Source organism: Emticicia sp. W12TSBA100-4 (genome assembly GCF_040253585.1).
Lineage (GTDB): Bacteria > Bacteroidota > Bacteroidia > Cytophagales > Spirosomataceae > Emticicia.
Genome location: NZ_JBELAU010000007.1, coordinates 57,672 through 288,357, shown reverse-complemented (window position 1 = coordinate 288,357; position 230,686 = coordinate 57,672). Strand labels below are relative to the sequence as shown.

The window sequence follows — 230,686 nt, the reverse complement described above, 5'->3', positions numbered from 1 at the left end:
CGCTGACCCAACCAACGAAAATATTGTTTATGTACTTAATTCTCCCGCCCTCAAATCTATTGATGGGGGTAAAACTTTCAGTCGTGTTTTTGGTGGAACGCATGGCGACCATCACGACTTATGGATAAACCCTAAAGATGGTAAAAATATGGTTTTGGGAAATGACGGTGGTGCAGCCGTTTCATTCAATGGTGGACAAACATTTTCTCCGCAAAACCAAATGCCTACTGCTCAATTTTACCGAATCAATGCCGATAATTTGTTTCCTTACCGAATCTATGGTGGACAGCAAGATAATACTTCGGTCATGATTCCGAGTCGAGTAACCAATGGTAGCGGTATTCGTGAGCGTGACTGGGAATATTCGGCAGGAGGTGAAAGTGCATTTTTAGCGTTTGACCCAGATGCACCTCGCTACGTAATGGGTGGCAGTTATCAAGGAACAATCGAACTACTTGATTTGCAAAACAAAGAAGGAAAAGGCGTAATGACAGCCCCGATTCAGTACCAAGCCTTGAAAGCAAAAGAAATGAAGTACCGCTTCAACTGGAATGCTCCGATTATCTACTCTAAACGTGAAAAAGCCTATTATCATGCAGGAAATGTAGTTTTGAAGACAACAGATTTAGGGAAAACCTGGACAGAATTTTCGACTGATTTAACTCGAAAAGATACAACTAAACTCGGTTTGGGTGGAGCTCCCTATACGAATGAAGGTGCGGGTGGCGAAAACTACGCAACAATTTCGTACCTCACAGAATCTCCCAACGAAGCAGGTGTTTTTTGGACAGGTAGTGATGACGGACTGGTACATATCACCAAAGACAATGGCAAAACTTGGACAAATATAACTCCAACTGGTCTGGAAGAATGTTTGGTGAATGCCATTGAGGTTTCGCCGCACGATAACGCAACGGCTTACATTGCTACACATCGCTACAAGCAAAATGATTTTACGCCATCTATCTATAAAACAACTGATTACGGAAAAACTTGGACAAAAATCACGGAAGGCATTCCGTATGGTGCTTGTGTACGTGTAGTACGTGAAGATTCTCAACGAAAAGATTTGCTTTTTGCAGGAACAGAAACTGGTTTTTATGTTTCGATGAATGGCGGTAAAAGTTGGTCGAATATGCAATTGAATTTACCAATTACGCCAATCACCGATTTGAAAATTCATCAAAACGATTTGATTGCCTCAACGCAAGGCCGTTCGTTTTGGATTTTGGATGATTTAGCTCCAATTAGAGAACTGAAAGGTGAGTTATCAAAAGATAGTTTGACGGCTTTCACGCCCGAAGATGCCTACAGAGTTTCGGGGCGTAGTTCGCTTGATAAAGTCAGCGAAGATGACGAAGAAGAGGGTGCTTCATTCGGCGAAAACCCTTCTACGGGCGTAGTTTTTTACTATGGTTTGCCAGCCAAACCTGATACATCGTTGGTCTTGACTTTAGAAATCAGCAATGCAAAAGGCGAAGTAGTAAGAACATATAGCAGCAAAAAAGAGAAAGATTTTGAAGTGTATCCAGGTGGCCCATCGCCAGACCCAACGCTTCTCATGAAAGGTGGTATGAATCGTTTTGTTTGGGATATGCGTGCCGAAACCATCAAAGGTATTCCAAAAGTATTTATCGAAGGTAGTTATGATGGCCGTAAAATGTCTCCAGGCAGTTATTCGGCTAAATTTACCTACGGAAAACAAATTAAAATAGTTCCTGTGAAAATTCTCGCTGACCCACGCATCGATGCAACGGCTGCCGATTATCAAGACCAAGAAAATACACTCAAATCGCTCGAAAATAGAGTGAATGATATTCACGAGTCAATCGCCAGAATGCGTAAAATTTCTAAGCAAATCAGCGAGGTAAGCAGTCTTTTGGCCACAAAAACTGAGCTAAAAACAGTTGTAGATGCAGGAAATACGATTGTGAAGAAAATCAAAGTTTGGGAAGAAAAATTGGTACAAAACAAAGCAGAATCAAACGATGATATTATCAATTTCAAGAATATGCTAAGTGCAGATTATATTTTCGTAAGAGGCGAAATTGACTCAAACGTACCGACCGTTACGAGTGGGCAGAAAAAGCAATTGGCCGCCCTCGATGCACAGTGGAATGTACTAAAAACCGAAATGAATGACTTGATTGCAAAAGACATTGCGGCTTACAATAAACTTTGTGCCGAGAAAGTAATTAGTAAAGTGATTATTCCTTAGAGTATATATAGAAATAGGTTAAGAAAATTGTGGCACATCCTTAAAGGTGTGCCACAATTGTTTTTAGTATTCTCGCCCTTTCCAAACCAATTTAGTTGGTAAAAAATAAGCCATCAACTGTAAAAACCAAAACAGATACATATACATCGTATAAGCGGGAATGTACTTTAGGAGTTGATTTTGCTTGAGGGCTTTAAAGATTTGGCTTCCAACTAAGAAGTTTATCAAAAGATTTAAAATGAAAATCGCTAAAACGCTTTTCCACGAAAAAAGACTGATAATCAGCAAAATAGGCAACAAAAAACCTTGAATCAAAGCTGGGAAAATCAGAATCGACCCTGTTGAAATTCCACCCGAAACCCAGCGTTTACGTTGCTCAAAATACTTTTTTGGTGGTTTGGTAAGCGTCATTGCTTCTGGCTTGAATAATTGCTTAAAAGCAAAACCTTCATCAATGATTGACTTATAAATGGCATAATCTTCCACAATCGAAAAACCGATTTTTTCGTAACCACCAACCGACCAATAAGCCTCAGCCGAAACCATCATATTATTACCCATTCCAGTTGATTGAATCTTAAAATTGGCCAAAGTTTTCATTAATTTTAGCGTAAAAAGCCATTCAATTGCTTGACTTGCTTCAAACCAATTTTTGTTTTTTACGAATGTCAGTCCAACTATTACACCTTCGTTTTTCCTTTCTTCTACAAACGCTTCAATCCAATTTTTGGGGACTTCAATATCGGCGTCAGTAAAGAAAAAAAGCTCTCCCGTTGTCAGATAAGCCAATTGTGCCAAAACATTTGCTTTACCTTTCAGTTCAGCAATTTGTTTTTCTATTTTAACGTACTGAATATAAATATTTTCAGCCATAAATTTTCCGACAATTTCAGCAGTTGCATCATTTGAATCGTCATCTCCGATAAGAATTTGCAGCTTATCTTTAGGATAACTCAGTTGAGTAAACGAATGCAATAAATCGGTAATGTTTTCTTCCTCATTCCGAGCGGCTACTAAGATGCTTACTTTGGGATAACTCATCGTATAAATTTTTTCGATTATTGCATCTATGCACTGTAGACTAAAATCAATCTCTAATTGTTGAAGCAATTTTCTTAAAATCACTTATTAAATCTTTATAATTATTGGCTAAAGTCCAACACAAAACTTGGTAATAGTGCGTTTTAGATTCTACATAAGTAATTAAATATGTTACTTTTATCTCTTTACCATCTTCCGTCTGTAAGGTTGCATTTAAGTCGGTTTGGTAAAATTTATTGCCATTTTGTTGAAATTCCGTCGGTTTTGATTCTTTGGCTTTTGGGTCTTCTGATATAAGGCTTTCAATCACAGAGTCATGAAACTCTTTTAAATTATCATATTTTGTTCCATCAGCTTCCAAGTCTTCCTTTGCATCTTCGATTACTACAACATACGCTTCTTTAGCTTTGTTCATATACTGCATCGAAGCAACATCGTTGAGGTCCGTCGTCTTAACCATATACTCGGGCAAAGACATATAAATAATATGACCTGCTTTTTGTTCGATAAACTTGGTTTGAGAAAAACTCGGAATAGTACTAAAAACAACAATAATAATAAAGAAAAACAATTGTTTGAGACTCATGTGTATGGGGACAGTTTTAGTTTTTGCAAAAGTATTTAAAGTTTCGAAAACTGAAATCCTTGGGTTGAAAAATGTTCTAAAAATCTCGGTAGTGCGTACGACATACGGTCATTTGCCTTAATACTATCATGGAAAAGTATAATTGATCCAGCTTCAGTATGCTTTATGGTTTTCTTTAAGACTATTTCGGGCGAAAGATTCTGAGAAAAATCTCCACTCAGAACATCCCACATAACTATCTCATAATCAGGCAATAGAACACTCGCTTGCTTACGTTTAATACGCCCATAAGGTGGGCGAAATAGCTTTGTGTGATGCCCATTCTTTTGAATTACAGTTTGACATTTGACAACGTTTTCTAAATAAGCAACATCTTCGGTAGCCCAACCACGCAAATGATTGAATGTATGATTGCCTACCGAATGACCATCTTTGAGTATTTGTTGGAAAATACTCGGATTTTTACTGATGTTATCTCCGATACAGAAAAAAGTAGCCTTTGCTTGGTATTTTTCGAGAGTTTCCAGCACAAATTCGGTTACTTCGGGGATTGGACCGTCATCAAAAGTAAGATAAATTTTCTTTTCGTCAGAGGGTTTTCTCCAGACGAAATTGGGGTATAAAGCCCGCATTAAAAAATTGGTTTTATGCAAAAACATCGCTCATTGTTTTTCTGCAAAAGTCTGAATTTTTAGTCAGAAATAATATTTAATTTCTAAATTGCGATAACTATTAATCTCTAACCAATATGCAGAAGTCTCTTTTACTGATTCTATCCTTTCTTTGTTTAAGTCTATCTGTCTTTGCACACACCGAACCTACTAATCAATCTCATGTAGTACATGATGGAATTGGCTTCGGTGCTGTGTTGGCCATTGTTATTTCTTGGTCGAATAATAAGTCAATAGGATGGGCAATCGTACATGGTATTCTGTCGTGGTTTTATGTTATTTACTACTTTTTTTCAAGAGATGAAAAATAGATTTCTATTAAAATTTACCGTTACTCTTGCACTAACTTGGCTTTGTGTTCATTTTTTGAAAGCACAAACCAAGCCTTTGAGCAACCGCATAGCCAACTATGAAATTTCGGTAAAACTCAACCCCGAAAAACATACACTCAGTGGCAAAGAAACACTTGTGTGGACGAATACTTCGACCGATTATATCAGTGAATTACAATTTCATCTGTACCTCAATGCCTTCAAAAACAAAAACTCGACTTTTATGAAAGAGTCAGGCGGGCAGCTTCGTGGTGAAATGATGGACGCTAAAAACAAAGGTAATTTTGGATGGATTGATATTATTTCAATGAAAGTGCGTGGTGTTGAAAACCTGACATCGAAAATCAAATTTATTCAACCTGACGACCTCAATGACAAAGACCAAACCGTAATTAGTGTTCCGCTCAGTAGCCCGCTTGCACCCAGCGAAAGCATCACGCTCGACATCAACTTCAAAGCTCGACTACCCAAAGTATTTGCTCGAACGGGTTATGCGGGCGATTATCATTTAGTTGGGCAATGGTTTCCAAAAATCGGTGTTTATGAGTCGGCAGGAATGCGTTATGCAAAAAAAGGTGCTTGGAATTGCCACCAATTTCACGCTGACAGCGAATTTTATGCTGATTTTGGCACGTATCGAGTTGATATGACCGTACCGAAAAACTTTGTTTTGGCCGCAACGGGTGTTTTTCAGAACGAAAAAATTACCAAAGACAATACAAAAACCATCAGCTACCGAGCCGATGATGTGCATGATTTTGCATGGACGGTTTCGCCTCGATTTGAGGTTTCAGAACGCCAATGGAAACATGTAAAAATAAAAGCAGTTGTTCAGCCCGAACACAGCGGAAGCACCGAACGCTATTTTCAGTCGGCCATTGCGGCTTTAGAGTATTTCGATAAACATCTCGGCAAATATCCGCATTCGGTACTGACATTGGTTGACCCACCGCTGGCAGCCGCAGGTTCGGCTGGCATGGAATATCCAACTTTTATTACATGTGGCGAGACTGCATGGGGTTTACCAAACGGTATTCGCTCGCCCGAAGTAGTCACGATTCACGAATTCGGACATCAGTATTTTCAAGGAATGTTGGCCTCAAATGAATTTGAAGAATCGTTTTTGGACGAAGGTTTTAACCAATATTACGAAGGCCGAATCATGGACGCCACTTATGGTAAAGGCTCAATGATAAACCTCTTTGGGTTCAAACTAAATGATACGGAAAATCCTCGATTAGCGTATGTGAGCATGAAAAACGTGAAGATTTCGGAGATTTTCAGAAAATCGTGGGAGTATCCAAGAGGCACTTACGGCACTCTTACTTATATGAAAACCGCCGTAATGCTTCAAACTTTGGAAAATCTGGTTGGAAGACCAGTCATGGACGAAATCCTGCAAACATACTTTATGAGATGGCGTTTTAAGCACCCAGCTGTAAAAGATTTTGTGGCAGTAGTCAACGAAATTGCTCCGAAACGAACAAATTATCAATACGGAAAAAACTTTGATTGGTATTTCGAACAAGCTCTCTACAAAGCCCCCGATTGCGATTACGAAGTAAGTGAAATCGACCAGAACAAATGCACCATCAAACGTTTAGGTGATATGATAATTCCAACCGAAATACTCGTAAAATTTACGGACGGAAAAGAAGAATTAATCAGTTGGAATGGGGAAGATTATTCGAAAGTTTTGGAGTTTGAAAAGCCAATCAATTCGGTTATAATCGACCCGAAAAACAAGATTTTATTTGATTTAAACCTCAATAATAATAGCCGAAGTATCGAGCAATCTTCATTGCCTTTCATCAAATACGCCCTAAAAATGATGTTTTGGGTGCAGAATTTTTTGAGCTGGGTGGGGTAATGATTCGGTAGTAAACAAGGACGGCATGGTTTGAAACCATGCCGTCCTTCATTTTAACGCAAAATATTCTCAACTATTCTCCTTTTCTCGAAAGCAACCAAAGCCCTAAGAATGTTATAAATCCATTGAGCATCAATTTTGAGAAACCAAATTCAAAATCAAGGTTTTTCTTTGTAAATTCTTCAATAAAATAAGTAAGAAATGGAGCAGCTACGCACACAAATGGCACGTATTTATCAGTTAGTGGACGTTTAAGGTAAAGTCCAAAAGCGAACAGTCCGAGTAGTGGGCCATAAGTATAACCCGCAATATTAAATACCGCCGAAATAACTTCTTGGCTATTTAAAGCTCTAAAAATCAAGATTACGATAATAAACACTACCGTAAAACCAATATGCACATAGTGTTTTAGATTTTGGCGTTTGGCCTCTTCGTATTTTTCGATATGCAAGAAATCGACACAAAACGAAGTTGTGAGTGCTGTAAGTGCCGAGTCGGAGCTGGCATAAGTTGCAGCCGTAATACCCAACAAAAACGTAACGGCCGCCAACGTTCCGAACTGATTTCCAAGTGCTAACGAAGGATATAAATCATCTGTTTTAGCAGGAATTGGAAAGCCCATTTTCTCAGAATATAAATAGAGCAATACACCCAAACTCAAGAAAAGCAAATTGATAAAAACCAGCACTACATAAAACCAAAACATATTTTTCTGTGCTTCGCCGATGCTTTTACAAGTGAGATTTTTCTGCATTAAATCTTGGTCAAGACCAGTCATAACAATGGCAATAAACGCTCCTGATAGGAAATCTTTCACGAAATGGTGTTTATTTGCCCAATCCCACACAAAAATCTTTGAATATTGGCTATCTCGAACGGTTGAGAATAAATCACCAACGCCCAAATCAAGTTGTTTTCCGATCAAATAAATTGTCAAAACCAATGCCGTAAGCAAAAAGAAAGTTTGAAGTGTATCGGTAATGATGATGGTTTTTACGCCACCTTTAAATGTATAAACAAAAATCAAAGCCATTGCAATTAAAACCGTCACTTCGAAAGGTACGCCCAAAGCATCAAAAATAGCGAGTTGCAAAACCTGTACGGCTACATACATACGCACTGCCGAACCAATGGTACGAGAAAGCAAGAAAAAAGCCGAACCCGTTTTATATGACCAAAAACCAAAGCGTTTTTCGAGATAACCGTATATCGAAATCAAATTCAGTCGGTAATACATCGGCATCAAAATCGTGGCAATTACCCAATAACCAACGGCGTAACCCAACACCACCTGAAAATAAGAAAACTGAATTTTTCCGACCGCACCTGGCACTGAAACGAACGTTACACCCGAAATTGATGTTCCAATCATACCAAAAGCCACCAAATACCACGGTGATTGGCGATTAGCTGTAAAAAAAGTATTAGTATCAGCCCCACGAGCTGTATAAAATGAAATAGCAATCAGAATTAAGAAATAAATAACCAGAATCGTTAGTGCGAGTGTTGATGACATACTTGTTTAGGGTTTAAAATCTTATCCAAATATCAAAACTTTTTTTTCGATAACAAAACTACACTTTCGCAAGAATAAATTATCTTAGCATTAGAAATTGATTTACAAATTTTCAAAAATGTATTATTTAGTTTCAAAAACACTTGACTATCAAGTTTTTACAAAAAATAATTAACCCAAATTCGTGCAAAAACCTCGACAAATGACAACGTTACCAAGTCCAGAAATTGAAGTAATTGAAGAGATTACCGAAGACCTCTCCGCTATTAAATTATGGGAATTAGTCGTTTTCAATGATGATATAAACACCTTCGACCACGTAATATCTACTCTCATAGATGTTTGCCAGCATTCTCCCGAACAGGCCGAACAGTGTACGCTGATTATTCATTATAAAGGAAAATGTGGCGTAAAATCGGGAGATTTTGAGGAATTAGCTGCCATGAGAAACGAAATCTGTCGCCGTGAAATTTCGGCTGAGATAATGTTGAAATAGTCAGTAGTTCGGCAAAAATTGATTATGGACTACTGAAATAATTTTAGACGTAAAGTTCGAATCTCTTCTTCGTCACATTATGAAAAAATATCGTTCATGGACAGTGGACTTATAAAAAAATAAATGAACTTCCCCTCCAAGCTTATAGAAGAAGCTGTTATTGAAATATCAAAGTTGCCGGGAATAGGTAAAAAATCGGCTTTGAGATTGGCTTTACACTTATTGAAAAGAGACGAATCGCAGACGCAACTTTTGGCTGATGCCCTAACAAAGATGCGTACAAAGACTACTTTCTGCAAAAAGTGTCACAATATTTCAGATGACGAACTCTGTTTAATTTGCAGTTCGCCCCGCCGTGATGCGTCAGTGCTTTGTATCGTAGAAGATACCCGTGATGTACTGGCCATCGAAAACACCGCTCAATACCGTGGACTTTATCATATTTTAGGAGGAATCATTTCGCCATTAGCGGGCATTGGACCTAACGATTTAAATATTGAATCGTTGATAAAGAGAGTCGAACAAGAACCTGATATTCAAGAAATTATTTTGGCACTCAGTCCAACAATGGAAGGCGATACTACCGCCTTTTATCTACAAAAACGACTAAAACCGTTCAATAAAAAAATAAGTACCATCGCTCGTGGAATTCCAATCGGTGGCGACCTCGAATATGCCGATGAAGTAACCCTCGGACGGAGTATTACGAGCAGAATTGCTTATGAATAGAGTTCGACTTCACTCACCCTCCACTAAGAAGTGCAGGATTTTATGAATAAAGAATGCTTTCAGACAAAAATATGATACCAAAAGTCAAAATCTGCTGCATTAGTTCACCTCTGGAAGCTAAACAAGCCGTTAGTTACGGAGCTTCGGCATTGGGTTTGGTGTCCAAAATGCCGAGCGGGCCAGGCCCAATTTCTGATGAATTGATTCAAGAAATCGTCCAAACAATACCACCACCGATTGCATCGTTTCTACTGACCAGTCGTACTGATAGTTTTGATATTATTGCACACCAAAAGATTGTCAATTCAAATGTCATTCAGATTGTTGATGCTTTGGAAACTGGCACTTACGATGATTTTAGAAGAGCAATTCCTGCTATAAAAATCGTGCAGGTGATTCACGTAGTTGATGAAAAATCGTTGGATGAAGCACTCGAAATAGCAGAGAAAGTGGATGCACTTTTGCTTGATTCGGGAAACCCCAATTTGGCAGTAAAAGAACTCGGCGGAACAGGTCGAGTACATAACTGGGCGATTAGCCGAAAGATTGTCGAGCAATCAAAAGTACCTGTTTTCTTGGCTGGTGGACTAAAAACCGAAAATGTAAGAGCTGCCATTGATGCAGTTCAGCCCTACGGTTTAGATTTATGCAGCAGTGTCCGCACCGACGGCAAATTAGACCCTCATAAATTAGAAGCGTTTTTTAATGAAGTAAATCGGGTTTAAGTTTTATATTTGTACAAAAGCCCTGCATTATGGAAGAGATTTTTATCAGTAAAATACATATCAATAAAGTCCGTCACCTTGAAAATGTGGATATTCTTCTTTCAGAAAAAGAAAGAAAACACCTCATTTTGACTGGTAAGAATGGTAGTGGAAAGACGAGTTTGCATAACTGTATTGCTGATAAATTATATCTTATTTATCTTTCAGATGTTGAGTATGTAAGAAATAATTCTGGCAATAAAGAAGAAACTATTGAAGAAATAATACAGTTTACCCAAGGAACTGATAAGACTGCCAACATAAGGTTATCATTTAATTTACCTGAGCTACTTCCATTTCATGTAACTAATGCAAGTTTTATATTTTTATCTTTATCGGCAAAACGTAGAGTAGAATTTTCAAAACCAGATTTTTTACGTAAAATAGATATTAATCACTATTTTCATAATCACGAAAAAGCGAATCGGAATTTTATTGACTACTTGGTAAATTTACGAGCCGAACGCTCTTTTGCAACTGAAGAAAAAGATAACACAAAAGTTTCTAAAATTGACAACTGGTTCTTGAAATTCGAAAATGCCCTCAGACACATTTTTGATGAGCCTAATTTAGTTTTAGAATTTGTTCGTGATAATTTCCAATACAATTTCTATATAAATCTACCTAATAGAGAACCTTTCGATTTTCTGAACCTATCTGATGGTTATTCTTCTATTCTTGATATTGTGAGTGAAATAATGATAAGAATGGAAAGTAAAGCATCTCAGGTTTACGACCTCCAAGGCATTGTCTTAATCGACGAAATCGAAACGCATTTACACATTGATTTACAGAAGAAAATCTTGCCTTTTCTGACTTCATTTTTTCCAAAAATTCAGTTTATCGTCACGACTCATTCACCCTTTGTTCTAAGCTCAGTTAATAATGCTGTGATTTTTGATTTAGAAACTAAGCAACGAGTTGAAGATTTATCAGGATATTCGGTTGAGGGTATCGTAGAATCATATTTCGATGTTGACCAATATTCCGATGAAATAAAGGCTAAATTAGATGAATACGAAACATTACTAAATAAATCAGACTTAACAAGTGAAGAGAAAGAACGTAAATTAGACCTAAAAATCTATTTTAAAGATAATATCGCCAAAACGCTATCGCCAGAATTAAGTCTTAGAATCAAAGAGTTAGAAACACAAAAATTAGTTATTCAATGATAAATATTGTGAAGTCACAGCCCGCTCCACTTTGTTTATCAGTTGAAAAAGAAAAGAATAATGGTGACTATAAATGTGGAGAGGTTTTAGAAAGGATACAAAATGATTTTCATAATAAATGCTATATCTGCGAAGACAAAGATATTACAAGCATCAATGTCGAACATTTTGAGCCACACCAAAATAATAAAGAAAAACTTTTCGACTGGAACAACCTTTTTTACGCATGTCAGCACTGCATTAACATAAAAAATGATTTAGAAAAATACCATCCATTACTCAACTGTACGAACGAAAATCATAAGATTCTGGATTGGATAAAGTTTGAGTATGAGATAATGCCTCTTGGTGAACCTAAAATTATTGCTCTTCAAACGGACGAATTAACACAAAAAACTGTTACACTTATACAAGACGTTTTTACAGGAACAACTCCGCTTAAAACTTTGGAGGCAAGAAACTTGAGAAGAAAACTCGAAAAAGAAATGCGTCCATTTTTAAATGATTTGTTTGAATATTTCAGCGATGATACTTTTTCAGAAGAAGAAAAAACAATTTTAAAACTTAGAATTATCCGACGATTAAGCATAAAATCCGCCTTTACTGCGTTTAAGGTTTGGTATATAAATAAGAACAGCGTTTATTTACAAGAATTCAGTCAATATTTACCCTCATAAACCAATGAACAGAAAAGATTTCATCAAAGCCTTTATAGGAAGTGCCTTCGCTTTTAAGTTAAGTGATATTTATGCTTCAAAACCTGTGTATTTTGACGGAATGCACACCCTTGCTCCACTCCCCTACGCCAACGACGCTCTTGAGCCACATATCGACAAAATGACGATGGAAATTCACCACGACCGTCATCACAAAGCCTATGTCGATAACCTCAACAAAGCCATTGCTGGAACCGACATGGAAAAACTTTCAATCGACCAATTATTGAGCAACATCGGCAAATATCCAGTTGCAGTAAGAAATAATGGCGGTGGACACTGGAATCATACTTTTTTCTGGCAAATCATGGCCCCAAATGCGGGCGGAATGCCAACTGGTAAACTTTCTGATGCCATTACAGCAACTTTTGGTGGTTTCGATAAAATGAAAGAAGAATTTGGCAAAGCTGCCACTACTCGTTTTGGTTCGGGTTGGGCTTGGTTAATCGTTACGCCAGATAAGAAATTAAAAATCGTTTCGACTGCCAACCAAGATAACCCATTGATGGACGTAGCAACTGACAAAGGAACGCCAATTTTGGCTCTTGATGTTTGGGAACACGCTTATTATTTGAAATACCAAAACAAACGTGCCGATTACGTAGCCGCTTTCTGGAATGTTGTAAACTGGAAAAAAGTAAACGAAAACTTTGAAGCAGCAATGAAATAAGTAATTTAAACCTATGAGGTTTTGAAAGTTGTAACGATTCGGAACCTCATAGGTTTTTCGTATTTTTGAAAAAAATCTACAATTATGGAAGTGACTTATCAACTAAACGAGTCAGAATTCGACCAAAACGTTTTTAAGGCAATCAAAACAGCCTTCAAAAATCGTTTGATAAAAATTTCAATCAGTAGTTCAGATGTGAATGATACTGTGGCAGAGAAAGAACATGAGTATGCCGTTTCTATTCCTTATAATGATTTATCAAATATCATTGAATCTTTTGAAAAAGATGATTCATATAAGTTGATGGACGCTATTGAAAATTTCAAAATTGCGTCGAAATGAGAAGCCTCAAACTCGAACCAAAAGCAACTCAACAAGTAGCAGATTGGTTACATTCAGACCCTAAAACGCTCAAACGTATTCTCCGTATTCTTCAAGAATGTTGCCGAACTCCCTTCGAGGGCATTGGCAAACCAGAGCCACTCAAAGGAGATTTAAAGAAATATTGGTCAAGGAGAATTGATGATGAACACCGTTTGGTATATCAAGTGAGCGATACAGAAATTACAGTATTTTCACTTCGAGGACATTACGAATAAAAAAGGCTTATTTCTCAGCGAAATAAGCCTTTTTACTTGCATCAAATAGTTGTAAATATGTGTCCTACAATCTGATTTGGTTGATAATCAACAATTTATATTCCTGTGGACTGACAACCATCGACCGTTGACTGGCTTACTCCACAACCTTAGCCGCTAAAACCGTCTTTTTATCTGCTTTCAATACTTCGTAAGCTACCAAAACTTTACCATTAAATACTAAAGTACTGGCATTTTGTCCGTAATCTGAATCTATAACTTTCTGACTATCAAGCAATTTTCCGTTGATGATTTTGCTGTAAAATACATTACTCACACCACTTTCGGAAGTTTGTTCCCAAACCAAAACGGCTGTTTTATCATCAGCTGTTATGTACGTATTTTTTGCCGAAGCATCTAAAACTTTCAATAATTTACCCGATGAACTGGCCAAACGAAAACCCGATTGACCATTTTGTGTCCCTGAAAACCATGTGGCATACTGCTCGTTTTTCACCGAAACTGTTGTAGCACCTGCGTGTGGACAGCCTTTGATTTCCCATTTATCAGCATACAAAGTTTTGGGAGCTGAGAAAGTTGCTCCATTATCTTTAGATACAATGTGCGACATATCACGAATATCATTGTTATTATCACGATAAACCATGTGTAAAGCACCAGCTTCATCAACTACCATACTGATATTACAGCAATCACACACCACAGCATCGATGAGTTTTTCTGCTTGGAAAACCCCATTTTTAGTTATTGCCAAACGCAAATCACGTTCTTCGTGTTTGGTGCTTCCTTTTACATCTTTCAGATAAGCTACCGCAATTTCATCATTGGCCAATAAAACTGCATCGAAGAATCCACGAGTGAGTTTGGTAGTATCAGTATCAACCGAGGTTGGCGAAGTCCAGGTACTTCCACCATCTTTTGAAACCGTAAATCTTATTTCCGAACTACGTTTTGGTCTGGTTGCTGGTGCTTGTTGTGGAGCAGGTGCATTGTGATTACTATGATTAGCTTCTTGGAGCTGAGCTGATGGGCGTGCTTCTCTCGGTGGCATTGCTGGACTCGTACGATACGAGAAAACAGCAACCATTTCACCATTTTTCTTGAATAATAACTTCGGACGCATCAAACGGCCGTTTCCTAAGCCCCCATCAGCAAAAACTGTCTTTTTTTCGCTGTAAGTTTTCCCATCTTTTGAAGTAGCAAAGCAAAGTGAAACCACGTTTTGTGGGTCTTTTTCTGTCCAATATAAAACTACTTCTCCTTTATTGTTTTTTGTCAATGTTGGTAAAGTGTAAGTCTTATTTGGGTCAGTTTCGATGGGCGAATTCGTAAGGCTTGGATTAACACTGACTGTTGGAAGTGTTGTTTCGCCAACGGTTTTACAGATAGTCATTTCATGGTTTTCTTCTGGGCTGTTAATGAAAGAAAAGCCAAAAAAGCCAAAAAATCCAACAAAAAATAATTGAATAGGCACTAATAATTTTAACATTTTTGAATTGTTTTAATTTGGTTTATAAAGCACTGAATGCAATTAAAATCTATTGTTTACCAATTTAGTTATTGCCTTTTCGTAGGAACGTCCAAATTGGACGTTCAATAAAGATATTTAACTAAAAATTGAGTAAGATATACGATAATTATATTTGAGAACATCCAATTTGGATGTTCCTAAGGAGTTTTCAAAAACCTTAAAACTTATAACTCAAAGTAGTTGAAAACTGACGTGGAGCAATCGGATTGATGCTATAACGGTCATGCACGATGTAATTCATGGTATTGAAAATATTTGAAACTTTGGCGAGCATAGAGATTTTACCAAAAGTATATCCCGCCGAAATGTCAGTTGTAGTAAAGCCAGTTAGAGGAATCAAGGCATTATAAGCACTCAATGCAGCAGTTGTATTATTCAAACCACCATTCAAACCCACTACATTATTATTTCCTGCAAAACGTTTTCCTGTGTAGAAGGCAGAAATACCTAATTTCAAGCCTTTTAACTTAGTTTTATCGAAAGTATAAAACACAGAACCATTTGCTGTATTTCTTGGATTTCTAATCAATTGTTCACCCTCAACTTGTGAACCAACCACACCCGTTGTATTGGTATAACGCATAAAGTTATAACCATAGCCAAGCAAGAAATAGAAGTTTTTCGATAAAACACCGTTGAAATCAATTTCAAAACCATCGCTGGTTGTTTCGCCCGATAATTCTCTGATTGAAGTATTGGTGTTCGGATTACCGTTTTTATCGAAAAGAGCCGTTTGAGCAAAATTGCTATTAATGATTTTATAGACACTCGCATTGGCCGATAGTTTTCCATCTAAAAATTCGTTTTTCACCCCAATTTCATATTGGTCAATGATAGATGGTTTTAGGGCATCGCCATTAATATCAGTACCTGTATTGATAGTAAAGTTGTTGCTGTATGAAGTATAGATAGAGGTTGTCTGGAATGGCTGATAAATCAAAGCAAGTTTTGGAGAAAATGCTGCATCTGATTTATCGACCGCTGTGCCACGACGTGAAACATTTTTTTCAAGATTTATGATGGTTGATTGGAAAGCTGTTTGATAAGAATATCTCAACCCAGCTAATACTTTAAACTTAGAACTTACGGCAATTAAATCTTGCACATAAATACCGTAACGATTCTGAGGTGTAGTTGTGCGAGCAGTATCCGCAATGGTAGGAATATCGGTGCGAGCCACGTATTTCGTAGGGTCGAAAATATTAATTTTATCATAAGCAGTACCTACTACCCCAGCAGCTGATGTGAATTTAAAAGTATGGCTCACATTCTCGATTCTCAGGAAATCTGCACCAACTAATAATTGATGATTGATTTTTCCAGTTTTAAAACTTCCATTCAAATTTACTTGGCCTGTATAGTCCTTCTCGGCCGTATGCACCGCACTTAATGCTCGTGTATAATCGCCATTAAGAGCAATTGCACTTGGTACTCCTGCCCCAAACCCTTTTACACGTGTATCTTGCACCGAGCCAATAGCGGTAAGCTTCCAGTTATTATTAAAACGGTGGTTGATAGTCAAAAAACCAGATGTTTGGTTAGTATTGTTATAGGCCCACGAAGTATTGATAAAACGATTTCTCGGAGCTTCGGGCAATTCGGTAATCGTGATTCTGCTATTAGGTGTTCCTACCCCTGCATCTGGCACAATGTTGCTTTTCAAGTAATCGGCCTGCAATAAAACATCGGTTTTATCACTAATTTTATATAACAATGAAGGCGTAACATACACTCTATTTGTTTTTACAACATCACGATAGCTTTGTGCGTTTTCGTAGGTGCCAACTGCTCTGAAAGCCAATTTCTTACTAATCGGACCATACACATCAATGGTTGGTTTGTATTGATTATAGCTTCCTACAAGCATTGAGGCCTGTCCGCCCCAATCGAAACGAGGTTTTTTCGTAACCATATTGATAATCACACCGCCCGAAACATTGCCGTAAAGTAAAGCCGAACTTCCTTTCATAACTTCTACCGACTCTAAAGTACTGGCATCAGGAAAACCCATCGTATTACTGATTGTGCCGTTCTTGAAAATACTACCTCCTGCACCCGCAATACCTACACTATATCCACGAGAAGAAAAAGTTTCGGCAACGCCCCCACGTGTTTCGGTGAGCGAAACCCCACTGACATTCTTCACCACATCACCGAGTCGGATTGCTTGTTGGTCGGCAATTACGGTGCTGCTCACAACGGCCGTACTTTGAGGTAAATCAAGCGGACGAATATTGGCTTTGCCCAATGTAGCGGTTCGGTTGGCGGTATAAGTACCCGAAACTACAATTTCTTTCAACATTTCCGAATTCTCAAATAATTCAAGCGAAAGATTGAGGGTTTTACCTTCTTCAATTTTAATTTTTTGCTCTAAGGTTTTATATCCAACAAACGAAGCAATTAAGGTATAATTTCCATCTTTTATGTTTGTGATAGTAAACTCTCCCTTTTCGTTTGAAGTTGTACCTCGTTTGGTTTCTTTCAATTGAATAGATACGTAAGGAGCCGCTTGCCCCTCGCTATTACTGACAGTTCCTCTCAGATTTCCAGATTGGCCAAATGTCCAATTACTTAGCATTAATATGACCGATATAAGTAAGGTATTTTTCATAGTTTTCTTTGGAAAAATCATAATTTCTATTTAGACTAATTATAAATAAACTTTTAAAAAAGAAGGGAATTTTTTAAAACTCCCTTCTTTACTGTTATAATTTAAAACTTAAATCCTGCTGAAATGTAGAATGTACGGCCATCAGCTGGTAAAATTCCTGGGCCTGGGTACCCACCCGCACGACGTGTAAAATAACGTTCGTCAGTTAGGTTGTTTACACCTGCCTTAACATTGTAATGCTTCAAGAATTTGAAACTCGCCGAAAGGTCTTGTACGGTGTAAGCTGGAATTACGCCTGTTGTAGCGGCGGCATTGGCAACTTCTGTATTCGAAGCATCGGCATAAGCTTTGCCAATATCGCTCATTTGCCACGTAATTGAGAATCCTTTTTTGTTGTACGTAACTCCAAAACGATTGATTTTACGAGGAGCATTTTCTACTCTTTTGCCCGAAAGATTTCCTTCTACTACTTGTCCGTTCACTACCGAAGTTGTCTTGAAATTACGGTAAGTGGCATCAATGTAGGCTATCGAAGCAAACATACTCACATAACCAATTTTAGATTTTTTGAAGAAAGCCGTTACTGGGTCAAACTCAATATATCCCTCGAAACCTTGGCTTACCGAACGACCTAAGTTGGTACGGAATTGATAACGTTGGTTGGCAGCATTTGTTTGTGTGATTGTTCCGATTCGGTTATTGTAATTCACATAGAAATAATCAACATCGAAGTTCAAGTAATTAGCTACTTTGCCACGGTATCCGAAATCAAAATTATAGCCACGAGCATCTTGTAGATTTTCGTCAATCACATCGGTTGTCGCTGGAGGTGTAAGGTCAGAAATCAAAACTGGGCGATAGGCCTGCGAGATGTTTGTATAAAACTCCGATTGCTCGGTTAGGTGATATTCTGCTCCTCCACCAAAAAGTAAGAAACTACGATTTCGAGTAATCGGTGTAAGATTATTGGCAACACCATTCGATAGGCTAAAACGCCCTTGCATGGTCGAGCTGATATTCTCGATTCTTGCTCCGGCTGTTACTAAAAACTTCTTATTGAAACGGAAAATATTCTCAAAATAGGCTGCTTTATTGATATTGTTAAAGTCTAAATCACGTGGATAGTCGCCTTCGATAGTAAACTCCATGTCTTTACCAACTGAACCTTTTCCTTGTTGTTTGCGGTCGATGTTTCCGTTATAATACCTCAATCCACTGGCAAGGGTATTGTTTAAACCCAACAATTTATAATCTGTGATGAAGCGTAATTCCGACCCATAATTATTGTAGTAATCTCTATCTACTTGTCGATTTGAAGTAAGATTATCGATCGTTGTGATAGCCGAAACATTGCCAACACTGCTACGCTCGGCAATTACGCCAAATGCTTTCCAACTCAATTTTGTTTTTTCGCTGAAAATATACTCAGCCGAGAGCGAAGGAACCAACCAAGGCGTACTAAACCAGTTTCGACTACGCACACTCTGGCGAGCATCTTGAGCAAACTGAGCGTCGGTCAAGCCACCTGCTTGCTGACTTTTGTAGGTCATGTAAGTTGCTTCTGCTCCAATCTTAAACTTATTTGTGATGGCATAACTTAACTCGGCATGAGCGTGGTCGGTGTTGTAGTAGCTATTATCTCTCCAGCCATTTCCAAAACGTTTTTGATAATAAGCCGTATAGCTCAAACGTCCTTCCGTTCCACCAATGTAATTGAATGTACTAAACAAACCATTGCTACCCGTTGTATTCTGCGACTCGACCGTTACACGAGTAGAAATATCTGGTTTACGAAGTACAAAATTCATCAATCCACCAAATTGTGGCCCGTATTGAAGTGAAGATGCACCACGAACAATTTCGATGCGGTCAACTACTTCCATCGGTGGTGTATAATAGGCTTCTGGATAACCCATTGGGTCAGGTGTAATATCGTAGCCATTCATTCTAACGTTAAACTCCCACGAGCGATTCGGACTCAAACCACGAGATGCCACGCCCAACTGAATACCCGAACCATCGTTTTCCCATACCGAAATACCTGGCGTGCGACTAAATATCTGACGGCTATTATTCATCGCCAAGTTCGCATTGAGGTTATCGAGTTTAATGACTTCATTTTTCTTCGTGGCATTAATCGAATAGCCATCAACTTCGGCTAAGTGTTCGTTTCCTCTTACTCCACGGCTTGCTACTACCTGAATGTCTTTCAAAGTATAAGTTTCGTCTTCTAACTCAAAATCAAAGCTTTTTACTTCGTTTTCTTGAAGTGTAAAACTCAATTCTTTATTTTTCAAACCAACACTCGATACTACAAGTGTATATTCGCCATTTCTTAAACCCTTAATCACATATTCTCCGTTGGTGTTGGTTTGTACTCCTCTTACCGTTCCTTTCAACGTCACACTCGCTCCTACAATCGCTTGCTTCGCCCCATCCATAACTTTCCCATTGATAGCTGCTTTTTGTCCAAAAGCGGTAAAAATCACCAACTTAGAAAGTAAAATTGTATAAATTAAAGACTTCATTAAAGTATTTTTATTTTTGTTTAGACCAATTCTAAATAACACTGCAAAAGTAAATACGAAATTTTAATGAACAAGGATTTATTTAGATTAATTTTAAATAAGGTGTTTTACAAATAAGCATAACTGCTTCTGGACTACCCATTTTTCTGGCAGTTTTCTCGTTGGCACTGACCGTATATAATCAACGAATGCTCTATGATAGGCATCTGGTAGAATTGAGAGATTGAATCTTGAATGGATTGTAGGCGTGGGTCGCAAAACTCAAATACTCGATTACAATCCACACAAATTAAATGGCTGTGTTGTTTTCGGCCAAAGGACTTTTCGTAGCGAGCTGCATGCGAACCATTAAACTGGCGTTTTTTTACGAGTCCCAACTCTACAAGTAAATCAAGCGTGTTATAAACGGTCGATTTGCTTACTGAAAAATTACGTTCTACAAAAGCAAAATATAGTTCATCAGCCTCAAAATGATCGTCACGCTTATACACTTCTTCTAAGATTTTATATCGTTCAACAGTCTTCCGAAGCCCCAATTCTTCGATTTTGGCATCTAAAATTGCCTTTGCATCTTTATAATGGTTTTCTTTAAGCATGACTAATCTCATTTATCAAATCATTACTAACCTTAGTTTTTGAGGACTTCTTCCTTCTCCCCCACCAAATATAAAAACCTGTAACTGGCAAACTTGTAGCTACAACTGAAAGCAAAAAAGCCAAGACTTTTCCAGCAAAACCCAATATTCCACCCGTATGAATATCATAAGTCATTCTGATTAATTTATCGGCGGTATTGGCATCTTTTAGTCGGCCATAAACGGTTTTGGTGGGTATTTCTTTCAAGGTATATTGGTCGAAATAACGATAGTCGGTACTCCAATAAACGCCTTCACGGGTATTTACATTTGCTCCAATCGTTGCCGAATCAGATTCAATAGTGTGAACTTCGATCGAAAGTGCATCGGGGTGTTCGGCTTTCATTTTTTCCCAAACCAAATCAGTGGCTGGTTTCTTGAAATCGGTAACAATAGGTTTCTGCGAAACAGGTTCAGAAAACAAGAGTTCTTTTTCGCCACCCGTAGCCGTATAAATAAGAGAAGTAAACCACTGAATACCGAAGAAAATACCCGTAACCGAAATGATTAACAGCAAAAAAGAGCTATAAAAACCCAAAATATTGTGCAAATCGTAGTTTTTTCGCCTCCACTGAGTAGCATCTTTCCAACGAAACCAAAAGCGTTGTTTGGCTGCTGCTTTGTTTTTTGGCCACCAAAGAATGATACCCGAGATGAGCATAAAAACAAAAATCAGCGTAGCATACGAAGTTATCGGCTGACCAATTTCGGGTTTTAGCCACAAATAATAATGCCCATCAAGCACCCAATGAAAGAAGGTTTCTTCCATATTTTGCACATGAATCACCTCGGCGGTATATGGATTATGATAAATAATATAATAATGTTCAGGGTCAAAACCATAGAAAATAGCCTCTACACTACGGCCTTTTGCAGGATAATTAATGGCGTGTAAATGAGCTTTGGGCAATTTTATTCTGGCTACGGCTTCAAAGGCAGATGGTGGCAAAACGGCACGATTTTCTTCTACTTTTGAAAATCGAAAAGGCTGCGTAGCATCTTGAATTTCTTGCTGAAACGCATACAAACAGCCTGTTAAACTTACAACAAACACCACCAAGCCTGTTGAAAGACCCAGCCAAAGGTGCAACTTACCTATGATTTTTTTGAAATTCATTTGTTGACTTTTTCGCTTCATCCTCAGCCTCTAAGAGGCTAAGGCCGAATTTTAATAATAGCTTTAAAACTTATAATTGATACTCAAACGAGCATTTCTCATGGCCTCGGCTTGCCAGTAATAGAATTTACTCCACGAATAATAAGCACCTGAAATAACATCGGCATTGAATAAATTATTAACATTCAAGGCTACACTAAATTTATCGAATTGATAAGAAACAGCTCCATCAAAACGAGTAAAATTTGGCATCGTTGCATCAATGGTTTTGTCATATTCAGAGTACCAAGAAGTGCGTCCAGCAGCATGCGAAACTCCTAACGAAAGCCCCAAACCCTGTGCAGCTCCACTGGTTGCACGATAGCTAACCCACGCATTCGCAATGTGTTTGTCGGTTCCTGGCAACTGGCGATCAACTTGCTGATTTTCAGTGTCTTTTGTAACTTTTCCATCGGTATAGGCATAGTTCATCGTTACGTCTAAACCTGTCAATATTTGTCCACGCACATCAAATTCAATTCCTTGGGTTTTGGTTTGACCAAGTTGCACCGAGAAAAATTGATTGACAGGGTCAGCCGTCAGTACATTATTTTTCGTAATCTGATAAGCCGCCACCGAAGCCGTCCAACGGCCATCGAGCCATTCACGTTTCAAGCCAATTTCTTTGTTTGTTCCCGTAATCGGGTCGAATTTTTTACCTGTATATGAAGCCCCTGCTTGCGGAATAAATGATTCATCTAAAACCGCATATACACTCGTATTCTTATTCAACGAATAACTCAAACCAACTCTTGGCGTAAACTTACTTGCCGAAACTTTACCCGAATACGGGTCTTCATCGCCCGTTGAAGTGTATCTTCCTGCCAAAGTCAAACGCAGTTTATCATTCAATAATCTGATTTCATCTTGGGCATAAAGTGCGGTGTAAAGATTATTATAATGTACGCCACGCTCACGAATGCTAAGGCTACGGTCGAATTTAGGGTACGCCGAAGCAGGCACTTTTCCAAAAACTGGGTTATACACATTAAAGCCTTGCGAGCCAACAATTGCTCCTCCTTGAGCCCAATCGTGGTAATAATCTTTATCGCCCATATCAACACCCGCCAGAATACGGTGTTTGATTCTACCCGTTTCAACATCGCCATTCACAAAAAACTGACCTACACGAGTTTGGCCTAAAATATCCCAAATTGATGTGGCTCTTTGCAATGTATCGCCTTTAAAACCCGTCGGCCAGAGGCTCGAACCTACTTGACTGAACTTTAGATAAGCCACTTGCCCTGTAAATTTCCAGTTTTTATTGATACTGTGAGCAAGTGTAACGATTAACGATTGGTCGTTGATTTTGGTAGGAGCCATATTCGACTCCAGCGTAGTGAAATCGGCTGAAATATCGCCTAATTTGTTCGGTGAATAGATATAATTCGACCCCAATGGCGACATATTCACGCCCTGAAAGGTATATTCGGCCGTTATGGAAGTACTCGGATTGATTTGATATTTGATAACTGGTGCTACTGAAACACGATTGTTGTATTCAAAGGCACGTTGTGTACCTTTCATTTGGCCCATAACATTTAGACGATATTGTAATTTTCCATCTTTGTTCAATAAACCATCCAAATCTACAGTCGTGCGATACGTTCCGAAACTTCCGATTGCCATATTAGCTTCGCCTTTCGTAATTCCCGTAGGTTTTTTCGTAACCACATTATAAAAACCGCTCGGTTCGCCACTGGCAAGCATAAAACCAGCTGGCCCTTTCACAAACTCAACTCGCTCAACCATACTCATGTCTTCGTTGAGTGGCCCCCAAGTTGCTTGCACATTCATTCCATTACGAAAAGCAGCAATCCGTGAACCACGCATCACGATTCGAGCGTAATTTTCCCAGTGTTCGGAGCGAGTAGCCCCACTTACATTTCGTATCACGCCTTCTTGCATATCAAAGATTTGCTGGTCTTGAAGCGTTTGGCGGGTAATTACCTGAATATTTTGTGGAATTTCGAGCAAAGGAGTCTTCAAGCGGAGCGAAATAGAAGGATAATCGGTTACGTATTTGCTCGGATTTGCTGTTACCAAAACCTCTTGTAATTGATTGGCACTAGCTTCCAATACAAAATCAAGGTTTTGGGTTTGTCCGTTTGTGATTGTTACTTTCTTAGATTCGGTTTTTAAACCAACAAATGTAGCTTGTACTGTATAATTGCCTTCTTTAAGGTTAGCAATCTGGTAGTTTCCTTCGGCATCGGCAACAGTGCCTTTGGTCATACCTTTCAAGATTACATTTACAAATTCGGCGGGTTTTCCATCCGATGTCGTGATTTTTCCTTTAATAACACCACTTTGGGCAAAAATTACTTGCAATGAACTTATAAATAAGAGAATACCTGTTTTAATAAATTTACTTTTCATTTTTCTTTAGTGATTTAGATAAAAAATTAAAAAAGTGTGCAGACTTAGGGTCTTGGCAGTTTTCGATGTCACCCGAAAACGAGGTCTTTTTAGGGTCAGGGTTATATAGATTTATTTATCGTCGTGATTACAAACCTTAAAACATTTACAGTCAAAGCCTGCTTTTCTCACAGCACAATCAATCATCTCATCTTTGATTTCGTCAGAACTCACGATTGAAATTTGCTGACTCACATAATCAATTGTAAAAGCTTTCACTCCAACTGTATTCAACTCATTTTTAAGATTTTGCAAACTAATGGCTTGCTGTAAATCGACTAAAAAATTGATTGTTTTCATGGTCAATATTTATGTTGAAGATTTATTTTTAAAGTTAATTTTATTTAGACTTATTCTAAATAATAATACAAAGGTAAAACCGAAATTTAATTCTGCAAACTTTATTTAGAATATTTCTAAATAATAAATCCTAAACAAAATGAATAAGTAAAAATGAGTATCTTTGATAAAAACAAATTCGATTATGGAACTGATAAGAGAGATAATTTTCCCGACCGAAAGTACCTACACACTGCACTTTCCTGAAGAAATGATAGGCAAACAGGTTGAAATTATTGCCTTCGAGATTGAGAAGGCACCACCTATTGATAAGAAAGAAAAAAGTATTGATGATATTAAAGCTATTTTCAAAGATAATCTCATTGATTTGAGCAACTATAAATTCGATAGAGACGAAGCAAATAACTATGAGGACTAAAATTGCACTTGATACGAATATTCTAATTTACCTATTTGATGCTTCCGATGAAGACAAGCGTTTGATTGCTGAAACATTGGTTTTTGAGAAACCCATCATTAGTTCACAGGTTGTTTCTGAATTTCTGAATGTTTCAAAAAGATTGCTAAAATTGCCAAAACTTGATATAATCCTAAAAGCAAATAAACTTTTCAGTAATTGCGAAATAGCTTCTCTTAATCAAGAAACATTAGAAAAAGCCAAAGACTTAATAATCAGATACGACTTCCAACTTTACGATTCTCTTATTGTAGCAGCAGCCCAAATCTCAGGTTGTAATTGTCTTTATTCAGAAGATTTACAACATAATTTTTTAGTTGAAAATCGTCTCAGAATCATCAATCCATTCTTATAAATTGCTCCTTTTTAGTATATTTGCCATAGAAAATGCTATTTCAATATTAGCTAAACCGTGCATACTCACTGTTTGGATAGGATGATATGCAACAACGTTTGGTAAAATCTTAAAAATATTGCTGACCTAACATGAGTGACGAAACACCAAAATACGACCCCCTGCAACAAAAAGAAGTAATTGACGATATGTTCGAGACTTGGTTTCTCGACTATGCCTCGTATGTAATCCTCGAACGTGCCGTACCTGCCATCGAAGATGGACTAAAGCCCGTTCAACGCCGAATCATGCACGCCCTCAAAGAAATGGACGATGGGCGTTTCAATAAAGTGGCAAATGTTATTGGCTCAAGTATGCAATATCATCCACACGGCGATGCGTCAATTGGTGATGCTATCGTTTCGATGGGACAGAAAAACCTTTTGCTTGATACCCAAGGAAACTGGGGTGATGTTCGCACTGGCGATGGTGCTGCCGCTCCTCGTTATATCGAGGTTCGCCTCTCGAAATTTGCCAACGATGTGCTTTTCAATGAAGACACTACCGAATGGCAGATGTCGTATGATGGTCGCAAGCGTGAGCCTGTCAATCTTCCAGCGAAGTTTCCGTTATTGCTTGCTCAAGGCGTTGAAGGTATTGCCGTAGGCCTTTCTACAAAAGTTATGCCGCATAACTTCATTGAGCTGTGCGAGGCATCAATTTCTTATCTTAGAAAAGAGCCTTTCCAACTTTACCCCGATTTCTTGACTGGTGGTTTAGTTGATGTAACGAACTACAATGATGGCGGACGAGGCGGAAAAATTAAAGTTCGTGCAAAAATTGCCGAAATCGACAAGAAAACACTTGAAATTCAGGAAATTCCGTTTAGTACGACTACCGCTACGCTTATTGACTCTATCATAAAAGCCAATGATGCAGGAAAAATAAAAATCAAAAAAGTTGAAGATAACACGGCAAAAGAAGTTTCAATCATCATTCATCTGGCACCAAATACTTCGCCTGATATTACGATTGATGCCCTTTTCGCATTCACTGAGTGTGAAAACTCCATTTCGCCCAATGCTTGTATTATCATTGATAACAAACCACATTTCGTCACGGTCAGCGATATTCTGAGAGATTGCACCGAGCAAACCAAACATTTGCTTCAACGTGAACTCGAAATTAAACGTCACGAACTCAAAGAGAAATTACTTTATAGCTCGCTCGAAAAGATTTTCATCGAAAACAAAATCTACCGTGATATTGAAGAATGTACGACTTTCGAGGCGGTAGTAGCAACGGTCGATAAGGGTTTAGAGCCTTACAAAAAAGATTTTTATCGTGAAATCGTAGAAGATGATTTACTTCGTTTGCTCGAAATCCGAATCAAGCGTATTTCAAAATACGACTCCTTCAAAGCAGATGAGTTAATGAAACGTTTGCTTGATGAATTGGCCGAAGTGGAAGATAACTTAGCCAACATCGTTCGTTACACAATTGCTTTTTACCGAGAATTATTGAAAAAATACGGCAAAGGTCGTGAGCGTAAAACCGAGATTCGTCAGTTTGAGTCTGTGCAAGCAACCGTGGTGGCAGCCAATAACCAAAAACTTTACGTTGACCGTGAAGGCGGCTTCATTGGATATGGTTTGAAAAAGGACGAATACGTAATGGATTGTTCAGATATTGATGATATTATTGCCTTCAAACGAGACGGCAAATATGTTATTACGAAAATTCAAGAAAAGGTTTTTGTAGGAAAAGACATTATCTACTGTTCGGTTTTCCGTAAAAACGATGAGCGAAAAATCTACAATGCGATTTATTTGGATGGAAAATCTGGAACATCTTACGCCAAACGTTTCTTCGTAACAGGTATCACTCGTGATAAAGAATATGATGTTTCGATGGGTAATCCAAAGTCAAAAATATTGTATTTCACAGCCAATGATAATGGTGAAGCAGAATCGGTTGCGGTAAATCTTACGGCCAATTCAACAGCAAAAAAGAAACAATTCGATTGGGATTTTTCTGAACTCGCCATCAAAAATCGTAATTCAATGGGGAATGTTCTAACGAAATTTCCTGTACGTAAGATTGTCTTGAAATCTGCGGGAAAATCGACCCTCGGAGGTGTAGATATTTGGTTCGATGCAGTAATTGGCAAACTTAACCGTGACGAACACGGCCAGTATTTGGGTAATTTCGGCTCTGAGGATAAGATTTTGGTGATTTATAAAGATGGACAATACGAGTTTACGAACTTCGAGCTGACAAACCGCTACGAGCAGAAAGATATTCTGAAAGTAGTAAAGTACGAACCAGAAAGACCAATTTCGTGCTTACACTACGAGGGCGAACACAAGATTTATTACATCAAACGTTTCAAAATCGAAACCACTACGATGGATAAGAAATTCTTGTTTATTTCTGATACCAAAAACTCACGTTTATTGACTGCGTGTTTGGATAAATACCCTCGTTTTGAGATAAAAACCAAAGCCGATAAAAAAGCAAGTATCGAAACCCAAACGATTTTAGTAGATGAATTTGTAGAAGTACGTGGCTGGAAAGCCATTGGACAGAAAATTAATGCTTATGAAGTTGTAGAAGTAAAACAACTCGAACCAAAAGCAGAAGAGGTAGCTGTTGTGGAAGTACTACAAGCGATTGATGATAGCTCTGAAAACGGCTCTGAAAATATTGATAATCAAGATGATGACAAGCAATTAGCTTTGTTTTGAGAGTAGTCGAATTAATACTTTCCCCTCCTTTTTTCAAGGAGGGGTCGCCTGACGGCAGTCGGCGGGGGTGGTTTCTTTTCGTAAAATTTGTTTTAAAAGACCTCAACAATCTTTAACCACCCCGTCAAAATTCGACTTCGTCAGAATTTTGCCACCCCTCCTTGAAAAAAGGAGGGGAAATTAAACGATTTCAAAACTCCCAAACAGTTGGATTTTTATGGCGGCGTAGGTGTTTTCGGACTTCCATCCAAAACGCTAATACTAAATAAATGATAATCGGAGAGCCAAAAGTGAAGAACGAAGCGTAGATAAAATATATACGAACGCTTCCTGCCGAAAAGTTGAGTTTTTCGCCGAGTCGAGAACAAACTCCGAAAAGTTGATTTTCAACTAAGTATCTTAATTGTCCTGTTTTTAGCATTGTCTTGAAAAAGTGAATACGAAGTTAGTAAAAAAATCGTGTTTGTCAAGGGTTTAACAATAAAATAATGATCAACGCTAAGTTTTTGTACAATCAAATATTGGTTTAGTGCAAAAATATTTTTCTCGAAAACTTGTTTTTTCTTGAAAATTACGTACATTGCATTTCATTTATTTACTCTTTTAATTTATTTAATTTCAATGCAAACAGGTACAGTAAAATTCTTCAACGAAACAAAAGGCTTTGGTTTTGTGGTTGATGATGCTTCAGGACAAGAGATTTTTCTTCACGTGACGGGCTTAAACGGCACAAAGGTTCGTGAAAACGACCGTATTGAATTCGAAACTGTCGAAGGTCGTAAAGGTTTGAATGCAGTTAACGTGAAAAGAATATAGTTTTTTTCTGAGTTTAAATTGACTTCAGTACCCAAGCCCCTCAGTCTTAAAGATTTGAGGGGCTTTTATTTTGATTATCTGTTACGTATTTTTACGTATTTAATTGACCGTATTTTTACGCATTTTATTAAGTAATTTTACTTTTATTTTAAGAAAAACTTTATACAAAACACTTACAATCAACAACTTACAAAACTATTGTCACTAATATTCTTTTGAAATACTACAATTTATATATATTTTTGAAATATACATACTATCTAAAAACAGTCGAAGCTAACTTTATAAAGATGAAAAAAAAGACTACTACCTCAGGTAACCCAATTGCCGTAACAAAAATTAAAGAATACGCTGGAAATTTCAAAAAACAAGTGGAAAGTGGCATTTCTTTAAAAGAAGCATTTACTGACTCTAAAGGCTTAATCAGAGAAGCCGAGTTTTTTGGGAAAGACAAATTAATGGCCTTATTAAATCCAAGAAAAATCGGCAAAGAGATTTTAGGTGTGAGAATTTACTACGGAATAAGCCCCGAAGATGCTGAAAATAATATGGCGGATGATGGAACGATGAACCCTCGCTTATTTCTTGTTCCAGTTGGACTTGATGGAAATGATTTGAAATTCAACCACTCAGCTCTAAAAGATGCTCCCGATGGCGATGGGCTCGGCGATGGTAACCCTCAACCTCCTTTTAACGATAATTAATACGCTCAAATGCTGCTACAAACAATAATGCGAATACTAAGTGTGATTTCTGATATATCTATAGTATTACCGCTAATCATCCTTTACATAAATAGACAATATTTGACGAAAGAACTCAAAATATTATCTATTTATGTAATCCTTCTTTTCATTAGAAACATCATTGGACTTGTATATAATTTTCTTTATTTAAAATATAATTACTACGCAAACACTGTTTTTTATTATAATCTCACTAATATAGTTGGTTTTTATTTGATTGCATACCTTTACATTTTATTGCTAAAAGATGTATTTTTGAAAAGATTAATTTATGTACTTATTGTAGTTTTTACAATTTTTTCTTTTCTTGATATAGCCAATGGAACATTGAACATTAACACAGCCGTATTTAATAAATATTCTTACTTGGTTTCGGGTATTTCTATCACTATTCTTGCCTTTGTACATCTTTTTAAGATCCTAAAAGAACTACAAACAGAAAATATATTAACTTATTCATATTATTGGCTAAGTGCTTCGTTCTTACTATATTTCTCAAGTACTTTTTATATGTACCTTTTTGTAAAAAATATTATAAGCGAAACAAGGGTTAATCCAATGGTTTTATGGCAAATTGATAATATTTGTTTCTTTATATTATCAATAATTCTGAGTTTTGTTTTTAAGTTTAGTAAAAATTTAAACCTGATAAATTCAAATTAAATTGAATAATTTCGATTATTTCTATGTAGTCATTTTTCTAACAATATTTACTTTTATAATATTGTTGGCTATTATTTTGTTCGTGACTTACTACCAGAGAAAACAAATACAACAAAAGATAGCCATTCAAGAACTAAAAAGCGAAATGCAACGCCAAATGCTTGAGTCAGCCCTTGAAGTACAGGAAGTTGAAAGAGTCAGAATAGCTAAAGACCTTCACGATGAGGTTGGGGCGATGCTTTCGGTTACAAAAATGAGTTTTAATCAACTCCTCCGAAAACTTGATAGTGCTGAAGATTTAGCAAAAATGGGTAAACAAACCCGTGAACTACTCGAACAATCAATTGGGCAAGTACGTAGAATCTCTAAAGAACTCGTACCCAGCACACTCGAAGAATTTGGGCTGATACTTTCAATCGACGAATTCATCCAAAAGGTACATTTGGCTTCTACTACATCTTTTACTTTTAGTCACGAAGGGATTGCCCAAAAACAACGTTTTGACAAAAAAATTGAGTTGACAATTTACCGACTTATTCAAGAACTCGTCAATAACGCCCTCAAACACGCCGAAGCCAAAGAAATAACCTTAAAACTTACGACCAAAGACAATAAAATTATTTTTATCTTTACCGATGATGGTAAAGGCTTTGATTTTGCGGCCATACGCAATGACCCTAAATCTGGCTTAGGACTCCGAAATATGGAAAGCCGTCTGAGCGTAATCAATGGAACGATTAATGTTCAATCAAGCATCGGAAAAGGAACAACCACCACTATTGAAATACCTATTTGACGAGTTTTGAGGCTTTTGCCTATAAATCCAACAAGTTTTGAAAGGCTAATTCAGAACTCAAAACTCAGAATTCTATAAACTATGTCAAAGATACAATTAGCGGTCGTTGACGACCACAATTTATTTCGCAAAGGAATGATTTCAATCCTTCAGCAAGTACCTGATTTTGAGGTAGTTATGGAGGCAGTAAACGGACAAGAATTTCTCGACAAACTTCAAAACCAGCAAATTGATGTAGTTTTGATGGATTTACAAATGCCAGTTCTTGATGGTATTAAAACCACCGAAATCGTGAGAGCGAAGTTCCCTGACGTAAAAGTACTTATACTTTCAATGCAAGACGAAGACCAATTTGTATTGCATTTGATGGAAATCGGAGCAAATGGCTATTTATTGAAAGATACTGACCCCGAAGAAGTAGAAAAGGCCATTAGAAAAGTAAACGAAACCGAAATCTATTTCAGCGATTTTGTGAGCAAAATTATGCTTCGTAAAATGAATCGTAAGCCTCAGCAAGAAAGCAAAATATTTAACTACAAAACCGACCTTTCGGAGCGTGAAATACAGGTTTTGAAATATATCTGCGAAGGACTCACAACCGCCGAAATTGGTGAAATTGTGGCACTCAGCCCACGAACGGTTGAAGGTCATCGACTAAGAATGATGGAAAAACTTGGGCTGAAAAATACGGCAGGTTTGGTGGCTTATGCCATCCGAAATAATTTGGTTTAGAATAATGATACGAGATATTAGATTCGAGATACAAGAGTAAAAAAATCCCTTTTCTCGAATCTAATATCTCCCATCTTAAGCCCCCAGTATTGCCGAAAACTCAATTTCCACCAAATAATCAGCACCAATCAAAGCACTTACTTCGACCATGGTCGTGCAAGGTTTTATATCTTTAAAAAACTCTCCATGAGCTTTACCAATTTCTTCCCATTTAGAAATATCTGTTGCAAAAATACGAGTACGCACTACATCTTTCAGTGAAGCTCCCAGTTGTTCGAGGACTTTTTCAACTTTTAGAATGATAAATTTTGTTTGAATATAAACATCATTTTTCCCTACAATTTCTCCGCTACCATCAGTGGCAACTGTGCCTGTTACTTCAATGATATTTCCCATTTTTACTGCACGAGAATACCCAACGATGTCCTCCCATTTTGCACCAGTCGATACATTAATTCTTTCCATTACTTTTGCTTAGTTTAATAAATTTCTATGTTTAAAATCAACAAACCGTTATGCCATTTCTGAAATGTCATTCTAAAAAGACATCAAATTAGGTATTTTCTGCCATCTTGTCAGTAAATTTCTTATTGGCAAAATAATTGTCGAAATTTGCAAAAAATAAAATAGATTACAAAATGGCAGAAAATAAAGAAGACGCAACAATTACTGACGAACAAACAGCAGAACAAACAACCGTAGAAACCGAAGAAGTTGTAGAAGAAAACGAAAGTGTTGAAGAAAACGTATCGGAGTCAGCGTCGCTCGAAGCACAACTTGCCGAAGCAAAAGACAAATATTTACGTTTATACGCTGATTTCGAAAATTTCCGTCGTCGCACATCAAAAGAAAAAATTGATCTAATTCAGAATGCCGCCGAAGGTTTACTCAAAGAATTGATTCCGATTGTTGATGATTTCGAACGTGCCAATAAGTCATTCGAGACAGTTACCGAAGTAGAGCCAATGAAAGAGGGAATCGCTTTGATTTTCAATAAGTTTCAAAAAACGCTGGCCAGCAAGGGCGTAAAAGCTATCGAATCAAAAGGAAAGGATTTCGATGTGGAGCTTCACGAGTGTATTACTCAATTTGCAGCAGGTGAAGAAAACAAAGGCAAAGTAATTGATGAAATAGAAAAAGGTTACTCACTAAACGATAAAGTTATCCGCTACGCAAAAGTTGTAGTGGGTTCATAAAATAATGAAGAATTAAGAGTTGAGAATTGAGAATGAATGCGGCATGTTAGACTCGCTATTTAATTCTCAATTCTCAATTCTTAATTCTCAATTCAAGAAAAATGGCACAAAAAAGAGATTATTACGAAATATTGGGCGTTGCTAAAAATGCCTCAGAAGATGAATTAAAGAAAGCCTACCGCAAGCTGGCGATTCAGTATCACCCTGACAAAAACCCAGGGGATAAAGCTGCTGAGGAAAAATTTAAGGAAATTGCCGAAGCTTATGGCGTATTATCTGATGCCGAAAAACGTCAGCGTTATGACCAATTTGGGCATCAAGGTGTTGGCGGAGCAGGTGGCTTCGGTGGTGGTGCGGGCGTAAACATGGAAGATATTTTCGGAAGTGTTTTTGGTGATGATAGTCCATTCGGTAGTTTCTTCGGTGGTGGCGGCGGTGGTCGTCGTGGTGGCCCAAGTGTAAGAAAAGGTTCGGATTTGAGAATTAAACTCAAGCTCGACTTAGAAGAAATTGCTAATGGCGTAGAAAAGAAAATAAAAGTAAAACGCTACGTTTCGTGCAATACTTGTAGCGGGAATGGCTCGAAACACGGCACCTCACTAAAAACTTGTGCAACTTGTAACGGGCAAGGACAAGTGCGTAAGGTTGTGAATACAATGCTCGGGCAAATGGTTTCTACAAGCCCTTGTCCGACTTGCCAAGGCGAAGGAAAAGTGGTTACCGAACGTTGCGATGTTTGTTTTGGAGAAGGCCGCCAGTTGAATGAAGATTTATTATCAATCAAGATACCTGCGGGTGTGGGCGAAGGAATGCAGCTTTCGATGACTGGCAAAGGAAACGTACCAACTCGTGGCGGTATTGCGGGCGATTTATTGATAGTAATTGAAGAAGAAGAACATCCAGAACTTAAACGTGATGGTAGCAATATTCATTTTGATTTACGCATGAATTTTGCCGATGCTGCTTTGGGAAGAGAAGTTGAAATTCCGACCGTTGGTGGAAAAGTAAAAATAAATATCAAGGCAGGAACACAATCGGGCGAGATTTTACGCTTGAAAGGCAAAGGCTTGAAGGAACTCAACAGCTACGGCGTAGGCGACCAATTGGTTCATGTGAGCCTCTTCACTCCTACTACTTTGAGTTCGGAAGATAGAGCTATTCTTGAAAAAATTAGAACAATGCCTAATTTCCAGCCAAAAACTGATAAAAGCGATAAAAGCATCTTTGAAAAAATGAAAGATTTCTTTCATTGATATTTTCAGCAATTAAGCATAAAAACGGTTTGGAGAATGTACTTCAAACCGTTTTTTTATGCCTGAAATCTACAAACACCTCCCTTTCATCTTTAAATTATTAAATTTTTTATCCGAAAAATAACAAATAGTTTCACCATAAAATTTTTCAAAGTATTTTGCAGAAATTAATGAAAACTACATGAGCAAAAACTACAAATGGTGGGTTGTTTTTATGTTATGGTTCGTATGCTTTTTCAACTACGCCGACCGCCAAGCTATCTTTTCGGTATTTCCATTATTGAAGCAGGAAATGGGTTTGAGCGATGTTCAGCTCGGCATCGTTGGAGCAGCATTTATGTGGGTTTATGCTGGTTTTGGAGCAATTGCGGGCATTGTTGGCGATAGATTTCAACGTAAAACCCTCATCATTGGTGGACTTATCTTTTGGTCGCTTGTTACAATCGGAACTGCACTTTCTACTGATTATATTCATTTAGTTATTTGCCGAGCTTTGGAAGGCTTTGGTGAAGCCTTTTACTTTCCTGCGTCTATGTCGCTTCTGAGCGATTATCATAGCAAAGAAACCCGCTCAAAAGCCATGTCGTTTCATCAATCAAGTGTTTATGCAGGTACGATTGCAGGCGGAACGGTTGCGGGCTTCATGGGCCAATACTATGGTTGGCACACGAGTTTTTATCTTTTCGGTGGGCTTGGCGTGCTTTTGGGAGTCATTTTACTGGGTTTTCTGAAAGAACCTGTTCGTGGGCAGGCAGAAGTACATGAAGAAATCGAAGACGGTTCGCACGTATTACTTGATTTGAAACAAGGCAATATTTTTGATAGCATCAAGCAAGTTTTCAAGCAACCAATGGTCTGGATTTTGGTGGCGGTTTTTGTGGGTGCAAATTTCGTAGCCAGTATTTTCTTGACTTGGATGCCTTCGTTTCTCTACAATAAATTCAATATGAGCCTTTCGATGGCAGGACTAAACGCTACATTCTACTTACAAATGGCCTCGGTTTTAGGCGTTATTTCGGGCGGATTTTTAGCTGATAAATTAGTAAAAACCTACCGAGGCGGCCGAATGATGGCCCAAAGTATTGGCTTAATAATAGGTGTACCATTTATCTTCTTGGCTGGCTGGACACTCTCAATACCGATTTTGATTCTTGCTCTCATCGGTTTTGGATATTTCAAAGGACTTTATGATGCCAATATTTGGGCATCGCTGCACGATGTCGTTAAACCCAAAAACCGTGCAACCGCTGTTGGTTTTATGAACTCAATCGGCTGGTTTGGTGGTGGAATCGCCCCGATTGCCATTGCTTATGCCAGCACCAAATACGGCATGAGTGCCTCAATTAGTGCAACATCGGCACTATATTTGGTCTTTGGTTTATTATTAATTTTCGGAATTAGAAAGTTTATGAGAAATCAAAAATCATGAAAGAGTTTTCTGTCATAAACATTACTTCTTTCTTCATTTTTACTCAATTTTATATTTTCAATTCAATGATTTTTCCTTATTTTAAGATAATTTAAGTTTCTTTTCTGCCTGATTATCCTGCAAATTCCCTAATTTTGGGTCATCAAGAGAATATTTATTCACTAATCTCAAAAAATGAACAATTTCACAAGGCTTAATAATATCGTCGGATGGGCGATTTTTGCCGTTGCACTCCTTACTTATACGCTCACCGTTGAGCCAACCGCCAGTTTTTGGGACTGCGGCGAGTTCATCGCTTGTTCTTACAAACTACAAGTTCCACACCCTGCTGGGGCTCCTCTTTTCTTACTTATCGGCCGCATGGCTTCACTCCTTGCGGGTGGCGATGTCACGAAAGTTGCTCTGATGGTAAATATGGTTTCGGTAATTGCTTCGGCGTTTACTATCTTATTTATGTTTTGGACAATCTCGCTTTTGGCTCGTAAAGTTTTTGGTAAAAAAGGCGACGACCTCAACACAACTGAAATCATTTTAGTACTTGGTGCAAGTGCTGTTGGTTCGTTGGTGTATGCTTTTTCTGATTCTTTCTGGTTTTCGGCGGTTGAAGCTGAGGTTTACGGAATGTCGTCGTTCTTTACGGCAATAGTAATTTGGGCAGCTTTTCGTTGGGAAAACATCGAAGACGAATCAAAAGCCAACCGTTTCTTGATATTTACTGCTTATTTAGTGGGTCTTTCTATCGGAGTTCACTTACTCAACCTCGTTACTATTCCTGCTTTGGGCTTAGTATATTATTATAAAAAAGCTAAGAAAATCACTTGGAAAGGCGGTATTATTGCTTTCTTGGTAGGTTTATTAGTTTTAGGCGTTGTTAATACTGGTGTTATCACTGGCTTCCCTTCTTTGGGTTTTACGTTTGAAAAACTCTTCGTTAATACCTTCGGAATGCCGTTCAGTTCTGGTATTATTTTCTTCGTAATCTTACTCATTGGCGGACTCACCTACGGAATTTTCTATACACAAAAGAGAGGCATGGTCATTGCCAACACGGCCTTGATTTCATTCGCTTTTGTATTGATTGGATATTCATCTTACACAATCGCTTTGATTCGCTCAAATTATAATCCGCCAATCAACGAGAATAATCCGAGCAATGTACTAAACTACGTTTCGTATTTGAAACGTGAGCAATACGGTAGCCGTCCGCTACTCTACGGCCCAGTTTTCACAGGAAAACTTGAATCTATCGAAAATGGCGAGCCTATTTATAAAATGGGTAAAGACAAATATGAAGTTTATGACTACAAACCTAACTACATTTGGGGACCAAATAGCGAAAGCCTGTTGCCACGTATGTGGAGTAGTGATGGTAGCCATCAGCAGATATACAGAAAAGAAATGGGTCTTGCAGAAGGTCAAAAGCCAACGCTTTTCACCAACATTGGCTACATGATGAAACGCCAAATGGGTTATATGTATTGGCGTTATTTTGCGTGGAATTTCTGGGGACGTTCGAGCGATATTGAAGGTGCTGGACCAACCAATATTCTTGAGTCAAAAAGTGCACTTCCACCAGCTATCAAAGAGAACCGTGGACGTACAAATTTCTTCGGTTTGCCAGTAATCTTAGGTATTTTGGGCTTGTTGTATCATTATTTCCGTCGTGAGCGTGATGCACTCGTTATGTTCCTTTTATTCTTACTTACGGGTGTTGGTTTGGTTGTTTACCTCAATTCACCACCAGTAGAGCCTCGTGAGCGTGACTATATCTACGTTGGTTCGTTCTATATTTGGGCAATTTGGATAGGAATTGGCGTATTGGGCTTGTTTGATTATGTGTTGAAATTCATCAAAAATTCACAAGCAAGAGCAGTTGGAGCAACAGTTTTAGGCTTAGCTGTTCCATTAATTATGCTTCCTCAAACTTGGAAAGGACACGACCGCTCAGGCCGCTACCACCAAGTAGATTTTGCTAAAAACTTATTGAATTCATGTGCTCCAAACGCAATCTTGTTTACGGGTGGCGATAACGATACTTTCCCACTTTGGTATGTGCAGGAAGTTGAAGGTTTCCGTACGGACGTGCGTGTGTGTAACCTGAGCTTATTAGGTACAGATTGGTATTGCGAGCAAATGAAACGCAAAACTTATCAATCAGAAGCATTGCCGATTACGTTTACAACCGACCAATTATTGAGTGGCGTAAACGACCAAATTCCTTTTGTTGAGCGTCTAAGTGACCCAATCAACTTGAAAGATTATTTGGAATTGGTGAAGAAAAACGACCCAGCCATTCAAATTCCATTAACAACTGGCGAGAGCATTAACTCTTTGCCATCGGATAGCCTTTTCTTGAATTATGATATTGAGGCAGTGAAGAAAATGGGCTTTGTACCAAAACAATTTGAACCATATTTGACTGGTCAAATCACTTGGAATATCGGCAAGCGTGACTTGTTGAAAAACGATTTGATGCAACTCGAAATGATTGCTCAAAACAACTGGAAACGCCCAATTTATTTTGCTGGAACACTGGCCAATGACAACTATTTGAATCTGAAAGATTACATGCAGTTAGAAGGTTACGCCTACCGTTTATTGCCAATCAAAGTAAGCCAAGGCGATGATGGTTTTGCAAATACCGACGTAATGTATGACAATATGTTGAAGAAAATGGCTTGGAGAGGAATGGACAATCCGAATGTGTATTATGATTCGGAAACTTACTTGAAAGTGCCAATTATCACGGCTCGTTTGGCGTTCTTGCGTTTAGCTGACCAATTGGTTAGAGAAGAAAAGAAAACCAAAGCCAAAGAGGTACTTGATTACGCTAATAAAGTATTGCCAGATAACGTAATTCCTTACGATCAACTTTGCACCAACTATGTAATGTATTATTTTGAAGTAGGTGATACTAAAAAAGCAATGGAAATTGCAGAAACAATCACAAAGCGTGCTGATGGAAATTTGGCTTATTTTACTCAGAAAGCAGGTCAGAAAAGTGCGGAGTGGATGCCTGATAATATCCAAGATTATTTGCAAATCAACCTTCGTAATTTGCAGGTTATCTCAAATATTTGTAGCCGAAATAACCAAGAAGCCGCAGCTAAACGCTACGAAGCTATCTATAACAAATATTATTCGAGAGTGGCAGAGTAGTTTAAGGAAGACTTCGCTTCAAGCGAAGTCTTCCTTGAGAAACATATAAAAATCCCCGTTGAATGGTTCAACGGGGATTTTTTATTATATTTGCAATAAAGTTGCATTTATCAATAGCACAATTTTCTAAATTGTGTAAAAACCAACAATGAAGAAAGCATTTCAATACATAATCTTATTTTTAGCTCCCCTATTGGGGGCGGGGGGGGCTGCTGGTCAAGTATGCGATTGCTTCATTCAAGGAATTGTACAAGATGATGCCACAAAACAGCCAATTATTGGAGCAGTGGTTTTGATAAAAGAATTGAATAAAGGTGTAAGCACCGATGCAAAAGGATTTTACCGAATCTCAAATATTTGTCAAGGAAAATATACTGTTATTGGCCGAATTGTGGGTTATGAAGAGAAAAACTACACAATAAATTTAGAACACGGAGCAGAACAAAACATCAAACTCTCGGAAACCGAACTGCACTTAGCCAATATAGACATCAAGGCTCAGAAAATAGAAAATCTTACGCAAACTAAAAGTACGCTTGAAAATGCCGCTCTCGACCAAACTCGTGGACAATCGTTAGGCGAAGCCCTGAAACAGATTTCGGGTGTAACTACCTTACAAACAGGCAGTTCGATTGCCAAACCTGTCATTCACGGAATGCACTCGAATCGGGTTTTGATAATGAACAACGGTGTAAGACAAGAAGGCCAACAATGGGGCAGTGAACATGCTCCCGAAATTGACCCTTTTGTGGCTAAAAAAATTACGGTTTTGAAAGGTGCAGCGGGCGTTCGCTACGGCTCAGATGCAATTGCGGGTGTAATCATGCTCGAACCCGAAGCCCTACCCGACTCAACGACAATCGGGGGCGAAATTAACAGTGTATATTTCACGAATGGAAATCAAACTGCCAATGCTGGAATTTTAGAAGGTGGAGTACGAAAACTTGGTAAAACTTCTCAAATTCCGTACTCAATCGGTTATAGAATTCAAGGAACTTATAAACGTGGTGGAGATATTTCGACCCCCAATTATAGATTGGCAAATACTGGAATCCAAGAAATAAACTATTCATTATCAGTAGATTATAAAAGAAAAAATTGGATAAGTGAAGTTTTTTTTAGTCAGTTTAATACAAAAATTGCGGTATTTTCGGGTTCGCATATTGGAAATGTTTCTGATTTGATTGAAGCCATTAAACGTGGTACTCCGTTGTCGATTTACACGCCCGAAAAATTTACTTACGCAATCGACCGACCTTATCAAGACGTTCAGCATAATTTATTGAAAGTAAAAAATACGCTCAAAAATCGCTACGGAGTACTTTCTTTGACGCTTGGAAGACAGTACGATTTTCGTAAAGAAGTTGATATTTTGCGTGGCGATAGAAACCTTACGCAGCTTTTTAAACTAACAACATATTCAAGTGAGCTGATTTTTGAACACAAACCTTTCTTGAAATTATTGACAGGTTCGATTGGTATTAATAGCCTTTATCAAGAAAATCTTACTACAGGAACACTCACCGAGCCACGTTCTTCAACGGTTTTAATTCCTAATTTTAAAAACTTCACCAATGGGCTTTTCTTGATTGAACGCATCGTGCGAAATAATTGGGAAATTGAAAGTGGTTTTAGATATGATATTCGACATCTGAATGTTTACAGGATTCCTCGTGGCGGGCAAATTGTGGTGAATAATACACAAAATAATCAGAACTTTACGGGTACGCTCGGAGCAAATTACCGACCCAATGCCCGTTGGAATTTTATGGCCAATGCCAGTTCAGCATGGCGAGCAGCAACGGTTAATGAACTTTACAGCGACGGTGTGCATCATGGAGCAGCAAGTTTTGAGCGTGGTGATGAAAATCTTGTACCAGAAGTTGCACTAAACCTTTCATTTACAACCAATTACGTTTCCAAAAATTTCCAAGCAGAATTACATTTATACAATAATTACATCAATAATTTTATCTTTTTATCGCCTACTGGTCGCCCAGCTTTGACGATTCGTGGGGCTTTTCCTGAATTTATTTATACACAAACAGATAGCCGTTTTCAAGGTTTTGACTTAAACGGAATTGTACAAATCATCAAGCATCTTTCACTCAATAGTAAAATTTCATACCTAAAAGCCCAAGATTTGAGTAATAATCAGCCACTGATTCAGATTCCTGCCAATCGTTGGGAAAATACGATTCGTTATGACTGGAAAAAAACTTCGGTTTCTTTGACGAATCTGTACGTAGCCAAGCAGAATCGTGTTCCTACTAAAATCATTTTCTCTGATATTCCAAGTTCTGAAATTATCTTTACCGAATATGGCGGAGACTTCGCTCCTCCCCCAGCCGCTTACTCGCTTTGGAGTGCTTCGGCAAGTCAACAATTTTCGATTAATGCCAAACAATCGCTCAATATTTCATTGACTATCAGCAACTTATTCAATACTACCTACCGAGATTATCTCAACCGCTTCCGCTATTTTGCCGATGAAATTGGTCGAAATATGGTTTTCCGTGCTAAATATTCTTTTTAAAATATTTGCAACATTATTGCACTTGAGTAGTTTATAACATATATTTGCAACATCAATGCAAAAGTAATATTATTTCATAAACCAATATCTCATGGCAACTAAAAGAAAACAAAGACACATTGCTCTACTCAGCTTACTAATCAGTGCTACACTTTTTACGGTAAGTTGTAAAGATGAAGAAGTAGATGCCGAAGAAGAAAATGAATTAATTACAACGGTAAAATTAAATTTTTCAAGTGGCGGAACAACACAATCGTTTAAATATTCAGACCCCGATGGTGATGGTGGAAAAGCTCCAACTGTTGATGCTATTAGCTTAAAACCAAATACAACTTATACCTTAACAGTTGAGGTTTTAGATGAGTCAAAAATGCCAGTTAGCAATATTACCGAAGAAGTGAAGGAAGAAAGCGATGAACATTTATTTGTTTACACCCCAACCCCAAGCAGTTTATTGACTTACACTTATGGTGATAAAGATGCCAATAATTTTGGAATTGGCTTAACAGGAAATGCCAAAACAAATACGGCAGGAACTGGCAAATTGAAAGTTCAATTACGTCACCAGCCACCAATTAATGGCAAAGCGACCAAAGATGGCACACCTACGCCTGGAAGCGATGATATAAATATTGATTTTAATGTTACGGTTCAGTAATCAGCCTTATAACTTTCAAGGGGTGTCAAGTAAAATCTTGACACCCCTTTTTTGTGTAAATCTATTCAAAACAATTATCTTAGCAAAAAAACAAACTTCGAGAAAATTATGACAAAAAAACGTATTGCGATTGACATGGACGACGTAATGGCGGCCGCTGGAAAGAAAATTTTAGGTATTTATAACCGATTAATTGGAACAGATTTTCAAGAATATCATTTCATAGATAAAGGATACTATGATGTTTTGGCTGAAGAAAATTATCATGTGGTAAGAGAGGAGATTTTTAAACCGAATTTTTTTAGAACGCTCGAAGTAATGCCCGATGCGGTAGAAGTAATCAAGAAATTACATGATAGATTCGAGATTTTTATTGTTTCGGCAGCAGTTGAGTTTCCAAATTCATTAAAAGAAAAAGTTGAGTGGTTAGAAGAGCATTTTCCGTTTATTTCTTGGAAAAACATTGTACTTTGTGGTGATAAAAGCATTATTTCGGCCGATTATCTGATTGATGACCACGAGAAAAACTTGAGTACATTCAAGGGAAAAGCATTATTATTTGATGCGATTCATAACCAAAAACTCGAAGGCTATCAACGCTTCAAGACTTGGAAAGAAATTGAGGCGTTTTTTGATGGTGAATAGAATTTAGGTTTTAGGAGTTAGGTTTTATTGTTTCTTAATCTCAAGGGCAGCCCTTCTAAAACCTAAATCCTAACCCCTAAAACCTTATCCCTAAAACCTAAAAAATGACACCTAAACAAATCGTTGAAAAACTCTCATCTTTCCCGAATCGAGGGGTTGATACCGAAAACGAAGTTCCAGTACTTGATTTTCTGACACAATTATTTGCAAATCAGAAAGTTAGCCGAGAATCTTTCCGAACGCCGAAAACTTATATTTCGGTAGTTTGGTGGCTGATTTTGGGGCTTTCAGCAGGTTTGATATGCTTGAATTTTTCTTCGATTTTGGGTTTAGTCATTACCTTTCTTTTCGTTACGATGGCCATGTTGTATTTCAATTGGTATGCTTCGCCCGTAACGAGTTTTCCTCCTCTGGTTAAGTCTCATAACCTTGTTATTAAAGATAAAAATACTTCTCTGAAAGCAAAGAAACTGATTCTGATGGCTCATTGGGATACTGCTCCTATTTCACTACTTTATCGCCCAGAAATGGTTGGCAATTTCCGTAAATCGCTCAAAATGAGTTTAATTCTGATGATGGTTGCTCAGTTTTTGGCTATTTCGCAGTTTCTGATACCCAACGATTTCCTTCTTTTAGTTTCTAATATTCTGGCTCTTTATTTTATCATTCAAGGCATCACAGCCACGATTGATTTTTTCAGACTCGGCTATTCAAACGGAGCTTCTGATAATGCAACGGGCGTAGCAGCAGCCATTGAAACTGCTAAAAAACTTTGGAACAAAAACTTACAAAACCTTGATATTGAACTGGTTATAACTGGAGCAGAAGAAGTAGGGATGATTGGAGCAAGAGCATACATGAAAGCTCATTATCAAGAGTTTACGAAAGAAACTTATCTAATAAATTTCGATACGCTCGGAAGCGGAGACTTGAAAATAATTACCCAAACAGGTAGCTGGTCAACGATTGTTTATGACAATGAACTGGTGAAAACAGCGAAAGAGGTTACGGCAAAAATTGCTTCGCTGAAAGAAGTAAAAACAGGAGCTTGGCACACAGCAGATTTTGATTCAGTTTGGTTTCAGCGGGCGGGAATTCCATCGGTCACTTTGGCGGCACTTGATAAAAATGGTCGAATGCCTAATATTCATCGTCCGACTGATATTTTGAGCAATGTCGATTTCAATCCTATGGAAAAAGCCATAATTTTAGCAGAAGCAATCGGAGTACAACTAAACGCAAGCAATCATGACTCGTAACGAAACCATTTTTTACTTTGCTCTGGGCATTATCAATATCGCATCTGGCGTACTCGATATCGAATGGCTCAATTATGTTTCAAAACCATTATTGATGATTTCATTGTTTTTTTTCTACTTTCAGAAAGTAAAACAAAACATAAATACTTCAGATAAAACAATGCTGGTTTCATTGATTTTTTCGTGTTTGGGAGATACTTTTTTGATGTTTCAAGGCAAAAACCCGCAGTTTTTTCTGCTTGGATTGGGTTCTTTTTTGGTGGCACAATTGGCTTATTCAGGTGTATTTAAGCCATTAGGGATTACAAATTATAATAAAAGATACCCTTTTATTATTTACGGATTCGTATTCATTGTATTTCTACTTGATAGAATACCAAAAGGCTTTATGATGCCGATTGTGGTTTATGCCACAGCTATTATGTGGATGGGAGTTACTACCGCCGAACGCCAAACAAACCCAAAAAGCTATCGTTTTGTATTAATTGGAGCAATTTTATTCATCATTTCTGATTCATTGATTGCCATTAATAAATTTGCTTTTCCAATTCCACTTGCTGGTCTTTGGGTCATGGCAACTTATATTGCTGCTCAGTATTTGATCGTTGAAGGAGTGCTTTTGGGAAAGACTGTAAAATAAAAGGGGTATATGCAATACACCCCTACTAATCATTATATTCCAAAAAATTCCAAAATTTTCGATTTTTCAGATAATCAAAATCTTCTTCGTTATCGTAAGCTTCTCGCTCGAAACTTATTTGGCGGTACGCTCGCCAAAAACTACGACAACGTATATAATGATACAACCATTCGCCAACGTACCAAATATAAAAAGGTAAAATCAATAGTTCAAGCTGCTGACGGATGTGAATCTTCTCGTGGTTAATCAGCACCTTACTTGGTTTTTTTGAGCGTACGATTATAAAAGGAAACAACGTAATTCCTTGTATTTTCTTTAACGGAACGCCCTTTATTAATATCATTTTATTAGAGAGTAGGAATTAGGTTTCAGGAGTTAGGGGATAAAACCTATTACCTAACTCCTACCACATAAAACCTTATTTTTTACTAAAAATATCCTTAATCGGACTTCCAACACAGCCATTTGGCTCTAAAACATTCAATAAAGCTGCCAATGTTGCCGCAATATCAGAGATATAAGTTTGCTCAACTGTTTCGCCTTGTGGAATTTTCCAACCGTACCATACCAATGGCACATGGCGGTCGCTTTGCCACATTGTTCCGTGCGTTGTGCCTTTTTTAGAACCGCTGTACCAAGCTGGCTCAAACAAAATCATAATATCACCACTGCGTTTTGGGTTGTAAATATTTTCTATGAGCGGCTTATAATAAGGCGGAACATTTGCCGAGTTAATATCATGCAAATTTACAATTTGATAAACCGAAGAACCCAAAATCAGCATTTTTTCTCTAACTAATTCATACACTTGATTCATAGTCACATTTTTCTTAGCCATCAATTCGTGGTCAAGATAAAGCTGGTAATTATCTTGTGCTTTTATCCATTTTCCTTCGCCAAATTTTGCCGCCATTTCTCCATTCAAATAACTCACTTCCTTCCCCATTTCAATAGTTCCTGCTGGGATTTTGTGTTTTTTCAAGAATCCAGCAATGTCAGTTACACCGTGGTCAGCAGTCAAAAACACCAAATAGTTTCCTTTACCAATAGTTGCATCAAGTTTGCTCAAAACCTCTGCAATATCACGGTCAAGACGCAAATATGTATCTTCTATTTCAATTGAGTGTGTACCCGTTGCATGACCCACGTAATCAGGTGTCGAGAAACTTACGCACAGGAAATCGGTTTCTTTTCCTTGTCCCATTTTTTCATTTTTGAGAGCCGCTAAAGTGATTTCTTTGGTAATCGTATTTCCGTAAGGCGAGGTAAGCAATGCTCCATAATTAGCAACTGTGTGCGGAAAAACTGGCAATTTTTCACCCGATAAAACATTTTCGTATTCTTGATTATCGGCTTCACTTTCGGTGTATTGCTCAATCGGTAAAAGTGTTTCCCACTTCTGAGCCATCAATTTATCAGGCATTTTCTGAGCATTAAAATCTTTCACCCATTGCGGCAAATCATTCATATAATACGTACTTGTAATCCAATTTCCCGATTTTGCATCGAACCAATAAGCAGCATCGGCCGAATGTCCCGCTGGCAAAATACCACCTCTATCTTTTACTGCAATACCTATTACTTTTGAGCGAAACTCACTCGCAATTTTCAATTGGTCGGTAATTGTGGTCGTGTGCATATTTACAGGTGAGCGTTTACCTTCTACTCCCGCTTCTCCAGCACCAACCGCACGCACTGTTGTATCTTCGGCTACATAAACCGTTCGGTTAGCCAATGGGTCATACCATTCATTGCCAATGATCCCGTTTACAGCAGGCACCGAACCAGTATAAACCGCCGCATGACCAGGGCCTGTAATTGTGCTTGCGTAATGATAATGATTATTTCTACAGTTAAAACCTTCGTTCATTAGACGTTTGAAACCTCCTTCAGTATATTTATCGTAGTAGCGATAAAGGTAATCGTATCGCATTTGGTCAACCATAATACCCAAAACTAATTTAGGTTTCGACAACGTTGTGGCAGGCTTTGTCTTTTTTTGAGCCGAAATAGATAAGCTTATCAGCACAAAAAGTAGGGTTAGATGTTTCATTTCAGTCTGTTAAATTTCAATAAATGATGTTTTGTGTCGTAGTAAATAAAGTTCAAAAATAGTTATCTTCTTTCAGAAACAGCCCTTTCTGACTTTAAATATTTGTAAAAATAAATAACTTAAGCCAAGTAAAGCACTTAACTGGCATTTTTGATTTACCACCTTTCCTTTGTACCTTTGTAGAGTTATGCAAGATTTTTTTACAGAGTCAAATCAAAAGTTAGCGTTATTTAACGAATTCTTGAGTTCACCCAAGCAAATCGTTATCACTACCCACCAAAATCCTGATGCCGATGCTCTCGGTTCATCATTAGGGTTATCCGCATATTTAAAGAAAAAAGGTCATAATCCAGTTATCATTACTCCAACCGATTATCCTGATTTTTTAAGATGGATGTCGGGCGAAAGTGAAGTGATAAACTTTGAAAGTGACCGACAAGGTTTGGCAAAAGAACTCATTGCCAATGCTGACATGATTTTTTGTCTTGATTTCTCAGCCTTGAATCGCATCAAGGGCATGGAAGAATTTGTAAAACAATCAACGGCAAAAAAAGTATTGATTGACCACCATCAGCAACCCGAAAACTTTGCTGATTTTGTATATTGGAACGAAAGTGCCGCCGCAACTTGCGAATTGATTTATGAATTAATCGAAAAACTGGGCGACAAAGATTTAATTGATATTCCAGCAGCCGAATGCCTCTATGCAGGTTTGGTAACTGATACAGGTTCATTTAGATTCGATAGCACAAGCAAAGAAGTACACCGAATTGCGGGCGAATTGATTTCGATTGGTATTCATCCTAATAAAATTCACCGTAAAATTTTCGATAGTAATACCTTTGAACGAATGAAGTTTTTAGGCTTTGTTTTGGGCGAAAAACTAATCTATCTTCCCGAATACAATGTGGCTTATATGGCCATCTCAAAGGAAGAATTAAGCCGATTTAGTTCAAAAAATGGCGATACCGAAGGCGTAGTCAATTACGGACTTTCGATTAATGGTGTGGTAATGGCAGCAATTTTTACCGAAAAAGACGATATGATTCGGATTTCACTTCGTTCGGTTGATGATTTTTCAGTAAGCGAATTTTCAAGAACTCACTTCAATGGTGGTGGGCACAAAAATGCCGCAGGTGGGCGATCGCATGAATCTTTAGAGAAAACCGTTGAAAAATTTCTTTCTTTACTTCCAAAGTACAAAGACGTATTAACCAATAGTTAAAACACTTATAATCAACAAATTACTAATAAATAAAATCGTAAAATCTAATTAATACATAATTTTCAATGACAAATTTTTTAAAAACAACATTAAGCCTTGCAGCGGCTACAAGTTTACTTTTTTCTTGTAACCAATTTAAGGTTACACAAGATCCTGATGGTTCAAAATACCAAATCCATGAGGAAGGAAAAGGCAAGAAAATCAAAACTGGCGATATTCTAACATTTGATTTGGTTATCAAGGCAGCCAATGATTCAACTTTTGAAGATACCTATAAACGCAACCAACCAATCACGATGGTAGCTCAACAAGGTACTTACAAAGGCTCTTTTGAAAATGCCTTAATGCACTTAACCGAAGGCGATAGTGCTACTGTTTTCATTAGTGCTGATTCTCTTTTTGCACGAATGAATCAACCATTACCAGCGGGCGTAACGAAAGGTTCTGATTTCAAATTTATCGTAAAAGTAAAATCAACCCAAACTCGTGAAGATTTCCAAAAAGCACAAGATGCTAAGAAAACTAACGAAGCGAAGTTGATGGAAGAGTATGCTAAGAAAAATTTCCCAAATGCTACAAAAACACAATATGGCATGTATCGTGTCGTTGTAAAAGAAGGTACTGGAGAATTAATCAAAGCTGGACAAACCGTAACGGTTGATTATACAGGAAAACTAACTAACGGTAAAGTATTTGATAGTTCAGTTGGAAAACCTGGCCCTAAATTCCAAGTTACGGTTGGTCAAGGTGCAGTAATTCCAGGTTGGGAACAAGCATTGGTTATGATGAAAAAAGGCGAAAAAGCGATTTTCTTCATTCCTTCAAATTTAGCTTATGGTGAGCAAGGTGGTGGCCCAATTGAGCCTTTCAGTTCATTAATTTTTGAAATGGAAGTCTTAGACGTAAAATAATACCCCTACAAAGCCCAGTCAATGCAATGCTGGGCTTTGTACAAAATTCAAATATATCAATAAGTAAAATGAAGAAAATTGCGTTTTTGTTAATTTTAGTGAGTGCGGTAATTGGGAGTTCATGTAGTGGATTTTTAGAAAATGACATTGAAGCTACCAGCAAAAAAGATGCACAGGAAATAGCTGACTATATCAGTAGCAAAAACCTCCAAATGCTTGGTACAACCTCCGGAATGAAATATTCCATAGATAAAACTTCTTTGGGGAGAATTGCCGCTATTGGTGATGAAGTTACATTCCATTATAGTTTATCTTTATTAAATGGCCCAAAAGTAGATAGCTCGTCGAGATTAAAGAATGAGCCAGCTAAAATTACACTCGGAGCATCTAATATTATTGCTGGTTTTCTCGAAGCACTTTCGCTTCTGAAAGAAGGTGAACGAGGAACATTTTTAATGCCCTCAATTTTAGGATTCGGAACACAATCAAGTGCAACAGTTCCATCAAACTCTGTACTTAAATTAGACTTAGAAATCATAAAACTTCGCTCGGAAGACCAAGTTATTGATGATTATGTAGCAGCTACAAAACTTACTCTCACCGAAAAAACATCAACAGGTTTACGTTTTTTACGCACACTTGAGGCACCAAATGGCACTCAGTTAAAAGCGGGTCTTACGACATCCGTAAAATATACTGGTTACTTGGCAAGCACAGGTAAACAATTCGATACTGGTCAAATAAGCGTTTCTTTGGGTAGTGGTTCTGTGGTTAAAGGTTTTGAAGAGGGGCTTTTAAAAATGAAAGTAGGTGAAAAAGCTACAATTGTATTTCCATCAAGTTTAGGTTATGGTACAACTGGTAGTGGAACAGCAATTCCTCCTTATTCTCCTCTTATATTCAATGTTGAAATTGTAAGTGCCAACTGATTAAATTTGATATTCTTTAGCCAAAACCTCTGAACTTTTCGGAGGTTTTGGCGTTTTTAATGATAACCTTTTCTTTATCGAAATGCCTAAATTACCCAAAGAACTCGAAAAGGCAGTTTTGAGCCTGCCAGCAAAAGAAAAAGATAAGTTATTGATAAGGCTTATCGGAAAAAATGAATTATTGATTCAACAACTTTATTTTCAATTGCTTGAAGATGAATCTGACCTCCCGCACAAACGAGCAGAAATAAAAAATCAAATCCTGAAAGTCTCAAAAATGTACCACGATACAGCTGGATGGATGATGATGGATATGCGTGAACTAAATGGACGTATTACGAATCATGTAAAAATAACCAAAGATAAATACGGTGAAGTGGAGTTGACACTTTTTCTCCTTAACACTTTTTTTGATAATCAGCTTCCACTTTTAGAACAGTATAGTGGTAAAACGGATACAATTTCGCTATACATTGCCAAAAGAACCGAGTTTTTAATGAAAAAGCTACCAAAACTCCACGAAGACTACTACGTTGAGTTTGAGCGAGATGTAAATAAATTGCTCGAACGAGTCCATCAATATTGCCCTGCCTATTACGCCCGACAAATGCAGCTCCCTAAAAGCTGGGAATACTAAAAAAAGCTGCCTTTTTGGGGCAGCTCGTACTCAATTTTAAGGTTCAACTCAAGTTAAAATCATTTATACTACACTCATTATAAGGGACTCATAATGAGGCGGTTGTAGAACTTTTTGGGGCAACATAACGCTTTCCTTTTTGGTTCTTTGTTTTTTCTAATTCATTTCTCAAATAATCAGCTGGAAAAAAGCCACGATAACGACCCACATACTTTGTTTTTGCATCTAATAAAACCAAAGTCGGATACACATCAACTGCAAAACGGTCAGCGATTGACATTCCATCAAATGAATCAATATCTACTTTATAAATCATGTAGTTTGCATTTATATACGAAACTAAGTTTGTATTAGTAAACGTTTCATTTTCCAATTTTTTACACGGTCCACACCAACTTGCCCAAAAATCAAGCACAACTGGTTTCTTTAATTTTTTAGCTTCTCTCAAAAAATCGTCATAGCTTCCTTTGTAGAAATTGACTTGGCTTTGCGAAACCTCAGCCACGTTGGTGTAAGATGCGAACATTACAAACGTAATCCCCAACAAGAGCATTAGTTTAATTCTCATAGCGTAATATATTGAAGTTATAAAATAGACATAAGCCTTTTTTCCTGAAATCTTAGCGAAAGGCGACGTTTCTTGAACAATCAAATATTAAGCCATTTTTAACCCAATACTCTAATAATTTGATTTTAGGGGATCTGAAACAAAAAAACGGCTGATTTCAAGTAGAAATCAGCCGTTTTTTAAAAATTAAAAATCTATCAGTATTCTACGCCAAGAGATTTCAATGTCTCAAGATTCAAGTTACCTGATGGTAAATTATTATCTTTTTGGTATTTGATAATAGCCGCATTAGTGCGTGGCCCCAATACGTTATCATCTGGACCTGGGTCATAACCTTTAGCTCTAAGGGCTTTCTGAATAGCACGAACCGTAGCTGAAGTAATTTTATTTCCGCAAAGAATTTCAACCCAGTCAGCATAAGTACCGCTGCTTGTCATTGATGTTGTAGTATAGGTTGCATATTCAGCAGGAATTTCTCTTTCTGAGGTAGCAGCAGGAGTTTTTACAACGGTCTTAGTCACAGTACGGTATTCAGCTGGGATTTCTTTCTCAACAGTTCCAGCCGCATTAGCTACCACTTGTTTAGTAATAGTACGATATTCTCCTGGGATTTCGATCTCACGAGTTTTTGGCTGACCATCAATTACGTATTTTGTAACCGAACGATATTCGGCAGGTACGTCAATTTCACGAACTTGTGGTCCGCAACCGCCATTTCCAGCTACAATTCCATTACCAGTAGAAGAGCCAGAAGCATCTGCACAAGAATACTTCGTGCGAGTGGCATAAACTGCTGGAACTTCAATCTCACGAGTTGTTGCGGGGGCAACCAATGCTTGTTTTGTACGAGTAGCATAAACCGCAGGAACTTCAATTTCTTTTACTTGAGCAGCTTGAGCAACGATTTGCTTCGAGATTGTCTCGAATTGTGGGGCAACTGCAACTTCTTTTGTTTGTGGTCCTCGGGCAACTACTTGCTTTGTAATTGTCTCGTATTGTGCAGGAACTTCAATTTCTTTGTATTGAGCAGGAACAGCAATAACAGTTTTTGTGATTGTTGCATATTGTGCCGAAGAAGTTCCACCTACGAATGCTTGAGCAGCTGTAAGGTTTGTACCTGTTGGTTCATAGCCATCAAGCATTTGTTTTGTAATTGTCGCATATTGTGCCGCTACTTCAACTTCACGAACTGACGCAGGTTGAGCAATCACTTGTTTTGTGATAGTTGCTGTCTGAGCAGGTGTTATGCTCTCTTTTACACCCGCAGGAGTTTTCAATACTTGTTTGGTAACGGTTTTGTATTCGGCAGGAATCTCAACCAAACATAATTGTAAACAGTCATCTGGGTTTGCACTCAAACATGATGGGTCAAGCTTACGTTTTTCATATTTTGTATATGCCTCACGAATTTTAACTTTCTCAGTCACTGTTTCATACACTGCTGGAGTTACAACCAAAGTTTTTACTGGCTCTTTTATCACAACAGTTTCTGTAACGGTTTTGTAAGTTGCAGGAACAATCTCATAGCGTTTAGCAGCTTCTTTAGCCAAAAACTGTTCAGTTACAGTTTTGTATTTTGGGCGTTGACCACCAGCAATTGCAGGGGCAGCTTCACGAACCAATACTTGCTCTGTGATAGTTTTGAATTGAGCAGGCACAACTTCATAACGTTTGTAAGCTGGACGCACCTCAACTCTTTCTGTTACCGCTTTAAATTCAACATTATTATCTACAACTATATTATTATAAGCAGGTTTTATCATATACTGCTCGGTAATAGTCTTATAAACCGCAGGAATCACTTCATAACGTTTAGAAGCTTCTTTCACGATAACTTGCTCAGTTTCAGTTTTGAATTGTGCAGGAATCACTTCTAATTTTTTATATCCTTCACGTACCATTATTTGCTCAGTTAATGGCTTGAAACACGGAGCATTTACATCTGCACCTTTGCCAGTGCCTGTTCCCGTTGCTTGATTACAACCAACGATTTCATAACGCTTATAGGCTGGACGAGTTTCCATCTGGTCGGTTACAGCTTTGTACGAACCCGAACCTGGAATTACTTCTGTTCTTTTCCCTGGTTCTTTTACCAATACTTGCTCTGTAACACTTTTGTATGCAGAAGCTGAAGCTTGGATAATTTTGCTACCTTCTTTTACGAGAACTTGCTCTGTAGTTGTAGTTAATTCTGGAGCAGAAGCCGTAAGGATTTTACCCGCTTCTTTAGAAATATACTGCTCAGTACGAGTTGTAAATTGAGCTGGCTTTAAACATTTAGCATAACATTTTCCTGGTACAGCATTTGGTGGGAGATCGCTCTGTGCCATTGAAAGCCCATAGCTCAGCACCACTGCCGACAGTGTCAAAAAGGAATTCTTCATCATTTTCTTAATTGTTTTGGGGTTTTAAGTAAACTACTTGTATATTGATTCACCTCTTTAGGTCTGCTCATAATTAATATTTGGTTGTATCTTGCACCACAGTGGCTACTAATACGGTATGTTTGAACATAGTAAATCCATTCATCTATTCAGACTATTCGTAACTACTCAAGTAACACAAATGGATTGGTTTTCTAACAGATTTCTATAAATATTTCATAATCAACAACAAAAAGACTTTTCAGCATTTTTGTGCAAATTTATTTTTAGTCCCTTGTGAAAGGAGGTTCTTCATGGACTATAATTATATAAGAAAGACAGGGTATCTCTAAACGAGATGGCAATAATAAAGATAATATTCTATAAATTAAAAGAAACTCAACACTTTTTTTTCACTCTTTCAATAATTTGCTCTAATTTAGTTGCTGTTGATTAATTATATCTTTCAGAATGAAAATTTCTATCATTGGCTCTGGGAATGTTGGCTGGCATTTGGGCATTGCGTTCGAGAATCATCATCATCCTGTTTGTGAAGTGTTTAGTCGAAATATAAAGAAAGCCGAAAAATTGAGCGAAATGCTTTACAAAGCCGAAGCTAAAACTGACCTCGATTTTTCGGAAAGTGAAGCCGAATTATTTATTCTTTCAGTTGCGGATGATGCAATGGAAGATGTTTGTTCTAAACTGATTTTGCCCGAAAATGCTATTTTGGCACACACATCAGGTAGTAAATCATTGGACGATTTGCAGAAACTCATGCTCATTTACCATGATTTACCAGTAAAATGTGCAGTTTTTTATCCTTTAATGACTTTTTCGGCAGGCAAACGTCTTGATTTGAAGTCTGTTCCTTTCTGCATCGAAGCAGTTGATGAGGAGACCGAACAGATTTTAGTAGATATTGCCCAAGAAATGAGTGATACTGTATATCTTCTGAGTTCAGAAGAGCGGAAAATATTGCACGTAACAGCGGTTTTTGCCTGCAATTTCACGAACCATTTATTAGCCTTATCGAAAAGTATTACCGATAACGAAAATCTTGAATTTGATTTACTAAAACCGATTATCTCGGAAACTTTCAAGAAAGCATTGGCTGCCAACGACCCCGCTGATGTGCAAACTGGCCCCGCCATTCGAAATGATAAAACTATCATTAATCGCCACCTCGATTACCTGAAAGATGACGCCCGATTATTGGAGATTTATGAGGTTTTGACGGAGAGTATTCAGAATATGTCCACTATCCGCAGAAGACAGTCCACAGAGTTTTAGTTCTCAAACAAAAAATCCTGCAAGGTCAGACCTTACAGGATTTTTACTAAAAATATGATTTCAGAATTAAATCAAACCTTCGTTACGGTTGATACAATCCAAATCTTCAAAAGCTACTTTCAAACGAGCAATCATATTTTCTTCGCCTTTGCGTAACCATACACGTGGGTCGTAATATTTTTTGTTTGGAGAATCTTCACCTTCTGGATTGCCCAATTGCGACTGTAAGTATCCTTCTTTGTCTTTGTAGTATTTCAAGATACCTTCCCAAGTTGACCATTGTACGTCAGTGTCGATGTTCATTTTCACTGCACCGTATTTGATGGCTTCTCTGATTTCTTCACGTGAGCTGCCCGAACCACCGTGGAACACGAAGTTTACTGGCAATTCACCCGTTCCGAATTTTTCTTGGATGAAATCTTGTGAGTTTTTCAAGATGATTGGCGATAATTTCACGTTACCTGGCTTATATACACCGTGTACGTTTCCGAATGCCGCTGCAATTGTAAAGTTTGGTGAAATTTTACCCAATTCTTCGTAAGCATAAGCTACTTCCGAAGGTTGTGTATAAAGTTTCGAGCTATCAACGTCTGAGTTGTCAACGCCGTCTTCTTCACCACCTGTTACACCTAATTCGATTTCGAGAGTCATACCCATTTTGGCCATTCTCTCCAAATATTTTGCACAGATTTCGATGTTTTCTTCCAAAGGCTCTTCTGATAAATCAATCATGTGCGAGCTAAACAATGGTTTGCCATGTTGAGCAAAGAATTTCTCGCCTGCATCTAACAAACCGTCTATCCAAGGTAATAATTTTTTTGCACAGTGGTCAGTATGTAATACAACTGGAATACCATACATTTCAGCGATTTGATGCACGTGCATCGCACCCGAAACTGCTCCAGCAATGGCTGCTTCTTGATTTTTGTTTGGTAAACTTTTACCAGCGTAGAAAGAAGCTCCACCATTTGAAAATTGAATAATAACTGGTGAATTTACAGCTTTAGCTGCTTCCATTACACCATTTACAGAGTTAGTTCCAACAACATTTACCGCAGGAAGGGCGTAATCATTTTCGTTGGCGTGACGCAACAAAGCATTCAATGCTTCACCTGTAACGACACCTGGCTTAATCAGAGATTGACTCATGGTAACTTTTTTGAATTTTAAAAAGAAATAATGTTATTATAATGATAGATGAAGCCTAATTGATGAATTTTAATGCAAATTAATGTTTTTTTGATGAAATATTGCTGTTTTGGCATTAAAATTTAAGAGATTAAGGAAGGCTTCGTTTGAAACGAAGCCTTCCTTCGTTCACTTTATAACCGCTTTCATCATCAAATCGGCTACGAATTGATTACCAATTTCATTCAAATGCACTCGGTCAGTTGTTAAAATTCCAGATTCTCTATTATTGGGGTTATTTTTGAGGTTATAACTTATAAATTCTTTGCGTAAATCAATCAACGTGCAATCGAATTTGGCAGAAATCGTGCGGATGATGTTTGAATAATGATTCAAATCTCCATCTTGTTGATTACTGTTATCAGTGCGTTCGCCGATGGCGGCTGGTGTGCAGCAAATTACTTTGATTCCCTGCGACTGTAATTTTTTGATGAGAGCCGTGTAGAAATTACCAAATTTATCGGCATCCGTACCCGTTCCGTAGCTGGCTTTGTGCCAAACGTCATTTACACCTACATAAATCACGACCACATCGGGTTTTTGTGAAAGTACGTCGTCTTCCATTCTTAGGTACAAATCATAGACTTTGTTTCCGCCAATACCCGCTCCGATTAGCTGATATTTATCTTTAATACCTTGTTTTTCAAGCATTTCTTTCATTTTGGTGATGTATCCACCAGGATTTACACCCGCTTGCGTAATAGAATCGCCAAAGAAAATGACTTTGGTTGGTTTGTCTTGTTTGAGAGAAAACATTGAAATTGATAGTAAAACTAAAAGTAGAGTTTTGAAAGAGGTTTTCATTGAGTTTTATTAAAATGAAATGGTTGAATATAAACAGACGAAAGTAAAAAGATATTAGCAGAAAACAAAAAACAGCGTTTCGGAAAGTTCCAAAACGCTGTCTAAATCCCCTAAACTAAATACTAACTAATCTTTATTACTTCACCTCAACTGAGCGATATTCGGCTGGTGTTGGTGCGTGTGTTTCTAAATTTACTTCTTTTGAAATTACCTCTTTACCATTCGAGATTTCAAAACGATATTTACCATCTGATAAACCTGTCAAATCAAATTTCTTTGAGAATTTACCAGTTTGCTTTGCCACTACTTCCGAATAAATTACTTCGTTGCGGTCGTTTTTCAAAGTAATATCCAATGCTTTTCCTTGTTGTTTTTCAATTAGAACATTAACTTTCATTGAGTTAATGACACGATACATACCTACATCAAATGTGCGTTTACTGGCGGTTTTGCTTTCATCTTTTTTGCTGATTGGCTCAGATGCTAATACTGTCGAGAATGTGAATACACCTGCTACAAGAGCGATTGCGAAATTTTTAATTTGAGCTTTCATAATTTTGTGATTGACTTTGAATGTTTGTAATTTTTATAGCTTGCGGATTGCCGCACCATTCGATTATAAGATGCTGTGATGGTTAGCTGCGTTGCACTGTTTTGCCTAATCGGTCGATATAAATGATGAACGGTATTAGTAACTTAAAGTACCTTTTCCTTTCAAGATTTCTTTTGTGATAACATACTCACCGTTGGTGATTTCGATAAAATACTTACCAGCCTCGATTGTCGAAAAATCATATTTGAATTTATAACCCGTAGCTTTTTTGCCAACTCTTTCTTCGCTCAATACATTGCCTTTTTCGTTCATCAGTTTTACGATGGCTGTTTTACCAGCATCTTTTGTCAGTGTGAGACTCAATTGTAATGAGTTTACGTTTCCTATTTCATACATTCCTACTTTGAGGTTGCTCATTTTGTAGTTAAGAATCGAGTTTGAAGTCGTGGCGGCTTCTGTTTTCTCTACCTTTTTATCTTCTTTTTTGTCTTCTGCGTTTGCATTGAAGAATACTGTTGTTGCTAATAAAGCGATGGCGATTGTTGATTGTAACGTTTTCATAATTTTGGAGCGGCGAACCGCAGTTTTAAATGTTTTATTTTATAGCTTTTTCAATTATTTAATTATAAGATGTTGTGCTGGTTGTTTACGTTTCGAGTTTTAGCACAATCGGTCAAAACTCTTGATGAGCGGTCTTAGTAGCTCAAAGTACCTTTTCCTTTTAAGATTTCTTTAGTGATAATGTGGTCGCCGTTGGTTACTTCGATGAAGTATTTACCAGCCGCAGATTCAGAAAAATCGAATCGGAAATTGTAAGCGGTTTCTTTTTTACCGACTCTCTCTTGCGTTAGTACCGTTCCGTTTTCATCCATCAATTTTACTGTGGCTATTTTATCAGCATCTTTTGTAAGTGTAAAATTCAGTTTCATTGAGTTTACGTTTCCTACTTCATACATGCCAACTTTGAGGCTGCTCATTTTGTAGGTGGCCAATGAGTTTGAAGTAGTTGAAGCTTCGTTTTTCTCTAATTTTTTATCTTCAGCATTTGCATTGAAGAATACTGTTGTTGCTAATAAAGCGATGGCGATAGTTGATTGTAACGTTTTCATAATTTTATGTATTTAATGTTCTGTTTTTTAATTGTTGTTTTTGTTTTGTTGATTCAAAATTAGTGTCTCGATTTAAGCTCCGAAAACATAAGTGATGAAGTAGGTAATCTTTGTGATGAAATTCTTCTTCTATGTGATTCGGCTTGTAAAAAACTTTTTTACTTATTGTTCTTAAATCGTGTTCTGCCTTGTTTGATGATTCAAAGGTATGGGTAAAACTTGGTACTATGTAATACAAACTACTCAAATGGTTATTTTAAAAGGACGAGTGGTGATTAGGCTTGATGGCTCCAAAACGCCCTTGTAACAAAATTTTATTTCTTTTTAAGTCCATTTTAATATTAATAACTAACAAAAACCAAATATTGTTTTGTTTTTGAACCAAATATCCTACTGACCACATATTACTATTTGAAAAAGCCGTGCCAAGAAATTTATACCTGTGCCATGTACTACTTAAACAACTCACTATCAAGCACTTACACAAAACACTAAAAACTGAAATGCTTTTATGATGTCTAAAAATTGTCCATTTTCGTACAATTAAATGTCATTTTCGTACACTATTTCGTTTTGATTCACAAAACTTTATTACATTTGAGCGTCAAAATAATCAACCTTTAATACTGAGATGAAAAAAGTACAAATCATTGCTTCGGTTGCATTCGCTATGCTTCTTAGTGCAAAATCTTATGCACAATATTCTTCTACTCCACCTGCGGTTTCGCCGATGCCGATGAAACCCGAAATGACCGAAATCTGGGACCCAGAGGTTACGGTTGTAACTCCAGGAAAAACCAGTGCCGATGCACCTTCAGATGCCATTATCTTATTTGATGGTAAAGATTTATCTCAATGGGTAAGTGCGAAAGATGGTTCACCTGCTCCGTGGTTAGTAATTGATGGTCGAATGGAAGTGGTTCCAAAAACAGGTGATATTAAAACAAAATTGAAATTTGGTGATTGTCAGCTTCACATCGAGTTTTCGGCTCCTGATGAAGTAACGAGCGTAAGCCAAGGTCGTGGCAATAGTGGGGTTTTCTTCCAAGACCGCTACGAATTACAGATTTTGGATTCTTATCAAAACCGCACGTATCGCAACGGACAAGCGGGTAGTATATATAAGGATGCGGCTCCGCTCGTAAATGCGATGCGTAGCCCATTGGAATGGAATACGTATGATGTAATCTATACAGCACCTCGCTTCAAGCCAGATGGTCGTTTAGATTACCCTGCTCGTATTACGGTTTTGCACAATGGCGTTTTGGTTCAAAACAATACTACGATTTTGGGACTAACAAACTACATCGGTTTACACATGTATCCAGAAGCTCACGGCGAAGACGTAATTCACTTACAAGACCACGGCAACAAAACTCAATTCAGAAATATTTGGATTAGAAGACTGTAATTTAGCCAATGGACGACAGTCGATAGAAACAGCTTCTTTCTTCTCTTGAAAGAAGCTGTTTTTGTTTACGAGTAGCTTAATTATTGGCAGCCAGTAGCTTTACGGCATCGCCATTCTTTACTTTTACATCACTCTTCAAAATTACTTTATCGCCTACTTTCAAGCCTTTGGCTGTCCATTTATCATTGACGAGCGTAGCCGTGATTGCTTTAGCAGTAGATTTCCCATCTTTTTCAGAAACTACATAAACCGAGCAAGTACCTTTATTATCACGAATGAGTGCATCGGTAATCTGAAAGTTCTTATCAACTACTCCTACCCTAACTGGTTTTGGTGGTTTGGGAGTAGAAGGTGTTCTTGCACGAGTTGGTGGCGGCGGTGGTGGTGGAACTTCTGAACCTGACGAACGGAAGTTTCGAGGTTCTGGAGGTGCAGGCACACTCGCTCTCGGTGATGTTGGATGAGCAGGTGGTGCAGGGTACGTACTTCCGTAACGATAGTAATTACGACTACCATGCGTACTGAAGTTTACGTTATCGCCGTTTATGGTGATTCTGAAATCTTTTTCTTGCAAATCTTTATAGCGGCTTCCCCAGGTTTTATTCACCCAGTTCCAAACTTTTTCATAAACTGCCGCCGATTGTGGTTCTAAATCAATCAAAAGTTTATCGCCTTTTAAACGCACTTCAAAATCTTTTTTATTTTTGATTAAGCCATCTTTATAGAGCATTTCGGCAAACGACTCTAAATCTTTCTTGAAACGAGCTTCTTCTTCTTTAGCCAATTTTTCTAAAACCTTACCTTTTGCCTCCATGATTTTACCGAGGCTATCCATTGGTTTTGAGTAGCGTTCCATCAATCGGCCTAAACTATCCATTGGTGAACTGAGACTTTGCATACGCTTCTCAAACGGACGCATTTCGGCTTCAATTCCATTCATTTGCTGCTCAAACTCGTGCATCTGTTTTTCTAATACACGCTCCTGCTTCTCTAAATCTTTGAGTTTTCGCTCTGCATCAGCTGGCATTTTTCCCTCATCCATATATTTATTGTGGATTTTTTGCATCGCTAAACTCACCTCCTGCATCTGAATAGATAAATCTTGAATCTTGCGTTGTGGTACTTGGAATTTACGCTGCACCTGTTGCATAGCCTCGCTCTCTTTTTCCATTTGACGACTATACTTTTCATCCATTTGGCGGCTCAGTACTTCCATTTCTTTACTGTATTTCTCCATTTCTTTGCCCAGAGCCTCCATTTCGGCCTCAACTTCATCTAATTTTGAGGTATCAGCAGGCATTTCTACATTATCGGCAACACTTACGGGAACAACATTATCAATCGCATCTACTTTCGATATTGTTGATTTTTCATCTTTGACAGTTGGTGAATCTTTCTTAATTTCTTTTTGGGCGTAAGTGATGCCCAAAGCTACAACCAAAATCATTCCCAGTACCGCAGCCCAGTTTCCGTAACTCATCGGCTTGGTGTCATTTATTCCAATAATTCGCTTTATTCTATCCATAAAAGTTTGGCGTTTTGCCCCAAAAGCCATTGCTAAACGTGGCTGTTGCTGATAACTCGCTACTTGCGTAAGAGCTTTGGCCAGTACCAAACTATCGCCGCAGATTTCTACCGCAAAATCATCGCAACAGTTTTCTCGCTCATCACGCACTTTGCCCGAAATAAACCAAGTGGCTGGGTGAAAGAAAAACAAAATTTCAACGAAATTTTGGAAGATATTAACCAAATAATCGTAGCGTTTGATGTGAGCCAATTCGTGAGCTAAAATGGCTTCTAATTGCTTGATTGTCAGACCTGAAGCCATACCTACGGGCAGTAAAACCACAGGTTTAAGCCAACCAATGGTCATCGGTACAGAAGCACGAGCCGACTCAAGTAATTTGATAGTGGCTGGCATTTGTGTTTTTTCGAGAAGGTTATTCATTAATGCCTGAATATCAGCACTTATTGGGTTCACTTGTTGTACTTTTAGACTTTGTACGTGCGTAAAACCCACCAACAAACGTAGCAATAAAAGTGTAGTTCCGACCAACCAAATCATAACAAAAACGTCAAGGTTATTTTGCAAGAAAAACTCAACTTGTTGCAAAAGACTAAGTTTTTTAGGAGTAAAAATCAGATTTGGATTATTCAAGAAAAAATTCCCAAATGTCAGATTACTCTGCAAAGCAGTGGAAGTGCTGACGGGCTGATAAACAGTAAAAAAAGTAGCGATAGCAGCCACAAACTGCAAGGTTAAAGCCCCGATTCCGAGCCTGTAACGAGTGATGGATGGCTTGAAAATGTAGTACAAAATACCGAAGACCAACAAAATGGCAAAGCCTTGCCAGATTGAGTGAATGAGTGTCCAGCCGAGAGCCGAACTTGTGTTGTAGTTGATAATGTCTGTTAGCTTTTTCATAATTACCCCTAACCCCTAAAGGGGCATTTACATTATACCTTACGAGGTAATAAGGCATAAAATTTCGATTTTATAAATTTAAATTCTTTTCTTTTTCGGCAATCAATTTCTTGATTTCATCGAGTTCATCGAGACTAACATCTTGATTACCAAGTGCTTGCATAACTAATTTCATGGCTGAGCCTCTGAAAGTAGCATCAACAAATTTTCCGAGTAAAAGTTGCTGAGTTTGCTCCTCGCCTATTTCGGCCTGATAAAGATGATAACGCCCCTCTTCAGTACGGCTCAAGATATGCTTTTCGTGCATGATTTGCATCAACTTGAGTGTAGTTGTATAACCAACTTCTTTAAACTTAGAAAGTTCGTCGTTTACTTGTCTGACCGTGGCCTTGCCCAATTGCCATAAAATCTGCAAAATCTCCAGTTCCGATTCGGTGGGCTTTATTGATGGTATGTTTTCCATAATTTTGTTTACGAATAATTTCGTAGCAAATATAATACGAAGTTTTTCGTAGTTCCAAATTTTATTACGAATATTTTCGTAGATAAATAAAAAAACTCATTTTGAGAGCTTCTGTATCTCAAAATGAGTTGAATAATAGCAGTAGTTTCATACCTACGCCATGAGTATCTATTTATGATTTAATTGCTACCGACATATAATCCCTACGGGATAAGATAGCAACTTTTATACACTTGGAAGATGCTGTCGCAACTCTTATTTACAGGCATTTGCCACAAAGTCTTCTAAATCTTTTTTGGTAGCACCTGTGTAATAAGTCGGGCATGCCTTAAAGAATGCACTTAGAGCATTGGCATAGGCTTGACATTTAGCTTTGTTGGTCGGGTCTGCACTAAAAGCAGTTGCAGCATCGGTTACTTTTTTGGCTTCGTCGTCGCATTTATTGGCTACAACGGCGGCAGCTTTTGAACAACTTCCCAAGATTCCGAAAGAGGCAGAAAGTATTAATGTGGCTAAAAGAATCTTTTTCATGGCTTTTTCTTGATTAAAAAGGTTACTAAACATACAAATGTATTTAGCGTGGAAATGAAAGAATAATTAAAATGATAAAATTTACTGGGCGGTGGGCGGTGGGTTTTCGTGCAAAAAACTATCTTTGATTATTCATTCTATTCAGACACCTCATCATGCCCCAAAAACTCACCCAAATCATTGGTCGAAGCTCGTTTAACCTAACTTTGTTTGCTTCGGTCACGGCCTTTTTCACTTATATGTGTTTTTATCCGTTTAGACGTGCATACACGGCGGCTACTTATGAAGAATTATCGTTTTTGGGGGTAAGTTTCAAGATTTTAATCATTACGGCACAAGTGTTGGGTTTTGCAGTATCAAAAGGTTTGGGAATTAAGTATGTTTCCGAAATGCTTCCAGCCAATCGCTCACGTAACTTATTGATAATGATAATTTTATCTTGGATTTGTTATCTATTTTTTGCCCTTACTCTTGCCCCATTCAATTTGGTTTTTATCTTCTTGGCGAGTTTACCACTGGGAATGGTTTACGGTACAATTTTGGGTTTTCTTGAAGGTCGAAAAACAACTGATTTGCTGGTGGCTGTTCTCACGGCTTCGTTTATTATGGGTTCGGGTTTTGCCAAAAGCATCGGAAAATGGGTAATGACGACGCTCCAAGTAAGTCAGTTTTGGATGCCATTTGTGGCCTGTGCGATTATGATTGTGCCTTTTGGCATTTGTACGTGGTTGATGGGGCAAATTCCACCACCGAGCGAAGCCGACAAAGAAAATCGTACCGAACGCAAACCAATGCAAAAGACTGATAGGAAAGCATTTATCAACGAATTTGCGTTGAGTATGGGGATTTTTGTGGTGTCGTATGTGCTGCTCACTACATTCAGAGAGTTTAGAGATAATTTCACACCTGAGATTTGGAAACTATTGGGTTACGGCAATAATTCGGCGATTTTCACTCAAACCGAAACCCCAATTGCGATTACGGTTTTGCTAATGATGGCCGCTATGCGTTGGGTACAAAATAATTATAAAGCCTTTGTGATTATTCAGCTTTTGATGCTGGCAGGTGGCATTCTGATTGGCGTCAGTACACTGCTTTATCAGCAACAAATGCTTTCGCCTGTGGCTTGGCTCACGAGTTTAGGCCTGGGCGTTTATATGGCTTATTCGATGTGCAATAGTTTGTATTTTGAGCGAATGATTGCCGCTTTCAAGAAATCAGGAACGGTTGGTTTCTTGATAACTTTTGCCGATTATTACGCTTATTTGGGCAGTATTCTGGTGCTTTTCTACAAAAACTTCTTCCAAAAAAGCATCAACTATCTTGATTTATTTATTATCTTATCTTATTGTATATCAATTATTTACGTAATTTTAGTTGGACTTTCGATGTGGAATTTGAGTTTGAAACGAGCGAAGTCTGAGTGAAAACAAATATTAATCAATTTTTTAGGAACGTCCAAATTGGACGTTCCTACGGGCAAGATTTAACCATTAAATTTAAAACCCATCTATCTTCCAATTTCAACTTTAAAATTTTCAAGAAAAAGCAATGTTTTTTTCATTTAGTCCAAAAAGTTCTATTCTGTTGATATTTTTCTTTCATGGAATCGTTTTTTCCATTTTATTATTCATCAAAGGTTTACAGACTACCAATAAATCAAGTCTTTGGCTTGGTTTATTTACGCTACTATCCTCCTTATACATAGCCCCCTTTATGTTTGGTTATGCAGGTTGGTATTCAAAAGAAATTTATCGAAATATTCTTTTTTATACCCCATTTCAACAATTATTTTTATTGGCTCCTATATTGTATTTCTATTTTAAAACCCTGCTCGACAAATCATTCAGCTTTTCTGCCAAAGATTATATCCACTTTTTACCAGCAACTCTTTACTTGATTTATTCAATCGTCGTCTTTTTAACCGACAAGGTTATTTTAAAAGAGTATTACTTCTATGCTGATGGAAAAGATAAAGATTTTTCGATTTGGTATCAGATAATCGGCTTACTCTCACTCACTTACTATCTAATTCAGAGTCTCAAAACATATAATGAGTATAAAACGATAACCTATAATGTTGTAAGTTTTGCCGACTCGGTAATGTTTCGGTGGGCGAAGCGATTTTTAATAACATTTTTGCTATTGATTGCTATCAGAATTGTATTTTTTATTGCTAATCCTGAATGGGACGAGTTTGGTAAGAAATTTTGGTATTATGTGTGTTTTTCCTTGCTTTTCTACTATGTTTCGATCAGTGGTTATACAAATTCGGTATTATCTACTACCTCTTTTAAAGATTCACCGAAAAGTTTTGAAAATGATTTAAACCTTAGTGCCGACGAAACTACCTCTGATAAAAACACATTCAAGGCTGAAATTGCTGATTTGGATATTTGGAAAGAAAAAATAGAATCATTGATGTTAATTGATAAAATGTATGAAAACCCCGAACTTGTAATATCTGACCTAAGCAATCGACTCGGAACTCACTCTAAAAAAATCTCACAAGTAATTAATGAAGGATTCGGAATGAATTTTAATGATTTCGTGAATCACTATCGAACCAATGCTCTGATAGCTAAGATTGAAGAAGGCGAACACAATATCCAGACCTTACTTGGTCTTGCTTTAGACTGCGGTTTCAACTCAAAATCAACATTTAATCGAGCATTTAAGCGAGCAACCAATGTAAGTCCGAAACAATTTATTGAAAAAAATTACTCAAAATAGGTATCAAATCACGATTTAGGGCGAATCAGGACTTCTAAAAACTCAAATTTGCAAAAAAATCAAAGAAATGAAATTATACGTACTGACACTTTTTTTTGCATCAACCACCATTTTGTTTGGACAAACGCCAAACAGTCTTTCAGTTTCTCAAATAAAACGCCTTGACGAAATTGCTACACAAGATGTACCCAAAAATGCTCCAGGAATTGCCACAGGCATTGTAAGCAATGGCAGGATAGTTTATGAAAAAGTTGCGGGCTTCGCCGACTTGACAGATAGCACTTTAATCACGAAAGATTCACGGTTTAATATCGCTTCAAATGGCAAACAGTTTACTGCTTTAGCGATTCTTGTTTTGATTGACGAGAAAAAAATTAGACTCACTGATGATATAAGGAAATATTTGCCAACTATTTACCCGAAATTAAACACAAAGATTACTATCGAAAATTTGCTTACCCACACAAGCGGTATAAGAGATGTATATGATTTGTGGGCATTACAAGGCTTTACTTGGTGGAAATATACATTTAGCAACAAAGATGTTTTGAGGCTGATAGAAAAACAGGAAGAATTAAATTTCAAACCCAGCACCAAATATTTGTATAGCAATACGAACTACATACTGCTGGCGATGATTGTGGAAAAAATTACGGGCAATTCTTTTGTCGCTTATACCAATGATTTATTCAAGAAATTAGGAATGCCAAATACTTCATTTGAAGACGATTATACAAAAATCCGTGGGCCAATTGCGAAGGCTTATTTCAACTTTGATACTTGGAAAAATTATAATTGGATTTGGAATGTTTATGGCGACGGCAATATTTTTTCGACACTGGCAGACCAAATCAGATGGGAGCAAATTCTTCAAGGCCAAGTAAAATGCGATATAAAAAGACAAATTATAGAAAAAAGCCAACAATTAACCGATAATTCGAGCATCAAAAATTATGGCTACGGACTTGAATTTAGCACTTACAAAGGCTTAAATTATACATTTCATGAAGGAGCAACTGGAGCTTGGAAAGCAACAGTTATTAGATTTCCAAGCAAAAAAACTTCAATAATTACCCTTACAAATACTGGTAAAGCCACCCCAAACACACAGACACGCCAAATGGCCGATGTGGTTTTTAATCTAAAAAGTAATGATACTTATTTAGTCACAAAACCGACTAAAATAGGCAATTTTGTAAGCGAAGAAGATATGATTGGACTCTATCAAACAGATGACAATTTCACTTTTCAATTTGAAAAACGAGATAGTATTTTGTATTTAAAACGTATCGGACGCAACGACGTAAAATTAGAACGTGAAGCTGATAATATCTTGCACCAAACCTTCGACCCTGATTTTAAGCAAGAATTTAAAAAGAACGAAAAAGGTGAAATGACCGTAACTGCTTATTATACCTCTCACTCCCCCTATACACTGACAAAGCATATTTATGATTGGAAAGGCTTTAATTATCAAGCACTTAACGGTAAATTTATCAATTCAGAAACCAATGTAAGCGTTGAGATTAAGTTTATCAGCGATAAAAGCTATGAGGTAAAAATAGGCGATAAAAATAGCACAAAAGGGCTTTTAATCTCTCCAACCAAACTATTGGTTGATAATTACGTATTCGATATTGACAACAACTCTACGTTGTTTTTAAGTAGTGATAGAATTCAACGAGTTAAATTTCTCAGAGTGAATTAAGTTTTGTTAAACCTATATTGCTTTTGACATTACACAAAATCAGTTCTTCAACGATTTACACCATAATTTGGAATCTGGACAACGCTGGCAGAGTTTTAAACCTACCAGCGTTCACCTCCAAATTAATTAACGTTGAAATTTCCAACATGTTTTCTCATAAACATCATCAAAAAACTCTTTCACCACAACTCTGAAATGTTTTTCTTACTTTTGCGGACTGAATTTTTCCTCTAAACAACAAAAAAACATGTCAGAATTTCCTCCTTGCCCAAAATGCAAATCCGAATACGTGTATCCGAGCGATGGCTTATTGATTTGTCCAGAGTGTTTCTACGAATGGAATCCCGAAGATGTAGAAGCCGAAGAAACTACCGAAACAAGCACAAAAGTGTTGGACTCTAACGGCAACGAATTACAAGATGGTGATACAGTAGTGGTAATCAAAGATTTACCTGTAAAAGGAGCTCCAAAGCCAATCAAATCGGGAACTAAAGTTAAAAATATCCGCCTAACTGATGGCAATGATGGGCATAATATTGATTGTAAAATTGAAGGTTTTGGCTCAATGGGCTTAAAATCAGAGTTTGTTAGAAAAGCCTAAAATTTACCAAATCCGAATGAAGAGTAATGCTAAACAAAATCTTCGTTCGGATTCTTCCCTTTCGCTCCATCAACTACTACATTCTTCATGAAGCCTTTCATTTTAATTACTCTTCACTTCTAATTTCTCGAAAAAGGGTCTTTTTGACATTCAAAACAAAGTTTTTGTCTAAAAAACTCTTGTAATAATTCAATTTATACGAATATTTGTGAATCACTATTTAAACCTATATTCATAATGAGACAAAACTACCTCAATAAGCTTTTTGCAGCTTTTCTGATAAGTACCATTTGCTTGGCTTTTACAAATGTTTTTGCAACTGACAAACCCCTCGCAAACAACGAATACACCCTTGTTGTCGAAGGTTTCGATTGGGGTCCTGCGGCCAATAAAGTAATACTGAGTTTAGATGCCCCGACTGCTACGGTTGACTATAAAGATTTTACGGTTTCAGTCGAAAGAAGCCATGCTTGTGCCGATGTTCCTGCTGCTCAAGCCAAAGGAAACCGTAGCGTGATTTATGCGTATATATCTGATAATCAAGGCAAAAGAGTAAAAGAAGGTAGTTTCGTAACTTTAATTTTGGCCGTGGCACCTAATATGCCTTTGGGTTCAACTTTCCAATATTCACAAAAACCAGCTTGCCGAGGAAATCAATGGGTGGATTATAAAGTCACAATCACCGATACCAAAACAAATAAGGTTTGGAGTAAAGAAAAAAACAGAATCATGCCTTTGATTGATGATTTTGACCTAACGGGTAAATTTGAGTATGAAGCTGGCAAAACGATGTCTTATGCAGCTTTTTCGCCTAAAAATAAAATAACAAAATCGCCATTGATTATTTGGCTTCACGGAGGCGGTGAAGGTGGCACTGACCCTACAATACCTTTATTAGGCAATAAAGCAGCCAATTATGCTTCTGCCGAAATGCAGGCATTTTTTGGTGGAGCCTATGTATTATCTCCGCAATGTCCAGGAGCTTGGATGCACAACAAAGATGGTATAATTACACACGGAAAAGAAGATGATGCTTATAATAAAGGATTAATGGCACTTATCAAAGATTTTGTAAAGAAGAACCCCAACATTGACACCAAACGCATCTATGTGGGTGGTTGTTCAAACGGGGGTTATATGGCGTTGAAATTGATACTCAATGAGCCAAATTATTTTGCAGCGGGTTATATCAGTGCATTGGCGTATCAGTCGCAATACATTACTGACCAGCAGATTAATAGCATCAAAAATGTACCTATTTGGTTTGTGCATTCAAAAGATGATGGCACAACTGTGCCAGAAAATACTGTTGTACCTGTTTATAAAAGATTAAAAGCAGCAGGAGCAAAAAATGTGTATTTTACATACTACGACCACGTAACTGACCTTTCGGGTTTCTTTGGTGGCGAAAACTACTACTATAATGGCCATTGGTCATGGATTTATTCGCATGTAAATCATGCAAAAATTGATTTTGATGGCTCGCCCGTAAAACTCAACAATCGCCCAGTGACTATCATGGAATGGATGGCAGCACAATCAAAAAAATAAAATACATGAATAAATAACCATGCAGAAAAAATTATTGACAGAAATGTTGGTGCAAAATCAGTTAACTAACTCATTTGCCTTCGAGAAAATAACCAACGAAAACCTACATAAACGCCTCAACGAGCAAACGGCTTCAGTCGGCTTTATTTATCGCCACGTTGGCGAGACGATGAATTTGTTTGGTTATTTTTTCGGTATTCCGAGTGATATTCCGAATACTACCATGGGGCAACAAGATACTGGCCAAGATTTCGACCTCGAAACAAGTCATTCTTATGTGGCGAAAGGCTACGGAATGCTTAAAAAACTTGTAGAAGAAACCACTGATGAAGATTGGCTGACGCAAATCGACACGCCATTTTTTGGAAAAGTCTCAAAAATCAGACTCTTTTCTCATGTGCTTTTTCACAACTCTCATCATGCGGGACAAATTTCTCTGACACTCTCGAAAGGATAATAAAAAAGGTCGGCAAAGATAAAATTCTTTGCCGACCTTAGTTCTTGAAGTTTTTATTTATCCTTAAACTTATCTTCTAAAACTTTCATAAAATAGCCACCAACGACACTTCTTGCTTGAAAACCTACCATTTTCCCCGATTTTGTATCATGCCAATCGCTGATAGGCACTCGGCTGGTAGTATTTTGTGAATAGTAATAAATTGGCTTCAATAGAGCATCAAAATCAGCTTTATTATCGGTCAAAACCGATGTCCAAACTATCCAGTCAGATTTAGTATAAGATGCACGGCTGTCGAGAGGCAAGCCAAATTGGTTTTGTTTGGTGAGATAATATTTCACTTCCTTATCGAACACACTTCTTGGGAAATAATTCAGTTTCAACACTTTATCCCAAACCAAATTATATTTCTGGCTCCACGTATCTTTTTTATCAAATGTTAGGGCAAAGTGGTCGCCCGCCGAGGCCATTTCTTGCCATTTGGTTACGTATTCCCTCGTGAGTTTTTCGTATTTGTCATAAAGTTCGGTTTCGTTGAGTTGTTTGGCCAATTGTGTGAAAGTTTCGAGAGCCACAATGGCTTTTATAGAAAGATTGGTATTGCGAGCCAAATGTCCTGCAAAATCATCGGTGCAAAGTTGCGTAGCGGGGTCGAAACCCTCTTTGCTCAAATAATCCGCCCAGATTTTTATCGTTCCCCAGTGTTTTTTGGCGTAATCAGTTTTGCCTTCGGCTTTACAAATGGCCGCCGCCAAAATTATCATATTTCCACATTCTTCTACTGGCATATCTTCTCCATAAGTTTGACCGTTGGCCAGCGGGTATGTTCCCAAATCATGTGCCGCAAAAGGTTTTTTCCATTTACCGCTTTCGCTATAATAAAAAATACCATTGAGCATGCCTTTTAGCAAATCGGGGTTATATGCTAAAAACAACGGAGCAGATGGATAAGTCACATCAACAGTATTGATGGAACCATTACTGAAATTTTCTTTCGATAAAAACAAAATCTCTCCTTCGGAACTTTTCACCAATTTATGAGCCGAAATTGCCTGACGATAAGCCAATTCACAAAGAGCAGCATAATCTGCTCCGCCTGATTTTAAGGCATCATTGTATATCATTTCGTTGGTTTGCTGACATTTTCCGATGATGCTTGAATACTCTTTCGATGCTTTTGCCAAGATTGTTTCAATCGTATTGGCTTTGTCTTCTTTCCACCACGGCAATAGATTTTTACCAAAATATTGAATCGAATAAAGGTCGTCATAAGCCAACATTATTACTTGTTCTTTTGGCTGACCGCCGATGCTTCCCATATTTGCGACTGTGTGTAACGATAATTTTTTGCCAGTTTTTGCCGCAATTTTCCCTATTTGAAAAGGTTTTGCATTATCAGAAATAAATTGGCTGATGTTTTTATCATTCGCCACCGCCACGTACATATAGCCCCAGTCGATGCGTAAGTCATCGCCTTTTTTCTTCAAAATAGCTTGTTCAGTTGTGCCAGCTTTCAAAATACTGAGATTATTTGCCACATATTTACTGGCCGAAACTTCCTGCGAACTGACATTGCAAGCAATATCGGTCGAGGCTGCAAAACTCAATTCTACCGCATGATTTTTACCATCATTGGCTTTTACTTTGGTAGAAACGTAAGAAACTGGGCGAGCCAAAATATCTAAATCTGTAATCAATAAAGGAGATGTGAACGTAACATTGAGGTCGATTTTACCACAAGAAAACTCATAAATGGTCTGTGTAGCATTGATTTTTACGCTTTTTTGCTCGGCCAAAACGATATTTTGAGCTTTGACAGGAATATACTTCTGTACAATGCCTACATCGACCAATGCTCCGCCGCCAGTGTTGATTACGTGAATCGCAAAAACATTTTTACCTTTTTTCAGCTTAGATTTCATCTCGGCTGACATCGGCAACATCAAATATTTTCCTGCACAGCAGCGAGCCGTATAGATGAGTTCGCCATTGAGATATACCCAAACATCATCATCGTGTTGTAATTTTAACAATGGCTCATTAAAATCAACTTTATCAAGCGTGAATGTTCGACGAAACCAAATATCTCTTGATGTCCAACGAGTTTTTGATACACCGTCAATGTTGCCCACAGGGGCGATAGCCGTTTTCCATTGGCTATCATCAAAGGTTGGCTTCATCCAATCATCAGCAGGAGCGGTTTCAGTGTATTTTGCTTGATAATTTACATCATCGCCCGCTGGTAAAATACTGTTGAAACTTGGGCCTTCGGCACCTAAAAACTGATAAATAGTACCATCAACTTTCAGAAAACCCGTCAATGAATGAGCGTTGCCCGTCCAATGCTTAGTTGGCGAAGCATTCAGTTGGTCGGTGTTCGACCAAATACTAAAATATGGGTCATGCGTGATGAGTGGGTAAGCAGGGGCTTTGGTGCTTTGTGAAAAGGCATTAAAGCCCAACAAAGCCAATAAAATAACTAAAAGATAAGATTTCATGAATTGAAAATATTGTAGGTTGAATAAATAGACAGTTCTAATTTTTGTTAAAAATAAAACCCATCTATAAAGTTAAACGTGACGAGCTTCATATCAACTAAGAAAAACTTGTGAGTCGGGGCAGTAACAGCAGAATGAGTTCTATTTTTACAACTCAAATAAGTTTAACTTCAATATAACCTACTAATAATAAGCACTTTAACTTAATACCATGAACAAGAAACCCAAAAACTGCAAACGTTTGTCTTAAAATAAGATTTCCGTTCCTTCAGAGTCTATTCTTTGGAAAGCTCTGACGAAACGGAAACTATAAAATTTAAAATCTTATTTAACAACCTCACTCACTAAAATAGCAGGAGTTATATTGGTATAATTGGCAAAATCTTTTCTGATAGCATCTCGGTTGGGTGCGATGGCTGCCTGATAATCGCTTAGGCTTTTGATATAGAAAGTACCAATAGCCATAAAAGGCAGTGGTGTATTAGGAATACCACTGGCAATACCTTTTTCGATGGTATATTTTACTAAATTCTCCCCCAAATATCCGGCTACCATAGGCATGTGTTTTGTTTCGTAATATACCATATCAAATGTCTTACCTTCGGCAAATGGATACATAACGGATACCTTGATTAATCCTTTTTCTACAACAGCAGAGCTGTACTTTTCAGGCTTTTGAGAAGACTTTTCTTGACTAAATGCTGTAAAAAATGTGCTTAATAGCAAAAGCGAGACCATAAGTTTAGATTTCATAATTAAGTATTTTTTGAGGTTTTTAAATTTAATGAATAAAATATTCAGCTTGCAAATCATGTCGCATCTACTCTTTGTAAGTAATCAAAATCTTAGCTGTTTTATTACAAATATGAGTACCCGATGTACAACTTGATGCTTGGTTTTTAATTGTAATTGTATTCGCATTATAATAATAGTTGTATTTGAGTTGAAGGTTATCATCGTAAGCTGGTGGTATATATAGACCATCGGTAAATACAATAACATTTACAGCTATGATTTTAGTAGCATCTAAGTTGTGTGCTACACCAGCAGAATAGCCAGAATTACTGGGGCTCGTTGTTTCTGTCAATTCTACTGTTTTGATAGCAGGAGCATTTGAACCCAATTTAGTAAAGCCATTGACATGTAGTTTTGCTGTTGGAGCTCCTGTGCCAATACCTACATTGCCACTTTGAGTAATTAATGCGTAGCCTGATGTTGAAGAAAACACACCACCCGCACCTGTTGTAGAAACACCATTTACGCCAGTACCCGATGAAGAAATCCCCCATACGCCAATGCCACTTCTCGCTTCTGAAATAAGCATATCAGAAGTATTTAATGAATTTGTTGTATAAATCCAAAGTCCTCGGCCAGCACCTTCATTGACAAATTGTGCAACCTCCGAATTTGATGCCGTGGACGCCGTTAAAGGAATACTATTGGTTGCTTCGACAACAACTGCTCTGCCACCTGTTGACCTAACATTCAATGCTCCATAACCATTACTATTACTCTCCACATAAAGAGCACTTGCAGAATTTGAAGCATTATTAATTGAAAAATACCCTGCTCGTCCATTTCCTGTATTGGTAGCTGAAAATGTTGGAGAGCTATTGGCAACACTAAAACTTAAAGGAGCTGCAATAGACGACGATGAGATAGTTTGCCATGTTGCCAAACCATTAGCGTCAGAAACCAAAATTTTATTTGCTCCTTGTGAGCCATTAGCAATTTTTATCGACCCCTGAATATCTAATTTTGCTGTGGGAGCTGCTACTCCGATACCTACATTGCCATTTGCAGTGATTAGTGCATAGCCTGATGTTGAACTAAAATATCCTCCAATACCAGCATTTGAATTCCCATTTACACCATACCCCGAATCAGAATACCCCAGAACACCCGTGCCAGTTGCAAATATGGTATTTGTTACACCAGCTACCCCAACATCAGAAACAGTCTCTCCATAAACTCCGTATGCTACCCCCAGTCCAGATGTTCTGATGCCTCTACCATATACACCAATACCTTTTCCTATAAGATTTGACACTGCTCCACTAAATTCTCCTCTGATGGAAGTCGCCATATTTGATACTGTTGCAGAAGTATTTGTAATACTAAATAAATCGCCAGAATTTAAAGTTTTTGATTGGGAATAAGGTAGTGCTAAACTAACATTTTTCCAAGCCGAACCATCATAATACCAATTTGAGGCTGTAGCAATATTATAAACCATCATGCCCTGAGTAGGTGTTGTAATAGCTGCTGTGATAGCTGAGAGGTCTGCATAACGAGGTGTTTTTATAAACTTAGGGTCAAACTCAGAAGCTTGTTGGGCAAATATTATTTCTGAAGTCAGTAAAATAATAGAAGATAATATCGAGGTTTGGATAAACTTTTTCATGTGAGTAAATGAATTTTAGATTTATACAAGTATCACTAATGTAAATTTACATTTAGTTGTTTGATATCTATATTTTCTTCTATTATTTTACATGAAATATGGAGGTATCTTAATACCTAATTTTTCGTTTACTATAGTGTAAAAAAAGCTCGACAAAAGAAGAACCTTTGTCGAGCTTTAATATGATTTTTAATGATAAGATTAGTTAAACCCAAATTTCGTTAAACCTTCTCTACTGGTTTTGATGGCTTCCATCGGCGTAATACCATCAAAAACTTGGTCTTGCTCTACAATGTAGTATTTCATGCCCGACAGTTTTCGGTTTTTCAAGATTCTACCGAAATCTATTGTTCCTTTACCAACTGGAGCAAAACGACCTTGGTCATCCATATCTTTTACGTGCCACATTTTAAAGCGACCTGGGTATTTTTGGAAATAAGTCACTGGGTCAACACCTGCTTTTGTAACCCAATACAAATCCATTTGGAAATTTACGTGTTTAGCGTCAAGTTTTTCTAATAGATAATCAATCGGAACGATGCCTTTGCTGTTTTTTTCAAATTCAAAAGCATGGTTGTGATATAAGAATTCTAATCCAGCAGCCGTTGCCTTGCGAGAAATCGTATCTAACACACTTGCCAAACGCTCTACATCGTCAGTCATCGAAAGTGCCTTCGCTTTTACATCATATTTAAACATTCCCATTGGTGGCACAGGTGCAATAAAATACTTAAAACCAGCAGCTTTTACATCAGCAATCAATTCGTCGGCATTGCTTGTGGTCATACTGCCCATGTGTACGCTAATTGGCTTCAAACCAATACTTTTGGTATAGGCTTTAAACTCGTCGGGAGTCATTCCGTAAAATTTGCCCTTGTTGTAATCTACTGCCTCAATGTATTTGTAGCCCAAATCAGCTACCGCTTTGAGGGTCGCTTTTGGGTCTTTTCCCATTTCATTTCTTACGGTGTAGAGGGTCATACCACCCCATTTTTTTTGAGCATATACTGATAAATTGAATAAAATTGATATCAGAATAAGAGAAAGGATTTTGTTGTTCATTGTTTTATTAGATGTTTTTTTTTGCAATATTACAACATTTGAAAAACAGATTTGTACTGAATCTAAAATGAATTTTGTAATTGACTCATAAAATAGAGAAAGAGATATTACTTCACCTCCAAAACCTTCGTTTTCTCCGAAACACCATTTTCGTTGATGGCCTCGATGGTGTAATAATACGTACTCAGTTTGTCCATACCTCTAAACCAGTATTCGTTGGCATTATGCACCATGATACAGTTATAGAGTTTGTCGGGGGCGGTTCCGTAATAAATATTATAGGCGTATGCTTTATTTTCTGGTCGCCAGCGAATCCACGCACTGCGTTTGTCTTTTTCGGTTCTTAGTACCATAAAATCTTTTACGGCATCGGGTTTTGAGCCATTACCATTACCAAAAACTCGCAGGCCACTGATGGCAAATTTACCCGTTGGCATTGCCACATTTTCGAGTTTGATGTAGCGAGTCTGAATCGGCTGTGAAAGCTCTACATATTCGTGTGGCACATCGGTTTGATTATTTGATTTATCGACCAAAATTGTCCATTTCTTACCGTCAAGGCTCGACCAAAGTTTGTATTGATGCTTGATATTTACTTGTTTTCCTAAGAACGAAGAATCGGCGTCTTGGTCGGCATAGTTTATCTGAATCGCATTGACGGTTGACAAATTACCCAAATCAGTTTTAATCCATTCGCCCGCTTTGCCTGTTTCGGCCGACCAGTAGGTTTTCATGCTTTCGTCAACGGCATTATTGGGCAAATACCCACCCAACGTTGAAGAAACCTCAACGGGTTTATTGTAGTTGAGCAACATCCAACCCGTAAAGGTCTTTTTGATGTCCAGTCCTGTCGATGGAATATAATGCGGATAATCACCAAAAACCGTATTGCACCACATCACGTCGTCTTTGTCGAAACCCGCTGGCCAAATACCGATGCGACGTTCAAAATTATTTTTGCTCGAAAGCTGAATCGTAGAAACGTGCCACCAGTTTTTTTGATTGTCTTGAAAAGATGCCCCATGACCTGCTCCACGAGCAAAGCCCCCCAATTTCATACTGAGCGGGTCAGGCTGAGCTTCCCAAGGCCCCAATGGCGTTTTTCCTACCAAAACCCCATCAGCGTAACCGCTCATTTCGGTGCCTGGAGCTCCGTATTGTAGGTAATATTTTCCATTGTTTTTGTTGACGGTTGCACCTTCTATAAAACCGTCGAGAAAAGAATCGTCCATATACTCGCCGAAGCGTTGCCAACCATATCGCCACGACTCCAGTAAGTACATTTCTTTGCGAGTACCTTTGGGTTTCATGGTTTTGCGGTCTAACTCAATGCCATAAAGCGGATAACGGTTGCTGCTTCCGTTGTACATATAAAATTTGCCATCATCATCCGTAAAAAAAGCAGGGTCCCAGCCACCAATCTCGAAGTTATCAACCAAAGCTGTCCATTCGTTGGCTTTTGGGTTGGTACTCATCCAGATAGTAAATTCGCTGGTATAAGTTGAGCCAAAAACTATCATCGTATCGCCGACAATGCCTACGGCTGGAGCACAAAGTTCGTCATAGACTTTGTTATGTGGACGAAGAAACTTACGAGCATGGAAAGTCCAGTTGAGCATATCGGGACTGTGCCAATACCCCCACTGATTGGTGCTAAACATATAATATTCGCCTTTGTAATTGACCACAACAGGGTCGGCCGTAGCTCGGTGACGCCCCCATTCGCTGAAATTGGGAATAGGCGTATAGCCATAATCAACATTGATGGGGTTGCAATAGGTTTTTTGTTGAGCCTGCAAAGCCGAAACCAAAGCAAGCATTGTGAATGCCAGAAGAAGGTATTTTTTCATTGGTAGGTTAAATAGATTTTGAGGCAATTTATCAAAATCTATTTGAAAACTTTTATTTCTTACTGCTATTTAACTACATCATTGGGAGAGATTTGGCGTTTTAGTGAAATAAATAGAGCGAAATATTGCCAAAATACCTCGTTAGGGGTTAAATATCGGTAGAAAGGTTTCATTCTCTCTCTTTAAAGCCCACCCTTGTTCGGCTGAATTTGAATTCAGTCGATGTTACAGCCGTTCTTAGAACGGTATTTGCGAATGTGATTTTACTTGTTGCGTTCTAAGAACGCATGACACAATGACGAAATGTCGAACATTTAGCCAAACGGAGAAAAACGGAAACTCTGTGGAAGCAGGAAAAATGATAAAATATTATGATTACTTTCGGTAATTCTATAAATTTGATTGTTAATTATTGAATTATAGTGTACTAAAATGACCCACATTTTATGAAAAAATCCGTACTTATTCTACTACTTGTATTAAAATCTACTTTTGGTTTTTCTCAACAAATCTTTACAGAGAGTTTTAATTATCCAACCAATGCAAATTTAAGTCTTAATAACTGGACGGCACACAGTGGAGCTGGTACGAATGCAATCAAAGTCGGAAGTGGACTCGAATACACTGGAATTACGACTCAAGGAGGAGCGGCAATACTGACTACTTCTGGTGAAGATATTAATCGTCAGTTAGGGAGTGTTTTTTCTTCGGGGGTAGTTTACGCAAGATTTTTAATTAATGTAAGTGCTGCCCAAGATGCAGGAGATTACTTTTTTCATTTGGGGCCACAAACGCTGGGAACGACCTTTAGAGGTAAAGCCTTTGTTAAGAAAAGTACGAAGGGCTTTCAGATAGGGGTTACGAAAGCAGGGAATGCACCAGTGTATTCAAGTTCTGAATACGAATTGAACAAAACACACGTAGTAGTCATAAAATATACGTTTAAGTCAGGAAGTAGTACCGACGATGAAGTTGTTTTATACATCAATCCAACATTAGAAAAAGAGCCTACAATGGCAAATTCGACTACGCCTTCGGGTGAAACCGATGCCGAAAACATTGGTTCGGTTGCATTGAGACAAGGAGCCGCTGCCAACGCACCGAATGTATCAGTTGACGAAATAAAAGTAAGTAGCTCTTGGAATGATTTATTTACTAATACTCCCACAGAAACCGTAAAAATTGAAAAGACATATTTAAAAGCTAATTTGTATTACTCTGTTTATTTGGTAAATAAAGGCAAATTTGTTCTTGGAAACTTTGGAGAACCTCAATTTACATACGTTATATCTGGCTTGACTCCTGAATCAACGGTACAATATAAAACCAATCATATAACTTTAGAAAATGGTGCAAATGGGCGAGTATTTAAAATGAGTGAAAGTCCATATTACAAAAATGGAAGATACTCAATATATGATACTTTTTTGCCCACAAAAGCCGATGTCGAATCTAATTATGAGGGCGATGATACACTTAAATTTTTTGTCAATAACAAATTAGTGTATAGCGAATATCTAAAAGTCTATTACATTAGAGATAATGCACCAGAAGGCATTTCAATTAGTACACTTCGTAAAGTTAATAAGACCTTTCTACCAAACGCTGAGACTATCAGAGGAAGGATAACTTCTATCAATCAGATAAATGATTTGCTGTATGTTGAAGACAATTCGGGCGGAATCCCGATAAGTCTTAGTAAATCGAGTAACCTACCTGCCAATTTTAAACCTGCATTGGGAGACTCAATCGAAGTGTCACTGAGTGCTATCAATTTTGATTACGAGAGCAATCAGGCACATATCGCCATGAAAGAATCAGGTATTAAATTAATAAATGCTGCTTCAAAACAGAAAACCCCTAAACTCATTAAGATTACAGACCTCAGTGCCAACGAAGGCAACTTGGTTAGTATTACAGATGTGAGCTTTACAGATAAAAAATTTGTATTTCTACCTAATACTAATTACACCATTACCGATGGGAAAAATAGTGCTACTGTCAGAATTTGGGAGAGTACCGACATCGAAGGACGAACAAAACCTCAATCAGCCGTCACGATTACGGGTGTTGTAGGCAGATTTGGAGATACATACCAGATTTATCCACGTTCACAGTCCGATATTCCAACAACGGGTTTCTTGTCACAAAATACATCGAATATCCCTTTAGATAAAACCTTGGATGTTGTTGCATGGAATGTAGAATGGTTTGGCAATAAATCGAACGGTCCAAGCGATGAAGCCCTTCAACAAACCAATGTAAAACGAGTTTTAGACTCATTAAAAGCAGATGTTTATGTATTAAGTGAAGTGTCAAATCAGGCATCCTTCAACGATTTAATTTCAAAAATAAGTGGCTATAAAGGCGTTTGTTCATCAGCTGTGTCGGCAGGTGGAATAGCCGATGATGCCCAAAGAGTTTGTATCGTATATAAAGAAAGTGTTTTCTCAAATGTGTCATCGAGACCACTGTTGAAAGGTACTACGCCAATTGCCAATTACCCCGACTCGTTCGATAGATTTTGGGCGAGTGGCAGGCTTCCTTTTTTATTTACTGCCGATGCAACTGCCGAAGGTGGAAAAAGAAGAATCAATATCGTTGGTATTCATGCAAGAGCCAATACTGCTTCCGACATTCCGAATTCAGAGCGAATCTATCAACAACGAAAAATTGATGTAGAAGTATTGAAAGATACGCTGGATAAAAACTTTAAAGATGAAGCCATTATCATAGCAGGGGATTTTAATGACGATGTAGATGAAACCGTAGTGGCAGGGATTTCTACGAAAGAATCTTCCTATAAAAAATATGTTGATGATACAGAAAACTGGCAAGCTGTAACAAAAACTCTCAGCGAAAATGGTTACCGAAGCTACCTTTCACAAGATAACATGATAGACCACATTGCTATTTCTAACGAATTGAAGAGTAGCTATGTGTCAAATTCGACAACGATTGCCCTGCCATTTACTTACATAACTAACTATCGAAATACCACCTCCGACCATATTCCAGTTATGGCACGTTTTCAATTACAAGCACTGCCATTAGCAACCGAAGAAGAAGTTGTGCATCTATTTGGGAAGGTTTACCCAAATCCGAGCGACGGTAATATTGAATTTGAAGTAAGCGAGAACCTAAAAAATAAGCAATTTCAGTTTTTGCTAACCAACCAATTAAGCCAAACATTATTCTCACAAAAAGCAGAATGGACAGCGTTGAAATCTAAAATCAATGAAATATTGAATAAATCAGCGAGTGGACATTATTTATTAAAGGTCTCAAACGAGACACAAAGCCAAACTTTTCGGATAGTTAAAGAATAATCCATTTAAGGTGTCTTGTCCTGAAATACGTTTGTGTAAACCTATTTTCAGTCCCCTCAGAGTCTCCCGAAGGCACGTAGGGGACTCTGAGAGCGAAGGAAGTTGTGAAAAGGGGTGAAATTATTCTTTCAAAAACTTAGACCAATGCCTCAGAGTCCCGTGAAAAACGGAGACTCTGAGGAAACCGAAATATTGAAGAAGAAATAAAAATAAATAGAAATAAGATTTTTTTCATAATTCTTGAGTATTTAGATACCAAATAAGCATGATAAATGTACTTGACTAATATTTATCACTTCAAATTTTAGAATCTTTCTAAAAACTACTGTTCAAATTCGATTTATCGGTAATATTTTCGATTTATCGGTCTTACAAACTCTTTCTCTGAGTCTTTAGTTTTTTAGCTGGGATAGAGGTACCGTTTCTACGGTTGGTTGTGAGAACGAAATTCAATCCTATGAAGTTTGAGACTTTCCAGAGCGTTTTTTCACAAAGCTTTTTTTCTATCTTTGTAAAAACCAAACCCTTCATCAACCAAAACATGAAAAAACTACTCCTTTTCTTATTTCTCAGCCTAAATCTTTTTGCTCAAAGCACCGAAGAGAAAATCAAGGCTTTGATTCCCGAACTTGAGGCTAAGTTTCAAGATTTTAAGGTCAAAAGTCATTTGTCGAGCGTGGCGTATGCCTTGGTGCTTGATGGCAAAATTATTTATCAGAGCAATAGTGGCATTGTCAATTACAAAACCAACAAAACCGCTGATAATCAGTCGGTTTATCGCATTGCTTCGATGTCGAAAAGTTTTGCTTCGGTAGCAATTTTGCAGCTACGTGATGCAGGAAAAATCAAACTCGACGACCCAGTTTGGAAATACATTCCCGAACTAAAAGGACAAAAATATTCTCCTGATTCGCCCGAAATTACGGTGCGTCATTTGCTTACGCACGCAGCGGGTTTCCCCGAAGATAATCCGTGGGGCGACCGCCAATTGGGTATTTCAGAAGCAACGATGCTAAAGATGTTTAAGAAAGGAATTTCGTTTTCCAACGAGCCAGGCATTACCTACGAATACAGCAATATGGGCTTTGCGATGTTAGGGCAAATCATCAAAACCGTGTCGGGGCAAAGCTACCAAAGCTATATCATCAACAAAATTTGGAAGCCACTCGGCATGACAAATACCTATTGGGACTATACGAAAGTGCCAGATAATCAACTCGTTAGGGGCTACCGTTGGTTGCGTGAGCAATACATTGAGCAACCCATCGAACCCGATGGTGCGTACGGAATCATGGGCGGCGTGCTGACTTCCATCGAAGATTTTGCCAAATACATGGCTCTGCACCAAGCAGCTTATCAAGTTGGTTCGCCAAACTCGGCCATTTTGAAAAAGAGTTCACTCAAAGAAATGCACTTTCCGTGGAATTTCAATAGCCTAAGTAACCGTGGCTACACAGGTGCGGGCGAGCCTTGCACGAATGTGGCATTTTATGGCTACGGCTTGCGTATCGACAAAAACTGTAACCAAATTACGAGCGTTGGGCATTCGGGTGGACTCCCTGGTTTTGGCTCTGACTGGAAAATCTTGCCAAATTATGGTGTCGGAATCGTAACTTTTACCAACGGAACTTATGGCGGTGCAGCTCTGATGAATAATCAGATTTTGCCATTTATTGTCGAAAAAGCAGGCCTTAAACCTATTGCATTTCCAGTTTCGCCAATTTTGAAACAACGCCAAAACGAACTCGTAAAACTACTTCCTGCGTGGGAAAACGCCGAAAAATCGGGCATTTTTGCCGAAAATTTCTTCTTAGATTATTTCCCAGACCTTTTGAAAGCTGAAGCCGAAGGAATTTTTGAGAAAGCAGGAAAAATCATAAAAGTCCACGAAATTGTTGCCGAAAATGCACTCAGAGGTAAGTTTTTGATGGAAGGAGAAAAAGGAAATATCGAAGTAAGTTTCACGATGTCGCCCGAAAACCCACCTTTGATTCAGGCTTATAGTATTCGGTTGAAGTAACAATATGCAAAAAATGTGGCACACTTTCTTTATCGCAGATAACAAGTGTGCCACATTTATCCTTAGAAAATGCACTTAATTCATTCCTAAAAACTCATTAAATGGTCGTTCTTCGATGATTGTATTCAAGATTTCATCTGCTTTTAACGAAGTTTTAAATGGATGTTCTTGATAAAGCTTTTGGTAAACTTTATCTCGTGCGTTCCATGCTTCGTCTATTTTCTTGGCACTGAATTCATACATTCGGTGCTTATAATTCGACATCCATTTCAAATTTTTAGGGTCAACGTATCCTAATTCTATAAATCCTTTGGTTTTGGATTTACATCGACACGGATTTTCAAGATTGACTAAACCGCACCGATTGTGCATCCATTGATACAAATCTTTTCTGACTCGAGATAATTTCTGACGAAAATTATCAGGCGAGATTTCAAATATTTCCGCTGCCAAACGATGGTCTATCTCAAAAACCTCGCCTACGATATACACCAAACGTTGCATACGGTCAAGGCACATCAACATTCCGGCCATACAAGCCACTTTCGACTCTTCAAACGCCTCAGCTAATTCAAGTTCGTCGTTTGCTGAAACCTCAATATCGGGGGCGGCGTCAATTACTCCAAAAAAACTATCGAAATTCATCATCATGCTTTCGTAGTTGTTTTTTTTCATATTGAGCACGTGGTTAAACGTGATTCGGTAGAGCCATGTCCGAAACTGTGCCTTAGTTTTATCGTATTTTGAAAGCTGTGTAATGATTTTTATCAATATTTCCTGCGTAACATCTTCTGCATCAGCAATATTGTTGAGCATTTTAAGTGCTACATTATATATAAAATTTTGGTGACGTTTGAGCAAATCATTCAGGGCATTTTTGTTGCCAAGCAAAGCCGACTCAATCAACTGAATGTCGATTGAGTCTTTGTAATTATTTATCGAAAACGGATTTTCCATTAGTTTTTCAAGATAAATTGATTGATTTCGTTTGCAATAGTTGTTGGGTGGTCTTCGGGTAGAAAATGCTTGCCTTTTCCGATAGTTACTTGCTTACAATTTTTAAAATTCTTTTGGGCATATTCAAGAGCTACTTTGCTGGTAATCATGCCAGGTGTGGCATATAAAAGTAACATTGGTTTTGCAAAGCTGAGCAAACCTTTGGCATTTTGGTCTAAAACATCAGCAAAATCTCCACTCACTACCGAAATTCCTTTTTTCGGAAAGGTTGCTGGCCCAGGCCCTGTCAGATAGACTTTTCTTCGTTCAATATCGGTTCTGTAAGGAGCTAAATAATGCTCTTTTTCGGTAATAGAAAGCTGACGTTCAATTCCCATTTTGAGCATCATTTCGGGGATTTTGTTTTTTCGGACAATCATCATTCTGGCCATCGACGGAAATTTTCTAAACATCGAAAACATCATTCTTTGCATCAGTCCTAATTGGTTATGCCACGCCTGAGCAGGCATAAATGCACTTTCAATCATTACTAAACCAGCTACGTTTTCTTGGTTTTCAACGGCATATTTTATGCCCAAAGCAGAACCTAAGTCATTGACAACCAGCGTAATATTGCGTAATTGTAGGCTGTCAATAAAACCTTTGAGATAACGATATTGGTTGTTGAAACTGTAATCGTGATGCTGTGGCAAATCACTCTGACCATAGCCCGCCAAATCTAAAGCAATAGAGCGAGTGTTTTTGCTGGTTTCGGCAACTACGTTCCGCCACAAATAAGAGCTACTCGGAATCCCGTGCAAGTAAAGTACAACATTTCCTGTGCCTTGTTCGTAATATTTAAGGTTAATTCCGTTGATTTTGGCAGTTTTCATTTCAAAATCAAAATCGGTTTTCTGTGCTTGTAAGGTTTGCATCATTGCCATCATTAAAGTGAATAAAAAGAGTTTTTTAAACATTTTCGTATCAATTTTTTTGTTTGATATTGATACAATTAATAATGATGGGTGTGACAATTTTTAGAAAAAATTACCAATAAAAAATCCACCTCAAGAAACTCAAGATGGATTTTTTGATAAGTTTCAACTACCTGTGGCACACTTGTTATTTGCGATAATGAAAGTGTGCCACATTTATATTTACAACTCCTTCACCTTAATATTTCTAAAAGCCACACCTTTCGACCATTCTTGTAGAGCAATGCGGCCAGAAGTATTTTTACCAAATAATGGGAAATACTTAAAGTTGCTTTTGCTGACCATGTTTTTCCAAGTATCGGCGGTTAAATCTTGTTCGGCAGTCAGAACGCCATTGAGGTAAAACTCAATTTTACCGTTATTTTGTTTGATATTCGATTCGTTCCATTCGCCCAGTGGCTTGAGTTTTGCAGGATTTTGCTGAGGTTTAAAGCTGTACAAACAAGCCGACCATTTGGTAGAGTCTTTTAGATAGGCAGCTCCAATATTTTCGTGTTCGAGTAGCTGATATTCAGGCCCAGAAGCCCAAGCTGTGGGAATTGTATCTTGCTCAATTACATTGATAAAAACACCACTATTACCCGCTTTTGAGATTTTCCACTCAAATTTGAAATCGAAATTTTTATAAACTTTATCCGAAACCAAATCGCCGTGTTCGATGCCAGTGGTGTCGGGGTTGCAAAATAATTCTCCATCTTTTACCATCCAAGTTGATGGAATTTTTGCTTTGTTGTATAAATGCCAGTTATTCGTAGTTTTTCCATCAAAAAGCAAAGTCCACCCTTCCTCTTTTTCTTGGTTGCTTAACTCATTATTGCCCACTTTTTTTTCTGAACATGACCATAAAGAAGTCGTGAGTAAACCCACTGAAAGCAAGGAAACGAATGTCTTTTTCATAAAGATGTCTTTTTGTTAATTTTTGGTTGAATAAGATTGTTTTTCTACCAAAAATACAAAAAATACTCAAGCATCAAAGCTCTTTAGCAATTCCAAACCAGCAGGCCATTCGCCATAACCACCCGCAACGTTGATGTGTCCAGCTTCGCCAATATTTAGGTATTCGCTTCCCCACGCATCAGCAAAAAACTTGGCTCGCTCTTCCGATACCCAAATATCATTTGAACTTGCCACAACAATGCTCTTAAAAGGCAGTTTTTCTAAAGGAATTGGCGTAAAACCTGTCATCGGGAAAGTATAAACAGGGTTTTCAATATCGCTCGGAGCAACCAACAACGCTCCTTTAATGGTTTTCGGGAAGCGTTTTGCCCATTGAGCAACCGCCGTACAACCCATGCTATGAGCAATCAAAACCACGTTTGAAGGTTCATAGTCCGAAACTGCCTTTTCGATGTTCTGAATCCAGTCTTCGCAATCGGGTTCGTCCCAACTTTTTTGATTGATTCTGATGAAATTTTCTCCCGAATTTTCAAAGTGTGTTTGCCAATGATTTTCATCGGAATTTCCAAGACCTGGGATAATGAAGTAGGTTGTCATTTTGTCGTTGTTTTTCTGATGGTGATTTCGGCTTCGCTCAATCACCGTTAAGAATTTCGTTTCAGTTTAAAACTTCGTTCAGAGGAATATGGTCGATTACGCTGTCTCCATAGTGGGCAATTTCGATGATTCCGTTCGTATTTATCAAAAAATCAGCAGGAATTTGATTAAAAGTACCTTCTACTTTTCCGCCTAAAGCAAAACCCATTTTTGAGGCCTTCAAAGCACTGCTTATTCCATTCCAAGTCATTGTCTGTATCAGTTTCAGCCACGAAGGCTTTACTCGATACAAGTCATAAAGTTTGCGTTCTTGGTCGGCAATGATAGTAAATCCAAATTGATGGCGGTCGGCAACATTGCTTTTTAGGCTATCAACGGGCGACTCAAAGATAGTAATCAAACGAATGTTTTTCTTAGCAAATTCGTCCTTGTGTCTCATTATTTCTGAAATCCTTAGATTACATAAGGCACATTCGGCATAGCGAAAAAATGTAATAAGCGTAGTTTGATTATCTGATTTCGATAAATCAATTTCGTTGCCCCAAATGTCGGTAGTTTTAAAATTTGGAGCTTTTTGTCCTTTTGTTAAGTTCATACTTTATTCCGTTTTTTTGACAAAATTGAACTTAACTATTGACTCATTTATTGATTAAAATCAAGAAATTTTGGCCCTAACTCTGCTAAGGGTTTCGGGTTTCATCATCAGATATGAAGCAATATATTTGAGCGGAATACTATTTACAAGATGTCCGCTTCGTTGTAAAAACACTTCATAACGTCGTTGTGGATTTAGTGTAAGAAGTTCGATTTGGCGTTGAATATGCCCTGTAAGTATTGCTTCGAGTGAATGCTGATACCATTTGGCAATATCCTGATGTTCGTTTACTAAATTCATAAAATCTGATTTACGGATAGCCAAAAGTTCGGTATCAAGCACTGACTCAATACACTGCTGAGAAGGAATTTCATGAATAAAAGTCTGAAAACAGGTGATTAATGAACTTCCGTACCCAAACCCCAAACAAACTTCTTCGCCTTCGGGCGATATCACATAGAGACGTACACAACCGCTAACGATAAAGTATAAATGTGTGTCAAGTTGATTGAAATCCATCAGAATTTCACGTGGCTTCAGTGTTTTTTTCTTACTCCATGTACTGTTCAATAAGTCAATAGCAACAGGACTTAGGTCAGATTTGGCAAGGAATTTTTCTAAGATAGTCATTCGGATAAAAGAGTTGTATGCTTAACACCCATTTTTAATGAAATAGTTCTGCCGTTTCTACTTCTTCGTGGTGCATGATTCGTCGTCGGTGTTTCATGCCCCAATCAGCAATTACGCTCGTCACATCTTTCAATGTTCTGCCATATTCGGTAATGGCATACTCGACGGTTATGGGTTGCGTATCCATCACGGTACGAGTAATCAACTGATTCATTTCGAGGTCTTTTAGTTCTTTACTCAGAATTTTGCCCGAAATCCCGTCGATTTCCTTTAAAATTTCACTAAAACGCATACTATGGAAGCATAAACAGGCAATAATCGAGATTTTCCATTTTCCGCCAATAACATCCATCACATCGTGAATGGCCCTTACCGAATTTTTGCATTGTGTCGATTTCTCAGATGTAAGTTGGTTTCCCATAGGTAATTGAGTTGCTTAAAATTCACTATTACTTTCTGATACAAAGTTACTAAAAGTAACTAATAGTTCATAGTTTTGCAATCAAATATTAAATCAAAGAAAATGAGCTTAGTAGAAAGTTTAGAATGGCGATACGCCACCAAGAAAATGAATGGCAATGTAGTGCCACAAGAAAAATTAGATTATATACTGGAAGCAGCACGTTTAGCTCCATCGTCGTCGGGTTTGCAGCCTTATGAGGTTTTTGTGATTAGTGATAAAGAAATGCTTGAAAAAATCAAACCATTTGCCTTTAATCAAAGTCAAATTACCGATGGTTCGCATTTGTTGGTTTGGGCAGCTTGGGACGGTTATTCGTTAGAACGTATCGAAGCGACTTTTCATGCAATCCTGACAGAAAGAGGCTTGCCACTAACTAAAATGGATGATTATAAAAATATGCTTTGGAGAATGTATGAGCCACTCGGAAAAGAATGGCACGCTACGCACGCGGCTAAGCAAGCTTATATTTCGTTTTCGATGGCTATTGCTGCCGCAGCAGAGCAAAAAGTAGATGCTACGCCGATGGAAGGTTTTGTACCTGCTGAACTGGATAAATTGCTTGGATTAAGCGAAAAAGGCTTAAAAAGTGTAGTGATTTTACCTTTAGGCTACCGTGATGCCGCCAACGACTGGAACGCAAACTTGAAGAAAGTGCGTAAGCCTAAGAACGAATTTGTAACTGAATTGAATTAATTGCTGTGAAAAACGAATAGGACACTCACGATAATTGTGGTGTCCTATCTTTTTTTAGTGAGTTCTTCCCCAAGCCACAAATCCTGCCATAAATCCAAAAATGATATTTATCCCAATTTGTGGTGCTTCGCTCCTCAAAATATGAAAAATAGTGGCACAAAGCATTAGTACTACAATTGCTAAGGCAGTTATGACCGTGACTTTCGGCCTGATGCGGAGTATGGTTGGTAAGATAATGCCTATTCCGCCAAGTAAATCGACAATACCCGTAAACTTCACTAAAACAGCATAATTTGCCACCCAAGGCCACATCAGAGCCAACTTTTCGACTGGTTGAAATAATTTCATTCCCGATGCCCATAGCATAGTGATGGCGATCAAAGACTGTACGCCCCAAAGTATAAGATTGAGTGTTTTTGAGTTCTTTTGTGTTTTTTCCATTCTTTATTTTGTTTTTATAATGGCACAAAAGTATTTATCTTTACTACCCGAATGATAGCACTTTCCAATTGGATAGCACTATCCAACTGGAAAGTAACACAAAAATAACTGTCTATGCTTGGGAATGGAACTTGTCCGAAATCGGCTCTATCGATAAAAGATGCCCTCGAAGCTCTCGAAGGACGCTGGAAATTGTTGATTTTATTTGCTTTATCTTCAGGGACAAAGCGTTTTAAGCAACTTTCAAAAGAAGTAAGCGGAATTACGGATAAGGTTTTATCAAAGGAATTGAAAAACTTAGAAACTAATCAATTAATCAAACGAGAAGTACACGACACCTTCCCACCTACGGTTGAATATTCGATTACCGAACACGGAATGTCGCTCGAGAAAGTAATGGATGAATTACACTTGTGGGGGCTACAACACCGTGATAAAATTATGCGAGAGGAATAAAACTTGAAAACCAAGCTGTTTTAGTTTGGTTTTCAAGTTTTAAGGAATTTTAAAGAAAAAATCCACCTGAAACTTCAATTTTTTGTCCGTTTATCCACTTAGAATCTTCGGTGCAAAGGAATGCTACTACACTGCCAATATCATCGGCATTGCCAACTCTGCCCAATGCTGTTTGGCTTGCCAAGAAACCTTTCATTTGTGGATTATTTCTGATGGCTGCATCATTAAAATCAGTTTCAATTGGGCCTGGAGCAACGATATTTGAGCGAATACCACGATTTCCGTACTCTTTGGCTACCACTTTTGTGAATGTTTCAACTGCCGATTTCAACGAAGAATATATCGAATAACCAGGAATCGTGACTCGTGTCGTTCCCGATGAAATAAAGACCACCCCTCCGCCATCATTCATCATCAACAATGATTTTTGGGTTAAGAAATAAACACCTTTGAAGTGAATATTTACAAAATTATCGAAAATTTCTTCGGTCATGTTGGCAATTGGTACTGTGCCACCAATACCTGCATTATTGATTAGGAAATCGAAATTTGAAGTTTGCCATTTACTTTGTAATACCTCCGAAACTTGCCCTAAGAAAGCATCGAAAGATTTAATATCAGCCACATCGAGTTTTAGAGCAATAGCTTTTTGGCCACTGGCTTCAATCGTTTTTACTACCTCTTCGGCATCGGCTTGGTTAGTGTTGTAAGTTAAAATAACATCAATGTTTTTTTTGGCAAGCGAAATAGCCATATCTTTTCCGAGTCCACGGCTACCACCTGTTACGAGTGCAATTTTGTTCATCTGTTTCTTTGTTTTATTTGATGATGCAAAGTTGAGGTTAATTGTTGGTTATGTATTTGCAAAAACGAAATCATTATTTGCAAAATTCAAACATTGAAAAATCAAACCCTAAACTGGGCAGGCGAAAATGAGGTCTGACGTTTGAAGAAATTAGAAAAATGAGCCACTTCTTCAAAACCCAACGAATAGGCAATTTCGGAGATATTCCAGTCGGTTTGTTTTAATAATATTTTTGCTTCCTGCGTGATTCTCCCGCCGATGATTTCAGTTGTAGTTTTACCAGTATTTTCTTTCAAAACTTTGTTCAAATGATTGACATGCACCGAAAGGCGGTCGGCATAATCTTTGGCGGTTCGGAGGTTGAGTTTTTGTTGCGGAGATTCAATCGGAAATTGTCTTTCAAGCAATTCCAAAAACAATGAAGAAACCCTCGAAGCAGCATTATGCGTTGAATATATGGCCGTTGCGGGTTGAAGTTTCTGCCCGTAATGAATCAATTCTAAAACATAGTTTCGGAGCAAATCATATTTATAAGCATAATCAGAAGCTATTTCTCGGTGCATTTTCTTAAAAATAGCCAGTAGTTCTTCTACATTTTCGTCAGAAAGTTGAAAAACAGGATAGCCATCTGGCCGAAAGATTGGCAGTTCGTCGATATTGACTCCACTTTTACTTTTTATCAGAAATTCGGGCGTAAAAACACAAAAGAAGCCTTTCTGATTGGTGTCTTGTGGAACATAATGATACGGAATCTGAGGCGTTGCAAAAAGCAAAGCATTTTGTTCAATATCAATCACTTTATCGGCATATTCGGCTCTATTTTTACCTATAATCAGACTAATTTTATAATAAGCTCGTCTATTATAAAGCATTACGTTTTTTTCACGTAGCCCTCTAATAAAATCATCTATTTCAAAAACATTGAAATGCCCGATTTCTTTCCGAAACCCCTCTGGAATCGGAACATTGATGCTTTTATAAAATTCTTCTACTGAAATCATGCTTATACATTTTTGTAAAATTCAAATATAGCACAAGCATCTATCAATATCAAATTTATGCAAAATTACATCATTTACTTCGCACGAAAAACCCATTCTGGAGCATCGTCAATACTTTGTCTCAGGTGCAGATTTAGTTGTGCTACATGGTGCTGCAGGTGTCGTAAGTTGTATAAAAATATTTCGTGGATGGAATAATTCATTGAACCTGAGGAATTTACCCAGCGAGCTTCTAATTGCTGTTCGCTCAAATTTTCGATTAAGTTTTTACATTTTTCTCTACAAAACTGCAAATATTCGAGTAATTCGGGTTTTGTATAAACTCTTTCGGGCATTCGGTCTTCAAATTCTGACTCCGTAAAAGGTTTTGGTGGAGAAAAAGTTTGAGGTTCGGTAGAAAGATAATAATCAAGAAAAAACAAGACATGAAAAGACTGATACCAAAATTTTCGTTCGGTGTCCCAGTGTCCGTCTGGGCAGAGTAAAATCGAATCTTCGAGCATATCAATGCTTGCTCCCATTTGATTCCAAAGGCTTTGTTTGATGGTGTTTAGCATACCAATAGTTTTCGGCTAAGTTATTGAAACATATTCGGTTAAGCACTCAAAAGCCAAAAGAATTTTCAGACCATAACATAAATAAAAAACCTACTTCAGTTGAATCGAAGCAGGTTTGCATGATTTCATTTAATTCCAAAAATCAACTTCCAGCAAATGGAGTTCCGAAGATTCCGACGGCCAATTCAGCCCAAACTAAAAATAATACTATCAATATTCCTAAAATTACCCAAACTCTTGTTCCTACTTTATTAATTTTTCGCATAGCCAATTCAATTAATCCGCCAGTACCAAATAATAAAACACCAGCTACTATAAAATCGGATAAAGTCCAATTTACTTCTTTCGTAAACTGCATTGCCACTAACGGCAACAAAAGTAAAAACCCTGCGGCTGATAAGATAATTGTCAATCGGTTGTTTTGAGCTGTCATAATTTTATGTTTTTAAATCAATTAAAAGTACTTTGTGTTTCAAAGTAAATAATTTAAAAACTAATTTCCAAGAAAAAATACAAGATTTTAGAGTCAATCCATAAAATTATCTGAGTGGTATATGCTTTCAATGAAATCGATGAGAGAGAGATGATTGTTTTGCAGATAGGCAACAAATTTATTAGGGTAGAAAACAATTCTTTTCATACCCTAATAATTTGGCTAAAAACATTTTTTGGCAAAAATTATACCCAAAAATGTTTTAGAACTGAATAACTAACTTTCCGATGGTGGTGCCAGATTCTAACTGTGTATGAGCTTTTTTGAGATTATCAGCCGAAAGCCCTATGAGTGTTTGCTTGAGTATGGAAACCAACTCTCCGCTATCGAGCATATCAGCTACTTTGTTTAGAATATGGTGCTGCTCAATCATATCTTCGGTTTGGAAAGTTGAGCGGGTGTACATAAATTCCCAAGAAAAACTTACGCTTTTGGTTTTCAATTTATTTAAAACCACAGGTGCAGCACTACCTGTGATAGAAGCTATATGACCTTGTGGTTTGATAAGGTCGGCCATACTATCCCAATAAGCGTTGGTATCTACGAAATCAACAATAAAATCAACGTATTGAAAACCCGCATTACGCACTTCATTGACTAAATCTCGGTGGTTAACTACCAAATCTGCACCCAATTGCTTACACCATTCAATGGTTTCGGGTCTTGAGGCCGTTGCGATAACTTTCAAACCTAAAAGTTTTTTGGCTAATTGAATCGCAATCGAACCAACACCTCCAGCACCACCAATGATTAAAAGTGTTTTGCCTCTATCTTTTTCAGCACTGAGCCTCATTCTATCAAAGAATATTTCCCAAGCTGTTAGGGCTGTTAGCGGAATTGCAGCAGCATCGGCAATGCTCAAAGTTTTAGGCTTTTTGCCCACAATTCTTTCATCAATTGCTTGATATTCAGCGTTTGAGCCTTGTTTTGTGATATCGCCTGCATAATAAACTTCATCACCTACTTTGAAGAGCGAAACGTTTTCTCCCACAGCTTCTACGACTCCAACGGCATCCCAACCAATGATTTTCGGGTTTTCTAAAACAATATCTTTTGCAGAGTTTTGTCTGATTTTAAAATCAACTGGATTGACTGAAATTGCACTGATTTTTACTAATAATTCATGCCCAACTGGCACTTGTTTGACAGTTTCAAAATCAATGAAACTATTTTCTTCTGAGATTGGTAACGAGGTTTTAAATCCTACGGCTTTCATTTTTTATATGGTTTATAATTTTTGTGGTAGCCCGCTATGACTACTACAACAGTTTTAACAACGTCTTTTTACAACTCTTTGTTCACTTACTCCTAAAGGACTTTTTACCTTACAAAATCATTGTAGATAAATTATTTTTATGCACTAAATCTTAACTTTCTCGCTCATAAACATCATATATTTCGATATACACTAATCACCAATCAAACTTCAACAACGAAACTCCCTGACGAGGTAATTTTAAATTCAGTTTTAAATTACCGTTATCGGTTTTTATGTACGTGGGCGAAGTCAACAATGCCAATTGTCCTGCTTTTTCTAAGGTGCTGATTTGTTCGGCAGTTGGGTTTTCGGGCGAACCCATTTTCTTCCAAACTTCATACGAATTGCTATTTTCGTTGTCGATTCGGTAATGCTTAAAATTGACTTGTTGGGCAGGAAAACCCTTTAAATCAACTTCAATAGTGGCATCTTCGGCTTTTACGTCATCATCATGATAATGCCAAACCATTACAGCCGCCGAGCGTTGGTCTTTGCTGGCGAGTGCATCAATATCGGCTTTTTTGCGTACGCTCGAATCTCGCACCATCGAAAAAGTATAATTCTGATTGCCTTTTACCTCTACCCTACTGCCCGACATCATGCCGTACATTCTAAAAACATTTAGCACGGGTTTATCAATACCATTGGTAGCCAAATCTCGGAAACCATAAAAATACGGTTGGTTCTCAAACTCAAACGACCAACTCACCGCCCCCAACAAATTGGCTTTGAAATAATCGGCCAAAGCATATTTTCGGGCAAACGAGGCGGCGGTATAGCTTGAATACATCGTGCCATTTCGATACGCATTTGATGGATTTGTTTTCATGCCACAAGCCGCACAACCTTCGGGGTCAGACTCGCCAATGATGATTGGTAGTTTCTTGAATTTCGGATAAGATGTAACTATTCTGAAACCTTCCGAAATATCTCTGAGTTGCGTACCAACATTCATCTGTACGTGTCCTTCGACTATTTTAGGCGAACCTTTTGCGTGAAAAGTGATAAAATCAAGCGGAGAACCCACTTTTCCTGTTGCGTAGTTTGTTCCTGATTCGCAGTGAGTTAGAAAAGTTTTCAAGAAATCGGCCGCTTTATTCCAACTTGGACCAGTGGTTTCTGGGCCTCCTATTCTAATTGTTGGCAAAGCACGTTTAGCGGCATCGGCGGTGTAGTCGTATAGTTTGCAATATTCTTCTACCGTTCCGCTCCAATAACCAATGTTTGGTTCGTTCCAAAGTTCCCAGTACCAACTTTCTACTTCGGTTTTTCCGTATCTTTCAACCGAGTGTTTTACCCACGCATAGACCAAATCTGCCCATTTTTTATAATCTTTAGGAGGGTATGTCCACCCCTTAAAGATTTCGGTATAATTCATTCCTGGTTTCCAATTATGCTCATAAGGTTGTGGTTTGGTAGAAAGAGCTTCGGGCATAAAACTAAATTGTGCCATAGGTTTGATACCTCTTTGCTGGTAAGTATCAAAAATCTTATCGACAAGCGTCCAGTCATAAATCGGATTGCCGTTGGCATCTTCGGTGTAAACATTGGTCGAACCCCACTTCATTGAAAGCGTATCGTGTCCCGAAGTAAGCATATTATGAGCTCTAAAATAAACAGGTACTGGGCTTAGTTGGCTCAATTCGGTCAATAGTTTTTTGCCGTCTTTCATGTACGCATAGTTAGGTTCATCAGCCCCAAACCACGCCCACATCGTTGACATCTCGCCAACTTTTTTATTTAAATCTATTTGGATAGTTGTTTTGGCTGTTTCTTGTGCAAAACTTAGCTGATACACAGCCATAAGTATAAAGAGAAAGTGTAGTTTTTTCATGTAATGGGAGGTTGAATATAGTCAGTCACAAATATAATCTTAAATCGGTTGTATGCTTCGTTTGAGCGAAAGAATAAAAGCCGAATGTCGAAAAACTGCTCTACATTCGGCTTTTTTAGGAATTTATTAATTAGTTCATTGAATGAATTCAATGGCTAAGAGAACAAAGGATTATTTTTATAGGATAAAACTGAATAAATTCAGTTTGGAAATATAGCCCAACCCCATTTTCATCATTATTCTTCCAGCATCAAACTGGCTTTTGCTTCCAGACTTAGTTTATCATTCCACTTGATAAAAAATGGTTTTTCAAGTTGTGCTTCTCGGTAAGCATCAGGTATCATAATCGGCACTCCGTGAATGATTGGATACAAACGCTTGCAAGTAGGACAAGTAATAAGACCTTCGTGAATGACATTATTTTCTTTTTCGGTGAAAACCTGAATCGAAAGCTCAGATTTATCAAAAGGACAACATAGTTTATCAAAAAAACTTTTAGTCATGGCTTTAATCGTTTAAAATTGCTGAATAATTCAATACTGCTTCGGTTGGGTTCTCGGCATCCATAATAGCCGATACCAAAGCAATGCCATCGAATGGTAAATTTTTAAGGTTTGGAATCGTATTTTGATTAATCCCTCCCGCTAAAAATACTTTTTTGCTAAAAAACTGACGAGTTCGCTGAATAGTCTCCAAGCTGACGAGTTCGCAACTATTACTGGTTTTTGATGGAAAAACCGAACAATAAGAAACATAATCAAGCGAATTTTGTTCAGCCCATACGAGTTTTTCGGTTTCGTTTGAGCAGGTAAGTCCCCAAATTAAATTGGGGCGTTTTTGTCGGTATTCTTTTATTTTATCATTGGGAAAATCAAGATGAATACCTTCAAAACAAGAAAAATCAAGGCAATCTTGGCCTTCGTTTAAAATCAAAGGTATGTCAGCCAACTGCGTAAGTTGATGAACGCTTGAAATGATTTCGATTTTATTTGTCACATTTTGCCAGTTATTCCACAACTGCACGGCAAAAAGACCACCTTCAAGAGCCATCTCGATTTTGTGGAGCAAAACGCTCTGCTCGATGACTGGGTTGGCTATTAGATAAATATTTTTTTTCATTTCCAACCACGTTTAAATGCTTCAAAAAATGCCGCCCAATAAGGGTCAGTTTCGTAGTAAGGCATTGGTTTTACTTCATCATTTTCGATGATTCGATGCCCAGCCGATGTTTCAGTGAAGCTACCAATTACATGGGCTTCAATAGCGTTTTCTTGTAAAGTATTGATTACCAAGTCTTCGTATTGATTTTTAACCGAAAGTATCATCGAACCAGCCCCAATACAATAATGAGGGTCGAGAGAAAATAACTCACAAACAGCATTTAACGTAGGCGAAACATTGAGTTTATCTACTTCTATTTCGAGGCCTAAACCGCTCGCAACTGCCATTTCGAAGGCAGCACCCAAAACACCTCCTTCCGTGACATCGTGCATGGCATTCACGACATTTTCTTGTGTATTTAATTGATTGACAATCGAGGCTTCTTTCAAAACAGAGGTTTCGTAAAATAATTCGGCTGTCTTTTGAGCTGTTTCTGTACCTAATTTCTGACGAATAGTTTCGGGAAAAGACATAGCCAAAATAGCCACCGATGACATCGCACATTGCTTGGTCATGATGATTGAATCTCCGACTTCGGCATTATTTGAGGTGAGTAATTGTTTTTTTGGAGCAACCGTTATCATAGTTCCCCCGCCCGAAATTGTCGAATTTTGTCCTTCAATACTGCCCGTGTGTCCACCTGTGATTGCTACGCCTATTTGCTTACAGAAGCTATCAATGTGTTGCCAATATTCTCTAAACTGAGCATCGCTGATACTCGTCGGTAAATTCAGCACCGTTTGTAGATACATGGGAGCAAAACTGGTAGTGGCAATATCGTTGGCCATCAGATGCACCGAGAGCCACGCCGACTCCTGCAAACCTAAAGTCGGAACCAGACTCAGCGGGTCGGAAGTAAGAGCCATAGCCATGTTGTTGGGTAGCTCAATGAGTGCCACATCAACGCCAAAATTGGGGCCAACCAATACTTCTTTTCGACTAAAACCGCTATTTGGCAGAATCACTCTTTTGAAATATTCTTCGTTGATTTTTCCTACTTTTTCCATTAGTCCACATCGTTGAAGCGTACGAATAAACCAAAGAAATCGCCGTAGGGTACGTGCCACTCTTGCACAGGAAACCATTCGGGTAAGCCCGTTGCTTGCCACTCAATGGTATAGCTTCGCCCTTCGAGTGCCTCATGGATTTTCTTAGTGAGCATATCGGGCGTATAAAAAGTAGCGGTTACATAAAACGGATTTTTGCCAAAGGCTTCTTGCACTCTTCGTCGGACTACTTTTGGCGAATTCCGATTCATCATGCCAAAGGCAATGCCGTATTTTCCTACTCGGGCAGCTTCTCGAATTACCTGCACGGGGTCTCGATAATATTCAAAAGTCGTGATAAACGCAAGGGCATCGAAAGTATGGTCTTTGAAAGGCATAAAATGAGAATCGGCCCAAACTAAGTTTCCGCCAAAAAGATGCACCGCTTGCCCCAACATAAAAGGCGAAATATCTCCACCCGAAGCATCAATGCCAATATCTTTCCACCAGCGAGTAAAACGGCCCGTTCCGCAGCCAAATTCGAGAAGTGTTTTAATTCTTGGGTCAGATTTTACGAATCTACCCATAATTTTCTTTTGCCATACTTCAGCCCGTTTGTAGCGACCTTCGTACCAAAGCTCGTAGGTATCGGTGTGTTCACGGTTAAAAAACCATTCTTTACGGCCTTGCCAATTTCGGAGTGGCGGCTTTACCAAACTTTTTTCGCTTAGTTCTAATTCTTCCATAGTAGTTTTGATAAAAAAATAAACCTCATTTCTGCACCGAATGCCCGAAATGAGGTTTCAAAACATATATAGATAAAGGCAAAGCCCACAGGCCACTCCTTCCGAATATCTTATTTGGCTCCTACATTCCTACGCTGGTACTAACCAGTTCAGGTTCTCGGGTATCATCTCAGCTTTTTACAGCACCCCGTGCATGAAATATGCTACAAATGTAATGATGAAACAAAAGAAACAAAGTAAATGAAGATTAAATTTTCTTACTTATGCCTATCATTTATTGAGCATCAAACAATTAAACCTTTCGTAACCTAAAAGGTCTAATTTTTGTATAAAAATCCTCAAAGAAAATCTATGAAAAAAATCCTCCTATCACTTGTTTGCTTCTCATGTACGATTTTAAGTTGCGAAAGACTTAGAGATAAAATCGCACTCATCAAAGAATTTCGAGTCAATGGTACAATGACAGTTGATGGGCTGAGCCGCACTTATCTACTCAACCTTCCACCCAATTATAATGAAGCAACTGATTTTGCATTGGTAATTGGCCTACATGGCGGAGCTGGCAGTGCCACTCAAATGGAGAAAAACTATTTTTTGACCGAAAAGGCTAATAAAGAAAACTTTGCCATAGTTTATGCCGAAGGCGTGCAAAGTGACGGGATACTAAGAGCCAGAACTTGGAATGCAGGCTCTTGCTGCGATTATGCCGTAGAAAAAAACATTGATGATGTAAAATTTATCAGTCTAATGATTGATGAACTTTTGAAGAATTATCCGAAACTTAATCGTAAGAAAGTTTACGTAACAGGCATGTCGAACGGAGCGATGATGTCTTATCGTTTGGCTTGCGAATTATCGAATAAAATCGCCGCCATTGCTCCAGTAGCTGGCTCAATGGTCACTACACAATCGTGTGTTTCGTCAAGACCAGTTCCAGTTTTGCACATTCATTCTGTTTTAGACACTAAAGTGCCTTATAATGGTGGTAGAAGCACTTTTGGCTTCACAATTCCACCAGTTGAACAGGGAATTAATGCTTGGTTGAAAAATAATTCTTGTAATACTACGGCCAAAACAGTTCAAAATTTCGAGAAATACAGCATTACAAAGTGGGCAAACTGCACCAATAGTTCAGTAGAAATCTATTTGACTAAAGACGGTGGACATTCGTGGCCAAGTGGCGAAAAAGCAAGAGCAGATGCAGATGAAATCTCGACAGCCATCAATGCCAATGATCTAATTTGGGATTTTTTCAAGAAATATCAATTACCTTGATATTTCTTGAAAAAAGAAAAACCTGCAAAAATCGCTTGTAGGTTTTTCTCGTCAAGTATTTTATCACTCCGAAAAATGCAACATCCAATTAATGCCGTATTTGTCGGTAATACTTCCGTAATAAGCTCCAAAAAACATGTCTTCGAGTGGCATCGTGATGTTTCCTCCTTCAGAAAGAGCATCAAATAATCGCTTGGTTTCTTCTCTCGATTCTGGTTCAAGATTGATGTGCATATTATCGCCACGTTTGAGAAAAAAGCCCATGCTTTCGGGTGCGTCGGTTGCCATCAGAATATGTCCGCCTAAAATCGGTAATTCAATGTGCAAAATCATTTTTTTTACTTCGTCCGAAAGCGGTGGTTGACCTTCCATCGCTGGAATATCTCCAAAACGTTGGAATTTTCCACCATTAAATTCAGTTCCGAAAACAGATTTATAAAACAGAAAGGCTTCTTCAGTATTTCCCGCAAAATTCAGGTATGTGCTTGTACGTGCCTTCTTGGTAGTTTTTAATTCTTTTCTGATTGTCAATGCGGCATTTACGTAGCGTTCGAGTTGGTCGAAAGTAGCATTGAAACCTTCGGTAACATTTGGCTGCATTTCGATAAAAGTACTGGTTTCCAGCTCGCTCGGATTTACAGGATACCCCTTCAAAATAAGCGTAGTTTGCCCATTTAGCTCGCTCAAAGTCACTCGATTAAAAATCTCCAAAGGCCAGTTAGGGGCAAATTCGGCTTTGGTTAAATTGCCATTTTCATCAGAAAAGGCATTCGTAAACTCAATCAAATCGGGTTCTACAATATTTCCATAAACAAACTTTCCCCAAAGTGTTTGTTCGGCCGAATATTCCATTTTATAATGAAATATTCCTTGCGGGCGAAAGTCAAAACTTACGACCGTCATTTTGGCGATGCTTGGTCCCCACCATTGGCCCATTGCTTCGGGCGTGGCAAATGCCTGAAAAACCAATGATTTTGGAGCATTGAATTTTCGGATAATCGTTAAGGTAGCTTTTTCATTTTTCTGTGTTTCCATATTTCATCAATTATTTTTTTGTCCTACTTTTTTTGTTGAATTTTCTCCAAATATTTCTCCAAAGCATCAAACCTCTCTTCCCAATATTTACTGTATTGCTCCACCCAAGTGGCTACTTCGCTGAGTTTTTCAAACTTGGCTTCGCAGATTCTTTCTCGGCCTTGCTTTCTGATTACAATTAATTCACATTCTTCTAAAATCTTTACGTGTAATGAAACCGCCTGTCGGCTCATGCTGAAATTATCGGCTAAAGCATTGACATTGAGTGGTTTGTCGACCAACATATCAATAATTTGTCGCCTTGTGGGGTCGGCTATTGCTTGAAAAACATCTCTTCTGGCTTCCATAATATGCAAGTATTTGATTGCAAATATATACGCAAGCATTTACTTGCACAAATATTTTTTGATTTTATTTTTGAGAAAGATTAGAAGGCTTGAAAGAATGATTGATTGAAGTCTTACAATAAAACCTTATCTTGCTTGCTCTTTTCAACCTCAATTAAAATTATGAAACGCTTAAAAAAACTTAGTAGCTTCGGTGTGATTCTCGTACTGCTTTCTTCTTCTTGTGGATTTGCACAAAGTTTCAAATACTACGAAGCACCCGATAAAATCCGAGTTGCTTACACTGATACAGGTTCGGGAAAAGCTATCGTTTTGCTACACGGATTTATCAATACTGGAGCCAATTGGCGAAAAACGGCTTTGTATAAAGATTTAGTAAAAAATGGTTATCGGGTAATTGTGCCTGACTTACGAGGGAACGGGCGTTCGGATAAACCACATGAAGATAAATTCTATGCAAACGACATCGAAACTGCTGATGTTTCAGGTATTGTTTCTGACCTAAAAATCAAGACTTATGCGGTTGTGGGATATTCTCGTGGAGCAATTGTGGCGGCTAAATTACTGACGAAAGACAAGCGTATTTCGTCAGTAGTTTTGGGCGGAATGGGTCAACATTTTACGAACTCTAATTGGGATAGAAGGCTGATGTTTGCTGAAGCCTTTAGCGGAAAAGCACACCTCCACCCAATTGCCCAAGGTGCGGTAAAATACGCTAAATCTATCAATGCCGATACTTTGGCTTTGGGTTATTTGCAAAAATACCAGCCTGTAACTACGCCTGCTGAACTGATGAAATTCAAGAAACCAGTACTGATTATTGCCGGAAACGAAGATAAAGACAATGGCGACCCCGAAGTTTTGCAGACCTATTTTAAGAATGCTACATTGAAAATTGTAAAAGGAAATCATAATGGCACTTACAATACCGAAGAGTTTTCGGAGGGAGTGAGGACTTTTTTGAAGTAAAAATATTTGTTACTGACATAGAGTTGTCAGTGAGTTTGTTTTTCTTTGTAGAAAATCAATTATCTCATGAAAGTACATACGACCAACTACGAAACTGCCTTCATTGCCATAGCAGACGACTGCCCAGTCAGTATGGGCGAAGTGCCCCCAATAAAAGGTGATAAGAAATCAATAGCAAATATACAATTTGAGATTTTGAAGAAAAACCCCTATAAATACACTTCAGACGATGTGCTATTTCAGGTTTTTGCCGAAAAAAACGATTTGACCGAAGCTGAGTTAGCCGAAGCCCGTGCCGCTTATTTTTCTAAGGGACAAGCCTGCCTTCGAGCATCGCCACTTACGAAGCGTTATGGTTGGGGCGTACACCACAACGAAGAAGGCAAAATTGCCATTTATGGCTGTGAAAGCCCTGAATATGAACAGTTTATGAACGAAGAATCTATAAAAGTCTATAAAGCTATGCGATCGAGTAAATAAGGAAATCCTACCAAAATCTAATTTGGTAGGATTTCCTTATTTATTAAAAGGCACTTCATTCACCCAATGAAAACCACGTGTAGTAAGCAAAAAGTTTCTGGGCTTCATTTTCTTCATTGCTACTCGTATAGAATCGTTTTTGATTTTTCCTTTCAAAAAAAATGTTTCGGCACTGGTCTGTACATAACTAAATGTATATCGAGCAGTATCAGTTATGGGTGCAGCATAATCTCCCATTCTGATTATATGTTTGGTTGAGTCAAGCTCAAAATTGACTCGTTTACGCAGTCCATCTTCATTAGTTACATAAATCATATCTGTGGCTCCTCGGCGGTCAATAAATACTTCTTGCAAACGCAAAGTATCAGTTTCTGAAACTATGTTATTTCGTTCAAATTTTTCTACTTTATAAGGCCCATAAATAGCCGATTTCGGTGCAGAAATAGGTGCGGAATCTTGCCAATTACTATAAAATTGAGCAACGAAAGTAATTCCAATAAATAATACTTTTAGTACGATTCTGCCTATGCGAAACCATTTTTTATCTGCAAAGACTTTTATTTCTTGGGTAGCTTGTGTTGGTTCATTCAATACAAAAAATTGCCAAAGGCGTTTGGCATCAGCTGAAAGCAAATAGATACCTATGAGCATCAACCAAAACGAGAATATTTTGACGGGTACATCAAAAAATAAATTCATCATAAACACATTGAGCATCACACCCGCACTCAGCAATGCACCCAGTGTGGTGGTTCGACGAAAAAGAAGTAACAAACCTGAAACAACTTCCATAAGTCCGCCAAATAACTGATACCCCTTCGAATAAGCCATGAATGTCCATAAAAGCCCCATCGGACTCATTTCGCCGAGGCGTTCGTAGAGGCGATAAGTGGTAATCGTACCAAATTGTAGTGGAAATACTTTTACCAAACCATACGAAAGCATGGTTGCTGCCAAATAATAACGCAGGTAGATTCTGAGCCAATAAGCCAATTTTTCGTGATTGACACGGCTGCGAGCGGCTATCAGCCAAACGATACTCCCGAGCGATGCAATAATGAGAATAGCAAGCTCTTGGAGCCAATTCCAAGTGGTATCGCCACTGCCATTCGGGCGAACAGTTATTTCATCTAAGTCTAAAAATATATTACCTAAAAGGTTGATGATTGGCGTCCAAAACTTTTCAATTAGATTATAGACTGGCTCTCCGATAAAATCTAAAGGAAAAGGGAAGGTATTTAGACCAAAGAATAAAAAGCAAAAATAGAAAATCAGCTTATGAGCAACTGACCATTGAGCCTTATTTGCCATTGAATTATAGATTTAGGATAAAAATGCAGAATCAGAAAACGTTGAAAATATACAAATTTTCTATTTCTTTTTCATTATTGGTTCGTGTAAAATAGCTAAAAAAGAAAAAGCTGCACTCAATCGTTGCAGCTATTTACCATTTACTAACCTAAACACTATTTATAAACCTATTAATCCTTTTATCGAAAGTGATAAACTCACTTGCGTATTAGATTTTACTGCAATGCTATTAAGGGCAATATTGCTATTCAGATTCAAGAATGTACTGAAATCAATGATTGTCCCTGCGGTACTTTTGTTAGAAGCAAAATGTAGCTCATAGTCACCTTCTTCCAAAAATGCTGCCTTAAAATTACCAGAACCATCAACTTTAGCACTCGTTACGGCATTCTTAAAAGTTACTCCACTTTCGCCTTGTCCTTTTACTTCAGTGCTTTGATTAAAAGTGCCTTTTTTATAAACATATACCACAACTTGCCCGTTTGTAGAGGCATTATAATTATCTATTTTACCCACAATTTCTCCCGTAGTGTTTTTATTGACAAGTCGGATAGAAGATTGTAATTCACCATAGGTTACAAAAGCGTAGCTTTTTTTACTATTAGCGTTCATTTCTTTGATGGCTTTACGCAAATCAAAGTCAATCATTAAATCAGTTACGCCATTTTGTGTAATATCAAATTTCTTAGCAGTAATTTCTATTTCTTGGCGAGCATTTCCCGAAACTGCCAAGGCTTCCTTCGAACCATCGGTTTTCTGAACATAACAACCTGGGGCATTTCCACTGGCGTCTTTGGCATAATCAAGCACTAAAGTCAATTTACTAAATGAGCCTACCTGAAATTTCCCATCACCAAGGCTTAAAGAGTTACCATTTTGAAGTTGTAATAAATTTACGGTCTTTGGCCCTTTGAAGGCATCATAGACTTTTCCATCAAACCTAACTTCAGTAATGGTCACAAAGGCAGCACTTACATTACTATCATCAATTGGGGCATCTGTTATGCTTAATCGCACATCTCCTTTCGGAGCATTGGGGTCTTGTTGGGACACTGGCGTTACAGACTCATTTTGTTTTTCGCAAGCTACTTGCATCAAAAAAGCACTAACCATTACAATGGCTAATTTTAGAGTTTTCATGGCTTTTTAAATTTAAAATCTACTTTTTGGATTACTGAAATAATTTGCAAAAAAAATATTCCACTCTTGTTTTCCTCAAAAAATCAGTATAGTGGGAAATAAATTCCACATTTTCTACGGAAATTTTTACCCATCTAATTAATCCAATTAAATGGCATATTGTTTTTGTGCGAAATCGTATCACTAAATCAATTACCCAAAATGAAAAAAATAATAGTAAGTACTTTTCTAATTATTATTTCGCTAACAACTGCCCAAGCTCAATATAAATTGGGTATCGGAGCAAGGCTTAACTATGGTTACGGCCTTAGTGTAAAGTATAAAATGAATAACAAGGAAGCTGTAGAGGGAATTTTGTATTCGAGATGGCAGGGCGTAAATCTAACAGGACTTTATGAAATCCACAAAGCGGCGTTTCAAACACCGAATTGGCGTTGGTACTATGGCGTTGGTGGACACGTAGGGTTCTGGCGAAATGGTGGTCGATACGGCAATCCGTGGTTTGATAATAACGATAATCACACGGTTATTGGTGCAGATGGAATTTTAGGACTTGAATATACTTTCCGAGAGATTCCGCTCAATTTAAGTTTGGACTGGAAACCCGCCATTAATCTTATTGGCTATCAAGGAGTTTGGCTCGATGACGTAGCCGTAACGGCTCGTATCGCCATTAAGTAAGCCTCCAGGTTTTCAACCGTTGATCATCCATAAATTTATATTTATTAAATGATTCTTAAATTTTATTAACCATGAAAAACTATTTTATAATCGGTTTAATGCTATTGCTCAGTTCTTGCGATAGGGTTGATGTTGTACCACTTTTCAATAAAAACTATTCAATTCAAGGTGAAGAAGAAATTGATATTGAATATGAGGTCAGAAAAAATGAAAAATACGGTGATAACGAACTCCAAAATTACGATATTTATTTACCAAAAAATCAGCCCGATAAAGTACCAGTAGTTGTACTGCTTCACGGCGGTGGCTGGAGCGAGGGTGATAAAGGATTTATCAATCCAATTGTAGAAACACTCCGCCAAAAACGCACTAAATGTGCCATTGTCAATACCAACTATAGACTTACATTTCAACAAGGAATTACCTACCGTGAACAATTAGCCGATATTGATTCCTTGCTCAAAAAGTTACAAAAAGACGCTAAATCACTGAATATTGCACCTAAATTTTTCCTTTTGGGCATTAGTGCAGGCGGACACTTGGCGATGCTATATTCTTATACTTCTGATGATAAGAATTTGGTAGAAGTAGTAGGTGGAATAGCCAGCCCTGCTGACTTGACTTCTGAACAAATCAGACAAGGAAGAATGAATAGTGATATTATAAAGCTCGTCGGAAAACCATTTAGCAATGAAACAATTGGTGAATATCGCTCGGCAAGTCCATTATTTCAGATGAAAAAGACCTCACCAGCTACAATTTTATTTTATGGTGGAAGTGATACAATTGTGCCACCTGAGCAAGGCGAAAAAATGCAGAAAAAATTAGAAGAATTAGGCGATAAACACAAATATTATTTTTATCCAGAATTGTATCACGAATGGGGCAAACTTCCCGAAACGCTTGATATCATGCTTGAGTTTGCCGATAAGCATCTCTAAAAATATTCATTACTACACATCCACGACTAAATGCCTGGGGGGAGACATCTCCCCTTTTTTATTTAACTTTCATCACGCTCGCTTTTTCCTTAAACTCGGTCGGTGAAAGGTTTTTCTTTTTCTTGAAGATTCGGCAGAAATACGAAAAACTATTGAAACCGCTTGCCATATAGGCTTCTTTTACGCTCACTTTGGGGTTTCGGAGCATACTTTCGGCTACTTTTAGGCGTTCTTCAATGATAAAATCATTGGGCGATGAACCAAGTTCGTGCTTGAAAGTTCTATAAAAATTCGACTCACTCATATAAGCCTTCTCACTCAAGAGTTCTACCGATAAATCTTCGGTGATATTATCTTGTATATACTTGATAATGAACGAAATACGATCATTATTTGAGTAGTGTTGGGCTTTTTTCAGATAAATACTTTTCGACTCGGTTTGCAGGATTCTGATAATCAATTCTTGAATCAGTAAATCGGCAAAAATATCTTTTGAAGGGTGTTTTTCGGTAAAAATAAAGATAAGGCGTTGGAGAATCTGATTAATGGCTACCTCATTCGTGAAATGATAGTTGTAGTCGGTCATGCTCCATTCTTTGCCGTTTTGTTTAGTACCTCGATTATTCAATAACTCTACTGTTTCACGCAACTTCCCTTCCGAAAAAGCCAAAGCCAAGCATTGCGTCGGATTGTGTTCTGTAGCTTCAGGAAAATCAATGCACATCAGTTCGTTTGAAGGTAAAATTACTGATTCGCCTGGCAAAAACCCAAACGAATGGGTATTTTCTAAGTGCATCACTTTCTTACCTTTTATCATACTTGCCAAAACAGGTTCGCTGAATCGAAGTAAAACCTGCGATGCCTGTTGGTGCGTCTCGAAAATATTCAGTTCGGCATTATTGAGCGTATGAATAGTTCGATTTTCGACCAAACTTACCAGCTTACGGCTTTCGTAATGAGATGTATTTAGATTAATCATGTTATCCGTTTTTTACTGGTGATACATGTATTCAATAATTATGGTGTTTTACTTTCTACCAATATTAAATCCCTACGGGATGCTTTTCTCTGATAGTATTTACGCTAAACAAACCTAACTAATATTATTATTTCCACAAAAAATATAACTATATAAATTAACTAATCGACCATAAAATGATAGGATTGTACAACTGAATATAGAATAGTGCTATCAGTTGACTGAAAAGTGGTATATGACGGCAGAAAAATGACATTAAATATCACTATTGTAAGATTTATTTGCACTATAATTTTCACCTTTAATACTATAAACAATGTCAGCAGTAACAACACAAAAAAGTAATTTGGTAGAAAAACCAAGCTTTAAGACTCATTATGATAATTTTATTGGTGGTAAATGGGTTGCTCCCGTAAAAAGTGAATACTTTGAGGTAACATCGCCAGTCGATGGAAAAGTATTTACGCAAGTAGCCCGCTCGACTGAAGAAGATATTAATTTGGCACTGGATGCCGCTTGGGCAGCCGCTCCAAGTTGGGGTTCATCATCGGCTACTACTCGTAGCAATGTTTTATTGAAAGTTGCTGATCGCCTTGAGCAAAACCTCAGCCTTTTGGCTCGTGTTGAAACTTGGGATAACGGCAAGGCAATCCGTGAAACAATGGCGGCCGATTTACCTTTGGCGATTGACCATTTCCGTTATTTTGCGGGCGTGATTCGTGCCGAAGAAGGCTCTGCTTCTGAGCTAAACGCCAACACACTTTCGTTGATTATTCACGAACCACTGGGCGTAGTTGGACAAATCATTCCTTGGAATTTCCCAATTTTGATGGCTGCTTGGAAAATTGCTCCAGCGTTAGCGGCAGGTAACTGTATCGTATTGAAACCAGCCGAACAAACACCCGTTGGTATCATGGTTTTGGCCGAATTGATTCAAGATTTATTGCCTGCGGGTGTGCTGAATATCGTGAATGGATTTGGTATTGAAGCGGGTAAGCCTTTGGCATCGAGTCCACGTATTAATAAAATTGCTTTTACGGGCGAAACCACTACTGGTCAGCTAATTATGCAATATGCTTCTAAAAATATCATTCCAGTAACGTTGGAGTTAGGTGGAAAATCACCAAATATTTTCTTTAAAAGCATCATGGAAGCTGATGATGAATTTTTCGACAAAGCCCTTGAAGGTGCTACAATGTTTGCTCTGAATCAGGGAGAAGTTTGTACGTGTCCGTCAAGAATTTTGGTAGAAGAATCAATCTACGATGCCTTCATTGAGCGTGTTGTGGAGCGTGTAAATGCCATCAAACTCGGCCACCCACTCGACCCCGAAACAATGATGGGAGCTCAAGCATCAAACGACCAATACGAGAAAATCTTGAATTATATAGAAATCGGAAAGGAAGAAGGTGCTGAGGTGTTGACAGGTGGTGCCGCAGCCTATAACGAAGGTTTAGAGGGCGGATATTATATCAAACCAACTATTTTCAAGGGAAATAACAAGATGAGAATTTTCCAAGAAGAAATCTTCGGACCAGTGGTTTGTGTGACAACTTTCAAAGATGAAGCAGAGGCCATTGCGATTGCCAACGATACACTTTATGGCTTAGGTGCAGGCGTATGGACACGTGATATGCACCAAGCATATACGGTAGCAAGAGCCGTGCAAGCAGGTAGAGTTTGGGTAAATTGCTACCATGATTATCCAGCACACGCTCCGTTTGGTGGCTACAAAAAATCGGGTATTGGTCGTGAAAACCACAAAATGATGTTGGGTCACTACCGTCAGACGAAAAATATGTTGATTTCTTACGACAAAAATAAACTCGGATTTTTCTGATAATACATAGGTCTAAGGCAAAAATAATAGTAGAGAGAGTCAGTTTTGGCTCTCTCATACTTTTTATATTCAAATCTAAATTTAGAAAAATATGACTATCGAACGAGTGGCTGTAACGCCCGAAGCTACCGAAATTATTGATAAACTGAGAGACCGAAACGGCCCATTATTCTTTCATCAAAGCGGTGGATGCTGCGATGGCTCATCACCGATGTGCTTTCAAGTCGGTGAATTGATGCTTAATGAAAACGATGTGAAACTCGGTACGATTCACGATTGTGATTTTTATATGTCGAGAGACCAATTTGAATATTGGAAACACACGCACCTCACGCTTGATGTTGTCAAAGGCAGAGGAGCAAGTTTTTCGCTCGAAATTCCGCTCGGTGTGCGTTTTGTAATAAAATCAAGGCTTTTTAGTGAAGAAGAGTCCGAGGCCTTGGGGGAGATTTAGATGTCCTCCCGAAAAATTAAATTTTCGGGAGGCTTTTAGTTAATCCTTATTACTTGCCACCACAGTTTTGTCAAGCATTTTGGTGGTTTTTACTAACTTTATAAACTCAGCACGGTAGCCTTCTTCGTCAGAACCTTTGGCGTTTTTGGCCAAATCAATCACTTGCTCATAATTGGCCATTCCTTTAAACTCTGATTGGCGTAAAATTAGTCCAAACTCGGCCACAGCAACGGCAAATCTAAAGTTTTCGGAGGTCTTATCGAATGATGTTTGCTGGTCGGTAATTACTTTTTCCATCAATTTACTTTTGTTTTCATCGGGCGATTTATAACGTAATTTGACAGTAAGCACTTCGTTGGATTTAGCAGCGGCAGAAAGGCCGTTTTCGGTTTGGTATTTTAGTTCGTCAATATTTTTCAAGTACGCACTTTCTACGCCAACTGGCACGATTTCGTACAAAGCCGTGACCGTATGCCCCGAACCCATTTCGCCCGCATCTTTTTTGTCATCATTGAAGTCTTCATTACGAAGCATTCGGTTTTCGTAACCAATTAAACGATAGGCTTTTACAAATTTTGGGTTAAACTCCAATTGCAGTTTCACATCTTTAGCCACCGTAAACATCGTTCCGCCAAATTCATGCACAAAAACCTTTTGGGCTTCTTGCAGATTATCAATGTATGCGTAATTTCCGTTGCCTTTATCGGCCAAAGTTTCCATTTTATTATCCTTATAATTTCCCATTCCGAAGCCCAAAACACTCAAAAATACGCCGCTATTTCGTTTTTCTTCAATCAGAGCTTTCAATTCTGCTTCGCTCGAAACACCCACATTGAAATCGCCATCACTTGCCAAAATCACTCGATTATTTCCACCTTTTATCAAATTTTCAGTGGCAATTTTATAGGCCAGTTTAATACCTTCACCACCTGCAGTTGAACCTCCCGCTTGCAGATTTTCGAGTGCATCTTTGATTTTACCTTTGTCAAAAGTCGGCGAAAGCACCAAACCCGCTGCACCCGCATAGACCACGATTGAAACTTTATCTTGCGGACGAAGTTGGTCGGTCAATAAATAAAGTGCTTGCTTGACCAAAGGGAGTTTTTCGGGCGAACCCATCGAGCCAGATACATCAATCAAGAAAACGAGATTAGATGCAGGCAAACTTTCGGTCGAAATCTTTTGGGCTTGAATGCCAATTTGCAATAATTTCAAACCTTTGTTCCACGGCGAATCAGAAAGTTCGGTGTTTATCGTAACAGGTTCATTTTTAACAGGTTGCGGATAATCATAATCGAAATAATTTACCATTTCTTCGATTCGGATGGCATCTTTTGGTGGCATCGTGCCTGCATTCAGCATCCGACGCACATTGCTATACCCTGCTCTATCCACATCAATCGAAAAAGTGGTGAGTGGACTGCTTTTTGCTTCTTGAAAGATATTTTCTACTAATGAATTATACTCTTCGGTATTGAAATCTTCTTTGGGTTTATCAGCCGAATAACGTTTTTTTCGCTCACGATACGTGCCACTTTGTTGAACTTGCAAACCTGCAACTCGCCCTTGTAGCATTTGGCTGGCTGATGGTATAAAATTACTTTTCATCTCTACAACTGCCCCAGTAACTTCTCGACGTTTTTGAACACCGTATCCCACCACTACAACTTCACTTAACATTTGTGCATCGTTTTCGAGTTTCACCGTTATTACACTATCTTGTCCAACTTTAATCTCTTGTGTTTTATAGCCAATATAAGTAAAAATCAGTTTTTCACTACCTGTTGGCATCGTAAGCTGAAAATCGCCATTGACATCGGTTTGTGTACCGATACTCGTACCTTTTACATTCACCATTACTCCTGGCAAGGCTGAGCCATCGCTGGCAGAAAGCACCTTTCCTTTGATTGTTCGCTGCGTAGTAAATGCAAAAATGCCAAATACCAACGCAATAAGTACCCAAATTTTCGTTTTCATAATTGTATAAGTTTTGATTTTATACTATTGATGCACGACTCTGATTTTTTCCATAATTTTTTTGAGTTTTTTTAGAAAAAAATTGCGATGTGCTGATTTAAGACTAATTTTAGGGAAGGCATTTTTAAATCAACAAGCATAAAACACTGATAAACAAACACTTAACTCTCATTCCATAAAACGCTCATACACCACGAATAATGTTTTTCAAGCGATTCAGTAAACCTAAGCCCACTACCGATGCCGAATATTTGGCAGCGTATCAGGCTACGGGAAACCTTGAATTGCTCGGAGAATTGTATGAACGCTACATGGAAATAGTGTTTGCAGTTTGCTTTAAATATTTGCGAGATGAAGATGAAAGCAAAGATGCAGTAATGCAGATTTTTGAGGAGTTGGTCATAAAATTACGCAGCCATTCGGTCGAGAATTTTAGGAGTTGGCTGCACAGTGTGGCACGGAATTATTGTCTGATGCACCTCCGCAGTAATCGCCTGCAAACCGAGGGTGTTGATTTTTTTGAAGATGGTTCTGTGGAAAATGAGCCTTTTGAGCATCAATCAGATGACCCTTTTGAACTGGAACAGAATTTATCAAAAATGACCGATTGTCTCGAAACGCTCTCGGACGAACAAAAAACGAGTATCCGATTGTTTTATTTAGAAGAGAAATGTTACAAAGAAATTACCGACCTTACGGGTTATGATTTGAATAAAGTGAAAAGTTATATACAAAATGGCAAGCGGAATCTGAAAATTTGTATTGAAAAAAAGCATGAATAAAGGCAAAAAAAATACTAAACTAACGGCAGAAGAGATAAAAAAATATCTCTCGGGCGAAGCTTCGGCCAAACAAATGCAACAAGTAGAAAAACAGCTACTCAATGATGCGTTTGCGGCCGATGCTGCCGAAGGTTTAGAAAAATTATCGGCTGAAAAAATTGATACTTCAGCTGCGATGAACGACTTGAAAAAACGCCTTGATTCAAGAGTAAAAACGAAGCAAAAGCAGACCAACATTATTCCACTTTGGCAGCGTGCCTCAGTGGCGGCTTCAATCGCTTTGGTGCTTGGAGTTGGACTATATTATATTTTCTACAAAACTGATAATCAAACACTTGCTATAAACAAACCACAAGAAACGCTTTCAAAAACAACAGCCAAAACACCACAACAAGAAGAACAAAAAGAAGTAATTGCCATCAATCAGTCAAGGGCTACCAAAGCTAAAGAAACCTTTTCGGCAAGCCCAGAAAATAGTAATGAGCAAGAAAAATTTGGTCCAATTCCTGATCAAGAATCGCAAGAATTAGTAGGGCAAAGCAATGTAGAAAGCAAAGCCGATGAGGTCTTGAAACCTGCTGCACCAATAAATACAGAAAAAGAAGTTGCCGAACCAAAAGCAGCAAAAACACCAGTAGTTTTGGCAAGTAGAGAAAGAACTTCAACTTTTTCAGGACAGATTCTCGACACTGAAAATCAGCCGATTGCTGGGGCAATTATTAGCCTCAAACATAGCAATAAAGGTGTACAAGCTGATATAAACGGAGTTTTCAGAATCAATGATGTAAATATTGGTGAAACCTTAGAAATCAATGCCATTGGTTATAATTCGCAAGAAGTTGTGGTAAAAAATCAAGATTTAGGAAAAATTAATCTTTCAGAAAATAGCAGTGCATTGGCCGAAGTGATTGTAGCGGATAATCAATCAAAGGCAAAAAAAGCTGAACAAAAAACCATTCTAATCAACGAACCGCCAACGCAAGACCCTATTCCAATAGGTGGCTGGAGCAACTACGATACTTATCTGCGAAACTCACTCAAAAGTACAGGTTCGGTATCGACTCTACAATTTGAAGACCCAATCCGCCTACGTCTCACTGTCGAGCCAGATGGTACACCATCAAACGTGCAAATTGACAATGAACTCGACAAAGAAAATACTCAAAAAGTGGTTGAAGCCATAAAAAAAGGGCCAAAATGGCTTCCCGCCAAACGAAAAGGCAAAAAAGTAAAAAAAGAGGTAAAAAGAGAGTTGAAGCTTAGATAGCTTTTCTAAACGCTTTTCAACCCTTATACTTATTTGGTTGTTGAATAATACTTCATCACAGTCTTAAAAACTTGCTCTCTTATAGGATTTACATTGAAATAATCTTTTGTTGGAGATAATCCAATATTTTGGCGATTAATGAGCAAAACTATTGAAATATTGTCGTCAGGTACTACACAAATGCTTGTACCCGTAAAACCTGTATGACCAAAAGAACCTTCGCTGGCATTTTTCATAAAAGCATTTTGATTATCCATCATCCAACCAAGTCCATTCTTAAAGCCATCTTTTGTCAGAAAAAGCCCAAGTGTTTTCTCCGAAATAAACTGTTTTGAACCAATTTTACCCTTATTCCTTAATACATCTACTAACTTCTGAATATCATCAATCGTCGAAAAAATACCCGCAGCTCCCGAAACACCTTCATTCGCATACCATGTGTTTCCATCATTCACTTCGCCTTTTAGTGTATATTGACGCCATCCATTCCATGAATTTGGGTCAATTTCTTTTATTTTGAAACCTAAACTTGCATCTTCAACCATTCTTTTTTCATAAGGATTACCGTGTGATGTAGCCGCAATTTTCAGTTTCTTACCCGTTTCATTGGGTTTATAAGTAGTATTTTTCATTGATAATGGTCGAAAAATATTTTCTTCCATAAAAACATTCAATGGTTTGCCTGAAATTTTTTCGATGATTTCACCTAAAATAGTAAATCCTAAATCACTATAATGGCGACCTTCTCCAATCGGAAATTTAAGTGGTAATTCTTCGATAAATTTAAAAGTTTCTTGTTTGGTTTTACAGCGATAATACAATGGATACCAGTCGTAGAGCCCCGATGTATGAGTTAATAAGTGCCTAATTGTAATGTCTTTTTTATCGGGCTGATTGAAGCCTTGAATATACTTTCCCACTTTATCCTCAACATTGATTTTGCCAGCATCAACCAAAAGCATTATTGACGTAGTTGTGCCAACAACCTTTGTTAAAGATGCGATATCGTATAAATGATTGATTGAAGTTTTTTCGGGAAACGCCAATTGCTTACCATCAAAATCTTTGATTTGGGCGTAACCATATGCTTTTTTGAGAATAATTTCATTCCCTTTCTTGATTTGAATGACTGCCCCAGGAATTTTTGATTGCTCAATATAAGTCTGAATAATGGTGTTTATTTCTGAAATACAAGATGCTTTATTCTGAGCATTTCCCAATGCAAAGCTTAATACCAATAATAATGTAAGCGTTTTTTTTAACATAACTAAGGCGATTTTGAGTCTTTATTTATAACAACATTAGGGTCAGTAAGCTTTGTTTTGTGATACTGAGCGTTTTGTGAAGAATTGCAATATAATCTAAAATTAAAAAAGATTAAACAAACAAGCCCAAAATTGCTTCTGGAGCTTGAAAAAGTAATAAATACAATGGATTCCCATGACCAACATATGAACCACTGATATAACTTTCGAGGTTAAAAATGTTATATATTACAACATTTTTCTTTATATGATTGTAAATTCAGTCTTGAAAATCCACTTAAACGTTAGAATAAAAAACGAACTTTATGACATTATTTATTTGTGTAGGTTATATTAAAAAAAGCAGCCTTATCTTCAAATATAAGGCTGCTTTTGTATTCAACAACTTCTCGCAGTTTGTTTGAGAGAAGTAAAGCTCTATTTCTTTCTCGGTAATTTTTCGTCACGCATGGCGGCGTTATAGACAAACGAAGCCACGATAGTTGCTGCTTGTTTTAAATCTTCTGGTTGAAGATGGTCATACGAATCCATGTTTGTGTGGTGCGTACGAGTGTTATACTCGATTTCATCTTGAATGAACTGAAAACCTGGGATACCAACACCAACAAATGAAAGGTGGTCAGTTCCGCCAGTATTTCTAATCGTAACTGTTTTTGCTCCTAAATCATTGAAAGGCTCAAACCATTTTGTAAAAATCGGGCGACACGCTTCGTTTCCTTGCAAATAAATTCCTCTGATTTTACCAGTTCCGTTATCAACATTAAAATAAGCAGCTACTTTCTCGCCTTCAGCATTGCTTTTCTTGGCATCTTTCGGGTCTGCTAAATGATTTTTTACATAATTTCTTGAACCAAAAAGCCCTTGTTCTTCACCACTCCAAAGAGCAATTCTGATGGTGCGACGTGGCTGAACACCCAAAGTTTTCAAAATTCTAACGGCCTCCAACATCACCGCTGAACCCGCAGCATTATCAGTTGCACCAGTCGAACTCTGCCACGAATCGAGGTGAGCACCCAACATTACAACTTCTTCTTTCAGTTTTGGGTCAGTGCCTTTAATTTCGGCCAAAACATTATAGCCTTTCAAATCTTCGGTATAGAATTTTGTTTTTACATCTAACTCTAATTTTACTGGAATACCCGCTTTTGTCAATCGGCAAAGCGATAAGTAATCTTCGGCAGCAAGCATAATATCAAGCAAACCTTCGGGGTCAGTGGCTTTGTATGAACCTCCACTCGAAACGAACAAAGTACCATCTTTTCCTCTGGCACTCATGCTCAAAAGAGCCAAAGCACCTTCTTTTTTAGCCATATCTTTAGTTTTTGTAGAAAGCATATTGGTTCTACGCATGGCCTGCATCATTGAGCGAAAAGCCGTATCGGGTGCAGTAGTAGTTGTTGGTGTTGCGGCAGCCATTTTCTCCAATTCTTCGTCGGTATAACGGCTCGCATCTGGCTTGAAAGAAGGCTGAATTTTATCGTTTTTATAAAGCAAAATCACTTTGTCTTTTAGTTTTCCACGATAATTTTCAAGGCCGAGCGTATCGGTTTCATCAATTAATAAAATCTCGGCAGATTTTAATTTTCCTTTCGTGCCGGCCGTCCAAGTTTTTGGGTAGGCAATCAAAGGGCGGTAATACGGAGCGGTCATGGCTACATAGCTTTTTGTAAGTTCCCAACCTTTACCAAAATCGCCCCATGCTTCGAGCTTGGCATCTTCTAAGCCCCATTCTGATAGTTTTCCTTTAGCATAATTGGCAGCTTTCATATAGCCTGGTGAACCTTGCAAACGTGGGCCGTTTACATCGGTCAGATGAAAGGCAATATCCATTACTTTTGAATTTTGAAGCCCTTCTTGACGAATTTTCTTGGTTGTTTCTAAATCAACTTTTTCTTCTTGAGCATTGGAAACGCCCAACGAAAACATACTGAGAGCAACAATAGGTAGGAGTTTTTTCATACAATATAGATGTGTTTAGTTTGTTGAAGGCTAAAGATATACGTAATAATTGGGGTGGACAAAATTTTGAGATTAATACGGTCGATAAAGCGATTAATTGAGGTTTAAAATTGATTTCGACGAGATATTTTCTTTAATTTTGGTGATGAAATCTAACAAATAATATGACCATACAGCAGGAATTTACCCAAAAATGCGTGAGTATTCTCCAAAAAGACGAATCAGTAATTGGCTTAGCCGTAGCGGGTTCGTGGCTTACGAATGAAATGGATGAGTTTTCAGACCTTGATTTGGTACTGGTAACGAAGCAAAAAATCTCACACGATAAATCGTTGATGATTACTTATGCTCAGAAATTGGGTAATTTTCTATCGGGTTTTACAGGCGAACACGTAGGCGAACCACGAGTATTGATTTGTCTTTACGATAATCCTTTACTCCACGTCGATATTAAGTTTTTGACCATCGAAGAGTTTGCCCATCGCATCGAAAACCCAGTTGTTTTACTCGATACCGACGGACAATTACAGAAAATCATTGAGCAGACAACTTACCAATTTCCTTATCCCGACTATCAATGGCTCGAAGACCGTTTTTGGATTTGGGTACATTATGCTCTCCTAAAAATTGGGCGAGGAGAATACACCGAAGCTTTTGACTTTATGGGTTTTGTACGAATGGTTGTTTTGGGGCCGTTATTGCACATCAAAAATGGAAATCTGCCAAGAGGTGTTCGTAAAGTGGAAACGCAATTATTGGCCGAAGATTTTGAGGCACTCCGAAATACGATTCCTGTATATAATCGTGAATCACTCTTGGAAAGTTTAGCCAATGCCGTTGAGCTTTATCGGAGTTTGCGGGCCGAACTTTACGCTGATTCTATTAAATTACAACTATCAACCGAAATGAAAGTGATGGAATATTTTGAAAAAATCAGGTAGCTTATCGAAGTTTAAGACCTAAAATTATCTTTAAAAGTTTATTCTTCTTAACATTACAAAAAATCTATTCTAAAAACTTTAAAGAATGAAAAAACGCTTTTCGATTTTAACTCTAACCTATTTATTAATGGCCTGTGCACCTTCAAACAATCAAAAGCAAGACACATTAACCGTTGAAAAAGTTAGTTCACCAATGGTAGGAAATGATGCCGACGAACACGGCTGCAAGGCATCGGCTGGGTATCAGTGGTCGGTTTTACGGAATGAGTGCATCCGAATTTTTGAAGCGGGTGTACGATTAGACCCCGTAGCAAAAGACCTCGAACAATCATTATCGGCTTTTGTGGTCATTAAAACTGACAGCAGCGACCAAGAAATAGAGCTTTTTGTACCTTACGATGAACAAACGATTATCGTAAAAAAAGAATCTGATGATAAGTGGAAAAATGATAAATATGTATTGACCAAAGCAAAAGATACTTATAGCATAGAGGATGCCACTAAGAAATTGCTTTACAAAGGAACTATAGAAAAGTAAAATACATAAATGACTATTAGAAAAGCTACTGTTGCTGATAATCAAGCAATTACTCAACTATTTTATGAAACCATAACAAGCGTTAATGTGAGAGATTATGATGCCCAACAGATTGTAACTTGGGCATCAAGTGCGGAAAATAAAGGTTTTTGGCAAGAACAAATTGAAAAACAGTATTTTATCATTGCTGAAAACGATGAATACTTATTGGGATTTGCTTCTTTAACAGTCGACGGCTATTTGGATTTTATGTACGTTCACAAAAACCACCAAAAGCAAGGTATTGCCAGTGCTTTACTGGGAAACATTTTAACCGAAGCCAATCGCTTAAACCTCACTAAAATCTGGACAGACGCCAGCATTACGGCAAGACCTTTTTTCTTGAATAAAGGCTTTATTATCGAAAAAATTTATACTAAAATTAGTAAAGAGGTTGCGTTTGAGAATGCTATTATGGGGTTGAAGTTTTGAGTTTTTTAACTACGGAAATTTTTTATAAATATCTTTTCGATGGTCAAATGTTACAAAATAAAGCATCTTTTCATCTTCTTCCCATTTAATACCTATTCTGTGATTTCCTACTCGAATACGAAAATATGAAGTATATCCTTTCAGTTTCTTTATGTTACGAATTTTGGTTAAACTTTCAGACTGTTCTGCATCTAAAATGGCATCATAGATGGCATTTTTCACATCTTCATCTTTGAGTTTCTGCAAAGCTTTCAAGAAAGAGTTCTTAAATCCAACTTTCATAGTTTACCCAAAGCTTTCAAAATATCTTCTCTATTTACTGTCTCAGTTTTCATTCCAACGTCAATTCTTGCTGCCAAAAGGTGGTCTTCCCATTGCTGAGTAGATATTTTTTGGCTTTTTACACCCAACTTATTCGCCAATGTAACAAGCAATTTCAAATCCTCTGCTGATTGGCTTTCTAAAATAATTGCACTCATATTTCGGCATGTTTTTTACAAAAATAACAAAATATCAATAAAAATTTGTGCCACATCGAAAAGATATAACACAAATTTTTATGACTCTATCAATACTTCAAATCAAGCACCGCTCCCACATAAACCATTCGGGTGATTGGTGCTGAGCCGTAAACCGTGATGGCATTAGCATTCGTAAGGTTAGTTCCACCCAATTTGAAGGTTGTTTTGAGAGTTTTTACGTGGTAATTTACTTGTGCATCAAGCGTTCCGAAGGCTTTTATTTCGCCTTCATCAAATGGCATGAAGTAGGTATAAGTATCCGTCCAACGATAATTTACTGAGTACGTTAAATCTTTCTTTATCAAGCCATTAACTCCTAAATTAAACTTATGTTTAGGTGTATTGAAGCCTGCAATTAAGCCTTTAATATCTGATATTTTTGACCATGTATAGTTTCCGTAAAGGCTCACATTTTTGTTCAAACGATAATCTAAACTCACAAACGCACCTTGTGTGGTTACGGGTTTATCAAAATTTGCCCAAGTCTGAATAAATCTGCCACGTGTGCGGTCGCCTACGGGTTTAGCCCAGTCGCCTGTCTTCTTTACAAAATCACCTTCGGGCATTTGTCCATCTTCACGCCCTTGAAAACGCACGATTCCAATAAAACCATTATACAAACTTCTATAATAACTCAAATCAATTTGTAAATCTTTGGTGAGCAGGGCTTTGTATCCCACTTCCCACGAATTCATTTTTTCGGGAGCGAGCTTTTTTACTTCATACGGTGCAGTCCCTGCTGAGTTTAAACCTTTAAAACCATTTTCGGTATTTCCGATGAGCAAAATACTGCCGTAATCTAAATAAATATATTGGTCGAGTTGGGCTGGGGCTCTGAATGCAGTCGAATAATTAGCTCTAAAATTATGTCGGCCAGAAGCATAAACTGCCGAAATTCTTGGCGATAATTTTGTATCAAAATTTTTAAAAGCATCGAGTCGAGTAGCTGCTGCCAGCGTCAGTTTTTCATCGAAAAGTCTTTGTTGAATTTGTCCATAAATACCTGATTCCCAGTTGATTATTTCGTTTCGTTGTTCGGTATTTAATGGCGAATAAATGCCATCCGAAAGCAATGTTCCTGCGGACTTTAGAATGTATTTGCGGTATGCCCCACCCACAACCACATTGGTAGTTTTAAAACGAAACTCACGTTGTGCCGAAAAATCTATATTACGAGCAGTATTTGTAAATGCCGCTCCTTTGATAGTCGAGCCGTTTACTTTTAAATCGCCTACGCCATTGGCCACTTGTTGCGTTACACGCTCAAAAACTGTCGGTACAGATGCACCTTGCACTTGCTTTATTTGCAGGTTTTGTGTCAAATCAAAAGCCAATTTTGCAGCATTTTCAATGCTTTGTCCACCTTGAATTGCTGGTAAAGTAAAGACCGCTGGAGCAACTGAATTAACCAACTCTGGCACATAAACCCCTGCCAAATTTCCGCCCGCAAAACCATTGCCACGAGCGGCCGCAAAAATCTGATTCCAAGCACTAAAATAGTTGGCGGCAACCGTTGGGTAGGCTCCCAGAGCAGGGTCTGCTAATCTCATATTTTGGAGGGCATTGGCCACGCCACCAATTTCGTAGGCTTTTCCGCCATAATCAAACATTGAGTAAGCACGCACAAACCAACGGTCGTTTTTAATCTCGAATTTGTGCAAATCATATTGCATTTCTCGCCAAGCAAAGCGGCTTGTACTTTGAAAAATACCATTTCCGATTGATTTACGGTATTCGTAAGAAGCCCTCGTGCGTTCGTTGATTTTGAAATGAAGTGATGGATTCAAACGTAAATTTCCTGCTTTAAAATCTCCACCAAAACCAAACTGACGGCCATCATTTACGGTCAAAATTTCACTTTCTTTGAACCCTGGCATATAAATTCGGTAAGGTTTTCCATCATTATATTTTGTAAAATCTGGGTTCGTAATGGTAGAGCCAATATCGCCAAAATAGTTGATTTTGTTCCAACCGAAAGGCGAGCCGTAGGCATTATTGGCAGCATCCGAACCCGCTAAACCGCCTTCGGTCATGGCTTTGATAGCGGCATCAGACTCGCCCAGAAATTCATCAGCCGAAATAAAATTGGCATTGAGTTTAAACGCAAAACGCTTGGCAAAAACTTGTGCATAACGCAATTGGGTATCGAATAAAAGACGTGAACCTCCACGCACCGAAACCGTAATACCTTGATGCTTGAATGGGTCTTTTGAGTTCATTAAAATTACACCATTCAATGCTCCCGAACCATACAGAGCTGAATTTGCTCCGTAGATTACTTCGATATTATCAATGTCGAGTTCGGGCGTTCCCATCCAGTTTCCACCATAAAGCGATGAAGTTGGCGACATAAATTCCACATTATCAGCCAGTTGTAATAATCTTTCAGCTTTTCCGCTATTGAAACCCCTCGTACTTAGACTTGTTACAAACAAACTCGACTGACTTACGTCAATGCCTTTGTAGCGAGCCAAAGAAGATATTAATTCTACGCTTGGAGAATTTTGTAATTGCAAGGCCGAAACCTTCGTAACTGAAACTGGGGCTTTAAAAATACTTTCTTCGATACGAGAAGCCGAAACCACAACTTCGTTGAGATTCTGAACGCTATCAAGCTGAGCCGATGCTCGAAATGATAGCAATGTGACTAAAATACTGGTAAAAATTGTAAATGTTTTTTTCATTTTCGTTTGGTTAACTTACATTCCTTTTCTATTCTGAAGAAAATTAATTGGTTCTAAAATTTCCCCTCCTTTTTCAAGGAGGGGTGTCCTGACGAAGTCGGACGGGGTGGTTTTGGGTCTATGAATACTTTAAGATAGGTACGTTTGAGACAAACCACCCCGACTGGGCGTCCCCGTCAAAATTCGACTTTGTCAGAATTTTGCCACCGTAGCGACGGTCGCCCCTCCTTGAAAAAAGGAGCGACCGTCGCACGGGGGAAATTTCACTTCACTGATTGTCTAATTTACTCCTCAATCCATTTCTTAAACTGGGCGGCGTTTTCTTGGCTGATACTTACTTCGGCTTTGGCGAGGTGCAGGAGTTCGAGGGCAATTTTGCCTTTGAATGAAGGTTTAAAACTCAGAATGGCATCAATATGTACAATAAATTTGCGATTTACCCGAAAAAAATCTCGACTCGGCAACTCAATTTCGAGTTCGCTCAGGCTACGTTCTACGGTGTAGCGTTCGCCCGTTCGGTCTATTAAAAATACAATTCTTGATTCGGTATAAATAAACGCAATATCTTTGGTTGAAACCACATAATAGTTTGTGCCTTTCTTGGCAATCAGGCGGTCTTTCTGAAAAGCAGACTTTGTTATTCTTGAATTATTTTCGGCCGAAAAACGCTTCAAAAAATGCAATTTCAATGCTTCATACTTCTCCAAAACCCGATTTACTTCTTCCTTTCCTATTGGTTTTCTGAGGTAATCAATGGCGTTATAAGCCATTGCCTGCGACCAATATTTGTCATAAGCCGACATAAATACAACCGGAAAACTCGGCAATGATTCTTGAAATATTTCAAAAATCAATCCGTCCCTTAATTCTACTTCGCACAGAGCTAAATCATACAAAATTCCTGTATTGAGTGCTATTCTTAGTTCTTCGTTTGTTTGACAAAACTCAATGCTACTCATAGGAAAATACTCAGCTAAAACTTGCGTCAGTAGCTTTGCATGATTCTCATCGTGTTCGACCAAAAGAATATTCATGGCAATTTGAGTAGTAAGATTTCCGTTTTCGTGCAATGATTTTCGGGCTTGGCGAAATAAAATTTGCGTGACAAAATTACGGAGAACAAATTAGATTACAGGCATTTCGAGATTTTCCGCAAGTTTTTAGTCAAAAACGCATCAAAACAACCATTTCTTACGAACTTACGTCTATCGTCTAAAACTAAACACCCTTTATGAAACCTCTCAAAATACTATTTACCGCCACAAGTTTATGGCTGATGGCTGCTTGCGTGAAGAATGCCGAAACCATCACACCTTCCAACTCAAACCCCGACTGGTCAACCGAGAGCCACAGCAATGACGCCGACCCGAATTACACAGTGATTTTTCCTCAAGATAAAGTCAATACGCTCGAGATAAGCATGACTACGGCCGACTGGACGGCTCTCAAAGCTGACATGGCTGCCAAAGGGAAAGGCACTTTTGGCTCAGGAGGCACTACACAAGGCGGGGGCGGACAAGTTGGTGGTGGTGGTGCAGGTGGCGGAGGAAATGTTGGTGGAGGAGCCGCCCCTTCGTTTGGAGAAGATGCTGACTACATCCCTGTCACGATGAAATTTAATGGCAAGGAATGGCGTAAAGTTGGATTTAGACCAAAAGGTAATTCGACTTTAAATGCCACTTGGCGAGCAGGTATTTATAAGTTCCCGTTTCGACTGAAAATGGATGAGTTTGAGGATAAATACCCCGAAATCAGCGACCAACGTTTTTATGGTTTCAAAGAACTATCAATGGGTGCGGGTGTAAAAGACAACTCACTGATTAGAGATAAAGTAACAGCCGATATTTTTAGAATGGCTGGGATTCCTGCCGCTCAAACGGCTTTTTATAAAGTTTACATTGATTTTGGCGAAGGAAAAAAATATTGTGGGGTTTACACGATGATTGAAATTATTGATGATTCGATGATAAAAAGCCAGTTTGGGAGTAAAACGGGCAATATTTACAAGCCCGAATCAACTTTTCAGACGTTTAATCAAGTTAATTTTGAGAAAAAAAACAATGAAGATGCTGCCGATTGGAGCGATGTACAGGCAAGTATCAAGGCTCTGAACGACCCCATTCGTACATCAAATCCAGCACAATGGCGAAGCAATTTAGATGCGGTTTTCAATACCGACCATTTTATCAAGTGGTTAGCAGTAAATTCTACACTTGTCAATTGGGATACTTACGGAGGCATGGCTCACAACCATTATTTATACAATGACCCTACCAAAAAACTGACATGGATTCCGTGGGATAATAACGAAGCTCTGACCTCGCAGGTACGTGTACAGCTTTCGTTGGCGGGTGTGGCCAATAATTGGCCTTTGATTAATTATGTGGCTAATGACCCCGTTTATTATGCCAAATACAAGTTGTATGTAAAAGACTTCAATGATAATGTGTTTACTACCAGCAAGATGAATGAGATTTTTGATAAAGCCACTAACCTGATTACACCGTATGTAAACGGAACTGAAAAGGAAGTAGCTCCGTATTCAAACCTCACGAATACGGCCAATTTTACGGCCGCTTTGCCGATATTAAAACAGCATGTTGTGAGTAGAAATCAAGCGGTTAGTGCATTTTTGAAGTAAGAAAAGTTGATTTTTGAGAGCCATTAAGTTACCGAATTTGATATACAAATTTCATAACTTAATGGCTTTTTTATGGATAAAACTCTGTCAATTTGTATCTTGTTAGAAATCCAACAATTCAAAAAGTACTACAAAACTTTCGTATATTTGAGAGTTGACGGTAATTTTATAAACGACAAAAAGACATAAATGAAAATACCAAAATTTGATGAAACATTCATTCCAATTCTTGAAGTTCTTAAGGACGGTAAAGTTTTAAGGTCTAGAGAACTTATTGAGGAAGTAAAAACTAAGTTTTATTCTGACCTATCTGAAGAACAACTAAAGCAAGAAACAAAGTCAGGTGATTTGCTTATTGACAACAGAATAGCATGGGGAAAATCTTATCTAAAAAAAGGAGGTTATATAACATTTCCACAGCGTGGCTTTGTTCAAATTACAGAGAAAGGCAAAAACCACTCAGCGACTATAACCGTAAGAGACCTAGAAAATGAAAGTTCATTGTTTGACTTTTATAAACAAGAAAAAAGCTCTGTTGCAGTTGACAGTAACAAACAACCTGAAATTTCCTCTCCACAAGACTTAATAGACGAAGGCTTTAATAGAATTGAAGGCGAAGTCAAAGCAGACCTACTTCAAAAACTAAAATCCATTGACCCATACTTTTTTGAGAAAGTAGTTTTGCGACTATTAAAGAAAATGGGATATGGTGAATTCATTGAGACTTCTAAATCTAATGATGGTGGAATTGACGGGATCATAAATGAAGACAAACTCGGTCTTGATAAAATTTATATTCAAGCAAAACGCTTCAATGAAGGAAAAGTAAGGGAAAAAGATATTCGCAATTTTATTGGTGCTATGAGTGGCGACACAAACAAGGGTGTATTTGTAACAACATCTGAATTTGATGAAAAGGCCCTAGAAAAAGCACGTTCTGCTCATCACAAAATTATATGCATAGATGGACAGAAATTAGTAACATTAATGCATGAATTTAATGTTGGTATTCAAGTAAGGACAACTTACGAGATTAAACAAATTGACGAAGACTTTTTTGATGAACAGTAGAACAAAACGAACCACTAACACGGGTTTTGCGTCAGGCGGGCTGACGAACAAACTTGGAGCTTTGTGCTTTTAATGAACTTTAGTAATAAATTGAAACTTTGTGTTTCGAGACTCGCCCAAACGCAAAGTCCTGCCCATTAGTGGCAAGTATATCACAACACCCTGAGAATTATAAGTTTCAATTTATAGACATTTGCTTTTCACCCCAACTTCTCATCTGAGCAATAAACGGAATCAACTCTTTTCCTGTATCGGTCAATGAATATTCAACCTTCGGTGGAACTTCGAAGTAAACTTTTCTGACAATTAGTTCATCGGCTTCCAATTCTTTTAGCGTTTGAGTTAGCATTTTTGGTGTTATACCCACCACTGCTCTTTTTAATTCCCCATATCTCAAAAACCCATCTCTCAATACCCATAAAATTCGCCCCTTATACTTTCCACCTATTCGTTGGAAAGCATAATCAACTGCACAATGTGCCTTTTTAATTTTATTCTTCATATATTTTCAAATTTAAGTTGCTGATAATCAGCAATACTACCTTTTTGGTATGTAGAGTACCTTATTGTATGTACTTGCTGTAAAGATAATAAGGAGTTTTCTTTGTCTAAAATTTTACTTACAATAAATCAAAAGAAACAATGAATGCATCAATTAAAAAAGTCCTGCATTTTCCAATAACAAAAATTATCATAGGCATTGTAGTCCCTTTTTCTCTATTCGTAGTAATTCAAAACTTTGTTTTGAAACCATTTTTTTATAGCATTATTCAAGATAAAAATACTGCTAATCCGATTATTCACTTTATTTGTTTTATAGTTTTATTAGCTACCTATTACTATTTATTTCGTTTTTATGATAAAAGAGAAATAACAGAACTATCCATGAAATTCTTTTTTAAAGAAATGTTTGGAGGGTTTTTCTTTGGTTTTTTTGCAATTTCATTGGTTATTTTCATTTTATACCTATTAGGGTATTATCAAGCTTTTGGTATTACAACAGCTCACTACCCCATCAAATTTTTCACGTTTTTAATGTTTGCAGCCATAGTTGAAGACCTGTTTCATAGAGGGTTAATAGTTCGTATCTGTGAAAATTGGTTAGGAACTCATCTAACCATTGTCATTGCAATGTTAGTTGAGCTTCAACAACACTTTTTCAATCCAAATTTCAACCTATTTAGTCATTTTCTTACTTTGATTTGGGGGTTTACTATGGCAATGATGTTTATCTATACTAAAAGAATATGGCTCCCTTTTTTCTTCCATTTAGGCTGGAATTTTTCACAGCCATTTTATGGCTCAAATCTTTCGGGGCTAAATAATATGGGCAGTATCATTCAATCAAAATTTAATGGCCCCGAACTATTAACAGGTGGTGCAGTTGGAATTGAAGATTCCATTTTTACAGTAACTTTTTTATTGCTTATTGGAATCATATTTTATTATCTGGCAAAAAGAGAGGGTAAAATTGTAAAAAGCAAACTATTTAAAAGATGAATTTGAAAGATGCGTTTTCAAGTCTTGGCAATTATTTTTCACCAAGGATTATAGGTGAAGTAAATGACCAATATATTAAAGTCGTAAAAATAAAGGGGCAAGAAGTGCCTTGGCATAATCACGAAAACGAAGATGAATTGTTCTATGTTGTAAAAGGGACACTTCTAATGGAAATTGAAAATCAGCCAGACCTGATATTAAAAAAAGGCGACTTGTTCGTTGTGAAAAAAGGAAAAAATCACCGAGTTTCCTCAAAAAAAGAGTGTCTGATTATGCTTATTGAATCTAAAACCACTGAACATACAGGAAAAATAAGCTCAGTAATTACCAAATCAATAGAAGACCAATTCTGTTAAAGCAATATAAAGAGATTCATCTAATCAAAAAAATAACAGCTACCAACATGGTATTTACAATAGTTGGCGGACGGAATAGACCTCAACATTTGTAAATCTAATCAGCTTCGGTTTAATCAGAAGGATTTTTATTGGGCATTAGCTTATTATCATCATCTTTTGTAATTTTATCGGGCTTTGGTTACGGGCCGCAGGAACTCTAATCCCACCATCGCAAATACTTCGACGTTGATGGCAAGTATAACACACGATAGTGACAACAAAATTATGAAAAACATACTCTTTGACTTTATATCAAAATACATTTCTCTGACAGAAGAAGAGAAAAACGTACTACTTTCGTTAGACATATTTCGCTCAATAAAGAAAGGAACGACTTTACTCAAAGAAGGACAAAAATCGAAAGAAAGCTACTTTGTTCTTAAAGGCTGTATCAGAACATATTATATTTTAGATGGCGATGAAAAAACAACCGCATTCTACACAGAAATGGAAGCACTGACTCCCCCTTGTGTAATTAGCAAAACTCCATCCGAATACTATGTAAGTTGTATAGAAGACAGTATTCTTTTAATTTCCAATTCTGATATGGAGGTAGAAGTAAACAGTAAATTTCCAAAGTTTGACACAATGTGTAGAATGTTGACAGAAGAATTATTGGCCAAAGAACGAATAGACTTCGACGAGTTTAAGACTTCTTCTCCCGAACAACGCTACCTCAACCTAATACAAAAACGACCAGACCTCATTCAGCGTGTGCCACAACACCAACTGGCGAGTTATTTGGGTATCAAACCTCAATCATTAAGCAGGCTTCGAGCAAGAATTGTTGAGAAAAAGAGCTAAAGAGCATTTCTTAACTTAAGTGAACGAGATTGGGTAATTCCTCAATCTACTTTTGCATATCGTTTAACATCAATTAAAACCGATTATGCAAAAGAAAATTTTATTGCTCGCTTTGACCTTGCTGATAGCAAGCAAGTTACAAGTAAATGCCCAAGAAACCCAACAAGACAGCACCTACAAAAAATGGTTTGTTGGGAGTACACTCTATTTGTTTGGAAATTTAGATAAAACAAACAACCCAGAATACATACAACTAAACGTTGGCTATAGGATAACCCCAAAAGATGTCATTTCTCTTCGATTTAAACGCTCTATTTATGCTTGGCCAATTGGTATCCCTTTTGGGCCATCCTTCGATAAACCAGGTCTGAATTATCCTGGTCATGCCCGCATACTTGCACCAACACTGGGCTACCAACGTTTTTGGTGGAAAGGTGCCTACACCTCCGTACAAGCCTTGAATGCTTTTGAAAAATATATGGATGAGAATAATAAAAAGATTGGGAATGGCTACACCCTATATCTGGACTTTTATTTAGGTTATCATTTTAAGTTTTTTAAAAATCGTTTCTTTTTTGAACCAGCTATCGGAATTAGTTATTGGCCTGTAAGAACGAATGTGCCAGCATCTTTTAAAGCAGTAGAACAACGATGGAACAACTACTTCATTCAACCAGGGTTTGATTTTGGGTTTAAGTTTTAAACGATAGTTTTTCTTTTCCTGATAAATGCTATACATCCTTTCTTAACTTAAGTGAACGATTTTAAGACTATTATAAATCTACCTTTGCAGTATCGTTTAACATCAATTACAAATTTATGAAAAAGAAAATTTTATGGTTTGGGCTTGCCTTAGTGCTGGCAAGTAGTTTACAGGTAAATGCACAATATTCTAAGCAAGACAGTACTTACAAACGGTGGTTTGTTGGTAGTTCTTTATTTGTTTTATTGGGTAATTTAGATACTAAAAACCCACCCAACTTTGCTCAACTCAATATTGGTTATCGTATTACAGGAAAGGATGTAGTCACATTAGAACCCAAAACTTGGAAATACGCTTGGCCAAATGGTATTCACCCATTTTTTAGTGATTCGTACAAAAAACCTGAAGAACAATTCCCGGGGTATGTGCGTGAAGTTGGCGTTTCAGTATCTTACCAACGATTTTTGTTGAAAGGCTTATATGCTGAGCTGAATGTAATGCCTACTTGGCAAAAATTTGTGAATAACGACGGCAAAAAAATCGACAATGGATTTCAGATTTTCAATACTTATCGAGTTGGTTATCATATCAAACTTTTTAAAGACAGATTTTTTATTCAACCGTCCATTGCCATTACTCACCGTGCCTATCACACAAAATTGCCTGATGGATTTAAACAATTAGATGATAAATGGTCTAAATTTATCTTCGGAGAACCTGGCTTTCATTTTGGGTTTAACTTTTAATAACTTGAGTTCGGGATTAGAATTCTTTTCACAGGTTAAACTCATTAAAATTTTTAGCCGTATAACGGCGTAATATTTGTAAAAATTAGCAAAATCATCTTCATTACGAGGTGTATCGCACCGAGATATTACGGCGACCGACGCTCGGTGTGATGCACCTCAAATAGTCAGTTTTACTTTTTTTTGCTACAATTATTTTGGGGTGATGCTCCATTTTAAAATTTTAATGCGTTCAACCTGTTCTTTTCATAAGACCAACCTAAGTCTTATTAATGTATGACGATAAGCTTCAAGTTATAATATTTTAGAGCTTGTTAGTCCCTAAATATCATAGATGGGAAAAATGTCCATCTACTCACGCCCTTTGTCCATTTTGTAAGAGCCACAGTCATTGCAACTTTGCAAAGTCAAAAACGACAGAATTTTTAAAGCAATAAACAATGACAAATTTTAATGTTCCTAACAGAGCAGATGTATCTGCAAACAATCAAGAGATTTTCGATAACCTAAAAAAAGGACTCGGTATGGTTCCTAATCTTTATGCGGTTATGGCTCATTCTGATAATGCTTTGGCTAATTATTTGGCTTTCCAGAATGCAAAAACTAATTTCTCAAATAAAGAAAAACAAGCCGTGAATTTGATAGTAAGCCAAGTAAACGAATGTTTATACTGTCAGTCAGCCCACACGCTACTTGGAACAATGAATGGGCTTACCGAAGAACAAACCATTGAAATTAGAAAAGGAAATGCTTCTTTTGATGCTAAACTCAACGCATTAGTGGTTTTAGCAAAGGAAATTACAGAAAAAAGAGGCTTTGTGTCGGAAGTTACAATCAATAACTTTATTGATGCAGGTTACACTAAAGGACATATTGTAGAGTTAGTAATGTTAGTGGCCGAAAAATCAGCGATGAACTATCTACACGCAATTACAAAGGTTGATATTGATTTTCCTGTTGCAAAAAGTATCTAATGAATTTGAATGGGTGTAAAACATCAGTTTTGCTCTCATTTCTAAAATAAACAAAAATGGAAAATAAAAAATACCCTTTGCCCCCGTTTACGCTTGAAACAGCTTTACAAAAAGTACAAATGGCCGAAGATGCTTGGAATACCAAAGACCCAGAAAAAGTATGCTTAGCTTACACCATTGACACTGAATGGAGAAATAGAACTCAATTTATAAATGGACGAGAAGAAGTAAAAAAGTTCTTGACTCAAAAATGGGAAAATGAGTTAGATTATAAACTAAAAAAAGAACTTTGGGGTTTCAGAGAAAACAGAATGGCGGTTAGATTCGAATATGAATGGCATGACCATAATGAAAACTGGTTTAGAAGTTATGGAAATGAATTATGGGAATTTGACGAAAACGGCTTAATGAGAAAACGATTTGCAAGTATCAATGACTTATCCATTACTGAAGCGGAAAGAAAGCTAAAATGAACAATCAAAATACATTAACTCTTGTAAACCCTACTAATGGAAATCTTGCTTTCAAAATACTATTTTTTGAAAGCAATGCCTTCTTCGACCACATTCAAAGAAATAATTATTACTCTTTAATATGGATTAAAGAAGGTAGTGGAATTCTTAAGTCTGATTTTTCTGAATACAAATTTTCTAAAAACCACCTTTTATCTTTTTCGCCATATCAGCCATTTATGCTATTACCAAATGGTTCGATTAGTGGTGTAGCATTGCAATTTCATCCAGATTTTTTCTGCATACACAAACATCAAACAGAAGTAGCCTGCAATGGAGTATTGTTTAATAACATTTATCAGCCACCGTTTGTGTTGCTCGACACTAAATCAACGAATACGCTTCAATTGATAATTGAGCAGATTTGTTCTGAAATGCAAAATCCTGCACTGGCACAAACAGAACTATTGGTTTCTTATCTAAAAATATTCTTGATTACGGCCTCAAGATTAAAAACAGAACAGCACAAACAAGCAAAAGAAGATACGACCAATACTAAAGAGCCATTTATTTTACAGTCTCTAAAAGATGCAATTGAGGCTCACTACAGAGAAAAACATGCCGTTAATGAGTACGCTGAAATGCTTAATATTACACCAAAATCATTGGCAAAAATTACTAAAACACATTTAAACAAAAACCTGACAACTTTAATCTCCGAACGTATCATTATTGAAGCAAAACGAGAATTGTATCTTACTAATAAACCAATTAAACAAATTGCATACGAATTAGGATACCAAGACGAATATTATTTTAGTAGGTTTTTTAAAACTAATACCGAAATTTCTCCACAGGTTTATCGTAATACCGTTGGGTTTGATAGACAGGCTAAGGTTTCTATAAATTGATACCAAAGGAATAAATTTTGAGTTTTGTAAAATTGGTTCAGATATACTAAATTTGACTATTAGTGTTTTCAACACTACTCTACGAAAATTGTAATTGATTAAACATAAACAATATAAAGGAGTCTTAATAAATTCATATGGAAAAGCCAAACAACGATATAACCCCAAAAGTAACGGGTATTGGTGGAATTTTCTTTTTGGCTGATAATCCAAAAGAACTGCAAAATTGGTATGCTAAAAATTTAGGGTTTGAAATGAATGAATGGGGTGGAGCAAGTTTTGATTCCAGAAGTGTTGACAAACCCGAAGAAATCAATAGTCTTCAATGGAATCCTTTTAAACAAGGAAGCGAATATTTTGCCCCCTCAAAAAAGGAGTTTATGATAAATTATAGGGTACAAAATATCGAAGGGCTTGTAAATCAGTTCAAAGAAAATGGCGTAACCATTCTCGACGATATTGCAACTTATGATTACGGCAAATTTGTGCATATTATGGATAATGAGGGCAATAAAATAGAATTATGGGAACCTATTAACGACAAGTAAATTCCTAAATAAAAACTTTTTAAGCTAAAGCGATATAGCGTTTTATGTCGCTTTAGTACCAAAATTACAAATAATCATATTGCTTTCATTTCTCCAACTTCACAACTGCCGCAACAGTATTAGCCGAAAAAACAATTGTATCAGATTTATAACCTGTTTTCTCGAAAACTAAGGCTACTTCAGAGCAATTTCGACCGCCATCAACATCACTATACTTAAATTCTCCTTTCGAATCAGTCTTTATATTGTGGTAAGATTCACTTTGCTTATATATCACAACATCTGATAATTCTTTCATGCTTAGAGAATCGTAAACTTTACCCTCCACCTTCTGAAGGCAATCACATCCCCCGACAAATACTGCAAAAAAGGGCAGAATCAAGCTTTTGAATAAGCGTTTTTGATAAAGTGGAGATATTTTCTGCATAGTAAAAGTCAATTTTCATGGTGAAATCATCAAGCTAAAGTACAAAAAAATATGCATTTGTGCATCTGAATATACACAAATCATACGTTTTTCGACACCTTGACACCAACACGACTAAGCCTTCGTCTCTTTGAATATGAAGCAAATATTAAGTTTTTATTAAATTTTTAACTAATCAAAAGGCAAACCTACAAACACCGATTATGAAATCAAAGATTCTATTTTTTACTGCTATTTCACTCGTAAGCATCAGTATATCGTGCAATAAGCTAAACAACTCCGAAACCGTTGACCCAATTCATGCAGGTTTAACCGACTGGACAGAAGCAACACACGGTAAAACCGACCCTAACTATGATGTGGTTTTTCCGCAAGATAAAATCAATACGCTCGAAATTACGCTCACTGCCGAAAACTGGGCAGCCATCAAGGCCGATATGAAAACAAAAGCGGGCAATGATTTTGGCGTAGGTGGCACGCAAGGTGGAGGCCAAATGGGTGGCGGTGTAACTCCACCAACGGGTGGTGGTACGCCTCCAACGGGCGGACAAATGGGCGGTGGAGTTCCGCCAACGGGTGTAAATATTGATAGTCTAAGTGCAGCTATGGGCGGAAATCTTCCAAATGGCGGAGGGGCAGCGGGCGGAGGGGCATTGGATATTATTCCTGGCGACCCAATATATGTACAATCTTCGGTAAAATTCAATGGAAAAGAATGGTATAAAGTTGGGTTTCGTCTGAAAGGAAATTCGAGTTTATCGCAGGCTTGGAGTGCAGGTATTTATAAATTACCTTTCAAATTACAATTTGATGAATTTGAAGATACAAATCCAGAAATAACCGACCAACGCTTTTATGGATTCAAAGAATTTTCGATGTCTCCTGGTCAGGGAGATGCCTCACTGATGCGAGATAAAGTTGTTTCAGATTTATTTCGTTCGGCAGGAATTCCAGCGGCTCGTACTTCTTTCTACAAAATATACATCAACTTTGGCGATGGTCTAAAATACTGCGGTGTCTATACAATGGTCGAGGTCATTGACGATACGATGGTAGAAAATCAATTTGGTGAAGACAAAGGAAATATCTTCAAGCCCGAATCAACTTTTCAAAGTTTCGTACAAGCCAATTTTGAAAAGAAAAACAATGAAACAGCCGCCGATTGGAGCGATGTGCAATCAGTAATCACAGCTCTAAATGCCACTAACCGCACATCAAATGCCGCCGCTTGGCGTGCAAACCTCGAAAAATCATTCAACGTTGACCATTTCTTGAAAGTTTTGGCCATCAATAACACCATCGTCAACTGGGATTCTTACGGAGCTATGGCTCATAATTATTATCTATACACGCCAACTGCTACCAAAAAAGTAACGTGGATTCCGTGGGATTTTAATCTTTCGATGACTTCCACAACGGCAGCTGCTGGCGGAAACACCCAACAACAAGGCGGTGCAGGCATGGGCAGAGGGGTTTCGCTCGAAATGACTGAGGTAGCCGCCAGTTGGCCATTAATCAGATATTTGGCCGATGACGCAACGTATTACGCAAAATATAAGTCTTATGTAAAAGATTTCAATGATAATTATTTCACAAGTGCCAAAATGAATGCCATTTTTGATAAAAACTACAACTTGATTTCATCGTCGGTGATGCAGGAAGTTGCACCATACTCCTATTTATTAAATACGGCGGCTTTCACGAGTGCCATTACGCAACTAAAAGCCCACGTAGTGACACGCAATCAGGCAGTTGCTACATTTTTGAAATAGATAGTATCAATCTTAATTTAATCTACATTCTCACTATTAGTATCTGACCGCTTCGACTTTCGATTAAGTTGGATAAAATAAAGATGTTTTATAACAGTTAAAAATTTCAAGTATTAAATTTTGTAACGATATTGCTAAGCTAAATAATACGCTAAGAAAGAGTAAGTGAAAACGATAAACTAAAAACATGAGAATTTTAATTTTGCTTTTAATGCCTTTTTGCCTTCTGGCACAATCAAAAAAAGATATTCGTAAGAACGGTGTCAAGGGAATGACCGAAGTAATCGTAGAGTATGAAAATGGCAAAGAAGTGAGCCACAACGATGTATCGAAAAAGTTTGATAAAGAAGGTGAGGTAATTCTGGAAGTCAACTACGATAAAAACGGAGCATTAAAAGACAAAACTGCTACAAAATTCAATAAAGATGGCGATAAAATCGAAGAAACCACTTTCGATGCCGCAGGTAAACAAATCAATCGTTTTGTGTATAAATGCAACGCCGACGGCGAAAAATCGGAGGAAATCAAATACGACGCAAAGAATCTCCTCATTAGCCGTTCGGTTTACACAATCAATGGAAAAGGTCTAAAAACCGAAAGAAAAACCTACGATGCCAAAGGCAAGTTGATTCAGACCAAAAAGTATATTTATGAGTTTTAAAAGCCCCCGCCCCCTCAAAGGGAGAATTTACTATGACACCGAATATTTTTTTCGATAGAATACAAGAAGAAATAAAGTTATTTGAGCCAATTACGTTGGCCGAAATGGAAGGCGTAAAATTGATGGATAGAATGGATGTAAAATACCTAATTCCAATCAATTTACTACCCGAAATTCTGTCCGATGCCAAGCAGCATTATAAACTCTTGGAAATAAATAATGAGCGAATTTGTCCCTATCAAACGCTCTATTATGATACCGAAGATTTACGACTTTATCATCAACACCAAGTAGGTAAGCAAAATCGGTATAAAGTGCGTTCACGCAATTACGTTGGCTCTAACTTGCAGTTTTTTGAGGTAAAATTCAAGAATAACCACGGTCGAACCATCAAAAAACGCATCAAAACTCAGGGAATCAATGAGCCTTATTTGCACGATGAAAGTTCTGCTTTTTTAAGCAAAATCAGTCCACTCGAACCCGAAAATTTGCAGGGTGTTATGTGGGTCAATTACAGCCGACTCACGCTCGTGAGCAAGCAAAGCCCCGAACGCCTCACGATTGATTTGGAGCTTACTTTCAAGAATGATTCAAAAGAAGTACAATATGCTCAAATAGCCATTGCCGAAATCAAGCAAGAAAAAGTGGGAGCATCGCCGATACTGGATATTCTGAAAAAATACCAACTAAAGTCTGGTTCGATAAGCAAATATTGCTTCGGAATCATCAGCCTTTTTGAGGGCGTCAAACAAAATAATTTCAAAAAACACCTTAAAAGAATTTCAAAAACCTTACACCAATATGAATCTTTTACAGCAAACGCTATCGCCTGACACCCTACAAACCGTCCAAGCAGCTTCTTTCGAGTTATTCGACAAACTTTCAAGCAAATTTTTCATCCGTTTATTCATTGATTTAACCTCTGTTTTTGTATTAATTCGCCTGATTTTCTACAAAAACTACAAAAAAGCTGACCAATATCTGACGTTTTTTGCGTTCAACTTGGTTATTTTCTTGATAACTTATTTGCTCAACAAAGTCGAAATGTCAATGGGTGCGGCCTTTGGTTTGTTTGCTGTTTTTTCGATGCTACGCTACCGCACCGAAAGCATTTCGACCAAAGATATGACCTATCTTTTCTTGGTTATCGCCATAGGTTTACTTTCGGCCATCAGCAAGGGCGGCTGGGACGAACTGGCTCTTTTGAATGGCATTATTCTTACCGCCACATTCTTACTCGAAAGCAATTGGCTCATCAAGAAAGAATTTACTAAAAACATCGTTTACGATAATATCAATCTGATTACGCCCGAAAAACGCACAGAATTACTGTCAGATTTGAAAAAACGCACAGGTTTCAATGTTCATCGAGTAGAAATCCAAGAAATTGATTTCTTGAAAGATGCCACTCGTATGACAATTTATTTTTATGAATAATTTACCTGTGTCACGCTGTGCATGGCACAGATAAGATAATATTTCCAATAGTAAAGTAAATGCTAAAAACTGTCTCTCTCTTATGAAAAAATACCTTAAAATAATCACGCTATTACTTATTTCGTCAGTCACTTTTGCCCAAAAATCAGAAGTAGATTTTCAAACCCGTCAAGGGATTGGTCTAAGCTTAGATTTACCCAAAGGTTGGGAAGTACAAGGCGAGTTTCGCACCCGATTCAACGAAAACTCTACTAATTACCGAGGTTCATACCTCTATCTTGGAGGTGAAAAAAAATTAAACAAATATATCTCAGCGGGCGTTGGATATCGGCTTGGAATGGTCAATGGCGAAAAGTTTAATCGTTTTTCTGGAAACATTGAAGGAAAATACAAAATCAATAAGTTTACTTTTTCGCTTCGTGAAACCTATCAATCACAAAAACAAACATTTGTTGGCGATGATGAAGGTACAGCCGAAAACTATCTCCGCTCAAGACTCGGTGTAAAATACGCTGTTACAAAAAAATTAGACCTGAGTGTTTCGACCGAGCCTTTTATGCACAAAAACGATGGTGTTTTCGAGACAGATTTTTGGAGAAACCGTGCAGGAATCAGCTATGAATATCTAAAGAATAAAAGTGTGAGCTTATACTATATTTGGCAACCCGACGTAAATAAAAATTACCCCGACACTAAAAATATCTTAGGTATTAATTTTAATTTTGGCATAAAAGTTAAGTAATGATTCAGTCGCTTAATAATTAATTCTCACTCGTAGGAACGTCCAAATTGGACGTTCTTCTTTTCATTATTAGGAAATAATTTCAAAACAATGCCTAAAAATAACCTCGAAGTTTGGTTGCGTGGTCCATTGCCCGATGTTCCTCCTCTCCTGCAACCAATAGCTCATGCTTTGTTTCAAGCACAAGAAGAATTGCACGAATATCTAAGCGATTTCCCCAAGAATCTACTTTGGCAACGTCCAGCAGATGTTGCTTCGGTGGCTTTTCATTTACAGCACCTTACGGGCGTACTTGACCGCATATTTACTTACGCTCGTGGCGAATCTCTCAGCGAAATTCAGATGTATAATCTAAAAGCAGAAGGAGTAGAAAATACTGAAATTACAGTTCAGCAACTCATTGAAGATTTCAATAAACAAATAGAAAAAGCTATTTTTCAGCTAAAAAATACCAATGAGGCAACTTTAACCGAAGTCAGAGGCGTTGGGCGAGCTCAAATTCCTTCAACCGTAATTGGCTTACTCTTTCATGCGGCCGAACACACAACAAGACATTTAGGGCAACTTTTGGTTACTTCTAAAATCGTAAAACAAAGCATTATTTGAGTATTATTGATGCTTTTCTACAAACCATTTAATAAGTTTTAGCGACTAAAACACTTATCGTCAGCATTTTATGTGTTTATTTTTTATTTTTGAGGATTGAACCTTAAAACTATAAACTCATGGAAGAGCAACCAAAAAAGAAATCTATTCTCGATAATCTCGTTGGTTTGGCTGCAATTATTGCCTCGGTAGCCATTCCACTCGCCCAACTTGGCGTAGGTTACTACGAAAACCGAACAACTCAACAACAGAACCGAATCGCTGATGAAGAAAAACGTAGGTTTGAGATCACAAAGTTATTCATGGATAATTACGTTGGAAAAAATGCCGAAACGCAGATTGCCACAATCCAAATCATGAAAGGACTTGACCCTACTTTTTTTCTCACAATTGAAAGTGGCTTGAAAGAAGCTACCAAGTCAGATAGTGTTAAAGCCTCCATTCGCCGAGCAACTGTTGAAGCAGCAACTGAACTTGGCAACGACCCGGCCGTTCGGACTAAAAACCGAAAAGTACAAAAAGTCTTATCGGCCAAAGAATTTGAAAGTCAAGGGTTGCAGTGGGTATCGAAAGGAGATTTCGATAAAGCTAATCAGAGTTTTCAGAAAGCCAATCAAGAATACCAAACCTATGAGAGTATGGACGAATTTATGAAGAAACACGACAATGGATGGTCATCTGATCTCTCTCTTGAGCAACGTAAAAAATTGAAAGAGTTTTATAAAAAAAATTCTACTGGACAATCTGACGTTTTTCCACCGCCAGGTTTTACCGAAATTAAATAGATTTTACTTCAAAATCAGTGTCGGCAAAGCGTTTATTAGTCTGACTGCACTTTGCTTATCGCCTGAAAGTAGCTTTTCGTGAATCTTCCGAATGGCTACTTTGGTTTTTTTTGCCCCAATTATACCTTCCAAAGCATTTTCAGTGGCATATAAACTTCCATTTATTTCAACAATATCAGCATCCATCAGCACTGCAGCACGTAGCTTACTGATGCTGGTTTCTAAAACCACATTTTTGTTTTGCTCGGGCGAGTTTTCTAACAAAAAAGGCTCACTTTTCGGAATACCATTGAAGGCATAATAGCAGATAATCAGCATAAAGATTGCGAGAGTAAGCAAATTTTGAAAATGATTTTGACGAGAAGGAAACGTTGTTTGCATTACCGTTGTTTTTATTACAAAATAAAGTTGCAGATGTTAGGAAGAGTTTATCGGAATATTAAGAAAAAGTAAAGTTTATAAAACACCGAAGCCAAACCTTTATTTACGATTTCTTAACATTGGCACAATTTTTAGTTTATAGTATAATGCGACCTTTGTGTCAGTAAAATTTAAAACACACAGTAATGATTAAGAGTACATTTAGATTAAACCAAACTCACTGGAAATATACCGTGAGAATCACAAACGGACTCAGCGAAGAGCGTTTGTATGAAGACACCGACGAAGATTTGTACGGTGATGCCTTTGAAGGCGATGATTTTGATGAAGTTTTCGATAATTCTATCGAGAATTTCTCAATTGCCGCTTAATTTTTTAGCACGATTTATAAGATTTAAAGATAGACACGATTGATTTTAAACAATTCTTAAAACAATTTACCTATCATCTTAAAGAATATCATATAGTTTTGTTTAGGTTAGTAATCAAAGAATTAGCAGGGAGATTTTCACTCTGCTTTATTTTGTTTCTAAACAATCGCTAAAAACAGAAGCCCTTCGATTTAGGTCGAAGGGCTTCATTATTTAAACACTAACTGTTACTTGGGTTTTACGAAATGTTCGATTAAGAATTCCTCGGTAGATACTTCCGAAACGCTCGTAGCACCATTTCCTTAGTTCTCGAATTTCCTTGAAGGATAATAGTTTAAGGCCTTTTTTTAATTCTTTTTCAAACAGTTCTCTCTCAAAACTGACTTTCTCTAAGATCAGTTTTACATACTCAATCATCTTCATAAACATCTACTTTTTATAATGAACTGATGGGTAACGGAGAAAATTAATGTAAATTTAAAAATAAATTTTTGTATTATACAAAGAATATACAAGATATTTATTAGCAATTTATTTCTCCTAAATTACCTTTTTGGCTGTGTATTTATAACGCCAAAAGGAGTTCATCTATTTCTTTTGTAGTGTTAAAAAATGATAAAATTTTCAACAAAACAGCTTCCATTACGGCATCAGGGCATGATGCCCCACAAGTGAGCATAATAGTAGTTTTTTCTTTTTCGACCAAGAAATCGCCTATAAACTCTTGTTTTTTGTGTAAATCGTAGCGTTTAATTAGATTTTTATCCAAAATACTTTCGTGCGATTGTATAAAAAATGTTGAGAGTTTCTGCTCGCAAAGTTCAACTAAATGTGTAGTATTCGAGCTATTGTATCCACCCACAACTACTGCCAAATCAGCTTCATTTTCAAGTAGAGCATAGGTTGCTTCTTGGTTATCATTGGTTGCATAACAAAGTGTGTCACGAGTATTAGCAAAATAGCGTTCAACTTCGGCTGGTTGAGCTTTGTGATACCCAATAATTATCTTTTTCAAGTAGTCGGCAATGCCTTGTGTATCCGATGCCAACATTGTAGTTTGGTTTACTACTCCGATCCGCTCTAAGTCACGTTCGGGGTCGAAACCTTCCGAATATTGTCCCGCAAAATCTGTATAAAACTGCTCTTTTGGAAGTTCCCGAATAATGTATTTGGCCAAAAGTTCAGCTTCTTTTATATCATTTACGACTACGGTCGGAGCATTTTGTTTGCTGTGCGAAAACGTCGCACGGGTTTCTTCGTGGTTGGGTTTTCCGTGTACGACAATGCTGTATCCACGCTCGCCGATTTGCCCCGCACGGTTCCAAACTTTCTCAACAAACGGACAAGTTGTATCGTATTTATAAGGGTCGATACCGAGCGAAGAAAGTTGCTGCTGAATCTCAATAGTTGTTCCAAACGCTGGTACAACGACCGCATCTTCGGGTTTAAGTTCTTGCCAATCAATTAATTGATTTCCCTTTGTATCCATCAAAAACTTTACTCCTTGCGAGAGTAAATCCGCATTTACATCGGGGTTATGAATCATTTCACTCAAGAAGAAGATCCGCTTATCTGGGTTTTCGGCAATAGTTTTGTAGGCAATCTCAACGGCATTTTCTACACCATAGCAAAAGCCAAAGTGTCGGGCAATCAGAAACTTAACCGAACCAAAATCGAGCACAGTTGGAGTAAAATCTTTCTTCAGTTTATCTTTTGTTCGGCGAGCCTCTTTGATTTTACCAATGATATTACTCTTATAAATTTCAGGAATGACAAATGATTTCATATTTTTTGAAGCTAAAAGTCACTGACCTAAGCCAATTACTAATTTATTTACAAATCTAACAGATGATTTACATATAATGAGGAATAATCTGTATTTTCGCACAACTTATATACTTATTAGTAGTTATTGAAAGTTTGTTATTGGTTAATTTGTCGTTAGGTAGTTTGCTTTCCAACGACAACTAACACAAACAAATTTAATTCAGACACTTAAAAATAAGTAAGCAAAGGTTATTTCTACTAAAAATAACATATTTTAATGAGATTGTGTTTTATAAAATATCTTAAACTTTCTATTACTACACTCCTATTTGGGAAATTGAGTATATTATTTTTTCTGTTTCTTATAAGCAAATCTGGTCTTAAAGCTCAAAGTAATTTTACTCCTCTTAACGAAGATTATTCAAATTTAATTGAACGCTACGAGATAAAAAGTGGTAGTTTATCGAGCCTTCATACTAATATCAAGCCAGTAAGAAGAAAAGATCTGGTAAAATTAACGACTGAACTGGAATCGGACGAAAAAGCTAACTTATCAAAAACTGACCTATTCAATTTAGCATATCTACAAAATGATAGCTGGGAATGGCTTGAAAATGAAAAACTCCCACAGAGTGATAGCAAAAAGCCATTATGGACACACTTATTTAGAAAGAAATCTGACTTTTATAGCACCCAAAACAAAGACATAGACTTTCATGTAAGCCCTATTTTTCAGTTTACTTTTGCTCAGGATAATCTTGCTAAGGAAACACCATATACCAATACACGTGGCATTGAAGTACGAGGAACATTGAATAAAAAACTGGGTTTTTATTCAATGCTTACCGAAAATCAGATTGTATATCCTGAATATATTAGAGAATACGGACGAGCATACAATGCAAATCCATACGAAGGATTCACTAAGATTCCGAATGCCGATTCGAGTAAATACTTAGCAGATTTCTTTTCGGCACGAGGATATATTACTTTTCAGGCCATCAAAAGTGTACAAATTCAGTTTGGACACGATAAAAACTTCATTGGGTCGGGCATTCGCTCAATGATTCTATCTGATTTCTCTGCACCTTATTTGCACCTTAAAGTTACAACTAATGTTGGGCGTTTTCAGTACATGAATTTGTTTGCTCAGATGATAAACAAGCAAATTCCCTTAGCTGCCGACGGAACGGAACAACTCCCACCAAAGTATTTTTCGTTGCATCATTTGAGTGTAAATATTGGTCGAAACCTAAATATTGGAATTTTTGAAAGTATTATTTTTGGCAAACGCCAAGTTGGGTTCGATATTAATTACCTAAATCCTGTGATATTTCTACGTTTTGCCGAAGGACATCTCGGAAGTGTCGATAATTCGATTGCTGGATTAAATTTTAAATATAATTTCAAACGTCACTTTTCTCTCTACGGACAATTTGTTTTAGATGAATTTAATGTAAAATATTTCAAGCAAGATGGTTGGTGGGCTAAAAAATACGCTGCTCAAATTGGTGGACGCTATATTGATGTTTTCGGAATAAAAAACCTTGATTTTCAGACAGAATACAACTTAGTAAGACCATATATGTATAGTCATAATTCGACTTACAGTAATTATGTCAATTATAACCTTCCTTTGGCTCATCCTTTGGGAGCAAATTTCACCGAACTTCTGCTAATTGGACGTTATCAACCAACGAAGCGTTTGTTCCTGAATTTCACGACAATGCTCACCCAACAAGGCAAAGATTCAAATATTATCAACTGGGGTGGAGATATTTTGCGAAATTACAATTTTGCCCGCCCATTTGACTACGGAAATGAAATTGGTCAAGGTCGCACAATTAATACAAAATTCTATCAGTTTGGAGCATCATACATGATCGCACATAACCTGTTTGCTGATTTAAAGGTTCAAAACCGTAACATTAATCTATCAGGCGATGCTGATGATAAAAAGAACATGATTTTTTCGGTGGGCCTCCGCTGGAATACGAGTCAAAGGCAGTTTTTATTTTAATTTTCTAAATACTGTTTGTGATTTTTTTTAAAATTTACCATTATTCATTGTCAATTATACATTCTCCATCAATCATGTTTGTCCTTACCGAAAATAACTCTTTAGCCAACCACTTTCTTTCTGAACTGAGAGATGAACAAACGCAAAAAGACTCGATGAGATTTCGCCGAAACTTAGAGCGTTTAGGTGAGGTTTTTGCTTATGAAATCTCCAAAACTTTGAGTTTTCAGAAACACGACGTAAGCACTCAGCTCGGTATCAAGAAAACTTATCATCTTTCACAAGATGTAGTTTTGGTAACGATTCTTCGGGCAGGTTTGCCTTTGCATCAAGGCTTGCTAAACTATTTCGATAAAGCAGAAAATGCTTTTATAGGAGCATATAGAGGTAAACACGACGAAAAAGAAGCATTTGAGATAGAAATGGACTACATTACAAGTCCAGATATACACGATAAAGTATTGATAATCAGCGACCCCATGCTGGCTACTGGTAAATCAATCGAAAAGGCATACCACGCCATGTTACGCTACGGAGTTCCTGCCAAGACACATATTGTATCGGCTATTGCGAGCCAGCGGGGTGTACGCTTTATTCAAGCACGCCTACCTCAATGCCGTTTATGGGTTGGAGATATTGATACCGAAATGAATTCAAAATCGTATATCGTACCAGGCTTAGGCGATGCTGGCGATTTAGCCTTTGGAGGGAAGATTTAGTGATTAGTTAATGGTAAATTGGTTACTGGTATATTATTGGAGAATTAGTAGATTTGTTTTTCGAGTCACCAGTTTACCAATAACAATTAACCACTATTTTAATCGCTCAAGTGTGGCTTTCATACGATACTGAAGCACTACTTTTTTACCAGATACATTTTCGAGTAAAGGTTTTAACACCAATTCTGCATTTTTCTTGGTTTGCTCCAGAATTCCCATCTCAAGAGCCGACTCCTTGATTTTAGCTTCAGCACGGGTGTAAGCTTCGTTCATCAGCGATTGTTCGTTCATGAAAGCATACTCAGTATCGTAAATTTTCGATTTACTATGATCAATTTTATAACTACACAGCTCAGGGTCAGGTAAATGAACAATTAATGTATCATCTTTGGTAATAATATCTTCAGCTTTAATCTTTGTTAAATCTATACAACCGATCGCCTCGCCTTGTACAATCAAAATTGCTTTCGGATTAGGCATATAATCTCTTACGAGTTCTTGCTCAACAACATCTCTGAAAGCAAAATTCGATAATTCTAACTTGCCTAAAACAGTCATTTCTTTCAACACTATATTGTGGGTCGTCTGAATATCTCTAATAGTGAAAGGGTTAAAGTTTTTAAATTTTTCCCACAAAAAAATTGATAATATTACTGTAATGAATAGTATTATTATCTGTATATATCTTTTCAGCATTTTCCCTATTTTGGTTTATATATAAAGTAGTCTTTCTTGTAAAATTACACTACTTTAGAAATAAAGTATGCTTATTTATTATAAAAGCTACATTAAAAAATTACCTTTTAAAATTCTCATCTGCATTATAATATAATTTAAAACTAAATTTTAAGATGTTTTCTGTATCTTTGTAAAGTTAAAAGTAACCAAAAACTCTATTTACAGTGACGCTTATCAAATCAATTTCGGGTATCAGAGGGACTATTGGCGGAAAAAGTGGCGATTCCTTGACCCCTTTAGATGTTGTAAAATTTACTGCTGCTTACGGTTCTTGGCTTAAAAACAAAAATTCAGAAAAACCACTTCGTGTAGTAATTGGAAGAGATGCCCGTTTATCAGGCAAAATGGTTTCCGATTTGGTATCTGCTACTCTTGTCGGGATGGGTTTTAATGTAATTGATTTAGGCCTATCTACTACTCCTACTGTTGAAATTGCTGTTCCACTTGAAAATGCCTTAGGTGGTATTATTCTGACGGCAAGCCATAATCCAATACAGTGGAACGCTCTAAAATTACTCAACGAAAAAGGCGAGTTTATTTCTGGTGCCGACGGCGAAGCATTACTGGCCATTGCCGAAAACGATAGTGCTGAATATGCCGATGTAAAAAGTTTGGGGAAAGTAGAAACGAATGATACTTATTTACAAAAACACATCGAAATGATTTTAGAATTGCCATTGGTAGATAAAGAAGCCATTGCAAAAGCTAACTTCAAAATTTGTGTTGATGCCGTAAATTCTTCAGGTGGAATTGCAGTTCCGATGCTTTTAGAAGCGTTGGGCGTCAGTGAAATCAAGAAAATAAACTGCGAGCCAACGGGTGTTTTTGCTCATAATCCAGAACCATTACCTGAAAATTTAAGAGAAATTTCGGGTGAATTACGCAAAGGAAATTATGACTTAGGAATCGTTGTTGACCCAGATGTAGATAGATTAGCATTTATAAATGAAGATGGCGAGCCATTTGGCGAAGAATATACACTCGTGGCAGTTGCTGACTATATCTTAAAAAATACCGAAAATAAAGAAAACTTGACAACGGTCTCAAACCTTTCTTCGACTTTGGCATTGAAAGATGTAACTGTTAAAGCTGGTGGAACTTATCACTCGGCAGCCGTTGGTGAAGTAAACGTTGTAACCAAAATGAAAGAAGTTGGTGCAATTATCGGTGGAGAAGGAAATGGAGGAATCATCTATCCAGAATTCCACTACGGACGTGACGCACTGGTTGGAATTGCTTTATTTTTAACACATCTGGCAAAATTCAGCAAACCGATTGGTTTCTTACGTAATACTTATCCTAACTACCATATCGCCAAAAAGAAAGTAGAACTTACCGCAGATTTGGATGTCGATGGAATTTTAGATGAAATTAAGGACAAATACGAACGCTATCCGATAAATACCGAAGATGGTGTGAAGATAAATTTTGAAAAAGAATGGGTTCATTTGCGTAAATCGAATACTGAGCCTATCATCAGAATTTACGCTGAGTCGGAGTTTGAAACAACCGCCTCAAATCTCGCCGATAAAATAATTCGAGATATTAAAGAATTGATTGCTCAGTAATCACATTCTATATTTTCAAAGAGCTTAAAATTGTACAAACAGTTTTAAGCTCTTTTTTTATGCGTACATTCTTCATCTTTTGTTCACAAAGAATCCGTAAGCCAACATCGGCTATTAGTTTTGGCACTGAATTTGTGCATCATTTTTGCACAGAAAATTCGCTATTTATAAATGGTTGTTTTACAATCGTTCAATCATTTGATTTATTATGTTTAGGAAAAAAGGAAACCCAAAGTTTATAATATCTATCCTTCTATGGATAGTTAGTATGCAAGTGGTAGTTGGACAAGGTTTTCCGACGAACCTTGAATGGCAAAAATGCTATGGTTGGAACGATTATCACGGAGATGAAGGCACTAAGATTATTCCTACACAAGATGGAAATTATATTGCCATTGGTAAAAAGAGTTTAAATGGTTTAGAACTTATATGGGTTGCAAAAATTGGCACATTGGGTAATATGCTCTGGGAAACAACGGTGTCAGATAATAATGCTTACACAGGCTTTAAAGCCCAAGATATTATTCAAAATCCTGACGGTAGCTATATTTTAGTAGCAAGAGTCAATAATTATTCAAACCTACGCTTTAATAATACAAATGCTCTCAATATTTCTGCAATAGCCAGTAAAGGTAATGTTGATATTCTTATCACTAAACTCGATGGCGAAGGCAAAATGGTTTGGAATAAAACTTACGGAGGTGATGGTGAGGATATTCCAATAAAAGTTTTATCTACCAATGATGGAAATCTGATGCTACTCTCTCATACTGGCTCTTCGAATGGAGACATTGCTAATTCTAATAAAAATACATCAAGCTTTAATCAAGACTTATGGCTTGCCAAATTAGACCAAAACGGCTCACTATTATCAAAAAAATGTATCGGTGGCAGCGGAGACGAAATGGGTTTTGATATGAAAAAAACCGATGGTGGATTCGTAATTGTTGGTTGTACCAATTCAAATGATAATGAAATAGGGCCAAATAAGGGCGGAAAAGATATTTTAGCCGTAAAAATTGATGAATCAATCAATGTGGTTTGGAAAAAAACTTATGGCGGAAACCAAAAAGATGAAGCTAAGAGAGTATTAATACAACCCAATGGAGAAATTATTGTTGGTTTGATTTCTAACTCTTCGAGTGATGATTTTCAGTTTACACCAAACGATGTTTTCCCAAATAATTTTGAAGAAAACATCTGGTTGCTAAAACTCAACTCCAATGGTGAACTGCAAAATAAAAAAATGTTTGGTGGTGCTGGTCGTGATATTCTTAACGATTTAATTGCAACCAGAGACGGTAATTTTGCGATTGCAGGTTCAACAAGATCAAATAATGGCAACATCAATGACCGTAATCGAATTCCTTCTAATAATAATGGACAATATGATTTATTGCTCATGAAAATAGGTAATAATCTTGATTTTATTTGGTCAAAAACACTCGGTGGCTCATCAGAAGACGAAGGAAATGGTATTGTAGAAACCAATGAAGGAGCATTTATTGGTATCGGAACTACCCAATCATTAGATGGCGATGTTTCAGGAAACCATTTCAGTTCTCAAAACAATAGAGACATTTGGTTTGTAAAGATAAATTACCGATGTGAAACTGAAATTGTTACTTCCGCTGATTTGGTGGCTGTCAATTCAGAAGTAGTAGCCTCCGAAAGTATTATAACATCAGATAAAGTATCGAAAAATTCGTCAATCCATTACGGTGCCAATAAGAACATTGATATTGTTGCTGGTTTTGATAGCGAATTTGGTACTACTCTCGATTTCAACTCAGCTGGTTGTAATGCTGTTGATGGTGTTAGTCCTAATCCTATTCAAATAAAGATAAATAATGAATGCCGAGAAGGTGGGATGAAATTTGAATTTATGCCTTTTACACCGAGTACAGATTTGGGACAGTATAAAATATCAGTGCAAAACCTCGACCCTAAAATTGAATTTAGTTTCAATGGAAATACGCTGATAACTAAGAATAATCTACCAAATAATGGGAATGCCTATTTCGTGGTGAAGGTCTCAAAAGAGGGTTATCATGACTTTGAATATCAGAGTTATACAAGTACCTGTGAGCACGATAATGCTCCGATTGACTGCCCAGAAAATGACCGTGATGTAATTCTTGATAAAGAATATTATAATTCAGGTGAAATTTTCACTGCCTCATGGACAGGTTCACTTTTACCAAATCAAGAATTATTTTGGTACAATGAAAATGTAGAAACGATTTCAAAAACAGCAACAACTTTCACTGGAAGAATTACAAGTTTCCCTGCTCACGTTCAAGCCCAACCAGGTATATTTCCAGACTCTCGTCCGTGTCACGGTTCTACGAGGGTCGAATTTAGACCAAGAAAATAAATACTTATATCTATAAAAAAGGCCTAAAATCAATAATTTTAGGCCTTTTTGCTGTAATTAATCAACAACCACATTCCCACCACCGCTATAACTGCGGTAATCACCGTTATACATGGCATCGGCTGAAACTGGGCCGAGAATAAATTTACCACGAGAAACAACTCTTACTAAATAATAGAAAGTCTTTTCGTTGGCATCGGCTGTGGTGTAGAAATTGATTCTATCATCACGAATATCGAAATGCTGAGGTGTTGAGGCATTTTTAATCCAAGTCATGTTGCGGTCTTCGTTTAAGCGAGGGTTTTCAATCTCAAATGCAGCTGGAAGCATATCAGTTACGACCACGTTTTCCACTGGAGTGCCGAGCGTGCTGCTTACGCTTACTTTCACTACAACCAATTGGTTTTGTTTAAGGCTTCCAGAAATCGGCTCTCCATTTCGAGTTAAGAATTGTCGGCGAACTTTCAAGAAATTATCTTCTTCGGTGTAGCTTCCTGTGGCACTTAGCCCTTCTTGTTGCGAAAAATAATACAAGCCGCCTTTTCCTTTGGCCGAAATGTTGACCAATTTTCCTGCAATACCTTTTTCGATATTCAAATCTGTTCCTGCGAAATTCGCTAAAATCTTATTATCAACTGATAACGAAGCCGTTACAGTCGATTCGCCTGTACGTTTGGCAATTTTCCCTAAAGCCAAGAAACTAAACACCGATTCTTGCGTAGAAAGATAAGGCGTTGATTTGATAGCTTGCGAAAGTATGCGTGCCAGTTTCGGTACTTGTAAGTTTTCGGGGTCAGATTCTACCAAACTGTTCAACGAAATAGCCAAATTCCTGATTGGCGAAGCAAAACTTCCACCTGTTTGTTTTTGGGTATTTTCTATCACATAATCTTTCGGTAAAAGCTGCTTGAAGCTACCTTCATCGCCAATTTGAGCAAAACTTGCACCGAGCATATATCGCTCATCAGTTGTCAATAAAATTTGATTGGCCTTGTAATAATTCATCACTGGCTGATTGGCCTTTCCTGCCATTGCAAGTGTATAAAGTGAATAAATCATTTCGTGACGTGCAATCGTGCGGGTCGTCCAAGTGCCAGTTTCGTTATAAATATAGTCGGTTTCGGTTAAATCTTGCATCGAAGTTTTGGTCGTCAAATAATCCAACATTCGATTTAGATTTTCGTCACTTACTTCAAAATCTGCCTTTTTAGCTTCTAACAAGAAATGAGCCGCAAAGGCCGTTCCCCACCAACTTTCGCTATCTCCACCTTGCCAGTAGCTTACTGCACCGTTGGCCAATTGCATACTTTCTACCTTACGAATGGCTGCTTGCACATTAAACTGTGGATTCCAGTCATTTTCGCCAGAAACTCTGAGCGAGCGAGAGTTTTTAGCAATCCTTTTCGTGAAATCGGCAAAATATAATTGCGGGAATGCCTTTGAAACAGTCTGCTCAATGCAACCGTGCGGATAACCCAATAAGTAATCTAATTGCTTGGCAAACTGCACCATCGGCGAGCGACTCATCAATAAACTTGCTTGTGCAGTGCCTGCCATATAATCATTTCCGAGATTTACGGATTCGGTTTTTCCTGCCAAAACTACACCTGATAATGAGGTTTTGAGCAATGAAGTTGAAGGTCTGATTGTTAAATCTATTTTCTCAGAAAACTTTTCTTTGAAACCATTTACCACTACCGCAATACTTCCAGTGCCGATAGCCGCAGGTGCTTTGATACTAAACATCGTGCGAACTTCTTTGCCCGCAGGAACTGTAATAGACTGATTATTAACCCCTTGCAAAGCCAGTCCACCAGTTAAGTTTACCGAAATGCTTGCAGTTGTAGCAGTTTTGGTAGTATTTGTGACCGTGACAGGAATCATCACTTCATCGTTTGGACTCAAAAACTTTGGAGCTCCCGTGCTGATTACAATTGGGTCTTTTACTTTCATGTTGGCATTGGCCGAACCAAAAGCTTCATCTTTATAAGCAACTACCATAATACGCAAATCGCCCGAAAACTGTGGAATTTCAAATTCAAATTCGGCTTCGCCACCCATACCAGTTTTCAAGATTCCTGACCAAACTGCCACTAACTTCGTGCGTCCATTGCTTAATGGATTTACTCGTTTTTCGAGATTATACCCATCACCACCAGTGCTACTGCTTGCCAACGATAATTCAGGGAAAAGGAATTGATACAAATCGTGGCTACTTACTTCCAAAGCCTGTTTTTGGTAGAAATAATTGTAAATATCGGGCGTTTTGAAGTTTTTGATTTGCAAAATACCTTCATCAACCACCGAAATTGTGAGTTCGGTATTGGCTTTGGTTTTTATCGTAACTTTTTGCTTGCGTTTCGAGCGAGATTCTTTCACCGCTACAATTTCTACTGGCAATTGATTGGCTGGTTTTTCGACTTTCATCGGGGCAAAACCGTGAGCAACTGTAAGTGGCATATCAGTTCCTTTCATTGGACGAATGAGCGTTGCCGTTACATAGACGTTTGGCAACATTTCTTCGGTAATTTTGATGTCGATTTCGGCTGATTTCTTATCAGTTTCTACATAAAAATGTTCTAAAACAGTTCCTTTTTCAACGGTTACGAGCATTTTTCCCGCAAAAGGCGTTTTCATCAAAACTTTTGCTTTATCGCCCACTTCATATTTTTCTTTATCAAATTCCATCAAAACTTGTCCTTCGTTACTTACTTCAAATGAGCTGCTCGATGTATTTCCATAGCCATACGCATAAAAACCTTGTGAAGCATAACTTTTTGCACCCGCTTGGGCAATACGAATTTCGTACTCGCCCGATACTTGCGGAATAAATTTTATTGAAGATTTTCCTGCCGAAAAACTCACTTCTTTGGTCTGCACCAGTTTTTCTTGTCGTTTAGAATTATAGCGAATCACGCCATCAGTTTTTTCGACAACCGTCTGATATTCAATACGATAGATCAAAACTTCTGCTTTGGCAGATTTGGCTTTTCCATCGGTCGAAACGGCTGCGAGAGGAATCGTCATCGGCACGTGCGTTCCAACATAATAATCGGCCAAACCGATGCCGTAAAAAGTATCTTGCGTGAAAACATCAAAACTTTTTACACGATTGAGTGGACGACCAGTTTCATCAAAAACCGTCACAAAAACTTTTCCTTCAAGCACGCCCATATCCTGGTATGTGGTAGCGAGTTGAAAGGCTTGTTTGGCTTGTCCATTTTCATCAGTTGAGCCTTGTCTGAGGTCATGTTCAAACTTTGTATCATTCTGAATATCAAACGAATAGGCTTCAAAACCTTTCGCAAAAAAGGCTTTTCTTTTCAGCGAAAAATCCATTTCATAATTTCGGTTCGATGCTGGTGGGCCAAATAAATTGGTTGCAGTTGCCACCAAATTTACGGTTTCTCCAGTTTTGTAGCTGTCTTTTGCCGAAACATCAACTTTGATTCTATCAGGCATAAATTCTTCGATGCTGATAGATTTTGAAGTAAGCAAAACATCATTTCCGTTCAGAATTTCGATGGCGTAAGTTCCCGTTACAGCGGCACGGTCGAGCGGAATAGAGGTTTCGATTGCACCTTGTGCATTGGTGTTTTTCAAGAAAGATTTAAACTCACGGCCATTGGGCAAAATAAGTCTGATTTTCAAAGGAATATCTGCCGCAGAAGCCCATTTGGCATCACGCACAACGGTATTAAAATGAATGGTTTCACCTGGGCGATAAATGTCACGGTCGCCATAAACAAAAGCATCAAAACCCGTTGAATTGGCTCGCTTGCCTTCCACCTCAAAGCGTGAAGTTTCTACTTGCGTATCTTCGAGCAACATATAATTAAAATCATCTTCGGTGCGAGCAGTAATCATGGCCAACTTGAAGTTCGGGGCTTTTTCTTTGAGTTTTTCAAATACAATAACACCCTTACTATCAGTTTTTTGCGTTTCCATAATTTGGTTGTTGGTCGAAACAAGTTTTATCTCGACATCGCCCATTGGTTCGGCATCTATGATTGAATTGACAAACACCATCAGCTGGTCACCATCGGCCGATTTCTTGGCAATAATTCCTAAATCAGACACCGAAACAAGTTTGGTGGCGTTCTGATAATATTCGTCGTTTGAATTAAGATTTACCAAATAGACACCACGCAATTTGTCTTGCTCTGGCATTGGCATATTCAGGACCGAAACGCCGTGAACTTTCGATAAATTGCCTGTTTCGATGGTGCGGTCAACGATTACATCGCTATAAATTCCTTGGTCGTCAGTGCCGTAGTTAAAGCCATTTACTCGGCTTTCTTCACCATCGTAATCGTAGTTTTCGTAGCGATTATTTCGCACATACGAGAGCAAGTTATTCTCGTAAATCTTCACAATCTTGAGTTTTACTTTTGGAATATTCGTAATACGGATTCCTACATTTCGGCTGCCTTTTGAGGATAAATACAAACCTTTTTTGCTCGTAAATTCAATACTTGCAGGCATTTCTCCGAAAAACAAATCTTTGGTTATTTCTCCATCAAGTTTTGCTCCGAGCGTGCCTCGTAGATTATCTTTTATGGTCAAAGTATAAGCCTCTGAGGCACTAAAAAAGCCTTTGATGATAAAACCGTTTTCGGTTAATTCGGTTTGAGTTTCAACAGCTGGTTCGATTTTGAACGCATCTTTTAGGTTATCGCCCGAAATTTGTTGGGTCGTGATAACTTTCACAAAACCTTGGTTTTTCTCGAAACCAGTTTCAATATCAACCACTTTTACATTATATGGTGAAGGCAAAACGCCTTCCAATTCAATTTTTTCTTGGGTAGAACCTGCACTTCCTGCAATTTTTACGCCTTTTTCGATGATTGTTTTGAGCGAACTTTCATCTTTTAGTGAAGGTGCATTATCAAGGGCCAGTACCAACTTTTGGTCGTTGGGCGTGCTATTTAGATTAAATTTTGTATCGGCATCTTCGAGTTGAACTTTTAGTAAATTAATGACATCAGTTTCTTGAACTGGGTAATTGAAATCAACTTTTACTTTAGCAACTGGCTTATTATCAGCTCCTTTCATCCAATACGTTTCTATTTTCTGAGCCTTCAAATGAGGCGTATGAAACTCGAAAGATTCATTATCTAAACCATAATTTTTTGTTACTGATTTGCTCAAAAGGTTTTTAGTCAGTACGGCTTTATAATTGGTTGCTCCTTTGAAACCATTTGATGGAGAAAACACCAATTCATTTTTGGCCGACCACTTGAAAACCCCCTCAACTTTTGGTTCAATTCTTACGTATTCAACGGCTTGCCAAGTTTCTAAGTCGGCATCAGAAACCAAATCTTTGTTGAAAGTAAAAACTAAGTTTTGGGCAAGTTGAATCTCATCCTCAAAGTTTCGGGCCGCTACGCTCACTTCGTTGAGTTTGGAACAGCCTGAAAATAGATATGAAATTTGAGTTATGAGATATGAAAAAAAGAGTACACGCACAAAGCTATTGGCTTTTAGGCGATAAGAAAGAGGGTTCATGGGCGATTTGAAGATTTGAATAGGTTTCGAGGGTATTAACGTGGGAAGTTCGGGAAATTGTAGCGGATTATCAAAATTATTTTTGAAGGTTTTGAGCAAAAACAACATCAGAAAGTTCAGGAATTCTTTTTATCTGATGAAGGCGAATAATCACTACAAAATTCCCAAAGCAAAAATACTTGGAAGAGCCGCTTACGAAAATTTAGGTTTGTTCTATCGTGACCATGAAGACCAAACTGAACACTGGATATTTACCCAAAAACCAACTACGTTGCCAGTGTAAAAGCTGTTCAGAAATTGATGTCAAGTGCTGATAATAAAGAAGGGAAGACTATGCTGTAATAGATGTTGGAGCTACAGAATTGGGTATTTTGAGGACAAAACTTAATCCAAAAACTAAGAAATTAGAGTTTTGGTTAGCGAAAATTTAAAGAACGCCAAATCAATATGGGTCTTAAAACCTCAATGCTTACAAAGAAGTAGCAAAAGCCATTAAAAGTTAAGTGATTGACTCTTTGGTAAGTTTTGGTATTCCTTCTGACCGAATAATTATTACCCTTAGTAGTGGTTTGGTAGGTAGAATTCATGCTGACACAATACTATTAAAAAATTGAGGCCGAGTTGTATATATACAACTCGGCCATAATTTTATCAATTTCTTTGAAAGTCTTATCTATAAAAGCCCATCGCAACACCACCATCAACATTGATGGCATTTCCTGTTGATTTGCTTAAAAGTCCACCAACGAGAGCAAAACAGGCGTTCGCAATGTCAACTGGAAGAATGATTTCATTAAGCAAAGTACGTTTGGCATAATAAGCTGGTAATTCTTCAACTGTAATACCGTAAGCTTTTGCACGGCCTTCAGCCCAGCCTCCTGCCCAAATATTAGAGTCAGAAATTACGGCATCAGGATTGACAGTATTTACTCTAATTTTATCTCCTCCAACTTCGGCAGCCATTAGGCGAGTTAAATGAGCTTGAGCAGCTTTTGCCGAACCATAACCTGAATTGTTTGGCCCAGAAACTACAGCATTTTTCGAAACAATATTCACAATATCACCGCCGAAACCTTGTTTTCTCATCACTTCGATACCCGCTTTCGATACGATGAATTGTCCTTTTACCAAAATATCATATAATCTATCCCATTCTTCGAGGCTATGCTCAGCGATAGATTTTGAGATACTAATTCCAGCATTATTTACCACAATATCAACTCCGCCAAAGGCCAAACAAGCAGCATCAAGTGCTTTTTCGGTGCTTTCGGCATCGGTTACGTTTAGCAAAGTAGTTGCTACTGCATCTCGTCCAAAAGTTTTGATAAATTCGGCTTTTGCACCTTCCAAACGCTCCTCATTAATGTCATTGATGATTACGCACGCTCCTTCTTCGGCAAATTTCTTAGCGATTGCTTTACCAATTCCACCAGCCGAGCCTGTAATCAATGCAATGCGTCCCGACAATGCTTTTGGTTTTGGCATACGTTGTAATTTGGCTTCTTCCAACAACCAATATTCAATGTTAAAAGCCTCTTGGCGTGGTAAAGAAGTATACTCCGAAACGGCTTCCGCTCCTTTCATTACGTTTACAGCATTTATATAATATTCTGATGCCAAACGAGCCGTTGTTTTATCTTTCGAAAACGTAAACATTCCAATACCTGGGTATAAAATTACAACAGGATTTGGGTCACGCATGGCAGGAGAATTGTGATGCTTGCACGTATTGTAATATTCGGTGTACATTTCACGGTATGCTTCAAATGCGGGTGTCAATTTAGCTTTTATAGCCGAAACATCGCTCAAATCTTCGTTTGGAGCTAATTCTAATACCAAAGGAGAGATTTTTGTACGTAAAAAGTGGTCAGGACAAGATGTTCCAAGTGGTGCGAGTTTCTCTAAATCATTTGAATTAATGAATTCTAAAACTCGTGCATCGTCGGTAAAATGTCCAATCATTTTGCGTTCGGATGAACAAAAACCTCTTAAAATTGGAGCAATTTTAGCCGCTTGCAACTGACGTGCATCAGTTGGAAGGCTTTCGATTTTCTGTCCCCCAAAAACATTTTTATAATTACTTTCCAGATATTCTGCACATTTTTCGATCACTTCGAGTGTGTTGATATAGCTTTCGTATGCGGTATCACCCCAAGTGAAAAGTCCGTGCGAACCGAGCATAATTCCACGCAGTTTGATTCCACGAGCGGCGGCTTCTTCTAAGCACGTGCGTAATTGCAAACCTAAATCAAAACCTGGACGTTGCCAACCAACCCAACCCACTTCACCATTGAATAATTCTTCGGTGATTTTCTTCCCATCTTTGGCGGCGGCAATCGCAATAGCTGCATCGGGGTGAAGGTGGTCGATGTGTTTGAATGGTAGAAATCCGTGAAGTGGTGTGTCAATCGAAGGTGCTTTTGAGGCCAAATCGAAAATACAGTGATTGAAAAGCTCAACCATTTCATCTTCAAACTCAATTCCACGATAAACTTTATTTAGGTTCAGCAGTCTTTCCATGTAAAGTGCCGCACAACCCGACTTTGTGAGTGTGCCAATATCACCACCCGAACCTTTAATCCACATTACTTCGGTATCGGCTCCCGTGAGGGGGTCTTTATCTATGATTTTTACAGAAGTATTTCCACCGCCATAATTTGTCAATCTTAAATCTGCTCCGAGAATATTTGAACGATATATAAACAAAGCTACTTCATCACCTGCCAATTCAGCGGCTTTTGCATCATCCCATAGGTAGCTTACATGGTTGAAAGTCTTAGAATTTTTCATTTTTTTCTTAATTATAGCTTAAAATCTTCTTTTTCTCTTAAAAATCACTTCAAAAACTGCCCAACATTCTCATTAGTAACCAACTGAAACGGTATCATCAGTTCTTTTTCGTAAGGCTGACCTTTGGCAATTTTCACAGCCGTTTCTATTGCCCCTGCTCCTTGTTGTTTCGCATTCTGAAAAACTGTTGCATCGAGTGAGCCTTTCTTCACGGCTTGCAAAGCATCGGCTATAGCATCAATGCTCACAACAATCACTTTATCTTTTAGGCCAGCATCTTGTAAAGCTTTCAATGCTCCGAGTCCCATTTCATCGTTTTGAGCAAAAACCGCATTAATTTTTGTTCCGTACGATTGAATCCAGTTTTGCATCAAATCCATACTTTTCGCTCTGTCCCACTCGCCAGTTTGATGAGCTATTAGTTTTAGGTCAGGATATTGTTTCAGAATTTCTTTTGCACCTTGTTCACGCTGAATCTGAGCTGCTTGCCCCATAAATCCGTGAATCATCACTACGTTTCCTTTTCCACCCAATTTATCGGCAATAAATTTCATGGCAATTCTGGCCGATTCTACATCATTTGAACCAACAAAAGCCGTTGGTTTAGTACTTGTGGCCGAATTTACATTAATGATTGGAATCTTTGCAGCCAAAGCTTTCGTAACTGCGGGCGAACTTGCCTCAACCTCACAAGGATTCATAATGATAACATCTACTTTTTGAGCAATAAAGCTTTCTACCTGTTCGATTTGCTTCAATGGCTGATGTTCGGCATCAACACTTATCAATTCAACGCCCAATTCTTCGGCTTTTTTATTCATTTCGTCACTGATATTGACAATGAACTCATTTTGCATACTGAGTAATGTAACCCCTACTTTGATTTTTTTATCGCCACTATTTTCTGCATTTTTTGACTGGCTACAACTGATAAATAAAAAAACTGTAATGATTAGAGTTGAATAAAGATGTTTCATTTTTTTGAATATTTGTGTCTTCGACTCTGCTCAGACACCGTGAAACCACATGTTTTTTATGTTTTATTTATGCTTGTTAAAATTGGTGTCTGAGCGAATCGGACAGCCGAAGCCCCGATTTAAACATTACTTTTCTGATTCCAACTATCTAAAACTACTGCCCCGATAATGATTATACCCATCACAACTTGTTGGTAATAAGATGTTACATTGAGTAAATCAAGGCCATTATTGATTACTCCAATCAACAAAACGCCAACCAAAGTACCCATCATAGTACCCGTTCCGCCCGATGTACTTGTGCCACCGATGACAGCCGCGGCAATGGCATCTAATTCAAAACCTGCTCCTGCATTGGGTTGGCCAGTGGTGATTCTTGATGTCAGTAAAACACCTGCTAATCCTGCCAATAAACCCGAAATCGAATAAACTGCCATTTTCACTTGATTCACATTAATTCCCGACGCTCTTGCTGCCTGCTCATTGCCACCTACTGCATAAATATACCTTCCGAGCAGTGTTTTTTTAAGTGTAATTGAGCAAATAGCAAAGATTAAAACCAAAACAATAATCGGAAAAGGAATACCCAAAACTTCGCCTCCACCAATAAAATTGAATGAATCAGAAAGGTTTGAAATGGGCCGACCTTTACTCAAAATCAGAGCCAAACCTCGCCCGATTGTCATTGTTCCGAGGGTAACTATAAATGGTGCAATTTTACTTTTTGTAATAATAAAACCATTGAAAACTCCCATCAAAAGCCCCGCCAGTAAACCTGCAAAAATAGGCAATGCCACAGGAAAAGTATCGGGATGTGCCAGCATTGCGGCAGTTACACCTGTTACGGCTACCATCGAACCCAGCGAAAGGTCTATTCCACCCGTAATTATTACAAAAGTTACACCAAAAGCCAATAAGGCATTGATAGATGCCTGTGTAATGATAATCGTCCAGTTTGAGACCGTCAAGAATTGGGGTGAAATAAAGGAAAGAATGAGGCATATTATGATAAATACCACGAAAATTCCGTACTGTCTTAGGGTTTTAATGTACTGCATATTGCATAATTTTTTCTTGGGTTGCCTCTTGTTTTGATAATAAAGCGGTTTGTTTTCCTTTCGAGAGAACCATAATTCTATCGCTTATACCAAGAATTTCGGGCAATTCTGACGAAATCATAATGACTGCGATTCCTTTTTCAGTCAACTGATTAATCAATTTATAAATCTCAAATTTTGCTCCAATGTCAATGCCACGGGTGGGTTCATCTAAAATAACCAAACTTGGCGAGGTCAATAAAACTTTGCCAATGACTACTTTTTGTTGATTTCCACCACTGAGCGTCATCACTTTTTGATTGATGCTCGTGGACTTTATTTTTAAATCGTTTACCAGTTGTTTCGTCGCCTCATATTCGTTGCTTGAATTAACAAACCAAGTCTTTGAGAAGTTGCCTAAACTCGACAAACTGATATTTTCTTTGATAGATAATGCAGGAATAAAACCTAACGCTTTACGGTCTTCGCTCACATATCCGATGCCATTTTTGATAGCATCTTCGGGCGATTTTATTTCAACTCTATTGCCTTTTAGCATGATTTCTCCACTATCATACATATCCAGCCCAAAAATTGCTCTGGCAATTTCGGTTCGCCCCGCTCCCATCAAACCCGCAATGCCAAGCACTTCGCCTGCATGAACTTCAAAATTAATGTCTTTAAACTTGCCTTTCTTGTTTAGATTTTGAACCGAAAGAATAGATTCTCCTTTTATTGAATTATTTTCAAGAAAGCGGAACGCCGCCCGAAGGTCATTTAGTTCTCGCCCAACCATCAACGCAATCAAGGCATTTTTATCTAATTCGTTTGTGTTTTTAGTAGCTATATATTTTCCATCACGCAAGACCGTGATTCTGTCGGTAATCTCATATATTTCGTCCATTTTGTGCGAAATATAGATAATTGCCACACCTTTGGCTTTCAAATCTTTGATAATTTTGAAAAGCATCGTCACCTCGTTATCGGTAAGTGCCGATGTGGGTTCGTCCATAATTATGACCTTTGCGTTGTTTGAAATTGCTTTGGCAATTTCTATCATTTGCATTTCGGCAATACTCAAGTTTTTGATTTTGGTCTGTGCGTTGATTTTTACCCCTATCGCATTAAGGATTTCTTGTGCTTTTTGGTTGATAACCTTATCATTCAACCAGCTTCGATAATTTGTTTCTCGACCTAAAAAAATATTTTGAGCAACGGTTAATTCGGGAACTACAAGGATTTCTTGATGAATCATAGAAATTCCTTTCCGTAAATTTCCGTGAACGTTATTGCTTTTTAGAGTCTCTCCCTCAAAGATAATTTCGCCCGAATCTGGTTTAAGCAAGCCCATCAAAATCTTCATAAATGTCGATTTCCCTGCTCCATTTTCACCCATTAAGGCATGAACTTCGCCTTTTTGGAGGTTAAATTGAATATTATCCAACGCCTTTACCCCTAAAAATGATTTAGAGAGGTTTTGTACTTGGAGAATATTTTGAGGGTTTGAGGGCATAATACTTCAACTATTTTATCTTTTTTTCTCCTCCTTTTTTCAAGGAGGAGTACCCTAAAAAATACATTTTTCTTGTATTTTTTAGGGGGAGGTGGTTAAACATGGGTATGGTTAAAAAATGCCTAATTTGGAACAAACCACCCCGTCCGACTGTCGTCAGGACACCCCTCCTTGAAAATAAGGAGGGGAAGTTAAAAATCATGAATTTATTCTCACACAAAATCACCTTCTACATGTGTATCTTTCCAACTTCTTGAATTAGCCGAATCAATGACTGCCGCACAAACTTTTTGGGTTTGAAGTGCTTCTTTGAAAGTTGGCGAACAATCTTCGCCAGTTTCTAAACTCTTCAAGAAATCGGCTACTTGATGAATGAAACTATGCTCATAGCCAATACCACAACCTGGAATCCACCATTTATTCATGTAAGGCTGGTCTCCATCGGTTACGTGAATCGAACGCCATCCACGAACAATTGAATCATCACGGTGGTCGAAATATTCGAGGCGATTGAGGTCATGTAAATCCCAACGGATAGAAGCATCAGCACCATTGATTTCAAATGTATAAAGAGCTTTATGTCCACGAGCATAGCGAGTAGATTCAAAAAGTCCGAGGGAGCCATTCGCAAAATGACAGTGGAAAATACAAGCATCATCAATTCCAACAGGTTCAACTTTGCCAGTTAACTGGTGCATACGTTCTTTTACAAAAGTTTCGGTAACGGCAGAAACATCGGTAATTGCCCCATTGAGCCACATGGCCGTATCAATACAGTGAGCTAAGAGGTCGCCCGTTACACCCGAACCAGCTGCACCTACATCCATTCTCCACAAGCCTTCACCACCTTGCGGGAGGTCTGCATTGATAGTCCAATCCTGTAAGAAATTAGCTCTGTAATGATATATTTTACCCAGTTTTCCAGATTCAATGATTTGTTTTGCCAAAGTAACAGCTGGCATTCTACGGTAGTTATACCACACAGTAGTTTTCAATGGTTTGCCATCTGTTCCGGCTTTGTCGATGGCATCAACCATTATTTGCCCTTCTTCTAAGGTACGAGCTAATGGTTTTTCACATAAAATCATTTTACCTGCTGCTGCCGCTGCCAAAGCAATTTCTGCATGAGAATCATTGGGTGTACAAATATCAATGGCATCAATATCGTCCCGAGCAACGAGTGCTTTCCAGTCGGTTTCGATAGATTCAAAACCCCATTGGTCGGCAAATGCTTGTACTTTTGCTGCATTTCTTGAGCAAACAGCCTTCAATACAGGTGTATATTCCAATTCAGGAAAAAAATTTGTAATGCGATTATATCCATTAGAATGAGCTCTTCCCATAAGGCCCGTTCCTATTAATCCGATTCTAAGAGGTTTCTTCGTTGACATAGTTTTATTTAAATTTAAGATGGAGAAGATAGCGACTATAGTTCGGTAAAAATGGTATTGATGTACGTAAAAACTAATTCTACGCCACAAAACCACCCCGCCGACTATCGTCAGGCACCCCTCCTTAAAAAAAGGAGGGGAAATTTTCGCATCAACTACTCAACCCACCCATGTTGTTTTCTAACATTTATCATGGCTGCCAGAATATCGTTCCATGTTTGTTGTTTGGTCATTACTGCATTATCAAACATACAGCCGTCCCAACAAATATGGCGGAAAGCTTTGGTCAATTCGCCCGAATTATTGCGAAGCCAAAGACCTGCATCGTGGGCAATATCCAATTTACCATTTGGGTCGGTAGCTTGACAGTGGCGACCAGTTTTATCGTGTGAGCCTGTCCCGTGAACAGTTCCATCGTTTTGTGCAACGTGGAAGTCTATTGTCCAAGGACGAAGAGCGTCGGTTAATTTTCTTAATCCTGAAAGAAAGGTTTCTCTATCGCCCCACTGAAAATCTTCGGGAAGGATGCGAGCCTCGGGAGCATTATAACCGAGCAAATAAAGTGTAGTGTGCGACATATCAGCTTGGAAACCAATATTAGGGCGGTCAACTGCTTCCAGCGTATCAATCATGGCTTTCCATGAGTGCATTCCTCCCCAACAGATTTCTCCTTCTGCGGCGAGCCTTTCACCATAATCGGCAGCTACATCGCAGGCTTCTCTGAATGTCTGTGCAATCAATTTTGTATTACCCACTGGGTCGGCTGCCCAAGCATGAGGTGTACTCGCTGAGTCAATTCTAACGATTCCGTTGGGGCGAATGCCCATTTCACGCAATTTTTGCCCAATGTGACAAGATTTACGAACCATTTCTACAAAATTTGCTCGTTCTTCTTTGCTTCCCATTGCTGGTCCACCCCAAATCGGAGCAACTAAACTACCAATTTCAAGACCATGTTTTGACACTTTATCGGCCAATCTTTTGATGGCATCGTCAGAAGTATCAAGGTCATAATGCGGGTCGAAAAGCCCTAAATCAACACCATCGAATTTTACGCCATCTACTTCGGCAGCGGCGGTCATTTCGAGCATGGTATCCAACGAAATTGGTGGCTCAGAGTCTGGTCCTTTTCCTACAATGCCTGGCCATGTAGCATTATGGAGTTTAGGATAATTATTTTCCATTTATTTAATAGACTTTTAGGTTGATATTTTTCATTATTTAACGCTGGCAGGGTTTTGAACCCTGCCAGCGTTAACAAATTTACAAAACCAAATCAGGGTTATTAGGTCCGAAATGTTTGAGCATTACGATTGGGTCATTGGCTGAATGATTGGTTATTGTTACGCCTTCGATAGCTGCTTTTTCGGTGATAAAAAACTCATCGTTAGTGAGTTGTCCGTAGCGAATCAAGGCAGGGGTTTCGATATTCCAAACGCCCATTTTGCCGTGTCCTTGCATCATGATTATTCCATAAGCTGCACTGTCTTTAATTGTTACGGTTTGCCCAGGAAAAACAGTCAATTCTTTTGCAGAAAATGCTTCTGAACGATAACAAACCCATTTTTCGATATAGCCTTCTGCTTCCATTTCTGCCACATCTTTTACTGGTTTTGGCTGCATGAAACGAGTTTCGAGCAAATTTGGATTAGTGTTTAATTCCCAATCAATTACGCCCATTAGTTGGTCATAATCACCAATTTGGTCAGGAGGTGTGCCATTCCACAGTAATTCTTCTGGAATAACCGCCTCATTTACCAAAGATTGATACATCGCAAAAACATCCGATGCTTTTTGTGGCTCATACGTACACAAACTCCCTGGAGCGTGAAGCATTCCTGGAGGAACATCCCAGCCAGTTCCTGGAATTAATGGAAACGCCTGCGAATACATCGTGATTTTATTATCACCCTTTGTGAAATTCATCAAACATTCTTTGATTTGCTCTTTGGTTGTGCCTGGGGCAATACCGAAAAATGTATAAGGAAAATCTCCACCGTGGTTATTTAATTGTGGCGGATAATAATAGGCTTCGGGCTTACCGAGTTGACCAATTTTAGCCGCTTCTTCGTCGTTATGGTGAATATGATGTGGCAAAGGCCCCATATTATCAAAAAACTTAGAGTACATCGGCCAACTTTTGTATTCATTCCAAAGGCGGTCACCGATGATTTCTGCACCAAGTTCGTCGATAGCATCTTTCAAAAGCACCTTTTCACCACCCACAATAACGAAGCTTAAACCTTCATTTTCGCCAGTTAATGGGCCATTTTTTGCAGGAGTTGTTGATGAAAGCCAACGTTCGTCGATTCCGCCACGAACACCACCGAGTACATAATAATCATCGGGGTGAAGTTTTATTCTGCGGCCTGGCACACAAAACGAACGTGGAACCCAAGTCGGTGCTAATCGTAAAATTCCTTTTCCTTGTTCTAAAGCTTTTTGTGCTATACTTAAATTTGACATAATGTAATGGTTATAATTAGAGTTGAATTCTGTTCTTATATTTTATTGAGTAGTGTGTGTAAGTTTCCCCTCCTTATTTTCAAGGAGGGGTGTCCTGACGAAGTCGGACGGGGCGGTCAATCACTGTGAAAATACCTTTTAATTTCGCCTAAAACAAACTCCAGATTTTCAAAAATATCTTTATTCTCAAAGCGTAAAATTTTTATATTGAGTGAATTCAAATAGTTTGTCCTTTTTTCATCACTTTCGATTCCATAACCTTCAAAATGGTCTTGTCCATCCAACTCGACACCAATTTTTTCAGAAGGACAATAAAAATCTAAAATGTAGTTTCCTATACTATGTTGTCTTCTAAATTTTCTATTTCCAAGTTGACTATTCTTTAAATAATTCCACAGCGTTGCTTCGGCTGATGTTGAGTGATTCCGAAGCTTTTTTCTAAAAGTTTTTAATTCCTTACGATTGTGGATTTGCTCCATGTTATTACGATTGTAAAAATCATTATTCGCTGATTTTACCACCCCGCCGACTTCGTCAGGCACCCCTCCTTGAAAAAAGGAGGGGAAATTTTTATTCGGAAAATTATTATATTTCTATCGCTCTGATTTTTAAATCAAAACTTCTTGTTTCGTAAGGTTCAAGAAAAATCAATTCTTTATTGGCTCTTGCTTGGGCTTGTCCGATTGGTGGATTGGTGGCGGGCTCGATGCCCGTTACGTATTCATTTTTACCCCAATGTTGCCAGTTTACTAAGTGTGGTAATTGGTCTTTTTTGAAATTAATTTCTACTTTCAGACCAAGTTTTTCATTGTGAAGTCCTGCGACACACATTCCTTGCTTATCGACGTCTGGGTCGATAAATACCACTTCTTCACCAGTGCCGAGGTGGGCGTCGATGGGAGCTGGACAGGTTTTAAAGTCATTTCCTTCTCTGAAAATCTTGGCATTTTCATCGCCAAAACGTGGTTTCCATTTTCCTTCCCAAAGTATTTTTGTACCTTCATCAACCATCGGATAACCAAAATTGAAATGATACATCAGCATGAGTGGTGCGGGAGAGTTTCCTCGATTGATTACTTCATCATGAATTTGAAGCATCGGTTCTCCAAGAACTCCCGAAATGGTTCTTTTCAACTCTAAACTTGGTCCAAAAACTTTGGTTTCTTTGATAATTCCTGTAATACTCATTTCCATTTTTCCAGCAACAGGGTCAGGCTGAATGATGGAAACAATTTCGGCAGGAAGATTAGAGATATTTCCATGAATGCCTCTTTCGCCATATTCATCTTTTTCGGGGCCTCCTACGTGCGAAAGTCCACAAGTCGTTAAGAGTCCACCACCGAAGGTTTTCAGCCAGTCAATTCCTCGGTCCGAGTTAGGTTGTGGAGCATTAAATCCTCCATGACTGAGCCAAGCCAAACTATGTTGATTGTAAAAAGCCTCTGCTATATCCATCCCTCTATCAATCACCACTTTATATCTCAGTCCAGTTCCTGTATTTATCCAAGCGATACGATTTCCACGACCTAAACCATTATCAAGAACGGAAGTTTCGATGCCTCCCATTTGGGCATGATTAGAGATTTTATCTTTACAATTCTGAATTCCGCTCATTGAAAATTAGTTGACAAAGTTTTTAATTTTAAGATTTAATGACTCAAAAACCAGTCGGTAACCCGACTATTAAAGTCTTCCACATTCTCAAAATGGAAGGCGTGACCCGCTTTTTCGTAAAGGAAAAGCTCGGTATTGGGCATTGTTGCCACAATTTCGTTGGCCATCCATTCGGGTGTAAAAATATCTTCTTTACCACCAATTACGAGAGTCGGTTGCAAAACTGAGCCTAACTCTGCCAGCACCGAATGATTAATACACGCCGCCGCTTGACCTTTTAGTCCGTGAAGTGGTTGTGGATTAGGGTCTAAATGAGCATTTTTTCGACCTTCTTCCAGTTCGGCTGCAAACTTTTCATTGTCCCACGAAGCTTTTGAGTAAATCAATAATTGAATATAGAGACTGAATTCTTCGGGACTAAACTTTGCTTTACAATTGACGATGTGCTGAAAAATACCTTTGGCGGCATTGTCACAACGAGCCCACGGACACATCAATACCAAAGATTTTACTTTCTTGGGGTGTCTGATTGCTAATTGCTGAGCAATTGTACTCCCCATCGAGCAGCCAATTACGTGAGCATTTTCGACATTAAGTTGGTCAAGCAAACCCGCATAATCATCGGCCATCATTGCCGTTGAGTAATCTCCTTCGGGTTTATCGGTCTGCCCTACCCCTCGATTATCTCCGATGATACATCTAAAGTGTTTCTCGAAATACGCAGCATGAGGCTCCCAAACGCTCCCAGCGGCCGTGATTCCCATTATCATCAAAAGCGGTGGAGCAGCATTTAAACCACGCTCTTCATAGTAAAAATTGATTCCGTTTGTTTGTACGAATGGCATACAACTCAATTATTTTAGGTTAGGAATTAGGTCGTTTAATATCCAATTTCCATCATGAAGCGTTACGAAATCAGGGTCTTCCAAAGCTTCCTCTCCTTCGTCTTCACAAATAATCCAACCTTTATAATTAATATCTTTGAGCCATTGCGTAATTGACAGCAAGTCAACTTTTCCTTTGCCCATCAATGTAAATTCGGGTTCACCATTCCAGTCTTTGTAATGAACATGGTTGATGAGCGAGGCATATTCTTTCATTTTTTCGAGCGGATTCATATCGCCATTGATGATATGACCAACATCGGGTGTCCAGCCAGTTACTGAGCTATCCAATGATTCCAAAACCACTTTATAATCTGACGCTGTTCGGATAATTGAACTATGTGGCGAATTCGGGTGAAAACTACAAGGAATACCTTTATCGGCAGCTCTTTTGGAAACTGTATTGACGATATTTACTAAATTCCGCTGGCGATTTTCTAAATCATGACGACCCGTTGGAATTTGAACTGTGTTTAAAACAGCCTCAGGGAAACGCTCCAGCAATGCAATGGCATTATCGGCAATTTGTTTTTCGTTTTCTGATTCCTCCGTGCCATTCCATTCCAAAGCCAATGCGAGAGCGGCCAGTTCAATGCCTTGTTCTTTTAGTTTTACTTCCAAAAGGTCGGCATTAACTAAATCGCCCATCCAAGTAAAAATTGGTTGAATACCCGTGAAACCCGCTTTGGCAATCACTTCTATCATGTGACCCAATCGCCCTTGGTGCGTTTGTCCGTTGCCACTCATAAACCATGTATAAACTTCCGAACCAAATCGAAAAGGCAATTTTTCTTTCATTTTTGTATTGGGTGAATAGTTTTATTTGTTAGTAATAATGGGTTAAGATGTCACGCAAATAATTGTTGCGTACCTACGGCACGCTTGCCATAAATGCTATTTGTATCTACCGATATTTAGCCCCTAACGGGGCAATTCCAACCCATTATTTGTATTACTTTAGGTATTAAATCTACTGATAAATGGTTTTATTTGAATAATTAACCCATTTCCAGTAAAACTTATAATCCGTGTTTCTGACACATTTCTTTAATAAATTTCAAACCACCTTCGGCAATGTGCCACGGGTCATTGTATTCACGCCAAACGTTGATGGCATTGGCAAAATCAGGGTCATTTCTTGAAAAAGCTTCAATCGTTAGCCAGCCTTTATAGTTTGCGGCAGATAATGCCGCAAAAGCATCATCAAATGGCACGTGTCCGTCACCTGGAGTGCCTCGGTCGTTTTCGCTGATATGTACGTGGCTCAAGTACGGAGCAATGGTATTGATTGCCGTAGCGTATTTTTTCTCTTCGATATTGGCGTGGTGCGTATCGAACATGGCTCGTACATTCGGATGATTGACCATTGTTATCAATTTTGCCAACTGCTCCATCGTGTTGCACAAATAGCATTCAAAACGATTGAGGGCTTCGGGAGCTAAAATGATATTAGCTTGCTTGGCGTGTTCGCCTGCTTGGTACAAGATTTCAGCGGCTCTTTTATATTCTTCGTCAAGAGCAGGATGAGCCTCGAAATGTGCATGAGCCGAATGAAAAGGCCCACAGAGAACCGTCGAACCTAAATCATAAGAGCGGTCGATTGCCCATTTTATTCGGTCTAAACCTTTCTGACGCACACTTGCCGACTCATTGATTGGATTGGCATCTGGACTAACGACCGTAACCGTTGTTATTTCCAAACCAATATCTTTAGAATGTTTGCCTACTACTTTATACGCATTTTCGTCGGTTGCACCCACAAAATACTCTACGCCATCATAGCCAATGGTTTTTAATCTTTCAATAATCGGAAATAACTCCTCTGAAACATTGGCCGACCATGCCAACACGTTGAATCCTATTTTATTCATATTTTAGATGTGAGATATTAGACAAAAGACAAGAGAAAGAGCTATTTCGTAAAGAAAATCTTTTGTCTCTTGTCTGACATCTCTTGTCTTATTTCAATTCTTTAATTCTTAAATTACGATACTGCACTTTCATGGGTGGGCCTACGTGGACTTGCACGCCCAAAATACCTTTCGATTTTCCGTTCACTAAATCATTATCGGTTACATCGCTCATCAGAATATCATTGATGTAATGCTGTAAACGATTGCCTTTGATTACCAAGTGAAAAGTGTTCCAATCTTCGCCTTTAATTTTTGTTTTCAAAGCCTCATTTTCGCCTAAACTTCCTGTTACTTTTAGGTCTGTCCAAGCATTCTTTTGAACTTTCTTACGAACTTCTTCCAAAGTCATTGGGCTTGGTTGAGCGTTTACGCTCGTAATTTGACCACGATAAGCTAAGGTTGTGCGTCCACGCTCTTCGTAGTTTTGCCCTGTATAACGATTAGCCCCGTCAATATCGGCTTGATAACCTCGCAGAGCATAAGGTATATCGGGTAATTTTTCGCTGCGATAGTTTATGCCTGAATTACCCTTTTCGGTAATATTAAACTCGCCTTTTAGTTCAAAATCTGCGGGTTCACCACCTTTCCAAGTAATGAATGAATTGGTTTTGAGTAAAGTTTCGGGAGTGATTTCTCCGATCAAATTTCCGTTTTCTACTCGCCAATATTTGGTATCACCTTCCCAACCATTAAGCGTTTTCCCATCGAAAATTGATTTAAATCCTTTTTCACTTTTGGCTGAATTAGACACTTTGCAACCGATTGCCAAGATAGCAATTAGAACTGCAATATTCCAATATTTTATATTAAATTTTCTTGTCATTGGTAGTCAGGATAAAAATAGAATAGGCTGTTTTGAATACTTAGTTGAAGGTTTTTAAATATGCCTGTCCAAATTCGTTGTAACTCCTTCAAACAAGCATATTAAACTTAATCAAATCTACTTTCTAATTACTTTTTTGGTTTAAACATGGCATTACTTTCACTTCCTCCCGACATCAAATATGCCATTAAATCTTTCAATTCTTCTTCATTCAAACTATTTATCAAACCACCAAACATAATTGATGCAGCCGATGGTTTTGAAGAAATCACATTCTTTTTCAAAACTTTCTCCAACTCATTTGGAGCGTAAGGATTTTGAGAAATATAATAAGCAGTTTTGTCTTCATTGACCAAACGCCCTACAATTGAGCTACCATTTTTCAAACTATAATAAGTAGCCGCATATTGGTCAGAAACCGTTTTATCAGGCATAATGATTGACTCCAACATATCTTTTGAAGAAAAACGAGTGTATAATTGGCTTAAATCTGGCCCAATTGCTCCACCATCACCTTTCATCGAATGACACATTTTACAGGTTGTGGCTGCATACATGGCTTTACCATTATCAAAATCTCTATCTACTAATCCTTTTTCGATGATTGGAAGAGCGTTTTCCATTCTCCAGTTTCTGCCTGGGCCTTTTGGTGCGGTTAATGAAATAAAATCATTGCCATTTTTACTTAATCTTTCTGCACCAGCCAATTTTTCAAAATAGGCTCTTTTGCTATCGGGAACATTTTTTAAGGCCAGTTTCAGCGATCTATCCAAGAAGCCGATATAACTGTTTCCACCTTTATATTCAAAGGCTTTGTAATACCATTTAAAATATTTGTCTTGAAGTTCGGGTGTCCAACCTTCTTTTGCCAAACTGAGCATTACTGCATAATACGTGTGCTGTGCTGGTGGTAAATTGGCCAACATTGCGGCAATATCCTTTCCGTATTGAGGGTTTCTCAAAATCAAATCACTTGAAGCAGTAGCTGTTTCAATGTTGAGTGCATCGCTTCCTGGCTCAGTTTTAACATCCATCAAAGCCATTGTTTTTGAAACTGCTTCTGGGGCATCTAAATAAATCAACAATTTACTCAAAGAGCGATTTAAGTGAGCCGTATTGGCTGGATAAAGTGGGTTTAGATAAGCTATCACTTTAGGTTTTTGAGTTGCGTCAGGCTGACCCATTCGCAAGAACGCCAATTCAAAGGCTCTCAATAAATCTAATTGTTGAGATTGCTGTAAAGCCTTGAAGTTTACGCCCAAAAGTGCGTTTACAATTTCATTTTTCTTAGAACCGTCACCCATACGAATCAACGAAATCAATGATTGCGTAAGAGCAACTGGGTCTTTTTCTTTCAAAGCTAAATCTTGCCATTGTGCAACTGGTTGGTGTTCTAATGCCAAACGTGCGGCATAACGAATGAATCTATCTGGACTTTTTAATTGTGGCCAAGCCGTAGCTACCGCCGCAGGATTTGGTCCGCCAGTATGGAATTTCTCCAAACTTCTACGCAGAGCATTGGCTGAATTGATTGGTGCGGCAGCGATTGGAGCAGTGCTTTCGTTACCCACATAAGAAACACGGTATAAATCACAATCTAAGCGACGACCGCCTGTTAGGAAATATAAAGCACCATCTGGACCAATTGCTCCGTCAGTTAAAGGAAGCGGAATACCCGATAAAAACTCTTCTCTTTCGCCCGAAAAACTCGAACCCGCAGGCTTGAGATGAATGGCGTGCATTACACCAAAAGTCCAGTCGAAAGCCAAGAGAGTATTTTTATATTTTGCAGGAAATTTAGCATCTTTCAAATGTAATAAATTGGTTGGCGAACCTTGTCCGATGTTAATAACAGGAGGAAGATTATCAGGAAACGTTGGCGACCATTTGCTGTTTCCTGTTCTCCAACCAAATTCTGAGGCACTCGTTGCGTGCGTAATACGAGTTGGGCGATACCACGGCAAGCCAAAGTCCCATTCCATGTCTGCATCATAGACAAATAAGTCGCCGTTTGCATCGAAAGCCATATCGAAAGCATTTCTATAACCTGCACTTACCAATTCCCATTTTTTGCCTTCGGGGTCAAGGTTTGCAATCCAGCCCCCTGGAGCCATGCGGTCGTTGGCGTGTCCACGAGGGTCTTTTATCAATGGAAATAAGTTGTCTTCTTTCCAATTAGATGGCAGTCTGTATGAATCTAAAGGCGGCACATCAGTGTGGTTTCCGTTTATTACATAAAGCGATTTTTTGTCAGGTGAAAGCACGATGCTGTGTGGACCATGTTCGCCATCGCCTACAAGTTCTTTTAGTAAAGTAACTTTATCAAATTGGTCATCGTTATCGGTATCTTGAAGACGATACAGGCCACTTTTTTTCGTAAAAACCTTATTACCCTTACTATTATTAATCATTACGTAAAGACTATTAAAGGCATAAAGTAAGCCATGTGCATAGCCCATACCCATTGTGTCGGTAGCAGGTCCAACCTTCAATTTTTCAACATCCGATATTGAGATTTTGCCATCAACTGCGGGCATTTTCAAACGAAAAAGTTTTCCGTATTGGTCTGAGCAAATCATTCGACCTTTGTCATCGAATGTCATCGAAACCCAAGAACCTATTTTGTTTTCAGATGGGCTAAAAAGGTGTTCAGCTTTAAATCCTGCTGGATATTTTAGCTTGTCGAGTTTTGGGTCACCCGTAGTTATTGCGGATAGATTAGGTTCATTGAGGAGAGTAAACGAAGCTGCCGTGGCAACAGCTATGATCCCAAGTCCCAGTTTAATGGTGTTTTTTGTAGAAAACATGATAAAGTAAGGGTTAAATATTTATGGTCGAATAGTGTAATTTCGTCTCTAAATATTCGCTGTATATTGTCGAGCAGAAATTCACTTACAATATACAGCGAAAAAAAGTATTATTAAAAAAAATTAAAAATATGGCGATAAAGCGGCCTCATCAGCTGGAAGTCCATATAATACACTAATATTAGTAAAAGCATTACTTCTCGGCACTGCACCTTCTGGATAATAATAAGCCACAGGATTTGCTTTTACTCGATTGCCATAAGCCGTAATAACTTCTACGGCAGTTCCTGTGCGTACAAGGTCAAACCAACGTTTATTTTCAAAAGCCAGTTCGCTTCTGCGGTCTTGATAAATTTGAGTTCTTAAAGCTGCCTGTGAAGTTACGGTTGCAGCAGGTAAGCCAGCACGACTACGTACTTGATTCAAGATTGGTAATGCTTCTGACATTTTACCTTGCTCGGTTAAAGCTTCAGCTAAATACAACAACGCTTCTGCGTAACGATAAATCGGGAAATTATTTCCTGTATTTCCATGTAAAGAGTGAGTTTTAGCAAACTTTCTGTTATAAGGAAATCTTTTATCTGCTCTTAAACTTCCCGAAATCGTTACATAGGCAATTGTGCCATCTAATCGTTTATCACCTTTCTCAAACGAAGCTATGAGGTCAGGAGTTGGAGCTCCGTTTCCTTCACCAGTGAGTGGCTGCGGATTTGAAGTACCAGAAATTGGCTTCAATTCGTCAGGGCTCATTGGGCGTGGCATATAATTATACATAATGGCTCCGTTTAGGCCTGCCGCTCCTTCCAAAAACTGCACTTCAAAAATAGACTCTGCATTGTTTTTGTTGCCAGTATTTGTCGAGAAAGCGTCATTAAAATCGGGCATCAACTTATATTCATTACTTGCCACTATTTCTTTCAATAGTTTTTCAGCATCTGCCCATTTTTTCTGTACCATATAAACATTTGCCAATAACATTCTTGCAGTTCCTGAGGTAACCCTACCAGCTTCTTGTTTTGATTTTGGGAATAAACCAGTAATGGCGGCAGTAGCATCTTTAATAATTTGTGCATAAACTTCATCAACGCTTGCCAGTGGTAATGCTGCTTCTTGACGATTCGTTACAGGAGTAAGGTGTAGAGGCACTTTACCAAAGTACTGAACTAATTCAAAATAGGCATAAGCTCTCAAAAACTGAGCTTGGCCTTTTAGGTTATTCTTCGATTCTGCATTAAAATCAACGGCATCAATCGAAGCCAAAATTTGATTGGCACGTGCAATTATTTGATAATCAAGACGATACTGATTCAGCACGTGCGTATTAGATGTAACACCATTAGCGGTAGGTATTGCAAAATCGGCAATATCTTCTTGCTGCTCGGTTGCTCCAAAAAGGATATTTCTGTAATAATAGGCGTTGTCAGAGTGCATTTCGCCTAAAAGCCAAGCACGGTCGTTGACGATTGCCCTTAAAGGCACATAGTTGGCATTGACTGCTTGCTGAAAGTCAGCTTCTTTTGTAAAGAATATGGCGGTACTGAGGTTCGTTTCTGGGACAACTGTTAAAAAGTCTTTATCACAACTCATTAAGCCCAAAAACATAAACAGTGCTGTTGTTATTATCTTTTTCATTATCTTATAGTAATTTCGTTAATTAAAAGTTCAAGTTTATACCAACAGTATAGGTTCTTGGAACTGGATAGTTCGATAAATCAATACCTTGACTTAAATTACCACCGTTGCCATTTCCATCGCCTTGTGCCGATGTTTCTGGATTTGGCCCGCCCCAGTATTTTGTAAAAACATAAAGCTGTTGTACGGAAGCATAAACACGAGCTGACTTGAATATTTTATTGCTCTTCGGAATTGTATAGCCAACTGTAACGTTTTTGATAGTAAAGAATGAAGCATCAGCAATAAAACGGCTATTCATCCAGTCTCTTTCGATACCCGTTACGTTTCCACCGCCAACGGTTGTTCCATACATTCCTTTACCTGGATTTGCCTCCGAACGGAAACGGTATTTTACTTCGGCAACCATATTGAATACTCCATCAAGATTAGCAGTACTATAAATATGACGAACCAATAGTTGATTGCCTTGTGAACCCGAACCAACGATACTTGCATCAAAATTGCCATAAGTGAAATTATTGGTGATACCATACGTAAACGTTGGGAAAGGATTACCCATGATTACTCTATCATCAAAGTCTCCACCATTCGTAATGATACCATCACCGTTTTGGTCGGTTAATTTAATACTTCCAACTACCGAACGGCCAGGGACTTGTGGCGAACTCTTTAAATCTTCGGCATTTTTGTAAACTCCTTGCGAGATATGTCCATAGAATTGTCCGAAAGGTTTGCCTACTTGAGTGATATGGAAAGTTCCATAAACACGGTCGATACCATCGGCTAATGCTATTACTTTATTACGATTGAATGAGATATTGGCGTTGGTACTCCATTTAAACTTACCAGTTGTATTTTTTGTATTCAAAGCAAATTCATGACCCCAAAACTTAATTTCTCCGATATTATCATTAAAGTTACCAAAACCAGCTTCTTGAGCAATTTGAACGCTATACAATAAGTTGGTTGTACGTTTTGTGTAATAATCATAAATAAACGTGATACGGTCGTTTAGAAAACCTAAATCTAAACCAACGTCCACTTGTTTAGTAGTCTCCCAACCTAAATTGCTATTTGCTAAGGTTGAAACAACTGCACCTGGGGCAACAGTACTACCAAATACAGCATTCACAGTATTATTTACCAAAGCATAAGGAGTATAGTTACCGATATTATTATTGCCAATTACACCATAACTTGCTCTTAATTTAGCAAATGATACTTTTGGCATTGATTTCATGAAATCTTCATCAGAAATAACCCACCCCGCCGAAAACGATGGGAAAGTACCCCAACGATTATTTGAACCAAAACGAGAAGAACCGTCACGACGAACAGCTGCTGTAAATAAATACTTACCTCTGAAATTATAAGTTAATCTCGATAAAAGTGACGTCAATGCCCACTCTTGAACACCTGTATTTGTACCACCACGGCTGATATTGATGGCTCCCTGTACAGTTGGGAGGCGGTCATCAGCATAAGTATCTGCCTGAATTCTTGTGCTTTCTTGTGTAAATTTTTGTTGCGAAAAACCACCTAAGAGTTCAAAATTATGATCGCCGACACTTTTTGTGTAAGTGGCTAAGTTTTCATTCAACCAAGTGAGATTTTCAACATTCTGACGAATAGAAACGGCTGTTGTCGGAATGGCCACATTGATTGCACTTGTTGCGGTTGATGGATTAAAGAAGAAAAACTTAGAACGCAACATTTCTACATTGAAAGTAGATTTCAATACCAAATCTTTGATTGGACGATACTGAATAAAAGCATTTGTGAGCAAATTGGTTGTTGTAGTTTCGTTAACCAATTCGTTAGCCGCTCTTACCCAGTTCGGATACGCAAATATATTTCCTGTACTGGCTGGGAATCGATTGAATAAAGTCAACGTTTTTCCATCTGCTTCATAAATCGGCATTACTGGCCAAGTGTGCAAGGCATTAAACAAAATACCCGTTCCACGGTCACCGTCAGTACGTGGCGTATTATCAAAAACATATTGTGGTGCAACATTAAAACCAACTGTTACTTTGTCAGAAATATCATATTCTGAGTTCATTCTTAACGAATATCTTTTGTACTCATTATTTAGTACAACCCCCTGCTGATTGAAAACCCCACCAACGAATGAAGTCCGTGAACGCTCTTTATTAGACGTAACCGTCAAATTATAACTTTGTAAAGGTGCTTTTCTCAATAATGCCTTATACCAGTTATTATCTTTTCCAGCGTATTGTGAAGGATTTTGGAATTCGGCAGGGACAGGTTGTTTGGCATCTTCGTAGTATTCTTTCTTAAATTGTGCAAATTCTTCGGCCGTAAGCATCTGAATCAAACCTCTATCTGGCACTTCTTGCATACCAACAAAAGTATTAAAGCTTACATTTGTACCATTCGATTTACCTTTTTTGGTTGTAATCAAAACCACACCATTAGCCGCACGAGAACCATACAGAGATGTAGATGACGCATCTTTCAGGATAGAAATATCCTCAATTTCATCTGGGTTCATTGCTCCAATATCACCCGTAATAGGGAAACCATCAATGACATAAAGTGGGTCGCTACCAGCAGAAACCGATAGTTGTCCACGAATTCTGACGCTCATCCCCTGCCCTGGTTTACCAGTAGTCTGATTGATTTGTACGCCAGCCAACTGCCCTTGTAGCTTTTGTGTAACTTGCGATACAGGAATATCTTTTATTTCTTTCGAACCAATTGTCTGCACGGCCCCCGTAACATTCTTCTTTAACTGGCTACCGTAGCCAACAACAACGATTTCACTCAATAATTTATCATCAAGGCTCAAAGAAACATTTATTTCTTTTTGTCCAGTATAAACAACCTCATTGGCCGTATAACCCACAAAGCTGAATACTAAAGTTGAGTTGTTTGGTACCTCTAATTTGTAGCTACCATCGGCGTCAGACTGTGTACCTCGATTGATACCTTTGATAGTTACACTCACCCCCACCAATGCTTCGCCATTTTGGCCAGTCACTTTGCCCTTGACCTGTTGGGCAAAAGCAAATGAAGTACAAAACAAACCCAGCATCAGCGAGAAAATACTCGCATAGCGTTTTGTTTTGTACAAAGTAAATCTTTGTCTCATTTGATTAATGTTTTAGGTTGAAATAGAATGATTATTTATATAAGGATATTTTTCCTTGATATTATACAAATATTAAAATTTATTAAAATCTAACTATCCTGTACTGTGCTGTGCTGTATCAAGAAAAAATAGTATTATTTGAAGTTTTTAGAACAAAAAGTAGACAAAAGAGAATAAACAATACAAGTTTTATATTTTTGCTTGTTTACCTATCAAACAATAATTATGAGACGAGATAAAAGAATGTGCCAATGAAAAGGCGTTTATTTACGTTTGAGAAAAAACTTCTATTTATTTGATAAAAAAATTTTAAAAAATTATCGCTTTTCATTCATGAATGCTCCAATCCTAAGAAACTTAGCACAAAAAAAACTCATCGGCAAAAAGCTTGAAATGAGTTATATAAATAACAGAACAGGTGAATTATGGCAAAGTTTTATGCCCAAACGAAAAGAAATCACCAATAATATCGGCACAGAGCTTTATTCGATGCAGATTTACAATGACATTTTTGATTTTCAAAACTTCAACCCCAATGATAATTTCACGAAATGGGCAGCCGTGGAAGTGACTGATTTTGAGCAGATTCCAGAAAATATGGAAGGCTATACGCTCAAAGGTGGACTTTATGCAGTATTCACGCACAAAGGTTCTTCGTTGGACTTTCAGCGAACGTTTCAATACATTTTTGGCGTTTGGCTACCAAATTCTGATTATAAAATTGACAACCGAGAACATTTTGAGCTTTTAGGTGAAAAATACAAAAATGAAAGCCCTGATTCGGAAGAAGAGGTTTGGATACCAATAAAGTTGAATGAATAACCTTTTGGGTGACTGAGCGAATTGTTCAACCACCCAAAATAAATCAAAAACTCACACTAAAGCTCAACTTAGCATTAAATGGAGTGCCTGGAGTGAAATGAATTTCTTCGACTGAGTTTAGTTCATTCTGCAAACGGCTTTCGGTGGCAAATTGGGTTTCTTTCCATTTTGTATTAAAGATATTTTGTATTGAAAGCCCCACTGAATATCTATTCTTGGTATAATTTAATAGAGCATCACTCACTAAATAACCTTTGGCTACTATGCTATTGTCTTCGTTGGCTGGTCTATCTCCTACATAGCGATAACGCAGACTTCCACTAAAACCTTTATCATTTTTGAGTGTTAAACCACCAATACTTGTCCATTTTACAGCAAGGGGAATCAGGTTTTGGCCTTCGGTTTCGCCGATGGCACGAGGTTTAGCATAATTTACATCTGCATCAAAAAACAAGTTTTTTGTCAGTTGATAACGCATCGACACATCAAAACCTGTTCTTTTTGATTGTCCAGAAGGCTCAACTACGCCCGCATCGCCTACATATACAAACTCTTGATTGAGCCACAGATACCAATAAGCTGCATTAATAATCATCTTTGGAAAAGGTTTCCAGATTGTGCCTAAATCTGAGCCATAAGCGGCTGGCAAAATCTCCAAACCGTTTTTCTCAATAACCGCACGGGTATCATTTGAATGAAAACCTTTACCCAAATTTAGATAAAACTGCAAGTTTTGACTCTTGGTATAATACAAATTTAACTTAGGCGAAACGATGGAAGCATTGGCTTTGAAAATTGTACTATTTTGCAATTTATCAAGGTATTGATTATTGAAATAATCGAATCGAAGACCAGCCGTGAGTGACAATTTAGAACTTAGTTGAATTGTTTCATCAATGTATGCACCTACGTTTGCTTCGTTTACATCGCCCAGTTTGATGCTTTCGAGTAGTGTTGTTTTATTTTGGGTGTGCGAAAGTTCCGAATCTTTTGTCAAATCATGACGATAATTTATCCCAATATTCAGTGTTGCTTGTTTTGCCCCTAAACCGTGAGCAATCGAATAATTTGAGTTATATCCCCACAAATTTCTGCCTTCTTTTTGCTTAATTTGGTCGCCATTGATGGGGTCTTCCAAGAAAAAAGTAAAGTTTGAAAACAACTCAAAATTATAGTTCGAGTAAAAAACTTGGTTTTTCCAGACGTGGTTTCTTTTGGTCAAAGTCAGAAACTCGGCATTGGCGTTTGTTCGGCTGGTTGTACCACCTTCATTTGGGTCGATTGCTCCATAAAAACCTATCAAACCAGCCTCAACGGCACGGTCGGGAATTTGTCCTGACGCATTCCATTTACTCCAAAATGTAGATGTGGTGAAGGTTAAACTTGTATTTTTGGTGATATGCCCGTGATATTTCCCCAGTAAGTTTAAACGATTGAACGCTTGTGGAGCATCAAAATACGCATCCGAATAATTGTATTCGCCTGCTAAATAAGCGTTTTGATTGCCTTCTTGAGATTTTTGCCCTAAAATATTAGCAGCACCTACCAGACGGTAGGTATTAAATTGACCTACTTCTACTTTGGCAAAATTTTGTTCTAAAACTTTTTTCGTGCGAAAATTTGCCCAACCTGCGGTGCTAAAATTTCCTTTTTCGGCATCGTAAAGACCCTTTTTAAAATCTACGCCATCAATCAATTCGGGGATAATAAAATGAGCATCGGCGTAACCTTGTCCGTGTGCGTGCGAAACCATATTGATTGGCACGCCGTCAGCAGTTAAATTAATATCTGTGCCGTGGTCAATATCAAAACCACGTAAGAAAATTTGTTCGGCTTTACCACCGCCAGCATGCTGACCAATAACTAAACCTGGAACAATTCTTAAAACTTCTTGCGAATTATTGATGGTTCGGAGTTTAATATCCAAACTTGAAATGAGCTGTTGGTGTTGTGGATTTGCTGCCGAAACTTTTACTTCTTCGAGCGAAAACTCGGCAGTTTTTAACGAAAATTCTATGCTACTTGCTTCATCTTCTTTTACAATAACCGTCTGATTTTGAGCCACATACCCCATAAAAGACACTTCCACTTTATAAGGAGCTGGTGAAAGATTATTGATTTGAAAATAGCCAGATTCATCAGTGACTACTCCTCGATTTTGCCCGACGAGACTAAAACTCGCCCCTCTGATGGGTAATTTTGTTTGAGCATCGGTAATCTTACCTACTATACTTCCGAGATGAGCAAATGAAGTTGAAGTTGTGAAGAAAAGTAAAATAATTTTAAAAATTTTCATTGGTTTTTGTTTTATACAAAGTGAGTTTTAGGTCGTAAAATTAGATACTACATTGCATTTAAGAAATATTTTTGGAAAGAAAGACTTAGTAAAAGTTTTCTAAAACAATATTTATGCCTCTAAAAAATCACTTTTTTTATTCTTGAAAAAATAGGTAATCACTGAAACTATCATCAAAATACCCAGCAACCAAACTGCATAATTAGCAGCTTTTTCTATTAATATGGTAATAAAATTTGGTGTTTCGGAAAGTCGTTCGATAATCCATCCGATAGCTGCTAATCCTGCTAAAATTGCCCCAAATACTCTAAAAACTGTATAAAATGAGGTTCGACTGAGCAAAAGCAACCACGGAATAACGGCTACAATCACAGCCATTTGCATAAGTTCGATGCCGACATTGAACCCCAAAATGCTCAAGGCCATTTTACTCGCACTGAGATTCAAATCTTGTAAAGTATAGGCAAATGCCAGACCGTGAATCAAACCAAAACCCAAAGCAATATATGTTTCTCTATTTGGAAAAATAGGCTTGATGGCATGAATGGCCGACACCAAGATGGATACTCCAATCAGTACTTCGATAGGTTTGCTTGGCAGAAAAACCCAACTTAAAGCCCCAAACAAAAGCGTGATTGAATGTCCAATTGTAAAAGCCGTAACAACCTTGAAAATATGCAATAAACTCTGACGAACCGACCGAGTCGAAGCCCATTTTTTTTGATTGACCACCAACGGAATGGGAAATAAAAGCACTAAAAGAAACAATAAATGGTCTGTTCCTTCGGAAATATGTTTTGTTCCGAGCGAAACCATACTTTTAAAACCCATCCAAACACTGCCTTGTTGAAGACTAATCTGAAACGGATTGAGTTTATTATTCACCACATCCCACTCTATTACACCCACTTGTTGCATGGTACTGTCGGGCGGCGTTCCGTCGGACGGCGTTCCGTCTTCATGCATGATGCCTTGTTGCCAATCTTGTTTTATGGCAATGAGTGCCTTATGACTCGCCACTTGATGCAAGATTACGTCATAATCGAAATAGAAATTTCGGAGGTCATAATGTTGGGGCGGAGTCATCGAGAACGCTACTATAAGTTCTTTATATTCGCCCGAAAGTTCGCTTTTTGTTTCATTCACTTGCATTTTTCCAAGTAGAACCTTCCATAATTTTCCATCAAAAGTGCGTGGTCGGATATGTTTTAGCAAATAAATTCTTAGAGAATCGCCCAAACGTTCTATTAAACGCTCAGAATTATCATTTACGCCCATTCCAATGGCCGACTGTAACTCACTCAGAGGTAATTGAATCTCACCCGAAATATTTTTTTCGTAAATTTTCAATAACACCATTGAGTTGGGCATAGGGTGAGCTATCACTTCTTTCGCACAAAAAGTGAATATTGATACTACTAAAATTATTATTTTGATTCGATTCATTGTTCTTTAAAAATTATTATGAGGTAGAGACGTTGCATGCAACGTCTCTACGTACAACCCTATTTTTTATCTTCAATTTTACTCTTTGAAATTAATTTGCACCATAATCAGATTTTCTATCTCTCCAAACTGAGTGTGGATGCACGCCATTTCGGATAACAATTCCTCCTTGCATCGACCACTCAATCCAAACACTTGGGCCATCAATCAAAATATAATCGCCTTGTGCTGCCATTGTTGTACTTCCAACATAAGACACATAGGTTTCGTCAAGTTCGGCTTTATATTTTGCCAAAACTGCTGCTGCTGCTCTATTATCCAAATCATCAACATAGGTTTTTATGGCTGCCAACAACAAATCTTTTTGATTTTGTGTTAGATTTCCTGCTTTCACACCTGTTTTTGTTGTAGGAAAAGTACCGTCTTTTTGTGGTCCTACAATTATATCATTTTGTGCGGCAGCACGTTTTGCGGTAGTTAATTCTGTCGAACTCAAACTTTTCAAGAAATTAGCAAAAGCTGCCGTTTCTTGTACTAATGGTTGTACAATTTTGCCAGTATTTGTTGAAGTCCAAGTAGGATAAGGTTCTGTTGAGCGAAAAACTGGAGTTCCGCCAGTCATTTTTCCATCTTTGTAGGTAAAAATATTAGTACCATGATGACCACCAATTTGCAAACTCCACAGACCCGTAGTACTCGGTGTTCCTAAAAATGCAATGTAATAATTACCCGAACCATAGCCACTTCCACCGCCATTTGCTCCCAAATAGTCATCTGCATCAATAATACCAGCATATTCTTCGTAGCCTTCGTTGGCTACCGAGCCTGTACTTGCTTTCAATAAATTATAAAAGGCAGTCCATTGAGTAGTAGAAAATGTACTTGAAGCCAAACCCACACGGTTTTTATACAGAGATTGGGGTAAATTACTCCATTTTTGGGCGTGTTCTTTGGTATAAGTATATTGAATGGCGGACACTTGGGTTGCAGTAAGGGTGGTTTTCAAATCTTCGGCAGCCTTTACGATAGCTGCAATATCAGTATCCATTGACCATGCCGAAGTAATTGAACTTGTTCCACCACTTGCCGCCGAAACCGTCATCGAAAAACTACACGATTGTCCACCAACCATAACAGCGAAAGCTGCAGTGCCAGCCGCCGAAGGTGTACCTGTAATGGCAAAAGTTACCGAACCAGCTCCCGAAGCCAATGTTCCTGCTGCCAAAGTTGCAGTCAGACCTGTTACACCAGTGGAAGCAATACCCGAACCTGCCGAATAAGCGGCACCGTTTCCACCTGTATAGGGCACTGTGGCTGTACCTGTAAATGCGGTGCTGGCTGTTGGTGTGGCTGAAAAAGTAGCTGCCGAACAATTGATAGCCGTTACGGTTGCAGTGGTAGCTGTGGTACTGGCCACTTCAGTTTTTTCACAGGCAATAATCGTTAAGGCTGCACTAATTGTAAGGCTCAAAAATGCGTTTTTGAATTTCATAAAATTTATCAGTTTATAATATTTAGTACTGATGTTATAGACGTTGAAACTCAAAGTTAGGTAGGGTAAAACGAAGACTTTGAAAGTGAAAAGGAAAAAATGAGAGGTGAATCGTCGAGGCGTCGATGTGTCGAACCATCGAAATTTTGTCGATAGTTTAAATCATCTTTCTTCAAACCATTTTTTGAATGGTGTAACTTTCTCTTTACTGATTATGGCTTCGTATGGCGATGTAGGGCGGGTTTTAACCAAAACTCTGCTATTGATATAAGGTTCAATCTCAAGGATACTTTCTCTCGAAAGAATAAATTGCCTATTGGCTCTTATAAATTCGTGCGGGTCGAGTTGGTTTTCAAGGTCTTCGAGTTTAAAATCAAGGATAAACTTTCTGCTATCGAATAATTGACCGAAAACTAAGCCATTTTCTATAAAAAAGTAAGCAAATTCACTCGATTTTATAGGTAAAAGTTTATCTCGATACCGCACTAAAAAACTTTTTCGATAGCTTTTTGGTGAAAAGACCTGCTGTTTAATCAACTCATTGAGGGTTTCTTGTGTGACTAAAGTTTGATTATTAAACTTTTCGATGGCAAAACTCAATGAATCGGCATCAAGTGGTTTTAGAATATAATCAACACTGTTGAGCTTGAAAGCACGAATGGCAAACTCATCAAAGGCAGTAATAAAAATGATAGGTGCATTGATTTTTACTTGCTCATAAATTTCAAAAGAAATGCCATCGGCCAGTTGAATATCCGAAAATATCAAATCAGGGCTTTCGTTTGTTGTAAACCATTTTATCGCCTCCTCGACAGTTTCGATAATTGCCAGAATTTCACAACTTATGTTTAGTTGATTTAATAAAAATTTTAATTGGCTCGATGCTGCTGACTCGTCTTCTATGATTAGTATTTTCATCAGATTAAAGGTAAAATCACCGTAAACTCTTTTTCATTTTGCTCAATTTCTACCGCTTGGTTTGCCAAAATCTTGAATCGTTCGTTGAGATTGACTAAACCAATGCCAGTTCCTTCGGAATTTGCTTTGCGATTGAGCGTATTTCTAACAATAATTATTTTCTTATTTTCATTCATTTCAACCCAAATAGTCATCGGCGAAGCTGTAGAAATAATGTTATGTTTAATGACATTTTCGATGAGTAATTGCAATGAAAGCGGCGGAATTTTGAAGGGAATATCTCCGATATTTCTGACTATTTTCAGGTTATTGCCAAACCTTATCTGTAACAGAAAAATATAGTTTTCGAGCAGAGCGAGTTCTTCTTTCAGCGATACTAACGACTGCTCTTGCATGCTCAATGAATACCGCAAAACCTGCGAAAGTTTTTGTAAATATCGCTGACTTTTTTCCTTGTCTTCATTAATCAGCCAACTGAGGGTATTGAGCGAATTGAATAAAAAGTGAGGATTCAGTTGGTTTTTGAGCGATGTTAGCTGAACCAATAGGTTTTCATTTTTAAGGTGTTCGTTTTCGAGCAAAATCTCATTTTTTTGTTCATTTTCGATTAAAAACTTACTAAAAACATAAGCAATTCCTAAAATCAGAACCCCACGAATGGCGACCGTAACAAACATCATACTCGCATGAATCCCAATTACGAAAAAATTAAGCCCGCCCAACGAAGCAATAAATACCGCAAGTAGCAATAAGAAATTCCAAATTTGCTTAGATTTCTTGCCTCGAAAATACTGACGAAGTACCTCAATCATGATAATGGCAAATAAAAAACATAAGAAAATTTGCAAGAAAATGTCCAAACCTGCCATTTTTTGACTTTCCAACATAGGCGGCTTATGAGCATGAAATTGATTGGGATGTGGAGGCTTTTGCCCGATAGACAAATGGGGCAATTGCAATGCGATAAACGGAAAGTTTACAAAAACAGCCACCAACAACGAAAAGCCCCAAATAAATCGTTGTATTGCAGGATTTTTAATCATCTTGTTGGTATTTAGAGAAAAAACAAAATTAACCCTTTCTGATTTTATTGTCAAAAAAAGAAAGTGAATAGGAAAATTTGGCGTTTGAAAAACTTCAAAACTGGGCTAACAAAAACCCGACACGAACAAAACTCATGTCGGGTTTTTAATTAAAATCAAGAATCCTTTTAGAAAGTAAAGGCATTGACCGTTGCCGACCCCGAAGTAGTTGGCGAAGATTTTAGCGTAGCACCAGTATTTGAGTAAGTTCCGCCAGTATAAAGCCCCCATCCCGACGACCCACCTACAAAATTACCGCCTGTGTATGTGCCACCGAAGTAAATTTTATAAGCGGTGCTTTTAGCCAAACTTGGGTTTGAAAAATGTATAATACTTGTAGCGATTCGAGGTTTGAATGTGGCCAAGTCTTTACCCGAAGCATCTTCTATGTGTATCAATGAAGTAGCAGCCACCGAAGCACTCGACTTGATAAACATACTCACTTGCGTTGAGGCTGCACCCATAGATTTTGTCATGTTTGAGTTTGGTCCACCAGAAACGACTGTTCCACCATTGACCAAGAAATTTCCATTAATATCAATGCTTTCGTTGCCATTGGCAATGAGTGTTCCGCCTTTCATCGTAAAGTTACCATTACTATCTATAGCATCAGAGCCAGCCACGATTAGCACCCCACCATTCATATTAAACTGACTATTATCGTTAGATTCTGTTCCGCCCGAAACTGTTCCATAAGATGTATTGATACCATCGTTGGTTGCGGTCAGGTTAGTAACACCTCCATTGATATTGATAATGATAGACTCCATGCCTTCATAAGATTTCGTTACAAGAATTGTCCCATCGTTTACGGTGATAGATTTATTTGATTTCACACCATCATCAGTTGCCGAAATAGTGAGGTCGCCGTTATTCATAATAAATTCACCATCGCTCTTAAAGCCTTTGGCTTCGCTGGTCATGGTGCTGCTGTATGTATATTTTGCTCCCGAAGCCGTAATATTGATTGTACCACCGCCGATGGTTGCTGTACCATCAATATTTATACCTTTTCCGCCAATACCTGTGCTATTAATTGTCAGATTTCCACCTCTGATTGCTAAGTTTTTATCGCAGTTAATACCCGCTGGTGCTGCCACGTCGGCATCGGCAGTATCGTAGTATGCCGCCCCAGTTGTTGTAATTTTTATAGTTCCCGATGTGAGCGTAAAATCTCCCCCCGTTTTTATGCCTTTCGAGCCTTTACCCGATACCGTCAAGGTAACTGCATCAGCCGTGCCGATTGTCATATAACTTTCACTCTTGATAGCATTGGCTTTATCGCCCGTTGTAGTAATGCTTATTTTGCCACCTTTTATTAATACATAAGGTGTAATTGTGGCATCTGTCCCTTCGTAAGGAGCTATGATTCCATCATCAACACTATTGATGCTTATTGTTCCACCATTGATTGCTACATAACCTTCTTCGGCTACTATACCATCGCTTGATGAAGTAATATTCACCGTTCCATTATCCATTTGAAAGTAATCATTGGCATGAATTCCATCACTTACGGCGGATTTTACTACAATATTTGCTTCACTAATTGCGATATAATCATCGGCCACGATGGCATGTTTATTAAGCCCCGTTACGTTCAGCGTTCCTGTTCCCATAAAACTCAATTGTCCTTCGCTAAAAAAAGTACCTTTTTGGTCTTCTTTGCTGGTGGCGTAGGTTGCTCCATCGGTCAGATTATTGGTTGTTCCAGCTAAAACATTAATTGTTCCTTTCTTGCTCGACTGAATATTGATTGCTGGTCCAGTCGAATTGGTTAGGCTCACACCTTTCATCGTGATATTAAATCGGTATTCACTATAAATCTTGAAACTTCCTTTGGTAGCTGTTCCCGATAATAAATAAACAATTTCCTTTGTAGTATTGGTCGAAGTAACGGTTACATCTGCTCCGCTTACTGCCACAGCCACACCCGAACTCGAATAAGGATTATTGATGGCAGCACTCGTACCAGAATACGCAATTACGACTGTATCTTTGGCAGCCGTTGCTGTTCCTGTTGTTCCAGCGGTAATGGCAAGCGTAACCGCACAGCTTTTTCCGCCCAAACTTAGATTAAAAGTTGCAGTACCTGACGATGTAGGTGTACCCGAAATTGTATAAGTAAGATTTCCTGCACCATTGGCCAATGTTCCTGCGGCAACCGTTGCCGTTAAACCTTCTACGCCAGTGGAAGATGCCGTCGAAATGCCATAAGTTCCGCCATTTCCTCCTGTATAAGCCATCGTAACAGTACCAGTATAGGCTGTTCCGTTTGTGCCAATGGCTGGTGCAACCGTACAAACTAAAGTAGCAATACTTGACTTTGAAACTGCAACTGGTAGAGATAATGTGCAGTTTTGTCCACCTAAATCTATCGAAAAATTGGCGGTGCCTGATGTAGTCGGTGTACCAGTTATTACAAAATTGGCAGTTCCACTGCCCGATGCCAAAGTACCTGCCGATAACGTTGCGGTTAGGCCTGTTACGCCCGTAGAAGCCACGGGCGAGCCTGCATCGTAGGCAATACCGTTGCCACCAGTGTATGGGACAGTTGCCGTGCCTGTATAAGATGCCCCACTCGTGGCAGTAGCCGAAAATGTTGCGGCTGAACAAGTCAGTGCGGTGATTGTTGCGGTTTTTATAGTGGTTATTTCTTCACTTTTGCAAGCTTGGAAAATTGAAATAAAAGTTAGCAATATGCCAACGACCAAAATACCCCTTCTTTTCATACTGGTGTTTATTTTTCAGAAAATATTTATAAGGAAAATCAACAAAGTTTCTTGTTGATAATTGAATAGACGAACAAGCCCTAAAAAAGGTGGTATGGAAAAATGAAATTGCGGTAAAAATGCCAAATGTTGCGGTAAAAATTATATTCTATGCCTTTTCTGATGCTTTTCGATGAGAAAAGGCATTTTCTCATCGAAAAATTTTATCTTTGATAAAAACCAAATCATCAACTATGAAAAAAACTTACTTCATTTTTCTAATGCTGGTTGCTTATTCCGTGACCGCTCAAATCAATGTCACAGTCAACTTCCCGGGCCAAGGTATGCTTGATGGTCGATTGATATTGATGCTTTCAAAAAATGATAAATCTGAACCAAGATTTCAGATTCTCGATGGCCATGATACCCAGTTGGTTTTTGGCTTAGACCTTGATAATTGGGAGTCGAACAAACCTAAAATAATGAATTCGGGAAATACGACAGGTTATCCGATTCAAAATTCAAAAGATATTCCTGCTGGAGAGTATTTTGTACAGGTTTTGCTGCATAAATATGAAACCTTTCATCGAAAAGATGGGAAAGTAGTAAAACTTCCGATGGATCGTGGTGAAGGCCAACAATGGAATTTAGCCCCGGGAAATATTTATTCAAAACCAATAAAAGTTGCGATAAATCCTAAAGTTGCAAAAACCATTGTAGTCAAACTCGACCAAACTATTCCACCAATCGAAGAGCCAAAAGACACAAAATACATCAAACACATCAAAATTCAAAGCAAACTTTTAACTGAATTTTGGGGCAGACCGATGTATTTAGGAGCTCACATCCTATTACCCGAAGGCTTTGACGAACACAAAGATGTAAAATACCCTTTGGCAATTTATCATGGGCATTTTCCAAGCGATTTCGATGGTTTCCGCACAACACCACCCGATACCAATATGCCAACCGATGATTATAGCCCACGATTCAAAATTTATGGTTATAATAAAATCGTGCAACAAGAAGCCTACGATTTTTACAAAATGTGGACTGGGCCAAATTTTCCGAGAGTTTTGGCTATCGAAATACAACATGCTTGCCCTTACTATGATGATTCTTACGCCGTAAATTCCGAAAGCATTGGGCCGTATGGCGATGCTATCACCTATGAGTTGATTCCGTACATTGAAAAACAATTTAGAGGCATTGGCGAAGGTTGGGCAAGATTTACCTATGGTGGCTCAACGGGCGGCTGGGAGGCTTTGGCGGTGCAAATAAAATATCCGAACGAATACGGTGGTTGTTATGCGGCTTGCCCAGACCCGATTGATTTTAGAGCTTTCACGACGGTTGATATTTATAAAGATAAAAATGCGTATTTCTACGAAAGTGATTTCAAGAAAACCGAACGCCCAGGCTACCGAGATTATTTAGGACAGTTATCTGCTACTGTAAAAGAAATGAATATGCGAGAAGCGGCACTCGGCACGAAGACGAGAAGTGGGCAACAATGGGATATTTGGGAGGCGGTCTTTTCGCCAGTTGGGAAAGATGGCTACCCTCAACCTATTTGGGACAAAAAAACGGGCGTAATTGACAAAAAAGTAGCTGAATATTGGAAAGAAAACTACGATTTGACTTATATTTTGAAACGTGACTGGCCAAAATATGGCGATAAATGGCGTGGAAAAATCAGAATCTACTGCGGAGACATGGATAATTTTTATCTGAATAATGCCGTATATTTGGCCGAAGCTGAATTGAAAAACCTCAACAGTCCAGCTTACGAAGGTGAAGTAGATTACGGCGACCGTGCCGAACATTGCTGGAACGGCGACCACACCCAACCCAATTATATTAGTCGCTTGCGGTATCACCGAATGTTTATTCCGAAATGGACAGAAGATATGAAGAAAACTGCACCTAAAGGTGTGGATTTGACAAGTTGGCGGTATTGACACCCATTGAAATGGGCGTTTAAGGGAACACAGGAATTCTTACTTTTCCTTTCGGACTTAAAGTCCGAAAAGTGACTAAAACAATTCCTTTGTTCCCTTAGTCAGCCAATTCATTGGCTGTGTTATTTCAAAGCCTCAGCATGAAGCATTTCTAAACCCACCGAAGCACGAGGTTTGAAGCCTGTCCAAGGTTTATCGTTTGAGTTTTGATTACTAAGGTCTAAATATTTAGCATAATCTTTTTTCTTCAAATGGATTCCCAAAAAAGCCGTTACAAAATGTTGATTAATATTATTGATGCGGCGTTCGTTCCAAGCAGGTTCTGCATAGCGGTAATATTCATCAAAATGCAAACCTGGTTTCAATGATTCAGCAGGTGGTGGGTTTGGTGCAACATTATGGCGGGCATTCATATATGTAAGCATATAACGATTAGCATTTACCGCTCCATTATAAATTGCCTTGATTCCTTTCTCATAACCCGAAATATCATCTTGACTTCCTGCCACAAAAAATGTCGGAATCTTCAAGCCCTTCAAACTTTCGGTGTCCCAAACGCCACGTTCCATTCCCCACGGAGCAAAAGCTACTACTGCTTTTATACGTGGGTCGATACTTGCTTTGTATTCAGCATTATTACCCGTACGAACTTCAATTGCTTTACTTCCGCCACTCAATGCCCCAAAAGTTTTGATGATTTGGTCACTATAACCAGCACCAGCCACATTCAAAACGCCATAACCTCCCATTGAATAGCCGATGAGTCCGATATTTTGGTCATCAACAATTCCTGATAAAAAGCTGCTTTTATCTTTTCCTAAATTAGCAATCTGATTCATGATAAAAATATCATCTTTCGAGCGATTGAGTAGCGTACTCGAAAATGCGGCTGCATCTCTAAAAGTAGATTCAGTGTGGTCGATTGCCACCACAATATATCCTTTTGAAGCTAAATTTTCGGTCAAATAAGTCAATAAAAGTCTCGACCCTAAATACCCGTGCGAAACTATAACGAGCGGAAATGCACCATCGGTAGTTTTGGGAGCGGCATCACGCACAGCACGTCCTAAAAATGTAAACGGAATCAGTGGACGTTTTGGGTCGTTTGAAGAACCCATCACTTGGTCGTAGGTTACCAAATCTTTCACATCAGCCGCCACATTGGCTGGATACCACACTTCTACTTTGAGCGGTCGGTCGTAGGTTGGGTCAATGCCACCTTTCGATTTTAGCACATCAACTTGGTTTTTATTCACAAAATCAAGTGTACGAACGCCAATTTTGTATTCGCCACGAGGAGCCAGTTCGGGAGCATCGGGCAGGGCATCGCCATAAACAAACGTTTCGGCAGTATTTTGAGCAAATGAGTTTGAACAGAGAACCAAGCTGATTGCAAGAATCAGCAATTTCATTGTGTTTTGTTTCATTGTTAAGGTTGAGTTTGAATAAGAATGTTTTTGCAAATTAGACAAGAAAAAGGGATTTTTGTTTTGGTTTTTCTATTATTTTTATGTTGCTATTTTTTACCAAAAGCCATGAAAAAAATATTTACTCTCTTCCTGCTGTTTTACATCTCGACCGAAAATTTTGCTCAAACTAAAGTGGATAGCCTGAAACAAGTTTTAGCAAAAACTAAAATTGATACGGTTCGACTCAATATCCTTTCCGACATCATCAAACAAAGCCTTTACTCCGACCCAACCGAAGCTCGGAAATTTGCTCAACAATACCTTTCGATTGCCCAGAAAAATAAAATTACGAAGGAAATTGCTCGTGGAACAAACCTTATTGGCATGACTTACCATGTTTCAGGCGATATAAACAAGGCTCTCGAATTTTATATTGAAGCCTTGAAAAAATACGAATCAATCAAAGATTCGCTTTATATGGGCATTTCTATGAATAATATTGGGGCGTGTTATCAGTTCAGAAAAAAGCCCAAAGAAACCATCGAATATTACGAAAATGCGTTGTCGATATTCAAAAAAATCAATAATCAACAATGGATTGCCAATGTATCACACAATTTGGCGAGCCAATATGCCGACCAAAAAAACTTTGCTAAATCATTATCTACCAGTCAATTAGCATTAAAATCTTTCCAAGAATTAAAAGATAAAAACTCCGAGGGTTTGGCGTTTACTCAAATCGGACGTATTTATTTAGATACTGAAAAATATAAACAGGCAATTCCGTATTTTCTGAAATCTAATCAGCTTATTAAGGAAGAAGATGACCCGATTGCGATTGGTATTAACTATGAAAATTTAGGCTCTGCTTACACACAAATTGGAAAATATTCGGAGGGGGAAAGTAACCTTTTACGAGCGATTGATATTTTCAAGAAACACCAATCGCTCGAACATCTGACCAAATCTTTGGCGGCGATTAAGACACTTTATGCCAAATGGGGTAAATTTCAAGAGGCGTTTCTTTATGGTGAAGAATTTCAGAAAGTCAATGATTCGCTGTTTAATGCCACCAAAGATGAGCGGATGCTCGAAACAATAAAAAAGTATGATTTAGAGAAAAAAGAACAACAAATTAGCCTACTAAACTCGCAAAATGAGTTGAAAGATTTGAAAATCAAGAAGTCGGAAGTAGAAGCTGTTTTTTATGGACTCGGTATTTTAGGGTTAGCTGTTTTAGGAGGAATTGGCTTTTATTTATACCAAGTAAAGAAAAAAACGAGCGAAGAACTTTCTCAGAAAAATGCAATCATTACCGAAGCTCTGCACGAAAAAGAAGTGTTGATGCAAGAAATTCATCATCGGGTAAAAAATAATTTACAAGTAGTTTCGAGTTTATTAAGTATTCAATCTCGACATTTGACTGATAATCAAGCCCTTGAAGCCATAAAAGAAGGACAAAACAGAGTTAAAACAATGGGTTTAATTCACCAAAATCTTTATCAAGAAAATGATTTTCGGGGGGTAAATATGAAGAATTATGTTAGTAAGCTCATCAAGAATTTATTTAATTCATACAATATTGAACCCGAAAAAATACAACTCAAAACCGAAATAAAAGAATTGAATTTAGATATTGATACCGTTGTTCCGCTCGGACTAATTATCAATGAATTAGTTACCAATGCACTCAAATATGCTTTTCCTGATGATAAAAAAGGAATAATTTGGGTAAAAACAAACCTCGAAAACGAAAGATTTATTTTGCAAGTTTATGATGATGGCGTTGGCGTTCCCGAGGGTTTTAGTCTCGAAAAAGCTAATTCAATGGGTTATCAATTGATTCAAAATTTTGTCAATAAACTTTCAGCACAACTTTCCGTTTTGAATAAAAATGGTACATTTGTCGAAATAACAATTCCTCAAAAAAGTATTCAGAAAACATGAGTGAAATCCGTATTCTGATTATCGAAGACGACCCAATTATTGCCGCCGATATTGCCGATTACCTCAATAATGTTGATTATCGGGTTTCGGGCATTGCCTATAATCCCGCACAGGCTTACGAGCAATTAAAGACAAATTTACCTGATTTAATTTTGCTCGACATCAACCTTTCTTCTGAGCAAAATGGCATTGACATTGCCACGTATATTCATCAAAACCACGCCATTCCGTTTATTTTCCTTACCTCCTATTCTACTCGTGAGGTACTAAACAAAGCCAAAATTACAGAGCCAAGTGGCTATATTGTAAAGCCATTCGACGAAGAAGATTTATTTGCCACCATCGAAATTGCCCTCTATAACTTTGCTCAAAAACAAAAATATACTCGCCCAACACTCGACTTTTCGAGAATCAATAAAAGCATCGTCAATCCACTCAGCGACCGTGAGTTTGAGGTACTTCAGCAGATTTTTGAAGGCAAAACCAATCAACAAATGGCAGATGCCCTGTTTGTTTCGGTGAGTACGATTAAGACCCACATCAGTAATATTTTCTTCAAATTTGAAATAAATTCTCGCACTGCCTTGATGGCAAAATTGAGAAATTAAGCATTTCTATCTTTACAAAAATCATACTTTAGGCTGATTTTTTCTTCAATGAGTTGCCATAGTTTTGTATCGTTAAAAACACAGATAAGAATATCTGTATTCTTCGGAAACTTAATCTTAAATCAGCATTATTGACATGAAAACAACACTCACATTCTTGTTATTTCTTTGCACGGCTTCTGTTTTTGCCCAAAGTATAACCAGCTCTTCTAAACCAACGACTAATACCGAAAATCCTAAACCCAAAATTGGCTCGAAGACCGACATTCGGAATCCGTTTGATACCACAAAAGTGAAACCAAAAGCACAAGCCAAAAACAAAGAAACTGGCTGGGGCGATGTTGGTGTGGTAAAAGAAAATAATGGGTATATTGGAGAAACGGAAAAGAATAAAAAGCCTAAACCGAATGGACTTGGTGTTGGCGAAGACCCATTTGGTAAGACCCCAAAAAAGGCTTCGCAAAAAAAGAAAAACGGGTATGCGAATCAAGAAGTAAGTTATTGAAAGCATTTGCAAGTACTTAGAGAGTCATCTTTTTCAACTTATTCGCCATGAAAACCCTTGCTAACACACTAATTATCGGCGTTTTAATTAATTATTTTTCCTTAGCACAGGTGCAATCGCTCGATGGTACTTATAAGACCAGCGGTAGCGAGGCTGGCCGAACTGTACTGACTATCTCGGATAATGCCAGCACCTTTCATGTGAGCTATATTGATGCTAATTACCAAAGTTTTTCGCTCAATGGCTCGCTACAAAATCCCGCTACTAATTTCTACCAAAGCAACGAAACATTGGGTTGCGGCTCACCCTCCGAAAGAAGTCAGAAGGCCGTTGAAATTACATTTGCTCGAAAAAAACTGGGCAAAGAAGTAAAACTCGACTACAAATACTGTGATGGCAACACGATTAAACGTGTAGCTAAAACTTTCATTATTCAAAACAACAACTAATAAATAGTCATGAAAATCTATTTTATAGTACTCAGTTTCATGCTGAGTCAGGCAATTTTTGCCCAAAGCTTTACGCTTTTGCCAAATAGTGCCACCAGTAATGCACTTAATACTACTGCCAATAAAGTAGGAATAAATATTGGCGTACCTAATGCCGAATTACACATCAATAGAGTAGGAAACGTAAACACACAAATACAGTTTACCAACGGTGCAACTGGCACCAATAGCATCAATGGGCTGTGGTTTGGCATTGACGAGCAAGGTGGAGGCATTTTGAGAAATAGAAAACTAAATTCAGACTTTAGAATAGAGCTCAATGAAGCTGGAAACTTTGGTAATAATATCTATTTGTTTGGTGAGGAATTTAGAACTAATCGGGCAATTGCATCGTATGCAAGAGTATTTGTGCAGGATACTTCGCAAACACTAAACAACAATGTCAGCTACCCCATTGGTGCTTTTAGTAATAACAATATCGTCGAACTTTTACTCGAAACAAAAGGACAAATTTCTGCCTCACAGTTTTCGCTGAGGCGTTATCCTGCCGCAAGTAATGTAGTAAAACAAAATGTAAGTATGGCTGGGCAAACAGTTTTTGAAAATACTGACCAATATAATACTGGCAGCTTTATATTCTTAGATTCGAAAGTTAGGGCTTTGGCTAATAATACCGAAAGTTACATTAGTCCAACTCGCATTGCAATAAATGTAACTCCTAACGATAATTTTGAAAATACACTCGAAGTAAATGGAAACGCCCGAATTGGTGTAAACGGAAACGCTATCACAGCCATTAATAATGAAGAATTGGAGGTTGATTTACCAAGTATTGCGGGGGGAAGTACCCACACACAAAGTTTTCCGATTTCCAATATCATCAAAGAAAGAAATACAGTTTTGGTATCGCCCAATGTAGCATTGCCCAGTGGTTTTATTATCGCTCAAGCACGAGTTTCGGCCAATAACACAGTTGAGATTACGTTTGCAAATCTAAGTTCATCAAGCATAGATTTACCACGAGGTATCTTCAACTGCACAGTCATTACATTCCCGTTTATTCCCTAAAACCACTCAATAAGTAATAGCTCATTTAGTTTATTTTTTGAGCTTTTTTTCCAAAATTTGATAAACCTTTAAAAAAATCATGCTATGAAACGTTTCCTCCGAACTGCACTTTATTCCATCATTGGGCTTGTATCAATCATTGGTATTGCCCTATTATTCCTCAATTTCAAAGGAGTGCCATCTTATGAAGTGGCCATTCCCGAAAACATTAAAAATCTAAAAGTCGAGGTTACGCCTGAGCGTGTGGCTCGTGGCGAAAAAATTGCGACAGTTCTTTGCAATGGTTGCCATGCCAATAATGATAATCGCTTGGTAGGCAAACCAATCCTTGATTTACCTTCCGAATTTGGCAAAGCTTACTCGCTCAATATTACACAAGATAAAGAAGAAGGAATTGGAAATTGGACTGACGGTGAAATTATGTATTTCTTGAAAACGGGTATCAAACGCAACGGTAAATACTCGCCAATTATGCCAAAACTACCAAGAATGGCCGATGAAGACGTAAAATCAGTGATTGCTTATCTGCATTCCGACCGTTATCCTGTACAAGCAACCAAAGGCAAACAGCCTGAACAAGCACCGAGTTTGTTACTAAAAGTACTAACAAATACAGTAATGAAACCGCTCGAACCAATCAAAGAGCCAATCAATGTTCCTGACTCGACAAACGTGGTAGAATTTGGAAAATACATTGCAAATGATATGATTGCTTGCTATGCTTGCCACTCGAAAGATTTCTCGAAACAAGACCCACTCCATCCAGAAAATTCACTTGGTTTCTACGGCGGAGGCAATCCGATGCCTAACCTCGAAGGGCAAATCATTCCATCATCTAATATCACATTTGATGAAGAAACTGGTATCGGTAAAAAATATACCGAAGCACAGTTTGTTGATGCTGTAAAACTTTGTAAAAAACCTGACGGCAGTACGCTCCGCTACCCAATGCAGCCGCATATCACACTAACTGATTACGAAGTAAAAGCTGTTTATGCTTATCTCAAAACGATTCCCAAAATTAAGAATCAAGTGAAATAAATTACTATAAAATACTGCTAATCAGTGCCATAAAAGCACTGATTAGCTACCGCTTTGCCCAAATTTCAAACAATTTTATGCCATGAAAACCATTAAAAGATTATTTGTTTCAGTATTTCTAATTAGTCTCAGTGCTTGCAGCAAAGAAGATTCTACTTCTGCAACACCAGACCCAACTGCTATGATTATTGATAAATGGTGGTGTGCAAAAGCAGGAACTGGCACGATAGCCTCACAATATTTCAAGGCGGATGGCACTTGGGAACAAGGCTCGAAGGGCGGAAAATTTAACGATACTGGTAAGTGGACTTTATCAACCGATAAAACAAAAATCGTTCTCTCTTCGGTGCTTGATTATAACAAAAAATCAAAATCTGCTTGGGAATATGATATTACCTCAGCTTCAGCTACAAATTTACTAATGAACTGGTCGGCTTTTGGTGTAAAAATGGATTTGGAGGTTTGTAAATAAAACTTTCTATTACCTTTGTGCGGTAGGTTATGCAAGATATATTTATACGATTAAATACTAAAGTCATACAATTACGTGTTTAAGAAGAATTACCGTATGATAAATCTATGAACAAAAAAAAATTGCTTCTACTCTATTTATTGGTATTTGGGAGTTTCTCCTTACTCGCCCAACCACCAGCAAGCCCACGTGGCGAACGCCCTCCGAAGCCAAATGCCGAACGGTTTACTGAAAGAATAACAAAAGAATTAAACCTAAATGCAGCTACTTCAAAAAAAGTACACGATGCTTTTTTGAATAATATGAAGAAGATGGATGCCGTTTTTGCCAGTAAATTAGATGAAAAAGATAGAAGAGCAGCATTAGAGGCCAATAAAAAGGCTTTCGAGAAAACGATGAAGGGTATTTTGAATCCTGCTCAATATACACAATTTTTGAAGTTGGAAGCTGAACGCCCTGGTCCACCACCGCCTCCACCGAATGGTGAAAGGCCACCAAGACCAAGATAAATAAAAAAGCGGTAGTAAAGCTCAATCTTTACTACCGCTTCTATTATTACATTATCTATTAAATCTTACGTTTCAGCTCAAAGTGCTGTCCAAGATAGACTTTTCTTACCAGCTCATCACTTGCCAATTCTTCGGCTGTTCCTTGACGGAGAATTTTCCCCTCAAAAAGCAAGTAAGCTCGGTCGGTTATTGAGAGTGTTTCATTTACATTGTGGTCGGTTATCAAAATTCCGATGTTCCGGTCTTTTAGTTTTGCCACAATTCCTTGAATCTCTTCTACGGCAATAGGGTCAACGCCCGCAAAGGGTTCATCAAGCAAAATAAATTTAGGGTCAACTGATAAAGCCCGAGCAATTTCACAACGGCGGCGTTCACCTCCCGAACACACAATTCCTTTGTTTTTACGAACGTGTGTTAAACTAAATTCTTCAAGTAACGATTCGGTCTTTTCTTTACGTTCGGCTTTGGTCATGCTAGGTTTTGCCAATTCCAAAACGCCCAAAATATTTTCTTCGACCGTCAAATCTCTAAAAATTGAGGCTTCTTGAGCCAAATATCCTACGCCTAATTTCGCACGTTTATACATCGGCAACGAAGTAATGTCCAAATCATCGAGCCAAACTTTGCCACTATTGGGTTTTACGAGTCCAGTCGCCATATAAAACGAGGTGGTTTTGCCCGCACCGTTTGGGCCGAGCAGTCCAACAATTTCACCCTGCCCTACTTGGTAACTTACATTATTATTGACCAGTCGTTGACCGTACTTTTTTATCAAATTTTCTGTTCTTAATATCATATTTAGTAGAACAGGTTTTCAACCTGTTGTTTTCTTATTCTCGGCTGAACAAGTTAGAGACTTGTTCTACATGCAAAATTACGCTTTAATCAACAAAAGTCAGCGTTAATATTTCTTAACTATACTTAATATCCTTCAACATCAACTGCAAGGTCGTTTTATTATTGAAAGTATTTTCATCTATCTGATACGCTATACTAAAATATTTATTGGTGTTCAATCGCTGGAAATGTTCTTCCACCATTCCGAAACCTACTGCCGTCAGAATCGCCCCTGTTTCTTCTTCAAAAAGCTCCAAACGCAAATGTTTTTCTTTCATAACCCTCGGAGCGTATTTGAGCGTCAGGTTTTCTGTCACGAAAACTGGCTGCATATTTTCTGGGCCAAACGGAGCCATTTGATTCATAATTCGATAAAATTTAGGACTAATTTCGGCCAATTTTATCTTTAAATCAATGGTCACAACAGGCGTTAATTGCTCAGGTGTAATATATTTGCTCACAACTCTATCAAATTCTAAGCGAAAAGCATCAATATTTTCGATGGGCATAGTCATGCCTGCGGCGTGGGTATGTCCGCCAAATTGTTCGAGTAAATCAGCACATTCTTCGATTGCTCCATAAAGATTAAAACCTGCCACCGAACGAGCCGAACCAGCCGCTTTTTCGTGCGATTTTGTGAGAATAATTGTCGGACGATAATATTTTTCGATGCAACGGCTCGCCACAATTCCGATAACGCCTTTGTGCCAATCTTCTCGATAAAGCACCGTACTTTTAGCAGTATTTAGTAGCCATTCGTCACCCTCAATCATCGCAATTGCTTCCTCTGTAATGCGAGAATCGAAAGTTTTTCGCTCTGAATTATGCTTTTGTATTTCACCTGCAAATGCCAATGCCTCATCATAGTTTTCTGATAGTAAGAGTTGTACGGCTGCTTTGGCATGTTTGATTCTTCCTGCGGCATTGATTCTTGGGCCTAACACAAAAACCACATTTTCGACCGTCATTGGAGTCATAAAACCTGCTACCTCCTTCAAAGCCTTTAGTCCGATTCGTGGGTTTTCATTGAGTTTTTTTAAGCCATAAAAAGCCAACACTCGATTTTCGCCCGTAATCGGAACAATATCTGATGCAATACTTACGACACATAAATCCAAAAATTCATATAAATTATCAATCGGCATTTCGGTGCGAGTACAGAATGCTTGAAGTAGCTTGAAACCAACACCATTACCTGTCAATTCCTTATAAGGATACGGGCAATCTTTGCGTTTTGGGTCGAGTACGGCAACTGCATTGGGTAATGTATCATCAGGTTCGTGGTGGTCGCAGATGATAAAATCTATATCGAATTTTTCTTTAGCCAAAGTCACTTTATCTTGAGCTTTGATACCACAGTCAAGACAAATTACGAGCGAAACACCCTGCTCAGCCGCCCATTCAATGCCCTGTACGGAAACACCATAGCCTTCTTCGTAGCGGTCGGGGTTATAGTATTCTAAATTACCATAAAACGTTGATAGAAAACCATATACGAGTGCCACTGCTGTTGTACCATCCACGTCATAATCGCCATAAACCATTATTTTTTCGCCATTTTCGATAGCTTCTCTAAGCCGAACAACGGCTTTTTCCATATCTGGCATCAGAAATGGGTCGTGTAAATGACTTAGTTGCGGACGAAAAAAATCTCGGGCTTCATCAAAAGCAGTAATTCCACGCTGCACGAGCATGGCAGCAAGGGCTTTATCGACATTAATCGCTTGCGAAAGTTCAACGACGGATTCAGTACTTGGAGTAGGTTTATATGACCAACGTTTTTCGGGCATTGTACAGCTTAGTTTATATAACGAGACGTAAAATTACGGAATAATTTATGTTTTAAGCGAAAAACCCTTATAATAAGCCATTCTTAGGGGTAAAAACAAAAATCCGTAGCCTAAGAATTTCTTAAAGCTACGGATTCATTGAATATTTCTAAATTCTTATTATTTCTTCTCTTTCTTCCCAAACAAAGAAAAATGCACATATCGCTTCGGGTTTGCTTTCATATCGGCCATCAGAAGAGCAATATTGGCAGCAGTTCTGTCAAGGTTTACGTAAAGTGAATCATCTTTAGCCAATTTTCCCAATGTACCTTTTCCTTGATTGATTTCTTTGATAACACCCTGCAAACCAGCCACCGATTTATTGAGTTGCACAACGGTTTCGCCTAATTTCATTGCATTTAGCGAATCAGCAAATGTACTGCTTTTTTGCAAAATAGGCTTGATTTGAGCATCAAGATTGTTTGATAATGTATTCAAATTAGCCGTCAAAGTTGCAGCATTAGCAGTGATTGCTGAAAGATTTTTTGAGTTTGCCGCTACTACACCATTCACACCTGCGGTGGTTTGCGTAGCACTTGCCATGAGGGCTTTGAGAGCAACAGCCGTTTGGTCGAATTGTTTGATGATTGCCGTAGTGGTTGTTAGAAGCGAGTCAACATTTTTGAGGGTTGGTGCAAGTTTATCTGTCACCGACGCTACCATTCCTTTTTCGATTTCGCTTCCTATTATCCCTTCATCTCCTAAATCTTTTCCTGCTTCAATTCTGAGTTTTACTACTTTTCCGCCTAAAAGGCCATTATCAGCTAAAATAGCAACAGTTTTATCACTAATTTTGATGTCTCGCTTGATGGCCAACATCACTTTTATACGATTCTTATCTTGCTCTGGTTCGACTAAAACCACACGCCCGACAGGCACTCCATTGAAGGTTACAGGGTTTGATGTTTGTAATCCTTCTGCATTTTCGTAATAGGTATAATATTCATTTTCGGTACGGAAAATATCCAAACCTTTCAAGAAATTAAACCCCAAATAAAATATTGCAAACGCTATAATGCCCAGCAAGCCAACTTTGTATTCTTTTTTCATAAAAACGTGCGAAGCACAATTAAGAAATGTAGAATTAAGAATAACGGATAGAGATTCTCTTAACGCTTATCTTAAATATTTCACAAAAATACATTCTTAATTCCTAATTCTCAATTCTTAATTAAAATATCATTTCTCCTTCTCTTCTTTATACGCTTTTACAGCCTTAAATATTGCTTCGGCTATCTTATCTTGTCCGTCGGAGCTACCCAGTATTTTCTTATCAGCGGCATTGGTCAAATATCCTGTTTCGACATAAACGCTTGGCATTGTCGTTTGCCACAGAAGCTGAAATCCTGCTTGTTTTACGCCACGACTACGATGCCCTACTTTCGAGATTTGTTTTTCAACCATACTTGCCAGTTTTACGCTTTCTTTCATAAAGGCATTCTGATAATTGGCGAGCATAATATTGGCCATTGGCGAGCTAAGGTCATAGCCTTTGTAGTTTTTCTTGTAGTTTTCTTCCATCAAAATAACTTCGTTTTCACGCATGGCGAGTTCGAGGTTATCTTCAGTTTTGTGCAAACCCATTACGTAGGTTTCCGAACCACTCAATTTTGATGAATGTGGATTTGCATTGACATGAATACAGATAAACAAATCGGCTTTATTGCGGTTGGCAATGGCCGCTCGTTCATGCAGCGGAATGAAAACATCGGTCTTTCGGGTATAAATTACTTTTACGCCCGGAAGGTTTTGTTGCAACTTTTTTCCCAATTTGAGCGTCACATTTAGAGCTATGTCTTTTTCTTGTAGCTTGCTATGATGGGTGCCAGGGTCTTTGCCACCATGCCCTGCGTCAATTACAATCGTTCGAATTTTCCCGCTCTGAGCATGAGCCATTTCGAGCGAGAATATAATGATAAGTAGGACTTTAAGATTTTTTAACATGATTTTATGGGCAAACGTTCTTTCACTACTATATAATAGCTAATTTTGTGCCATTAGTAAGCGTTAATAGAATAGTTTTTGCAGAAAAAGCCAAAAAATTGAAGATTTAGATAAATACTCGGCACGGCTTTCTCTCGTAGGTTATGATAATAGGACATTTTTACAAAGATACGTTTTTTGGAACAACTTAGAAAATATACCTCCCACCATAAAAAGGGACTTAAAACATTTACGAATTTGACATTTGCAAGGTTGAATACATTGCCGAAGTTAGGTTTTCAAATCGCTTTCGGTCTGTTATTTTTATTGACATTCAATACTTTTGCACAGTTTCCTGGCAGTGGTCGATTACAAAACCTCGGAGGAGGAAATACTTCTCGCCCTACAACCACACGTCCAACGAGTACACCTCGCCCATTCGGAAATAAACTTTTTGAAGAGAAAAAAGATACTACTCGTGTTTCAATCCCTGACTCACTTCGCAGTAAAGACACGGGTCTTCAAACAACTGTCAAATATGTAGCCGAAGATTCGACAGTAATGGATGTTTCGGGAGAAGTAATTAATCTTTATGGTAAAGCGGTTGTAACCTACGGAGATATTGAACTAAAAGCCGATTACATTAAAATTGATTGGGGAAAAAGCGAAATTTTTGCCCATGGCTCGCCCGATACCACAAAAGCGAATCGAACAAAAGGGAAACCTATTTTTTCGCAAGGTGGCGATAATTATAATACAGATACGATTCGCTATAATTTCAAGTCAAAAAAAGCAATTATTAAAAATATTGTAACCCAACAAGGCGAGGGATTTGTGACGGGTGAGCGTGTAAAAAAAGATGCTAACGATGACATGTATTTGGTCGATGCTAAATATACAACTTGTAATCTGAAAGAACCCCATTTTCATATTTCTGCCCGAAAAATCAAACTTGTCAATAAAAAACAGATTATTTCAGGGCCGTTCAATTTTGTATTAAGTGGCATTCCACTGCCCATTGGATTGCCTTTTGGATTCTTTCCTGTACCTAAAAATAAAGAAGCTGGTACTTCGGGAATCATCATGGGTACGTATGGCGAAGACCCAAATAATAGAGGTTTTTACTTCAAAGATTTTGGTTATTATTTTGCTGTCAACGAAAAAATCGGTGTAAAACTCATTGGTCAAATTTATACAAAAGGGAGTTTCGGACTTGGTATTCAATCAAATTACTCTAAACGATATAAATATTCGGGAAGCCTAAATTTTCAATATAATTACAACAATAATACGCCAGAAGTTGTAGCAAGCGACGATTTGAATAACTATAAAACTAAGGATTTTAATCTCAGTTGGTCACACTCTCCTGCCAATAAACGTCCCGACCGTAGTTTTTCTTCATCGGTCAATTTACGTAGTAATGGCTTCAACCGAAACAACGTAAATACGGTTGATGTGAGTAACTATTTAAGTAGTACATCAAACTCTTCAGTGCAGTTTGGACGTACTTTCGCTCAGAAATTGGTAACGAGTTCGGGTATTAATATCTCCCAGAACTTCACGACTGGACAAGTTGATGCTTCTGCTAATTATAGTATTGGTTTGAACCAATTTAACCCTTTTGTACCAGAAAAAAAGCAAATCGGGCGTTGGTTCGAGTCGTTTAGGGTTGGCTTAAACGTAAGTGGAGGCTACCAAGCAACGAACGTACGAGTAAATAGTATCACAAATTATTCTGATTATAAAATTGTGCGTGAAAACGCCGATGGTACTTATTCATCTATCGAAGCAAAACCTTTGACGAATGAAGAAATCAGGCTTCGTGATGCTAATCCACTGACCTTGACTATCGAAGAACGAGCTGCTCAAAAAGCCTTACAAGAACGCCTTAGTAATGTAAGGAAATTGAATAGTTTAGATGCAATTAATGAGGTTTTGAAAGATGGCAAATTCACAAGCACCTATTCGATTCCGATTTCTTTGCCAAATTTCAAGATTGCACGATACATCAACTTTACGCCAAGTATATCGCTCAGGGGTGACATTTCGACTCAAAGTCTTAGCTATGAATACATTGCGAGCGAAAATGCAGTAAAAATAGATACCGTAAAAGGTTTCTTTCCTACCTACCAAACATCGGTTTCGGGTGGAATGAACACCCGTGTTTATGGAACTTATCAGTTTAAAGGCAAGGGACGTTTGCAGGCAATTCGTCATACATTAGCACCTTCATTGAGCTTGAGTTATGCTCCTGACTTTACGAAGCGACTTTTTGATTATAAAGTTGTACGAATTGATAAAAATACTGTTAATGGGGTAACAACTTATGATACCCTACGACGACTACTATCTAAATATCCAACTTTGGGCTCTTCGGCTGGTGCCTCGGGGAATGTTAGTTTTAGTTTAACCAACCAATTAGAGGCAAAAGTTCGCTCAAAATCTGATACGGCAGCAAAGGCATTTGAGAAAATCTCATTGCTCGATAACTTGAGTTTAAGCACTGCTTATAACTTATTGGCTATCGGCGACTCGATGAATCTCTCAAACATCAACCTAAGTGCAAACACCAATTTATTTAAGAATCTGATAAACCTTAATATGGGTGCAAGCCTTGACCCGTATTTTTATCAAGCAGAAAGTACAGCCGAATTAAGAGCCTTGAATCCTGCGGGGCGTATCAGACGTTTTTATAAAATTCAACAAGTGAAAGGAATTGCGGGTTTGGCTACGCTCCGTTCAGCCAATATTGCTATTTCAACTCGGCTTTCGCCTGCAACTTTCAACCCAGATAAAGCAAAACCAAAGACGAATACTCAAAGTAATAACCCACAAATGGATGCAATGAAGAAATTTGTGGCAGCAAATCCCGAACTTTACGTTGACTTTACGATTCCGTGGTCGCTGAGTTTGAGCTATAACTTAAATTATTCAAAGCAAGGTTTGGCCGACCCACAAATCACGCAAGCTATCACTGTTCAAGGAGATTTGAGCCTTACGCCAAAATGGAAATTAGGTTTCAATACTGGTTATGATATGCAACTTAAAGCACCAACTTTGACTAATATCACGATTCATCGTGAACTTCACTGTTGGGATATGGCCTTCAACTGGACTCCGATTTCGGGTTATTCTGTCCGTAGTAGTTATTCGTTTACGCTCAATGTGCGAAGTGCTTTATTGCAAGAACTAAAAGTAAGCCGTAGAAGACAATTTGTTGGTAGTGGAGGATTTTAAGGTTATCTGAACTATGATTTAGTTGATTTATATGATGAACTTGAATACGATTATATGGAGACCAATTTTCGTGTAACATATTGATTATTAATACATCACACTAAAACAAAATCAATCATAATAATCAAATCAATCAACTAAATCATAGTTCAGACAATTTTCTACAACACAAACGTAGCCAGTTTTCTGAATTCTTCTACACGAGCTGCGATTTCATCTTGTGTAAGGTTTTGGATACGTTCCGAACCAAATCTTTCAACACAGAAAGATGCCATTGCCGAACCATAAACGATTGCACGCTTCATGTTTTCAAAACTCAAATCATCGGTTTTTGCTAAATGAGAGATAAATCCACCGGCAAAAGTATCACCCGCTCCCGTTGGGTCGAAAACTTCTTCTAATGGCAATGCAGGGCAGAAGAAAATATCATCGTTTTGGAATAATAATGCACCGTGTTCGCCTTTCTTGATGATAAGCGTTTTTGGGCCCATTGCCATGATAGTTTTAGCTGCACGACGCAACGAGTAATCGCCCGAAAGCATACGAGCTTCTTCATCGTTGATAGTTACACAGTCAACATCTTTCAATAATGCCTTCAAATCATCGAGAGCAATATCAATCCAAAGGTTCATTGTATCGAGCAATACAAACTTCGGACGTTTGTTCAAACGCTTCAAAACTAAGTGTTGAATAGCGGGAGCGGTGTTTCCGAGCATCAAGAAATCACAATCTTGGTACGATTCTGGAATCTTCGGGTCGAAGTTTTCCATTACATTCAACTGAACTTCTACCGTATCACGGCTATTCATATCGTTGTGGTAGCGGCCATGCCAAAAGAACGATTTCTCGCCTTTTCTGATTTCAAGACCGTCCACGTTTACGCCATGACTCACCAAAGTGTCAATCATTTCTTGTGGAAAATCTTCGCCAACAACCGCAACGAGGTTATTTTCTTTTACGAAGTATGAAGCAGTAAGCGTAATGAAAGTGGCTGCTCCGCCAATGATTTTATCTGTTTTTCCGAATGGCGTTTCCAATTTATCAAACGCTACCGAACCTACTGTAAGTAATGACATAGATAATTTACCTTTGTAAAAGGATTTTTTTAGTGAAAATGTCTATATTATTGCAAAGTTAACGATTTTTTATTTATTTTTCACTTCGTAAAATAGCTTTTTAAATCGGCTCACAACGCTTAAATTCTTTATTTCTATCAAACAAATATCGGTAGGTAATATAAGTTTTGTATTTTTTTGCACCAAGCATTTGGGTTACTTTGAGCATTTTGGGGTTAAAATCGGCAATCCAATTGAGTTCGAGGGTTTCATACTGGTAATTTGGCACCCAACAAGCCCTCGAAAACGACAAAGCAATGGCCGATTCTATACCACGCCCTTGGTATTCTGGAATTACACCAAAAATTACTCCACGTGCTTTTTTATTAGTTTTCATCAAAGTATGATACAACCACTTGATTTTCCCAATCAGATTCAGTTTACCATTGATATGCTTAATGATTTGGTTCAATTCGGGAATCATGATAAAAAACGCAATCGGTTGGTCGTTATGATAGCCAAACCACATTAATTCTTCTTCCAAAATTGGTTTCATGGTTTGCATGATGGCCGCTGCACGCTCAGGTGTCATTTCGCCAGTTGACATATTTTTTGCCCAAGCTTTGTTATAAATAATTCGGAAATCTTCAGCAAACTTGGGTAATTCTTTCTTGCTTACGTGCCTAAAATCATAACCTGGAGTATTATAGATCCGATTGGCAATTTCGAAAAGTGCAGGGCGAACAACCTTACGTGCTTCAACCTCGGGGATGGGCAACAGGAATGTATATTGCTGGAAATAATCTTGAAAACCGTAATTTTCGAAAAAAGTTCGGTAGTATTTTTGGTGATAAAACATCCCCCAAGTTGGTTCGGCATCGTGTGGGTCGATGTGCAGTCCCCACCAATTGTCACGCTCGCCAAAATTAACAGGGCCATCCATTGCTTCCATGCCTCGCTCTTGTAGCCATGCTTTGCATTTATCAAACATCGCAAACGCAACTTCTTGATTATCAACACATTCAAAAAAACCCATGCCGCCAGTTGGTTGGTCGTTTTGGTTGGCAGTATTTGGATTTACGAATGCTGCCACTCGTGCGATGGTCTTGCCCAAATCATCAAGTGCCAACCAACGCACACAATCTCCACCATCAAAAAGGGGATTTTTGGTACGGTCAAAGATTTTTTCTATGTCGTTATCGAGCGGACGAATCCAATATTTATTGCCCTTATAAAGGCGTGAGGGAAACTCTAAAAATTCTTTTTGTAGCTTTCTGCTCTCTCCTACTTCTATGATTTGCATACTCAATTACTATTTTATGAGTGCAAAGATAAGGCTTTTGAGTGTTTTTTTACCACTAAGGGACTAAGTTACACTAAGGTATTACCGAAAGATAAATATCGTTTTGATTGTTTGGTTTGTGGGTTGGGAATTTGGAAATTGCGATATAAATAGTATTATTTAGCAGGATTTAAATTCAAATGAATACGAAAGTGCTTCCAAACTTTCGTTTACTTTAGAAATTAGCTAACATTGAAAAAAGACCTCACAGTAATGATATTAGGAACATATTGGTACTTTAACTTTCCGACAGACCTATACAAGTTTGACTTTTTTAAATTTAAAAAAGGCTATGGTGGACATGCCGACAATCCAGCAGAACTTATTGCATTTTTTGAGGCTGAGAATCCAAAAAAAATTATTGAGGACTTACAAAAATTAATTGATAAACATTCAGATAGTTTTCTTTTTATTTATCAAGAGGAGAATAAATTAAAAATAGGAACTGGTGGATACCAACTATTTGATTATGACTTTTTATTGATTCAAGAAGTTGAAAAGCTGCTCAAAAATCACAGGGTTTGGCAAACAAAAGAACAAGTTTTTACTAAGTCAAAATTTACCCAACTATACAATATAGATTTTACCAACAAAAATATTTATCCCAACAAAGGTTTCTTACAGGTTGTTGGTTCTGGGTTGAAAAAATATAATGCAGAAAATTCAAAATTAAGATTAGACTGTACTTTACAGTTGGTAAGAAAGAATGATTTTATTAAGGACTTAAAGAAAGTTGCAACAGAAGAAAATCTTGATATTCTATATTATTACGATAAAGATTTTAAAGACAAAACAAACCTTATGCTATTTTTTACCAATGGTAGGCAGGGATTCAATCTGACAAAGAAAAAGTACATTGATATTTTAAGTTTTGAAAATAAAATTGAAAAAGTTATTTTAACTCATAATGCAAATTATGGACATGTAAGTGGTTGGGATCTTTATCCTCAACGTGGACCACAAATAGAAATGATAATTGAAGAAGAGTATATACTTTAACTAAAAAATGGGATAGCCAAAAACGAAGTGTTGATATTCCCCCCCTTCGGGGTTAAGGACTTGGTTCGTGACATCAAAAATAATTCTTCAAAATTCATCAACGAACAAAAATTTGTGAAAGGTAAGTTTTCTTGGCAAGAAGGATATGGAGCTTTTTCGTATGCTCATTCACAACTTGACAGCGTTTACCAATATATACTTAAACAGGAAGAACACCACAAGAAAAAGACCTTTAAAGAAGAATACCTTGATTTTCTTCAAAAATTTGAAATTAAATATGACGAAAAATATCTGTTTGAATGGCTGGATTAACTTGTGTACATTTTTAAAGCCAGACACATTCAGCTCATTCATTTTATTCGTACATTAGCCACTATGATAGATTCTTCTCAAGCCAAACATCAAATTCAACATGTCACAAATTTTCAAGACCTTGTTTCTACGCCATTTAGTAGAGAAATAAATGCCATCGGCTGGATTCGTAATCTATATGGTAATTTCGCTGAGATTGTTAGTAAAATAGACGTAAACGAAAATATAACGGTAATAGATGAAGGGCAACTTCGTGAACTTTCATTGAGCGAAGAGGGAAATCTTGCTCGTGAAATTCTATTAAATGACTTGCAGTTACTGACGGCACACGGTGCAGCTCCAGTTCTTAATGTGATTAAGTGCTACGACCGAGACGATGAATTCCCGTTTTTCCCAACTGATGTTTACTCTTTTCATGTGGACCGTTCGCCTATACCAACCGATACTTTTTTATGTACTTACTACGGTGCTCCGAGTGATATATTGCTAAATTCGGAGGCCATACAAAAAATAACGATTCCCGAAATACGTGATGAACTCAAAAAACTGCATAGTGAAGACGATGAAGGTTTTGAAGACTTTCTAACTGAAAATTTCTTTGACCTACATTACCAACCTAAACCAAATGCACTACCTATCAGTTTAGGCATTGGACACATCTGGCGGTTGGCAATCGATTATCCTGACAGTAAAATACCACCATGCGTACACCGTGCTCCAAAGGAAAAAACTGAGCGATTGTTGCTCATTTGTTGATTATCAATAAATAACTTTGTGCATCGTTGTTAGAACATAACATTTAACCTAACTATAAGAAAAGGATTTGTTAAAGCTTTACTTTCAGTTGTTCAGACAATGAACTCTACATGATAAACAATACATTTATTCAACCAAAATAAACATATCTCAATATGAAAACGAAAATATTATTATTGTTTTTTCTTACATTTTCATACATAAGTTATGCCCAAAACAACTTAAAAGTTGGGGCCGCAAAGATTGACATTACGCCTGAGCTCAGTGAATTGCCAAGTGGCTTTCTTGGTATTTATGACAGGATACATTCCCGAGCAATCGTAATTGCTAATGAAAACAAAACGGTAGCATTAGTAACACTCGATGTTGGGGCAATTCCTAATGAAATGGCTAAGAGTTTACTCGAAAAAATAGCGACTCAAACAGGTATTCCGACTACAAATATCATGCTTACTGCCACACATACTCATAGCGTACCTTTCAGGATAGGTGGGGAGGCATTTGAAGCTAAAGTTGTAAACTCTGTAAAACAAGCAAAAGATAAATTACAACCTGCCAAAATTGGCTACGGCGAAGGCGTTTCTTACATAAACGTGAATAGAAATATTATCGACCCCAAAACAAGAAGATGGTGGGAAGGACCAAATTATGACGGGCCATCTGATAAAACAGTTGCGGTGGTTACGTTTGAAACCCTTGATGGTAAACCAATAGCCGTGCATTATAACTATGCCATGCACGCCGTTACGGTTGGGATGTTGGACATGGTAAGTGGTGACGCCCCAGGCACAACGTCTAAATATATTGAAGATACTTTTGACGATAAAATTGTAGCAGTCTGGTCAACAGGTGCTTGTGGCGACCAAAACCCAATCTACTTTCAGCAGACCTATGATTTGCGTGAAATAAGAATAAAAGAATATGCTTCAAGAGGCATAGATATTAGCAATAAAATGCCTCCAGGTGGTCAAGGCTTGAATAGAAACGACCCACAAGTAGCAAAATTAATGCAACAGCAAAAACAAATGATTGTATCAATGGGGCAGTTTTTGGGTGAAGAGGTGATGCACGTAATGAGAGGAATTGAAAGAAAAGAAAGCAATATAAAAATTTATGCCAATCAAAAAATAGTAACTTGCCCAGGCCGTAAACGCTTAGATGAAGGCAGAGCTGGGTATGCTGGAACTTATGAGGATGCCGACTCGATTGATATCAAACTTGGATTAATTAGTATTAATGATATTGCCTTTTCTTCAGTTGGTGGTGAAGTATTCAACCCCATCTCAACTCGTTTGAAAAAAGAGTCACCATTTGCACATACAATGATGCTAACGCTTACAAATGGATATGCAAAATCTGGTTATATCCCTCATGATGCTGCATTTGGAACTTACACATTTGAAGTGGTATCTTCAAGATTAAAACCTGGATTTGCCGAAAGTGCCATTGTGAATGGTATTTTGGATATGATGTATGAAAGCAAACAACTTCAAAAATAAATAGTTTTACGATATAATTACCAATAAAAAACAATGCGAATATTATTTACAGGTGGCTCTGGCAAGGCAGGCAAACACGTGATTCCCTACTTACTCGAACAAGGCCATCAGGTGCTAAACGTTGACCTAACACCCCTAAAATACTCAGGAGTAGATAACCTAATAGCTGATATTACTGACTCTGGACAAATGTTTAATGCCATGAGTTCATACACAGGCTTGCACGAACTCGAAGCTGGCAATGGGATACCAAAATTTGATGCAGTTGTGCATTTTGCTGCCGTCCCTCGAATTTTAATCAAACCCGATAACGAAACTTTTCGAGTAAATACCGTTGGCACATATAATGTAATTGAAGCGGCGGTGAAATTGTGCATCAAAAAAATCATCATTGCCTCGTCGGAAACTACCTACGGTATTTGTTTTGCAGATGGTGTAACTGACCCAAAAGTTTTGCCACTCGAAGAAGATTATGACGTTGACCCAATGGATAGCTACGGTTTATCGAAAGTTGTGAATGAAAAAACGGCAAGGAGCTTCCAACTACGCTCAGGTTTTGATATTTATGCCCTCCGTATCGGAAATGTGATTGAACCGCACGAATATGCTGAGCTTTTTCCACATTATTTCAAAAATCCAGAAGTCCGTCGTCGAAATGCTTTTTGTTATATTGATGCTCGTGATTTAGGACAAATCGTAGATTTATGTCTGCAAAAAGATGGACTTGGCTATCAGGTTTTCAATGCGGGCAATGACCATAACGGTGCGATTATTCCAAGTAAAGAACTGGCCGAGAGATTCTTCCCGAATGTGCCAATCAGTCGTGAACTGGGCGAACATGAAGCATTATTTTCTAATCGTAAAATCCGTGAAATGTTGGGTTTTAAAGAGCAACATAATTGGCGAAAATATGTACAATTAGGCTAAACGCATAATTCCGCTAATTCTCAAATAACAATTTCTCTCGGTAAAAGTATTATTTAGCCCAAATACTTTTAACCGCAATTTTCGAAATTAGAAAAGAACATTCATATTAAAGTTTTTTGCATAATTAAAATGAGTAAATTTTTTATTTACTCATTTTATCAAACTTCTAATTGTTAATGCTTTAACAATCATTAGCTAACATAGGCTTTACATGGGATGAGTAGTTTTGCAGCTCAACAAACAGGATTCACAACCCATGAAAAAAACTTTATCATCATTTCTAATTGGACTCTTATTTTGCTTCAATGCTTTTTCGCAAGGAACTGACGCCACGATTGCGGGTGTGGTCAAAGACGAAAAAGGTGAAGGAATTCCAGGAGCTTCGGTTCGTGTTCGTAACGAATCGACTGGTTTTCAAACTGGTACACTCACCAACATCAATGGTGAATTTCAACTGCAACAACTTCCGCTTGGTAAACCTTACACTATTACGGTTTCGTTTGTGGGTTATCAGACCCAAAAATTTTCAGATTATGCTCTCAATCAAGGAGATAAATTGAAAATTGACGCAAAACTAATGACTTCAAGTACAACTTTATCGGAAGTTGTAGTGTCGGCAAATTCATTTGTTAATAAAGAAACCGAAAGAGCTGGAGCAGCAATTGCAGTTTCGGCTTTGCAAATGAAACAACTCCCGATGGAAGGCCGAAACTTTACTGCTTTAACAGCACTTTCTCCCCTACAAGGTCGAAATGGTAGTTTTAGCGGCCAACGTACTTCATCAACCAACGTAACGATGGATGGTGCAAATGCCCGAAATATGTACACCAACGGAGCTGTTGGCAATGGTCCTTATACAATTTCACAAGAAGCTATCCGTGAATACCAAGTTTCGACCAATAATTATGATGTAACCCAAGGCCGCCAAGGCGGTGGTGCGGTCAATGCGGTCACCAAAAATGGTACGAATACAATGGAAGGTTCGGCATTTTTCTACCAAAGAGCAAGTAAAGCAAGGCTTTTTGGCAAAGAATTATTCCCGATGAATAGTAAATTCAATGCCAACGGAACACCAAGAACAACCAATATCAACCAAAAACAATATGGTTTTTCGTTAGGTGGACCTATCATTAAAGATAAATTACACTACTTTGTGGCTCTCGACCGCCAAAATGAAACAATTCCTTTTCAAATTGCTCCAGTTTTTGATGCAACTCAAGAACAAAACTTCGGTATCACGAAAGCCAATCTTGAAAAAGTTATTGAAGTTGCCCGTGAAAAATACGGCATGAAAAATACACCACAATACGGTGATTTTTCGAGAGAAACTGAAGCAAATGCTTTATTTATGCGTTTGGATTGGCAATTAAATGATAAGAACAAATTAACTTTCCGTAATAACCTTACGACTTGGAACTCACCTAATTCGACATCAGATAATTCAAATATCAACTTGCTCGAATCATGGATTGGCTTCAAATCTCGTGAAAATAGTGCATTGGTTTCTTTACGTTCGGCTCTTGCTCCTGATATTACGAACGAATTAAAATTCCAATATCAGACCGTTAAACGTAACTACATCGTGAGTCCAGATTTGCCAGAGGCTAATATTCCTCGTGCTATCATCACGGTTCGTTCGGTTATTCCTACGGCAACAAATCCGAATGCTTCTCAAACTCGCACAGTGCAGTTTGGAGGTCAAAGATTTGGTACAGAATACGCCAACGATAAAACACTTCATTTGGCCAATACAACTTATTGGAGAAAAGGTGCTTTGAATTTTAAATTCGGAACGGATAATATGCTTACTTTCTTAGATTCTAAGATTGTAAATGAAATGAATGGCCGATTCTTCTATGCAAGTTTACAAGATTTTATTGATAACAAACCAAGTCGTTATGCCCGTGAAGTGCCTTTGGTAAATCCTGCGGTGCAGCAATCTTTACTCGACTTCTCGTTGTTCGGACAGGTTGATTTTCAGCCATTTAAAAACGTTTCAGCAATGGCTGGTTTACGTTATGACGCCACAATTTTCTTCAAACAAGGCGATGCCAACGCAACCACCGAAAACAAATTGGGCATAAAAACAACCAATTCGTTGGCTGATTTTAATAATATCCAACCAAGAATCCAATTAACTTGGGACGTGCAAGGTCGCCAAAAAGACTTGATTAAGTTTGGCGGAGGAATCTTCTCGGCACAGCCAGTTTCTTACTTACAGTTGAATAATATTCAAAATAGTGGTACAATCGTAGGTTCAATTGATGTTTCGGGGGCAGCAGTTCCGAAAGCTGACTTTGTTTCGTATCGCAACGACCCAACCACTACGCCAGGAATCAAGCCAGGTGAAAGTTATATTTCCACGATTAATGCCGTTTCTGATGACTTTCAAGTACCGAGTATTTTTAAGTTAAATTTATCATATAACCGTTTCTTCAATTCAAGATTTAGAGCGGGTGTGAATTTATTATGGTCAAAAACCATCAATAATTATGTGTATTATGATAGAAATATTGTTGACCAACCATATTTCACACTAAGCAACGAAGGAAACCGTGGGGTGTATGTACCAGCAAACACTATTCCTGCCAATGGCTCGACCGATTGGACAAAAGGCCGAAAAGCCAATGATGTTGGTAGAGTTTTAGAATTAGAATCATCTGGACAATTAGACCAAATGGCGATAGTTTTTGATGCAAGTATGAGACTCGGAACGGATGGTTATTTTACGGTAAGTTACACCCGCAACGACACAAAAGATAATACTTCGTTTGACTGTTGCGTAGCTAATACTTCAACTTTCCGTGCCATCGTTGACGACCCAAGAGATAGAACAGTGGCTTACTCAGATTTTCAATTCTCCGATAAATTAGTGGTAAGTGCGGCTACACCTACCGTAAAAGGCTTCCAACTCGGTGCAGTTTTTAATGGTGTTGGTGGAACACGCTACTCGTTTTTGGTGGGTGGAAACAAAAGTATCAACGGCGATTTTGTATTGACAAACGATTTAGCTTTTGTGTTCGACCCAAATAATCCTTCTGTCCCTGAAACCGTAAGAAATGGCATCAAAGGACTTTTAGAAAACCCTGATGTAACACAAAGTGTAAAAGATTATATCACGAAAAGTATCGGTAAAGTTGCCGAAAGAAATGGTGGTGTAAATCCTTTCTACTATACATTAGATTTGCGTCTTACGAAAGATATAACACTTTATAAAAATCATAAGTTAGGGTTTTCGGCAGATTGTTTTAATTTTATGAATTTATTGGATAAAACCAAAGGAGTTTCATACAACCATGGTAATATCAACTTGCTTACAATGACTACTTTCGACCAAAATACCAAAAACTACAACTATAATGTAGAATCGGGGGCTGGTCGTAAACTTTCAACGGCAGGCGGTACACCTTGGAGAATACAGTTAGGATTACGATATTCTTTTTAAGCTTACATATACCCTAAAATTCAACTCAGAGTCTGGCCATTTTTGGTCAGGCTCTATCACTTTTTTAAACAAACTAACAACATGAAAAACTTCGCCATAATTGTGCTGGTTTTGAGCCTTATGATAGGCTGCAAGAGTCAAAAACCAAACGCCAACAATTCTTCGACCGTCGAAAAACTGGATCTGAAAAGAGTAAAACTTACCAACGGTTGGGCATTAACTCCGATTGGAAAAAGCCTAAAATTGCAAGATTTACCACTAAATTTAGTAGTTTCTCCTTCAAAAAAATATCTGGCCGTTACAAACAACGGACAAAGCACACAAAGTATCACACTTATTGATGCCGCAACCGAAACAATTTTGGACGATGAAACCATTGAAAAATCATGGTTGGGTTTAGCTTTTAGTCCTGACGAAAAATACATCTACGCATCGGCAGGAAACGATAACAAAATCAATATTTATAAAATCGAAAACAATCAACTTCAAAAAGATGGAGAGATTGTTTTAGATAAGCCGTGGCCTGTAAAAGTTTCACCAGCAGGACTTTGTGCAACCGAAAAACACATTTTTGTAGTAGCAAAAGACAACAATACTTTATATCAACTTGATATTGCAACCAGAAGTATCTTGAAAAAAATACCACTTGCAGCCGAGGCTTATACTTGTATTCTTTCGCCCAATAAAAATTTACTTTATATCTCGCTTTGGGGTGGTGCAAAAATCTTGATTTATGATATTGAAGCTGCAAAAATCATTGATGAAATAGTTGTTGATAAAAACCCAAATGACATGGTGCTGACCAAAGATGGCCAGTATTTATACGTTTCGCACGGAAATGATAACACAGTTTCGGTGATTGATACGAAGCAAAAACAACGCATTGAAACACTTTCTTGCTCGCTTTATCCCGACTCGCCAGTTGGTTCGACCCCAAATGGTGTTGCTTTAAGTGACGACGATGAAAAACTATTCATTGCCAATGCCGATAATAATTGTTTAGCCGTTTTTGAAGTAGAAGAAAGAGGAAAAAGCCGTTCGTTGGGTTTTATTCCTACAGGTTGGTATCCAACTTCGGTCAAAACCATTGGCAATAAAATCTATGTAACCAACGGCAAAGGACTTTCTTCTTCGGCCAATCCCAAAGGCCCAAATCCTGTGAGTTCTAAGAGTCCGCAATTCAAAGGAGCAAACCCAGAGGCGGTTCGAGGCACGCAGTATATTGGCGGTTTGTTTAAAGGAACACTGTCAATTTTTGATTTTCCCGATGAAAAAACATTGGCCGATTACTCAAAAATTGTTTACGAAAATACGCCCTACACCAAGACCAAAGAAATAGAAAGCGAAGGCGAAAAAGGCAATCCGATTCCAACAAAATTGGGTCAAAAATCTCCTATCAAATATGTTTTTTATGTAATCAAAGAAAACCGTACTTACGACCAAGTTTTGGGTGATGTAAAAGAAGGAAATGGCGACACAACATTATGTCTGTTTCCCGAACGAATTACACCTAATCAGCACGCTTTGGTGAAAGATTTCGTGTTGCTCGACAATTTTTATGTAGATGCCGAAGTAAGTGCTGATGGACATAACTGGTCAACGGCGGCTTACGCCAACGACTATGTTGAAAAAACTTGGGTAACAAGCTACGGCGGTCGTGGTGGTACTTATGACTACGAAGGAAGTCGAGAAATTGCACACCCAAAAAATGGTTTTATTTGGGATTTTGCTCACCGTGCAGGTGTAAGTTTTAGGTCTTACGGTGAATTTGCCGAGCAACGAATGAAACTACCAAATCTGAAAGAAAATTGTAGTTTGAAATTTCCATCTTATAATCTTTCTATCAAAGATGTTACTCGATTTGAGGCATGGAAAGTTGATTTTGACTCCTTATTGACAAAAAATAACGTACCGAAATTAAACATTATCCGTCTCGGAAACGACCACACCGCAGGAGCAAGAGTTGGAATGCCTACGACAGAAGCAATGGTTGCAGATAATGATTTAGCAGTCGGAAAATTGGTTGAGCATCTTTCAAAATCGGGCATTTGGGAACAATCAGTGATTTTTATTTTGGAAGATGATGCCCAAAACGGCTCTGACCACGTAGATGCACACCGCTCAACGGCTTATGTTGCAGGCGGATTTGTCAAACGTGGCTATGTTGACCACACCATGTATTCAACTTCAAGTATGCTACGAACTATGGAATTGATTCTGGGAATCCCACCAATGAGCCAATACGATGCTGCTGCCACTCCAATGTGGCGTTGTTTCAGCAAAAAGCCTGATAATAAGCCATTTACGGCTATAAAAAATAACATTAATTTAGATGAGCGAAATGTGGCAGTCAATAGAAACTCCATCAAATCTGCTGAATTTGATTTGTCAAAGCCCGATTTAATCAATGATTTAGAATTTAGTCAAATCGTATGGCAATCAATCAAAGGCTTAAACAGCCCAATGCCAGCTCCAAAAAGAAGTGCTTTTTTGGTGCTGAAAGAAGAAGACGGCGATGATGATTGAGATTAATTTTTAACACTAAGAATTCATAATTACAAAACTATGAAACTACTCTTTTTATACAGTTTTTTACTGAATCCATCAATTGATTCGAGCAAGACCGAACTCCTAAACGAAGTCGTCATTACAGCTAATCGTTCGGCATATCAAGAATTTCAGACACCGAATAGCATCAAGGTTTTGAATAAAAAATACCTCAAAACTTATGCTCCACGCACAGCTCCCGAAGCCTTGATGGGCGTAAATGGGGTTTTTGTGCAGAAAACAAATCATGGTGGTGGTTCACCTTTCGTACGTGGACTTACAGGCAATCAAACTTTACTTTTAGTGGATGGTATTCGCCTCAGTAACAGCACATTCCGTTACGGCCCAAATCAGTATTTCAATACAATTGACCCTTTTTCAATTGAAAAAATTGAGGTGCTAAAAGGTGCTGGTTCGGTGCAATACGGCTCTGATGCCTTGGGTGGAACGATTCAGGTTTTTACGGCAGAACCCGAATTTGGTAGTAAATGGAAAACAAATTTGCTCGGAAGAGTTGCTACGCACAGAATGGAACAAACCACTCGTGGCGAAGTAAATTATGGTGGCGAAAAATTGGCAATTTCGGCAAGTTTCGGCTATCGAAACTTTGGGGATTTGGTGGGTGGAAAAATTACGGGTCGCCAGTCGCCTTCGGGTTATGACGAGCAAATGGGAAACCTAAAAGCCAAACTAAAACTCGGCAAAGGAATCATGACGCTGGCTCATCAATATTTTGAAGCCAAAGATGTACCAGTTTATCATAAAGTAGTTTTAGAAAATTTCGCTATTAATGAATTTCAGCCCCAAAGACGCAATCTTTCTTATTTGAAATTTAACCAGAAAAATGATTCAAAAATCTTTAATGAATTTTCGATAATTGGTTCACTGCAAATGACTTATGAAGGCAGAAATAGCCAAAAGAATGGTTCAACGAGGTTGATTAGTGAAACTGACAAAGTTTATACAAAAGGATTAACAACCAATGTTTTTTCGGCATTTTCTGAGAAATGGACGGCCAATTCAGGTATTGAAATTTACCATGATTTGGTACGCAGCTCAAAAATTGATGCCCCAGCTTCACCCGCATCTTCTGAAGCCCCTAAATTTTTGCGTGGTTTATACCCCGACAATTCAACTTTCTTGAACTATTCGCTCTATACTTTGCATCAATTTGTCCAAAATCATTGGCAGTTTTCGGCTGGACTTCGCTACAATGGCTTTTCGATTATTGTTCCCGACGAAACAATCGGCAAAACAAATCTAACGCCGCAAGCTCTTGTGCCAAATGTTTCGGTTGCTTATCTAATTGGTTCAAAATCAAATATTTATGCTTCTTATAATGCTGGGTTTCGCACGCCCAATGTCGATGATTTAGGCACACTTGGCATCGTAGATTTTAGATACGAATTACCAACCAATAATTTAAAGCCAGAAAAATCAAACAACTATGAGATAGGATATAAATTCCGAACTAATCGTTTTTCGGCTGCTACCGCCCTCTATTACAGCGATTTACAAGATTTAATTGCTCGTGTAAAAGTACCCAATCAAGTTATTAACGGCTATAATGTTTATCAGAAGGAAAACATCGAAAAAGCTAACATCAAAGGTATCGAAGCTGAGTTTGAGGGTTTGATAAGCAAAGAATTGAAAACTTACGGTGGGTTTTCATACACCTACGGACAAAATATTACGAAAAACGAACCGATGCGACGTATTCCACCACTCAACGGTCGTTTTGGTTTGGAATATCGTAAGACTAATTTCTTTGTTCGCCCCGAATTGCTTTTTGCATCTAAGCAAGACCGCCTCGCACAAGGTGATAAGGACGACAATCGCATTGGCAAAAGCGGAACAGCAGCTTGGCAGATTTTCAATATTCATGCAGGATATGAGTATAAATGGCTGAATATCAATCTTTCTGCTCAAAATCTCACAAATAAAGATTACCGCACCCATGGCTCAGGAATCAATGGAGCAGGCAGAAGTTTATGGTTAACTTTAAATGTTGAAATATAATAAATTACTCCAAGTTTTTAACTTTGGCTATTTGATAAAACAGGAAAATTTACCTTTAAAACTAAAAAGAAAAATTAAACATGAAAACATATTTTAAATTAATAGCATTTGTCTGTTTAGGACTAAATATAAGTTTTGCTCAAAACAAAACCGAGAACGTTTTCATCATTACTACCGATGGTTTTCGTTGGCAAGAAATGTTTCGCGGAGTTGACTCGGTGCTTTTAAAGGATGATAAATTCGTCAGAAATCGAGATCGAATCAAGAATAATTTTGTAGCTAAAACACCCGAAGAAAGCCGTCAGAAACTGATGCCTTTTATGTGGAATACTATCGCCAAAGAAGGCCAACTCTATGGTAATCGTTGGGAAGGAAATAAAGTAAATGTACTAAATCCTTACTGGTTTTCGTATCCAGGATATAACGAAATTTTGAGCGGATATGCCGATGACAGCATTAATTCAAATGATAAAAAGTACAACAAAAATATGACAGTTTTGGAGTTTCTGAATAATCAGCCAAAACTCAAAGGAAAAGTAGCAGCTTATACTACATGGGATGTTTTTCCATATATTGTGAATGACAAACGTAGTGGAATTCCTGTCAATTCAGCCAAAGATTTGGTAAAGGGAAATTTGACCCAAAAAGAAGAATTACTAAATGAAATCTTAAAGACATATCCAAGTCTCGCCAGCGACCGCCACGATTTCATTACTTATTATTTGGCCAAAGAATACATTCAAAAAAACAAACCAAAAGTTTTCTTTTTATCCTTTGATGAAACCGACGAATTTGCTCATGAAGCCAAATATGATGAGTATCTTTTTGCAGCAAATACTGCGGATAAGTTCATCGGTGATTTATGGAATTACTGCCAATCAAGGCCCGAATATAAAGGAAAAACAACTTTTTTGATTTTAACAGACCACGGAAGAGGCGATAAAATCAAATCACAATGGACGAGCCACGGGCAAAAAGTAGCCGATTGTTACCAAATTTGGATGGCAGCTATCGGGCCTGATACACCAGCATTAGGCGAGGTAAAAACCGAAGGGCAACTATTCCAAAATCAGATTGCTAAGACGGCTGCAAATTTTTTAGGGTATAAGTTTGAAAATGGGAAACAGATTGGTCAGGAGATAAAAACCATGTCAAAATAAATGGTTGTCAAAGAACAGTTTCAGATAATTGAATTTGAAACTGTTCTTCTCTTTTAAAAATAGATTCTATCTCCCGCAAAAAAATAAACGAACTACGGCTGTGCCAAGTCTGGAAATCAGTACTAATATCTTGATGTTGGGGAATATAGCTAAGGAAAGCAGTTAAGTCGAATTTGGCACCCGAAATACCTGCCCCTGCACGTTTGGCATCAAGAGCATTACAGGCTTGCTCGTAGTGTTTTGGTACAGGAATCATCATCGTTGGCTTACCCAAATACATGGCTTCGCAGACTGACTCAAAACCTGCAGTTGTGACTAAGCCTTTGCAGTTTTGCATCATTTCTAAGAATTTTTGTCCATTTATTCGATGAAAATGCAAATTTCTTGAGTATTTATACACTTCCGTATGTTGTGGCTTATCCCAAAAACAATGTATTACTACTTTCGGATTTTTTGTGTGCCATTTTATAAGTTCATCGGCCAAAGAATGTTGGGTCATGTACACCAAAATATAGTTTTCGGTTGTGGGTGAGATTTGGGTGATTTCGGGGCGTAAAAGGGGCGGAATAGTGTAAATGCTTTGTTGTTCGTAATTGCTGAAAGGTGTAAACGAAAGGGCTAATTTCTTTGTCGCCCCCAAAGCTGTGATTTTGGTATTGGTATTGACCAAAAATTTATCGAACCAATGATTTTGTGGATGTTTGAAGTCAGGGTTGAGTAGTAAATATTGGTGAGCAATGCAAACCATTGGGATTTTGGGGCGAAAAAGAAACTGGTGAATTCCACCCAAAACATCATAAAAATTTATAATAACATCGGGGTTCAGTTGATTGATAATGGTGTTTATTTTTCGAAGACTCGAAACATAAGTTTTTAAATTTAAAATACTATTGGTGAGTGTTTTACGAATATCAAGGCCTTTGGTTCTCTTACAATAAACCAAACATGGACTCGCAAAAGAAAAACTTGAAGATTGAAATTTTTCTGCAAAAAACGCTGGAATATTTCCAGTAGCCGAGCCAACCAATGCTCCTACAACCTCATGGTTGCTTTTATATAACATTTCGCTAAGGGCGATTGCCTGCGTCAGGTGTCCACGCCCTTCGCCTTGAATAATAAAAAGATATTTCATGCCCCTAACCGATACGTCGGACCGCCCTAAAGGGAATTTTTTAACTAAAACTTAAATTATAATGAAGCTGCAATTCTTGGCAAAACAAACTTTTCAATAGCTGTTTCGTCCTCCTCTTCGTCATCTAAATCGGTGTGTGAAGTCGAAATAGCATCGCTGATTGAATAATAAACCAAGCTCCATTTTCCATCAAAATCTTCTACGAGTGCCGACATCGTTTCTACCCAATCGCCTGAATTTAAGTAGGTTATGCCATTTATTTCTCTGATAGCGGGCTGGTGAATATGTCCACAAATGATACCATCGCAACCTTTAGCTTTGGCCAAATCGGCGAGTTTTTCTTCAAAATCATTCACATAACTAACCGCCATTTTTACTTTTTGCTTCACTACCTGCGAAAGAGAATAATAAGGCAAACCACGCCATTCACGATAAGCATTATAGTTTTTATTGAGCCAAAGCAAAAAAGTATAGCCTAAATCGCCCAAATGAGCGAGCCATTTCATGTTTGTCGTAATGCTGTCAAATACATCGCCGTGCGTAATGTAGAATCTTTTATCGCCCGAGTTGAGGATATAATCTCGACGAATCTGAAACTGTTTGCCCACTACTAAAGGCAGAATTTGGTCAAGAAAATCATCGTGATTTCCTCGTAAGTACACCACTTTAGTATCGTGTTTGTCCATCATTTTAAGCACAACTCTGAAAAACGAAGTGTGTTTTTTCTTCCAGTTACCATATTTTTTCAACGCCCAGCCATCAATTATATCACCGTTTAAGATGAGTTTTTGGCAGCGGTATTGTTTCAGAAACTCGGTTACTTCTTTAGCCTTAGAGCCGCTCGTACCAAGATGTATGTCGGAAAGCACTATTGTGCGAAAATGCTTGTGTTTTTTCATACTAACAAAATACCGCATTCTATGTAAACTGCCTATTATCAAGACGTTATGAAAATGTAAAGTTGTGTGGGGGGGGCGAAGTTGCACTTCGGTCAAAGCGTGGAGATAGCGAAAAATTAAACTTCTAACTTTATCTGAGTATATTTGAGCAGGAAAAAGCAAAAACTTCCTTATTTTGACCGATAAACGTACCTTTAAAATGCAAATTTTCAATACAATCTCAGAAACTCAACAATACCTTAAAGCCCAACAAAGAGCAGGTAAAACCATTGGTTTTGTGCCTACGATGGGGGCTTTGCACGCAGGCCACATTTCATTGATTGAGCGAGCAAAAGCCGAAAATGATTTGGCGGTTTGTAGCATTTTCGTGAATCCAACACAGTTTAACAATCCCGAAGATTTGAAAAAATACCCTCGTACACTTGAGCGTGACTGTGAAATGCTACTTCCCGAGGGTTGTGATGTGGTTTTTGCTCCATCAGCCGAAGAAATGTATCCAAGTTTACCTCAATTAAAAATGGATTTCGGAACTCTGGAGACAGCCATGGAAGGCAAATTTCGACCTGGGCATTTTAATGGTGTTGGAATTGTCGTGAGTAAACTCTTCAATATCGTAAAACCCCAAAAAGCTTATTTTGGACTTAAAGACTTACAACAAGTGGCGGTCATCAGACGAATGGTGCAGGATTTAAGTTTTGATTTAGAAATAATTCCGTGTCCGACTTTGCGAGAAACCGATGGTTTGGCGATGTCTTCACGCAATACACGCCTTTCTCCCGAAGCCCGTGCTTTAGCTCCACAGATTTATAAAGCTCTCAATTTAGCTAAAGAAAAACTACAAAGTGGTGCGAGTGTAATCGAAATGCAAACGGCTATTAATGAGCATTTTGCAAAGTATCCAGCGTTTGAAGTCGAGTATTTCGAGGCTGCTGATTTTGATACTTTGCTACCAATCGAAGCAAAAATTGCTGATGGAAAGACCGCTCTTTGCGTTGCGGCATTCTTAGGGGGCGTCCGTTTAATAGATAATATTGTTTTTTAAGCATAGTTTGCTTATTATCTCTTAATTTCAACCCATGAATCGAATAAAAGAGATAATGAATCAGCCTTACATGGCCTATACCTCTGGCCGACACAATGTGCCTTTGGTTGTGTGGTCGGGTGTATTTGTGTTCATATTTTTGGCGGTTTTTAAGCCTTTCGAAATTCAAAATCTTACAACGAAGCAATGGCTTTACTTTGCTTTTTTGGCTGGTTATGGCTTCATTACCTCGTTTTCGGTTTTGATTATGATTGAGGGAGTCGGCCGACTACTTCCAAACGTTTTCTCTGAAAAAAATTGGAAAATAAAGCACGAAGTAGCCTTTGTTGTAAGTCTGATTTCGCTCATTACGGTTTTTAATTATTTTTATACGGTGTTGATTTCAGACTTACCTTTTTCGTCTGAAACCTTCATTTTTATACTTTTTGCTACGGTTTCGGTGAGTTTTTTTCCTGCGGTGTCCTTCGTGATGTTTCGTTACGTGCGAAATATGCGGCAATATTCTCGACCTTCAACGGTTTTGAGTTTTGAGCGAAAAGAAGAAATCAGAAGAGAATTTATTGAGTTATTTGCCGAAAATCAGCGAGATAGTGTAACACTTTCACCCGAAAACTTGCTCTTTATTGAGTCTGACGATAATTACTCAACAGTATTTTTTACCCAACAAAATCGAATTCAGAAGAAACTTCTACGCAATACCCTCACTCGGCTCGAAGCCCAAGTTGAGTCGATCCCTACTTTGCGTAGATGTCATCGGTCTTATTTGGTCAATCTCAAAAAAGTGAGCCGAGTTTCGGGCAATGCCCAAGGCTATCGCTTACATTTGCACGATACCGACGAAATCGTGCCAGTTTCTCGTACCTATTCTAAAAATATTATTGCCGAATTGTAGAAAAAGCGTAAATTTCTAATAAAATTCATCGAAAACTATGTTTCATAAGATTTACAAACCGCATCCTGCTTTAAGCGAATTTGTGAATAATATCATGGTTTTTCGCTTTGAATTAGACCGAAATTTGCCTCGTCCTGAGTTTTCGTTTCCGCCACTTCCCGAGCAATGCCTTTATTTCTATCCGTTTGAAGCTCCCGAAAGCGAATATCTGACAACCAACAAAAAGGTAAAACTCAATCGCAGTATTTTGGTGGGGCCGCAGGTGAACAGAATCAAGCTGAAAATGCACCATTCAAATTTCACGGTGAAGGTGGGTTTTCAACCCTGTGGCTTGTATCGTTTGTTGGGGATTTCGATGAATGAGTTTCCAGTTGATGAATCGCTGGATAGTTCATATATTTTGGACAAAGAAATTCAGTTTATCAACGAACAATTGGCCGAAACGCAATCGCCTGATAGATTAAAAGAAATTGTAGAGACTTTTCTGCTAAAAAAACTCCATAAACTGCGTAGCAGACTGCCGATAGACAGTGTTTTGCCGATGATTATCAAAGAAGGTGGGCTTGTAAATGTCGATAAAATTGCCTCGCAAGCCTGTGTGAGTAATCGCCAACTGGAGCGGCAGTTTTTGCAGCGGGTTGGAGTTTCTCCTAAGTTTTTTGTTCGCCAAACTCGCTTCGCTAAGGCTTGGGTAATGAAAGAAAACACACCAAATATCAAATGGACTACCATTGCCCACGAATGTGGTTACTTCGACCAAATGCACTTAATTCGAGATTTTAAGGCCTTTTGTGGAGTTTCTCCTTCAATTATAGAAAACGAATTTCATACAACTCCTTTTTCGCTCCATAACCAGTTGTACTACTAAATGTCGTGTTTGTACTATTCCAACGACTATCCATCCGTTAATTTTGTAATCAAGAATTAACTATAAATGATTGATTATGAGAAAATTAGTATCTTTTTGTCTTCTGTTTTTATTATCAAACGCACTTTTTGCCCAAGCTAAAACGCCCGATGAAGTGGCGGTTGATAAGCAAGTCAATGCGTTGATTGCGAGTTGGAATAACCATAATTACGATGATATTGCCAACTACGCCACCGAAGATTGCGACTGGGTAAATGTAGTTGGTATGTGGTGGAAAAACCGCCGTGAGATACAGTATGCACATCAGATTTTTCACGAAGGAATGTTTAAAAACGTGACGCTTACCAAGAAAAGTGTACATTTTAGGGCTGTTACGAAGGATGTAATGGTAGTACATCTGTTGCAGCGAGTGGGAGCTTATACTTCGCCATCGGGCACTTTTTACCCAGAAGCCGATAATTTAAAACTGCTGGTTTTTGTAAAAAAAGCTGAAAAATGGCTCTTAACAGCCGTTGAAAATGTAGTAGTGGTAGAACAAGCCCAACGGAGTAATCCTGTCAATAAAATGCCGAAGCAAGAGTAAAGAATGTCGATTTTTTACCACTAAAATATGCCGCTGATAGTGAAACTTTGTATCGAAATAGTTATCGAACCTAATAAATCAAACAAAACGATGCAACGCAGAAACTTCATTCAGGCTACTTTAGCCGCCTTTCCAGTAATTGCTAATCCAGCAAAATTGACAAACGGAAATCGCTCCGCAAAAAGCTTTACGGTAGGAGCAGGTAAAGACCGATTTAATCAACCTATCAAGTACCGAGGTGTGAATCCCAACGATGTAAAAATTTCGAGCAAAGATACCGACGGACAGCTATCTGTGTTTGAGTACGTTGGATTTCAGAAAATTGGACCTCAATTACACGTTCATTTCGACCAAGACGAGATTTTTTATGTAGTAGAGGGCGAGTTTTTGTTTCAAGTAGGCGACGAACGCTCAACTTTAAAAGCGGGCGATACAATTTTTTTACCAAGAGCAGTGCCGCACACATGGTTGCAATTGACCGATAAAGGCAAATTGGTTTATTTTTTACAACCAGCAGGCAAAATGGAGGAGTTTTTCAAGAAAATGAATGAGTTGCAAGGCCCACCAACGCCCGAATTGATTCAGCAAATTCATCAAGCTCATGGAATGAAAGTTGTTGGTCCACCTATTTCTTTGTAAAAAAGAGTTAAATTTGGTTATCAATCAAAAATCATAGAGTTATGCCATTCTTTTATGATTTACAGCCCAGTTTCGCTCTTCGTCAGCACGTACGCATGTATCGGTTTATGCACTTATCATTTACCGATAGCACCTTGCCGCCTGCCAAAGCCTATCCGCCTCGGCCAGAAGTAACTTTGAGTTTTTATCCAAGAGACTCCGAAAAAGTAAGTTATGAAGATGGCCGAGTGCTACCTTCTGTGCGGTCGGCATTGATTGGGCAGCAAAATGTAGTGAGCCACAGGCACGTAGGCAAGGAGTTTTTGATGGTACAAGTTGTTTTTCAACCTGGCGGATTGTATCGTCTGACGGGCATTCCAACGATTGAATTGAATAATCAGTATTTTGATGCTGAGGCGGTTTTAGGTAATGAGGCAAAAGCTCTGAACGAACGCTTAACGAATATTGAAGATTATCCGAAGATGATTCCCGTTGTAGAAGAGTTTTTGATGGGTTTAGTAAGAAAATCTGCTTACGAAATTCGCCCGATTGATAAAGTTGGAATTGCCATGCTTCAGAATGTCAATCATTATTCGCTTGATTGGTTGGCAAAAGAAGCATGCTTGAGTGCCAAACAATTTGAACGAAATTTCAACGAACGCATCGGTATCAACCCAAAATATTTTGCTCGTATAATTCGATTCGATAAGGTTTTTAGAATGAAAAACGCCTTCCCGAATAAAGATTGGCTCAGCATCGCTCTCGATTGTGGTTACTACGATTATCAACATTTGGTGCGAGATTATAAAGAATTTACGGGAATGACCCCCGCCAGTTTTTATATGCAAGATACCCAATCACCCGAGCGTAAGTTCGGAATTGTCGAAGTCTGATTCTGTACCTTTGTTGTTTACCCCAAAGCTGTGTAGTCTGCCCCTTTTTGCTTTTTAAGCCTTGTTTTACTACTAATTTTACCCAAAATCCGATTATTAATAATTTAGTCGGTTTGGAAATCTTTTGCCTTTGGACTTTTGAAATGCCAATATTAAACCCACAAATCAAAAATTTTTATACCATGAAAAAAATAATTTTATTCTCTATAATTGTTGTGATGGGTTTTGGAGGATTTGCACAGAGTGTTGAGCTTCATCCCAATCAAGGTATTGCTGTTCCGCAATTTACTACTGCATTTATTGATGCCCTCACCAACCAGCCTAAAGGTACAGTGGTGTTTGATAAAGATTTGAATGTGATGAAATACTGGAATGGCACAGCTTGGATAAGCCTAACAACTGGTGGTGTTGGCTCGGGTGTGGGTTGGATAGAAAACGGAATAAATCTTGAAAATACCAATACTGGAAATGTAGGAATTGGTCTTACTTCTCCTACTGCCAAATTGGCTATTAATGGCACGGATACTGATGGTTCTTTATTCATTAGAGGTTCACAATACACTTCACATTTCAATCGTCCAGAGAATATTTTTCAAGAAAATACTTATATAAGAGGAGGCACACCATCATCAAATGTTATAATCGGCGATATTGGACAATACGTAGGGGTGGGTTTATCGAATCCTGATTATTTATTAGATGTAAGTGGCGAGGCTCAATTTAGAAGCGGTATCAGAGCCAAAGGTGCTACTACCAAGTTTTATGACAATGGTTTCAGTGGACCAACATTTTATGACGGAGGTCTTACGCTGATAAATAATGACGTGAATCTTAACCAG

Annotated in this window: 203 protein-coding genes, 1 pseudogene and 1 riboswitch (2 of these 205 only partly in view); of the genes and pseudogenes, 106 read left to right on the top strand and 98 right to left on the bottom strand. The window is 38.0% G+C overall.

Translation table 11 applies throughout. The features are described from left to right. Positions 1-2,218: the 3' portion of a WD40/YVTN/BNR-like repeat-containing protein gene (locus ABR854_RS12040; protein ID WP_350265649.1), read on the top strand. 1,004 nt of this gene lie to the left of the window's left edge; only the last 2,218 of its 3,222 coding nucleotides appear in the window; the start codon falls outside the window, past its left edge; its stop codon occupies positions 2,216-2,218. Positions 2,219-2,281: 63 nt separating this feature from the next. Here ABR854_RS12040 and ABR854_RS12035 read toward each other — a convergent pair whose 3' ends face one another. Genes ABR854_RS12035 through ABR854_RS12025 form a run of 3 tightly spaced genes read right to left on the bottom strand, consistent with a single transcriptional unit; the run spans position 2,282 to position 4,504 of the window. Next, positions 2,282-3,259 (bottom strand): glycosyltransferase, encoded by a 978-nt coding sequence (locus ABR854_RS12035; RefSeq protein ID WP_350265648.1) that lies wholly within the window; start codon positions 3,257-3,259, stop codon positions 2,282-2,284. Between the two features lie 46 nt (positions 3,260-3,305). After that, a complete protein-coding gene (locus ABR854_RS12030) occupies positions 3,306-3,845 on the bottom strand; it encodes a hypothetical protein (RefSeq protein ID WP_350265647.1) in 540 nt (179 codons plus the stop codon). Positions 3,846-3,880: 35 nt separating this feature from the next. Beyond that, a complete protein-coding gene (locus ABR854_RS12025; RefSeq protein WP_350265646.1) occupies positions 3,881-4,504 on the bottom strand; it encodes a polysaccharide deacetylase family protein in 624 nt (207 codons plus the stop codon). An 89-nt stretch (positions 4,505-4,593) separates the two neighbouring features. Between ABR854_RS12025 and ABR854_RS12020 the strand changes: the two genes are divergently transcribed. Both ABR854_RS12020 and ABR854_RS12015 read left to right on the top strand, forming a co-directional pair. Next, positions 4,594-4,827, top strand: a complete 234-nt coding sequence (locus ABR854_RS12020) for a hypothetical protein (protein WP_350265645.1) — start codon at positions 4,594-4,596, stop codon at positions 4,825-4,827. Next, positions 4,817-6,718, top strand: coding sequence for a M1 family metallopeptidase (locus tag ABR854_RS12015; RefSeq protein WP_350265644.1), 1,902 nt, complete (start codon positions 4,817-4,819; stop codon positions 6,716-6,718). The genes ABR854_RS12020 and ABR854_RS12015 overlap by 11 nt, the downstream gene beginning before the upstream one ends. 73 nt (positions 6,719-6,791) lie before the next feature. Here the strand turns inward: ABR854_RS12015 and ABR854_RS12010 are convergent, their stop codons facing one another. Next, the gene (locus tag ABR854_RS12010; protein WP_350265643.1) at positions 6,792-8,234 is read right to left on the bottom strand and encodes a sodium:solute symporter; all 1,443 of its coding nucleotides are present in this window, start codon (positions 8,232-8,234) and stop codon (positions 6,792-6,794) included. A gap of 202 nt (positions 8,235-8,436) precedes the next feature. On the opposite strand from ABR854_RS12010, the gene ABR854_RS12005 reads away from it, so the two are divergent. From ABR854_RS12005 to ABR854_RS11970, 8 genes are all read left to right on the top strand, one after another. After that, entirely contained in the window at positions 8,437-8,730 is a 294-nt protein-coding gene (locus ABR854_RS12005) for an ATP-dependent Clp protease adaptor ClpS (RefSeq protein ID WP_350265642.1), read from the top strand. A 123-nt stretch (positions 8,731-8,853) separates the two neighbouring features. Next, positions 8,854-9,459, top strand: coding sequence for a recombination mediator RecR (recR, locus tag ABR854_RS12000; protein ID WP_350265641.1), 606 nt, complete (start codon positions 8,854-8,856; stop codon positions 9,457-9,459). 71 nt (positions 9,460-9,530) lie between these two features. Next, on the top strand, positions 9,531-10,184 hold the full coding sequence (locus tag ABR854_RS11995) for a phosphoribosylanthranilate isomerase (protein WP_350265640.1): 654 nt from the start codon (positions 9,531-9,533) through the stop codon (positions 10,182-10,184). A gap of 29 nt (positions 10,185-10,213) precedes the next feature. Then, complete coding sequence (locus tag ABR854_RS11990) at positions 10,214-11,398, top strand: AAA family ATPase (protein ID WP_350265639.1); 1,185 nt, start codon at positions 10,214-10,216, stop codon at positions 11,396-11,398. Next, positions 11,395-12,075, top strand: a complete 681-nt coding sequence (locus tag ABR854_RS11985; protein ID WP_350265638.1) for an HNH endonuclease family protein — start codon at positions 11,395-11,397, stop codon at positions 12,073-12,075. Before ABR854_RS11990 ends, ABR854_RS11985 begins: the two co-directional genes overlap by 4 nt. Before the next feature lie 4 nt (positions 12,076-12,079). Beyond that, positions 12,080-12,784 carry a superoxide dismutase gene (locus ABR854_RS11980; RefSeq protein ID WP_350265637.1) on the top strand — a complete coding sequence of 235 codons (705 nt, stop codon included), beginning with the start codon at positions 12,080-12,082 and terminating at the stop codon, positions 12,782-12,784. Positions 12,785-12,868: 84 nt separating this feature from the next. Beyond that, complete coding sequence (locus ABR854_RS11975) at positions 12,869-13,126, top strand: hypothetical protein (protein ID WP_350265636.1); 258 nt, start codon at positions 12,869-12,871, stop codon at positions 13,124-13,126. Further along, positions 13,123-13,383, top strand: coding sequence for a Txe/YoeB family addiction module toxin (locus ABR854_RS11970; RefSeq protein WP_350265635.1), 261 nt, complete (start codon positions 13,123-13,125; stop codon positions 13,381-13,383). Before ABR854_RS11975 ends, ABR854_RS11970 begins: the two co-directional genes overlap by 4 nt. A gap of 136 nt (positions 13,384-13,519) precedes the next feature. Here the strand turns inward: ABR854_RS11970 and ABR854_RS11965 are convergent, their stop codons facing one another. From ABR854_RS11965 to ABR854_RS11935, 7 genes are all read right to left on the bottom strand, one after another. Next, the gene (locus tag ABR854_RS11965) at positions 13,520-14,872 is read right to left on the bottom strand and encodes a sialidase family protein (RefSeq protein WP_350265634.1); all 1,353 of its coding nucleotides are present in this window, start codon (positions 14,870-14,872) and stop codon (positions 13,520-13,522) included. Positions 14,873-15,071: 199 nt separating this feature from the next. Beyond that, entirely contained in the window at positions 15,072-17,525 is a 2,454-nt protein-coding gene (locus tag ABR854_RS11960; protein ID WP_350265633.1) for a TonB-dependent siderophore receptor, read from the bottom strand. 101 nt (positions 17,526-17,626) lie between these two features. Further along, complete coding sequence (locus tag ABR854_RS11955; protein ID WP_350265632.1) at positions 17,627-20,053, bottom strand: TonB-dependent receptor domain-containing protein; 2,427 nt, start codon at positions 20,051-20,053, stop codon at positions 17,627-17,629. 134 nt (positions 20,054-20,187) lie between these two features. Continuing rightward, a complete protein-coding gene (locus ABR854_RS11950; protein WP_350265631.1) occupies positions 20,188-20,649 on the bottom strand; it encodes a Fur family transcriptional regulator in 462 nt (153 codons plus the stop codon). Next, on the bottom strand, positions 20,642-21,805 hold the full coding sequence (locus tag ABR854_RS11945) for a PepSY-associated TM helix domain-containing protein (RefSeq protein WP_350265630.1): 1,164 nt from the start codon (positions 21,803-21,805) through the stop codon (positions 20,642-20,644). Before ABR854_RS11945 ends, ABR854_RS11950 begins: the two co-directional genes overlap by 8 nt. A gap of 63 nt (positions 21,806-21,868) precedes the next feature. Then, on the bottom strand, positions 21,869-24,223 hold the full coding sequence (locus ABR854_RS11940; RefSeq protein ID WP_350265629.1) for a TonB-dependent siderophore receptor: 2,355 nt from the start codon (positions 24,221-24,223) through the stop codon (positions 21,869-21,871). 111 nt (positions 24,224-24,334) lie between these two features. Next, complete coding sequence (locus ABR854_RS11935; RefSeq protein WP_350265628.1) at positions 24,335-24,562, bottom strand: hypothetical protein; 228 nt, start codon at positions 24,560-24,562, stop codon at positions 24,335-24,337. A 184-nt stretch (positions 24,563-24,746) separates the two neighbouring features. Between ABR854_RS11935 and ABR854_RS11930 the strand changes: the two genes are divergently transcribed. The 3 genes from ABR854_RS11930 (at position 24,747) to ABR854_RS11920 (ending at position 28,100) form a co-directional block, all read left to right on the top strand. Beyond that, the gene (locus tag ABR854_RS11930; RefSeq protein WP_350265627.1) at positions 24,747-24,980 is read left to right on the top strand and encodes a hypothetical protein; all 234 of its coding nucleotides are present in this window, start codon (positions 24,747-24,749) and stop codon (positions 24,978-24,980) included. After that, positions 24,970-25,374, top strand: coding sequence for a PIN domain-containing protein (locus ABR854_RS11925; protein WP_350265626.1), 405 nt, complete (start codon positions 24,970-24,972; stop codon positions 25,372-25,374). Before ABR854_RS11930 ends, ABR854_RS11925 begins: the two co-directional genes overlap by 11 nt. 131 nt (positions 25,375-25,505) lie before the next feature. After that, on the top strand, positions 25,506-28,100 hold the full coding sequence (locus tag ABR854_RS11920; protein WP_350265625.1) for a DNA gyrase/topoisomerase IV subunit A: 2,595 nt from the start codon (positions 25,506-25,508) through the stop codon (positions 28,098-28,100). Between the two features lie 190 nt (positions 28,101-28,290). Here ABR854_RS11920 and ABR854_RS11915 read toward each other — a convergent pair whose 3' ends face one another. Beyond that, positions 28,291-28,521: a PspC domain-containing protein gene (locus ABR854_RS11915; protein ID WP_350265624.1), complete on the bottom strand. Its 231-nt coding sequence runs from the start codon at positions 28,519-28,521 to the stop codon at positions 28,291-28,293. A 200-nt stretch (positions 28,522-28,721) separates the two neighbouring features. Here ABR854_RS11915 and ABR854_RS11910 point away from each other — a divergent pair, with 200 nt between their 5' ends. The 4 genes from ABR854_RS11910 (at position 28,722) to ABR854_RS11895 (ending at position 31,853) form a co-directional block, all read left to right on the top strand. Continuing rightward, positions 28,722-28,916: a cold-shock protein gene (locus tag ABR854_RS11910; RefSeq protein ID WP_350265623.1), complete on the top strand. Its 195-nt coding sequence runs from the start codon at positions 28,722-28,724 to the stop codon at positions 28,914-28,916. Positions 28,917-29,206: 290 nt separating this feature from the next. Beyond that, a complete protein-coding gene (locus tag ABR854_RS11905; RefSeq protein WP_350265622.1) occupies positions 29,207-29,620 on the top strand; it encodes a hypothetical protein in 414 nt (137 codons plus the stop codon). Positions 29,621-30,407: 787 nt separating this feature from the next. Further along, positions 30,408-31,121 (top strand): sensor histidine kinase, encoded by a 714-nt coding sequence (locus tag ABR854_RS11900; protein WP_350265621.1) that lies wholly within the window; start codon positions 30,408-30,410, stop codon positions 31,119-31,121. A gap of 81 nt (positions 31,122-31,202) precedes the next feature. Then, positions 31,203-31,853: a response regulator transcription factor gene (locus ABR854_RS11895; protein WP_350265620.1), complete on the top strand. Its 651-nt coding sequence runs from the start codon at positions 31,203-31,205 to the stop codon at positions 31,851-31,853. A gap of 75 nt (positions 31,854-31,928) precedes the next feature. Here the strand turns inward: ABR854_RS11895 and ABR854_RS11890 are convergent, their stop codons facing one another. Then, positions 31,929-32,318 (bottom strand): RidA family protein, encoded by a 390-nt coding sequence (locus tag ABR854_RS11890; RefSeq protein ID WP_350265619.1) that lies wholly within the window; start codon positions 32,316-32,318, stop codon positions 31,929-31,931. A gap of 173 nt (positions 32,319-32,491) precedes the next feature. Between ABR854_RS11890 and ABR854_RS11885 the strand changes: the two genes are divergently transcribed. The 9 genes from ABR854_RS11885 (at position 32,492) to ABR854_RS11845 (ending at position 44,628) form a co-directional block, all read left to right on the top strand. Further along, positions 32,492-33,049, top strand: coding sequence for a nucleotide exchange factor GrpE (locus ABR854_RS11885; RefSeq protein WP_350265618.1), 558 nt, complete (start codon positions 32,492-32,494; stop codon positions 33,047-33,049). A 101-nt stretch (positions 33,050-33,150) separates the two neighbouring features. After that, positions 33,151-34,302 carry a molecular chaperone DnaJ gene (dnaJ, locus tag ABR854_RS11880; protein ID WP_350265617.1) on the top strand — a complete coding sequence of 384 codons (1,152 nt, stop codon included), beginning with the start codon at positions 33,151-33,153 and terminating at the stop codon, positions 34,300-34,302. A 181-nt stretch (positions 34,303-34,483) separates the two neighbouring features. Continuing rightward, complete coding sequence (locus ABR854_RS11875) at positions 34,484-35,731, top strand: MFS transporter (RefSeq protein ID WP_350265616.1); 1,248 nt, start codon at positions 34,484-34,486, stop codon at positions 35,729-35,731. 174 nt (positions 35,732-35,905) lie between these two features. Beyond that, positions 35,906-38,890, top strand: a complete 2,985-nt coding sequence (locus tag ABR854_RS11870) for a glycosyltransferase family 117 protein (protein WP_350265615.1) — start codon at positions 35,906-35,908, stop codon at positions 38,888-38,890. 148 nt (positions 38,891-39,038) lie between these two features. Continuing rightward, on the top strand, positions 39,039-41,426 hold the full coding sequence (locus ABR854_RS11865; protein ID WP_350265614.1) for a TonB-dependent receptor: 2,388 nt from the start codon (positions 39,039-39,041) through the stop codon (positions 41,424-41,426). A gap of 91 nt (positions 41,427-41,517) precedes the next feature. Then, positions 41,518-42,084, top strand: coding sequence for a hypothetical protein (locus ABR854_RS11860; protein ID WP_350265613.1), 567 nt, complete (start codon positions 41,518-41,520; stop codon positions 42,082-42,084). A gap of 108 nt (positions 42,085-42,192) precedes the next feature. Next, positions 42,193-42,729: a 5' nucleotidase, NT5C type gene (locus ABR854_RS11855; protein ID WP_350265612.1), complete on the top strand. Its 537-nt coding sequence runs from the start codon at positions 42,193-42,195 to the stop codon at positions 42,727-42,729. A 104-nt stretch (positions 42,730-42,833) separates the two neighbouring features. Continuing rightward, positions 42,834-43,988, top strand: coding sequence for a M20/M25/M40 family metallo-hydrolase (locus ABR854_RS11850; RefSeq protein WP_350265611.1), 1,155 nt, complete (start codon positions 42,834-42,836; stop codon positions 43,986-43,988). Beyond that, the gene (locus ABR854_RS11845; RefSeq protein ID WP_350265610.1) at positions 43,978-44,628 is read left to right on the top strand and encodes a lysoplasmalogenase; all 651 of its coding nucleotides are present in this window, start codon (positions 43,978-43,980) and stop codon (positions 44,626-44,628) included. The genes ABR854_RS11850 and ABR854_RS11845 overlap by 11 nt, the downstream gene beginning before the upstream one ends. Positions 44,629-44,653: 25 nt before the next feature. Here the strand turns inward: ABR854_RS11845 and ABR854_RS11840 are convergent, their stop codons facing one another. Next, positions 44,654-44,971, bottom strand: a complete 318-nt coding sequence (locus ABR854_RS11840) for a hypothetical protein (protein WP_350265609.1) — start codon at positions 44,969-44,971, stop codon at positions 44,654-44,656. A gap of 75 nt (positions 44,972-45,046) precedes the next feature. Beyond that, positions 45,047-46,681 (bottom strand): alkaline phosphatase PafA, encoded by a 1,635-nt coding sequence (gene pafA, locus ABR854_RS11835; protein ID WP_350265608.1) that lies wholly within the window; start codon positions 46,679-46,681, stop codon positions 45,047-45,049. 187 nt (positions 46,682-46,868) lie between these two features. Here pafA and ABR854_RS11830 point away from each other — a divergent pair, with 187 nt between their 5' ends. The 4 genes from ABR854_RS11830 to ABR854_RS11815 all read left to right on the top strand — a co-directional run bounded on the left by ABR854_RS11830 (position 46,869) and on the right by ABR854_RS11815 (position 50,383). Then, entirely contained in the window at positions 46,869-47,906 is a 1,038-nt protein-coding gene (locus tag ABR854_RS11830) for a DHH family phosphoesterase (RefSeq protein WP_350265607.1), read from the top strand. Positions 47,907-47,971: 65 nt separating this feature from the next. Continuing rightward, positions 47,972-48,817, top strand: a complete 846-nt coding sequence (locus ABR854_RS11825; protein WP_350265606.1) for an FKBP-type peptidyl-prolyl cis-trans isomerase — start codon at positions 47,972-47,974, stop codon at positions 48,815-48,817. 68 nt (positions 48,818-48,885) lie between these two features. Next, on the top strand, positions 48,886-49,746 hold the full coding sequence (locus tag ABR854_RS11820; protein ID WP_350265605.1) for an FKBP-type peptidyl-prolyl cis-trans isomerase: 861 nt from the start codon (positions 48,886-48,888) through the stop codon (positions 49,744-49,746). A gap of 82 nt (positions 49,747-49,828) precedes the next feature. After that, a complete protein-coding gene (locus ABR854_RS11815; protein WP_350265604.1) occupies positions 49,829-50,383 on the top strand; it encodes a hypothetical protein in 555 nt (184 codons plus the stop codon). Between the two features lie 88 nt (positions 50,384-50,471). Here the strand turns inward: ABR854_RS11815 and ABR854_RS11810 are convergent, their stop codons facing one another. Continuing rightward, positions 50,472-50,951, bottom strand: coding sequence for a thioredoxin family protein (locus ABR854_RS11810; RefSeq protein ID WP_350265603.1), 480 nt, complete (start codon positions 50,949-50,951; stop codon positions 50,472-50,474). A gap of 197 nt (positions 50,952-51,148) precedes the next feature. After that, on the bottom strand, positions 51,149-53,338 hold the full coding sequence (locus ABR854_RS11805) for a peptidoglycan-binding domain-containing protein (protein WP_350265602.1): 2,190 nt from the start codon (positions 53,336-53,338) through the stop codon (positions 51,149-51,151). A gap of 447 nt (positions 53,339-53,785) precedes the next feature. Here ABR854_RS11805 and ABR854_RS11800 point away from each other — a divergent pair, with 447 nt between their 5' ends. Beyond that, on the top strand, positions 53,786-54,607 hold the full coding sequence (locus tag ABR854_RS11800) for a Rossmann-like and DUF2520 domain-containing protein (RefSeq protein ID WP_350265601.1): 822 nt from the start codon (positions 53,786-53,788) through the stop codon (positions 54,605-54,607). Between the two features lie 66 nt (positions 54,608-54,673). Here ABR854_RS11800 and fbaA read toward each other — a convergent pair whose 3' ends face one another. From fbaA to ABR854_RS11775, 5 genes are all read right to left on the bottom strand, one after another. Next, positions 54,674-55,756, bottom strand: coding sequence for a class II fructose-bisphosphate aldolase (fbaA, locus tag ABR854_RS11795; protein ID WP_350265600.1), 1,083 nt, complete (start codon positions 55,754-55,756; stop codon positions 54,674-54,676). Positions 55,757-55,924: 168 nt separating this feature from the next. Continuing rightward, complete coding sequence (locus ABR854_RS11790) at positions 55,925-56,599, bottom strand: SGNH/GDSL hydrolase family protein (RefSeq protein WP_350265599.1); 675 nt, start codon at positions 56,597-56,599, stop codon at positions 55,925-55,927. Between the two features lie 136 nt (positions 56,600-56,735). Next, positions 56,736-57,152, bottom strand: coding sequence for a hypothetical protein (locus tag ABR854_RS11785; RefSeq protein ID WP_350265598.1), 417 nt, complete (start codon positions 57,150-57,152; stop codon positions 56,736-56,738). A gap of 135 nt (positions 57,153-57,287) precedes the next feature. Further along, positions 57,288-57,713 carry a T9SS type A sorting domain-containing protein gene (locus ABR854_RS11780; protein WP_350265597.1) on the bottom strand — a complete coding sequence of 142 codons (426 nt, stop codon included), beginning with the start codon at positions 57,711-57,713 and terminating at the stop codon, positions 57,288-57,290. A 134-nt stretch (positions 57,714-57,847) separates the two neighbouring features. Continuing rightward, positions 57,848-58,261, bottom strand: coding sequence for a T9SS type A sorting domain-containing protein (locus ABR854_RS11775; RefSeq protein WP_350265596.1), 414 nt, complete (start codon positions 58,259-58,261; stop codon positions 57,848-57,850). A gap of 631 nt (positions 58,262-58,892) precedes the next feature. On the opposite strand from ABR854_RS11775, the gene ABR854_RS11770 reads away from it, so the two are divergent. Next, positions 58,893-59,672 (top strand): 3-keto-disaccharide hydrolase, encoded by a 780-nt coding sequence (locus tag ABR854_RS11770; RefSeq protein ID WP_350265595.1) that lies wholly within the window; start codon positions 58,893-58,895, stop codon positions 59,670-59,672. 76 nt (positions 59,673-59,748) lie between these two features. Here ABR854_RS11770 and ABR854_RS11765 read toward each other — a convergent pair whose 3' ends face one another. The 3 genes from ABR854_RS11765 to ABR854_RS11755 form a co-directional block, all read right to left on the bottom strand. Beyond that, positions 59,749-62,097, bottom strand: a complete 2,349-nt coding sequence (locus tag ABR854_RS11765) for a M56 family metallopeptidase (protein ID WP_350265594.1) — start codon at positions 62,095-62,097, stop codon at positions 59,749-59,751. A 70-nt stretch (positions 62,098-62,167) separates the two neighbouring features. After that, positions 62,168-62,560: a BlaI/MecI/CopY family transcriptional regulator gene (locus tag ABR854_RS11760; RefSeq protein WP_188769568.1), complete on the bottom strand. Its 393-nt coding sequence runs from the start codon at positions 62,558-62,560 to the stop codon at positions 62,168-62,170. 255 nt (positions 62,561-62,815) lie between these two features. Next, a complete protein-coding gene (locus tag ABR854_RS11755) occupies positions 62,816-63,091 on the bottom strand; it encodes a hypothetical protein (RefSeq protein WP_350265593.1) in 276 nt (91 codons plus the stop codon). Positions 63,092-63,246: 155 nt separating this feature from the next. Between ABR854_RS11755 and ABR854_RS11750 the strand changes: the two genes are divergently transcribed. The 6 genes from ABR854_RS11750 to ABR854_RS11725 all read left to right on the top strand — a co-directional run bounded on the left by ABR854_RS11750 (position 63,247) and on the right by ABR854_RS11725 (position 70,141). After that, positions 63,247-64,518, top strand: coding sequence for a DUF5690 family protein (locus ABR854_RS11750; RefSeq protein WP_350265592.1), 1,272 nt, complete (start codon positions 63,247-63,249; stop codon positions 64,516-64,518). Positions 64,519-64,642: 124 nt separating this feature from the next. Beyond that, a complete protein-coding gene (locus tag ABR854_RS11745) occupies positions 64,643-65,824 on the top strand; it encodes a helix-turn-helix domain-containing protein (RefSeq protein ID WP_350265591.1) in 1,182 nt (393 codons plus the stop codon). A 67-nt stretch (positions 65,825-65,891) separates the two neighbouring features. Continuing rightward, complete coding sequence (locus tag ABR854_RS11740) at positions 65,892-67,532, top strand: serine hydrolase domain-containing protein (protein ID WP_350265590.1); 1,641 nt, start codon at positions 65,892-65,894, stop codon at positions 67,530-67,532. 247 nt (positions 67,533-67,779) lie between these two features. Further along, the gene (locus ABR854_RS11735) at positions 67,780-68,133 is read left to right on the top strand and encodes a zinc ribbon domain-containing protein YjdM (protein WP_350265589.1); all 354 of its coding nucleotides are present in this window, start codon (positions 67,780-67,782) and stop codon (positions 68,131-68,133) included. A 237-nt stretch (positions 68,134-68,370) separates the two neighbouring features. Further along, entirely contained in the window at positions 68,371-69,684 is a 1,314-nt protein-coding gene (locus ABR854_RS11730) for a prolyl oligopeptidase family serine peptidase (RefSeq protein WP_350265588.1), read from the top strand. A gap of 19 nt (positions 69,685-69,703) precedes the next feature. Continuing rightward, positions 69,704-70,141: a DinB family protein gene (locus ABR854_RS11725; RefSeq protein ID WP_350265587.1), complete on the top strand. Its 438-nt coding sequence runs from the start codon at positions 69,704-69,706 to the stop codon at positions 70,139-70,141. Between the two features lie 53 nt (positions 70,142-70,194). Here the strand turns inward: ABR854_RS11725 and ABR854_RS11720 are convergent, their stop codons facing one another. The 5 genes from ABR854_RS11720 to ABR854_RS11700 all read right to left on the bottom strand — a co-directional run bounded on the left by ABR854_RS11720 (position 70,195) and on the right by ABR854_RS11700 (position 77,955). Continuing rightward, positions 70,195-72,639: a glutaminase family protein gene (locus tag ABR854_RS11720; protein WP_350265586.1), complete on the bottom strand. Its 2,445-nt coding sequence runs from the start codon at positions 72,637-72,639 to the stop codon at positions 70,195-70,197. Between the two features lie 324 nt (positions 72,640-72,963). Further along, positions 72,964-73,392 carry an EthD family reductase gene (locus tag ABR854_RS11715; protein WP_350265585.1) on the bottom strand — a complete coding sequence of 143 codons (429 nt, stop codon included), beginning with the start codon at positions 73,390-73,392 and terminating at the stop codon, positions 72,964-72,966. A 67-nt stretch (positions 73,393-73,459) separates the two neighbouring features. Beyond that, a complete protein-coding gene (locus ABR854_RS11710) occupies positions 73,460-75,043 on the bottom strand; it encodes a phage tail-like protein (RefSeq protein WP_350265584.1) in 1,584 nt (527 codons plus the stop codon). 201 nt (positions 75,044-75,244) lie between these two features. Further along, positions 75,245-76,105, bottom strand: coding sequence for a sugar phosphate isomerase/epimerase family protein (locus tag ABR854_RS11705; RefSeq protein WP_350265583.1), 861 nt, complete (start codon positions 76,103-76,105; stop codon positions 75,245-75,247). A 107-nt stretch (positions 76,106-76,212) separates the two neighbouring features. Next, positions 76,213-77,955 carry a family 43 glycosylhydrolase gene (locus tag ABR854_RS11700; protein ID WP_350265582.1) on the bottom strand — a complete coding sequence of 581 codons (1,743 nt, stop codon included), beginning with the start codon at positions 77,953-77,955 and terminating at the stop codon, positions 76,213-76,215. A 446-nt stretch (positions 77,956-78,401) separates the two neighbouring features. Here ABR854_RS11700 and ABR854_RS11695 point away from each other — a divergent pair, with 446 nt between their 5' ends. Both ABR854_RS11695 and ABR854_RS11690 read left to right on the top strand, forming a co-directional pair. Next, positions 78,402-81,284 (top strand): DUF5689 domain-containing protein, encoded by a 2,883-nt coding sequence (locus ABR854_RS11695; protein WP_350265581.1) that lies wholly within the window; start codon positions 78,402-78,404, stop codon positions 81,282-81,284. Positions 81,285-81,825: 541 nt separating this feature from the next. Further along, complete coding sequence (locus ABR854_RS11690) at positions 81,826-83,304, top strand: serine hydrolase domain-containing protein (RefSeq protein ID WP_350265580.1); 1,479 nt, start codon at positions 81,826-81,828, stop codon at positions 83,302-83,304. 75 nt (positions 83,305-83,379) lie between these two features. Here ABR854_RS11690 and ABR854_RS11685 read toward each other — a convergent pair whose 3' ends face one another. The 7 genes from ABR854_RS11685 to ABR854_RS11655 all read right to left on the bottom strand — a co-directional run bounded on the left by ABR854_RS11685 (position 83,380) and on the right by ABR854_RS11655 (position 88,375). Beyond that, positions 83,380-84,261: an RNA polymerase sigma factor gene (locus ABR854_RS11685; RefSeq protein WP_350265579.1), complete on the bottom strand. Its 882-nt coding sequence runs from the start codon at positions 84,259-84,261 to the stop codon at positions 83,380-83,382. Beyond that, entirely contained in the window at positions 84,261-85,217 is a 957-nt protein-coding gene (locus tag ABR854_RS11680) for an alpha/beta fold hydrolase (protein ID WP_350265578.1), read from the bottom strand. The genes ABR854_RS11685 and ABR854_RS11680 overlap by 1 nt, the downstream gene beginning before the upstream one ends. 180 nt (positions 85,218-85,397) lie before the next feature. Beyond that, positions 85,398-86,132, bottom strand: a complete 735-nt coding sequence (locus ABR854_RS11675; protein ID WP_350265577.1) for a 3-keto-disaccharide hydrolase — start codon at positions 86,130-86,132, stop codon at positions 85,398-85,400. Positions 86,133-86,198: 66 nt separating this feature from the next. Then, entirely contained in the window at positions 86,199-86,729 is a 531-nt protein-coding gene (locus ABR854_RS11670) for an RBBP9/YdeN family alpha/beta hydrolase (protein WP_350265576.1), read from the bottom strand. 61 nt (positions 86,730-86,790) lie between these two features. After that, complete coding sequence (locus ABR854_RS11665; RefSeq protein WP_350265575.1) at positions 86,791-87,324, bottom strand: peroxiredoxin-like family protein; 534 nt, start codon at positions 87,322-87,324, stop codon at positions 86,791-86,793. Positions 87,325-87,384: 60 nt separating this feature from the next. Next, on the bottom strand, positions 87,385-87,954 hold the full coding sequence (locus ABR854_RS11660) for a Crp/Fnr family transcriptional regulator (protein WP_350265574.1): 570 nt from the start codon (positions 87,952-87,954) through the stop codon (positions 87,385-87,387). Positions 87,955-87,988: 34 nt separating this feature from the next. After that, complete coding sequence (locus tag ABR854_RS11655; protein WP_350265573.1) at positions 87,989-88,375, bottom strand: winged helix-turn-helix transcriptional regulator; 387 nt, start codon at positions 88,373-88,375, stop codon at positions 87,989-87,991. Between the two features lie 102 nt (positions 88,376-88,477). On the opposite strand from ABR854_RS11655, the gene ABR854_RS11650 reads away from it, so the two are divergent. Continuing rightward, complete coding sequence (locus ABR854_RS11650; RefSeq protein WP_350265572.1) at positions 88,478-89,110, top strand: NAD(P)H-dependent oxidoreductase; 633 nt, start codon at positions 88,478-88,480, stop codon at positions 89,108-89,110. Between the two features lie 54 nt (positions 89,111-89,164). On the opposite strand, the gene ABR854_RS11645 is transcribed toward ABR854_RS11650, so the two are convergent. After that, positions 89,165-89,551: a DoxX family protein gene (locus ABR854_RS11645; RefSeq protein WP_350265571.1), complete on the bottom strand. Its 387-nt coding sequence runs from the start codon at positions 89,549-89,551 to the stop codon at positions 89,165-89,167. A gap of 114 nt (positions 89,552-89,665) precedes the next feature. On the opposite strand from ABR854_RS11645, the gene ABR854_RS11640 reads away from it, so the two are divergent. Further along, on the top strand, positions 89,666-90,007 hold the full coding sequence (locus ABR854_RS11640; RefSeq protein ID WP_350265570.1) for a winged helix-turn-helix transcriptional regulator: 342 nt from the start codon (positions 89,666-89,668) through the stop codon (positions 90,005-90,007). A gap of 49 nt (positions 90,008-90,056) precedes the next feature. On the opposite strand, the gene ABR854_RS11635 is transcribed toward ABR854_RS11640, so the two are convergent. From ABR854_RS11635 to ABR854_RS11590, 10 genes are all read right to left on the bottom strand, one after another. Continuing rightward, a complete protein-coding gene (locus ABR854_RS11635) occupies positions 90,057-90,812 on the bottom strand; it encodes an SDR family NAD(P)-dependent oxidoreductase (RefSeq protein ID WP_350265569.1) in 756 nt (251 codons plus the stop codon). 101 nt (positions 90,813-90,913) lie between these two features. Beyond that, positions 90,914-91,813, bottom strand: a complete 900-nt coding sequence (locus ABR854_RS11630) for a helix-turn-helix domain-containing protein (RefSeq protein ID WP_350265568.1) — start codon at positions 91,811-91,813, stop codon at positions 90,914-90,916. Between the two features lie 74 nt (positions 91,814-91,887). Continuing rightward, positions 91,888-92,370, bottom strand: coding sequence for a DinB family protein (locus tag ABR854_RS11625; protein ID WP_350265567.1), 483 nt, complete (start codon positions 92,368-92,370; stop codon positions 91,888-91,890). 142 nt (positions 92,371-92,512) lie between these two features. Next, positions 92,513-92,803, bottom strand: a complete 291-nt coding sequence (locus tag ABR854_RS11620; RefSeq protein WP_350265566.1) for a hypothetical protein — start codon at positions 92,801-92,803, stop codon at positions 92,513-92,515. A gap of 262 nt (positions 92,804-93,065) precedes the next feature. Continuing rightward, the gene (locus ABR854_RS11615) at positions 93,066-94,079 is read right to left on the bottom strand and encodes a zinc-binding alcohol dehydrogenase family protein (RefSeq protein ID WP_350265565.1); all 1,014 of its coding nucleotides are present in this window, start codon (positions 94,077-94,079) and stop codon (positions 93,066-93,068) included. Positions 94,080-94,275: 196 nt separating this feature from the next. After that, a complete protein-coding gene (locus ABR854_RS11610; protein WP_350265564.1) occupies positions 94,276-95,955 on the bottom strand; it encodes a GH39 family glycosyl hydrolase in 1,680 nt (559 codons plus the stop codon). Positions 95,956-96,191: 236 nt separating this feature from the next. Then, positions 96,192-96,458, bottom strand: coding sequence for a Trm112 family protein (locus ABR854_RS11605; RefSeq protein WP_188769497.1), 267 nt, complete (start codon positions 96,456-96,458; stop codon positions 96,192-96,194). A gap of 4 nt (positions 96,459-96,462) precedes the next feature. Further along, the gene (locus tag ABR854_RS11600; protein ID WP_350265563.1) at positions 96,463-97,074 is read right to left on the bottom strand and encodes a thiamine phosphate synthase; all 612 of its coding nucleotides are present in this window, start codon (positions 97,072-97,074) and stop codon (positions 96,463-96,465) included. Next, complete coding sequence (locus ABR854_RS11595; protein WP_350265562.1) at positions 97,071-98,123, bottom strand: AIR synthase family protein; 1,053 nt, start codon at positions 98,121-98,123, stop codon at positions 97,071-97,073. The genes ABR854_RS11600 and ABR854_RS11595 overlap by 4 nt, the downstream gene beginning before the upstream one ends. Further along, positions 98,123-98,848 (bottom strand): methyltransferase domain-containing protein, encoded by a 726-nt coding sequence (locus ABR854_RS11590; protein WP_350265561.1) that lies wholly within the window; start codon positions 98,846-98,848, stop codon positions 98,123-98,125. The genes ABR854_RS11595 and ABR854_RS11590 overlap by 1 nt, the downstream gene beginning before the upstream one ends. Positions 98,849-98,957: 109 nt before the next feature. Beyond that, a riboswitch (TPP riboswitch) is annotated at positions 98,958-99,048 on the bottom strand. Positions 99,049-99,199: 151 nt separating this feature from the next. Here ABR854_RS11590 and ABR854_RS11585 point away from each other — a divergent pair. Next, positions 99,200-100,123, top strand: a complete 924-nt coding sequence (locus ABR854_RS11585) for a CE1 family esterase (protein WP_350265560.1) — start codon at positions 99,200-99,202, stop codon at positions 100,121-100,123. Between the two features lie 63 nt (positions 100,124-100,186). On the opposite strand, the gene ABR854_RS11580 is transcribed toward ABR854_RS11585, so the two are convergent. Next, positions 100,187-101,158: an SRPBCC domain-containing protein gene (locus ABR854_RS11580; protein ID WP_350265559.1), complete on the bottom strand. Its 972-nt coding sequence runs from the start codon at positions 101,156-101,158 to the stop codon at positions 100,187-100,189. 23 nt (positions 101,159-101,181) lie between these two features. Next, positions 101,182-101,505, bottom strand: coding sequence for an ArsR/SmtB family transcription factor (locus ABR854_RS11575; protein WP_350265558.1), 324 nt, complete (start codon positions 101,503-101,505; stop codon positions 101,182-101,184). 162 nt (positions 101,506-101,667) lie between these two features. Here ABR854_RS11575 and ABR854_RS11570 point away from each other — a divergent pair, with 162 nt between their 5' ends. Continuing rightward, entirely contained in the window at positions 101,668-102,474 is an 807-nt protein-coding gene (locus ABR854_RS11570; protein ID WP_350265557.1) for an alpha/beta fold hydrolase, read from the top strand. 66 nt (positions 102,475-102,540) lie between these two features. Further along, positions 102,541-102,954 carry a DUF6157 family protein gene (locus ABR854_RS11565; protein WP_350265556.1) on the top strand — a complete coding sequence of 138 codons (414 nt, stop codon included), beginning with the start codon at positions 102,541-102,543 and terminating at the stop codon, positions 102,952-102,954. 36 nt (positions 102,955-102,990) lie between these two features. Here the strand turns inward: ABR854_RS11565 and ABR854_RS11560 are convergent, their stop codons facing one another. Continuing rightward, positions 102,991-104,265, bottom strand: coding sequence for a DoxX family protein (locus ABR854_RS11560; RefSeq protein ID WP_350265555.1), 1,275 nt, complete (start codon positions 104,263-104,265; stop codon positions 102,991-102,993). Positions 104,266-104,424: 159 nt separating this feature from the next. Continuing rightward, a complete protein-coding gene (locus ABR854_RS11555; protein WP_350265554.1) occupies positions 104,425-105,405 on the bottom strand; it encodes a DUF4382 domain-containing protein in 981 nt (326 codons plus the stop codon). A gap of 201 nt (positions 105,406-105,606) precedes the next feature. Here ABR854_RS11555 and ABR854_RS11550 point away from each other — a divergent pair, with 201 nt between their 5' ends. Further along, complete coding sequence (locus ABR854_RS11550) at positions 105,607-106,086, top strand: hypothetical protein (protein ID WP_350265553.1); 480 nt, start codon at positions 105,607-105,609, stop codon at positions 106,084-106,086. Positions 106,087-106,157: 71 nt separating this feature from the next. Beyond that, entirely contained in the window at positions 106,158-107,027 is an 870-nt protein-coding gene (locus ABR854_RS11545) for an alpha/beta hydrolase (protein ID WP_350265552.1), read from the top strand. 58 nt (positions 107,028-107,085) lie between these two features. Here the strand turns inward: ABR854_RS11545 and ABR854_RS11540 are convergent, their stop codons facing one another. Beyond that, complete coding sequence (locus ABR854_RS11540; protein ID WP_350265551.1) at positions 107,086-108,006, bottom strand: AraC family transcriptional regulator; 921 nt, start codon at positions 108,004-108,006, stop codon at positions 107,086-107,088. A 316-nt stretch (positions 108,007-108,322) separates the two neighbouring features. Between ABR854_RS11540 and exaC the strand changes: the two genes are divergently transcribed. Both exaC and ABR854_RS11530 read left to right on the top strand, forming a co-directional pair. Continuing rightward, positions 108,323-109,846, top strand: a complete 1,524-nt coding sequence (gene exaC, locus ABR854_RS11535) for an acetaldehyde dehydrogenase ExaC (RefSeq protein ID WP_350265550.1) — start codon at positions 108,323-108,325, stop codon at positions 109,844-109,846. 91 nt (positions 109,847-109,937) lie between these two features. Further along, on the top strand, positions 109,938-110,300 hold the full coding sequence (locus ABR854_RS11530; RefSeq protein WP_350265549.1) for a DUF779 domain-containing protein: 363 nt from the start codon (positions 109,938-109,940) through the stop codon (positions 110,298-110,300). A gap of 39 nt (positions 110,301-110,339) precedes the next feature. On the opposite strand, the gene ABR854_RS11525 is transcribed toward ABR854_RS11530, so the two are convergent. Next, positions 110,340-112,277, bottom strand: coding sequence for a vWA domain-containing protein (locus tag ABR854_RS11525; RefSeq protein ID WP_350265548.1), 1,938 nt, complete (start codon positions 112,275-112,277; stop codon positions 110,340-110,342). A gap of 200 nt (positions 112,278-112,477) precedes the next feature. On the opposite strand from ABR854_RS11525, the gene ABR854_RS11520 reads away from it, so the two are divergent. Together ABR854_RS11520 and ABR854_RS11515 are read left to right on the top strand one after the other, a co-directional pair. Further along, positions 112,478-113,059, top strand: a complete 582-nt coding sequence (locus ABR854_RS11520; protein ID WP_350265547.1) for an RNA polymerase sigma factor — start codon at positions 112,478-112,480, stop codon at positions 113,057-113,059. Then, positions 113,052-114,326 carry a carboxypeptidase-like regulatory domain-containing protein gene (locus ABR854_RS11515; RefSeq protein WP_350265546.1) on the top strand — a complete coding sequence of 425 codons (1,275 nt, stop codon included), beginning with the start codon at positions 113,052-113,054 and terminating at the stop codon, positions 114,324-114,326. Before ABR854_RS11520 ends, ABR854_RS11515 begins: the two co-directional genes overlap by 8 nt. Positions 114,327-114,355: 29 nt before the next feature. Here ABR854_RS11515 and ABR854_RS11510 read toward each other — a convergent pair whose 3' ends face one another. Together ABR854_RS11510 and ABR854_RS11505 are read right to left on the bottom strand one after the other, a co-directional pair. Beyond that, on the bottom strand, positions 114,356-115,591 hold the full coding sequence (locus ABR854_RS11510) for a serine hydrolase domain-containing protein (protein ID WP_350265545.1): 1,236 nt from the start codon (positions 115,589-115,591) through the stop codon (positions 114,356-114,358). Positions 115,592-116,008: 417 nt separating this feature from the next. Further along, positions 116,009-117,550: a M28 family metallopeptidase gene (locus tag ABR854_RS11505; protein WP_350265544.1), complete on the bottom strand. Its 1,542-nt coding sequence runs from the start codon at positions 117,548-117,550 to the stop codon at positions 116,009-116,011. A gap of 164 nt (positions 117,551-117,714) precedes the next feature. Between ABR854_RS11505 and ABR854_RS11500 the strand changes: the two genes are divergently transcribed. The 3 genes from ABR854_RS11500 (at position 117,715) to ABR854_RS11490 (ending at position 119,500) form a co-directional block, all read left to right on the top strand. Further along, positions 117,715-118,491, top strand: coding sequence for an aminoglycoside 6-adenylyltransferase (locus ABR854_RS11500; RefSeq protein WP_350265543.1), 777 nt, complete (start codon positions 117,715-117,717; stop codon positions 118,489-118,491). An 85-nt stretch (positions 118,492-118,576) separates the two neighbouring features. Further along, positions 118,577-119,029 carry a hypothetical protein gene (locus ABR854_RS11495; protein WP_350265542.1) on the top strand — a complete coding sequence of 151 codons (453 nt, stop codon included), beginning with the start codon at positions 118,577-118,579 and terminating at the stop codon, positions 119,027-119,029. 9 nt (positions 119,030-119,038) lie between these two features. Further along, on the top strand, positions 119,039-119,500 hold the full coding sequence (locus tag ABR854_RS11490; RefSeq protein ID WP_350265541.1) for a GNAT family N-acetyltransferase: 462 nt from the start codon (positions 119,039-119,041) through the stop codon (positions 119,498-119,500). A 9-nt stretch (positions 119,501-119,509) separates the two neighbouring features. On the opposite strand, the gene ABR854_RS11485 is transcribed toward ABR854_RS11490, so the two are convergent. The 4 genes from ABR854_RS11485 to ABR854_RS11470 all read right to left on the bottom strand — a co-directional run bounded on the left by ABR854_RS11485 (position 119,510) and on the right by ABR854_RS11470 (position 123,775). Continuing rightward, the gene (locus ABR854_RS11485; RefSeq protein WP_350265540.1) at positions 119,510-119,782 is read right to left on the bottom strand and encodes a type II toxin-antitoxin system RelE family toxin; all 273 of its coding nucleotides are present in this window, start codon (positions 119,780-119,782) and stop codon (positions 119,510-119,512) included. Then, complete coding sequence (locus ABR854_RS11480) at positions 119,779-119,979, bottom strand: hypothetical protein (protein ID WP_350265539.1); 201 nt, start codon at positions 119,977-119,979, stop codon at positions 119,779-119,781. Before ABR854_RS11480 ends, ABR854_RS11485 begins: the two co-directional genes overlap by 4 nt. A gap of 89 nt (positions 119,980-120,068) precedes the next feature. Next, the gene (locus tag ABR854_RS11475) at positions 120,069-122,705 is read right to left on the bottom strand and encodes a TonB-dependent receptor (protein WP_350265538.1); all 2,637 of its coding nucleotides are present in this window, start codon (positions 122,703-122,705) and stop codon (positions 120,069-120,071) included. 284 nt (positions 122,706-122,989) lie between these two features. Then, positions 122,990-123,775: a LytR/AlgR family response regulator transcription factor gene (locus tag ABR854_RS11470; protein WP_350265537.1), complete on the bottom strand. Its 786-nt coding sequence runs from the start codon at positions 123,773-123,775 to the stop codon at positions 122,990-122,992. A gap of 161 nt (positions 123,776-123,936) precedes the next feature. Between ABR854_RS11470 and ABR854_RS11465 the strand changes: the two genes are divergently transcribed. After that, the gene (locus tag ABR854_RS11465; protein WP_350265536.1) at positions 123,937-125,346 is read left to right on the top strand and encodes a CotH kinase family protein; all 1,410 of its coding nucleotides are present in this window, start codon (positions 123,937-123,939) and stop codon (positions 125,344-125,346) included. A 189-nt stretch (positions 125,347-125,535) separates the two neighbouring features. Then, positions 125,536-126,417, top strand: a complete 882-nt coding sequence (locus tag ABR854_RS11460) for a restriction endonuclease (RefSeq protein WP_350265535.1) — start codon at positions 125,536-125,538, stop codon at positions 126,415-126,417. A gap of 178 nt (positions 126,418-126,595) precedes the next feature. Here the strand turns inward: ABR854_RS11460 and ABR854_RS11455 are convergent, their stop codons facing one another. After that, positions 126,596-126,919, bottom strand: a complete 324-nt coding sequence (locus ABR854_RS11455) for a winged helix-turn-helix transcriptional regulator (RefSeq protein WP_350265534.1) — start codon at positions 126,917-126,919, stop codon at positions 126,596-126,598. 140 nt (positions 126,920-127,059) lie between these two features. Here ABR854_RS11455 and ABR854_RS11450 point away from each other — a divergent pair, with 140 nt between their 5' ends. The 9 genes from ABR854_RS11450 (at position 127,060) to ABR854_RS11410 (ending at position 133,453) form a co-directional block, all read left to right on the top strand. Beyond that, positions 127,060-127,917: a CPBP family intramembrane glutamic endopeptidase gene (locus ABR854_RS11450; protein ID WP_350265533.1), complete on the top strand. Its 858-nt coding sequence runs from the start codon at positions 127,060-127,062 to the stop codon at positions 127,915-127,917. Continuing rightward, complete coding sequence (locus tag ABR854_RS11445; protein ID WP_350265532.1) at positions 127,914-128,273, top strand: cupin domain-containing protein; 360 nt, start codon at positions 127,914-127,916, stop codon at positions 128,271-128,273. Before ABR854_RS11450 ends, ABR854_RS11445 begins: the two co-directional genes overlap by 4 nt. Positions 128,274-128,540: 267 nt before the next feature. After that, positions 128,541-129,119 carry a Crp/Fnr family transcriptional regulator gene (locus ABR854_RS11440; protein WP_350265531.1) on the top strand — a complete coding sequence of 193 codons (579 nt, stop codon included), beginning with the start codon at positions 128,541-128,543 and terminating at the stop codon, positions 129,117-129,119. A gap of 85 nt (positions 129,120-129,204) precedes the next feature. Continuing rightward, entirely contained in the window at positions 129,205-129,822 is a 618-nt protein-coding gene (locus ABR854_RS11435) for a hypothetical protein (protein WP_350265530.1), read from the top strand. Between the two features lie 116 nt (positions 129,823-129,938). Continuing rightward, positions 129,939-130,568, top strand: a complete 630-nt coding sequence (locus ABR854_RS11430; protein WP_350265529.1) for a hypothetical protein — start codon at positions 129,939-129,941, stop codon at positions 130,566-130,568. Positions 130,569-131,008: 440 nt separating this feature from the next. After that, positions 131,009-131,542 carry a carboxymuconolactone decarboxylase family protein gene (locus ABR854_RS11425; RefSeq protein ID WP_350265528.1) on the top strand — a complete coding sequence of 178 codons (534 nt, stop codon included), beginning with the start codon at positions 131,009-131,011 and terminating at the stop codon, positions 131,540-131,542. Between the two features lie 56 nt (positions 131,543-131,598). Further along, positions 131,599-132,015: a nuclear transport factor 2 family protein gene (locus ABR854_RS11420; RefSeq protein WP_188764153.1), complete on the top strand. Its 417-nt coding sequence runs from the start codon at positions 131,599-131,601 to the stop codon at positions 132,013-132,015. Further along, entirely contained in the window at positions 132,012-132,905 is an 894-nt protein-coding gene (locus ABR854_RS11415; RefSeq protein WP_350265527.1) for a helix-turn-helix domain-containing protein, read from the top strand. Before ABR854_RS11420 ends, ABR854_RS11415 begins: the two co-directional genes overlap by 4 nt. 137 nt (positions 132,906-133,042) lie before the next feature. Then, positions 133,043-133,453, top strand: a complete 411-nt coding sequence (locus ABR854_RS11410; RefSeq protein WP_350265526.1) for a VOC family protein — start codon at positions 133,043-133,045, stop codon at positions 133,451-133,453. 85 nt (positions 133,454-133,538) lie between these two features. Here ABR854_RS11410 and ABR854_RS11405 read toward each other — a convergent pair whose 3' ends face one another. Next, on the bottom strand, positions 133,539-133,880 hold the full coding sequence (locus ABR854_RS11405) for a hypothetical protein (RefSeq protein ID WP_350265525.1): 342 nt from the start codon (positions 133,878-133,880) through the stop codon (positions 133,539-133,541). 203 nt (positions 133,881-134,083) lie between these two features. On the opposite strand from ABR854_RS11405, the gene ABR854_RS11400 reads away from it, so the two are divergent. The 7 genes from ABR854_RS11400 (at position 134,084) to ABR854_RS11370 (ending at position 139,883) form a co-directional block, all read left to right on the top strand. Then, positions 134,084-135,652, top strand: a complete 1,569-nt coding sequence (locus ABR854_RS11400; protein WP_350265524.1) for a CotH kinase family protein — start codon at positions 134,084-134,086, stop codon at positions 135,650-135,652. A 187-nt stretch (positions 135,653-135,839) separates the two neighbouring features. Next, positions 135,840-136,313, top strand: a complete 474-nt coding sequence (locus ABR854_RS11395) for a hypothetical protein (RefSeq protein WP_350265523.1) — start codon at positions 135,840-135,842, stop codon at positions 136,311-136,313. A 32-nt stretch (positions 136,314-136,345) separates the two neighbouring features. Next, positions 136,346-137,146 carry a polyphosphate polymerase domain-containing protein gene (locus tag ABR854_RS11390; protein ID WP_350265522.1) on the top strand — a complete coding sequence of 267 codons (801 nt, stop codon included), beginning with the start codon at positions 136,346-136,348 and terminating at the stop codon, positions 137,144-137,146. Continuing rightward, positions 137,115-137,750 carry a DUF4956 domain-containing protein gene (locus tag ABR854_RS11385; protein ID WP_350265521.1) on the top strand — a complete coding sequence of 212 codons (636 nt, stop codon included), beginning with the start codon at positions 137,115-137,117 and terminating at the stop codon, positions 137,748-137,750. The genes ABR854_RS11390 and ABR854_RS11385 overlap by 32 nt, the downstream gene beginning before the upstream one ends. A gap of 82 nt (positions 137,751-137,832) precedes the next feature. Continuing rightward, positions 137,833-138,492 (top strand): DUF2490 domain-containing protein, encoded by a 660-nt coding sequence (locus ABR854_RS11380; RefSeq protein WP_350265520.1) that lies wholly within the window; start codon positions 137,833-137,835, stop codon positions 138,490-138,492. Positions 138,493-138,582: 90 nt separating this feature from the next. Further along, positions 138,583-139,098, top strand: coding sequence for a DinB family protein (locus ABR854_RS11375; RefSeq protein ID WP_350265519.1), 516 nt, complete (start codon positions 138,583-138,585; stop codon positions 139,096-139,098). A gap of 119 nt (positions 139,099-139,217) precedes the next feature. Beyond that, positions 139,218-139,883 (top strand): hypothetical protein, encoded by a 666-nt coding sequence (locus ABR854_RS11370; protein ID WP_350265518.1) that lies wholly within the window; start codon positions 139,218-139,220, stop codon positions 139,881-139,883. Between the two features lie 3 nt (positions 139,884-139,886). Here the strand turns inward: ABR854_RS11370 and ABR854_RS11365 are convergent, their stop codons facing one another. After that, complete coding sequence (locus ABR854_RS11365) at positions 139,887-140,264, bottom strand: hypothetical protein (protein ID WP_350265517.1); 378 nt, start codon at positions 140,262-140,264, stop codon at positions 139,887-139,889. A gap of 185 nt (positions 140,265-140,449) precedes the next feature. On the opposite strand from ABR854_RS11365, the gene ABR854_RS11360 reads away from it, so the two are divergent. Next, on the top strand, positions 140,450-140,635 hold the full coding sequence (locus ABR854_RS11360) for a hypothetical protein (protein WP_350265516.1): 186 nt from the start codon (positions 140,450-140,452) through the stop codon (positions 140,633-140,635). A gap of 213 nt (positions 140,636-140,848) precedes the next feature. Here ABR854_RS11360 and ABR854_RS11355 read toward each other — a convergent pair whose 3' ends face one another. Both ABR854_RS11355 and ABR854_RS11350 read right to left on the bottom strand, forming a co-directional pair. Beyond that, positions 140,849-141,058: a hypothetical protein gene (locus tag ABR854_RS11355; RefSeq protein ID WP_082892989.1), complete on the bottom strand. Its 210-nt coding sequence runs from the start codon at positions 141,056-141,058 to the stop codon at positions 140,849-140,851. A gap of 142 nt (positions 141,059-141,200) precedes the next feature. Then, entirely contained in the window at positions 141,201-142,421 is a 1,221-nt protein-coding gene (locus ABR854_RS11350) for a 4-hydroxy-3-methylbut-2-enyl diphosphate reductase (protein ID WP_350265515.1), read from the bottom strand. 318 nt (positions 142,422-142,739) lie between these two features. On the opposite strand from ABR854_RS11350, the gene ABR854_RS11345 reads away from it, so the two are divergent. Both ABR854_RS11345 and upp read left to right on the top strand, forming a co-directional pair. Continuing rightward, a complete protein-coding gene (locus ABR854_RS11345) occupies positions 142,740-144,422 on the top strand; it encodes a capsule assembly Wzi family protein (RefSeq protein ID WP_350265514.1) in 1,683 nt (560 codons plus the stop codon). A gap of 74 nt (positions 144,423-144,496) precedes the next feature. Further along, positions 144,497-145,141, top strand: coding sequence for a uracil phosphoribosyltransferase (gene upp, locus ABR854_RS11340; protein ID WP_350265513.1), 645 nt, complete (start codon positions 144,497-144,499; stop codon positions 145,139-145,141). Positions 145,142-145,234: 93 nt separating this feature from the next. On the opposite strand, the gene ABR854_RS11335 is transcribed toward upp, so the two are convergent. After that, a complete protein-coding gene (locus ABR854_RS11335; protein WP_229235511.1) occupies positions 145,235-145,699 on the bottom strand; it encodes a DUF4230 domain-containing protein in 465 nt (154 codons plus the stop codon). A 344-nt stretch (positions 145,700-146,043) separates the two neighbouring features. Between ABR854_RS11335 and glmM the strand changes: the two genes are divergently transcribed. Further along, on the top strand, positions 146,044-147,447 hold the full coding sequence (gene glmM / locus ABR854_RS11330; protein WP_350265512.1) for a phosphoglucosamine mutase: 1,404 nt from the start codon (positions 146,044-146,046) through the stop codon (positions 147,445-147,447). 208 nt (positions 147,448-147,655) lie between these two features. Beyond that, a complete protein-coding gene (locus ABR854_RS11325) occupies positions 147,656-149,824 on the top strand; it encodes a hypothetical protein (protein WP_350265511.1) in 2,169 nt (722 codons plus the stop codon). Between the two features lie 57 nt (positions 149,825-149,881). Here the strand turns inward: ABR854_RS11325 and ABR854_RS11320 are convergent, their stop codons facing one another. Beyond that, positions 149,882-155,332: an alpha-2-macroglobulin family protein gene (locus tag ABR854_RS11320; protein ID WP_350265510.1), complete on the bottom strand. Its 5,451-nt coding sequence runs from the start codon at positions 155,330-155,332 to the stop codon at positions 149,882-149,884. Between the two features lie 136 nt (positions 155,333-155,468). On the opposite strand from ABR854_RS11320, the gene ABR854_RS11315 reads away from it, so the two are divergent. After that, entirely contained in the window at positions 155,469-155,615 is a 147-nt protein-coding gene (locus ABR854_RS11315) for a hypothetical protein (protein ID WP_350265509.1), read from the top strand. A 386-nt stretch (positions 155,616-156,001) separates the two neighbouring features. Here ABR854_RS11315 and ABR854_RS11310 read toward each other — a convergent pair whose 3' ends face one another. The 16 genes from ABR854_RS11310 to ABR854_RS11235 form a co-directional block, all read right to left on the bottom strand. Next, on the bottom strand, positions 156,002-158,122 hold the full coding sequence (locus ABR854_RS11310; RefSeq protein WP_350265508.1) for a bifunctional aldolase/short-chain dehydrogenase: 2,121 nt from the start codon (positions 158,120-158,122) through the stop codon (positions 156,002-156,004). A 44-nt stretch (positions 158,123-158,166) separates the two neighbouring features. Beyond that, positions 158,167-159,099: a sugar ABC transporter substrate-binding protein gene (locus tag ABR854_RS11305; RefSeq protein ID WP_350265507.1), complete on the bottom strand. Its 933-nt coding sequence runs from the start codon at positions 159,097-159,099 to the stop codon at positions 158,167-158,169. A gap of 119 nt (positions 159,100-159,218) precedes the next feature. After that, a complete protein-coding gene (locus ABR854_RS11300) occupies positions 159,219-160,157 on the bottom strand; it encodes an ABC transporter permease (RefSeq protein ID WP_350265506.1) in 939 nt (312 codons plus the stop codon). Next, positions 160,144-161,649, bottom strand: a complete 1,506-nt coding sequence (locus ABR854_RS11295) for a sugar ABC transporter ATP-binding protein (RefSeq protein ID WP_350265505.1) — start codon at positions 161,647-161,649, stop codon at positions 160,144-160,146. The genes ABR854_RS11300 and ABR854_RS11295 overlap by 14 nt, the downstream gene beginning before the upstream one ends. A 212-nt stretch (positions 161,650-161,861) precedes the next feature. Beyond that, positions 161,862-163,040 carry a Gfo/Idh/MocA family protein gene (locus tag ABR854_RS11290; RefSeq protein ID WP_350265504.1) on the bottom strand — a complete coding sequence of 393 codons (1,179 nt, stop codon included), beginning with the start codon at positions 163,038-163,040 and terminating at the stop codon, positions 161,862-161,864. 155 nt (positions 163,041-163,195) lie between these two features. Next, a complete protein-coding gene (locus ABR854_RS11285; RefSeq protein ID WP_350265503.1) occupies positions 163,196-164,224 on the bottom strand; it encodes a sugar phosphate isomerase/epimerase family protein in 1,029 nt (342 codons plus the stop codon). A 79-nt stretch (positions 164,225-164,303) separates the two neighbouring features. Continuing rightward, complete coding sequence (locus tag ABR854_RS11280; RefSeq protein WP_350265502.1) at positions 164,304-165,506, bottom strand: hypothetical protein; 1,203 nt, start codon at positions 165,504-165,506, stop codon at positions 164,304-164,306. A gap of 116 nt (positions 165,507-165,622) precedes the next feature. Next, entirely contained in the window at positions 165,623-165,985 is a 363-nt protein-coding gene (locus tag ABR854_RS11275; protein WP_350265501.1) for an endonuclease domain-containing protein, read from the bottom strand. Positions 165,986-166,091: 106 nt separating this feature from the next. Then, a complete protein-coding gene (locus ABR854_RS11270) occupies positions 166,092-167,120 on the bottom strand; it encodes an aldose 1-epimerase family protein (RefSeq protein ID WP_350265500.1) in 1,029 nt (342 codons plus the stop codon). Positions 167,121-167,155: 35 nt separating this feature from the next. Next, positions 167,156-167,965: an alpha/beta fold hydrolase gene (locus tag ABR854_RS11265; RefSeq protein ID WP_350265499.1), complete on the bottom strand. Its 810-nt coding sequence runs from the start codon at positions 167,963-167,965 to the stop codon at positions 167,156-167,158. Between the two features lie 9 nt (positions 167,966-167,974). Then, entirely contained in the window at positions 167,975-168,802 is an 828-nt protein-coding gene (locus tag ABR854_RS11260) for a sugar phosphate isomerase/epimerase family protein (protein ID WP_350265498.1), read from the bottom strand. A gap of 221 nt (positions 168,803-169,023) precedes the next feature. Then, a complete protein-coding gene (locus ABR854_RS11255; RefSeq protein ID WP_350265497.1) occupies positions 169,024-169,875 on the bottom strand; it encodes a sugar phosphate isomerase/epimerase family protein in 852 nt (283 codons plus the stop codon). Positions 169,876-169,963: 88 nt separating this feature from the next. Further along, the gene (locus ABR854_RS11250) at positions 169,964-170,740 is read right to left on the bottom strand and encodes a 3-keto-disaccharide hydrolase (RefSeq protein WP_350265496.1); all 777 of its coding nucleotides are present in this window, start codon (positions 170,738-170,740) and stop codon (positions 169,964-169,966) included. Positions 170,741-170,868: 128 nt separating this feature from the next. Further along, positions 170,869-173,547, bottom strand: a complete 2,679-nt coding sequence (locus tag ABR854_RS11245; protein ID WP_350265495.1) for a c-type cytochrome — start codon at positions 173,545-173,547, stop codon at positions 170,869-170,871. A 123-nt stretch (positions 173,548-173,670) separates the two neighbouring features. Beyond that, positions 173,671-175,179: a RagB/SusD family nutrient uptake outer membrane protein gene (locus ABR854_RS11240; RefSeq protein ID WP_350265494.1), complete on the bottom strand. Its 1,509-nt coding sequence runs from the start codon at positions 175,177-175,179 to the stop codon at positions 173,671-173,673. Between the two features lie 22 nt (positions 175,180-175,201). Further along, positions 175,202-178,240 carry a SusC/RagA family TonB-linked outer membrane protein gene (locus tag ABR854_RS11235; RefSeq protein ID WP_350265732.1) on the bottom strand — a complete coding sequence of 1,013 codons (3,039 nt, stop codon included), beginning with the start codon at positions 178,238-178,240 and terminating at the stop codon, positions 175,202-175,204. 390 nt (positions 178,241-178,630) lie between these two features. Between ABR854_RS11235 and ABR854_RS11230 the strand changes: the two genes are divergently transcribed. After that, positions 178,631-179,119, top strand: coding sequence for a GyrI-like domain-containing protein (locus ABR854_RS11230; RefSeq protein ID WP_350265493.1), 489 nt, complete (start codon positions 178,631-178,633; stop codon positions 179,117-179,119). Between the two features lie 43 nt (positions 179,120-179,162). On the opposite strand, the gene ABR854_RS11225 is transcribed toward ABR854_RS11230, so the two are convergent. The 6 genes from ABR854_RS11225 to ABR854_RS11200 all read right to left on the bottom strand — a co-directional run bounded on the left by ABR854_RS11225 (position 179,163) and on the right by ABR854_RS11200 (position 189,085). Next, positions 179,163-181,415, bottom strand: a complete 2,253-nt coding sequence (locus ABR854_RS11225; protein WP_350265492.1) for a TonB-dependent receptor — start codon at positions 181,413-181,415, stop codon at positions 179,163-179,165. Between the two features lie 111 nt (positions 181,416-181,526). Next, positions 181,527-182,861: a HupE/UreJ family protein gene (locus ABR854_RS11220; RefSeq protein ID WP_350265491.1), complete on the bottom strand. Its 1,335-nt coding sequence runs from the start codon at positions 182,859-182,861 to the stop codon at positions 181,527-181,529. A 91-nt stretch (positions 182,862-182,952) separates the two neighbouring features. Then, entirely contained in the window at positions 182,953-184,353 is a 1,401-nt protein-coding gene (locus ABR854_RS11215) for a DUF3500 domain-containing protein (protein WP_350265490.1), read from the bottom strand. 162 nt (positions 184,354-184,515) lie between these two features. Next, positions 184,516-185,271 carry a LytR/AlgR family response regulator transcription factor gene (locus ABR854_RS11210; RefSeq protein ID WP_350265489.1) on the bottom strand — a complete coding sequence of 252 codons (756 nt, stop codon included), beginning with the start codon at positions 185,269-185,271 and terminating at the stop codon, positions 184,516-184,518. Further along, positions 185,271-186,314: a sensor histidine kinase gene (locus ABR854_RS11205; RefSeq protein ID WP_350265488.1), complete on the bottom strand. Its 1,044-nt coding sequence runs from the start codon at positions 186,312-186,314 to the stop codon at positions 185,271-185,273. Before ABR854_RS11205 ends, ABR854_RS11210 begins: the two co-directional genes overlap by 1 nt. 167 nt (positions 186,315-186,481) lie before the next feature. Further along, positions 186,482-189,085 carry a carbohydrate-binding domain-containing protein gene (locus tag ABR854_RS11200; protein ID WP_350265487.1) on the bottom strand — a complete coding sequence of 868 codons (2,604 nt, stop codon included), beginning with the start codon at positions 189,083-189,085 and terminating at the stop codon, positions 186,482-186,484. 233 nt (positions 189,086-189,318) lie between these two features. On the opposite strand from ABR854_RS11200, the gene ABR854_RS11195 reads away from it, so the two are divergent. Continuing rightward, positions 189,319-191,025: an alpha/beta hydrolase gene (locus tag ABR854_RS11195; RefSeq protein ID WP_350265486.1), complete on the top strand. Its 1,707-nt coding sequence runs from the start codon at positions 189,319-189,321 to the stop codon at positions 191,023-191,025. Positions 191,026-191,147: 122 nt separating this feature from the next. Here the strand turns inward: ABR854_RS11195 and ABR854_RS11190 are convergent, their stop codons facing one another. Continuing rightward, positions 191,148-192,452: an alpha/beta hydrolase family protein gene (locus ABR854_RS11190; protein WP_350265485.1), complete on the bottom strand. Its 1,305-nt coding sequence runs from the start codon at positions 192,450-192,452 to the stop codon at positions 191,148-191,150. Positions 192,453-192,560: 108 nt separating this feature from the next. Here ABR854_RS11190 and ABR854_RS11185 point away from each other — a divergent pair, with 108 nt between their 5' ends. The 8 genes from ABR854_RS11185 (at position 192,561) to ABR854_RS11150 (ending at position 199,033) form a co-directional block, all read left to right on the top strand. Further along, positions 192,561-194,381 carry a tetratricopeptide repeat-containing sensor histidine kinase gene (locus ABR854_RS11185; protein WP_350265484.1) on the top strand — a complete coding sequence of 607 codons (1,821 nt, stop codon included), beginning with the start codon at positions 192,561-192,563 and terminating at the stop codon, positions 194,379-194,381. Continuing rightward, entirely contained in the window at positions 194,378-194,989 is a 612-nt protein-coding gene (locus ABR854_RS11180; RefSeq protein WP_350265483.1) for a response regulator transcription factor, read from the top strand. The genes ABR854_RS11185 and ABR854_RS11180 overlap by 4 nt, the downstream gene beginning before the upstream one ends. 136 nt (positions 194,990-195,125) lie before the next feature. Beyond that, a complete protein-coding gene (locus tag ABR854_RS11175; RefSeq protein ID WP_350265482.1) occupies positions 195,126-195,494 on the top strand; it encodes a hypothetical protein in 369 nt (122 codons plus the stop codon). A 47-nt stretch (positions 195,495-195,541) separates the two neighbouring features. Next, a complete protein-coding gene (locus ABR854_RS11170; RefSeq protein WP_350265481.1) occupies positions 195,542-195,943 on the top strand; it encodes a hypothetical protein in 402 nt (133 codons plus the stop codon). 9 nt (positions 195,944-195,952) lie between these two features. Continuing rightward, positions 195,953-197,011 (top strand): hypothetical protein, encoded by a 1,059-nt coding sequence (locus ABR854_RS11165; protein WP_350265480.1) that lies wholly within the window; start codon positions 195,953-195,955, stop codon positions 197,009-197,011. Positions 197,012-197,095: 84 nt separating this feature from the next. Continuing rightward, complete coding sequence (locus tag ABR854_RS11160; RefSeq protein ID WP_350265479.1) at positions 197,096-198,052, top strand: c-type cytochrome; 957 nt, start codon at positions 197,096-197,098, stop codon at positions 198,050-198,052. Between the two features lie 82 nt (positions 198,053-198,134). Next, on the top strand, positions 198,135-198,524 hold the full coding sequence (locus ABR854_RS11155) for a hypothetical protein (protein WP_350265478.1): 390 nt from the start codon (positions 198,135-198,137) through the stop codon (positions 198,522-198,524). Positions 198,525-198,631: 107 nt separating this feature from the next. Then, positions 198,632-199,033 carry a DUF4890 domain-containing protein gene (locus ABR854_RS11150; RefSeq protein ID WP_350265477.1) on the top strand — a complete coding sequence of 134 codons (402 nt, stop codon included), beginning with the start codon at positions 198,632-198,634 and terminating at the stop codon, positions 199,031-199,033. Positions 199,034-199,091: 58 nt separating this feature from the next. Here the strand turns inward: ABR854_RS11150 and lptB are convergent, their stop codons facing one another. The 4 genes from lptB to ABR854_RS11130 all read right to left on the bottom strand — a co-directional run bounded on the left by lptB (position 199,092) and on the right by ABR854_RS11130 (position 203,643). Further along, complete coding sequence (gene lptB, locus ABR854_RS11145) at positions 199,092-199,829, bottom strand: LPS export ABC transporter ATP-binding protein (protein ID WP_064197642.1); 738 nt, start codon at positions 199,827-199,829, stop codon at positions 199,092-199,094. 115 nt (positions 199,830-199,944) lie between these two features. Beyond that, positions 199,945-201,660 carry a single-stranded-DNA-specific exonuclease RecJ gene (gene recJ, locus ABR854_RS11140; RefSeq protein WP_350265476.1) on the bottom strand — a complete coding sequence of 572 codons (1,716 nt, stop codon included), beginning with the start codon at positions 201,658-201,660 and terminating at the stop codon, positions 199,945-199,947. A gap of 159 nt (positions 201,661-201,819) precedes the next feature. Then, positions 201,820-202,749, bottom strand: coding sequence for an MlaD family protein (locus ABR854_RS11135; protein WP_350265475.1), 930 nt, complete (start codon positions 202,747-202,749; stop codon positions 201,820-201,822). A gap of 129 nt (positions 202,750-202,878) precedes the next feature. Next, positions 202,879-203,643: an N-acetylmuramoyl-L-alanine amidase family protein gene (locus ABR854_RS11130; RefSeq protein WP_350265474.1), complete on the bottom strand. Its 765-nt coding sequence runs from the start codon at positions 203,641-203,643 to the stop codon at positions 202,879-202,881. 237 nt (positions 203,644-203,880) lie between these two features. Here ABR854_RS11130 and ABR854_RS11125 point away from each other — a divergent pair, with 237 nt between their 5' ends. Beyond that, positions 203,881-206,859, top strand: coding sequence for a putative LPS assembly protein LptD (locus ABR854_RS11125; protein WP_350265473.1), 2,979 nt, complete (start codon positions 203,881-203,883; stop codon positions 206,857-206,859). A 161-nt stretch (positions 206,860-207,020) separates the two neighbouring features. Here ABR854_RS11125 and ABR854_RS11120 read toward each other — a convergent pair whose 3' ends face one another. Next, complete coding sequence (locus ABR854_RS11120; protein WP_350265472.1) at positions 207,021-207,935, bottom strand: PfkB family carbohydrate kinase; 915 nt, start codon at positions 207,933-207,935, stop codon at positions 207,021-207,023. Between the two features lie 100 nt (positions 207,936-208,035). Next, positions 208,036-209,217, bottom strand: a complete 1,182-nt coding sequence (locus ABR854_RS11115; protein WP_350265471.1) for a hypothetical protein — start codon at positions 209,215-209,217, stop codon at positions 208,036-208,038. 231 nt (positions 209,218-209,448) lie between these two features. Here ABR854_RS11115 and ABR854_RS11110 point away from each other — a divergent pair, with 231 nt between their 5' ends. The 9 genes and pseudogenes from ABR854_RS11110 to ABR854_RS11070 all read left to right on the top strand — a co-directional run bounded on the left by ABR854_RS11110 (position 209,449) and on the right by ABR854_RS11070 (position 222,920). Beyond that, on the top strand, positions 209,449-210,255 hold the full coding sequence (locus ABR854_RS11110; RefSeq protein ID WP_350265470.1) for a hypothetical protein: 807 nt from the start codon (positions 209,449-209,451) through the stop codon (positions 210,253-210,255). A 51-nt stretch (positions 210,256-210,306) separates the two neighbouring features. Further along, positions 210,307-210,567, top strand: a pseudogene (locus ABR854_RS11105) (transposase); the annotation flags it as partial. Positions 210,568-210,630: 63 nt separating this feature from the next. Continuing rightward, positions 210,631-211,323 (top strand): hypothetical protein, encoded by a 693-nt coding sequence (locus ABR854_RS11100; RefSeq protein WP_350265468.1) that lies wholly within the window; start codon positions 210,631-210,633, stop codon positions 211,321-211,323. A gap of 155 nt (positions 211,324-211,478) precedes the next feature. Further along, entirely contained in the window at positions 211,479-212,822 is a 1,344-nt protein-coding gene (locus ABR854_RS11095; RefSeq protein WP_350265467.1) for a neutral/alkaline non-lysosomal ceramidase N-terminal domain-containing protein, read from the top strand. Positions 212,823-212,855: 33 nt separating this feature from the next. After that, the gene (locus tag ABR854_RS11090; protein WP_350265466.1) at positions 212,856-213,749 is read left to right on the top strand and encodes an NAD-dependent epimerase/dehydratase family protein; all 894 of its coding nucleotides are present in this window, start codon (positions 212,856-212,858) and stop codon (positions 213,747-213,749) included. Between the two features lie 256 nt (positions 213,750-214,005). Beyond that, the gene (locus ABR854_RS11085; protein ID WP_350265465.1) at positions 214,006-217,194 is read left to right on the top strand and encodes a TonB-dependent receptor; all 3,189 of its coding nucleotides are present in this window, start codon (positions 214,006-214,008) and stop codon (positions 217,192-217,194) included. An 81-nt stretch (positions 217,195-217,275) separates the two neighbouring features. Beyond that, positions 217,276-219,720, top strand: a complete 2,445-nt coding sequence (locus tag ABR854_RS11080) for a beta-propeller fold lactonase family protein (protein WP_350265464.1) — start codon at positions 217,276-217,278, stop codon at positions 219,718-219,720. A 39-nt stretch (positions 219,721-219,759) separates the two neighbouring features. Beyond that, entirely contained in the window at positions 219,760-221,760 is a 2,001-nt protein-coding gene (locus ABR854_RS11075; protein WP_350265463.1) for a TonB-dependent receptor, read from the top strand. An 80-nt stretch (positions 221,761-221,840) separates the two neighbouring features. Continuing rightward, positions 221,841-222,920: an alkaline phosphatase family protein gene (locus ABR854_RS11070; protein ID WP_350265462.1), complete on the top strand. Its 1,080-nt coding sequence runs from the start codon at positions 221,841-221,843 to the stop codon at positions 222,918-222,920. A gap of 7 nt (positions 222,921-222,927) precedes the next feature. On the opposite strand, the gene ABR854_RS11065 is transcribed toward ABR854_RS11070, so the two are convergent. Beyond that, positions 222,928-224,052: a glycosyltransferase family protein gene (locus ABR854_RS11065; protein WP_350265461.1), complete on the bottom strand. Its 1,125-nt coding sequence runs from the start codon at positions 224,050-224,052 to the stop codon at positions 222,928-222,930. Between the two features lie 56 nt (positions 224,053-224,108). Next, complete coding sequence (locus ABR854_RS11060; RefSeq protein ID WP_350265460.1) at positions 224,109-224,951, bottom strand: UDP-2,3-diacylglucosamine diphosphatase; 843 nt, start codon at positions 224,949-224,951, stop codon at positions 224,109-224,111. Between the two features lie 199 nt (positions 224,952-225,150). Here ABR854_RS11060 and panC point away from each other — a divergent pair, with 199 nt between their 5' ends. The 7 genes from panC to ABR854_RS11025 form a co-directional block, all read left to right on the top strand. Continuing rightward, positions 225,151-225,993, top strand: coding sequence for a pantoate--beta-alanine ligase (panC, locus tag ABR854_RS11055; RefSeq protein ID WP_350265459.1), 843 nt, complete (start codon positions 225,151-225,153; stop codon positions 225,991-225,993). A gap of 34 nt (positions 225,994-226,027) precedes the next feature. Then, on the top strand, positions 226,028-226,885 hold the full coding sequence (locus ABR854_RS11050; protein WP_350265458.1) for a LytR/AlgR family response regulator transcription factor: 858 nt from the start codon (positions 226,028-226,030) through the stop codon (positions 226,883-226,885). Positions 226,886-226,922: 37 nt separating this feature from the next. Further along, the gene (locus tag ABR854_RS11045; protein ID WP_350265457.1) at positions 226,923-227,753 is read left to right on the top strand and encodes a helix-turn-helix domain-containing protein; all 831 of its coding nucleotides are present in this window, start codon (positions 226,923-226,925) and stop codon (positions 227,751-227,753) included. Between the two features lie 76 nt (positions 227,754-227,829). Further along, the gene (locus ABR854_RS11040; RefSeq protein WP_350265456.1) at positions 227,830-228,336 is read left to right on the top strand and encodes an SgcJ/EcaC family oxidoreductase; all 507 of its coding nucleotides are present in this window, start codon (positions 227,830-227,832) and stop codon (positions 228,334-228,336) included. 90 nt (positions 228,337-228,426) lie between these two features. Next, entirely contained in the window at positions 228,427-228,975 is a 549-nt protein-coding gene (locus ABR854_RS11035; protein WP_350265455.1) for a cupin domain-containing protein, read from the top strand. A gap of 41 nt (positions 228,976-229,016) precedes the next feature. After that, positions 229,017-229,847 (top strand): helix-turn-helix domain-containing protein, encoded by an 831-nt coding sequence (locus ABR854_RS11030; RefSeq protein WP_350265454.1) that lies wholly within the window; start codon positions 229,017-229,019, stop codon positions 229,845-229,847. 182 nt (positions 229,848-230,029) lie between these two features. After that, positions 230,030-230,686 carry the start of a phage tail-like protein gene (locus ABR854_RS11025; RefSeq protein ID WP_350265453.1) on the top strand. It continues 732 nt past the right edge of the window, so only the first 657 of its 1,389 coding nucleotides appear in the window; the start codon lies at positions 230,030-230,032; its stop codon lies off the right edge, out of view.

Coding starts and splice junctions, on each gene's coding strand:
- ABR854_RS12035 (WP_350265648.1), bottom strand. CDS start 3,259: ATGAGTTATCCCAAAGTAAGCATCTTAGTAGCCGCTCGGAATGAGGAA.
- ABR854_RS12030 (WP_350265647.1), bottom strand. CDS start 3,845: ATGAGTCTCAAACAATTGTTTTTCTTTATTATTATTGTTGTTTTTAGT.
- ABR854_RS12025 (WP_350265646.1), bottom strand. CDS start 4,504: ATGTTTTTGCATAAAACCAATTTTTTAATGCGGGCTTTATACCCCAAT.
- ABR854_RS12020 (WP_350265645.1), top strand. CDS start 4,594: ATGCAGAAGTCTCTTTTACTGATTCTATCCTTTCTTTGTTTAAGTCTA.
- ABR854_RS12015 (WP_350265644.1), top strand. CDS start 4,817: ATGAAAAATAGATTTCTATTAAAATTTACCGTTACTCTTGCACTAACT.
- ABR854_RS12010 (WP_350265643.1), bottom strand. CDS start 8,234: ATGTCATCAACACTCGCACTAACGATTCTGGTTATTTATTTCTTAATT.
- ABR854_RS12005 (WP_350265642.1), top strand. CDS start 8,437: ATGACAACGTTACCAAGTCCAGAAATTGAAGTAATTGAAGAGATTACC.
- recR (WP_350265641.1), top strand. CDS start 8,854: ATGAACTTCCCCTCCAAGCTTATAGAAGAAGCTGTTATTGAAATATCA.
- ABR854_RS11995 (WP_350265640.1), top strand. CDS start 9,531: ATGATACCAAAAGTCAAAATCTGCTGCATTAGTTCACCTCTGGAAGCT.
- ABR854_RS11990 (WP_350265639.1), top strand. CDS start 10,214: ATGGAAGAGATTTTTATCAGTAAAATACATATCAATAAAGTCCGTCAC.
- ABR854_RS11985 (WP_350265638.1), top strand. CDS start 11,395: ATGATAAATATTGTGAAGTCACAGCCCGCTCCACTTTGTTTATCAGTT.
- ABR854_RS11980 (WP_350265637.1), top strand. CDS start 12,080: ATGAACAGAAAAGATTTCATCAAAGCCTTTATAGGAAGTGCCTTCGCT.
- ABR854_RS11975 (WP_350265636.1), top strand. CDS start 12,869: ATGGAAGTGACTTATCAACTAAACGAGTCAGAATTCGACCAAAACGTT.
- ABR854_RS11970 (WP_350265635.1), top strand. CDS start 13,123: ATGAGAAGCCTCAAACTCGAACCAAAAGCAACTCAACAAGTAGCAGAT.
- ABR854_RS11965 (WP_350265634.1), bottom strand. CDS start 14,872: ATGTTAAAATTATTAGTGCCTATTCAATTATTTTTTGTTGGATTTTTT.
- ABR854_RS11960 (WP_350265633.1), bottom strand. CDS start 17,525: ATGAAAAATACCTTACTTATATCGGTCATATTAATGCTAAGTAATTGG.
- ABR854_RS11955 (WP_350265632.1), bottom strand. CDS start 20,053: ATGAAGTCTTTAATTTATACAATTTTACTTTCTAAGTTGGTGATTTTT.
- ABR854_RS11950 (WP_350265631.1), bottom strand. CDS start 20,649: ATGCTTAAAGAAAACCATTATAAAGATGCAAAGGCAATTTTAGATGCC.
- ABR854_RS11945 (WP_350265630.1), bottom strand. CDS start 21,805: ATGAATTTCAAAAAAATCATAGGTAAGTTGCACCTTTGGCTGGGTCTT.
- ABR854_RS11940 (WP_350265629.1), bottom strand. CDS start 24,223: ATGAAAAGTAAATTTATTAAAACAGGTATTCTCTTATTTATAAGTTCA.
- ABR854_RS11935 (WP_350265628.1), bottom strand. CDS start 24,562: ATGAAAACAATCAATTTTTTAGTCGATTTACAGCAAGCCATTAGTTTG.
- ABR854_RS11930 (WP_350265627.1), top strand. CDS start 24,747: ATGGAACTGATAAGAGAGATAATTTTCCCGACCGAAAGTACCTACACA.
- ABR854_RS11925 (WP_350265626.1), top strand. CDS start 24,970: ATGAGGACTAAAATTGCACTTGATACGAATATTCTAATTTACCTATTT.
- ABR854_RS11920 (WP_350265625.1), top strand. CDS start 25,506: ATGAGTGACGAAACACCAAAATACGACCCCCTGCAACAAAAAGAAGTA.
- ABR854_RS11915 (WP_350265624.1), bottom strand. CDS start 28,521: ATGCTAAAAACAGGACAATTAAGATACTTAGTTGAAAATCAACTTTTC.
- ABR854_RS11910 (WP_350265623.1), top strand. CDS start 28,722: ATGCAAACAGGTACAGTAAAATTCTTCAACGAAACAAAAGGCTTTGGT.
- ABR854_RS11905 (WP_350265622.1), top strand. CDS start 29,207: ATGAAAAAAAAGACTACTACCTCAGGTAACCCAATTGCCGTAACAAAA.
- ABR854_RS11895 (WP_350265620.1), top strand. CDS start 31,203: ATGTCAAAGATACAATTAGCGGTCGTTGACGACCACAATTTATTTCGC.
- ABR854_RS11890 (WP_350265619.1), bottom strand. CDS start 32,318: ATGGAAAGAATTAATGTATCGACTGGTGCAAAATGGGAGGACATCGTT.
- ABR854_RS11885 (WP_350265618.1), top strand. CDS start 32,492: ATGGCAGAAAATAAAGAAGACGCAACAATTACTGACGAACAAACAGCA.
- dnaJ (WP_350265617.1), top strand. CDS start 33,151: ATGGCACAAAAAAGAGATTATTACGAAATATTGGGCGTTGCTAAAAAT.
- ABR854_RS11875 (WP_350265616.1), top strand. CDS start 34,484: ATGAGCAAAAACTACAAATGGTGGGTTGTTTTTATGTTATGGTTCGTA.
- ABR854_RS11870 (WP_350265615.1), top strand. CDS start 35,906: ATGAACAATTTCACAAGGCTTAATAATATCGTCGGATGGGCGATTTTT.
- ABR854_RS11865 (WP_350265614.1), top strand. CDS start 39,039: ATGAAGAAAGCATTTCAATACATAATCTTATTTTTAGCTCCCCTATTG.
- ABR854_RS11860 (WP_350265613.1), top strand. CDS start 41,518: ATGGCAACTAAAAGAAAACAAAGACACATTGCTCTACTCAGCTTACTA.
- ABR854_RS11855 (WP_350265612.1), top strand. CDS start 42,193: ATGACAAAAAAACGTATTGCGATTGACATGGACGACGTAATGGCGGCC.
- ABR854_RS11850 (WP_350265611.1), top strand. CDS start 42,834: ATGACACCTAAACAAATCGTTGAAAAACTCTCATCTTTCCCGAATCGA.
- ABR854_RS11845 (WP_350265610.1), top strand. CDS start 43,978: ATGACTCGTAACGAAACCATTTTTTACTTTGCTCTGGGCATTATCAAT.
- ABR854_RS11840 (WP_350265609.1), bottom strand. CDS start 44,971: ATGATATTAATAAAGGGCGTTCCGTTAAAGAAAATACAAGGAATTACG.
- pafA (WP_350265608.1), bottom strand. CDS start 46,681: ATGAAACATCTAACCCTACTTTTTGTGCTGATAAGCTTATCTATTTCG.
- ABR854_RS11830 (WP_350265607.1), top strand. CDS start 46,869: ATGCAAGATTTTTTTACAGAGTCAAATCAAAAGTTAGCGTTATTTAAC.
- ABR854_RS11825 (WP_350265606.1), top strand. CDS start 47,972: ATGACAAATTTTTTAAAAACAACATTAAGCCTTGCAGCGGCTACAAGT.
- ABR854_RS11820 (WP_350265605.1), top strand. CDS start 48,886: ATGAAGAAAATTGCGTTTTTGTTAATTTTAGTGAGTGCGGTAATTGGG.
- ABR854_RS11815 (WP_350265604.1), top strand. CDS start 49,829: ATGCCTAAATTACCCAAAGAACTCGAAAAGGCAGTTTTGAGCCTGCCA.
- ABR854_RS11810 (WP_350265603.1), bottom strand. CDS start 50,951: ATGAGAATTAAACTAATGCTCTTGTTGGGGATTACGTTTGTAATGTTC.
- ABR854_RS11805 (WP_350265602.1), bottom strand. CDS start 53,338: ATGATGAAGAATTCCTTTTTGACACTGTCGGCAGTGGTGCTGAGCTAT.
- ABR854_RS11800 (WP_350265601.1), top strand. CDS start 53,786: ATGAAAATTTCTATCATTGGCTCTGGGAATGTTGGCTGGCATTTGGGC.
- fbaA (WP_350265600.1), bottom strand. CDS start 55,756: ATGAGTCAATCTCTGATTAAGCCAGGTGTCGTTACAGGTGAAGCATTG.
- ABR854_RS11790 (WP_350265599.1), bottom strand. CDS start 56,599: ATGAAAACCTCTTTCAAAACTCTACTTTTAGTTTTACTATCAATTTCA.
- ABR854_RS11785 (WP_350265598.1), bottom strand. CDS start 57,152: ATGAAAGCTCAAATTAAAAATTTCGCAATCGCTCTTGTAGCAGGTGTA.
- ABR854_RS11780 (WP_350265597.1), bottom strand. CDS start 57,713: ATGAAAACGTTACAATCAACAATCGCCATCGCTTTATTAGCAACAACA.
- ABR854_RS11775 (WP_350265596.1), bottom strand. CDS start 58,261: ATGAAAACGTTACAATCAACTATCGCCATCGCTTTATTAGCAACAACA.
- ABR854_RS11770 (WP_350265595.1), top strand. CDS start 58,893: ATGAAAAAAGTACAAATCATTGCTTCGGTTGCATTCGCTATGCTTCTT.
- ABR854_RS11765 (WP_350265594.1), bottom strand. CDS start 62,097: ATGAAAAAGCTAACAGACATTATCAACTACAACACAAGTTCGGCTCTC.
- ABR854_RS11760 (WP_188769568.1), bottom strand. CDS start 62,560: ATGGAAAACATACCATCAATAAAGCCCACCGAATCGGAACTGGAGATT.
- ABR854_RS11755 (WP_350265593.1), bottom strand. CDS start 63,091: ATGAAAAAGATTCTTTTAGCCACATTAATACTTTCTGCCTCTTTCGGA.
- ABR854_RS11750 (WP_350265592.1), top strand. CDS start 63,247: ATGCCCCAAAAACTCACCCAAATCATTGGTCGAAGCTCGTTTAACCTA.
- ABR854_RS11745 (WP_350265591.1), top strand. CDS start 64,643: ATGTTTTTTTCATTTAGTCCAAAAAGTTCTATTCTGTTGATATTTTTC.
- ABR854_RS11740 (WP_350265590.1), top strand. CDS start 65,892: ATGAAATTATACGTACTGACACTTTTTTTTGCATCAACCACCATTTTG.
- ABR854_RS11735 (WP_350265589.1), top strand. CDS start 67,780: ATGTCAGAATTTCCTCCTTGCCCAAAATGCAAATCCGAATACGTGTAT.
- ABR854_RS11730 (WP_350265588.1), top strand. CDS start 68,371: ATGAGACAAAACTACCTCAATAAGCTTTTTGCAGCTTTTCTGATAAGT.
- ABR854_RS11725 (WP_350265587.1), top strand. CDS start 69,704: ATGCAGAAAAAATTATTGACAGAAATGTTGGTGCAAAATCAGTTAACT.
- ABR854_RS11720 (WP_350265586.1), bottom strand. CDS start 72,639: ATGAAATCTTATCTTTTAGTTATTTTATTGGCTTTGTTGGGCTTTAAT.
- ABR854_RS11715 (WP_350265585.1), bottom strand. CDS start 73,392: ATGAAATCTAAACTTATGGTCTCGCTTTTGCTATTAAGCACATTTTTT.
- ABR854_RS11710 (WP_350265584.1), bottom strand. CDS start 75,043: ATGAAAAAGTTTATCCAAACCTCGATATTATCTTCTATTATTTTACTG.
- ABR854_RS11705 (WP_350265583.1), bottom strand. CDS start 76,105: ATGAACAACAAAATCCTTTCTCTTATTCTGATATCAATTTTATTCAAT.
- ABR854_RS11700 (WP_350265582.1), bottom strand. CDS start 77,955: ATGAAAAAATACCTTCTTCTGGCATTCACAATGCTTGCTTTGGTTTCG.
- ABR854_RS11695 (WP_350265581.1), top strand. CDS start 78,402: ATGAAAAAATCCGTACTTATTCTACTACTTGTATTAAAATCTACTTTT.
- ABR854_RS11690 (WP_350265580.1), top strand. CDS start 81,826: ATGAAAAAACTACTCCTTTTCTTATTTCTCAGCCTAAATCTTTTTGCT.
- ABR854_RS11685 (WP_350265579.1), bottom strand. CDS start 84,261: ATGGAAAATCCGTTTTCGATAAATAATTACAAAGACTCAATCGACATT.
- ABR854_RS11680 (WP_350265578.1), bottom strand. CDS start 85,217: ATGTTTAAAAAACTCTTTTTATTCACTTTAATGATGGCAATGATGCAA.
- ABR854_RS11675 (WP_350265577.1), bottom strand. CDS start 86,132: ATGAAAAAGACATTCGTTTCCTTGCTTTCAGTGGGTTTACTCACGACT.
- ABR854_RS11670 (WP_350265576.1), bottom strand. CDS start 86,729: ATGACAACCTACTTCATTATCCCAGGTCTTGGAAATTCCGATGAAAAT.
- ABR854_RS11665 (WP_350265575.1), bottom strand. CDS start 87,324: ATGAACTTAACAAAAGGACAAAAAGCTCCAAATTTTAAAACTACCGAC.
- ABR854_RS11660 (WP_350265574.1), bottom strand. CDS start 87,954: ATGACTATCTTAGAAAAATTCCTTGCCAAATCTGACCTAAGTCCTGTT.
- ABR854_RS11655 (WP_350265573.1), bottom strand. CDS start 88,375: ATGGGAAACCAACTTACATCTGAGAAATCGACACAATGCAAAAATTCG.
- ABR854_RS11650 (WP_350265572.1), top strand. CDS start 88,478: ATGAGCTTAGTAGAAAGTTTAGAATGGCGATACGCCACCAAGAAAATG.
- ABR854_RS11645 (WP_350265571.1), bottom strand. CDS start 89,551: ATGGAAAAAACACAAAAGAACTCAAAAACACTCAATCTTATACTTTGG.
- ABR854_RS11640 (WP_350265570.1), top strand. CDS start 89,666: ATGCTTGGGAATGGAACTTGTCCGAAATCGGCTCTATCGATAAAAGAT.
- ABR854_RS11635 (WP_350265569.1), bottom strand. CDS start 90,812: ATGAACAAAATTGCACTCGTAACAGGTGGTAGCCGTGGACTCGGAAAA.
- ABR854_RS11630 (WP_350265568.1), bottom strand. CDS start 91,813: ATGATTTCAGTAGAAGAATTTTATAAAAGCATCAATGTTCCGATTCCA.
- ABR854_RS11625 (WP_350265567.1), bottom strand. CDS start 92,370: ATGCTAAACACCATCAAACAAAGCCTTTGGAATCAAATGGGAGCAAGC.
- ABR854_RS11620 (WP_350265566.1), bottom strand. CDS start 92,803: ATGACAGCTCAAAACAACCGATTGACAATTATCTTATCAGCCGCAGGG.
- ABR854_RS11615 (WP_350265565.1), bottom strand. CDS start 94,079: ATGAAAGCCGTAGGATTTAAAACCTCGTTACCAATCTCAGAAGAAAAT.
- ABR854_RS11610 (WP_350265564.1), bottom strand. CDS start 95,955: ATGAAAAAACTACACTTTCTCTTTATACTTATGGCTGTGTATCAGCTA.
- ABR854_RS11605 (WP_188769497.1), bottom strand. CDS start 96,458: ATGACTAAAAGTTTTTTTGATAAACTATGTTGTCCTTTTGATAAATCT.
- ABR854_RS11600 (WP_350265563.1), bottom strand. CDS start 97,074: ATGAAAAAAAATATTTATCTAATAGCCAACCCAGTCATCGAGCAGAGC.
- ABR854_RS11595 (WP_350265562.1), bottom strand. CDS start 98,123: ATGGAAAAAGTAGGAAAAATCAACGAAGAATATTTCAAAAGAGTGATT.
- ABR854_RS11590 (WP_350265561.1), bottom strand. CDS start 98,848: ATGGAAGAATTAGAACTAAGCGAAAAAAGTTTGGTAAAGCCGCCACTC.
- ABR854_RS11585 (WP_350265560.1), top strand. CDS start 99,200: ATGAAAAAAATCCTCCTATCACTTGTTTGCTTCTCATGTACGATTTTA.
- ABR854_RS11580 (WP_350265559.1), bottom strand. CDS start 101,158: ATGGAAACACAGAAAAATGAAAAAGCTACCTTAACGATTATCCGAAAA.
- ABR854_RS11575 (WP_350265558.1), bottom strand. CDS start 101,505: ATGGAAGCCAGAAGAGATGTTTTTCAAGCAATAGCCGACCCCACAAGG.
- ABR854_RS11570 (WP_350265557.1), top strand. CDS start 101,668: ATGAAACGCTTAAAAAAACTTAGTAGCTTCGGTGTGATTCTCGTACTG.
- ABR854_RS11565 (WP_350265556.1), top strand. CDS start 102,541: ATGAAAGTACATACGACCAACTACGAAACTGCCTTCATTGCCATAGCA.
- ABR854_RS11560 (WP_350265555.1), bottom strand. CDS start 104,265: ATGGCAAATAAGGCTCAATGGTCAGTTGCTCATAAGCTGATTTTCTAT.
- ABR854_RS11555 (WP_350265554.1), bottom strand. CDS start 105,405: ATGAAAACTCTAAAATTAGCCATTGTAATGGTTAGTGCTTTTTTGATG.
- ABR854_RS11550 (WP_350265553.1), top strand. CDS start 105,607: ATGAAAAAAATAATAGTAAGTACTTTTCTAATTATTATTTCGCTAACA.
- ABR854_RS11545 (WP_350265552.1), top strand. CDS start 106,158: ATGAAAAACTATTTTATAATCGGTTTAATGCTATTGCTCAGTTCTTGC.
- ABR854_RS11540 (WP_350265551.1), bottom strand. CDS start 108,006: ATGATTAATCTAAATACATCTCATTACGAAAGCCGTAAGCTGGTAAGT.
- exaC (WP_350265550.1), top strand. CDS start 108,323: ATGTCAGCAGTAACAACACAAAAAAGTAATTTGGTAGAAAAACCAAGC.
- ABR854_RS11530 (WP_350265549.1), top strand. CDS start 109,938: ATGACTATCGAACGAGTGGCTGTAACGCCCGAAGCTACCGAAATTATT.
- ABR854_RS11525 (WP_350265548.1), bottom strand. CDS start 112,277: ATGAAAACGAAAATTTGGGTACTTATTGCGTTGGTATTTGGCATTTTT.
- ABR854_RS11520 (WP_350265547.1), top strand. CDS start 112,478: ATGTTTTTCAAGCGATTCAGTAAACCTAAGCCCACTACCGATGCCGAA.
- ABR854_RS11515 (WP_350265546.1), top strand. CDS start 113,052: ATGAATAAAGGCAAAAAAAATACTAAACTAACGGCAGAAGAGATAAAA.
- ABR854_RS11510 (WP_350265545.1), bottom strand. CDS start 115,591: ATGTTAAAAAAAACGCTTACATTATTATTGGTATTAAGCTTTGCATTG.
- ABR854_RS11505 (WP_350265544.1), bottom strand. CDS start 117,550: ATGAAAAAACTCCTACCTATTGTTGCTCTCAGTATGTTTTCGTTGGGC.
- ABR854_RS11500 (WP_350265543.1), top strand. CDS start 117,715: ATGACCATACAGCAGGAATTTACCCAAAAATGCGTGAGTATTCTCCAA.
- ABR854_RS11495 (WP_350265542.1), top strand. CDS start 118,577: ATGAAAAAACGCTTTTCGATTTTAACTCTAACCTATTTATTAATGGCC.
- ABR854_RS11490 (WP_350265541.1), top strand. CDS start 119,039: ATGACTATTAGAAAAGCTACTGTTGCTGATAATCAAGCAATTACTCAA.
- ABR854_RS11485 (WP_350265540.1), bottom strand. CDS start 119,782: ATGAAAGTTGGATTTAAGAACTCTTTCTTGAAAGCTTTGCAGAAACTC.
- ABR854_RS11480 (WP_350265539.1), bottom strand. CDS start 119,979: ATGAGTGCAATTATTTTAGAAAGCCAATCAGCAGAGGATTTGAAATTG.
- ABR854_RS11475 (WP_350265538.1), bottom strand. CDS start 122,705: ATGAAAAAAACATTTACAATTTTTACCAGTATTTTAGTCACATTGCTA.
- ABR854_RS11465 (WP_350265536.1), top strand. CDS start 123,937: ATGAAACCTCTCAAAATACTATTTACCGCCACAAGTTTATGGCTGATG.
- ABR854_RS11460 (WP_350265535.1), top strand. CDS start 125,536: ATGAAAATACCAAAATTTGATGAAACATTCATTCCAATTCTTGAAGTT.
- ABR854_RS11455 (WP_350265534.1), bottom strand. CDS start 126,919: ATGAAGAATAAAATTAAAAAGGCACATTGTGCAGTTGATTATGCTTTC.
- ABR854_RS11450 (WP_350265533.1), top strand. CDS start 127,060: ATGAATGCATCAATTAAAAAAGTCCTGCATTTTCCAATAACAAAAATT.
- ABR854_RS11445 (WP_350265532.1), top strand. CDS start 127,914: ATGAATTTGAAAGATGCGTTTTCAAGTCTTGGCAATTATTTTTCACCA.
- ABR854_RS11440 (WP_350265531.1), top strand. CDS start 128,541: ATGAAAAACATACTCTTTGACTTTATATCAAAATACATTTCTCTGACA.
- ABR854_RS11435 (WP_350265530.1), top strand. CDS start 129,205: ATGCAAAAGAAAATTTTATTGCTCGCTTTGACCTTGCTGATAGCAAGC.
- ABR854_RS11430 (WP_350265529.1), top strand. CDS start 129,939: ATGAAAAAGAAAATTTTATGGTTTGGGCTTGCCTTAGTGCTGGCAAGT.
- ABR854_RS11425 (WP_350265528.1), top strand. CDS start 131,009: ATGACAAATTTTAATGTTCCTAACAGAGCAGATGTATCTGCAAACAAT.
- ABR854_RS11420 (WP_188764153.1), top strand. CDS start 131,599: ATGGAAAATAAAAAATACCCTTTGCCCCCGTTTACGCTTGAAACAGCT.
- ABR854_RS11415 (WP_350265527.1), top strand. CDS start 132,012: ATGAACAATCAAAATACATTAACTCTTGTAAACCCTACTAATGGAAAT.
- ABR854_RS11410 (WP_350265526.1), top strand. CDS start 133,043: ATGGAAAAGCCAAACAACGATATAACCCCAAAAGTAACGGGTATTGGT.
- ABR854_RS11405 (WP_350265525.1), bottom strand. CDS start 133,880: ATGCAGAAAATATCTCCACTTTATCAAAAACGCTTATTCAAAAGCTTG.
- ABR854_RS11400 (WP_350265524.1), top strand. CDS start 134,084: ATGAAATCAAAGATTCTATTTTTTACTGCTATTTCACTCGTAAGCATC.
- ABR854_RS11395 (WP_350265523.1), top strand. CDS start 135,840: ATGAGAATTTTAATTTTGCTTTTAATGCCTTTTTGCCTTCTGGCACAA.
- ABR854_RS11390 (WP_350265522.1), top strand. CDS start 136,346: ATGACACCGAATATTTTTTTCGATAGAATACAAGAAGAAATAAAGTTA.
- ABR854_RS11385 (WP_350265521.1), top strand. CDS start 137,115: ATGAATCTTTTACAGCAAACGCTATCGCCTGACACCCTACAAACCGTC.
- ABR854_RS11380 (WP_350265520.1), top strand. CDS start 137,833: ATGAAAAAATACCTTAAAATAATCACGCTATTACTTATTTCGTCAGTC.
- ABR854_RS11375 (WP_350265519.1), top strand. CDS start 138,583: ATGCCTAAAAATAACCTCGAAGTTTGGTTGCGTGGTCCATTGCCCGAT.
- ABR854_RS11370 (WP_350265518.1), top strand. CDS start 139,218: ATGGAAGAGCAACCAAAAAAGAAATCTATTCTCGATAATCTCGTTGGT.
- ABR854_RS11365 (WP_350265517.1), bottom strand. CDS start 140,264: ATGCAAACAACGTTTCCTTCTCGTCAAAATCATTTTCAAAATTTGCTT.
- ABR854_RS11360 (WP_350265516.1), top strand. CDS start 140,450: ATGATTAAGAGTACATTTAGATTAAACCAAACTCACTGGAAATATACC.
- ABR854_RS11355 (WP_082892989.1), bottom strand. CDS start 141,058: ATGAAGATGATTGAGTATGTAAAACTGATCTTAGAGAAAGTCAGTTTT.
- ABR854_RS11350 (WP_350265515.1), bottom strand. CDS start 142,421: ATGAAATCATTTGTCATTCCTGAAATTTATAAGAGTAATATCATTGGT.
- upp (WP_350265513.1), top strand. CDS start 144,497: ATGTTTGTCCTTACCGAAAATAACTCTTTAGCCAACCACTTTCTTTCT.
- ABR854_RS11335 (WP_229235511.1), bottom strand. CDS start 145,699: ATGACTGTTTTAGGCAAGTTAGAATTATCGAATTTTGCTTTCAGAGAT.
- ABR854_RS11325 (WP_350265511.1), top strand. CDS start 147,656: ATGTTTAGGAAAAAAGGAAACCCAAAGTTTATAATATCTATCCTTCTA.
- ABR854_RS11320 (WP_350265510.1), bottom strand. CDS start 155,332: ATGAACCCTCTTTCTTATCGCCTAAAAGCCAATAGCTTTGTGCGTGTA.
- ABR854_RS11315 (WP_350265509.1), top strand. CDS start 155,469: ATGAAGGCGAATAATCACTACAAAATTCCCAAAGCAAAAATACTTGGA.
- ABR854_RS11310 (WP_350265508.1), bottom strand. CDS start 158,122: ATGAAAAATTCTAAGACTTTCAACCATGTAAGCTACCTATGGGATGAT.
- ABR854_RS11305 (WP_350265507.1), bottom strand. CDS start 159,099: ATGAAACATCTTTATTCAACTCTAATCATTACAGTTTTTTTATTTATC.
- ABR854_RS11300 (WP_350265506.1), bottom strand. CDS start 160,157: ATGCAGTACATTAAAACCCTAAGACAGTACGGAATTTTCGTGGTATTT.
- ABR854_RS11295 (WP_350265505.1), bottom strand. CDS start 161,649: ATGCCCTCAAACCCTCAAAATATTCTCCAAGTACAAAACCTCTCTAAA.
- ABR854_RS11290 (WP_350265504.1), bottom strand. CDS start 163,040: ATGTCAACGAAGAAACCTCTTAGAATCGGATTAATAGGAACGGGCCTT.
- ABR854_RS11285 (WP_350265503.1), bottom strand. CDS start 164,224: ATGGAAAATAATTATCCTAAACTCCATAATGCTACATGGCCAGGCATT.
- ABR854_RS11280 (WP_350265502.1), bottom strand. CDS start 165,506: ATGTCAAATTTAAGTATAGCACAAAAAGCTTTAGAACAAGGAAAAGGA.
- ABR854_RS11275 (WP_350265501.1), bottom strand. CDS start 165,985: ATGGAGCAAATCCACAATCGTAAGGAATTAAAAACTTTTAGAAAAAAG.
- ABR854_RS11270 (WP_350265500.1), bottom strand. CDS start 167,120: ATGAGCGGAATTCAGAATTGTAAAGATAAAATCTCTAATCATGCCCAA.
- ABR854_RS11265 (WP_350265499.1), bottom strand. CDS start 167,965: ATGCCATTCGTACAAACAAACGGAATCAATTTTTACTATGAAGAGCGT.
- ABR854_RS11260 (WP_350265498.1), bottom strand. CDS start 168,802: ATGAAAGAAAAATTGCCTTTTCGATTTGGTTCGGAAGTTTATACATGG.
- ABR854_RS11255 (WP_350265497.1), bottom strand. CDS start 169,875: ATGAATAAAATAGGATTCAACGTGTTGGCATGGTCGGCCAATGTTTCA.
- ABR854_RS11250 (WP_350265496.1), bottom strand. CDS start 170,740: ATGACAAGAAAATTTAATATAAAATATTGGAATATTGCAGTTCTAATT.
- ABR854_RS11245 (WP_350265495.1), bottom strand. CDS start 173,547: ATGTTTTCTACAAAAAACACCATTAAACTGGGACTTGGGATCATAGCT.
- ABR854_RS11240 (WP_350265494.1), bottom strand. CDS start 175,179: ATGAAAAAGATAATAACAACAGCACTGTTTATGTTTTTGGGCTTAATG.
- ABR854_RS11235 (WP_350265732.1), bottom strand. CDS start 178,240: ATGCTGGGTTTGTTTTGTACTTCATTTGCTTTTGCCCAACAGGTCAAG.
- ABR854_RS11230 (WP_350265493.1), top strand. CDS start 178,631: ATGAATGCTCCAATCCTAAGAAACTTAGCACAAAAAAAACTCATCGGC.
- ABR854_RS11225 (WP_350265492.1), bottom strand. CDS start 181,415: ATGAAAATTTTTAAAATTATTTTACTTTTCTTCACAACTTCAACTTCA.
- ABR854_RS11220 (WP_350265491.1), bottom strand. CDS start 182,861: ATGAATCGAATCAAAATAATAATTTTAGTAGTATCAATATTCACTTTT.
- ABR854_RS11215 (WP_350265490.1), bottom strand. CDS start 184,353: ATGAAATTCAAAAACGCATTTTTGAGCCTTACAATTAGTGCAGCCTTA.
- ABR854_RS11210 (WP_350265489.1), bottom strand. CDS start 185,271: ATGAAAATACTAATCATAGAAGACGAGTCAGCAGCATCGAGCCAATTA.
- ABR854_RS11205 (WP_350265488.1), bottom strand. CDS start 186,314: ATGATTAAAAATCCTGCAATACAACGATTTATTTGGGGCTTTTCGTTG.
- ABR854_RS11200 (WP_350265487.1), bottom strand. CDS start 189,085: ATGAAAAGAAGGGGTATTTTGGTCGTTGGCATATTGCTAACTTTTATT.
- ABR854_RS11195 (WP_350265486.1), top strand. CDS start 189,319: ATGAAAAAAACTTACTTCATTTTTCTAATGCTGGTTGCTTATTCCGTG.
- ABR854_RS11190 (WP_350265485.1), bottom strand. CDS start 192,452: ATGAAACAAAACACAATGAAATTGCTGATTCTTGCAATCAGCTTGGTT.
- ABR854_RS11185 (WP_350265484.1), top strand. CDS start 192,561: ATGAAAAAAATATTTACTCTCTTCCTGCTGTTTTACATCTCGACCGAA.
- ABR854_RS11180 (WP_350265483.1), top strand. CDS start 194,378: ATGAGTGAAATCCGTATTCTGATTATCGAAGACGACCCAATTATTGCC.
- ABR854_RS11175 (WP_350265482.1), top strand. CDS start 195,126: ATGAAAACAACACTCACATTCTTGTTATTTCTTTGCACGGCTTCTGTT.
- ABR854_RS11170 (WP_350265481.1), top strand. CDS start 195,542: ATGAAAACCCTTGCTAACACACTAATTATCGGCGTTTTAATTAATTAT.
- ABR854_RS11165 (WP_350265480.1), top strand. CDS start 195,953: ATGAAAATCTATTTTATAGTACTCAGTTTCATGCTGAGTCAGGCAATT.
- ABR854_RS11160 (WP_350265479.1), top strand. CDS start 197,096: ATGAAACGTTTCCTCCGAACTGCACTTTATTCCATCATTGGGCTTGTA.
- ABR854_RS11155 (WP_350265478.1), top strand. CDS start 198,135: ATGAAAACCATTAAAAGATTATTTGTTTCAGTATTTCTAATTAGTCTC.
- ABR854_RS11150 (WP_350265477.1), top strand. CDS start 198,632: ATGAACAAAAAAAAATTGCTTCTACTCTATTTATTGGTATTTGGGAGT.
- lptB (WP_064197642.1), bottom strand. CDS start 199,829: ATGATATTAAGAACAGAAAATTTGATAAAAAAGTACGGTCAACGACTG.
- recJ (WP_350265476.1), bottom strand. CDS start 201,660: ATGCCCGAAAAACGTTGGTCATATAAACCTACTCCAAGTACTGAATCC.
- ABR854_RS11135 (WP_350265475.1), bottom strand. CDS start 202,749: ATGAAAAAAGAATACAAAGTTGGCTTGCTGGGCATTATAGCGTTTGCA.
- ABR854_RS11130 (WP_350265474.1), bottom strand. CDS start 203,643: ATGTTAAAAAATCTTAAAGTCCTACTTATCATTATATTCTCGCTCGAA.
- ABR854_RS11120 (WP_350265472.1), bottom strand. CDS start 207,935: ATGTCATTACTTACAGTAGGTTCGGTAGCGTTTGATAAATTGGAAACG.
- ABR854_RS11115 (WP_350265471.1), bottom strand. CDS start 209,217: ATGCAAATCATAGAAGTAGGAGAGAGCAGAAAGCTACAAAAAGAATTT.
- ABR854_RS11100 (WP_350265468.1), top strand. CDS start 210,631: ATGATAGATTCTTCTCAAGCCAAACATCAAATTCAACATGTCACAAAT.
- ABR854_RS11095 (WP_350265467.1), top strand. CDS start 211,479: ATGAAAACGAAAATATTATTATTGTTTTTTCTTACATTTTCATACATA.
- ABR854_RS11090 (WP_350265466.1), top strand. CDS start 212,856: ATGCGAATATTATTTACAGGTGGCTCTGGCAAGGCAGGCAAACACGTG.
- ABR854_RS11085 (WP_350265465.1), top strand. CDS start 214,006: ATGAAAAAAACTTTATCATCATTTCTAATTGGACTCTTATTTTGCTTC.
- ABR854_RS11080 (WP_350265464.1), top strand. CDS start 217,276: ATGAAAAACTTCGCCATAATTGTGCTGGTTTTGAGCCTTATGATAGGC.
- ABR854_RS11075 (WP_350265463.1), top strand. CDS start 219,760: ATGAAACTACTCTTTTTATACAGTTTTTTACTGAATCCATCAATTGAT.
- ABR854_RS11070 (WP_350265462.1), top strand. CDS start 221,841: ATGAAAACATATTTTAAATTAATAGCATTTGTCTGTTTAGGACTAAAT.
- ABR854_RS11065 (WP_350265461.1), bottom strand. CDS start 224,052: ATGAAATATCTTTTTATTATTCAAGGCGAAGGGCGTGGACACCTGACG.
- ABR854_RS11060 (WP_350265460.1), bottom strand. CDS start 224,951: ATGAAAAAACACAAGCATTTTCGCACAATAGTGCTTTCCGACATACAT.
- panC (WP_350265459.1), top strand. CDS start 225,151: ATGCAAATTTTCAATACAATCTCAGAAACTCAACAATACCTTAAAGCC.
- ABR854_RS11050 (WP_350265458.1), top strand. CDS start 226,028: ATGAATCGAATAAAAGAGATAATGAATCAGCCTTACATGGCCTATACC.
- ABR854_RS11045 (WP_350265457.1), top strand. CDS start 226,923: ATGTTTCATAAGATTTACAAACCGCATCCTGCTTTAAGCGAATTTGTG.
- ABR854_RS11040 (WP_350265456.1), top strand. CDS start 227,830: ATGAGAAAATTAGTATCTTTTTGTCTTCTGTTTTTATTATCAAACGCA.
- ABR854_RS11035 (WP_350265455.1), top strand. CDS start 228,427: ATGCAACGCAGAAACTTCATTCAGGCTACTTTAGCCGCCTTTCCAGTA.
- ABR854_RS11030 (WP_350265454.1), top strand. CDS start 229,017: ATGCCATTCTTTTATGATTTACAGCCCAGTTTCGCTCTTCGTCAGCAC.